The organism is Advenella kashmirensis WT001 (assembly GCF_000219915.2).
Lineage (GTDB): Bacteria > Pseudomonadota > Gammaproteobacteria > Burkholderiales > Burkholderiaceae_B > Advenella > Advenella kashmirensis.
This window is the reverse complement of the sequence record NC_017964.1, coordinates 2,017,334-2,248,019: the sequence shown is the minus strand read 5'-3', so window position 1 is coordinate 2,248,019 and position 230,686 is coordinate 2,017,334. Positions and strand designations below refer to the sequence as shown.

General features: G+C 54.4%; 179 protein-coding genes, 1 tRNA gene and 51 pseudogenes (2 of these 231 cut by a window edge). 119 read left to right on the top strand and 112 right to left on the bottom strand.

Annotated features, from left to right (window positions below; translation table 11 throughout):
* Together TKWG_RS10475 and TKWG_RS10470 are read right to left on the bottom strand one after the other, a co-directional pair.
* Nucleotides 1-75, bottom strand: partial view of an NRDE family protein gene (locus TKWG_RS10475; RefSeq protein WP_014750810.1) — the 5' end (the start) only. It extends 711 nt beyond the left edge of the window; only the first 75 of its 786 coding nucleotides appear in the window; its start codon is at nt 73-75; its stop codon lies beyond the left edge, outside the window.
* A gap of 40 nt (nt 76-115) precedes the next feature.
* Nucleotides 116-760, bottom strand: coding sequence for a PIN domain-containing protein (locus TKWG_RS10470; RefSeq protein WP_014750809.1), 645 nt, complete (start codon nt 758-760; stop codon nt 116-118).
* Between the two features lie 162 nt (nt 761-922).
* Here TKWG_RS10470 and TKWG_RS27505 point away from each other — a divergent pair.
* From TKWG_RS27505 to TKWG_RS10445, 9 genes and pseudogenes are all read left to right on the top strand, one after another.
* Nucleotides 923-1,366: pseudogene (locus TKWG_RS27505) on the top strand (Clp protease N-terminal domain-containing protein); the annotation flags it as partial.
* A gap of 99 nt (nt 1,367-1,465) precedes the next feature.
* Nucleotides 1,466-1,954: pseudogene (locus TKWG_RS27500) on the top strand (AAA family ATPase); the annotation flags it as partial.
* On the top strand, nt 1,948-2,481 hold the full coding sequence (locus TKWG_RS27075) for a hypothetical protein (protein WP_407636838.1): 534 nt from the start codon (nt 1,948-1,950) through the stop codon (nt 2,479-2,481). The pseudogene TKWG_RS27500 and the gene TKWG_RS27075, both read left to right, overlap by 7 nt.
* Nucleotides 2,482-2,597: 116 nt before the next feature.
* Nucleotides 2,598-3,163: pseudogene (locus TKWG_RS27070) on the top strand (AAA family ATPase); the annotation flags it as partial.
* Complete coding sequence (locus tag TKWG_RS27065) at nt 3,161-3,538, top strand: hypothetical protein (RefSeq protein WP_407636921.1); 378 nt, start codon at nt 3,161-3,163, stop codon at nt 3,536-3,538. The pseudogene TKWG_RS27070 and the gene TKWG_RS27065, both read left to right, overlap by 3 nt.
* Before the next feature lie 289 nt (nt 3,539-3,827).
* The gene (locus TKWG_RS10460) at nt 3,828-4,037 is read left to right on the top strand and encodes a cold-shock protein (RefSeq protein WP_014750808.1); all 210 of its coding nucleotides are present in this window, start codon (nt 3,828-3,830) and stop codon (nt 4,035-4,037) included.
* Nucleotides 4,038-4,475: 438 nt separating this feature from the next.
* A complete protein-coding gene (locus TKWG_RS10455; RefSeq protein ID WP_014750807.1) occupies nt 4,476-5,333 on the top strand; it encodes an energy transducer TonB in 858 nt (285 codons plus the stop codon).
* Nucleotides 5,334-5,348: 15 nt separating this feature from the next.
* Nucleotides 5,349-6,139, top strand: a pseudogene (locus TKWG_RS10450) (MotA/TolQ/ExbB proton channel family protein).
* A 17-nt stretch (nt 6,140-6,156) separates the two neighbouring features.
* A complete protein-coding gene (locus TKWG_RS10445; RefSeq protein ID WP_014750806.1) occupies nt 6,157-6,690 on the top strand; it encodes an ExbD/TolR family protein in 534 nt (177 codons plus the stop codon).
* A gap of 238 nt (nt 6,691-6,928) precedes the next feature.
* On the opposite strand, the gene TKWG_RS10440 is transcribed toward TKWG_RS10445, so the two are convergent.
* Entirely contained in the window at nt 6,929-7,600 is a 672-nt protein-coding gene (locus TKWG_RS10440) for an epoxyqueuosine reductase QueH (protein ID WP_014750805.1), read from the bottom strand.
* Between the two features lie 88 nt (nt 7,601-7,688).
* Nucleotides 7,689-10,495, bottom strand: a pseudogene (glnE, locus tag TKWG_RS10435) (bifunctional [glutamate--ammonia ligase]-adenylyl-L-tyrosine phosphorylase/[glutamate--ammonia-ligase] adenylyltransferase).
* Between the two features lie 92 nt (nt 10,496-10,587).
* Between glnE and TKWG_RS10430 the strand changes: the two are divergent.
* The 3 genes and pseudogenes from TKWG_RS10430 to TKWG_RS10420 all read left to right on the top strand — a co-directional run bounded on the left by TKWG_RS10430 (nt 10,588) and on the right by TKWG_RS10420 (nt 17,553).
* A complete protein-coding gene (locus tag TKWG_RS10430) occupies nt 10,588-14,301 on the top strand; it encodes a YhdP family protein (protein WP_148274520.1) in 3,714 nt (1,237 codons plus the stop codon).
* A 98-nt stretch (nt 14,302-14,399) separates the two neighbouring features.
* Nucleotides 14,400-15,703: pseudogene (locus tag TKWG_RS10425) on the top strand (L-serine ammonia-lyase).
* Between the two features lie 83 nt (nt 15,704-15,786).
* On the top strand, nt 15,787-17,553 hold the full coding sequence (locus TKWG_RS10420; RefSeq protein WP_014750802.1) for an ArnT family glycosyltransferase: 1,767 nt from the start codon (nt 15,787-15,789) through the stop codon (nt 17,551-17,553).
* On the opposite strand, the gene ureG is transcribed toward TKWG_RS10420, so the two are convergent.
* From ureG to urtA, 13 genes and pseudogenes are all read right to left on the bottom strand, one after another.
* Nucleotides 17,525-18,154, bottom strand: coding sequence for an urease accessory protein UreG (ureG, locus tag TKWG_RS10415; RefSeq protein WP_014750801.1), 630 nt, complete (start codon nt 18,152-18,154; stop codon nt 17,525-17,527). The two genes, TKWG_RS10420 and ureG, sit on opposite strands and share 29 nt — an antisense overlap.
* 103 nt (nt 18,155-18,257) lie before the next feature.
* The gene (locus TKWG_RS26510; RefSeq protein ID WP_041710100.1) at nt 18,258-18,950 is read right to left on the bottom strand and encodes an urease accessory protein UreF; all 693 of its coding nucleotides are present in this window, start codon (nt 18,948-18,950) and stop codon (nt 18,258-18,260) included.
* Between the two features lie 147 nt (nt 18,951-19,097).
* Nucleotides 19,098-19,553: pseudogene (ureE, locus tag TKWG_RS26505) on the bottom strand (urease accessory protein UreE); the annotation flags it as partial.
* 33 nt (nt 19,554-19,586) lie between these two features.
* Nucleotides 19,587-21,298: pseudogene (gene ureC, locus TKWG_RS10405) on the bottom strand (urease subunit alpha).
* Complete coding sequence (locus TKWG_RS10400) at nt 21,295-21,603, bottom strand: urease subunit beta (RefSeq protein WP_014750797.1); 309 nt, start codon at nt 21,601-21,603, stop codon at nt 21,295-21,297. The pseudogene ureC and the gene TKWG_RS10400 overlap by 4 nt, the downstream one beginning before the upstream one ends.
* A 15-nt stretch (nt 21,604-21,618) precedes the next feature.
* Nucleotides 21,619-22,236 (bottom strand): HupE/UreJ family protein, encoded by a 618-nt coding sequence (locus TKWG_RS10395; RefSeq protein WP_014750796.1) that lies wholly within the window; start codon nt 22,234-22,236, stop codon nt 21,619-21,621.
* Nucleotides 22,237-22,302: 66 nt separating this feature from the next.
* On the bottom strand, nt 22,303-22,605 hold the full coding sequence (locus tag TKWG_RS10390) for an urease subunit gamma (RefSeq protein ID WP_014750795.1): 303 nt from the start codon (nt 22,603-22,605) through the stop codon (nt 22,303-22,305).
* Between the two features lie 46 nt (nt 22,606-22,651).
* Entirely contained in the window at nt 22,652-23,500 is an 849-nt protein-coding gene (locus tag TKWG_RS10385; protein WP_014750794.1) for an urease accessory protein UreD, read from the bottom strand.
* A 20-nt stretch (nt 23,501-23,520) separates the two neighbouring features.
* Nucleotides 23,521-24,234, bottom strand: a complete 714-nt coding sequence (gene urtE, locus TKWG_RS10380) for an urea ABC transporter ATP-binding subunit UrtE (protein WP_041709339.1) — start codon at nt 24,232-24,234, stop codon at nt 23,521-23,523.
* Nucleotides 24,234-25,039: pseudogene (urtD, locus tag TKWG_RS10375) on the bottom strand (urea ABC transporter ATP-binding protein UrtD). The gene urtE and the pseudogene urtD overlap by 1 nt, the downstream one beginning before the upstream one ends.
* A 37-nt stretch (nt 25,040-25,076) precedes the next feature.
* A pseudogene (gene urtC, locus TKWG_RS10370) lies at nt 25,077-26,224 on the bottom strand (urea ABC transporter permease subunit UrtC).
* Between the two features lie 5 nt (nt 26,225-26,229).
* Entirely contained in the window at nt 26,230-27,876 is a 1,647-nt protein-coding gene (urtB, locus tag TKWG_RS10365; protein ID WP_014750788.1) for an urea ABC transporter permease subunit UrtB, read from the bottom strand.
* A 64-nt stretch (nt 27,877-27,940) separates the two neighbouring features.
* Nucleotides 27,941-29,218 (bottom strand): urea ABC transporter substrate-binding protein, encoded by a 1,278-nt coding sequence (gene urtA / locus TKWG_RS10360; protein ID WP_014750787.1) that lies wholly within the window; start codon nt 29,216-29,218, stop codon nt 27,941-27,943.
* A gap of 626 nt (nt 29,219-29,844) precedes the next feature.
* On the opposite strand from urtA, the pseudogene TKWG_RS23985 reads away from it, so the two are divergent.
* The 3 genes and pseudogenes from TKWG_RS23985 to TKWG_RS10350 all read left to right on the top strand — a co-directional run.
* Nucleotides 29,845-30,195, top strand: a pseudogene (locus tag TKWG_RS23985) (c-type cytochrome); the annotation flags it as partial.
* Nucleotides 30,168-30,431, top strand: a complete 264-nt coding sequence (locus TKWG_RS23980; RefSeq protein WP_014750785.1) for a c-type cytochrome — start codon at nt 30,168-30,170, stop codon at nt 30,429-30,431. The pseudogene TKWG_RS23985 and the gene TKWG_RS23980, both read left to right, overlap by 28 nt.
* Complete coding sequence (locus tag TKWG_RS10350) at nt 30,428-31,438, top strand: c-type cytochrome (RefSeq protein ID WP_014750784.1); 1,011 nt, start codon at nt 30,428-30,430, stop codon at nt 31,436-31,438. Before TKWG_RS23980 ends, TKWG_RS10350 begins: the two co-directional genes overlap by 4 nt.
* Before the next feature lie 204 nt (nt 31,439-31,642).
* Here TKWG_RS10350 and TKWG_RS10345 read toward each other — a convergent pair whose 3' ends face one another.
* Nucleotides 31,643-32,128, bottom strand: coding sequence for a hypothetical protein (locus TKWG_RS10345; RefSeq protein ID WP_014750783.1), 486 nt, complete (start codon nt 32,126-32,128; stop codon nt 31,643-31,645).
* Nucleotides 32,129-32,395: 267 nt separating this feature from the next.
* Between TKWG_RS10345 and tig the strand changes: the two genes are divergently transcribed.
* The 6 genes and pseudogenes from tig (at nt 32,396) to TKWG_RS27050 (ending at nt 38,416) form a co-directional block, all read left to right on the top strand.
* Entirely contained in the window at nt 32,396-33,706 is a 1,311-nt protein-coding gene (gene tig / locus TKWG_RS10340; protein WP_014750782.1) for a trigger factor, read from the top strand.
* Nucleotides 33,706-34,361 (top strand): annotated as a pseudogene (gene clpP / locus TKWG_RS10335) (ATP-dependent Clp endopeptidase proteolytic subunit ClpP). Before tig ends, clpP begins: the two are co-directional and overlap by 1 nt.
* A gap of 89 nt (nt 34,362-34,450) precedes the next feature.
* Complete coding sequence (gene clpX, locus TKWG_RS10330) at nt 34,451-35,758, top strand: ATP-dependent Clp protease ATP-binding subunit ClpX (protein WP_014750781.1); 1,308 nt, start codon at nt 34,451-34,453, stop codon at nt 35,756-35,758.
* Between the two features lie 190 nt (nt 35,759-35,948).
* The gene (locus TKWG_RS27060; protein WP_407636837.1) at nt 35,949-36,884 is read left to right on the top strand and encodes an LON peptidase substrate-binding domain-containing protein; all 936 of its coding nucleotides are present in this window, start codon (nt 35,949-35,951) and stop codon (nt 36,882-36,884) included.
* A gap of 207 nt (nt 36,885-37,091) precedes the next feature.
* Nucleotides 37,092-37,364 (top strand): annotated as a pseudogene (locus TKWG_RS27055) (AAA family ATPase); the annotation flags it as partial.
* A pseudogene (locus TKWG_RS27050) lies at nt 37,353-38,416 on the top strand (S16 family serine protease). The pseudogenes TKWG_RS27055 and TKWG_RS27050, both read left to right, overlap by 12 nt.
* A gap of 240 nt (nt 38,417-38,656) precedes the next feature.
* Here TKWG_RS27050 and TKWG_RS10320 read toward each other — a convergent pair.
* Together TKWG_RS10320 and TKWG_RS10315 are read right to left on the bottom strand one after the other, a co-directional pair.
* Nucleotides 38,657-39,445, bottom strand: coding sequence for a hypothetical protein (locus TKWG_RS10320; protein WP_014750779.1), 789 nt, complete (start codon nt 39,443-39,445; stop codon nt 38,657-38,659).
* A 109-nt stretch (nt 39,446-39,554) separates the two neighbouring features.
* The gene (locus tag TKWG_RS10315; RefSeq protein ID WP_014750778.1) at nt 39,555-40,097 is read right to left on the bottom strand and encodes an OmpA family protein; all 543 of its coding nucleotides are present in this window, start codon (nt 40,095-40,097) and stop codon (nt 39,555-39,557) included.
* 430 nt (nt 40,098-40,527) lie between these two features.
* Between TKWG_RS10315 and thrS the strand changes: the two are divergent.
* From thrS to ptsP, 6 genes and pseudogenes are all read left to right on the top strand, one after another.
* A pseudogene (thrS, locus tag TKWG_RS10310) lies at nt 40,528-42,461 on the top strand (threonine--tRNA ligase).
* Nucleotides 42,462-42,468: 7 nt separating this feature from the next.
* A complete protein-coding gene (gene infC / locus TKWG_RS10305; protein ID WP_238534410.1) occupies nt 42,469-43,035 on the top strand; it encodes a translation initiation factor IF-3 in 567 nt (188 codons plus the stop codon).
* A gap of 47 nt (nt 43,036-43,082) precedes the next feature.
* Nucleotides 43,083-44,042 (top strand): glutathione synthase, encoded by a 960-nt coding sequence (gshB, locus tag TKWG_RS10300; RefSeq protein ID WP_014750776.1) that lies wholly within the window; start codon nt 43,083-43,085, stop codon nt 44,040-44,042.
* 11 nt (nt 44,043-44,053) lie between these two features.
* The gene (locus TKWG_RS10295; RefSeq protein ID WP_014750775.1) at nt 44,054-44,437 is read left to right on the top strand and encodes a PTS sugar transporter subunit IIA; all 384 of its coding nucleotides are present in this window, start codon (nt 44,054-44,056) and stop codon (nt 44,435-44,437) included.
* Nucleotides 44,438-44,491: 54 nt separating this feature from the next.
* Nucleotides 44,492-44,761, top strand: a complete 270-nt coding sequence (locus tag TKWG_RS10290) for an HPr family phosphocarrier protein (RefSeq protein ID WP_014750774.1) — start codon at nt 44,492-44,494, stop codon at nt 44,759-44,761.
* Between the two features lie 86 nt (nt 44,762-44,847).
* Complete coding sequence (ptsP, locus tag TKWG_RS10285) at nt 44,848-46,605, top strand: phosphoenolpyruvate--protein phosphotransferase (RefSeq protein ID WP_050981584.1); 1,758 nt, start codon at nt 44,848-44,850, stop codon at nt 46,603-46,605.
* 214 nt (nt 46,606-46,819) lie between these two features.
* Here ptsP and TKWG_RS10280 read toward each other — a convergent pair.
* Both TKWG_RS10280 and glnK read right to left on the bottom strand, forming a co-directional pair.
* Nucleotides 46,820-48,044: pseudogene (locus TKWG_RS10280) on the bottom strand (ammonium transporter).
* A gap of 41 nt (nt 48,045-48,085) precedes the next feature.
* Nucleotides 48,086-48,424: a P-II family nitrogen regulator gene (gene glnK / locus TKWG_RS10275; RefSeq protein ID WP_014750771.1), complete on the bottom strand. Its 339-nt coding sequence runs from the start codon at nt 48,422-48,424 to the stop codon at nt 48,086-48,088.
* Between the two features lie 351 nt (nt 48,425-48,775).
* Between glnK and TKWG_RS10270 the strand changes: the two genes are divergently transcribed.
* The 10 genes and pseudogenes from TKWG_RS10270 to TKWG_RS10230 all read left to right on the top strand — a co-directional run bounded on the left by TKWG_RS10270 (nt 48,776) and on the right by TKWG_RS10230 (nt 57,018).
* Nucleotides 48,776-49,345, top strand: coding sequence for a putative cytochrome c5 (locus tag TKWG_RS10270; protein WP_014750770.1), 570 nt, complete (start codon nt 48,776-48,778; stop codon nt 49,343-49,345).
* Nucleotides 49,346-49,669: 324 nt separating this feature from the next.
* Nucleotides 49,670-49,954, top strand: a complete 285-nt coding sequence (locus TKWG_RS10265) for an accessory factor UbiK family protein (RefSeq protein WP_014750769.1) — start codon at nt 49,670-49,672, stop codon at nt 49,952-49,954.
* Nucleotides 49,955-50,221: 267 nt separating this feature from the next.
* The gene (locus TKWG_RS10260) at nt 50,222-51,790 is read left to right on the top strand and encodes a YifB family Mg chelatase-like AAA ATPase (RefSeq protein WP_014750768.1); all 1,569 of its coding nucleotides are present in this window, start codon (nt 50,222-50,224) and stop codon (nt 51,788-51,790) included.
* A gap of 325 nt (nt 51,791-52,115) precedes the next feature.
* A complete protein-coding gene (rpmI, locus tag TKWG_RS10255) occupies nt 52,116-52,313 on the top strand; it encodes a 50S ribosomal protein L35 (protein WP_014750767.1) in 198 nt (65 codons plus the stop codon).
* Nucleotides 52,314-52,326: 13 nt separating this feature from the next.
* On the top strand, nt 52,327-52,701 hold the full coding sequence (gene rplT, locus TKWG_RS10250) for a 50S ribosomal protein L20 (protein WP_014750766.1): 375 nt from the start codon (nt 52,327-52,329) through the stop codon (nt 52,699-52,701).
* A gap of 65 nt (nt 52,702-52,766) precedes the next feature.
* Entirely contained in the window at nt 52,767-53,789 is a 1,023-nt protein-coding gene (pheS, locus tag TKWG_RS10245) for a phenylalanine--tRNA ligase subunit alpha (protein ID WP_014750765.1), read from the top strand.
* A gap of 43 nt (nt 53,790-53,832) precedes the next feature.
* Nucleotides 53,833-55,835: pseudogene (gene pheT / locus TKWG_RS10240) on the top strand (phenylalanine--tRNA ligase subunit beta); the annotation flags it as partial.
* Between the two features lie 75 nt (nt 55,836-55,910).
* A complete protein-coding gene (locus tag TKWG_RS27045; RefSeq protein ID WP_407636920.1) occupies nt 55,911-56,237 on the top strand; it encodes a phenylalanine--tRNA ligase subunit beta-related protein in 327 nt (108 codons plus the stop codon).
* A gap of 18 nt (nt 56,238-56,255) precedes the next feature.
* The gene (locus TKWG_RS10235) at nt 56,256-56,588 is read left to right on the top strand and encodes an integration host factor subunit alpha (RefSeq protein WP_014750764.1); all 333 of its coding nucleotides are present in this window, start codon (nt 56,256-56,258) and stop codon (nt 56,586-56,588) included.
* 40 nt (nt 56,589-56,628) lie between these two features.
* Entirely contained in the window at nt 56,629-57,018 is a 390-nt protein-coding gene (locus TKWG_RS10230) for a MerR family transcriptional regulator (protein WP_014750763.1), read from the top strand.
* A 269-nt stretch (nt 57,019-57,287) separates the two neighbouring features.
* On the opposite strand, the pseudogene TKWG_RS10225 reads toward TKWG_RS10230, so the two are convergent.
* Nucleotides 57,288-58,442 (bottom strand): annotated as a pseudogene (locus TKWG_RS10225) (alpha-hydroxy acid oxidase).
* A 108-nt stretch (nt 58,443-58,550) separates the two neighbouring features.
* Complete coding sequence (locus tag TKWG_RS10220; protein ID WP_014750760.1) at nt 58,551-58,991, bottom strand: hypothetical protein; 441 nt, start codon at nt 58,989-58,991, stop codon at nt 58,551-58,553.
* Between the two features lie 420 nt (nt 58,992-59,411).
* Between TKWG_RS10220 and TKWG_RS10215 the strand changes: the two genes are divergently transcribed.
* Nucleotides 59,412-59,488 (top strand) — tRNA-Pro (locus TKWG_RS10215).
* 212 nt (nt 59,489-59,700) lie between these two features.
* Here the strand turns inward: TKWG_RS10215 and TKWG_RS10210 are convergent.
* The gene (locus TKWG_RS10210) at nt 59,701-60,465 is read right to left on the bottom strand and encodes a FadR/GntR family transcriptional regulator (protein WP_014750759.1); all 765 of its coding nucleotides are present in this window, start codon (nt 60,463-60,465) and stop codon (nt 59,701-59,703) included.
* Between the two features lie 69 nt (nt 60,466-60,534).
* Nucleotides 60,535-61,272 carry an SDR family NAD(P)-dependent oxidoreductase gene (locus TKWG_RS10205; RefSeq protein ID WP_014750758.1) on the bottom strand — a complete coding sequence of 246 codons (738 nt, stop codon included), beginning with the start codon at nt 61,270-61,272 and terminating at the stop codon, nt 60,535-60,537.
* Between the two features lie 224 nt (nt 61,273-61,496).
* Here TKWG_RS10205 and TKWG_RS10200 point away from each other — a divergent pair, with 224 nt between their 5' ends.
* The 10 genes and pseudogenes from TKWG_RS10200 (at nt 61,497) to TKWG_RS10160 (ending at nt 72,373) form a co-directional block, all read left to right on the top strand.
* A complete protein-coding gene (locus TKWG_RS10200; RefSeq protein WP_238534148.1) occupies nt 61,497-62,243 on the top strand; it encodes an SDR family NAD(P)-dependent oxidoreductase in 747 nt (248 codons plus the stop codon).
* Nucleotides 62,244-62,311: 68 nt separating this feature from the next.
* Nucleotides 62,312-64,494, top strand: a pseudogene (locus TKWG_RS10195) (alpha-ketoacid dehydrogenase subunit alpha/beta).
* A complete protein-coding gene (locus TKWG_RS10190) occupies nt 64,494-65,555 on the top strand; it encodes a dihydrolipoamide acetyltransferase family protein (RefSeq protein WP_322786615.1) in 1,062 nt (353 codons plus the stop codon). The pseudogene TKWG_RS10195 and the gene TKWG_RS10190 overlap by 1 nt, the downstream one beginning before the upstream one ends.
* A complete protein-coding gene (locus TKWG_RS26500) occupies nt 65,552-65,806 on the top strand; it encodes a 2-oxo acid dehydrogenase subunit E2 (RefSeq protein WP_322786614.1) in 255 nt (84 codons plus the stop codon). Before TKWG_RS10190 ends, TKWG_RS26500 begins: the two co-directional genes overlap by 4 nt.
* Before the next feature lie 152 nt (nt 65,807-65,958).
* Nucleotides 65,959-67,158 carry an ABC transporter substrate-binding protein gene (locus TKWG_RS10185; protein ID WP_014750754.1) on the top strand — a complete coding sequence of 400 codons (1,200 nt, stop codon included), beginning with the start codon at nt 65,959-65,961 and terminating at the stop codon, nt 67,156-67,158.
* A gap of 72 nt (nt 67,159-67,230) precedes the next feature.
* A complete protein-coding gene (locus TKWG_RS10180) occupies nt 67,231-68,097 on the top strand; it encodes a branched-chain amino acid ABC transporter permease (RefSeq protein WP_014750753.1) in 867 nt (288 codons plus the stop codon).
* 13 nt (nt 68,098-68,110) lie between these two features.
* Nucleotides 68,111-69,892 carry a branched-chain amino acid ABC transporter ATP-binding protein/permease gene (locus TKWG_RS10175; RefSeq protein ID WP_014750752.1) on the top strand — a complete coding sequence of 594 codons (1,782 nt, stop codon included), beginning with the start codon at nt 68,111-68,113 and terminating at the stop codon, nt 69,890-69,892.
* Nucleotides 69,885-70,589 (top strand): ABC transporter ATP-binding protein, encoded by a 705-nt coding sequence (locus TKWG_RS10170; RefSeq protein ID WP_014750751.1) that lies wholly within the window; start codon nt 69,885-69,887, stop codon nt 70,587-70,589. Before TKWG_RS10175 ends, TKWG_RS10170 begins: the two co-directional genes overlap by 8 nt.
* A gap of 25 nt (nt 70,590-70,614) precedes the next feature.
* Nucleotides 70,615-71,609: pseudogene (locus TKWG_RS10165) on the top strand (NAD(P)H-quinone oxidoreductase).
* Complete coding sequence (locus tag TKWG_RS10160) at nt 71,606-72,373, top strand: SDR family oxidoreductase (RefSeq protein WP_014750750.1); 768 nt, start codon at nt 71,606-71,608, stop codon at nt 72,371-72,373. The pseudogene TKWG_RS10165 and the gene TKWG_RS10160 overlap by 4 nt, the downstream one beginning before the upstream one ends.
* Nucleotides 72,374-72,469: 96 nt before the next feature.
* On the opposite strand, the gene TKWG_RS10155 is transcribed toward TKWG_RS10160, so the two are convergent.
* Complete coding sequence (locus tag TKWG_RS10155; RefSeq protein ID WP_014750749.1) at nt 72,470-73,540, bottom strand: glycerol dehydrogenase; 1,071 nt, start codon at nt 73,538-73,540, stop codon at nt 72,470-72,472.
* 9 nt (nt 73,541-73,549) lie between these two features.
* The gene (locus TKWG_RS10150) at nt 73,550-74,266 is read right to left on the bottom strand and encodes a GntR family transcriptional regulator (RefSeq protein WP_014750748.1); all 717 of its coding nucleotides are present in this window, start codon (nt 74,264-74,266) and stop codon (nt 73,550-73,552) included.
* 118 nt (nt 74,267-74,384) lie between these two features.
* Here TKWG_RS10150 and TKWG_RS10145 point away from each other — a divergent pair, with 118 nt between their 5' ends.
* The 4 genes and pseudogenes from TKWG_RS10145 to TKWG_RS10130 all read left to right on the top strand — a co-directional run bounded on the left by TKWG_RS10145 (nt 74,385) and on the right by TKWG_RS10130 (nt 78,707).
* Entirely contained in the window at nt 74,385-75,242 is an 858-nt protein-coding gene (locus tag TKWG_RS10145) for a transketolase (RefSeq protein ID WP_014750747.1), read from the top strand.
* A gap of 1 nt (nt 75,243) precedes the next feature.
* Nucleotides 75,244-76,265, top strand: a pseudogene (locus TKWG_RS10140) (transketolase family protein).
* A gap of 19 nt (nt 76,266-76,284) precedes the next feature.
* Nucleotides 76,285-77,084 (top strand): annotated as a pseudogene (locus TKWG_RS10135) (shikimate dehydrogenase family protein).
* A gap of 5 nt (nt 77,085-77,089) precedes the next feature.
* A pseudogene (locus tag TKWG_RS10130) lies at nt 77,090-78,707 on the top strand (GMC family oxidoreductase).
* Between the two features lie 148 nt (nt 78,708-78,855).
* On the opposite strand, the gene TKWG_RS10125 reads toward TKWG_RS10130, so the two are convergent.
* From TKWG_RS10125 to TKWG_RS10075, 12 genes and pseudogenes are all read right to left on the bottom strand, one after another.
* Nucleotides 78,856-79,512 carry an HAD family hydrolase gene (locus tag TKWG_RS10125; RefSeq protein ID WP_238534360.1) on the bottom strand — a complete coding sequence of 219 codons (657 nt, stop codon included), beginning with the start codon at nt 79,510-79,512 and terminating at the stop codon, nt 78,856-78,858.
* A gap of 34 nt (nt 79,513-79,546) precedes the next feature.
* On the bottom strand, nt 79,547-81,085 hold the full coding sequence (gene pehA, locus TKWG_RS10120) for a phosphoric/sulfuric ester hydrolase PehA (protein ID WP_014750745.1): 1,539 nt from the start codon (nt 81,083-81,085) through the stop codon (nt 79,547-79,549).
* A 20-nt stretch (nt 81,086-81,105) separates the two neighbouring features.
* The gene (locus TKWG_RS10115) at nt 81,106-81,996 is read right to left on the bottom strand and encodes an ABC transporter permease (protein WP_014750744.1); all 891 of its coding nucleotides are present in this window, start codon (nt 81,994-81,996) and stop codon (nt 81,106-81,108) included.
* Nucleotides 81,993-82,928 (bottom strand): ABC transporter permease, encoded by a 936-nt coding sequence (locus TKWG_RS10110; protein WP_014750743.1) that lies wholly within the window; start codon nt 82,926-82,928, stop codon nt 81,993-81,995. The genes TKWG_RS10115 and TKWG_RS10110 overlap by 4 nt, the downstream gene beginning before the upstream one ends.
* A gap of 13 nt (nt 82,929-82,941) precedes the next feature.
* Complete coding sequence (locus TKWG_RS26495; protein WP_014750742.1) at nt 82,942-83,406, bottom strand: oligopeptide/dipeptide ABC transporter ATP-binding protein; 465 nt, start codon at nt 83,404-83,406, stop codon at nt 82,942-82,944.
* A gap of 18 nt (nt 83,407-83,424) precedes the next feature.
* A pseudogene (locus TKWG_RS26490) lies at nt 83,425-83,834 on the bottom strand (ATP-binding cassette domain-containing protein); the annotation flags it as partial.
* A gap of 77 nt (nt 83,835-83,911) precedes the next feature.
* Nucleotides 83,912-84,037: an oligopeptide/dipeptide ABC transporter ATP-binding protein gene (locus tag TKWG_RS23975; RefSeq protein WP_238534408.1), complete on the bottom strand. Its 126-nt coding sequence runs from the start codon at nt 84,035-84,037 to the stop codon at nt 83,912-83,914.
* A 6-nt stretch (nt 84,038-84,043) separates the two neighbouring features.
* Nucleotides 84,044-84,789: pseudogene (locus TKWG_RS10100) on the bottom strand (ABC transporter ATP-binding protein); the annotation flags it as partial.
* Between the two features lie 191 nt (nt 84,790-84,980).
* On the bottom strand, nt 84,981-86,636 hold the full coding sequence (locus TKWG_RS10095) for an ABC transporter substrate-binding protein (RefSeq protein WP_014750739.1): 1,656 nt from the start codon (nt 86,634-86,636) through the stop codon (nt 84,981-84,983).
* 446 nt (nt 86,637-87,082) lie between these two features.
* Nucleotides 87,083-87,433: a GFA family protein gene (locus TKWG_RS10085; protein ID WP_014750738.1), complete on the bottom strand. Its 351-nt coding sequence runs from the start codon at nt 87,431-87,433 to the stop codon at nt 87,083-87,085.
* Nucleotides 87,434-87,513: 80 nt separating this feature from the next.
* A complete protein-coding gene (locus TKWG_RS10080) occupies nt 87,514-87,930 on the bottom strand; it encodes a hypothetical protein (protein ID WP_014750737.1) in 417 nt (138 codons plus the stop codon).
* A gap of 408 nt (nt 87,931-88,338) precedes the next feature.
* On the bottom strand, nt 88,339-88,923 hold the full coding sequence (locus TKWG_RS10075; protein WP_014750736.1) for a YceI family protein: 585 nt from the start codon (nt 88,921-88,923) through the stop codon (nt 88,339-88,341).
* A gap of 412 nt (nt 88,924-89,335) precedes the next feature.
* Between TKWG_RS10075 and TKWG_RS10070 the strand changes: the two genes are divergently transcribed.
* Both TKWG_RS10070 and TKWG_RS26485 read left to right on the top strand, forming a co-directional pair.
* Nucleotides 89,336-90,292 (top strand): methyltransferase, encoded by a 957-nt coding sequence (locus TKWG_RS10070; RefSeq protein WP_014750735.1) that lies wholly within the window; start codon nt 89,336-89,338, stop codon nt 90,290-90,292.
* Between the two features lie 2 nt (nt 90,293-90,294).
* Entirely contained in the window at nt 90,295-90,501 is a 207-nt protein-coding gene (locus TKWG_RS26485) for a hypothetical protein (protein WP_014750734.1), read from the top strand.
* On the opposite strand, the gene TKWG_RS10060 is transcribed toward TKWG_RS26485, so the two are convergent.
* Nucleotides 90,482-90,736, bottom strand: a complete 255-nt coding sequence (locus tag TKWG_RS10060; protein WP_014750733.1) for a hypothetical protein — start codon at nt 90,734-90,736, stop codon at nt 90,482-90,484. The genes TKWG_RS26485 and TKWG_RS10060 overlap by 20 nt on opposite strands.
* A 1,170-nt stretch (nt 90,737-91,906) precedes the next feature.
* On the opposite strand from TKWG_RS10060, the gene TKWG_RS10050 reads away from it, so the two are divergent.
* On the top strand, nt 91,907-94,492 hold the full coding sequence (locus tag TKWG_RS10050; protein ID WP_014750732.1) for a UvrD-helicase domain-containing protein: 2,586 nt from the start codon (nt 91,907-91,909) through the stop codon (nt 94,490-94,492).
* Here TKWG_RS10050 and TKWG_RS22465 read toward each other — a convergent pair.
* Complete coding sequence (locus TKWG_RS22465; protein ID WP_081489268.1) at nt 94,388-94,741, bottom strand: hypothetical protein; 354 nt, start codon at nt 94,739-94,741, stop codon at nt 94,388-94,390. The genes TKWG_RS10050 and TKWG_RS22465 overlap by 105 nt on opposite strands.
* A gap of 213 nt (nt 94,742-94,954) precedes the next feature.
* Between TKWG_RS22465 and dinB the strand changes: the two genes are divergently transcribed.
* Nucleotides 94,955-96,019, top strand: a complete 1,065-nt coding sequence (gene dinB, locus TKWG_RS10040; protein WP_014750730.1) for a DNA polymerase IV — start codon at nt 94,955-94,957, stop codon at nt 96,017-96,019.
* A 181-nt stretch (nt 96,020-96,200) separates the two neighbouring features.
* Here dinB and TKWG_RS10035 read toward each other — a convergent pair whose 3' ends face one another.
* Nucleotides 96,201-96,662: a GatB/YqeY domain-containing protein gene (locus TKWG_RS10035; protein ID WP_014750729.1), complete on the bottom strand. Its 462-nt coding sequence runs from the start codon at nt 96,660-96,662 to the stop codon at nt 96,201-96,203.
* Nucleotides 96,663-96,725: 63 nt separating this feature from the next.
* Between TKWG_RS10035 and TKWG_RS21470 the strand changes: the two genes are divergently transcribed.
* Nucleotides 96,726-97,442, top strand: a complete 717-nt coding sequence (locus TKWG_RS21470; protein WP_014750728.1) for an alpha/beta hydrolase family protein — start codon at nt 96,726-96,728, stop codon at nt 97,440-97,442.
* Between the two features lie 59 nt (nt 97,443-97,501).
* Here TKWG_RS21470 and pbpG read toward each other — a convergent pair whose 3' ends face one another.
* A complete protein-coding gene (pbpG, locus tag TKWG_RS10025) occupies nt 97,502-98,287 on the bottom strand; it encodes a D-alanyl-D-alanine endopeptidase (protein ID WP_050981715.1) in 786 nt (261 codons plus the stop codon).
* A gap of 528 nt (nt 98,288-98,815) precedes the next feature.
* On the opposite strand from pbpG, the pseudogene purL reads away from it, so the two are divergent.
* Together purL and guaB are read left to right on the top strand one after the other, a co-directional pair.
* A pseudogene (gene purL, locus TKWG_RS10020) lies at nt 98,816-102,848 on the top strand (phosphoribosylformylglycinamidine synthase).
* Nucleotides 102,849-102,950: 102 nt separating this feature from the next.
* Nucleotides 102,951-104,410: pseudogene (gene guaB, locus TKWG_RS10015) on the top strand (IMP dehydrogenase).
* A 281-nt stretch (nt 104,411-104,691) separates the two neighbouring features.
* On the opposite strand, the gene TKWG_RS23630 reads toward guaB, so the two are convergent.
* On the bottom strand, nt 104,692-104,868 hold the full coding sequence (locus TKWG_RS23630) for a hypothetical protein (RefSeq protein WP_014750725.1): 177 nt from the start codon (nt 104,866-104,868) through the stop codon (nt 104,692-104,694).
* A gap of 62 nt (nt 104,869-104,930) precedes the next feature.
* The gene (locus tag TKWG_RS10010) at nt 104,931-105,503 is read right to left on the bottom strand and encodes an alpha/beta hydrolase (protein ID WP_014750724.1); all 573 of its coding nucleotides are present in this window, start codon (nt 105,501-105,503) and stop codon (nt 104,931-104,933) included.
* Nucleotides 105,504-105,739: 236 nt separating this feature from the next.
* Between TKWG_RS10010 and guaA the strand changes: the two genes are divergently transcribed.
* On the top strand, nt 105,740-107,332 hold the full coding sequence (gene guaA, locus TKWG_RS10005) for a glutamine-hydrolyzing GMP synthase (protein ID WP_014750723.1): 1,593 nt from the start codon (nt 105,740-105,742) through the stop codon (nt 107,330-107,332).
* A gap of 378 nt (nt 107,333-107,710) precedes the next feature.
* Here guaA and TKWG_RS10000 read toward each other — a convergent pair whose 3' ends face one another.
* Nucleotides 107,711-108,439, bottom strand: a complete 729-nt coding sequence (locus tag TKWG_RS10000; RefSeq protein ID WP_322786613.1) for a LysR family transcriptional regulator — start codon at nt 108,437-108,439, stop codon at nt 107,711-107,713.
* A 31-nt stretch (nt 108,440-108,470) separates the two neighbouring features.
* Between TKWG_RS10000 and TKWG_RS09995 the strand changes: the two genes are divergently transcribed.
* Together TKWG_RS09995 and TKWG_RS09990 are read left to right on the top strand one after the other, a co-directional pair.
* Entirely contained in the window at nt 108,471-108,905 is a 435-nt protein-coding gene (locus TKWG_RS09995) for an ester cyclase (protein ID WP_238534359.1), read from the top strand.
* A gap of 88 nt (nt 108,906-108,993) precedes the next feature.
* Entirely contained in the window at nt 108,994-109,914 is a 921-nt protein-coding gene (locus tag TKWG_RS09990) for an NADP-dependent oxidoreductase (RefSeq protein WP_014750720.1), read from the top strand.
* A 109-nt stretch (nt 109,915-110,023) separates the two neighbouring features.
* Here the strand turns inward: TKWG_RS09990 and TKWG_RS24845 are convergent, their stop codons facing one another.
* From TKWG_RS24845 to TKWG_RS09980, 3 genes are all read right to left on the bottom strand, one after another.
* A complete protein-coding gene (locus tag TKWG_RS24845) occupies nt 110,024-110,359 on the bottom strand; it encodes an MFS transporter (protein ID WP_238534358.1) in 336 nt (111 codons plus the stop codon).
* 103 nt (nt 110,360-110,462) lie between these two features.
* Nucleotides 110,463-111,239 carry an MFS transporter gene (locus TKWG_RS24840; protein ID WP_238534357.1) on the bottom strand — a complete coding sequence of 259 codons (777 nt, stop codon included), beginning with the start codon at nt 111,237-111,239 and terminating at the stop codon, nt 110,463-110,465.
* Nucleotides 111,240-111,314: 75 nt separating this feature from the next.
* Nucleotides 111,315-111,794, bottom strand: a complete 480-nt coding sequence (locus TKWG_RS09980) for a MarR family winged helix-turn-helix transcriptional regulator (protein WP_238534356.1) — start codon at nt 111,792-111,794, stop codon at nt 111,315-111,317.
* Between the two features lie 470 nt (nt 111,795-112,264).
* Between TKWG_RS09980 and TKWG_RS09975 the strand changes: the two genes are divergently transcribed.
* The 8 genes and pseudogenes from TKWG_RS09975 to TKWG_RS09945 all read left to right on the top strand — a co-directional run bounded on the left by TKWG_RS09975 (nt 112,265) and on the right by TKWG_RS09945 (nt 120,498).
* Complete coding sequence (locus TKWG_RS09975; RefSeq protein WP_014750718.1) at nt 112,265-112,792, top strand: sigma-70 family RNA polymerase sigma factor; 528 nt, start codon at nt 112,265-112,267, stop codon at nt 112,790-112,792.
* On the top strand, nt 112,789-113,583 hold the full coding sequence (locus tag TKWG_RS09970; protein WP_238534355.1) for a FecR domain-containing protein: 795 nt from the start codon (nt 112,789-112,791) through the stop codon (nt 113,581-113,583). The genes TKWG_RS09975 and TKWG_RS09970 overlap by 4 nt, the downstream gene beginning before the upstream one ends.
* Complete coding sequence (locus TKWG_RS24835; RefSeq protein ID WP_014750716.1) at nt 113,570-113,770, top strand: hypothetical protein; 201 nt, start codon at nt 113,570-113,572, stop codon at nt 113,768-113,770. Before TKWG_RS09970 ends, TKWG_RS24835 begins: the two co-directional genes overlap by 14 nt.
* Nucleotides 113,771-113,884: 114 nt before the next feature.
* Nucleotides 113,885-116,413: a TonB-dependent siderophore receptor gene (locus TKWG_RS09965; protein ID WP_014750715.1), complete on the top strand. Its 2,529-nt coding sequence runs from the start codon at nt 113,885-113,887 to the stop codon at nt 116,411-116,413.
* 271 nt (nt 116,414-116,684) lie between these two features.
* Nucleotides 116,685-117,161 carry a tRNA adenosine(34) deaminase TadA gene (gene tadA / locus TKWG_RS09960; RefSeq protein WP_041710080.1) on the top strand — a complete coding sequence of 159 codons (477 nt, stop codon included), beginning with the start codon at nt 116,685-116,687 and terminating at the stop codon, nt 117,159-117,161.
* The gene (locus TKWG_RS09955; protein ID WP_014750713.1) at nt 117,158-118,171 is read left to right on the top strand and encodes an LD-carboxypeptidase; all 1,014 of its coding nucleotides are present in this window, start codon (nt 117,158-117,160) and stop codon (nt 118,169-118,171) included. Before tadA ends, TKWG_RS09955 begins: the two co-directional genes overlap by 4 nt.
* 117 nt (nt 118,172-118,288) lie before the next feature.
* Nucleotides 118,289-119,889: pseudogene (locus TKWG_RS09950) on the top strand (ABC-F family ATPase).
* Nucleotides 119,890-119,904: 15 nt separating this feature from the next.
* Entirely contained in the window at nt 119,905-120,498 is a 594-nt protein-coding gene (locus tag TKWG_RS09945; protein ID WP_014750712.1) for an IMPACT family protein, read from the top strand.
* A gap of 238 nt (nt 120,499-120,736) precedes the next feature.
* Here TKWG_RS09945 and trxA read toward each other — a convergent pair whose 3' ends face one another.
* A complete protein-coding gene (gene trxA / locus TKWG_RS09940; protein ID WP_014750711.1) occupies nt 120,737-121,120 on the bottom strand; it encodes a thioredoxin in 384 nt (127 codons plus the stop codon).
* 282 nt (nt 121,121-121,402) lie between these two features.
* Nucleotides 121,403-122,692 carry an NCS2 family permease gene (locus TKWG_RS09935; protein ID WP_014750710.1) on the bottom strand — a complete coding sequence of 430 codons (1,290 nt, stop codon included), beginning with the start codon at nt 122,690-122,692 and terminating at the stop codon, nt 121,403-121,405.
* 230 nt (nt 122,693-122,922) lie between these two features.
* Between TKWG_RS09935 and tsaD the strand changes: the two genes are divergently transcribed.
* Nucleotides 122,923-123,957, top strand: coding sequence for a tRNA (adenosine(37)-N6)-threonylcarbamoyltransferase complex transferase subunit TsaD (gene tsaD / locus TKWG_RS09930; protein ID WP_014750709.1), 1,035 nt, complete (start codon nt 122,923-122,925; stop codon nt 123,955-123,957).
* 9 nt (nt 123,958-123,966) lie between these two features.
* Here tsaD and plsY read toward each other — a convergent pair whose 3' ends face one another.
* Nucleotides 123,967-124,602 carry a glycerol-3-phosphate 1-O-acyltransferase PlsY gene (gene plsY, locus TKWG_RS09925; protein WP_014750708.1) on the bottom strand — a complete coding sequence of 212 codons (636 nt, stop codon included), beginning with the start codon at nt 124,600-124,602 and terminating at the stop codon, nt 123,967-123,969.
* 131 nt (nt 124,603-124,733) lie between these two features.
* Between plsY and surE the strand changes: the two genes are divergently transcribed.
* Both surE and TKWG_RS09915 read left to right on the top strand, forming a co-directional pair.
* A complete protein-coding gene (surE, locus tag TKWG_RS09920; protein ID WP_041709314.1) occupies nt 124,734-125,489 on the top strand; it encodes a 5'/3'-nucleotidase SurE in 756 nt (251 codons plus the stop codon).
* Nucleotides 125,482-126,324 (top strand): protein-L-isoaspartate(D-aspartate) O-methyltransferase, encoded by an 843-nt coding sequence (locus tag TKWG_RS09915; protein ID WP_014750706.1) that lies wholly within the window; start codon nt 125,482-125,484, stop codon nt 126,322-126,324. The genes surE and TKWG_RS09915 overlap by 8 nt, the downstream gene beginning before the upstream one ends.
* Nucleotides 126,325-126,563: 239 nt before the next feature.
* Here TKWG_RS09915 and TKWG_RS27040 read toward each other — a convergent pair whose 3' ends face one another.
* Nucleotides 126,564-126,812 carry a hypothetical protein gene (locus TKWG_RS27040; RefSeq protein WP_014750705.1) on the bottom strand — a complete coding sequence of 83 codons (249 nt, stop codon included), beginning with the start codon at nt 126,810-126,812 and terminating at the stop codon, nt 126,564-126,566.
* On the opposite strand from TKWG_RS27040, the gene TKWG_RS24825 reads away from it, so the two are divergent.
* The 4 genes and pseudogenes from TKWG_RS24825 to rlmD all read left to right on the top strand — a co-directional run bounded on the left by TKWG_RS24825 (nt 126,777) and on the right by rlmD (nt 130,513).
* Entirely contained in the window at nt 126,777-127,136 is a 360-nt protein-coding gene (locus tag TKWG_RS24825) for a M23 family metallopeptidase (RefSeq protein ID WP_407636919.1), read from the top strand. The genes TKWG_RS27040 and TKWG_RS24825 overlap by 36 nt on opposite strands.
* A gap of 32 nt (nt 127,137-127,168) precedes the next feature.
* A pseudogene (locus tag TKWG_RS09905) lies at nt 127,169-127,947 on the top strand (3'-5' exonuclease).
* A 183-nt stretch (nt 127,948-128,130) separates the two neighbouring features.
* Nucleotides 128,131-128,856 carry a Spy/CpxP family protein refolding chaperone gene (locus tag TKWG_RS09900; protein ID WP_014750702.1) on the top strand — a complete coding sequence of 242 codons (726 nt, stop codon included), beginning with the start codon at nt 128,131-128,133 and terminating at the stop codon, nt 128,854-128,856.
* 307 nt (nt 128,857-129,163) lie between these two features.
* Nucleotides 129,164-130,513 (top strand): 23S rRNA (uracil(1939)-C(5))-methyltransferase RlmD, encoded by a 1,350-nt coding sequence (gene rlmD, locus TKWG_RS09890; protein WP_014750700.1) that lies wholly within the window; start codon nt 129,164-129,166, stop codon nt 130,511-130,513.
* 280 nt (nt 130,514-130,793) lie between these two features.
* Here rlmD and argH read toward each other — a convergent pair.
* Nucleotides 130,794-132,205 (bottom strand): annotated as a pseudogene (gene argH / locus TKWG_RS09885) (argininosuccinate lyase).
* A 115-nt stretch (nt 132,206-132,320) separates the two neighbouring features.
* Here argH and TKWG_RS09880 point away from each other — a divergent pair.
* Nucleotides 132,321-133,977: pseudogene (locus TKWG_RS09880) on the top strand (NAD+ synthase).
* A gap of 76 nt (nt 133,978-134,053) precedes the next feature.
* Nucleotides 134,054-134,392, top strand: coding sequence for a P-II family nitrogen regulator (locus TKWG_RS09875; RefSeq protein WP_014750697.1), 339 nt, complete (start codon nt 134,054-134,056; stop codon nt 134,390-134,392).
* Between the two features lie 204 nt (nt 134,393-134,596).
* Here the strand turns inward: TKWG_RS09875 and TKWG_RS09870 are convergent, their stop codons facing one another.
* Nucleotides 134,597-135,166, bottom strand: coding sequence for a chorismate--pyruvate lyase family protein (locus TKWG_RS09870; RefSeq protein WP_014750696.1), 570 nt, complete (start codon nt 135,164-135,166; stop codon nt 134,597-134,599).
* Nucleotides 135,167-135,293: 127 nt separating this feature from the next.
* On the opposite strand from TKWG_RS09870, the gene TKWG_RS09865 reads away from it, so the two are divergent.
* Together TKWG_RS09865 and TKWG_RS21465 are read left to right on the top strand one after the other, a co-directional pair.
* A complete protein-coding gene (locus tag TKWG_RS09865; protein WP_014750695.1) occupies nt 135,294-136,019 on the top strand; it encodes a pseudouridine synthase in 726 nt (241 codons plus the stop codon).
* A gap of 86 nt (nt 136,020-136,105) precedes the next feature.
* On the top strand, nt 136,106-136,678 hold the full coding sequence (locus TKWG_RS21465; protein WP_014750694.1) for a SecDF P1 head subdomain-containing protein: 573 nt from the start codon (nt 136,106-136,108) through the stop codon (nt 136,676-136,678).
* Between the two features lie 243 nt (nt 136,679-136,921).
* Here TKWG_RS21465 and xth read toward each other — a convergent pair whose 3' ends face one another.
* Nucleotides 136,922-137,704 (bottom strand): exodeoxyribonuclease III, encoded by a 783-nt coding sequence (gene xth, locus TKWG_RS09855; RefSeq protein WP_014750693.1) that lies wholly within the window; start codon nt 137,702-137,704, stop codon nt 136,922-136,924.
* 97 nt (nt 137,705-137,801) lie between these two features.
* On the opposite strand from xth, the gene TKWG_RS09850 reads away from it, so the two are divergent.
* From TKWG_RS09850 to chrA, 12 genes and pseudogenes are all read left to right on the top strand, one after another.
* Nucleotides 137,802-138,983, top strand: a complete 1,182-nt coding sequence (locus TKWG_RS09850) for an acetyl-CoA C-acyltransferase family protein (RefSeq protein WP_014750692.1) — start codon at nt 137,802-137,804, stop codon at nt 138,981-138,983.
* Nucleotides 138,984-138,989: 6 nt separating this feature from the next.
* Nucleotides 138,990-139,772, top strand: coding sequence for a spermidine synthase (locus TKWG_RS09845; protein WP_041709309.1), 783 nt, complete (start codon nt 138,990-138,992; stop codon nt 139,770-139,772).
* Between the two features lie 128 nt (nt 139,773-139,900).
* Nucleotides 139,901-140,871, top strand: a pseudogene (locus TKWG_RS09840) (ABC transporter substrate-binding protein).
* A gap of 67 nt (nt 140,872-140,938) precedes the next feature.
* A complete protein-coding gene (locus TKWG_RS27035) occupies nt 140,939-141,160 on the top strand; it encodes a hypothetical protein (RefSeq protein ID WP_081489267.1) in 222 nt (73 codons plus the stop codon).
* Nucleotides 141,157-141,825: an ABC transporter permease gene (locus TKWG_RS09835; RefSeq protein WP_407636905.1), complete on the top strand. Its 669-nt coding sequence runs from the start codon at nt 141,157-141,159 to the stop codon at nt 141,823-141,825. The genes TKWG_RS27035 and TKWG_RS09835 overlap by 4 nt, the downstream gene beginning before the upstream one ends.
* A gap of 1 nt (nt 141,826) precedes the next feature.
* On the top strand, nt 141,827-142,621 hold the full coding sequence (locus tag TKWG_RS09830; protein ID WP_014750689.1) for an ABC transporter ATP-binding protein: 795 nt from the start codon (nt 141,827-141,829) through the stop codon (nt 142,619-142,621).
* Nucleotides 142,622-143,086: 465 nt separating this feature from the next.
* Complete coding sequence (locus TKWG_RS09825) at nt 143,087-144,259, top strand: efflux RND transporter periplasmic adaptor subunit (RefSeq protein WP_014750688.1); 1,173 nt, start codon at nt 143,087-143,089, stop codon at nt 144,257-144,259.
* A gap of 120 nt (nt 144,260-144,379) precedes the next feature.
* Nucleotides 144,380-147,631: pseudogene (locus TKWG_RS09820) on the top strand (efflux RND transporter permease subunit).
* A gap of 2 nt (nt 147,632-147,633) precedes the next feature.
* Nucleotides 147,634-149,143: pseudogene (locus tag TKWG_RS09815) on the top strand (efflux transporter outer membrane subunit).
* Between the two features lie 13 nt (nt 149,144-149,156).
* The gene (pdxJ, locus tag TKWG_RS09810) at nt 149,157-149,870 is read left to right on the top strand and encodes a pyridoxine 5'-phosphate synthase (protein ID WP_014750687.1); all 714 of its coding nucleotides are present in this window, start codon (nt 149,157-149,159) and stop codon (nt 149,868-149,870) included.
* A 105-nt stretch (nt 149,871-149,975) separates the two neighbouring features.
* Nucleotides 149,976-150,557, top strand: a complete 582-nt coding sequence (locus tag TKWG_RS09805; protein WP_014750686.1) for a nitroreductase family protein — start codon at nt 149,976-149,978, stop codon at nt 150,555-150,557.
* Nucleotides 150,558-150,752: 195 nt separating this feature from the next.
* Nucleotides 150,753-151,962, top strand: a pseudogene (gene chrA, locus TKWG_RS09800) (chromate efflux transporter).
* A gap of 244 nt (nt 151,963-152,206) precedes the next feature.
* Here the strand turns inward: chrA and TKWG_RS21460 are convergent.
* The 7 genes and pseudogenes from TKWG_RS21460 to TKWG_RS09760 all read right to left on the bottom strand — a co-directional run bounded on the left by TKWG_RS21460 (nt 152,207) and on the right by TKWG_RS09760 (nt 159,989).
* A complete protein-coding gene (locus TKWG_RS21460) occupies nt 152,207-152,728 on the bottom strand; it encodes a monovalent cation/H(+) antiporter subunit G (protein ID WP_014750684.1) in 522 nt (173 codons plus the stop codon).
* Entirely contained in the window at nt 152,725-153,006 is a 282-nt protein-coding gene (locus TKWG_RS09785; protein WP_014750683.1) for a K+/H+ antiporter subunit F, read from the bottom strand. Before TKWG_RS09785 ends, TKWG_RS21460 begins: the two co-directional genes overlap by 4 nt.
* A complete protein-coding gene (locus TKWG_RS09780) occupies nt 153,006-153,497 on the bottom strand; it encodes a Na+/H+ antiporter subunit E (RefSeq protein ID WP_014750682.1) in 492 nt (163 codons plus the stop codon). Before TKWG_RS09780 ends, TKWG_RS09785 begins: the two co-directional genes overlap by 1 nt.
* Nucleotides 153,494-155,131 (bottom strand): annotated as a pseudogene (locus tag TKWG_RS09775) (monovalent cation/H+ antiporter subunit D). Before TKWG_RS09775 ends, TKWG_RS09780 begins: the two are co-directional and overlap by 4 nt.
* Nucleotides 155,128-155,469, bottom strand: a complete 342-nt coding sequence (locus TKWG_RS09770) for a Na+/H+ antiporter subunit C (protein WP_014750681.1) — start codon at nt 155,467-155,469, stop codon at nt 155,128-155,130. Before TKWG_RS09770 ends, TKWG_RS09775 begins: the two are co-directional and overlap by 4 nt.
* Nucleotides 155,460-158,439: pseudogene (locus TKWG_RS09765) on the bottom strand (monovalent cation/H+ antiporter subunit A). The gene TKWG_RS09770 and the pseudogene TKWG_RS09765 overlap by 10 nt, the downstream one beginning before the upstream one ends.
* Before the next feature lie 314 nt (nt 158,440-158,753).
* A complete protein-coding gene (locus TKWG_RS09760; RefSeq protein ID WP_171815153.1) occupies nt 158,754-159,989 on the bottom strand; it encodes an anti-sigma factor domain-containing protein in 1,236 nt (411 codons plus the stop codon).
* A gap of 198 nt (nt 159,990-160,187) precedes the next feature.
* Here TKWG_RS09760 and TKWG_RS09755 point away from each other — a divergent pair, with 198 nt between their 5' ends.
* Nucleotides 160,188-160,967: an SDR family oxidoreductase gene (locus TKWG_RS09755; RefSeq protein WP_014750676.1), complete on the top strand. Its 780-nt coding sequence runs from the start codon at nt 160,188-160,190 to the stop codon at nt 160,965-160,967.
* A gap of 3 nt (nt 160,968-160,970) precedes the next feature.
* Here TKWG_RS09755 and TKWG_RS09750 read toward each other — a convergent pair whose 3' ends face one another.
* The 3 genes from TKWG_RS09750 to TKWG_RS09740 are packed head-to-tail and all read right to left on the bottom strand — an operon-like array spanning nt 160,971 to nt 162,780.
* On the bottom strand, nt 160,971-161,972 hold the full coding sequence (locus TKWG_RS09750) for a Bug family tripartite tricarboxylate transporter substrate binding protein (protein WP_014750675.1): 1,002 nt from the start codon (nt 161,970-161,972) through the stop codon (nt 160,971-160,973).
* 51 nt (nt 161,973-162,023) lie between these two features.
* On the bottom strand, nt 162,024-162,395 hold the full coding sequence (locus TKWG_RS21455) for a hypothetical protein (protein ID WP_014750674.1): 372 nt from the start codon (nt 162,393-162,395) through the stop codon (nt 162,024-162,026).
* Nucleotides 162,379-162,780 carry a hypothetical protein gene (locus TKWG_RS09740; protein ID WP_014750673.1) on the bottom strand — a complete coding sequence of 134 codons (402 nt, stop codon included), beginning with the start codon at nt 162,778-162,780 and terminating at the stop codon, nt 162,379-162,381. Before TKWG_RS09740 ends, TKWG_RS21455 begins: the two co-directional genes overlap by 17 nt.
* A gap of 244 nt (nt 162,781-163,024) precedes the next feature.
* On the opposite strand from TKWG_RS09740, the gene TKWG_RS09735 reads away from it, so the two are divergent.
* Nucleotides 163,025-163,717, top strand: a complete 693-nt coding sequence (locus tag TKWG_RS09735) for a M23 family metallopeptidase (protein WP_041709304.1) — start codon at nt 163,025-163,027, stop codon at nt 163,715-163,717.
* Nucleotides 163,718-163,741: 24 nt separating this feature from the next.
* Here the strand turns inward: TKWG_RS09735 and TKWG_RS09730 are convergent, their stop codons facing one another.
* The 6 genes from TKWG_RS09730 to TKWG_RS25965 form a co-directional block, all read right to left on the bottom strand.
* Complete coding sequence (locus TKWG_RS09730; RefSeq protein ID WP_148274518.1) at nt 163,742-164,650, bottom strand: LysR family transcriptional regulator; 909 nt, start codon at nt 164,648-164,650, stop codon at nt 163,742-163,744.
* A 182-nt stretch (nt 164,651-164,832) separates the two neighbouring features.
* On the bottom strand, nt 164,833-165,258 hold the full coding sequence (locus TKWG_RS09725) for an organic hydroperoxide resistance protein (protein WP_014750670.1): 426 nt from the start codon (nt 165,256-165,258) through the stop codon (nt 164,833-164,835).
* Nucleotides 165,259-165,468: 210 nt separating this feature from the next.
* Nucleotides 165,469-166,941 carry an efflux transporter outer membrane subunit gene (locus tag TKWG_RS09720; RefSeq protein ID WP_014750669.1) on the bottom strand — a complete coding sequence of 491 codons (1,473 nt, stop codon included), beginning with the start codon at nt 166,939-166,941 and terminating at the stop codon, nt 165,469-165,471.
* On the bottom strand, nt 166,853-170,116 hold the full coding sequence (locus TKWG_RS09715; protein ID WP_014750668.1) for an efflux RND transporter permease subunit: 3,264 nt from the start codon (nt 170,114-170,116) through the stop codon (nt 166,853-166,855). Before TKWG_RS09715 ends, TKWG_RS09720 begins: the two co-directional genes overlap by 89 nt.
* Nucleotides 170,117-170,126: 10 nt before the next feature.
* Nucleotides 170,127-170,642, bottom strand: a complete 516-nt coding sequence (locus tag TKWG_RS25970) for an efflux RND transporter periplasmic adaptor subunit (RefSeq protein ID WP_014750667.1) — start codon at nt 170,640-170,642, stop codon at nt 170,127-170,129.
* Entirely contained in the window at nt 170,603-171,328 is a 726-nt protein-coding gene (locus TKWG_RS25965) for an efflux RND transporter periplasmic adaptor subunit (protein ID WP_014750666.1), read from the bottom strand. Before TKWG_RS25965 ends, TKWG_RS25970 begins: the two co-directional genes overlap by 40 nt.
* Nucleotides 171,329-171,776: 448 nt before the next feature.
* Here TKWG_RS25965 and TKWG_RS09705 point away from each other — a divergent pair, with 448 nt between their 5' ends.
* From TKWG_RS09705 to TKWG_RS09680, 6 genes and pseudogenes are all read left to right on the top strand, one after another.
* Entirely contained in the window at nt 171,777-172,232 is a 456-nt protein-coding gene (locus TKWG_RS09705) for a GNAT family N-acetyltransferase (protein WP_041709300.1), read from the top strand.
* Between the two features lie 505 nt (nt 172,233-172,737).
* Nucleotides 172,738-173,524 (top strand): annotated as a pseudogene (locus TKWG_RS09700) (sterol desaturase family protein).
* On the top strand, nt 173,521-174,492 hold the full coding sequence (locus TKWG_RS09695) for a fatty acid desaturase (RefSeq protein ID WP_014750664.1): 972 nt from the start codon (nt 173,521-173,523) through the stop codon (nt 174,490-174,492). Before TKWG_RS09700 ends, TKWG_RS09695 begins: the two are co-directional and overlap by 4 nt.
* A gap of 15 nt (nt 174,493-174,507) precedes the next feature.
* Nucleotides 174,508-176,488: pseudogene (locus TKWG_RS24820) on the top strand (iron-containing redox enzyme family protein).
* Nucleotides 176,485-177,386 (top strand): annotated as a pseudogene (locus TKWG_RS09685) (DUF6999 family protein). The pseudogenes TKWG_RS24820 and TKWG_RS09685 overlap by 4 nt, the downstream one beginning before the upstream one ends.
* A gap of 91 nt (nt 177,387-177,477) precedes the next feature.
* Nucleotides 177,478-178,763: pseudogene (locus TKWG_RS09680) on the top strand (arsenic transporter).
* A 141-nt stretch (nt 178,764-178,904) separates the two neighbouring features.
* On the opposite strand, the gene TKWG_RS09675 reads toward TKWG_RS09680, so the two are convergent.
* Nucleotides 178,905-179,873, bottom strand: a complete 969-nt coding sequence (locus tag TKWG_RS09675; protein WP_014750659.1) for a Bug family tripartite tricarboxylate transporter substrate binding protein — start codon at nt 179,871-179,873, stop codon at nt 178,905-178,907.
* A 228-nt stretch (nt 179,874-180,101) separates the two neighbouring features.
* Between TKWG_RS09675 and TKWG_RS21450 the strand changes: the two genes are divergently transcribed.
* Both TKWG_RS21450 and TKWG_RS21445 read left to right on the top strand, forming a co-directional pair.
* On the top strand, nt 180,102-180,479 hold the full coding sequence (locus TKWG_RS21450; RefSeq protein ID WP_014750658.1) for a LacI family DNA-binding transcriptional regulator: 378 nt from the start codon (nt 180,102-180,104) through the stop codon (nt 180,477-180,479).
* On the top strand, nt 180,479-181,117 hold the full coding sequence (locus TKWG_RS21445) for a substrate-binding domain-containing protein (RefSeq protein WP_050981581.1): 639 nt from the start codon (nt 180,479-180,481) through the stop codon (nt 181,115-181,117). The genes TKWG_RS21450 and TKWG_RS21445 overlap by 1 nt, the downstream gene beginning before the upstream one ends.
* 223 nt (nt 181,118-181,340) lie before the next feature.
* Here the strand turns inward: TKWG_RS21445 and TKWG_RS09665 are convergent, their stop codons facing one another.
* The 3 genes from TKWG_RS09665 to TKWG_RS09655 form a co-directional block, all read right to left on the bottom strand.
* Nucleotides 181,341-182,009 (bottom strand): RraA family protein, encoded by a 669-nt coding sequence (locus tag TKWG_RS09665; protein WP_014750656.1) that lies wholly within the window; start codon nt 182,007-182,009, stop codon nt 181,341-181,343.
* A gap of 368 nt (nt 182,010-182,377) precedes the next feature.
* Nucleotides 182,378-182,980 carry a DNA-3-methyladenine glycosylase family protein gene (locus TKWG_RS09660; RefSeq protein WP_014750655.1) on the bottom strand — a complete coding sequence of 201 codons (603 nt, stop codon included), beginning with the start codon at nt 182,978-182,980 and terminating at the stop codon, nt 182,378-182,380.
* An 86-nt stretch (nt 182,981-183,066) separates the two neighbouring features.
* Entirely contained in the window at nt 183,067-183,762 is a 696-nt protein-coding gene (locus TKWG_RS09655; RefSeq protein ID WP_014750654.1) for a GntR family transcriptional regulator, read from the bottom strand.
* Between the two features lie 160 nt (nt 183,763-183,922).
* Between TKWG_RS09655 and TKWG_RS24815 the strand changes: the two genes are divergently transcribed.
* The 6 genes from TKWG_RS24815 (at nt 183,923) to TKWG_RS09635 (ending at nt 189,629) form a co-directional block, all read left to right on the top strand.
* Complete coding sequence (locus tag TKWG_RS24815; RefSeq protein ID WP_238534353.1) at nt 183,923-184,576, top strand: substrate-binding domain-containing protein; 654 nt, start codon at nt 183,923-183,925, stop codon at nt 184,574-184,576.
* A gap of 41 nt (nt 184,577-184,617) precedes the next feature.
* Complete coding sequence (locus TKWG_RS24810; protein ID WP_238534352.1) at nt 184,618-185,049, top strand: type 1 periplasmic-binding domain-containing protein; 432 nt, start codon at nt 184,618-184,620, stop codon at nt 185,047-185,049.
* 66 nt (nt 185,050-185,115) lie between these two features.
* Nucleotides 185,116-186,636, top strand: a complete 1,521-nt coding sequence (locus TKWG_RS09645; protein ID WP_014750653.1) for a sugar ABC transporter ATP-binding protein — start codon at nt 185,116-185,118, stop codon at nt 186,634-186,636.
* Nucleotide 186,637: 1 nt separating this feature from the next.
* Nucleotides 186,638-188,020 carry an ABC transporter permease gene (locus TKWG_RS09640; protein ID WP_085946365.1) on the top strand — a complete coding sequence of 461 codons (1,383 nt, stop codon included), beginning with the start codon at nt 186,638-186,640 and terminating at the stop codon, nt 188,018-188,020.
* Nucleotides 188,017-188,667: an ABC transporter permease gene (locus tag TKWG_RS23000; protein WP_171815152.1), complete on the top strand. Its 651-nt coding sequence runs from the start codon at nt 188,017-188,019 to the stop codon at nt 188,665-188,667. Before TKWG_RS09640 ends, TKWG_RS23000 begins: the two co-directional genes overlap by 4 nt.
* Before the next feature lie 86 nt (nt 188,668-188,753).
* On the top strand, nt 188,754-189,629 hold the full coding sequence (locus TKWG_RS09635) for an SMP-30/gluconolactonase/LRE family protein (protein ID WP_014750652.1): 876 nt from the start codon (nt 188,754-188,756) through the stop codon (nt 189,627-189,629).
* 157 nt (nt 189,630-189,786) lie between these two features.
* On the opposite strand, the pseudogene TKWG_RS09630 reads toward TKWG_RS09635, so the two are convergent.
* From TKWG_RS09630 to TKWG_RS09610, 6 genes and pseudogenes are all read right to left on the bottom strand, one after another.
* Nucleotides 189,787-190,984 (bottom strand): annotated as a pseudogene (locus TKWG_RS09630) (M20/M25/M40 family metallo-hydrolase); the annotation flags it as partial.
* On the bottom strand, nt 190,923-191,105 hold the full coding sequence (locus TKWG_RS23255; protein WP_148274516.1) for a hypothetical protein: 183 nt from the start codon (nt 191,103-191,105) through the stop codon (nt 190,923-190,925). The gene TKWG_RS23255 and the pseudogene TKWG_RS09630, both read right to left, overlap by 62 nt.
* A 65-nt stretch (nt 191,106-191,170) precedes the next feature.
* Nucleotides 191,171-192,336 (bottom strand): annotated as a pseudogene (locus TKWG_RS09625) (alpha-hydroxy acid oxidase).
* Between the two features lie 15 nt (nt 192,337-192,351).
* A pseudogene (locus TKWG_RS09620) lies at nt 192,352-193,325 on the bottom strand (tripartite tricarboxylate transporter substrate binding protein).
* Between the two features lie 85 nt (nt 193,326-193,410).
* Entirely contained in the window at nt 193,411-194,397 is a 987-nt protein-coding gene (locus TKWG_RS09615; RefSeq protein WP_014750650.1) for a hydroxyacid dehydrogenase, read from the bottom strand.
* A gap of 12 nt (nt 194,398-194,409) precedes the next feature.
* Nucleotides 194,410-195,090, bottom strand: coding sequence for an RraA family protein (locus TKWG_RS09610; protein WP_014750649.1), 681 nt, complete (start codon nt 195,088-195,090; stop codon nt 194,410-194,412).
* A 127-nt stretch (nt 195,091-195,217) separates the two neighbouring features.
* Between TKWG_RS09610 and TKWG_RS09605 the strand changes: the two genes are divergently transcribed.
* From TKWG_RS09605 to TKWG_RS09580, 6 genes are all read left to right on the top strand, one after another.
* Nucleotides 195,218-196,099, top strand: coding sequence for a LysR family transcriptional regulator (locus TKWG_RS09605; protein WP_014750648.1), 882 nt, complete (start codon nt 195,218-195,220; stop codon nt 196,097-196,099).
* A 1-nt stretch (nt 196,100) separates the two neighbouring features.
* Nucleotides 196,101-197,045 carry a DMT family transporter gene (locus TKWG_RS09600; protein WP_014750647.1) on the top strand — a complete coding sequence of 315 codons (945 nt, stop codon included), beginning with the start codon at nt 196,101-196,103 and terminating at the stop codon, nt 197,043-197,045.
* A gap of 103 nt (nt 197,046-197,148) precedes the next feature.
* On the top strand, nt 197,149-198,132 hold the full coding sequence (locus TKWG_RS09595) for a tripartite tricarboxylate transporter substrate binding protein BugE (protein ID WP_014750646.1): 984 nt from the start codon (nt 197,149-197,151) through the stop codon (nt 198,130-198,132).
* Nucleotides 198,133-198,380: 248 nt separating this feature from the next.
* Complete coding sequence (locus tag TKWG_RS09590; protein ID WP_014750645.1) at nt 198,381-199,274, top strand: EamA family transporter; 894 nt, start codon at nt 198,381-198,383, stop codon at nt 199,272-199,274.
* 2 nt (nt 199,275-199,276) lie between these two features.
* Nucleotides 199,277-199,759, top strand: coding sequence for a glutathione peroxidase (locus TKWG_RS09585; RefSeq protein WP_014750644.1), 483 nt, complete (start codon nt 199,277-199,279; stop codon nt 199,757-199,759).
* Entirely contained in the window at nt 199,756-200,454 is a 699-nt protein-coding gene (locus TKWG_RS09580) for a glutathione binding-like protein (RefSeq protein ID WP_014750643.1), read from the top strand. Before TKWG_RS09585 ends, TKWG_RS09580 begins: the two co-directional genes overlap by 4 nt.
* A gap of 313 nt (nt 200,455-200,767) precedes the next feature.
* Here TKWG_RS09580 and crcB read toward each other — a convergent pair.
* From crcB to mltG, 8 genes and pseudogenes are all read right to left on the bottom strand, one after another.
* Nucleotides 200,768-201,138 (bottom strand): annotated as a pseudogene (gene crcB / locus TKWG_RS09575) (fluoride efflux transporter CrcB).
* Nucleotides 201,139-201,436: 298 nt separating this feature from the next.
* Nucleotides 201,437-202,737, bottom strand: a pseudogene (locus tag TKWG_RS09570) (Glu/Leu/Phe/Val family dehydrogenase).
* A gap of 174 nt (nt 202,738-202,911) precedes the next feature.
* A complete protein-coding gene (locus TKWG_RS09565) occupies nt 202,912-203,679 on the bottom strand; it encodes a hypothetical protein (protein ID WP_148274515.1) in 768 nt (255 codons plus the stop codon).
* A 36-nt stretch (nt 203,680-203,715) separates the two neighbouring features.
* A complete protein-coding gene (locus tag TKWG_RS09560) occupies nt 203,716-204,369 on the bottom strand; it encodes an ankyrin repeat domain-containing protein (protein WP_014750639.1) in 654 nt (217 codons plus the stop codon).
* 96 nt (nt 204,370-204,465) lie between these two features.
* Nucleotides 204,466-205,233: a TatD family hydrolase gene (locus tag TKWG_RS09555; protein WP_014750638.1), complete on the bottom strand. Its 768-nt coding sequence runs from the start codon at nt 205,231-205,233 to the stop codon at nt 204,466-204,468.
* A 12-nt stretch (nt 205,234-205,245) separates the two neighbouring features.
* Entirely contained in the window at nt 205,246-206,307 is a 1,062-nt protein-coding gene (holB, locus tag TKWG_RS09550; protein ID WP_014750637.1) for a DNA polymerase III subunit delta', read from the bottom strand.
* 6 nt (nt 206,308-206,313) lie between these two features.
* On the bottom strand, nt 206,314-206,943 hold the full coding sequence (gene tmk / locus TKWG_RS09545) for a dTMP kinase (RefSeq protein ID WP_014750636.1): 630 nt from the start codon (nt 206,941-206,943) through the stop codon (nt 206,314-206,316).
* Nucleotides 206,940-207,953, bottom strand: coding sequence for an endolytic transglycosylase MltG (mltG, locus tag TKWG_RS09540; RefSeq protein ID WP_014750635.1), 1,014 nt, complete (start codon nt 207,951-207,953; stop codon nt 206,940-206,942). The genes tmk and mltG overlap by 4 nt, the downstream gene beginning before the upstream one ends.
* Nucleotides 207,954-208,171: 218 nt before the next feature.
* Between mltG and TKWG_RS09535 the strand changes: the two genes are divergently transcribed.
* Nucleotides 208,172-208,612, top strand: coding sequence for a YgfZ family protein (locus TKWG_RS09535; RefSeq protein ID WP_041709294.1), 441 nt, complete (start codon nt 208,172-208,174; stop codon nt 208,610-208,612).
* Entirely contained in the window at nt 208,609-209,145 is a 537-nt protein-coding gene (gene ygfZ, locus TKWG_RS09530) for a CAF17-like 4Fe-4S cluster assembly/insertion protein YgfZ (protein WP_050981580.1), read from the top strand. The genes TKWG_RS09535 and ygfZ overlap by 4 nt, the downstream gene beginning before the upstream one ends.
* Here the strand turns inward: ygfZ and TKWG_RS09525 are convergent.
* The 3 genes and pseudogenes from TKWG_RS09525 to TKWG_RS09515 all read right to left on the bottom strand — a co-directional run bounded on the left by TKWG_RS09525 (nt 209,119) and on the right by TKWG_RS09515 (nt 211,228).
* Nucleotides 209,119-210,272 (bottom strand): annotated as a pseudogene (locus tag TKWG_RS09525) (enoyl-CoA hydratase/isomerase family protein). The gene ygfZ and the pseudogene TKWG_RS09525 overlap by 27 nt on opposite strands.
* Nucleotides 210,273-210,414: 142 nt before the next feature.
* Nucleotides 210,415-210,801: an RnfH family protein gene (locus TKWG_RS09520; RefSeq protein ID WP_014750633.1), complete on the bottom strand. Its 387-nt coding sequence runs from the start codon at nt 210,799-210,801 to the stop codon at nt 210,415-210,417.
* Nucleotides 210,794-211,228 carry a type II toxin-antitoxin system RatA family toxin gene (locus TKWG_RS09515; RefSeq protein ID WP_041710055.1) on the bottom strand — a complete coding sequence of 145 codons (435 nt, stop codon included), beginning with the start codon at nt 211,226-211,228 and terminating at the stop codon, nt 210,794-210,796. Before TKWG_RS09515 ends, TKWG_RS09520 begins: the two co-directional genes overlap by 8 nt.
* Before the next feature lie 166 nt (nt 211,229-211,394).
* On the opposite strand from TKWG_RS09515, the gene smpB reads away from it, so the two are divergent.
* On the top strand, nt 211,395-211,856 hold the full coding sequence (smpB, locus tag TKWG_RS09510; protein ID WP_014750631.1) for an SsrA-binding protein SmpB: 462 nt from the start codon (nt 211,395-211,397) through the stop codon (nt 211,854-211,856).
* Nucleotides 211,857-212,011: 155 nt separating this feature from the next.
* Here the strand turns inward: smpB and TKWG_RS09505 are convergent.
* From TKWG_RS09505 to ppsA, 4 genes and pseudogenes are all read right to left on the bottom strand, one after another.
* Nucleotides 212,012-212,975, bottom strand: a pseudogene (locus TKWG_RS09505) (SPFH domain-containing protein).
* 15 nt (nt 212,976-212,990) lie between these two features.
* Nucleotides 212,991-213,442 (bottom strand): annotated as a pseudogene (locus tag TKWG_RS09500) (NfeD family protein).
* An 89-nt stretch (nt 213,443-213,531) separates the two neighbouring features.
* Nucleotides 213,532-213,861, bottom strand: coding sequence for an FKBP-type peptidyl-prolyl cis-trans isomerase (locus TKWG_RS09495; RefSeq protein WP_014750629.1), 330 nt, complete (start codon nt 213,859-213,861; stop codon nt 213,532-213,534).
* Nucleotides 213,862-214,054: 193 nt separating this feature from the next.
* A complete protein-coding gene (gene ppsA / locus TKWG_RS09490; protein ID WP_014750628.1) occupies nt 214,055-216,421 on the bottom strand; it encodes a phosphoenolpyruvate synthase in 2,367 nt (788 codons plus the stop codon).
* A 144-nt stretch (nt 216,422-216,565) separates the two neighbouring features.
* On the opposite strand from ppsA, the gene ppsR reads away from it, so the two are divergent.
* The gene (gene ppsR / locus TKWG_RS09485; RefSeq protein ID WP_014750627.1) at nt 216,566-217,411 is read left to right on the top strand and encodes a posphoenolpyruvate synthetase regulatory kinase/phosphorylase PpsR; all 846 of its coding nucleotides are present in this window, start codon (nt 216,566-216,568) and stop codon (nt 217,409-217,411) included.
* Here the strand turns inward: ppsR and TKWG_RS09480 are convergent.
* From TKWG_RS09480 to TKWG_RS09420, 14 genes and pseudogenes are all read right to left on the bottom strand, one after another.
* Nucleotides 217,383-218,219: a TrmH family RNA methyltransferase gene (locus TKWG_RS09480; protein ID WP_014750626.1), complete on the bottom strand. Its 837-nt coding sequence runs from the start codon at nt 218,217-218,219 to the stop codon at nt 217,383-217,385. The two genes, ppsR and TKWG_RS09480, sit on opposite strands and share 29 nt — an antisense overlap.
* Nucleotides 218,220-218,295: 76 nt before the next feature.
* Nucleotides 218,296-219,369 carry a fatty acid desaturase gene (locus TKWG_RS09475; protein ID WP_014750625.1) on the bottom strand — a complete coding sequence of 358 codons (1,074 nt, stop codon included), beginning with the start codon at nt 219,367-219,369 and terminating at the stop codon, nt 218,296-218,298.
* A 215-nt stretch (nt 219,370-219,584) separates the two neighbouring features.
* On the bottom strand, nt 219,585-220,187 hold the full coding sequence (rnhB, locus tag TKWG_RS09470; protein WP_050981713.1) for a ribonuclease HII: 603 nt from the start codon (nt 220,185-220,187) through the stop codon (nt 219,585-219,587).
* Between the two features lie 34 nt (nt 220,188-220,221).
* Nucleotides 220,222-221,391, bottom strand: a complete 1,170-nt coding sequence (gene lpxB, locus TKWG_RS09465; RefSeq protein WP_014750623.1) for a lipid-A-disaccharide synthase — start codon at nt 221,389-221,391, stop codon at nt 220,222-220,224.
* The gene (gene lpxA, locus TKWG_RS09460) at nt 221,388-222,182 is read right to left on the bottom strand and encodes an acyl-ACP--UDP-N-acetylglucosamine O-acyltransferase (protein ID WP_014750622.1); all 795 of its coding nucleotides are present in this window, start codon (nt 222,180-222,182) and stop codon (nt 221,388-221,390) included. Before lpxA ends, lpxB begins: the two co-directional genes overlap by 4 nt.
* Nucleotides 222,179-222,636 (bottom strand): annotated as a pseudogene (gene fabZ / locus TKWG_RS09455) (3-hydroxyacyl-ACP dehydratase FabZ). Before fabZ ends, lpxA begins: the two are co-directional and overlap by 4 nt.
* 95 nt (nt 222,637-222,731) lie before the next feature.
* Nucleotides 222,732-223,822, bottom strand: a pseudogene (gene lpxD, locus TKWG_RS09450) (UDP-3-O-(3-hydroxymyristoyl)glucosamine N-acyltransferase).
* Nucleotides 223,819-224,436: an OmpH family outer membrane protein gene (locus TKWG_RS09445; protein ID WP_014750620.1), complete on the bottom strand. Its 618-nt coding sequence runs from the start codon at nt 224,434-224,436 to the stop codon at nt 223,819-223,821. Before TKWG_RS09445 ends, lpxD begins: the two are co-directional and overlap by 4 nt.
* Before the next feature lie 116 nt (nt 224,437-224,552).
* Nucleotides 224,553-226,922 (bottom strand): outer membrane protein assembly factor BamA, encoded by a 2,370-nt coding sequence (gene bamA / locus TKWG_RS09440; RefSeq protein ID WP_014750619.1) that lies wholly within the window; start codon nt 226,920-226,922, stop codon nt 224,553-224,555.
* 113 nt (nt 226,923-227,035) lie between these two features.
* Nucleotides 227,036-228,115, bottom strand: a complete 1,080-nt coding sequence (gene rseP / locus TKWG_RS09435; protein WP_014750618.1) for an RIP metalloprotease RseP — start codon at nt 228,113-228,115, stop codon at nt 227,036-227,038.
* Nucleotides 228,108-228,368, bottom strand: coding sequence for a site-2 protease family protein (locus tag TKWG_RS25960; RefSeq protein ID WP_014750617.1), 261 nt, complete (start codon nt 228,366-228,368; stop codon nt 228,108-228,110). Before TKWG_RS25960 ends, rseP begins: the two co-directional genes overlap by 8 nt.
* Before the next feature lie 5 nt (nt 228,369-228,373).
* Nucleotides 228,374-229,546 (bottom strand): 1-deoxy-D-xylulose-5-phosphate reductoisomerase, encoded by a 1,173-nt coding sequence (dxr, locus tag TKWG_RS09430; RefSeq protein ID WP_014750616.1) that lies wholly within the window; start codon nt 229,544-229,546, stop codon nt 228,374-228,376.
* 40 nt (nt 229,547-229,586) lie between these two features.
* Entirely contained in the window at nt 229,587-230,474 is an 888-nt protein-coding gene (locus TKWG_RS09425; protein ID WP_014750615.1) for a phosphatidate cytidylyltransferase, read from the bottom strand.
* A gap of 10 nt (nt 230,475-230,484) precedes the next feature.
* Nucleotides 230,485-230,686: the end of an isoprenyl transferase gene (locus tag TKWG_RS09420; RefSeq protein WP_041709281.1), read on the bottom strand. Its footprint extends 566 nt past the window's final position; the window shows 202 of its 768 coding nt (coding positions 567-768); its start codon lies off the right edge, out of view; its stop codon occupies nt 230,485-230,487.

The window sequence follows — 230,686 nt, the reverse complement described above, 5'->3', positions numbered from 1 at the left end:
AAATTCGTCACGATTGGCGGCGATATAAAGTGGCCAGTCGGGATCTTTGGCAATAGATAGATAAATAATGCACATGGAAAGCGTCCTTCATGAAACAATAGTCTGGGCTGTTTGATCAGGCAGCCGCGCTGACGTCCTGGGCGATAAGGCTATTCAGGCGAAACAGGCGCTCGCGCTTCAGGACCGTCTCCAGGGGCTCGCGGGGACGACCGATCTTGACCGCGTCGTCAGGAATCAGCGCGAGCAGTTGCACCAGCAAATCGGGATTCAATTCATAGCATTTGACCAGAAACTGGTCGGGGTCCAATAACGACAGGCCCAGCAGGCGCAGTTCGCTGCGGTTGAAGTCGCGCAGGTTTCGGGTCAGAATACAGACAGATTGGCCAGGGTGCAGAGCAAGTGCAGCGCGGCCTGCGGCAATGACGTGCCAATCCTTGCGGTCGCTTTTGGATAGCCCGGTTTCGAATTCACCGACAATCCCCATATCAGCCTGGGGAAAGGCCGTTTGCATGTCCTGCCATTGGACGGCGATGTCTTTATCGGACACCGCCCAGACGCGACTGGCGTTGCGGCGCCATTCCTGGCCGATATAGTCGGCCCAGACAGGTTCGAAGATGCCCGATTGCGCCAGACGCAGCAGCAGGTTCTTAAGAATGGTGGACATCAGCACACAGGTATCCAGCACGACACGCTGGGGCAGCAGGTGACTGGCGACAAGGGGATCGCACTCGGCAGCGGTGTCGGGAAAGCCTGAATTCATTGACTGGTCAATCGGGATAGTTAAAATTTGATTGTACCGGCTGTGGTACCGTTCTTTGGGCGGCAGCTTTGTCTTGAGTCAAAAACTGTGTTGTATTACATCTTGAAATGTGGGTAGTTGCCATTATGTATTAAGCAACCTGGCCATATATGCTTGGCCGTAATGAATGACATGGGAAGAATCATGAGATTTGACAAATTAACCACAAAATTTCAACAGGCGCTTGCTGACGCCCAAAGTCTTGCCGGCCGTAACGACAATCAGTACATCGAACCGGTTCACGTTCTGTCTGCCTTGCTGGGCGACACCGACAGTGGTGCCGGCAGTCTGCTGGCGCGTGCCGGCGTCGCGGTCAATCGTGTCGGTCCGGCCCTGGACAGCGCCATCAAATCGCTGCCTCAGGTGCAGGGAGCCGAAGGAAACGTGCAGATCAGTCGGGAACTGAATGCACTGTTGACCGCAACCGACAAGGAAGCGGCCCGGCGGGGTGATGCTTTTATTGCAAGTGAATTATTTTTGCTGGCATTGGCCGAAGACAAGGGTGAGGCTGGTCGCATCCTGCGCGACTCAGGCCTGCAGAAAAAAGCGCTGGAAGCGGCTATTGAGGCTGTTCGGGGCGGTGCTGCCGTTGAAGACCAGGAAGGTGAAAGTAATCGCCAGGCGCTGAAAAAATACACGACAGACCTGACTGAACGAGCCCGTATGGGTAAGCTGGACCCCGTCATTGGTCGCGACGACGAAATCCGTCGGGCCATCCAGATTCTGCAGCGCCGCACCAAAAACAATCCGGTGCTCATTGGTGAGCCTGGTGTCGGTAAAACGGCCATCGTGGAAGGCCTGGCGCAGCGTATTATCAACGATGAAGTGCCCGAAACCCTGCGCGGCAAACGCGTGCTGTCGCTGGACCTGGCTGCGTTGCTGGCAGGGGCCAAATATCGCGGTGAGTTCGAGGAACGTCTCAAGGCTGTGCTCAAGGAGCTGGCTCAGGATGATGGCAGCAATATTGTCTTCATCGACGAAATTCATACGATGGTTGGCGCAGGCAAGGCCGAAGGGCGATGGACGCCGGCAATATGCTCAAGCCAGCGCTGTCACGCGGCGAACTGCATTGCATTGGCGCCACGACACTTGACGAATACCGTAAGTACATTGAGAAGGACGCCGCCCTGGAACGGCGCTTCCAGAAAGTGCTGATTAACGAACCAGACGTTGAAAGCACAATTGCCATATTGCGGGGTCTTCAGGAGCGCTATGAGTTGCATCACGGCGTCGATATTACCGACCCGGCCATTGTTGCGGCTGCCGAGCTGTCTAATCGCTATATCACTGACCGTTTTCTGCCGGACAAGGCGATTGACCTGATCGATGAGGCTGCAGCGCGTATCCGCATGGAAATCGATTCGAAACCGGAAGTCATGGACCGCCTGGATCGTCGGATTATCCAGTTGAAAATCGAACGCGAGGCAGTTCGTAAAGAGTCCGACGACGCCTCTGCCCGTCGCCTGAAAGCGATCGAGGACGAGCTGGAAAAGCTGCAGCGCGAGTACAACGACTACGAAGAGATCTGGAAAACCGAGAAAGCAGCGGTGCAGGGTGCGCAGTCAATCAAGGAAGAAATCGAGAAGGTCAGGGCGCAGATGCTGAATTTCAGCGCAAGGGCCAGTATGAACAACTGGCCGAGCTGCAATACAGCCGCCTGCCCGAACTGGAAGGACGACTGAAGGTTGCTGAATCGGAAGAGTCCAGCAAAGCCAAGCCACGTCTGCTGCGTACCGAAGTCGGGGCCGAAGAAATTGCGGAAGTGGTTTCGCGCGCTACCGGTATCCCGGTATCCAAAATGATGCAGGGCGAACGTGAAAAATTGCTTGGCATGGAAGATTTCCTGCATAAACGTGTGGTGGGCCAGGACGAAGCGGTGACACTGGTTTCCGATGCGATCCGACGCTCGCGCGCCGGTCTGTCCGACCCGTCACGGCCTTATGGATCCTTCCTGTTTCTGGGCCCGACGGGTGTCGGTAAAACCGAGCTCACCAAGGCTCTGGCCGGCTTCCTGTTCGATTCGGAAGACCACTTGGTGCGCATCGATATGAGCGAGTTCATGGAGAAGCATTCAGTGGCTCGCCTGATCGGGCCCCGCCGGGGTATGTTGGCTACGAAGAGGGCGGGTACCTGACCGAAGCGGTGCGCCGCAAGCCTTATAGCGTCATTCTGCTCGATGAGGTGGAAAAGGCCCATCCGGATGTGTTCAATATCCTGTTACAGGTGCTCGACGATGGTCGTTTGACCGACGGGCAGGGGCGCACGGTAGACTTTCGCAATACCGTTATTGTAATGACCTCGAACCTGGGTTCGCATCATATCCAGAGTATGGCCGGGGAGTCGTATGAGGCGATCAAAGAAGTGGTCTGGGAAGACGTAAAACAGGCATTCCGGCCTGAATTTCTGAATCGCATTGACGAAGTGGTGGTATTTCACTCACTGGACAGCGCGCAGATTTCCTCTATTGCGCGGATTCAACTGGATCGTCTGGCAGCTCGGTTAACGGGTCAGGACATGCATTTGCATATTTCAGATGCGGCACTGGCTCTGCTGGCCAAAAGTGGCTTTGATCCGGTTTTTGGGGCAAGACCGTTGAAACGTGCAATTCAGCAACATGTGGAAAACGGCATGGCCAGAAAAATTCTCGAGGGAGAATTTGGCCCTGGGGACACTGTCTTGGTCGATGTAAAAGACGGTGTATTCTTGTTCAGCCGCGAAAACAGTGATATTGCGGGCTAAAACTGCTAGCTTGTTGTGTAAAGGCCCGGGTGTTTCCCGGGCTTTTTTTTTATATAAATTAAATTTTAATGACAGTTGTATTGACGCCAGCGCTTAAATATTCATTGACACAGGTTCTTTTTACCGACATAGTGTCACACATAAGATATTCAAGTTAAAGGAAGCCGTGCTTCGGTTAAACGAAATAGGCTTCTGGTTACAGCGGTACTGTTTGCATGTGTCGTCTCCTTGAAGTCTTGTCCCAGAGATAGGATTTTATCTCAGTTTATTTATACATCAGGAAATCGACATGTCGACAGAATCAGGAATTGTAAAGTGGTTTAATAACGAGAAAGGCTTTGGTTTCATCAAGCCCGCCTCAGGTGGTAAAGATCTGTTTGTGCACCACACAGACATCATCGGTACAGGCTACAAATCACTGCAAGAAAACCAGGAAGTGACTTTCGTGGTTGCTGAAGGCCCTAAAGGTCCTCAAGCTAAAGAAGTTTCAGCCAAGTAATTTATTTGCGCTGTGCTGAAAATACCGCCTAAGGGCGGTATTTTTTCGTCTGCTCCCATGTGGTGTGGACGAATGACAACAAATTGCGCTCGAAATATTCCTCAATGGCGTCGTTTTTACATAAAGATACAAAAAAACAAAAGAATACTAAGCAACGCCTGTCTGGTATATCAACTTGAAAAAAAGAATGTCTTTTTGCAGACACAGCAAGCGAATGATTCGGTCATACTGTACAACCCTTGTTACGTATTTGGCATGAATTCGTGCACATTATTCAATAAATTATTGAAAATGAGAATAGTTATTATTACAATAACAGGCTGACCTGCAGATCAACATTGGTTCCATTCATATTATCTAATGTGTTTCCGCTAGGCCCGGTTCCCCGCGCCCAGCGCTGTCTGCTGTAATTGCCTGCACAAGGCACGTATGTTGAGCATGTTTAACGGATCAAATTCTCCCGCGGCGATTCCCCTGAGCTTTCGTCTCACCGGCCTGGCTGCAGCGCTGGTGATTATGTCTGGTGCTGCCTGGCTTGGCACACTGGATCTGACGCCGCCCATTGTCAAAGCGACCGATGCGCCGGTCTTGGTAACGATTATCGACGAACCGGTGCGCCCACCTCCCAAAGGGGAGGAGCTGGCGCCAGCGCCCGAGCCCGAGGTGCAACCGGAGCCAGAACCAGAACCAGAACCCCAGCCTGAACCGGAACCGGTACAGGAAGAAATTATTCCGCCTCCAGAGCCTGTACCGGAGCCGGTGTACGAGCTTAAGCCAGAACCCAAGCCTGTAATAGAGCCAAAACCCGAGCCAAAACCGGAACCCAAGCCTAAACCGAAGCCGAAGCCGAAGCCCAAACCTAAACCCAAGCCGAAGCCCAAACCAAAGCCTGAGCCGAAACCGCCGGTCAAGCCTGCACCCAATCTGTCCAATATCAAGATTGATCGCAATATTTCGCTTAAACCGGTGGGCGTCAGCAATGGAGCAAGCGCCAAGCCTTCAGGCGGCCAGACCAATCAGGCCCCCAAGGTCGTGTCTTCGGTCAGTTATCTGGTCAAGCCTAAACCAACTTACCCGCGCGCAGCAAAAATGCGTGGCGAAGCGGGAACCGTTATCGTCCGGGTGCATATCTCAACTGCCGGTACGGTCAAGAGCGCGACATTGCGCCAGGCACTGCCTTATGACTCGCTCAATGATGCGGCTCTGAGAGCGGTGCGGCGTGCCCGTTTCAAACCCTATTCAGAAAATGGCGTCCCCCGGGACTCCATCGCCGATATACCTATTGTTTTTCAATAAAGGAATTTATTCATCATGACTACCCCCTGGCTGTCATCCACATTGGTCGCCCTTGCCCAGGCGACAACGGAAACTGCGCCACAGAACCCCGGCATTATGGATTTTTTAATGCAGAGCGATATTGTCGGCAAATCACTTTTCGGCATTCTTGTTTTGATGGCGCTGGTTACCTGGTACCTGATTGTGGTCAAGGTACTAATGAATATCAGCGGCACCCGCAAGGGAAATCGGTTTCTGCAGCGTTTCTGGAGCTCGCAATCTCTGGAGCAGGTGGACCAGGATTTGCATAAATTCGGCGCACGCGATCCGTTTTCGCGTCTTGCCGACCAGGCCCTGCACGCGCGCGATCATCACAGCCGTTATGGCGCGAGCAATCTGGCCGAACTGGGTACCAATGCGGAGTTTGTCGCTCGCCGTATGAAAAAAGTGATTGATGAGGAAACGGCCCAGGCCGAGAACGGGCTGTCTGTTCTGGGTTCTATTGGTTCGACTGCACCATTTGTCGGGTTGTTCGGCACCGTTTGGGGTGTTTATCACGCCTGATCGGTATCGGCATGGCCGAAGCGGGCGTTACCATCAATAAAATTGCCGGCCCGGTCGGCGAGGCATTGATCATGACCGGCCTTGGCCTGGCGGTTGCTATTCCGGCAGTGCTGGCCTATAACGCCTTTGTTCGCCGCAACCGTGTCATGCTCGCCCGTCTGGATGCATTTGCCCACGATCTGTACGCATTTGTGACCACCGGCCAGCAGTTTGAAAGCCAGAACCCCAAAGTGCGCAGCTTGCGTGGCGGCGGCGGTCGTTAGTCACACAGGAGAAAGCCATGGCTTTTGGAAGTTTTGATCAGAAAAACGGGTCGGCCAGTCCCATGACCGAAATCAATATGGTGCCGCTGATTGACGTAATGCTGGTGCTGCTGGTGATCTTTATCATTACAGCACCACTAATGGCGCATTCAATCAAGATTGATCTGCCTCAGGTAAGCAGCAAGCCGGTAGAACAGGAGCCGGTCATTATCGATCTGGCGATGGATAAGTCAGGCACCATTTATTGGAATGATGAACCGGTAGAGCAGAGCGACCTGCGGGAAATGTTCGTCAATGAAGGCAAGCAAGACCCGCAACCAGAGTTGCGAATCCGGGCTGATGCCGACACGCGATACGAAGCGCTGGCGCAGGTACTTTCCATGGCAAAAGGGTCCGGATTGAAAAAACTGGGCTTTATTACCCAACCTGGCAGCGAGAGCGCTGCTGGCGGTTCGGAAAACGCTGGGGACAGCGGCACCGGCAAGCCTCAAGCAGGTGCACCGGCGACGCCGTCTGCCGGCGCTGGCGCAGCGGCAACACCAACCCAATAAAGGTCTGCTTCGGCAGGCTGTGTCTGGCAGGCGCTGTCAGATAGCGTTCCAGGGTAAAAAAAGGACTGAAGCCTGTGCGATACGGGGTTCAGTCCTTTTTTGCATGATGACAGCGCCGGTTTTGGTGGCGGCAACACGCATGGCTTGGCCAATGCCGGAAAACCAGGCGGCTGGTTTTGTTGCCTGTCCTGGGCCGCAGCTTGCAGCAAATAACCATGCCTTGCAGACAATGCTTGTTTTAAAGCGTTTCTTCCTGCTTGCCGTAGAATTTTACCCCGATCGTGATGCGATCACGCCCCTGGGCGCGACGATGCCGGTTGGTGTCGCGCAATGAATACACACAACCACAGTATTCCTGCTGATAGAATTCTTCGCGCTTGCTGATCTCGATCATGCGGGCTGAACCACCGCCTTTGCGCCAGTTGTATGTCCAGTACACCAGCTCCGGATAGCGTGCAGCGGCACGTTCGCCACAGCCATTGATTTGCTTCATGTCCTTCCAGCGCGAAATACCAAGCGAACTGGTAATGGTATCGAAACCATGTTCATGTGCGTACAGTGCGGTTCGCTCAAAACGCATATCGAAGCAGGCGGTACAGCGAATGCCCCGTTCGGGCTCATTTTCCATGCCTTTGACCCGGTCGAACCAATTGTCTACGTCGTAGTCGGCATCAATAAACTCAATGCCATGTAGTTGCGCAAAGCGTATGTTTTCTTCCTTGCGGATTTCATACTCACGAACCGGATGGATGTTTGGATTGTAAAAAAAGATGGAGTAGTTGATGCCCGATGCCAGCATGGCTTCCATGACTTCGCCCGAACACGGGGCACAGCATGAATGCAGCAGCACTTTGCCGTGTCCTTCGGGCAGGGCAAGGGTGGGGCGTTCAATATCAGTAACAGTAACCATGGCGATCAGAGAAAAGTCGTTTCTTAATCTGTTATTTTAGGATATTTCCCGGGTGGATTGACGTTTTTTTTAAAAAACCTCTTTATTTTCAAGTGTTTTCTCCGAACACATCATCCCAAAGCGTGCATACCGCAGCCCGTTCCTCCTTCAGCAGCGAAGGATCGATTCTGGCTTTTTCGTCCCCCTTGAGCCTGACGGCATGCTGCATGCGTCGCAGGATACGATAACTATCCGCTGTTTTGCGGGCATGCTCGGCATTGAGAATGCCCACCTCGCCGGCGATATTGAGCAGGGCAATATTGCCTAGATTTTCCAGCAGTTGCTTATGTTGGTGTGCGTAGGCAAGAACGCAATACTGGGTAATGAATTCAATATCCACCATTCCGCCATGGTCATGTTTCACATCGAATAACTCGGTGTTATTCGGATGCCCGGCACGAATTCTGGCACGCATTTCAATCACTTCCTGTTTGAGCTTTTCCGGGTCGCGCTGCTGCAGAAGGATGTCGCGGCGAATACGCTCGAACGTTTTGCCGATCTGCGGGTCGCCCGCTGAAAACCGCGCCCGCGTCAGCGCCTGATGCTCCCAGACCCAGGCATGTTCCCGTTGATATTTTTCAAAGGTATCCACCGATACCGCCAGCAAACCGGCATCGCCGTCGGGACGCAGGCGTAAATCTATTTCATACAGCCTGCCAGACGACGTCATGCTCGACAGCCATGTACTGAGGCGACGGCCAAGCTTGGCATACACTTCCAGCGCATAGTCACCCGGATCGTCAAACAGCAGGACCAGATCCAGGTCGGACGCATAACCCAGTTCCTTGCCGCCCAGCTTGCCATAGGAGATCACAGCGAATTTGGGCATGTGATAAAGGGTGTCGTCTGGTTGTATCTGTTTGGGACGCACCAGCGGCCAGACGCGCTTCAGGCTTTCCTGGAGCAGTGCATCGGCCAGGGCGGAGAGCTGGTCTGCCAGTTTTTCCACGGTCAACTCGCCTTCCAGGTCTTGTGCCAGCAACTGGAAGCTGACCTGGCGTTGCAGATCACGCATGACATTCATTTGCTGCTCAACGTCCGGGGTACCGTCATGCAGAACGCAGGCATCCAGTTCCTTGTCCAGCTGTTCGGCTGTCAGCGCGATGTTGACGGGCTCCATCAGGCTATTCCATTCGATCAGACTATCGAGCAGAATCGGATTGGCAGTCAGGTAGCTGGCTGCCCAGGGACTGGACGCCATAATTCGCGCCACCCGGGCCAGGGTGTCAGGAAATTCGGCAAGCAGCGCGATGTAAGAACTGCGCTGCGCAATGGTTTCGATCAAGTCGAACAGGCGCGCGCAGGCGGTGTTGGGCAATGGGGTACGCGAGGCTGCCTGGATGACGGCAGGCAGCAGTTTTTCCAGACGAGCGCGGCTGCTATTGGACAAGCTGCGGATGCGTGAACTGCCCAACAGTGCTTCGAGCCGATGCTCGACATCATTTGAGTCATGTTCGGCAAAATGTTGCTTGATGATGTCTTCCAGGTTCCTGTCGTCACGGTGCTCGGTGTCGCAGGTTTGCGGTTGCTGGCCATTGCTTTGGTCATCATTCAGGCCGGCAATGCGAAAGGCGTCCCGAAAAGTATCAGCGACAAACTGTCGATGGGCGGCCAGTCTGGTGGTGAAGTCGGCCGCCGTGAAACCCAGTACGGTGGCCAAAGCCGCCATGCGCGCCTGGTCATTAGGCAACAGATGGGTCTGTTCGTCCTCCCGGTATTGCAGAAAATGCTCGACGCGGCGCAAAAAGCGGTAGGCCTCTTCGAGCTTCTTGCCCGTTTCGGGGGCAATCAATCCTGCGCTGACTTCGGCATGCAGCGCCTTGATCAGGCAAGGTTCCTGGATAGTGGGCAAGCGACCACCCTTGATCAATTGCGATAGCTGAACCACAAACTCGATCTCGCGAATGCCGCCTTCGCCAAGTTTGATATTGTGAACCGTGTCGACACCGTTTTTGGACAGGGCGCGTCGCTGCCAATCCTGACGGATTCGCTCGCGCAGCTGGCGTAGCGAGGCCAGCGTATCGAAGTCGAAATATTTGCGATAAATGAAGGGAAGTCGCAGGCTTTCCAGCTGTTGAGCGTAGGGGGCCGGTGCGCTGCCCTCCAGCGCCTGTACCTGAATGATGCGCGCCTTGAGCCAGGCATAGCGTTCCCATTCGCGCCCTTGTGCAATCAGGTAGTTTTCCAGCGCGTCCAGGCTCCAGGCCAGGGGGCCTGCGTCGCCATCCGGACGCAGGCGCAGATCGGTGCGAAACACCTGGCCGTCGGCATCCTGATCGGACAGGATCGGCATCATGCGCCGGGTCAGGCGGCCATAGAATTCGTGATGGCTCAGTGGTCGTCGCCCGGTGGTTTCGCCTTCCTCCGGGTACAGCATGATCAGATCGATGTCCGATGAGACATTCAGTTCGTACCCGCCCAGTTTACCCATCCCCAGAATGATCATTTCCATGGGCTTGCCAGTAGCTGGATCCACGGGGCGCCATGGATCTGAACCATATCGGTCATCACGCTGCGGTATGCTTGGGCAACGGCAAAGTCAGCCAGAAAGGACATGGCATGTGTCACTTCCTCCAGCGTTGCCTCGCCGCCCGTATCCCGCACGACCAGCGTGTCGAACAGGCGGCTGCGCAGCTTGCGCAGGATGATCCGGCAGTGTTCGATTTCCCAGGCCTGGGTTGCGGGGGCGCCCAGGTTGCTGGCCAGTTCCTGCGACCACTGTAAAATGCTTGCGGATGTAATGGGCTCAGCCGAGTCTGCCAGTAATTGTTGCTGGATCTCGGGCCGCGCGTCCAAGCGGCGGCGCAGGTAGCCGGACCAGGAAAGAGCGCTTTGCAGGGATTGGATACAATTCATGAGTTGCCGATGTGATGACGGGATGCTGTATATAATAATACCCGAACCCCGACCGACCCATGAACAGACCGATGTCCAACGAGAATCACTGAGTGAATTTGCCGTACCGACTGCTAAAATACGCCGGCACCCTCCTTATAGCGCTTATAGTCCTGGCCATGGCGGCGGCATTGGCTGTCCGCTTTCTGCTAGCTCCCAATATCGACCATTTTCGCGAACAAGTTGAGCAGCGGCTGAGCGTGGCGACAGGCCAGCACGTCAGAATCGAAAAACTGGCGATTGATTGGACGGGAATTGTGCCCCGGTTACGGCTGCGCGCGCTGCAGGTTACCGATCAGTCCGATACGCCGATGTTGACTGTCGGCGAAGCGGTCGCCAGTCTGGACTGGGGACAAGCCTTGCGGTTGCAGCTGGAGCCGGCCGCTGTCGAAATTCGGCAGATTCATCTGAACATGACTCGTGATCGGCAGCAACGGATTTGGCTGCTTGGCAGGCGCCTGGACAGCGATAACGTCCATTCGGCGCCCGAGGCGGTCGATGCCGGTAACGTGACGCTGGCACCTTTGTCCGATTTGCTGCAAGCCTTGCCGGAAATGACCGTGCTCAACGGGAGCTTTAGCTGGACTGACCAGACGCGGCCCCAGGCGGGTCCGTTTACGTTCTCTGATTTCACATTGCAGTTGACAAAAAATGGAACAAAGCGAGTGCTTAGCGCCAGCGCCCGCATGCCTGCGCAGGTGGGTCATTCCATTCAGCTATTGAGCAGCCTGCAGCAGGATGATGTTGCAGATAAACAAACGCCGGCCTGGTCGGGCAACTTACGAGTGTCTGTGCTCAATCTGGACGTGCTGGCCGCCAGGCCCTGGTTCGATATACCGCAAAAAGTAAAATCGGGCATCGTCTCGCATGCAGTGGTCGACCTTCAAATTGACAGCAATGTGCCCCAGGACATGATGGTGGCCTATGGATTGGAGAAGGTGCGGGTTGAAGATCACATCCGTAATCACGAGTTTATTATCGCTGCAGATAGCCTGAACTCCCGTCTGAGCTCGTCTTTTACAAGTGTAATCAATGAATTCAACCGCTGGCGTTTGTCGATGCATGAAGCCGCTGCGGCTGATAACATCAGCTACCCGCCGGTGCAGTTTGAGTCCAGTGTCAAGGGTTTCTATTATAAGGACCCGGTTATTTTTGAGAATCCGCTGTCGATTGATGAAGCGAGTATCCGTGGTGATTTCAGTCGTAATTCTGTGCAGGAGCCGCGGGTCAATTTTACCCGGGCTACGGTACATAATCAGGATTTGCAGATGGAGGGGAGCGGGACCTGGCGTTCCGACGCCAACAGCGATAACGGTATTGTGGATTTGAGCGGATCGTTGCGGGCGGTGTCATTGCCGCATTTGTACAACTATCTGCCCAATGTGATGGATCCGGATGCACGTGAATGGCTTAAGGATGCCTTTCAGAATGGGGAACTGTCGGCCGCCGAGTTCGAGCTCAAGGGCGTGGTTGATGATTTTCCGTTTGGCCTGGCGCCTGACTCGGGCAGTTTCCTGCTACGCGGCACTTACGCAGATTTGCTGCTCAATTATCATCAGAAAGATATCCGGGGCAAACGCTGGCCGGTCGTCAACTCCGATAGTGGCACGATTCATTTTCAGAATGATCAGATCATTATTGATTCCATTCAGGCCTTCTATGCCATGCCTGAAGGCCAGCGGCTGAATCTGGATACGTTTCACGGAGTTGTATCCAGTCTTGAGAAAAACACCACAGTTGATTTACAGGCAAAGGCAAGTGGACGCGCCGAGGATTTCCTGACCTTCACCAGAATCAGCCCGTTGGGCAATCTGATCAATAATGTGCTGGATGAAGCGCAAGGCAGTGGTCAGTGGACCATTCCCATCGCGCTGCACATCCCGGTGCTGGACGCGGATAATTCACAGATTTCCGGTTCGATTCATCTGGATGATAGCCGTTTCCGACTCACACCGGATTTTCCTTGGGCTGAGCATCTTGAAGGCGCAATGCCGTTTACCGAGACACAACTGCAGGCCAATGCCGTCAAGGGTGTCATGCTGGGCGGTAAAGTCGTGCTTGACGGGCCCATCGGCACCGTGGGCAAGCCGCTATCCATTAACGGCACCCTGACCGCGGCCGGCTTGCGTCAATTGCTACCGGTGCAGGGCATGCGACGCATTAGTGGCAGCACAGATTACACCAGCCTGGTGCACTTTTCATCAGGCGGCAGGGTAAAGGTTCAGTTCAAATCGGATCTTGCGGGCCTGGCTACGCAATTTCCCGATAGCTTATCCAAGCCCAAATCGGCGCGCTGGCCGACCACGATTGTCTGGCGTGCAAACGAAGGCGCCAGGGATAACGGCAAGCGTTACCTGGATATTCGCATTGACGGCACCCGTACGCACGCGATTTTCGAGCATGATGTTAATAGCAGCAAGGGACCGTATTTCCATCGCGGCACCATCGGTGTCAACAAAGCCGCTGAACTGGGCCAGCCCGGTCTGACGATCGTGGCGCAGAACCCGACGCTGGATGCGCAGGCGTGGGATGACATAGTTGATGAGTTTGCCGACAGCGCCGCGGCGGATCGTGAACGGCAGGTATTGCCGGATGTGTCACACGTGGCCCTACAAGCACAGGCATTAATGGTCAAGAACCAAACGCTGACGGATGCCACGCTGACGGCTACCAGGGCGGACAGGCAATGGAATCTGCAACTGAATTCCGCTCAGGCGCAGGGAAGCGGGGCCTGGATACCCGGCGTGCGCGCTCGGGATCCGGGCAACCTGACCGTCAGACTCGATACCTTGAACATTATTGAACCGGCCGATGAACCTGCCGATACGCGCACGCCACTGCAAAAGGACAGGGACACCGCAAAGGCGCGCGCTGGCGCGACGCAACCTTTGCCGCGTCTGGACCTGGCGGTGAAAAATCTGACTGTCTATGGCAAGCAAATGGGACAGATGATACTCAAAGGCTACCAGTTGCCGGGTTCGGACGATTGGAAGGTGGATTACTTCAGCCTGGTCAATGAGGGCGGGTCGCTTGCGGCGCAAGGCGCCATCCATCAGCAAGGCACGGCAAAGGATCTGCAACTGCAAGGAAAAATTGTGGTTTCTGACTTGGGCCGATTTCTTGAAACCTATCAGTTGGGCGGGGTCATCAAAAATGGCAGCGGCCAGATCGACGCGGAAATTGACTGGAAAAACGTCCAGGATCTGGATTTGGCCATGCTCAATGGTTCACTGAACGGCAGCCTCAAAGAAGGGCGTCTGGAAAGCGTCCAGTCGTCCGCGGTCAAGGCTCTGGAGTTATTGTCATTGCAGTCGTTTCGGCGCTTGCCCAAATTCGGGAAAACACTGGGCAATTCGGTGCAGTCGGGGCTTACTTTTGACACTATCCGCAGCCGCATGCGCCTGGATGCCGGCCGCCTCGTTGTCGACGATTTCCGCCTGAACGGCCCGTCGTCTGCCATTGTGGCCTCCGGCGTGACTGATCTGAAATCCGAAAGCCTGGACTTTCAGGCCGTGGTCGTGCCCAAGCTGGATGTGAGCGGCGCCTCTGTATTGGCGGGAACCATCGTTAATCCGGCGGTCGGGGTAGGCGCTTTCCTGACGCAATGGCTGCTGCAGGCGCCATTGCAGCGTGCCCTGACGGTAAAATATCACGTAACCGGAAACTGGGCCAGGCCATTGCTCAACGACATGGCATTGCCCAGCGAAGCTGAATTGAAAAACCGTGAATCCGAACGGAAAATGGATGAGCTGTATCGGACCCATTGAGCGGTCCACCAACATTGTCGAGGAAAAAAATGGCCTTGAGCGTATTTGACATTTTCAAGGTGGGTATCGGGCCTTCGAGTTCCCACACGGTCGGCCCCATGATTGCTGCTCTGCGTTTTGTGAATCGTCTGGAGCAAGCCGACCTGCTTGAGAGCGCGCAACGTCTTCATATAGAGATGTTCGGCTCGCTGGCGCGACCGGCAAGGGGCATAAAAGTGATATGGCAGTTGTTATTGGGCTGCATGGTTACCAGCCAGAGACGCTGGATCCGGACATGGTACCGGCACTGATCGAGCAGGTGCGCAGCAGTGGCATGGTCAGGTTACTCAATCGCCACGAGATTGTCTTTGATGAGAGCGTCCATATCAAGTTCAATCGACGGGAAACCTTGCCCCAGCATTCGAATGGAATGCGCTTCAAGGCGTTCGATGCTGCCGATCAATTACTTATGAAGAAGGAATATTATTCCATTGGCGGCGGTTTCGTGATGAATTGCGACCGGGTCCGGGTGAATCTGACACCGGATATTGACATCCCTTATCCGTTTAATTCTGGTCAGCAGTTGCTTGATCTATGTCAGCGGCACCAGTTGACAATTGCACAGTTGATGATGGAGAACGAAAGGCATTATCGGCCGCAGCAGGAAGTCAGGCAGAAAATACTGGACTTGTGGGCAGTAATGCAGGCTTGTGTAACGCGTGGCTGTTCAGCCACCGGCAGTCTGCCGGGTTTTCTTCATGTCAAGCGTCGCGCCCGACAGCTGCATGAACAGTTGTGCAGTCGACCTCATGAGTCGCTGAAAGATCCCCTGTCCATGCTCGATTGGGTGAATCTGTATGCGCTGGCAGTCAATGAGGAGAACGCGGCCAGTGGCAAGGTGGTGACAGCGCCGACCAACGGGGCGGCAGGAGTCATTCCCGCAGTCCTGCATTATTACGTCAATTTCGTGCCCGGCGCCAATGAACAGGGCGTGATTGATTTTCTGCTGACGGCTGCGGCCATAGGGATTCTCTACAAGGAAAATGCGTCTATTTCCGGCGCCGAGGTCGGCTGCCAGGGAGAAGTGGGCGTTGCCTGCTCCATGGCGGCGGGCGCGCTCGCAGCCGTATTGGGGGGCACCGTCCCGCAAGCGGAGAATGCCGCCGAAATTGGTATGGAGCACAATCTGGGGATGACTTGTGATCCTGTTGGCGGCATGGTGCAGATTCCATGTATCGAGCGCAATGCGATGGGCGCGGTCAAGGCCATCAATGCCGCCCGCATGGCATTGCGGGGTGACGGCACACATTACGTGTCGCTGGATAAAGTGATCCGCACCATGATGCAGACCGGAGCGGATATGAAATCGAAGTATAAGGAAACATCGCGTGGCGGGCTGGCCGTTAATATCATTGAATGCTAACGTTGACTGAGATTTGCCTTCGGCGCGATAGCAGTGCAGGGCGGTAATTTAACGATTATTTGATATTCCGGTCGCTATGATGGATGCAATTTCATTCCCTGTCTGCCTTCATGCTTTCCTCTGGTGTTATCCGGCCTGGTACGACTGCCATCAACCGTATTGAACGGTTGTCTCATCTGACCGCCAAATCCTTTCTGTTGCCATTGCTTCTGCTGGCCACTGCCTTGTGGTTTGTGCTTGGCAACTGGCTGTGGCCGCTGCTGAATCCGGACGAAGGTCGGTACGTTGGCGTAGCGCTGGAAATGTTCCAGTCTGAGCAATGGAGCACGCCACTGCTCAATGGCATGCCTTATTTTCATAAGCCACCGCTGTTTTACTGGCTTACTGCGGCCAGTCTGTCGGTGTTCGGCCAGAATGAATTTGCAGTAAGACTGGTGCCGGCGCTGGCCGGATTGTCCATGGTCGGTGCTTTGTTTATCTTTGTACGCCGTTTCGTGGCGTCGGCGCGCGCATTGAAGGCAAGTATCATCCTGGCCATGACGCCACTAATGTTCGGCGCAGCGCACTATGCCAATTTGGACCTGCTGGTCGCAGCAATGATCTGCAGCACCATTCTGTGTGGGGCAACCGCCGCCCTGTTGCATCAGCAAGGGCAATCGCATCTACGGTGGGTGCTGGCGATGTATCTGTTTGCCGCCTTGGGATTTCTGGCCAAAGGATTGATCGGCTTCGTTTTGCCAGCGGGGGTGCTCTTGTGTTGGTTGCTTGTCGAACGCCGTTACAGAGCCATCAGGATATTGCTGCGCATTCGCGGCATGATGCTTTTTCTTGGCATCATTGCGCCTTGGCTGTTGCTGATGCAATGGCGTTATCCGGGGTTTCTGCACTATTATCTTGTCTATCAGCAAGTAGCACGCTTTACTCAAGGCGGGTTCAATAATGTGATGCCGGTCTGGTTTTACCTTGCCGTCTTGTTCGGTAGCATGTTGCCATGGTATCGCGGGGCAGCGCTTGCCGTTTTTACCCGTGGCTATTGGCGATATTGGCGCCAGGAAAATCATGCAAGCGTACGGACTTTGATGTGGATCTGGCTTGCCATCATTCTTGTCTTTTTCTCTATTCCGCAGTCCAAGCTGGTTGGATACATTCTCCCTGTGCTGCCGCCGCTGGCGTATTTGTTTGCCGAATTTTTCTCCAGCTCAGGCAGCGCGGCGGCGATACGCGTGAAGGCCGTTGCCAGCCAGTTCTTGCCTGCAAACCACCGGCAGCGGGCTCTGGACCAGGACGCTGCAGAGTCAGGGCATTTTATGGTTCGTATGCTGTTGTGCCTGCTTGTGGGTGTAGCTGGCATGGTATACCTGTCCACGGCCACGCTGCCAGGCAGCAGTCGTATTGCAAAGGCGATCAGGCAGTCGCCGCCGCTGCCCGGACAGTCGGACCGATATTACAGTCTTGATTTTTACCCATTCGATTTTGGCTTTTATATGGGAAACAATCCGGCTCTGACCGTGGTCAGTGACTGGGTCGATAGCCAGGTGAGCGCCAGGGACACCTGGCGCAAGGAGCTGTGGGATGCGCAACAGTTCGATGCGGCCAACAGCGCTATCGCTTTGCGTTGCCTGCCGCTTTTGAGCGGACATTATGTGTTCCCAGCGGTGATCGGCGCTGGATACTGGGCGATGCCAGACGGCTGGACGATTTTCCGGAATGGGCCAATATCAAACCGTATTTTACCGATGGCCGGCGGCAAGTCTATCTGTTGCCGCCGGGAGCCGTCATGCCATGGTGCCAGGTTGCGGGTGATACTCGGAGACAATAACCTCAGACCAGCATGCCGGCTTTTTCAATGAATTGAATGATCGCATCAATGCCGTCGCCGGTTTTCATATTGCACATTACAAACGGCCGGTTCTGGCGCATGCGCTCGGTGTCCTGTCGCATGATATCCAGCGAGGCGCCAACATATGGTGCAAGGTCGGTTTTGTTGATAATCAGCAGATCTGATTTGGTGATGCCCGGACCGCCCTTGCGCGGGATTTTTTCCCCACCCGCCACATCGATGACATAAATCGTCAGATCAGACAGCTCAGGACTGAAGGTTGCCGCCAGATTGTCGCCGCCGGATTCGATAAACACAATATCGGCTTGTGGAAAACGGTGCAGCATCTGATCGATTGCACGCAAGTTAATGGACGCATCTTCACGAATCGCAGTATGTGGGCAGCCGCCGGTTTCCACGCCCATAATGCGTTCGGCAGGTAAGGCGCCCGAAACGGTGAGCAGGCGCTGGTCTTCCTTGGTGTAGATGTCATTGGTAATGGCGACAAGATCATAGCGGGTATCCAGCTTCTTGCACAACACCTCGAGCAGCGTGGTTTTTCCCGATCCGACGGGCCCGCCAATACCAACGCGTAGCGCCGGCAATGTTTTGGTTCTGTTGAGAGCGTTCATGAATTCTTTACCTTTAATGCTTTACCTTTAACTAAGGCAATGGTGGCGGAAATGACAACTGTGGTGGTGCACTGATATGCATATAAGCAGCGGCGCTGCGGCGTCATGATCGGAACAACCTGGAAAACTGGCTTTCGTGCCGAGCCGCGACAATAGCGTAGTGCGGAGCAAACGTCTGGATGCGGGGAGGTGTGTGGTTTGCTGCGTCTTTGGCCGCGTCTACAGCAAGGTCCAATTGCGGCACAAGCGCCGATAGCAGACGCTGGCCGGCCGTTTGCCCCAGCGGTATCGTCTTGATTGCCGCCATGACCTGGTTTTCCAGCCAGGCATACAGCAAGGCCGTGACGCCGGCATCTTCGGGCAGATCCAGGGCTGCCACGGCAATCGCATGCACTGTCGGAAAGCAAGGGGTATCCATGCCGCTGAGTATGCCGCGTTCTTCGTCGCTTGCCCAAAGCAGGGCGTCTATCAGATTGATCAGGGAAATTGCCATCTGGGTAGTTTCAGCCCGGGCTTCGGCGGTCTCTCGGCTTGCGTAGTACCATTGGTTCCATTGCCGGACCGCTTTGAGATCCTGCGATCGCCAGGCGCGGGAGAGCACTAGCCATACGGCGGCATCACAGGCCGCCGTCACCGTGTGCAAGGTGTCTTCTATCCACAGGCGGGCATCGCCTTCATCTTTTACAATTCCCAATTCCACCGCCGATTCCAGTCCCTGGGAATAGCTGTATCCGCCCACAGGCAGGGCCGGAGAAGATAAGCGCATCAATTGCGCGTACTGCGCAGGTGTCATCATGGATGGGTCATTTGTGCGGATGTGCATGATCTGACCAGTGGTTGGTCGCATGGCTATGTTGATGATCATGGTCATCAATGGAGGAGGCTCATGGACATGATATGCTGCCTGGGCAAGCGAATAATCTTCTTCGAATGTTTCGTCGTGTCCATGTTTATGGCCACCGCCATAAGCGCCGGTTTCCGGATTGAATGGTTGCTCAACAAGCGACGTATGCACACCAAGACGATGAAGCATTTGCACAAGAACAGGGTCGTACTCCAATTGCAGATAATCCGCACCCACCTCCAGCATGACATGCCGATTGCCCAGATGATAGGCCGCCCGCGCCAGGTCGATGGCCGAATCGGCCATCACCCGAACCAGTTGCTCAGGTTGTGCCTGTACAGTAATGATGCCGCCGTCATCGGCCACGAGAACATCACCTGGCTGTAGGACCTGGCCACGGGCAATAAATAAATGGACTGTTTCGCCATTACCAAGATTCAATTGCTGACGGCTGCGACGCCGTTGTTCAAATGTCATTCGGGCCACCGGTGCACGCTGCAATAGCGTGGCAGACAGGCCACTGTGGCGCAGGAATTTTTGTACGGTACGCGTCATCTCAAAAGGGGTCCTGGGCAGAGTAGTAAACGATCAGAATAGAAAATAGCGCTGGGACATCGGCAATGCTTTGGCCGGCTCGCAGCTCAGCAGCTGGCCATCGGCGAAAACCTGATAAGTTTGCGGGTCGACCCGGATATCGGGCAACCAGTCATTGCGCACCATATCGCGCTTGCCGATATTGCGGCAACCGCTGACCGAGCACAGTGTTTTGGTCAGACCCAGTGCGTGCACGGCAGGGTTGTCAAAGCCTGCCTGGGACACAAAGGCCAGCGAGGTCTTCAAGGCACGACCGAAAGAGCCGAACATTTTTCTATAATGCACCGGTTGTGGTGTGGGGATAGAAGCATTCGGGTCACCCATCACTGCGTGGGCGATCATCCCGCCTTTGATAATCAGGCTGGGTTTGACTCCGAAGAATGCGGGTCGCCACAAGACAAGATCGGCCAGCTTGCCGCCTTGTACTGACCCCACCTTATGGGCGATACCATGTGCAATAGCCGGGTTGATAGTGTACTTGGCAATAAAGCGCTTGACGCGATTGTTGTCCGAGCGGCTGGGGTCGCCAGCCAGGCTGCCACGCTGCTGCTTCATCTTGTCTGCAGTCTGCCATGTGCGAAGAATCACTTCGCCAACACGCCCCATGGCCTGCGAGTCGGAACTCATGATGGAAAATGCGCCAAGGTCGTGCAGGATGTCTTCGGCTGCGATGGTTTCGCGGCGGATTCGACTCTCGGCAAATGCCAGGTCTTCAGCGATGGATGCATCCAGATGATGACAAACCATCAGCATATCCAGATGTTCGTCAATCGTATTGTGTGTAAAAGGCATTGTTGGGTTGGTGGACGCAGGCAGCACATTGGGCATGCCTGCCGCGCGAATGATATCGGGCGCATGACCGCCGCCTGCGCTCGGTATGGAAGGTGTGGATGGTGCGTCCTTTGAAGGCGGCCAGGGTCGCCTCGACAAAACCTGATTCGTTTAGCGTGTCGCTGTGTATAGCACTTGTGTATCAGTCTGATCGGCCACGCCCAAACAGGTGTCGATGGCTTGTGGCGTGGTTCCCCAGTCTTCATGCAGTTTCAGGCCAAGGGCGCGGCATGGATTTGTTCCAGTAGCGGTGCCGGATCGCTGGCATTGCCTTTGCCAAGAAGACCGATATTCATCGCAAAGGCATCCGTTGCGCCGAGCATGGCATGGATATGCCATGGCCCCGGCGTGCAGGTGGTTGCAAATGTGCCAGTCGCAGGACCGGTACCGCCGCCAATCATGGTTGTGATACCGGAGGATATGGCCTCTTCGATCTGTTGCGGACAGATAAAGTGTATATGGGTATCGATACCGCCTGCAGTAACGATAAAGCCTTCAGCGGCAATAATTTCGGTGCCAGGGCCGATGACGATAGTGACGCCAGGCTGGATGTCGGGATTGCCGGCTTTGCCGATACCCGTTATATGACCGTTTTTGATACCGATATCGGCCTTGACAATACCTGCAATGGCGTCAACGATGAGCGCATTGGTAATGACGGTGTCGGCGCAATCGGCCGTACACCGCTGGCTTTGACCCATGCCGTCGCGAATGACTTTGCCGCCGCCAAATTTGACTTCTTCTCCGAATATGGTGAAATCTTTCTCAACTTCTATAATCAGTCCGGTATCGGCAAGGCGAACGCGGTCGGGTTCGCCGTTTGCGATGGTGGGGCCGAAGATTTCGGCATAGGCCTGTCTTGATATTGTTGTCATTCCAGTGCTCCCATGACATTCCCGGTGAAGCCAAATACGCGCCGGTCGCCAGCTAACGCGACCAATTGGACCTTGCGGATTTGCCCTGGCTCGAAGCGCACGGCTGTACCGGCAACAATATTCAACCGATACCCCCGGGCTTGCTGACGATCAAACAGTAGTGCCGAATTGGTTTCGGCAAAATGATAATGTGACCCAACCTGAATCGGGCGATCTCCTGTATTGGTTACTTCCATGACAATCGTGGTTCTGCCTGTATTGATGTTGATATTGCCGCTTGCGGCAATGATTTCGCCTGGGATCATGACTGGTCCCCTTATTTAGTGACCGGCCAGCATCAATATCGCCCCATATGAAGCGATGCCCGCCCCGGCCAGCCGGGCCGGCCAGGCATGACGACGCGTCAAAATCGCGCCGGCGACCATGCCGGTGCAGTGAATGAGCAGGGTAGAGATCATGAAGCCCAGAATGAACACGATGGCAGCACCACCTTGCGGAAGCTCCATTCCATGGGCGGCACCGTGAAAGAATGCAAAGAATGCGACCAGCGCAGCTGCTACGGACAGCGGTAGCCTGGTCAATCCGACCAGCATCAGACCCAGTACCAGCAGGGAGGCCATGATGAGCGGCTCGATCAGAGGAATGTGCAGGCCCGCCATGCCTGTCAGCGCACCCACCAGCAGGACGAATGAAAATGACAAGGGGATGTAAATCGCACGCCGGACAGACGGCTGCATCAGCGCGCTCCAGACTCCCACAGAGAGCATGGCCAGCAGATGGTCGGGGCCGGCCAACGGGTGCAACAACCCTTCAGTGAGCATGGATAGGGTATCGGAATGCTCAGGATGCCCGGGATGGGCCAGCACAGGCTGAGCCAGGCTGAGCAGCGTGAGTGCTGTCAGCATTTTTCGCAGTTGGGTGGCAGGTGAATGAAACATGGGATTTTCCTTTGTATATAAAAGCCGGAGCAGGGCATGGTTGCCGCTGGCAGGCCGATTCAGTATTCAGATGATCGGGTGATGCACCGTGACCAGTTTTGTGCCGTCCTCGAAAGTGGCTTCGATCTGGATATCCGGCAGCATTTCCGGGACGCCTTCCATCACGTCGTTACGGGTCAGCACTTGTGTGCCTTCATGCATGAGTTGGGCAACACTCTTGCCATCGCGTGCGCCTTCAAGCAGTGCGGCGCTGATCAGGGCGACCGCCTCTGGGTAATTGAGCTTCAGGCCCCGGCCGCGGCGTCGCTCGGCGAGCAGTGCTGCGGTAAATATCAGCAGCTTGTCTTTCTCTCTGGGGGTCAGATCCATGGTGGTCTCCACAAGTACATATGAAATAGTCGGGTCGATTAGCGGGTCAGGTGCGCCAGAGACGCAACGGGACCGCCGTGGTGCCCAGATGCAGCGGGCGCAAATGCTGCCAGCACCTGATCATTAATTGTCTGACGGCTTCGGCGTGTGTTCCAAGTGCGCGTACCAGGATCAGGCTGGTTGTTGCATCAAGCGAAATTTGGCTGGCGCCTGCGCGCAGCCTGTCGGTCCAGGGCAAGCTTTCGGTCATCTGCGCCATCTGTTCCGCACCGATTACGGGACCGACACTCCAGATCGTCGCCATGAGCGGAAACTGAGCCAGCCCGGCGCCGCGGCGCCTGATAGGATGCTGCGCATCGACCTGGCCGGCTTCAGTCCATACCAGTTTGCCGTCGTAATGCAGGGTCGAATGAAGGGTAATCCTGCCTGCCTGCCAGTGCCCCTGCGTGACGACACTGCCCAGTTGGTAGCAATCCCAGCCGATCGCATGCGCACCGGCGGCAAGGTGGATATGAGTGTCGTTTGTGGCGTCGGCCTGTTCAAAGATCAGATTTTCCAGTGGCAGCCAGTCCAGTCTTGCTCCCGCATCCACGCGAAGCGTTACGGTCTGGCTTGCCGGTTTGCCATTGGCTTTGTACCAGCGTGTTGCTCCGGGCGTAGTCAGTACGGCATGGGCAGCCTCATGCACGGTCACGGCGATGTTCAGTTCATCACCCCCGGCAATACCGGATGGCGGATGCAATATCGTTGCATGGCAAACAGCAGGCCCTTCCGGATAAAGGGGTTTCTGCACCAGCAATGGGCCGGTATGGACATTACGCGTCAGGGCGCTGCGTCCGGTGGGCTGCTGCGAAAAAGCCAATGCCAGGTTTGCGCTCCATTGTTCGGTTTTCATGACAACTGACATGATCCAGGCTACACGCTGATGTGACGTTCGATGCCATCGGCATCGATATTGGCGCCTTTGCCACGGGCAATGATCACGCCCCGGTTCATGACCAGGTAATCGTCGGCGATAATCTTGACAAAATCCAGGTACTGTTCAACCAGCAGAACAGTCATGCCATGGTCAGAGACCAGCGACTTGAGGGTGCGTCCGATATGTTGAATGATATTGGGCTGGATGCCTTCGGTGGGCTCATCAAGAATCAACAGCTGCGGCTGTCCCATGAGTGCACGACCGATGGCCAGTTGCTGTTGCTGTCCGCCCGACAGGTCGCCGCCGTTGCGGTGTTCCATTTCCTTGAGAACCGGAAAAAGCTGGTAAATAAAGGCAGGTATTCCTTTAGGTGTTTTGCGTGAAGCGGCACCGACCAGTAGGTTTTCCTTTACGCTTAGTCTGGGAAAAATATCGCGCCCCTGTGGCACATAGCCTATACCCTGGGCAATACGGCCCGCCGTTCCCATTCGACTGATATCCTTGCCGGCATAGCAGATTTGCCCGTTACGAATTGGCACGACGCCAAGCAGGCTGCGCAGCAGTGTGGTTTTGCCCGCGCCGTTGCGACCAAGCAGGGCGGTCAGGGCATTTGCTTCTATCTCAAATGAAATATCGCGAAGAATATGGCTGCCGCCATAATACTGGTTGACGTTTTGTACGTCTGAGCTGCATGGTACGTGTTCCTTGATTAGCGGCCGAGATAGGATTCAATGACTTGCGGATCCTGCTGTATCTGTTGCATGGTCCCCTGCGCCAGTACGGTTCCGGCAGCCAGGACGGTGACGGTACCCTGATCGCCGGCCAGGTTTGAGACAAAGCCCATATCGTGCTCCACCACGACAATGGAGCAGGTACCGCGAATGCGATGGAGTATTTCAGCCAGCTCGGCCGTTTCGCGGTCGGTCATGCCGGCTACCGGTTCGTCCAGCAGCAGTAATGCAGGCTTTTGCATCAGCAGCATACCGATCTCCAGACGCTGTTTCTGCCCGTGCGACAGTTCACCGGCGGCCCGATAGGCAACACTTTCCAGCTTCATGATGCTTAGCGTGCTTTCAATGCGGTGGCGCACGTCTGCGGTGATACGCGCGTTTAATGCGGCGTGCCAGCGACGATCTCCGGCGTCGGCCAGATAGAGGTTTTCCCAAACCGGCTGGCTCTCGAATACCGACGGCTTCTGAAATTTCCTGCCGATGCCAATTGCGCAATCTGGGGTTCCTGCATGGTCAGCAAATCCAGCGTCTGACCCAGATAGACCTGACCGGTGATCGTCGCATTTCGATGGCCGGTCTTTCCGGTAATGACGTCCATCAGCGTCGTTTTGCCGGCGCCATTGGGGCCGATAATGCAACGCAGTTCGCCTTCTTTGATGTACAGGGACAAGTCATTGATCGCGCGGAAAGCATCGAATTTAACGGTCAGGTTTTCGACATACAGCACGATGCCGTGCGTCGTATCGATTTTTCCTGATTCAGCAAAATGAGCCAAATGGGTGATTGTGCACCAGCGCCGGCAGTGTCGGCATGGATATGAGTCATACCGCCTCCGAGACAGGAGCCACGTTCGCACCAGCCTTGGCCGGTGGCGGGCGACGCCGTGAGAACAGGCCGATCAGTCCTTTGGGCATGAACAGGGTCACGACAACAAATAGCCCCCCAAGGACATACAGCCAGTATTCGGGCATGAACGCAGTGAAAAACGTTTTTGCACCATTGACCGTGAATACACCCAGGATGCTGCCGACCAGCGATCCGCGGCCGCCAACGGCGACCCAGATCACCATTTCAATTGAATTGACGGGCGACATTTCACCCGGGTTGATAATGCCCACCAGCGGCACATATAAAGCACCCGCAATCCCGCAAAGCACGGCCGACAGCGTCCAGATGGCCAGTTTGTATTGCAGTGGATTGAATCCGATGAACATGACACGACTTTCACTATCGCGGATCGCTGTGATCACCTTGCCAAACCTGGATTTCATGATCCATTGGACCAGTAGAAACACCAGGACGAGTATTACAAAGCTGATCAGAAAAAGCACCGTACGGGTTTCAGTCGCGCTGATGGAATAGCCGGCGATAGACTTGAAGTCGGTGAAGCCGTTGTTGCCACCGAACCCGGTCTCATTGCGAAAGAACAGCAGCATGGCCGCGTAGGTCACTGCTTGTGTCATGATGGATAGGTATACGCCTTTAATGCGCGAGCGGAAAGCGAAATAGCCAAAGACGAACGCTACAAGCCCCGGAATCAGCGCCGCCAGCATCAATGCCCAGGTGAGGGTATCCGTTCCTGCCCAATACCAGGGCAACTCGGTCCAGTTGAGCAAAAACGTAAACGCAGGCAACCCTGCCGACGCCTGGCCCGGCGCCGGCGCCTGCACCAGATACATGCCCATGGCATAGCCCCCCAGGCAAAATACAGGCCATGCCCCAGGCTGAGGATGCCGCAGTAGCCCCATACGAGATTGATCGACATGGCTACGATGGCATAGCAAAGCATCTTGCCGACAAGCGTGAGCGTATAGTCGCTGATATGCAGCGCGCTACCGGGTGCGGCCCATTGCGTACCCAGCAGAGTCGCCAGAAACACACCGATTACCACGGCGCATAGGGTCAGCCAGCCGGTAGGTGAAAATAGCGGTGCTCGTTCAGGAATAGTCAGTTTGAAGGATGTAGTCATGAGCGTTAAGCCTCCGCCGCGCTGCGGCCTTTCTGGGCAAACAGGCCCTGGGGACGTTTTTGAATAAAGGCGACAATCAGCAGCAGGATGACAATTTTCACCAATACGGCGCCAAGCAACGGTTCGCCCAGCTTGCTCAGCACGCCCAGGCCAAAAGCGCCAAGCACGGTACCAATCAACTGACCGACGCCGCCCAGCACCACGGCCATGAATGAATCAATCAGATAGGCCTGACCCAGGTCCGGGCCAACATTGCCGATCTGCGACAGTGCCACGCCGCCAAGACCGGCAATGCCCGTGCCCAGCGCAAAAGCGTAAGCATCCACCCTGCGGGTCCGAATGCCTACGCACGCTGCCATCGTGCGGTTCTGGGTACACGCGCGGATGAAAAGCCCCAGGCGTGTGCGGGTCAGGACCAGATACAGGCCTATTACAACCGCAATAGAAAAAGCGAGAATAATGAGTCGGTTGTAGGGAACCACGAAAGCCGGAAGCCATGCCGCAAGAGGTGCAAAGGCGCCGCTCATCCAGATCGGATTGGCCACGTCCACATTTTGCGCGCCAAAGATCAGGCGTACAGTCTGCATCATCAGCAGGCTCACGCCAAAAGTGGCCAGCAGGCTTTCCAGGGGACGACCGTACAGGTGACGGATAATCAGCCATTCGATCAGGATGCCCACGATAGCAGCTGTGAGAAACGCCACGGGCAGCGCTGCAAGCAGGTAGTAATCGAACCATTCTGGCATCCAGGATTGAAAGGCGCGTTGGGTCAGGTAGGTGGCATAGGCGCCCAACATAAGAAATTCGCCATGCGCCATATTGATCACGCCGATCAGCCCGTAAATTACCGCCAGGCCCAGTGCAGCCAGCACCAGCACGCTGCCCAGGCTCAGACCGGTAAAGGCATTGTTGGCGAATGCAGAATTGCGTTGCCGCGCATCAATATGGGAAAGCGATTCAGCAGCAGCAACAGAGATCGCACTCTGGGGATTATTTTCATCGGAAATAATGTTGTTCAATACGGTGCGCGCATAGGGCAGGTTGACCGAGGCCAGCGATTGCACGGCCTGCAGGCGCTGCTCGGGGGCTGTGCTGCGATCGGCTGCTGCCGCGAAAGCGTGCAAGGTATTGAGTTTTTGTTTCAGCGCAGTATCGGTTTCTGCCTTGATTGCCTGATCCAACTGCTGCGCCGACAGGCTGTCCGGACGACTCAGCATATTATCAATGGCCATCTGGCGAGTGCCCTTGTCCGGGGCGAACAGGCTCATTGAGGCCAGCGCATTCTGGATCAGTCGGCGCAGTGCATTGTTCAGTACTGGCTGGCGCGTCTGCTCTGTTGGCGGTGCGACGCTATTACCCGTTAATGGATCGGTGTAGTGTTGATCAGACTTGATCAGGACGCGACCATCGGGCAGGCCCAGCAGCGTACTTTGCGTCAAGCTTTGCAGTATCGGACGGGCAAGCGCAGGATCGGCATTCACCAGTTTTTCTATGGCCGCTTTGCGCTGCCCATAGCTGCCGGAAACGAGCGCGGTCAGATCGGCTGGCTCCAGCGTGCTCGCATGGGCCGGCGCTACGCACAGAAGCAGAACGCCGGCAATCATTACCAGTATTCTGATCCCGTCCTTAATCTGGCAAAGGGTGAGTTTCATGCGGGTCCTTCCATTTTTTCTGTGGTTGCATGATCGGCCCGTGGGGCCTGATCATGGCGTGTATTTATTTCACTTCATCAGGCTTTTTGTCATTGCCGGCAATGAACGGGCTCCATGGCTGGGCGCGCACCGGTTTTTCTGTTTGCCAGACAATGTCGAATTGCCCATCAGGCCGAATTTCACCCACCATGACAGGTTTGTACAAATGATGGTTGCTGCCCATTTGGACTTCGAAGCCGTCCGGAGCTGACACTTTCTGGCCGATCATGGCTGCGCGTACGGCATCTACGTCTGTCTTGCCCGCTTTTTCAACGGCGGCTTTCCACATTTTCAATCCGATAACAGTCGCTTCCATGGGGTCATTGGTCAGTGGTTTATTTGCGCCCGGTAGCTTTTGCGCAGTGGCGTAGTCAGCCCATTGTTTTTTGAAAGCTGAATTGGCAGGATTGTCCACGGACATAAAGTAATTCCACGCGGCCAGATGGCCTACCAAGGGTTTGGTGTCGATGCCGCGTAGCTCCTCTTCGCCTACAGAGAACGCGACGACAGGCGTATCGATCGCCTTGATGCCGGCGTTACCCAGTTCCTTATAGAACGGCACATTGGAGTCGCCATTGATGGTGGAGATGACTGCGGCTTTCCCGCCTGCAGCAAAGCGCTTGATGTCGTTCACGATGGTCTGATAGTCGCTGTGACCGAAGGGCGTGTAGACCTCCTGTATGTCACTATCGGCCACGCCCTTGCTATGCAGGAAGCCGCGCAGAATTTTGTTGGTGGTGCGCGGATAGACGTAGTCTGTGCCGAGCAGGAAGAAGCGTTTGTAACCGCCGCCTTCTTCGCTCATCAGATATTCAACGGCGGGAATGGCCTGTTGGTTAGGCGCCGCGCCAGTATAGAAAATATTGCGCGACATCTCTTCGCCTTCATACTGAACCGGGTAGAACAGCAGGCCATTGAGTTCTTCAAAAACCGGTAGTGCCGACTTGCGCGAAACCGATGTCCAGCAACCGAAAACGGCCGCCACTTTCTCCTGGCTGAGCAATTCACGCGCTTTTTCTGCAAATAGCGGCCAGTTGGAAGCGGGGTCAACGATGACGGCTTCTACCTTGCGGCCAAGTATGCCGCCTTCTTTGTTGATGGCATCTATTTGCATCAGCGCGACATTTTTGAGCACGGTTTCGGAGATAGCCATCGTGCCCGATAGCGAATGCAGTATGCCGACCTTGATCGGCGGTTTGGATGGATTGATCTGGCCCTGGGCCCAGCTGCTATTGAGCGCGCCAGAGCCAAATGCAAGAGCAAGACTGCACACCATGGTTTTAAGAATATTGCGACGTTTCATTGATCAGCTCCGGGATGAGTAAAGGCAAATTGCATTTATGAATAAGCGATACAGCTAAAGCAATAGTCGTGCCAGCGTCCAGATCGCGTTGGTGTAGCGGGCATGTCTATCAGCAAGCGGGTGCAACCTTACCCGATCAGGTGTCGCGGCAAGCAGCTTTCCAAGGGTGCACAGAAGGAGCAGAACATGTGCATTAAACGCATACCGGCAGGATTAAAAAGGTGCAGCAGGCTTTGACCTCACGAGGAGGTGATGCGAATTGGACTGCATTTACTCGATATTGGTGCGTTCAAGACCCAGGGCGGTGTTTTGTTGCATGATGTCGGTGCGTTAATGCGCCGTCATGGCACGTTTGATTTTTTATCGCGGTACATGCCTGCTTTACCCCAATCAGCTGGTTCTATAAAATTGCCATAAGGTATATGCTAATAAATAAATGCTATATGAACTCGATCACATTATGGTCAGGAGCAGAAGATGAGCAGAAATCGGAAAAAGCATAGCAGCATACCGGTGTGGGCTGTCGTCGGTGCCTGCAGCGTGTTCTGGCTATCCACAAATACTGCGTCTGCCGATGAGGCCGCAGCCGGACAAAGTATTGCAGTCAAAGGCATTACGGGCCAGGCGCCTGTATGGCCTGTCATGGCGCAAATGGCCAGGGTATGGCAGCAGCTGGGTTTCCCTTTCTTGCCGGCCTGCCGGCTGCGTATCTTGAGGCTCAGCTTGTGGATTTCGCGCAAGGCAGGCGCAAGCAGGCTGTCATGGAGCCGATCGCCAAGGCCTTGAATGCCGAACAGAAAAAGGCCGTCGCTGCCTGGTATGCATCCCTCAAGCCTGTGATCGACCCCACCCGTGTAGTGCAATTACAGGACACGTATCCCAAAGGCAAGCCGGGTGCCTGGCTGGCCCAGCGCGGCGACTGGTCGCGTGGGTTGCCGGCCTGTGTGCAATGTCATGGCCCCGGGGCGTCGGCGTAGCGCCCACTTTCCCTGCTTTGGCGGGCCAGTCTGCCATTTATATCAAAAATCAATTGCTCGCCTGGAAAACGGGCATGCGCGCTGATGATCCGCATGGCCTGATGGCACACCTGGCGCGCAAACTGACGGATGAGGAGATCGACAGCGTTAGTCAATATTTCGGGAAAGATATAGGCATGGCAGCGGCCAGCGCGGCGACTGCGCAAACGCCGGCAAAAGCAGGGGAACAACAATGAACTGTCTTTTATTCATTCGTCCGACGCATCTTGTCTTGATCACAGCTGCAGCCAGTCTGCTCGTGCCGGTTGGTTCCGTGTCGGGCCAGCCAGCAACTGTTGAGGCAACGACATCCGGTGCTCCAAAGCAGGCCAGCGCAGCAACGTCGGCCGAAGGCTCGCGGTTTTCGCCACCTGCGGCCGATGCGATTCCTGATAACGAGTTCGGCCAGGTTGTCAGAAAAGGGCAGGACTATTTTTTAAATACCTCCCGCTTGCTACCTCAGTACACGGGCAATTCGCTCAATTGCGTCAATTGTCACATTGATGCGGGACGACGCGCCGATTCCGCGCCCATGTGGGGCGCCTATGTGCTGTACCCTGCGTATCGCAAGAAAAATGGCCATGTCAATACGCTGGCCGAAAGGTTGCAGGGCTGTTTCCGGTACAGCATGAACGGCAAGGCACCGGCAGCCGACTCCGAAGCGATCGTTGCGCTCTCCTCATATATGTACTGGCTTGCCAGCAACGCGCCAACCGGTGTCAAGCTGGCCGGGCAGGGCTACAAGCGCCTGCCTGAACCTGCGCAGAAAATGGATCTCGAACGAGGTAAAGCGGTGTATGCAGCGCAGTGTGCGGTTTGTCACGGCGCCAATGGGCAAGGACGCAAGACCGCCGGCGTGACTGTGTTTCCTGCTTTGTGGGGTGACGACTCGTTCAATTGGGGGGCGGGAATGCATCAAATGCCCAATGCCGCCGCCTTTATAAAAGCCAATATGCCACTGGGCAAAGGCAATACCCTGACCGATCAGCAAGCGTGGGATGTGGCTTATTTCATGAACTCGCATGAGCGGCCCCAGGATCCGCGATTTACCGGTAATGTGCAGGAAACGCGCGCGCAGTTCCACGCGGAGGACGACAATCTTTACGGTCGAACAATCAATGGTGTGGTGTTGGGCGCGCAATCGGTGCCATCCGGCGGACGGCTGCGGGGCCAGGGCCAGGCGTCAGATGCGGCCGATAAATAACGCAAGGTGAGCAGGGGTGGAAAGCCGGATCGGAAGAGCCAGGATGGCCAGCCAGCCGGCTGTGGTCTGCCTTTGTGCTGAATCACCATCAAACACATGAAAAAAGGTTCACGGAATAAACCGTGAACCTTTGCTGTGCCGCCGTAGCGTTGTTGCTGGGTCTGGTTTGCCGGGCGCGGGCACTCGCCAGACTGGCAGACTGGATTACCTGCGGGATTTACCGAGTTTGAAGAGCAGGTAATCGAACACAAAACCGGAAAATGCGGCAATGGTGGCGACCGCTGCCCAGGACGTATCGCTCAGCACGCTCTGGAAGGTAAAAACATAGGCGGCGGTACCAAAGATCATGCCGAACACCGCACGGATGACCAGATAGGCCCAGTTTTCATCGTCGAGCTTGCAATTGCGTTCGGCACGGGAAAACCGTATATGTTCGTGGTCCAGAAAGCAGGTTGCGACAGAGAGCATCGAGCCGATAGCGCCGAAGAACATGGCCGAAAAACTGACAGACCAAGTGATCAGCGCGGTAAAGAGCCCGAAAATAATCAGGCCGATGACAAAGCCGCCATTGCTGAACAGTGATTTACCGGGCGGTTTGCTGCCAGGCGCCTCGCCAGGGGCAGCCTGCGAAGACTCGGACGAATGGGTGCCATAACGGTCATTGTCAGGCTCATGAATAGGGTCGGACATCGTAAACTCCTTCGATATACTGAAATAACAGACCAAATGCAGATGCAGATGGCGCAGGTGCGCTTGTCTTACCAAAGCTTACTAAATTACACCAGATTGGTTTTGCATTCGGACAAACGGGTAATCGGCTAAAATAAAAATATACCAAAAAAGCTGCGTTCATGGCGCCCATAATTTTTTCAAACGCTGCCCGTGAAGCATGTTTTTTTTGATTTTTGGGTAGAATACGAGGTTATTCTTAAATTATTTCATAAGTAAGGTCCACGAATGCAGCCAACGGTTGAAACTCTAGAAGGTCTGGAACGTAAGGTTAATCTGGTTATTTCCATTGACGACGTTGAAAAAGAAGTCAAAACCCAACTTGCACGCGTTGCCCGCACCGCTAAAGTGCAGGGTTTTCGTCCCGGGAAAGCACCGGTTTCCGTTATTGAGCGCAGTCACGGACCTGGCGTTCGTTACGACGTGATCAATCAGAAAGTGGGTCAGTTGTTTGACGAAGCCATTCGTGAAGCCAAACTGCGTGTTGCCGGCGCTCCGTCAATTGAGCCTGCGGAAGAAAATTCCGCAGAAGGTCAGTTAAGTTTTGCTGCAAAATTCGAAGTTTATCCGGAAGTGTCCGTACCCGATCTGTCTGCGCTCGAAGTCACCCGCTTTAACGCAGAGGTTGGCGAGCAGGAAGTAAATAACACGATCGATATTTTGCGCAAGCAGCGCGCTACGTTCAGTGCTGACGCCGAGCGCGCCGCCGAAAAAGATGACCGCGTCACGGTTGATTTTGTCGGCACGATCGACGGGGTAGAGTTCGAAGGCGGCAAGGCAGAAGACTTCCCGTTCCAGCTGGGCCAGGGTCGTATGCTTCCTGAGTTCGAAGAGGCAGCAAGCGGCCTGAAAGCTGGCGAAAACAAGACATTTTCACTCACTTTTCCAGAAGACTATCCTGGCAAAGAAGTGGCCGGCAAGACAGCCGAATTCACGATCACTGTAAAAGAAGTGGCCGTACCGGTCCTGCCGGAAGTCGATAGCGAATTTGCCAAATCTTTGGGTCAGCCAGAAGGCGATACAGAGAAGTTGCTGTCAGAAGTGCGCAGCAACATTGAGCGCGAAGTTAAAAACCGCACCCAGGCCCGCACCAAAAACAGCGTCATGGATGCACTGGCAAAAGCCGCCAGCTTCGATGTGCCCAAGTCATTGGTTGACAATGATGTGCAAAGTCGCATTGCAGCCGCCCGTGAAGATCTCAAGCAACGTGGCATGCCCAATGCCGACACAATGGATATTCCTGCCGATGCGTTCAAGTCCGATTCCGAGCGTCGTGTTCGCCTGGGTCTGATCGTGGCCGAACTGGTCGACAGCGCCAAATTGCAGGTTACGCCGGAGCAGGTACGTACGCGTATTGAAGAGTTCGCACAGAACTACGAAAAACCTGAGCAGGTCGTCACGTATTATCTGACCGATCGTCAGCGTCGTGCAGAAATTGAATCCGTGGTACTTGAAGATAACGTTGTTGACCATATCTTATCAAAAGCCAAGGTCACTGAAGAAAAAGTGCCGTTTGAAGAATTAATGGGAACTGTATAATGAACCGTTTTACCGACTTTTACGCGTCTGTCCACGGAGATGAGTCTGTGCGCCCCTCGGCGCTGGGCTATATTCCTATGGTTATTGAACAATCCGGGCGCGGAGAGCGGTCTTACGACATATACTCGCGCTTGCTCAAGGAGAGGGTTGTCTTTCTGGTCGGGCAGGTAAACGACCAGACAGCCAATCTTATTGTGGCGCAGATGTTGTTCCTTGAATCGGAAAATCCGGACAAGGATATTTCCCTGTATATTAATTCACCGGGCGGTGCCGTCTATGCCGGGCTAGGTATTTACGACACCATGCAGTTTATCAAGCCCGATGTATCAACGATGTGTACCGGGTTCGCTGCCAGCATGGGTGCCTTCCTGCTTAGTTCAGGTGCCAAGGGCAAACGCTTCAGCCTGCCCAATTCACGTATCATGATTCATCAGCCGCTGGGCGCGCCCAAGGCCAGGCTTCCGACATTGAAATCCAGGCCAAGGAAATCCTGAGTTTGCGCGAGCGACTCAATCAGATTCTTGCAAAGAACACCGGCCAGCCTATTGAACGGATCCGTGAGCACACCGAGCGCGATAATTATATGGCGGCCGAAGATGCCCAGACTTACGGATTAATTGATAAAGTTCTGGCTACGCGGGCAGACGTTGCATAGTATTTGATATACTGTTTTCAAAGGTTTCGTGCAGGTCGACCTTTTAACGAGGGTCGACCTGTTTTTATCAGATTAATCAAATTACAGATATGGCAGATAAACCAAGTTCTACCGACGGCAAAAACCTGCATTGCTCGTTCTGCAACAAGCACCAGAACGAGGTCAAGAAGCTGATCTCGGGCCCTGGGAATATATTCATTTGTGATGAATGTATCGAGCTGTGCAACGAAATCATTCATGACAGTGCCCAGGATGAAGCTCGTGAGGCCATCAAGACAGAGTTGCCTTCGCCTGCCGAAATCAAGTCCTTTCTTGATCAGTATGTTATTGGTCAGGATCAGCCCAAGCGCAATCTGGCAGTAGCGGTGTATAACCATTACAAACGGATACGCCACAGCGACCTGAACAAGAAAGATGATATCGAACTTGCCAAAAGCAATATATTGCTGATCGGTCCTACCGGATCTGGCAAGACGCTGCTTGCGCAGACACTGGCCCGCATGCTTGATGTCCCATTCGTTATGGCAGATGCCACGACATTGACCGAAGCCGGTTATGTTGGCGAAGACGTTGAAAACATCGTGCAAAAGCTGCTGCAAAATTGTAATTACGACGTAGACAAGGCGCAGCGCGCGATCGTTTATATTGACGAAATCGACAAAATTTCACGCAAGTCCGATAACCCGTCCATTACGCGGGATGTATCGGGTGAAGGCGTGCAGCAGGCTTTGCTCAAGCTGATCGAAGGCACGGTTGCCTCAGTTCCGCCACAAGGCGGGCGCAAGCACCCGAACCAGGATTTCGTTCAGGTTGATACCACCAATATCCTGTTTATTGTTGGTGGTGCGTTTGATGGTCTGGACAAGGTTATTCGCAATCGTACGGAAAAGTCCGGAATTGGCTTTGGGGCATCAGTGCAGGGTAAATCTGCCAAGGGTGTCGGTGAAGTCTTCTCCGAAGTGGAACCCGAAGACATCATCAAGTTCGGTCTGATTCCAGAGCTGGTAGGACGCCTGCCGGTGGTCGCTACCCTGGAAGAGCTGGACGAAGCTGCCCTTATTACGATTCTGACTGAACCGAAGAACGCGCTGGTCAAGCAATACCAGAAGCTGTTCGCCATGGAAGACGTTGAGCTGGAAGTGCGTCCTGCCGCATTGTCAGCCATTGCCTACAGGGCACTGAAACGTAAAACAGGTGCGCGCGGCCTTCGTTCCATTCTTGAGGCATCGCTTATGGACACGATGTTTGATCTGCCGTCCCAGAGCAATGTGGTCAAAGTAGTGCTGGACGAATCTGCCATTGAAGGATCCGGTTCCCCGATGCTGGTTTTCGCTGAAGACAAAGAAAACACAGTTTCGGAGAGCAAAGAAAAAAAGCTTAAAGATGCTGCTGCCTGACGGGGTCAGGTTAGCCTGGGCAGGTCGCGCCAGGGTGCAAGCAAGAGGATAATTTCCTTCTGTAACCATCGCAACGCGGCCTGCATAAAAACCGCCGGTATTTAATCCAGGCGACCTTGAAATTGCCCCCAGAGGCTCCATCTACAGCATAATTACTGTAGAAGTACAACGTTTTTCAAGGAATCAGCTTATGTCAGCGAGTCAGATTTTGCCGGCAGAATCAACACAATTGCCACTGTTGCCCCTTCGCGACGTGGTCGTGTTCCCACATATGGTCATTCCGCTATTTGTCGGCAGACACCGGTCCATTCGTGCGCTGGAGCTGGCGATGGAAAATGACAAGCAAATTATGCTTGTTGCGCAAAAATCGGCCAGTAAGGACGAGCCCGGCCCCGATGATATGTACGAGATCGGATGTGTGGCGTCAATTTTACAAATGCTCAAACTGCCCGACGGTACTGTCAAAGTACTGGTCGAGGGACAGCAGCGCGCGCGCGTAGAAAATGTGATCGAAACCGAGTCGCATTTCTCAGCCCAGATCCTGCCTATAGAGCAGAGTGACACGCGCAATTCGGAAATAGAGGCACTACGTCGCACCATCATTGCTCAGTTCGACCAGTACGTCAAACTGAACAAGAAAATTCCACCTGAAATCCTCAGTTCCCTCAATGGTATTGAAGAGATCAGTCGCCTTGCCGATACCATTTCTTCTCATTTACCGCTCAAGCTCGAACAGAAGCAGAAACTGCTCGAGGAGCTGGATGCCTCCGGTCGCCTTGAAGCATTGCTGGCGCAAATCGAAACTGAAATTGATATTCTCCAGGTTGAGAAACGCATTCGCGGACGTGTCAAAAAACAGATGGAAAAAAGCCAGCGCGATTACTATCTGAACGAGCAGGTCAAGGCAATTCAGAAGGAACTTGGCGAAGGCGAAGAGGGCGCGGATATTGAAGAGCTCGAGAAAAAAATCGAAGCTGCACAATTGCCCAAGGAAGCTCGCAAGAAAGTGGACAGTGAGCTTAAAAAACTCAAGCTCATGTCGCCGATGTCGGCCGAGGCAACGGTTGTACGCAACTATATCGACACGGTTATCGGGCTGCCCTGGAAGAAAAAAAAGCCGTATTAACAATTCGTTGATCAATGCGCAAAAAGTTCTGGATAACGATCATTACGGTCTGGAAAAGGTCAAGGAACGCATTCTTGAATATCTGGCAGTGCAGCAACGCGTGGATAAGGTCAAGGCGCCTATTTTGTGTCTGGTCGGGCCTCCAGGGTTGGTAAAACCTCGTTGGGGCAATCCATTGCGCGGGCAACGAATCGCAAATTCACACGCATGGCGCTGGGCGGCGTGCGCGATGAGGCCGAGATTCGTGGCCATCGTCGCACCTATATCGGCGCGCTGCCAGGCAAGATTCTGCAGAATATGAATCGTGTGGGTGTACGCAACCCCTTGTTCCTGCTTGATGAAATTGACAAGCTGGGCATGGATTTTCGTGGCGATCCAGCCTCTGCACTGCTTGAGGTGCTGGATCCGGAGCAAAACCACACGTTCCAGGATCACTACGTTGAAGTTGACTACGATTTGTCCGATGTCATGTTCGTAGCCACCAGCAACACGCTGAATATCCCGCCGGCGTTGCTCGACAGGATGGAGGTTATTCGCCTGTCGGGTTACACCGAAGACGAAAAAGTGCATATTGCCATGGACCACCTGCTGCCCAAGCTGATGAAGAATAACGGCGTGCGTGATGGCGAGCTGGTAGTCGAAGAGTCCGCATTGCGTGATATCGTGCGTTATTACACGCGTGAAGCCGGCGTGCGGGCGCTGGAACGCGAAGTCAGCAAGATTTGCCGTAAGGTGATCAAGGAACTGCTTAGCAATGCGGTTACCGCCGCCAAGCCGGCTGCCAAGGGTAAAGCGACAGTTGCGCAGACCATTCATGTGACGGCAGACAACCTGAGCCATTATCTGGGGGTACGCAAGTATTCTTTCGGCATGGCCGAGAAAGACAATCAGATCGGCCAGGTAACCGGGCTGGCCTGGACCGAGGTTGGTGGTGATTTGCTTACCATCGAAGTGGCTGTGGTCTCCGGTAAAGGCAATATTCAGCACACCGGTCTACTGGGCGATGTGATGAAAGAGTCCATGCAGGCGGCGCGCACGGTGGTGCGCTCACGGGCGCATGCCTTGGGTTTTGCCGATAGTGTCTTTGAGAAAAAGGATATTCATATCCACGTTCCCGAAGGCGCAACACCCAAGGATGGCCCGTCAGCCGGTATTGCCATTACAACGGCATTGGTGTCGGCACTATCGGGCATTCCGGTAAGGGCAGATGTCGCCATGACGGGTGAAATCACCTGCGGGGCGAGGTGCTGGCCATTGGTGGACTGAAGGAAAAGCTGCTTGCAGCGCATCGTGGTGGCATCAAAACCGTGCTGATCCCTGAAGAGAACGTCAAGGATCTGACGGAGATTCCCGATAACGTGAAAAATCACCTGGAAATTATCCCGGTAAAATGGATTGATCGCGTACTGGAAGTGGCACTGGAAAGACCGCTCACGCCATTGTCCGAGGCGGAAATTGCCAAACTGGCAGAGGAGGCTGCGGTTTCTGCCGCCAAACCGCCAGTAGAGAATGTCAAATCAGTGAAACACTGATTACCCCGTTATCTGGCGCAGTGGGTTTATCTGCCAGATAACGACGGTATCAGAAGGCAAAAAACCCGGTGTCGTTATTACACCGGGTTTTGTTTTGTTCGTTTACCGCATGGGTGGAGCGAAATTTGCCGGATCTGCAGTTGTCCGGATCGCATCCGAATTACAGCCGACTCTTCTGCTCTGGCCAATTATCAGCTCGCCGTGGCGCCATGTAACGCCTGGCAGAACCGGGACAGGCGATCAGAAACCGAGATCTCTGCGTAACTGCTCTTTCTGATTGCGTAGCTCCTGAAGACGTCGTTGTTCGTCGTTATTGACGCCAGGTGTATTACTGGTGGCTCCAGGAGATACGGGCGCGGGAAAGTTCGATACCGGGGCGGGAAAGCTATCGGAAATATTGCCGTTGTCCATGCCCGAATTTGTGGCGTTGTACATATCCTGGCTTGTTGTATTTGGCGGCGGTACACCTTCTGCCCGTGGTGGAGCAGTGGGCACCGGCGGAATCACCGCACGCAGATCCGGGTTGCTGCGTACCGCCGGTTTGGCCGGGCTGGCTGTGCCTGGCGAACTGGCTGGGGCGTTCGGCTCAGTTGTGCTATTCCGAGCCGTATTTGTACTCGTCCCGGGCCTAAGGCTGGTGGCTGTTGTTGGTGCAGGCGCTGGTGCAGGCGTAGCCTGCTGCGGGGCGCTGACAGCGCCAGACTCATTGCCAGAAGCGCTACCAGAATTTGCGTTATTTTGTGTTGCGCTGGGACTGGCGGGATCGTTGGTCTGTTCGTAGGCCGCCTCTGCCTGCTGCTGGTCCTGCACTACAGGCGGCGCATCACTGGCTGCTGTGGGTTGCGCAGGCTGGGTCGCATCGGGCGTTGCTGCTTCAATCTGCCCGCTCACGCTGCTGGCGCCGCTGTCTTCTGCGGTGCGATTGACCGGATTGCGCGTGAACGCATCGTATACGGAGGCACCAATGAAGATGAATACGACGATCGCGACAACAGTCAGGATCAAATTGTAGATAAAGGACTTTGACATAAGTTTGGCGTTATCAGTTTCAGGCCGGGCAGGATGCCTGCCGGTCCAATTTGGTGACCGTCAGCTAGCGGCTACGGTATAAGTATATCTTGGCTGACACGGGTACGAATCAATTGAACAGGCTTTTACCCAAATTGGAAATGCCGTCGAAGAAGCGTTCTATGGTATTGACGTTCATGTCTGCCGTGCTGGCTCCCAGTATGATGATCTTCGATTGCTGGGCCGCTGTATTGACCGGTTGCATGGTTCCGGGCGTTGGCGAAGCCGAGGATCCTGTGACATAGGCCAGACGCGAGCGATCAACGCCGCGGCTCGTCAGGGCCTTCATGATGGACAGGGCGCGCACTTCTTGCAGTTCCTGGTTGTATTCAGCCGAGCCGGTATTGTCCGATACGCTGTCTACCAGGGCTTTGCGTTCCGGACGATCGCGCAGCAGCTGGCTGACGCGGTCGAAAAAGGGTGCTGATTCCGGCTGCAGCGTGGCAGAACCAGGCAAAAACAGGCTGCTGTCTTTGGAGGCAATGGCAACGCCGCGCGGATCCTGGCTTATTTGCAGCCCGCTGCGGTCATTGCCACCCATTGAAGCGCAGGCGGTAAGCAGCGTGAGAGCAAGCAATGCAAGCGCGTTGCGCAACAGGCGTAATTGAGGCATATGAGCTCCGTAATATTGTTCGCATAGTTGAAATTTTGGCTACCAGCCTAGCATGGCCCAGACCAAAAATGATGAACATTAATATACTGCAACAGGTCTTTTTAAGACAACCCGCGACAATTGGCATGTGAGTGGCACGTCAATCGAGCGCTTGCTGTGCGTTTTCGCCGACATGGACCCCTTGAATTTTGACAAATTGCAGCCATTTATTGGCTATAGGCCCTGGGCTGGTGTAAAATCACGGGGTATTTTACGAAATGGTGAGACTGTTTTGATGATGTCCCGAGCTTCACGAACCCAAGGCCTGACCACTACCGATACGTGTATCGGTCTACCAGCGCGCTCGTGATTCTTGCCAAACGTATTTTTCAAAAGAACAGCGAACGCGACTTGTGAAGTCGCGTTTTTTTATTCAATTCAAGGCAACAGCATGTTTCAAATTACTTTACCCGATGGTTCCAAGCGCGAGTTTTCCCAACCTGTTCAGGTGGGGGAAATTGCGACGACCATCGCGCCTAGCCTGGGCAAGGCGGCGCTGGCTGGTAAAGTAGCAATCAATGGAAACGAGCCGCAACTGGTGGATACGTCATTTGTCATCGACAGGGATGCCGATCTTGCTATTGTAACGGCGAAAGACCCGGATGGTCTGGACATTATTCGGCATTCCACCGCCCACCTGCTGGCCTATGCCGTCAAATCCCTGTTTCCTGATGCCCAAGTGACCATTGGCCCTGTGATTGACAATGGCTTTTATTACGACTTTGCCTACAAACGCCCGTTCACGCCCGAAGATCTTGAGAAAATCGAGAAAAAGATGGCTGAACTGGCCCGCAAGGATGAAAAAGTGGTTCGTGAGGAATGGTCGCGTGATGATGCCGTGGCCTTTTTCAAGGAGCAGGGCGAAGCCTATAAAGCGGAAATTATCGCTTCCATTCCGCAGGATCAGAAAATTTCCCTGTATCGGGAAGGTGATTTCATCGACCTTTGTCGTGGCCCGCATGTACCCTCTACCGGCAAACTCAAGGTATTCAAGCTAATGAAAGTGGCCGGTGCCTACTGGCGCGGCGATAGCAAGAATGAAATGCTGCAGCGTGTCTATGGCACGGCCTGGGCAACCAAGGAAGAGCAGGCCGCATACCTGACAATGCTCGAGGAAGCTGAAAAACGCGATCACCGCAGGCTGGGCCGCGAGCTGGATTTGTTTCATTTCCAGGATGAAGCGCCGGGCCTGATTTTCTGGCATCCCAAGGCTGGCAGATCTGGCAGCAAGTTGAGCAGTATATGCGTGACGTCTATCGCGATAACGGCTACCAGGAAGTGAAGGCGCCGCAAATTCTCGATCTGAGTCTTTGGAAAAAGACCGGCCACTGGGACAATTACAAAGAGAACATGTTCACGACCGAGTCCGAGAATCGCGTTTATGGTCTCAAACCCATGAACTGTCCCGGACATGTGCAAATTTATAACGCCGCTCTGCATTCCTACAGAGAGCTGCCGATTCGCTATGGAGAATTCGGTCAATGCCATCGTAATGAGCCGTCCGGCTCCTTGCACGGCATGATGCGGGTGCGCGGTTTTACGCAGGATGATGGACATATTTTCTGTACCGAAGACCAATTGCTGGCAGAGTGTGCCCAATTCACAACACTATTGCAGAAAGTCTACAAGGATTTTGGCTTCACCGAAGTCCTGTATAAAGTGGCTACCCGACCCGAAAAACGGATCGGCGAGGATGCCGTTTGGGACAAGGCCGAGCATGCCCTGATGGAGAGCCTGCGCAGCTCCGGATGCGAATTTGAAATCTCTCCGGGGGAGGGTGCATTTTACGGCCCCAAGGTGGAATATACACTTAAGGACGCGATCGGCCGCCACTGGCAATGTGGCACGATCCAGGTAGACTTCTCAATGCCTGTGCGGCTTGGCGCGGAGTATGTCGATGCCCACGATCAGCGCAAGACGCCGGTCATGCTGCATCGTGCGATTCTGGGCTCGCTCGAACGTTTCATTGGTATGCTCATCGAAAACCATGCTGGCGCCATGCCGCCCTGGCTGGCACCCGAACAGGTTGTGGTTTGCACCATATCCGAATCGTTCTCTGATTACGCCACCCAGGTGGTCACAGAGTTGAAAAAACACGGTTTTCGCGCTTCATCTGATTTGCGCGGGGAAAAAATCACCCGTAAAATCAGGGAAAATAGTATGCAGAAGGTTCCTTACATTCTGGTTGTCGGTGAAAAAGAACGGGACAGCGGCGCTGTCGCGGTTCGCGCCCGCGGCAATCTGGACCTGGGAACCATGTCTGTAGAAGCATTTATAGAACGCCTGCGTCAGGACGTTGCAACACGTCAGGACGTTTCAGCGTAGTTTATTAATTTCAGGAGATCTTAACATCGCAACCGAAAAAACCAATCGTATCAACGCCGAAATCCGCATTCCGGAAGTCCGACTAATCGGCGTAGACGGCGAACAACTGGGTATTGTCAAAACAGTAGAAGCCTTGCGTCTGGCTGAGCAGGAAGGCGTCGATTTAGTTGAAATCGCACCGAACGCAGAACCGCCCGTATGCCGCATTATGGATTACGGCAAGTTCAAGTATCAGGAACAAAAGCGCCAGCAGGAAGCCAAGGCCAAGCAGAAAATTATTCAGGTCAAGGAAGTCAAGTTCCGCCCGGCGACCGATGAAGGCGACTATCAGGTCAAGCTGCGCAACCTGAAGCGTTTTATTGAGGACGGTGACAAGGCCAAGGTTACGCTGCGGTTCCGTGGTCGTGAAATGGCCCATCAGGAACTGGGTATGCGTGTTCTTGAACGGGTTCGTGATGATATGGCAGAGCTGGTACAGGTTGAAGCCATGCCCAAGCTGGAAGGTCGTCAGATGGTCATGGTTCTGGCGCCAAAGCGCAAGGCTGTGCCCGCCGGCAAGGCCGACGATAAATAATACGGACTGCCAATACGCTTCCGTCGTCAATGTGGGATGTAAATCAGATGCATGTACTTTTTATCATTGATCCGCTGCCTTCGCTGAAGGCATACAAGGACAGTTCGGTCGCGATGATGCGGGCCCTGCACAAGCGTGGCCATGTCATCAGCGTTGCGCTACAGTCTGACCTGTACGTAGAACTGGGTCGGGTAAAAGTACGTGCACAGCCAATACAGCTGGACATGACGGCGGATCTGCACGCTCACCATTGGTGGGCGCAGCCAGAGAACGCGGTTGAAACCGAGGTCGGCCACTTTGATGCGGTGCTCATGCGCAAGGACCCGCCGTTCGACATGGAATACCTGTATTCCACGCATTTGCTGGAAACAGCGCAAAAGCAGGGCGCACGGGTGTTCAATTCGGGTAGCGCCATACGTAATCACCCTGAAAAGCTGGCGATTACCGAATTCTCAGAATTTACGGCGCCCACGCTTATTACAAGCACTATGTCGCGTCTTAAGGCGTTTCATGCATTGCATGGCGATATTATCGTCAAGCCGCTGGACGGGATGGGCGGTACGGGTATTTTCCGAATCATGGAAAGCGACCCGAACGTCAACGCCATTCTGGAGACTCTGACGGTGGACCAGACGCAGACGATCATGGCGCAGAAATATATTCCCGAAATCGTGCAGGGCGATAAGCGCATTCTGCTGATTGACGGAAAGCCTGTTCCCTACGCATTGGCACGTATACCGCTGGCCGGTGAAACTCGCGGCAATCTGGCAGCAGGCGGACGTGGGGTTGCCCGCAAGCTGTCTGAGCACGATCTTGCCATTGCAAACCGAATTGGCCCTATACTGCGGGAACGCGGGCTGCTGCTGGTCGGTCTTGACGTGATTGGTGACTATGTCACCGAAATCAACGTGACCAGCCCGACCTGCTTTGTGGAAATCACAGAGCAGACTGATTTTGATGTTGCTGACCATTTTGCTGCTGCGCTTGAGAAAGCTGCTGCAGTCTGAAGGTACAAAAAATGACCACCCTTGCTCTTATAGCGCATACGCCTCTGGCCTCGGCCCTGTCCGAATGTGCTCAGCATGTCTTGGGACAAATTGATAATTACGTTTTCTTCGACATCGAGCCTGATGTTGATCCGGAATCCAAGGCTGACGAACTGATCGCGCAATTGAAGGCGATGCTCGGTCCGGACCAGCAGGTATTGATCTTGTCGGATCTGGGCGGCGCGACACCGGCCAATATCGGCGCCCGTGTCGTGCGCCAGTTGCAGGATGCCGGCGTCAAAGCCATATTCTTTCCGGCACCAACGCCTGTATGTTGCTCAATGCGGTTCGATATCGGGATCAGCCGATGGACCAGTTATGTCAATCCATTTTTGAGGGGGGCAAGAAAGGCATGAAATGTGTCGATCTGGCTCCTAACGATTAACCTTTCTGATAAAGACCGCGCTCATATGCCTTCAGTTGATATAGTAATAAGTAATAAATTAGGGCTGCATGCCCGCGCTGCCGCCAAGCTTACCCAACTGGCAAGCAAATTCAAAAGCGAAATCTTTATCACCCGGGCCTCCCAGCGGGTTAATGCCAAAAGCATCATGGGTGTCATGATGCTGGCTGCAGGAAAGGGCATCACGGTCAATATTGAAGCCGAAGGCGATGACGCCGATCAGGCGCTCGTCCAGATTCAGGCGCTATTCGAAAATAAATTTGGCGAACCCGAATAACGACAGCCCATTGGCCATTTCGGCAATGAGCGAGAGTTGCACCTGAGAACAGGCACGTAAAAGTGCAAGGGACAAGACCATACACGATGACATATACCGAGCACACACCGACAAGACAAAGTACTGTGTTTACCCTGCAGGGAAAAGGTGTTGTGCGCGGTTTTGCCATAGGCCGCGCGGTTGTGATGGGCGCCGCCACGCTTGAGGTGAGTCACTATCGTATTGCATCTGAGGATGTGCCGGCTGAATGCGCCAGGCTGGATCATGCCCTGAAGATTGTCTATGAGATGCTACAGCACACGATAGACACCTTGCCTGCCGATGCACCAAAGGAACTGGTTCCGCTGCTCACGGTTCACAGCTTGCTGGTTTCTGATCCGGAGCTGGCAGCGCAAACCAAAGCGTTGATTGCATCCCGCCAATATAATGCTGAATGGGCATTGAGTACCCAGGGTCAGATCGTGGCCGAGCAATTTGCAGTCATGGATGATGACTATATCCGTGAGCGGGTTGCCGACATTCATCAGGTCATTGAACGGGTCATCCGTATCCTGGCCGGTTCGGGTGAGCTGATGCTGCCCGATATGTCCAACGAGATGGACGTCAATTCGCTGATTGTGGTGGCACATGATATTTCTCCGGGCGACATGCTTAAGCTGCGTGGCGGACGTTTTGCTGCTTTTGTGACCGATCTTGGTGGCCCGACATCGCATACCGCTATCGTGGCGCGCAGCATGAACGTGCCCGCTGTGGTGGGCCTGGGCAACGTCCGCAGCCTGGTGCACGATCGGGATATGTTGATTGTCGATGGTGAAAACGGACTGGTGTATGTCAATCCGACCCCGGAGATTCTGGCGTTCTATCAGCGTAAACAGGAAGACTTTATTCAGGAACGGGCAGAGCTGATTCTGTCTAAGGATGAGCCTGCCATTACGCTGGACGGCAAACGCATTCGTCTGGAAGCCAATATCGAATTACCTCATGAAGTGTCGCAGGCCCTGGATATGGGTGCCGACGGCATCGGGCTGTTTCGTAGCGAGTTTTTGTTTATGGGCAGACAAATTCTGCCAACCGAAGAAGAACAGTTTGAGGCCTATGCGCATGTACTGCGTGCCATGCCTGACAAGCCTGTAACAATCCGCACCCTGGATTTGGGGTCGGACAAAACTCTGGATGGTGAAGCGACGGTCGCGGTCAATCCTGCCCTGGGCCTGCGCGCAGTGCGCTATTGCCTGTCGCGTCCGGACCTTTTTGCGACGCAGTTGCGCGCGCTGTTGCGCGCGTCGGTGCATGGGCGACTCAGAATTTTAATTCCGATGCTCTCGCATATGCATGAGCTGCATGCGGTTCGCGATGCCATCGAATCGGCAAAAAGAGAGCTGGACGCAGCCGGCATGCAATATAGCGACAATATCGAATTGGGCGCCATGGTCGAAATCCCGGCCATTGCCATTGCCATCGAGCCTTTTCTTAAATCACTGGATTTTGTTTCCATTGGCACCAATGATTTGATCCAGTACACCCTGGCCATCGACCGAGTCGACAACGAAGTGTCCGACCTGTACGATCCTTTGCACCCGGCTGTGTTGCGGCTGATTTCACAAACTATCCAGGCGGGCGAGCGCGTAGGCAAGAGTGTGGCCATCTGCGGTGAAATGGCCGGTGATGCCCGCTACACAAAACTGTTGTTGGGGCTGGGTTTGAACGAGTTTTCCATGCATCCGCAGCAATTGCTGGATGTCAAGAAACTGGTCAGAACATCCCACACCAACGCCTTGCGCACCAAGATCGCAACTGCGCTCAATCGCGCCGAGTCTATTGACTTGAACAGTCTGGGCATTTGATTTGATGAGGCCAAAGAAAAAGGACACCACGGTGTCCTTTTTCTATGTTGAAACGATCGCTTTTTCATACGTTGATCATGGTAGTTACTATCGCCACGATCGTGGGCAGGACTGTACTTTTGAGGCCACCGGCAAAGCCCTTTGTCTCTACCGGATTTTCTGGCTAAGATTGCTGACGCCTCTGGCAGTTCGTGCAGTCCTGTTCATACTCAGGTTAGTTGTGATAACCCTGTTCGCCATGAGAGCTGATATCCAGACCCTGACGCTCTTCGTCTTTGTCCACACGCAAGCCGCCGGTAACCAGGCTCGCGATCTTAAGAGCAATGAAGCTTACGACGGCACTCCAGACGATTGCAATCACGATACCTTCAATCTGATTGAACAGTTGTCCCGGAATCATGCCTGCAGAATCCAGGCCAGGGCCGCCCATTGCTTTGGCGTTGAACAGTCCCGTCAGGATGCCGCCAACGATACCGCCTACACCATGAATGCCAAAAACATCGAGCGAGTCATCGGCCTTGAGCAGGCGTTTTAAGCCGTTCACGCCCCAGACGCAAAACAGGCTGGTCACGGCGCCGATAATCAGCGCACCCATTGGATCCACCAGACCTGCAGCGGGAGTTACGCCAACCAGACCGGCGACGGCACCAGAGGCGCCGCCCAGCAGGGAAGGCTGACCCTTGAATTTCCACTCGGCCAGGACCCATACGACAATGGCGACGGCCGTGGCCAGAAGTGTGTTGAATACCGCCAGCGCTGCCTGGTTGTTGGCACCCAATGACGAGCCGCCATTGAAACCGAACCAGCTACCCACAGCATTGCCGCGCCGATCATGGTCATGGGCAGATTATGTGGCTGCATGGCTTCCTTACCATAGCCGATACGCGGCCCGACGACATAGGCTGCGACCAGCGCGGCCACACCAGCATTGATATGCACTACCGTGCCCCCTGCAAAATCCAGCGCATCACCGAACAGCAGGCCTTTCTCGGCCCAGATCATATGGGCCACAGGGATGTAGGAAAAGGTGAACCATATCGCCATAAAGATAAGCACAGCAGAGAACTTGATACGTTCGGCAAAACCGCCGACGATGAGCGCGCAGGTGATCCCGGCGAAGGTTGCCTGGAAGGCAACGAACGTCAGTTCGGGAATAGTGCCTGCCAGCGCATAGGTGTCGGCAGGCAGGTCAATGACGCCAGACAGGAAAGCTTGGACAGATCGCCAAAAATTGCATTCCCACCAGAAAAGGCAAGGGAATAGCCATAGGCAAACCACAGAATCGTGACCAGGGCGAAGGTAACCAGGACCTGGCTCATCAGCGAGAGAATGTTCTTGCTGCGAACCAGACCACCGTAGAACATGGCAAGACCGGGAACAACCATAAACAGCACGAGAATGGTGGACACGCTTACCCAGACTAAATCGGCGCTTTGCATTTTCAATTTCCTTTCAATACAGGTGATAGAGAGCGACGGGCTTACAGCGCCGCATTACCGGTTTCGCCGGTGCGAATCCGGATGACTTGTTCCAGGTCGGTCACGAAAATTTTTCCGTCGCCGATTTTGCCGGTGGTGCCAGACTGGCAAATGGTTTCAATGGCCTGTTCCACCTGTTCGTCGGCGACTGCTGTCTCCAGCTTGATTTTGGGCAGGAAGTCCACAACATACTCTGCGCCACGGTATAGCTCAGTATGACCCTTCTGCCGGCCAAACCCCTTGACTTCTGTAATGGTCAGCCCTTGAATGCCGATGTCAGCCAGGCCTGCGCGGACCTCGTCCAGTTTGAATGGCTTGATAATGGCAGTGATCAGTTTCACAATGTTCTCCCAGAAATAACATTTGTCTTTAAGGACCGATTGTCCATGGCCTCATAAAAGCAATAGTTGTGCCAGTTTTTGCAACTGCGCAGCGGGTGTTGGAGCACGCAAATGATGCATAACTGCATAAGGTCGCCCATTGACGCGCGATATTGGTGCATTAAAAGAATTGGTGTTTGTTCAGCTTGCAATATGTACGTGGACCGGTGCTGATGTTCATTGTCTTAGTGCATGGTTTGTAACAGGGAGGAATGGCTACCTGGCGATTCAGAGGATATTCAGCTTATGCGGGCCGAGAAATTACAGTAAAATCGTGAAACAAATTCTATTTTCAATTGAAGAGGTGAAGCTTTGAAGAACGTATCCAAACTCAGTCTTGTAGCCATGTTGTCCGCCGCTGCCTTTATTGCTGGTTGTGATAACAGTTCTGATACAGCAGAGACCACGCAGACCCCTGCAGCAACCGACTCGGCGGTTGATCAAGCCAAGCAGGCGGCTGACAAGGCAGCTGAAGAGGCGAAAGTTGCAGCCGAGAAAGCATCTGAGGCCGCTTCGGAGTCCGCCAACAAAGCGGCTGACGCTACCCAGGACGCGGCAGATAAAGCGGGCGAAGCCGCCGGTAATGCGATGGAGTCAGCTAAGGAAGCGGCCAGCAGCGCCCTTGAATCGGCCAAACAGGCGGGTTCAAACGCGGCTGATGCAGCTAAGGAATATGCCGACACCGCGATGCAATCTGCCAAAGAAGCGGCAGAGTCAGCCAAACAGGCCGCCTCTGATGCCATGGAAGCGGTAAAAGAGAAAACCTCAGAAGCAACTCAGCCAGCTGGCGACGCGTCCACAACAACGCCAACTGAAACGGCACCCGCTGAAAGTACACCTGCTACGCCGACAGAATCGGGTACAGAGTCAAAACCACAATAAACTCGTGTTTACATCAACCCGCCGATAGGCGGGTTGATGCTTTTGGGGCGGACAATGTGCGGATCCGCCTGTGAAGTGCGTAAAAAATAGCAAGCGTATGGCCTGAGCGTAACTGTCTACGATTACCTGTAACCGGCGCTCACGCCTTTTGGGGTTACCGGTTATGGTTATGTCCTGTCAGGTGCGACGGTAAGTACTGTGTAATGTATTAAACGTGGAACGTTGCTTTAAGCTTGTGTCGCACAAAGTTTGCAATGGCAAATGTGTACAATATGAAGAACAGGACGCGGCACTGGTGCCCGTATGCATACAGGAATCACAATCATGAAATCGAATCAGTTATTTGAAGATTTTCAGAAAAATATTCAGGAATTGATCAAGAACAGTCCGGCGGCAGATATAGAAAAGAATGTGAAAGCATTCATGGCTCAGGGGTTTTCCCGGCTGGATCTGGTAACTCGCGAAGAATTTGATGTGCAGGTTGCCTTATCGGCAAAATTGCGCGAACGTCTGTTCGAGCTCGAGTCCCGGGTTCGTCTGCTGGAGGAAAAAGCAGGTATCACTACACCGTCTGCGACAAGCACCCATACAGGCCCGGTTGTCGACTAAGCTAACAATATAGACGGTAGCCCACTGGGTGTCACTTTTTATTAGGGCTGCCAGCGCGTCATCTGACTTATGCGCCAGGCAGTATGGTTCGGTGCTGATGGGGTGGGCCAGGGTGACCGGATTGGGTTAGGTTGGCTACCAGCTCCAGTAGGTTATGCGTAACACAGAGTGGAGCCGTCAGTTCTCACCATAGATCAGTCTATCCTGCAATAACAGCGGCCTTGCCTGCTTTCTGCCAGAATGCCTTGGTGCATTCAGGAGAATCAGATGAGCTTAGCAGTGTTGGCCAGCAGGGCGCTTTGCGGTATGCACGCGCCAGAAGTGTTTGTTGAAGTGCATCTCGCCCAGGGGTTGCCGTCCTTTACCATTGTCGGGTTACCGGACGCCGGCGTTCGCGAGAGCAGGGAGCGGGTGCGTTCGGCCATTTTAAGTAGTGGCTATACTTTTCCGGCTGGACGATTAACTGCAAATCTGGCGCCAGCCGACATTCCCAAAGAGTCCGGCAGGTTCGATCTGCCGATTGCGCTGGGCGTGCTGCTGGCTTCGGGACAACTGGTTTTGCCCGACAAAATGGCTCGGCAGATACTGCCCGGCATTGTCTTTGCGGGTGAATTGTCACTTACCGGTGCGCTGGTATCCGTAGCTGCGCCGCTGGTAATTGCGCTTGCCACGGCCAGGGCAGGTCAACCTGAGCGGGCCGAGAACGCGGATGGCCAGCCCACTCTTATTTTGCCTGTTGAGAATGCCCGGCTGGCTGCCGTCGTGCCTGGCCTGACGGTCATAGGCGCTCGCACACTGCGGGAAGTGGCTGAACATCTGGACGAAACGGCAATCTTGGCACCGGCCAAAACGGTACCTCAGGTACGCCCCGAGAGCTCGCAGTGTCAGGGCGGCGACGAGGCACCTGAACTTTGTTTATCCGATGTACGCGGACAGCAGGTGGCCTGCCGTGCGCTGGAGGTAGCTGCCAGCGGCAGCCATGGCTTGCTGATGTCGGGGCCACCCGGCATAGGCAAAAGTATGCTGGCGCAGCGATTGCCAGGAATCTTGCCGCCATTGGATGAAAATGCCGCCATAGAAGTGGCGGCGATCCATAGCCTGCAGCAGCGTACGCCCCGATTTTCCCGAAAAGTACCGATGCGTGCGCCGCATCATTCCAGCTCTGCGGCAGCGCTCATTGGTGGCGGGGCCAATCCACGGCCTGGCCAGATCAGCCTGGCCCATCACGGCGTTCTGTTTCTGGACGAGCTGCCCGAATTCCAGCGGCATGTCCTGGAAGCCTTGCGCGAGCCCATGGAAACCGGGGAAATCCACATTGCTCGCGCCAATCGCTCGGTAAGCTATCCTTGCCGTTTTCAGCTGGTTGCTGCCATGAACCCATGTCCCTGCGGTTACCTGGGCAGCACACACCGATCCTGCCGTTGTACGCCCGAACAAATTGAACGCTACCGCGCCCGATTGTCGGGGCCGTTCCTGGATCGCATGGATATGCTGTTGCAGTTGACACCGCCGGAGCAGGGTTGGCAGCAGTTGCCCGCGTCTGAGCCTTCCGCGGTCGTGCGACAGCGTGTGATGCGTTGTCATGAACGACAGTTGCAGCGCCAGGGCAGGTTGAATGCGCTGCTGACGCCGGATCTGATGGATCAGGTCTGCTGTACTGATCCCGAAGCGGCGCAATTGCTGGCCAGGGCTGGCAGATATTGGGGGTGGTCTGCCAGAGCTGTTCACCGGGTGCTGCGCGTGGCCCGCACGATCGCCGATATGGCAGAAGCCAGTCAGATTCGCGTAGCCGATTTGACTGAAGCCATGTCGTTTCGCCAGCAATTGACCCGTTAGCCACCGAGCGGGCAGCCTGAAAATGAGCAGGCAATGGACCGATAGATGGATAATCCGTCGCCTGGTCACCACATTTATTGCCAATTGATCGAATTCTCTCCGGTTTTGCTCACTTAATTGCTGGCAGTTGGAGAAAAATCATCGTATAATCAATAGTTTCCCGCAGGCCGTAGGCGCCACGGAGAGCTGGTTTTCCGGGTAACCCGGAAATAGAACAGTTGACCGGGCGTTCGAGCGGATCGTGACGGGAAAAACGGATACGGGTCAGCAAAGTCTTAATAAACGGTTATTAGGCACCTTTTATCCACATTTGCAGGTATCAGTTATGCCCAAAATGAAAACCAAGAAAAGTGCTTCCAAGCGCTTTATCGTACGCGGTAGCGGTTCTATCAAGCGTGGTCAGGCTTTCAAACGCCACATTCTGACAAAGAAAACCACGAAAAACAAACGTCATCTGCGCGGCACGACAGCCGTTCACGAATCCAACGTGGCTTCAGTAAAAGCCATGATGCCTTTTGCTTGATAGGAGTTAGATTATGCCTCGCGTAAAACGCGGTGTTACCGCACGTGCTCGTCACAAAAAAGTTATTGCTGCAGCCAAAGGCTATCGTGGTCGCCGCGGCAATGTGTTCCGTATTGCCAAACAGGCTGTCATGCGTGCTGGTCAGTATGCATATCGTGACCGTCGCAATAAGAAACGTACATTCCGTGCTCTTTGGATTACGCGTATCAACGCGGCAGTCCGTGAAAACGGCATGACCTACAGTGTATTTATCGCCGGACTGAAAAAGGCCGCTATTGAACTGGACCGCAAGGTTCTGGCCGATATGGCTGTCCACGACAAGGCTGGTTTTGCCGCCGTTGTCAAACAGGCCAAATCTGCCTGGGCGCCTGATCCACTGACGATTTAAATTTGTGCTGTATACAAACGGGGCTCGTTTCGGGTCCCGTTTGTTATTTCAAGAATGGTAATTTCATGACGCAATCGCTGGACGATCTGATTCTTCAGGCCAAAGACAAATTCGAACATGCAACCGATTCGGCTTCGCTTGAAAACGAAAAGGCAAAATTTCTTGGGAAAAACGGGGTTATAACCGGTTTTATGAAAGGGCTGGCACAGCTGCCGCCTGATCAGAAGAAAGCCGAAGGCGCCCGCATCAACCGTGTCAAGCAGCAAATTGAATCGTTGCTCAACGCGCGTCGCGAACAGTTCGCGCGTGATCAATTGAATCAGCGCCTTGCTGCGGAAACCATTGATGTCACCTTGCCCGGCAGAGGCCGCTCCATGGGCGGTGTTCATCCAGTCATCCAGTCATGGCAGCGTATTGAAGAAATTTTCCATAGCATCGGTTTCGATGTGGCCGACGGCCCGGAAATCGAAAATGACTGGACCAACTTTACTGCCTTGAATAATCCGGAGAATCATCCTGCGCGCTCCATGCAGGACACTTTCTACGTGGATATGAACGACGCCGGGGGCTTGCCTTTTCTGTTGCGCACCCATACCAGTCCCATGCAGGTGCGTTACGCCCGCATGCACAAGCCGCCAATCAAAGTGATTGCGCCGGGCCGTACTTATCGCGTGGACAGCGACGCTACCCATTCCCCCATGTTTCACCAGGTCGAGGGTCTGTGGATTGCAGAAGACATCTCTTTTGCCGATCTGAAAGGGGTGTATACGAATTTTCTGAAAGCTTTTTTTGAAACCGACGACCTGAGCGTGCGGTTTCGTCCTTCTTTTTTCCCGTTCACCGAGCCCTCAGCAGAAATCGACATGATGTTCACCTCCGGCCCCAACCAGGGACGTTGGCTGGAAATTTCCGGTTCAGGCCAGGTGCACCCGGAGGTCGTACGCAATTTCGGACTGGATCCCGAAAAATACATCGGATTCGCGTTCGGATCAGGCATTGAGCGCCTGACGATGTTGCGCTATGGCGTGAACGATCTGAGGCAGTTCTACGAGGGAGACCTGCGTTTCCTGCGTCAGTTCAATCGCTGACTTTCACGCTTTAACTCCCTATTTGAACCTAGAAAAAGACATCATGTTATTTCCTGAATCCTGGTTAAGATCCTTCGTTAACCCATCGATTTCCACCGACGAGCTGGCGCACATGCTGACCATGGCCGGTCTTGAGATTGAGGGGACCGCGCCCGTCGCACCGCCATTTTCGGGGATTGTCGTGGCCCACATCACAGCTGTGCGTGCCCATCCCAATGCTGACAAACTGCGCATTTGTACCGTGGATGACGGCTCGGGTGAGCCGTTGCAGATTGTCTGTGGCGCACCGAACGCCGCCCAAGGGCTGAAAGTGCCGCTGGCGCGGATCGGTGCGGTCCTTCCCGGTGATTTCAAGATCAGCAAAGCGCGCATGCGCGGTGAAGATTCGTTCGGCATGCTATGTTCTGCGCGTGAACTGGGCCTGTCCCAGGACCATGGCGGCTTGCTGGAGCTGGACGCCGACGCAAAAGTCGGACAGGATATTCGCAGCGCGCTGGACTTGAACGATACCATTTTCGAAATCAAACTCACGCCCAATCGTGCCGATTGCCTGTCCATTCTGGGCGTGGCGCGTGAAGTGCGTGCGCTGACTGGTGCAGCACTGACCGAGCCGGTTTGCAAGCCGGTGGCCGTCACGCATCAGGATACGCTGCCGGTTACTGTCCAGGCGCCGGATCTGTGCGGTCGTTTCGCGGGTCGGATTATTCACGGCGTTAATGCCCGTGCCGCCACGCCCGACTGGATGAAAAGCCGTCTGGAACGCGCTGGCCAGCGTTCAGTTTCGGCACTGGTGGATATTTCCAATTACGTCATGCTGGAACTGGGTCGACCTACCCATGTGTTTGATTTGGCCAAAATCAATGGCGGGCTTACCGTACGCTGGGCAAAAGAAGGGGAAAGCCTGACACTGCTGAATGATCAGACAGTGGAACTGGCGCCCGATGTGGGCGTGATCGCCGCTGGCGAGACCATCGAAAGCCTGGCCGGCATTATGGGCGGTGCGGCTACCGCGGTTTCCCTGGATACAACCGATATTTATCTGGAAGCCGCTTTCTGGTTTCCTGATGCCATCGCCGGGCGCGCGCGCCGCTACAAATTCAGTTCCGAAGCCAGCCACCGTTTTGAGCGCGGCGTGGATTTCCAGAACGTCGTTGAGCACATTGAGTATATTTCCAGCCTGATTCTTGAAATCTGTGGTGGCAAGGCCGGTCCGGTCAGCGATCAAAGTGTTGCGCTACCGGCACGCCCCGCAGTGGCCATGCGTCTTGCCCGTTGCCGCAAGGTGCTGGGCATTCCGGTTACCGATGTACACGTGCGCGACGTCTTTACCAAACTGAATTTTCAATTTACAGAACAAGACGGGGTATTTTCCGTTATTCCGCCTTCATTCCGCTTTGATCTGGAAATAGAAGAAGACCTGATCGAAGAGGTTGCCCGCATTTACGGATTCGAGAATATTCCCAGCAATCCGCCGAAAACATCGGCCACAATGCTGCCTACGAAGGAGACACATCGCTCCGAACACCAGTTGCGCCACCTTATGGCGGCGCTGGACTACCAGGAGGTGGTCAATTTCAGTTTTGTGCAGAAAGACTGGGAAATCAATTACATGGGCAATACCGACCCGATCGTATTGCTCAATCCCATTGCCAGTCAGCTCGAAGCCATGCGCTCGGGCCTGATCGGCGGCCTGATCGCAAACATTCAATATAACCAGAAACGGCAGCAGAGTCGGGTCCGGGTTTTTGAGCTGGGCCGCATCTTTATCCGCGACAGTGCTGTCAGCGACGGTGATCTGACCGTGGCTGGCGTGCGTCAGCCGCTGCACCTTGCCGGTGCGGCATGGGGCCCTGCAGAACCGGAGCAGTGGGGTTTGCCCGTGCGCCAGACAGATTTTTTTGACGTCAAAATGATATTGAACGCCTGTGCAGCCAGCGGGCAAATCACCTGCGTTTTGAGCCGGTGAACCATCCGGCTCTGCATCCCGGACGCAGTGCAAATGTTCTGCTCAACGGACAACTGATCGGTTTTGTTGGTGAACTGCATCCGCAGTGGGTGCAGGACAACGAACTGGTTCATCCGCCCGTGGTATTTGAGCTTGATGTTGTTGCGCTGCAGCACATGCAGTTCGCACGCTATACCGAAGTGGCACGACAGCCTGCTGTATTTCGCGATCTGGCCATTTGGGCGCCTGTCACGCTGAAATTGCAGGACTTGCTTGACACATTGGAGAATAATCAGCAAGATGGGCAATTCCTTGATATTATTAAGGATATTGCATTATTTGATGTCTGGAAGGATCCCAATTCGCAGCAGCAGGAGCGTAGTCTGGCCTTGCGGTTTACGTTGCAGGATCCGGCGGCAACCTTGGAAGACACACGTGTAGACCAGTGCATGAACGCAGCGCTTGAATTGCTGGTTCAAAAGCATGGCGTTCGTAAAAGATAGAACAGGAAGGGAAAGAGCATGTTGGAAGAAAACAATACCTTAACCAAGGCAGAGTTGGCGGAATTGCTGTTTGAGCGCGTCGGATTGAACAAACGGGAGGCCAAGGATATTGTGGATACCTTTTTCGAGGAAATCCGGGAGTCGCTCGCTAAAGGCGATTCGGTCAAGCTGTCTGGTTTTGGCAACTTTCAGGTGCGAGACAAGCCTGCAAGGCCGGGTCGCAATCCCAAGACGGGCGAGGTTATCCCAATTTCTGCCCGTCGGGTGGTTACCTTCCACGCAAGCCAGAAGCTCAAGGGGATCGTAGAGCAGGGTGATGAGTATAATCCTGATCTTACGCTCATCGATTAAAGTAGTTCCTTAAAAGACGGTTTGGGTTTACAATCTGCGCATGAATCAGACTGAAATACCTTCCATCACTGCGTTGCCTCCGATTCCGGCAAAGCGATACTTCACCATCGGTGAAGTATCCGAGCTGTGCTGCGTCAAGCCACATGTTCTGCGTTACTGGGAACAGGAGTTTACACAACTGAACCCGGTCAAACGCCGGGGCAACCGCCGTTACTATCAGCATCACGAAGTGCTGCTTATTCGCAAAATTCGTGATCTGCTCTATGAACAGGGGTTTACCATCAGTGGCGCGCGCAATCGCTTGAGCGACGGCCGGGATGCCCAGCACGATCAGGATGCCGCCGTTCGTCTGTCTGCGCAGGATCTGCAATATATCCGCTCGGAACTGAACAGCGTCATGAAGATTTTCGATCAAATGGTCGCACCCTGATTCACTGCCTGGGTGGCTAAATCTGCTGTCAAATTTCTTAGGTCTTGAGTTAAGTTTAGATCTTCCGTTAGATCTTCCGTTAGATCTTCCGATTAGGTCTTGTCGTTAGATCGATTAAACCGGGCAGTTACTATATGCACCCACGCCGATTGCATCGCTAGCCGGCCGCTATAGTAACAAAAAGCACAGGCACAAAAAAACCGTGATTGACGTTATGTGAATCACGGTTTTTGCTTTTTGGCAATATGCATGCCATAGGCGCTTGTCGGTTACCGCTGCTGGGAAAGCAGAATATCCGCAGTCACTTTATTGATATCTGTTTGTCCGCAGAACCCGAGCGTGATATCCAGTTCATTGCGGATAATCTGCAGGATTCTGGTGACGCCTTCTTCTCCGTAAGCACCCAGCCATACAGAAAGGCACGGCCGATCATGGTGCCTTTGGCGCCCAACGCAATCGCGCGAAGCACATCCTGCCCGGAACGTATACCACTGTCCAGCCAGACTTCGGGACCGTCGGTACCGACAGCCTGCATAATCGAGGGCAGCATGGAAATGGCGGACGGGGCGCCATCAAGCTGGCGGCCGCCGTGGTTTGATACAACAATGGCGTCGGCGCCGGTTTCCTTTGCCAGTCGTGCATCTTCCGGATCCAGAATGCCCTTGAGCACCAGTTTGCCACCCCAGCGGTTTTTGATCCACTCGATATCATTCCAGTTCAGGCTGGGATCAAACTGTTCGGCGGTCCAGGACGAAAGTGAAGATAAATCATCCACACCCTTGGCGTGTCCCACAATATTGCCAAAAGTGCGGCGTTGGGTTCGGGACATTTTCCATACCCATTCTGGCTTTAACGCCAGGTTAAGCAGATTCGGGATGGTTGGTTTGGGCGGGGCAGAAAGACCGTTTTTGATGTCTTTGTGGCGCTGGCCAAGCACCTGCAAATCGAGTGTAACCACCAGGCTGAGCAGTTTGCAGCCTTGGCACGGTCGATCAGCGTTCATTGAAGTCCCGATCCCGCATGATGTATTGCTGGAACCAGAAGGGGGCAGAGGTGTGGGCGGCAATGTCTTCAATGGAGCAAATGCTCATGGTGGACAGGCAAAAGGGTACGCCAAATCTTTCTGCAGCACGGGCAGCAAGAATTTCCCCATCGGGGTGCTGCATGCCAGTGGAGCCGGTAGGCGCCAGTGCGACCGGCATGGCAACATCCTGCCCCAGCATTTTGCTGCGCAAATTGCGGTTTTCAATATTGACGGCGACGCGCTGACGAAACTTGATTTTCTGAAAATCTTCCTGGTTGGCGCGATACGTGGATTCAGTCCATGCACCTGAATCGGCATAGTCGTAAAACATTTTTGGAACTTTACGCCGCGCGATACGTTGCAGATCGTCCAGGCAGGTGATTTTGGTAAGATCAGCCATTATTTTTTCATTTCCAGGAAAACAAACAATAGCGTCAATTATACGGATAAGGGTGAAGAAACCACAGTCTCTTCACCCTTAAAATTAAAAAAACGACAACTGCGGCATTTATTCAGTTGGCCAGCGCAATACCGATTTTTCGGTCTTACCTTTGGCAAGCGTAAATGCATGCTTACGGGTTTCGCCCTTGTACGTGGCGGTCAACTCATATTTGCCGTCAGGCAACTTTACATTGAGATAGGGCCCGGTGTTTGCAGCATCAAATATTTTCTTGTTGTCTTTATCAACAATTTGCACGGCAACATCGGACAGGAAGGCCTGATCCTTGACTGCAGAAAACGTCATGTGCAGGTTGTAATCCTTCTCTGCGCTTTTCATTTCATTCTGTTCGGCGTTGCCGATGCCGCCCGTAATATATTGGATTGATTCATAACTTTGCGGCTGCACCTGAGCAAATACGGTGCTGGCGCAACCAATCGTCAAGCCCAAAGCCAGAGCCGAGGTGGCCAGAAACGTTTGAATGTGGCGGATGGAAAACTGTGTGTTCATTCTGATACTCCTTATAAAGCGATCCAGACGCATTTACTCTCATATGCGCATAAAAACCTGAATAGCTAAATCAGTGTAAACATAAAAATCCCGGAAACAGCCGTTTTGATGCCGGCTGAAATATTTGCGGTTACGCGGAGGAATGCGCCAGCTGTGTACCGAGCGTCATGACATAGGGGTGGGCTTTAGCGGAACGACGAGAACCGCAACGCTGAACGCTGCGGTGTTTTCAAAGGCCGCCACATGGTGGATGTCGCAGGAATGCATCAATCGCTTACTGAATTTTTCAACAAAGCACATGTGGGTAATTGAAAAAAATCGTCACAATGCTATGATGCACGACTTAGCTTAGATCGTATGCAAAGCGTGTTTTTATTGGCATGCCAAGCATATGTTGCTTAAGTTAAGTATCAAGATTGTCGGGGCGTAGCGCAGCCTGGTAGCGCACTTGCATGGGGTGCAAGGGGTCGAAGGTTCGAATCCTTCCGTTCCGACCAATACATCTAATACATTTAAGGACTTACGAGAAATCGGCAAGTCCTTTTTTGTTGTCTACAGGCTTCACAAAAATAGGACCGCTGCATTCTCGAGGCTTACTGCACAAGCCCCTTCGGGCAATGTCGAATATTTATACGGCCCGCATTCGACCACCGTTAGATCGAGACTTTGCCAGGAAGATTGCGTTAGCCGTTGCAGCCTGCGTATCCAATTAGTCTGTCACATCATCACTTGCATACAGGCGCAGGCGCTCAGCCGCATAGCGTAAATGTGCTTCAGCGGCTGCGGCGGCGGCCGGTGCATCACCTGCTTCGATTGCCTGAAAAATGAGTTGATGTTCGGCTTGAACGGCGACCATTCGCTGTGCATAGAGCTGAGCCGTATTGCGTCGCGCGCTGCGAATAACGTGCCGCACGCTAGTTTCCAGGTAGTCATTGAGCGCGATCAGATGCGGATTATGGGTCGCCTGAACAATGGCAAGATGAAAGGCATAATCCTCGTCGTCGCCAAGTTGGTCGTTCAGGATGGCGTATTCCATGCCGATCAAGCCTTTGCGAATACGTTTGAGATCGTCTTCTGTGCGGCGCGTGGCGGCTAATCGGGCGGCAGTACCTTCAATGGACAGCATGAGTTCAAGGATATGTTCAAGCTCTTGACTATCTAACGCGCTAATCGAACCAATACGGAACGCACTGCTTTGCACTTTTTCGTTGACGAACGCGCCGCTGCCGCGTTGCGAGTTCACGAGCCCCTGTGACTTTAACCGAGCAATTGCCTCGCGTACGACGGCACGGCTTACACCATGCGTTTCCACGAGTACTTTCTCGGTAGGGAGTCGATCACCTGGCGCCAGTACGCCGCGCTCTATCTGCTCGGCAATGTGTTTTGCCAAGTCAGCCGACAGGGAAGGCTTGCCCGGCGGCGCGCTTGTCGTGTCAGTGGCGGTTGCGTTGATTGTGGCGTGTGGGTCAGTCATTTGAGGGCACATATTTCGGGTGATGGCATGGTTGAGTCGACTCTGGCGTGATGGCTTGGTTTGCTTGAGTCATGACATGTACAAACCACCATTGACCTGTATTGTTTCGCCGGTAATAAAGGCGGCGAGCGGCGAACATAAAAATGCAATAGTACCTGCTATATCGTTCACCGTACCATGCCGACCAAGCGGGGTGGCAGCCAATAGCAGATCGCCTTTTTCTCCCAGCAGGTCGCGCGTCATGGCTGTCTTGATAATACCGGGCGATACCACGTTCACGCGTACGTGGGGCGCCAGCTCCATTGCCAGGCTGCGAGCAAAAGAGAAGGTAGCCCCTTTGGTCGCAGCATAGGCGGCGTGGGAATAGCTGCCACGATGTCCTGCGAGCGATCCTAGCAGTACGATTGCGCCTTGTTCAGATAAATGCTTTTGCACCGCTCTGCACAGAAAAAAAGTACTGTTCAGATTGATGTTCATCAGCCTTAGCCAATCGGCATCGCTGGTGTCTTTGACCAATGCGCTAGGATAAATGCCCGCACAATGCACCAGAAAATCGATCTTCCCGAACGTTTGGGCGGCGCGTTCAATGGCATCGGTGCAAGCGGTGGCATCGCTGACATCCATGCGCAGGCACAGCACTCGGTCCGAATGCGCAGCCAGGCTCACGACGGCATGGTCGAGTGCCTTCTGATCAATGTCTGCGAGCACGATGGTCGCACCATGGTCGGCCACTAATTGGGCTGTAGCCAGGCCAATCCCGGTTCCACCACCGGTGATGAAGGCTACTTTTTTATCAAACGAAATCACTGCTATCTCCTGTTTGGTGCGCGTTGACGTGTTTTTCTGCAGGGGAGCACTCGCAAGTGCTCACAATATCATTGACACATGAAATGTGTTTCACATATTATATGTCAGGCAACAATTAAAAAGTTATCAGACAAATGTAAAGCACACCAAAAACTAGTGCGAATCGTCGCTGGCATTACCCAGGGAGCTTTCGGCTAGACGGAGTGATCAGGCAGGAGGCCATTTTGAGTCAAGTAGCGTCGTCAGCCCATGGGCTGACGGATCAGGTCGTAGTGATAACGGGCGGGGCGCAAGGCATTGGGTTTGCCTGTGCGCAGGCTTTTGCGCGCGAAGGCGCTCGCATTGCGTTGCTGGATATTGATGCCCGCGCGCTTGATCTCGCCTGTGCGTCATTGCGTGAGTTCGGCGCTAAAGCGCTGGCTTTGCAGGCATCGGTCTCGGATGCGCAAGCGGTTAGTGATGCTTTTGCCGCTATAGATAGGACATATGGCAGGGTTGATGTGCTGATCAATAACGCGGGTATATCTGCTAACAAACCCACCCTGGACGTCACCGAGCAAGAGTGGCATCGCGCCGTGGATATCAACCTGAATGGTGTTTTTTTCTGCGCCCAGGCGGCCGGACGTCGGATGGTGGCGCAGGGCGCAGGCAGCATCGTGAATATGTCATCCATGTACGGCGTGGTTGCTGCACCCGACCGTGCCGCGTATTGCGCGACCAAAGGTGCCGTGGTGATGCTGACCGAAACGCTGGCTTTGGAGTGGGGCAAATTGGGTATTCGGGTCAATGCACTGGCGCCCGGCTATATCGACACGGATTTACTAAGGGATTTGCACAAGCGCGGCCGCTTGCAGATTGATCAACTGGTCGAGCGTACGCCGCTACGCCGGTTAGGTACGGCCGATGAGATTGCGAGATGGCGTTGTTTCTGGCTGGCACGAAATCGGCATTTGTCACAGGACACACTTTAGTGGCGGATGGCGGCTGGAGTCGCAACGCTTATCTTTAATTTGTATTGCCGGATCTTGGAGTTTTCGTTATGACGATGTATCAACCGCTGCACTCATATGCGGCCTGGCAGGAAATCACGGTATCGACCGAGGATTGGAAAGCCGCCTCGCCTATGTTATTGGCGACCATGTTGACGCAGCTGCACTGGATACGTGCCTTTGAGGAAACGGTACTGGATCTGGCTGCCGCCGGTCTGGTACATGGACCTGCGCACTCGTCGATTGGGCAAGAAGGCGGCGCGGTGGGTTCCATTCTGGCATTGAGTGCCGGCGATCAGATCAATGGTTCGCATCGAGGTCATCACCAGTTCCTGGCCAAGGCGCTGCAGCATGTCGCGCCGGACGGGCTGGACCCACGTGCTGCGCCCACGGCTGAGTTTGAAGTGGTGTTGCAAAAGACACTGGCTGAAATTATGGGTCTGGCTCAAGGGTTCTGTCGGGGTCGCGGTGGCTCCATGCATCTGCGCTGGTTGGAGGCAGGTGCGTTGGGAACGAATGCAATTGTGGGCGGTGGTGTGCCGTTAGCGGCCGGTGCTGCATGGGCGCATCATCATGCCGGGACGGATCGGGTCGCCGTCACGTATTTTGGTGATGGTGCGATCAATATCGGATCTGTGCTCGAGACGATGAACCTGAGTGCGGCCTGGAAGACGCCATTGTGTTTCTTTGTCGAGAACAATCGCTATGCGGTGTCCACGACAGTCGAAGAGGCGACCGCAGAACCAAGACTTTCGGCCCGCGGTCAGGCGTTCAATATTCCGGCCTGGAAGGTCGATGGCATGGATCCGTTGGCCGTACACACTGCCATGACTGAAGCGCTGGCGTATATGCGATCCGGTGGTGGGCCAACAATTATCGAAGCTGATGTGTACCGCTTCTTTCATCAAAATGGTCCTTTCCCGGGTAGTGCGTTTGGCTACCGCAGTAAGGATGAGGAGGCACAATGGCGGACTCGTGATCCTCTGCTGCGTATTGCAGATGAAATGGTGAAACGGCAGTTGATTACTGCAGAAGAGATCGCTGCCTTACGCGCACGCTGTAAAGCAATCATGCGGCGTATTGCAGACGAGCTGACGGAGCCCACCGAGGGTGGCAAGCGCCAGGTACGTCAGGATCTGTGGCCACGCGCTGATTTTCGCGATGTGGGTCTGCGTAGCGATGGCACGGAGCTCGATGGTGTGCGCCTGCAAGAGGCCGGTGATTATCGCGGTCCCACCACCACTCGCAAGTTTGTTGATGCGATTGCAGATGTGTTGGCGCGACGCATGGAAACGGATGCGGGTATTGTTGTATTGGGCGAAGACGTGCATCGCCTCAAAGGCGGCACGAACGGCGCAACACGTGGACTCAAAGACTATTCCCTGATCGCGTGCTGGGTACCCCGATTTCGGAAAATGCTTTTGCTGGCCTGGGCGGTGGTTTGGCGATGGATGGCCGCTATCGACCGATTGTTGAATTCATGTATCCTGATTTTATGTGGGTGGCTGCTGATCAGATTTTTAATCAAATCGGCAAGGCACGCCACATGTTTGGTGGTGACATTGATGTTCCTCTGGTGTTACGCACCAAGATAGCGATGGGCACGGGGTACGGATCCCAGCATTCGATGGATCCAGCTGGGATCATGGCCACGGCACCGGGCTGGCGCATTATTGCCCCGGCGACGGCCTACGACTATATCGGCTTAATGAACACGGCGCTACTTTCACGTGATCCCGTCTTGGTGATTGAGCACGTTGATCTTTACGCTTCTGCGGACGAAATCCCAACAGATGATCTTGACTACTTTATTCCTTTCGGTCGCGCCAGCGTGCGTCGCCAGGGTAGCAAAGTCACCGTGCTGACTTATTCGGCCATGGTCGAAAAAACACTGCAGGCGATCGAAACACTCGGGATTGATGCCGAAGTGATTGATTTGCGAACCCTCGATCGCGCAAGTTTGGACTGGGATACCATCAGCGATAGCGTTCGTAAAACCAATAGTGTGCTGATCGTAGAGCAGGGCGCACGGGGTACGTCTTACGGTGCGATGCTGTCGGACGAAATTCAACGACGCCTGTTTGACTGGCTGGATCAGCCGGTCAAACGTGTGACGGGCGGTGAGGCATCGCCGAGTATTTCAAAGGTACTTGAACGTGCCGCATTCGCGGGTGTCGAAGAGGTCGTCGAGGGGCTGCGGGATGTGCTGGCCGATTTAGGGAGTCAGACATAATGGCTCAACTCATTAAAATGCCAGCGGTCGCTGCTGATAGCGCCACGGGGGCGATTGCACAATGGCTCAAGCAGAAGGGTGATATGGTCGCCGTGGGAGATGCGATTGCCGAGATCGAGACCGACAAAGCGGTGGTCGAGATTGCTGCGGAGCACGCCGGGGTATTAGCGCGCATCGTGGCACCGGCCGGGCCGGCCCAGCTGGCGGTGAATGCGATATTAGGTGTGCTGATTACCGAAGGAGAGGGCGAGGATGAGGTTGAGCGAGCCTTGGCTGAGGGTGAAGTGACCGCGGCTCCCGCAACTACCGTTTCCGCAACAACGGCGCCGACGAATCCAGCATCAGTTGTTGAAGAGGTGGTCACGCAGAATGCGTCTTCCGAGCCAGTACAGTCCGGACGTCTTTTGTCTAGCCCTGCAGCGCGGCGTATTGCCGCTGAGCATCAGATCGATTTGCGTCACGTCATTGGAAGCGGGCCTCGAGGTCGCATTCTCAAAGACGATGTGCAGCGTGCTGCGCGAACCGCAGTGAGCCATGCTGTCGCGTCGCTAGCCCCTGCGACACAGCAGACGGCATCGCCGGCTGGATCACAGGCATCGCAGGGGGTGCAGGGTGTGCAGGGTGTGCAGGGTGAGACCCAGCGAACAGCGCACACGTCTATGCGACGCGCCATTGCCCGACGCCTTTCTGAAAGTAAGCAAACCATTCCGCATTTCTATCTGTCGCGCGATTGTCGTATGGATGCCTTGTTGGCGTTGCGACGTGAGATTGCAGGGGATGGCGCGCAGCGCGTTTCGGTCAATGACTTTATCGTTCGTGCAGCGGCGTTGGCATTGCGGGCAGTGCCAGCGGTCAACGTGAGTTGGGACGATGATGCGCTGATTCACCATCAGACTGCCGATATTGCGGTGGCTGTAGCGACGGAAGGTGGATTGGTGACGCCTATCGTGCGCCAGGCTGATGTAAAGACCTTGCGTTACGTATCCACCGAGATTGCCGCTTTAGCCACCGACGCGCGCGAGCATCGATTGTCGCCCGCGCAATACACCGGTGTTCAATGACGGTCAGCAATCTTGGTATGTATGGTGTTGCAAATTTTGCTGCCATCATCAATCCGCCGCAGGCTTGCATTCTGGCGGTGGGGGCTGCCGAGAAACGCGCAGTCGTCGATGACGATGGCGCGATTGTTGCCGCCTCGGTGATGACGGTGACGTTGTCGGTCGATCACCGTGCGGTGGATGGCGCGGTGGCAGCGACATGGTTGGCGGCTTTTCATCAACTGATTGAGCATCCAGTGAGAATTTTGTTATGAGTGATGTTCATATAGGGAAATCCCCGATTCGCAAATGATGCATGTCAACTAGACTCACTTACCGACTATATTTCATATATCATATATTCTAAATTCCCATGCCGTATCAAGGGAAAGCCCTTTTTATCGCAGGTATATACAGGAGAGAGACAATGTTTAAAATCAAGAAATTAGCTGTTGTATTGGGTGCTTGCGGCGTACTAGCCAGCAGTATGGCATCGGCTGATGTCAAAGTGGGGGCCGTATTTCCTTTTAGCGGTGCGCTGGCGCTGCTGGGTCAGGAGAGCTATCGCGGTCTTGAGCTGGCCGTCAACGAACTGAATGCCGCAGGTGGATTGAACGGCGAGAAAATTGTGATTATGAAGGCCGACGCAGTCGACCCGACGCAAGCCGTATCGGAAACGAAGCGTCTGACTTCTGCTGATGTAAAAGCGGTGTTTGGTAGCTACGCTTCAGGTATTTCGTACGCGGCGTCACCGGTCACTGAATTGGCGGGTGTGCCGTATTTCGAACTGGGCGCGACGGCTCACAAGATCACCACCCGCGGTTACCAAAATCTATACCGTAGCAATCCAAACACTGCAGCCTATGGTGTGGCGGTTGTGGATGCGTTGAACGATATCGTCGCTCCCGGGATGGAACTGGATAAAAAAGATATCGTGATCGGTATCATCCACGAAGACGGCCCTTACGGTACCGACGTGGCCGCGACTGAAAAGCAGCGAGCGCAAGAGTTAGGCTACAAGGTTGCACAAGTGCTGCCTTATTCAAGCAAGACCGTTGATCTTTCTTCGTTGATCCTGCGTTTGAAAGGCGCTGGCGTTAACGTCGTATTGCAGACGGCATATCAGAACGATGCCATTCTGTATTTTAATCAGGCCAAGTCCGCTGGGTTCAACCCCAAGGTGGTGATTGGTGCAGGTGGCGGATACTCGTTGGCGGATACGGCCAAGGCAGTGGGCGCAGGTATGAATGGTGTGTTTGACCTGGACTTCCCACAGGCATCCATCAACCCGGCCAATGCACCCGGCTTGGATAAATTTCTGGAAGCCTATCGCAGTGCCTATAAAAGTGACCCGCAGTCGGGTCATAGTCTGACCAACTACGTGGGCGCCAAGGCTTTTTTTGATGCGATGGCCAAGGCCAAATCAACAGAGGCAGAAGACATTCGTGCCGCCGTGCTTGCTTATAAAAAATCGGGAAGCGAAACCGCTAACGGCTGGGGTTTCGATTTCGGCGAGGATGGTCAAAACAAAGCATCAAGCTTTTACGTCATGCAGTGGCAAGATGGCAAGCTCGTGACGATATCACCTAAAAACATGGCTCAAGGCGAGCCCGTTTTCAAGAAATAATAACAGCGTTGAACTGCAGTTTGGGTACTGTTATTGGGTACCCAAACTGCAATAGGTTATGGGATTGCACAGATGGATATTTTCATTCAGCTGCTTATCAACGGCTTGTTGTTGGGCGGCGCATATATCATCATCAGCTTGGGGCTAACTCTGATATTTGGAGTGGTTCGGGTAGTGAATTTCGCGCATGGCGAGTTCTTGATGATCGGCATGTATTTGGTTTATTTGATCGCCACGCAGTTGGGCGTTCACCCTTATGTGGGTTTGGTTCCAGTAGCTCTGGTGCTATTTGCGCTGGGCGCATTGACTCAAAAATGCATTATTCAGCCGCTGCTTAATGCGGATGAACATATTCAGATTTTTGCGACGGTCGGTGTCTCCACGATTTTGCTCAACCTTGCGTTGGTCGTCTTTGGTGCAAACGTCTATCGGGCTCCCGCCGAATTGGGTACGCATGCGATTTCGCTCGGTGGGTTCTCTGTCGTGTCGGGGCAGCTCATTACGTTTATTACGGCTATTGTGCTGGCCATTTTATTGCATGTCTTTATGCACCGGACGTACTTGGGTCGGGCATTGCGCGCCGTCGCGCAGCATCGCTATGCGGCGTTGCTGATGGGCGTTAACGTCAATGCAGTGTATTGCATCGCATTTGGTTTGGGCACGGCATTTGTCGGCATTGCTGCAAGCCTGCTGGCACCGCAATATCCCGTATTTCCTACCGTCGGCACGTATTTTGTGCTGACGGCATTCGTGATTGTGGTCTTGGGTGGTTTGGGTAGCTTGTATGGCGCGGTGGCGGGCTCGCTGATTATCGGTGTGGTAGATACCATGGCTGGATATTACATTGCGCCCGACTTGAAGGAAGTCGTCTACTTCGGGATCTTTTTGCTGATCCTCGTCTTGCGTCCGAATGGTTTGTTCGGCACCAGCACAGAATAATAAGGAGAGAGACGTGTTTCCGGATTTTCGTAGCCCTAAAGCTTATGTCAGCCTCATTTTGCTGGCCGTTATGTTTCTCGTACCCGTGGTTATGGGTACGTCTTTTTGGACGAACCTGTTTGTCTTGCTGTTTGTTTTCGCTGCGCTGAGTACCGCGTGGAATATTGTCGGTGGCTACGCGGGCCAATTGTCGCTCGGTCATGCCGTGTTTTACGGTATTGGCGGCTATACCGCTGTGCTGCTGGGTGCAAACTTCGGCATTCCGCCGTGGATTGGGATGTTTGCCGGAGCCTTGGTGTCGGGCTTGGTCGCGGTCGTCATCAGTTACCCAACCTTGCGATTAAAAGGCCCGTTTTTTGCGTTATCCACCATTGCCATTCTTGAAGTTGTGCGGTTACTCGTTATTCACGAGGAAGGCTGGACGGGCGGTTCAAGCGGTATCAGTTTGCCATTGAATATTGGCTGGACATGGATGGTTTTTCGCCAAAAAATCAATTACGTGATTATCGCTTTTGGCATATTCCTGGTCGTGCTGTGGGTATCCTGGTTTATTCGCAAATCCAGAATGGGCCATTACCTGATCGCGATTCGTGAGCGCGAAGATGCGGCGCGTGCCGTGGGTGTTCACACCGCCAATATGAAAATCATGGCAGCAGTCATATCGGCCATGCTGACCAGCATCATTGGTACGTTCCATATTACGTATCTTACGTTTGTTGATCCCAGCTCAGCCTTCTCGCTGGAACTGTCGATTCAAATTGCCATGTTTGCGTTGATTGGTGGCCTGGGCACGGTAGCGGGCCCTATTGCCGGGACGTTTCTCGTGCTACCCATCGCTGAGTTGGCACGTGGCTGGCTTAGTGCTATGGGTAACGGCATGCACGGTCTAGTCTATGGGGTGATGCTGGTTGTTGTTGTGCTGGTGATTCCTCGTGGCTTAGCGGGTGCTTTCGGACCGATGGTCGAAAAATTGCTCAATCGCTTGCCCTATCTGGGTACGCGTCCAGCAAAAGCGGAAGCGCAAGACGTTTCCTCTGAAAAACATGTTCTTGATCGCAGCACACCGGTGCTGAAAGCAGAGAATCTGTTTAAAAATTTCGGTGGCTTGCGGGCAACAAACGATGTGTCGTTGACGCTTTATCGCAATGAAATCCTGGGCATGATCGGGCCTAACGGAGCAGGGAAGACGACTGTATTCAATCTGCTGTCGGGCTTTCTGGCGCAGGATAAAGGCACGATTACGTTGCTTGATCGTAGCGGGACATGGGTCAAGTGCACGACGCCGAATGAGTTGGCACATAAAGGGATGGGGCGTACGTTCCAGATCGCCAAGCCATTTACGGGGCTGACGGTACTTGAAAATATCATGCTCGGTGCGTTCATTCGTACTTCTAGTCGAGACGAGGCTGAGCGAATTGCCTTGCGGGTTGCCAGGCAAACGGATCTGGAGAGCGCTCTGGGAACGGAGGCTCGTAATTTGACAGTGGGTGGTATGAAGCGGTTGGAAATCGCCCGTGCCCTTGCCACAGATCCCAAGGTATTGCTGCTTGACGAGGTAATGGCTGGTTTGAATCCGACTGACATCGAGAAAGCGATTCAGATGATCCGTCGCATTCGGGATTCGGGGGTATCGATCTTGCTGATTGAACACATGATGCAGGCCACGATGGCGCTGTCTGATCGAATTATTGTGATTAACGAGGGTGCTGTACTGGTCAGTGGCCCACCGCAGGAGGTTGTCGAAAACCCTGCTGTGATCGAAGCGTACCTGGGCAAGGATTACAACGATGCTTAAAGTAACAAACTTGACGTCTGGGTACGGCAAAACCCAAGTACTAAATCGCCTGAATTTTGAAGTCAATGCGGGAGAGATCGTCACCGTGATCGGTGCCAATGGTGCAGGTAAGACCACGACACTGAAAGCGCTTTGCGGTGCTATTCCCGTGACGGAAGGTACGGTTGAGTTCGAGGGTGTCGATCTGACGAATCATACGGCCGCGCAAATTGTCGATGCCGGTATTACGATGATTCCTGAAGGGCGTCAGCTTTTCCCGAGCTTTACCGTGAAAGACAATCTCCTGATGGGGTCTTACAAACGTGCTGCTCGTCCCATTGTGAAAGACAAGCTGGATGAAGTGCTGCAGATTTTTCCGCGCGTCAAAGAGCGTTTGTCGCAGTTTGCGGGTTCGTTGTCGGGCGGAGAGCAGCAGATGGTTGCCATCGCCCGCGGTATGATGGCGGATCCAAAATTACTGGTATTTGACGAGCCCTCGCTTGGCTTGTCCCCCTTGTTAGTACAGCAGATGTTCGACGTTATTCGCAACGTGACGTCACACGGTGTGACTGTATTACTGGTTGAGCAAAACGTGTTCCGAACGCTGCGTCTGGCCGATCGCGGTTACGTGCTGGAAAACGGCACCATTGTTCGTGCGGGCACTGGCCAGGAACTCTTAAATGACCCCCATGTCAAGCGCGCCTATTTAGGACATTGATATGACATTATCAAAGGATTATCAGATGGCAGCAACATTCAGATTTGTCGATCATGGAGAGGGCGGCGGCCCGGAAGTTTTGCATATCGCCAAGCGTGCACGTCAGGCACCGACAGGCCGGCAAGTCGAAATCGAAGTGGCCTATGCCGGCGTTAATCGCCCCGAGGTATTACAGCGGGCAGGCTTGTACGCGCCACCGCCTGAAGCCTCACCTTATCTGGGTTTAGAGGTGTCCGGCACCATTGTGCCGTGGGTCCGGACGTCACCGGTAAAAAAGTAGGTGATCTGGTTTGTGCCTTAACGGCAGGCGCTGGGTACGCTGAGTACTGTCTCGTGGATGAACGGCATTGCCTGCCTGTGCCCAAAGGCGTTGATCTGCGCTCTGCTGCATGCATCCCTGAAAACTACTTTACAGTGTGGACGAATGTTTTTGAGCGCGGTGCACTCAAAGCAGGGGAGACCATTCTGATTCACGGCGGCTCTAGCGGTATCGGTTTGACAGCGATTCAACTGGCGCAGGCATTTGGCGCGACCGTCTGGACAACCGTGGGCAACCAGGCAAAAGCGGATGCCTGCAAGCAGGCGGGCGCTACACGCACTATCCTGTATCGGGATGAGGACTTCGAGGCTGTTGTCAAAGCAGAGACGCAGGGCCGTGGTGTCGATGTTATTCTGGATATGGTCGGTGACGATTACATCAACAAAAACATTCGCAGTCTGGCGATCGATGGTCGCCTGGTGCAAATTGCATTCTTAAACGGGAGCAAAACCAGCATTGATGCCATGCCCGTCATGACCAAGCGACTGACCTTCACTGGCTCGACGCTACGCCCGCGTTCCGACGAAGACAAGGGTAAGATTGCTGCCGCCCTGATCGAGAATGTGGTGCCGCTGATGGAACAAGGTAAATGCCTGCCTGTCATTCATGCCGAGTTTCCATTGGCTGATGCCACGCAAGCGCATACCCTCATGGAAAGCAGCCAGCATATTGGCAAAATTGTACTGAAGGTGCGCGAATGACGATGGCACTGACCGGCAAAACAGCCATCGTAACCGGTGCAGTAGGGGGGATAGGTGCAGCGATTGTTCGCACCTTCCTCGCGCAAGGTGCACAGGTGAGCATGATTGATGTTGATCAGGCCCGCGGACATGCGTTTGCCAGCCAGCTTGCTGCCGAAGGGCACAAGGTAGCCTTCGTGGATGCGGATGTGTCCAGTTTCGAGGCTTGCCAACGTGCCTATGAACGGATCACCGCTGAATTGGGCGGTGCCGACATTCTGGTCAACAACGTGGGCATTTCGCCCAAGACCAATGGTCGTGCATTGCGGGTGTATGAGATGCCGCCTGCTGAGTGGGACAAGGTTGTCGACGTCAATCTCAATAGTGTGTTTTATATGACGCACCTGGCAACGCCGCATATGGTTCAGCAACGTGCAGGTCGAGTCATTAACATGTCCTCGGTTGCGGGCAAAGCCTACTGCGACATTGTTGCTGCCCACTATGCGGCGACTAAAGCCGGGCTGTTGGGATTGACGCGTCATTGGGCGGCGGAGTTGGGCGAGTTTGATATTACGGTTAATGGGCTGGCACCAGGTCGTATCAGCACGCCGTTGCTCAAATCAGTCCCTCAGGAGATCAATGATGCGGTGACGCGTGTGACCTCGCTAGGGCGCTTAGGTACCCCGGAAGAGGTGGCCGATGCCTGTCTTTTCTTCGCTTCCGATCAAGCCCGATTCGTGACGGGACAAGTGCTCGATGTCGCGGGCGGCTGGCTTATGACATAACAGCGCATCAAAGCGCAGCTATCGACCTCCAGCAGGGCATCCCCAACCTTTATGGGTGATGCCCTTGTTCTATTTGATTTGCTGAGCGTTTTGCGACTAGCCTGCGTGTCGCAGTAACGCAGCGCTAAGATCCGCTACGCTGAGTTTGTAGTCAAAATTGGCTGCGTGTTTCGCTTTGAGCGTCAGCGCCGCGGCCTCCTGAATCTGGGCGGGATCAATGTTGGTTGCACCCAGTTCGCGTAGCGTCGTAGGCAAGCCGACGCGACCATACCATTGCCTGAGTTCGGCGAGCGTATCGTCCGCGCGATTTTCCAAATCGAGTTGGACCAGCAAACCCACCGCCACTTGCAAACCATGCAGCGCAGGGCCAACGCCCGTGATGTGTGGCAGCCCGCGCGTTAAGGCGTGTGCCAGCGAGAGTCCGCCACTTTCAAAGCCCAGGCCACTCATCAGGATCAACGCTTCGACCGTGCGCTCGAAAGCCGGCGTAGGCACGCCTGTACCGGCGGCTTCGAGCGCAGCCTCACCAAATTCAAGCAGCGTCCTGGCGCATCCATCAGCAATCAATTGTGCCGTCGCCGTTGGGCGGGCATCAAACATATTTCTGCCGTCATTGCGGGCACACTGGGCGGCTTCGAATTTCTTGGAGATCGCATCACCCAAGCCGGCGCGGAAGAAATGCGCGGGGGCTGTGGCAATGAGTGCGGTGTCGACAAGAACCATGGTTGGATTGAACAGCATATGTTCGACTGCGACCAAGTGATGATGCGCGTCATACAAAACGTAGTTCTTGCTGGTGGGCGCATCGTTAGAGGCGACCGTCGGCACGGTAATCAGATGGCAATGCATGGCCCGGGCAACGGCTTTGCCCGCGTCCAGCGATTTGCCACCGCCGACGGCAATCACGAGGGTCGGGGCGACGTCGGCCGCCTGCTTGCATAAGGATGCAACGACCTCCGGCGTAAGATCGCTATTGAGCACCATGTCGTGCAGGGTCACGCCATGCGCGCTGCATAGCGCATGGAGCTTGTCACCCATCAGGCCATGTACGTAACCATCAATAATCAATGCGGCCTGGCTCCCGAACAGGGCAGCCGATTGGCCGAGCACCTCAATAGCGTCCGGGCCTTGTATATAGCGGCTCGGGCTTCCAAATACGCGCAACATGTTGTCTCCTCACTTGCGTAATCGTTTGGCCTGTACGGCCGGTTTTTGCTCTTGCTCTTTTTCTTTCTCGACCAGCCAGTCGAACATGATCTTACCGCCCCACATCAGATCGTCCTGGATGGCTCGGGTGGCTGCGGCCGAGTCGCGCGCTTCAAATGCGGCCAGCACGGCTTCGTGACGATGGTGATCGCTGGAATAATCCAATCCTGCTGTCTTGATGTGAAAAATCTTCAGGATGGGTCCGGTCACGACCCAGAACGCTTCTACGGTCGCTTGCAGTGTAGGCATGCCGCTCGCTTCAAGAATGGCGAAGTGAAATTTGCGATTCAAGTAGCTGGCGCGTTTTGGATCAGAGGCTGTGTGTGCGATGAAATCACGTTGCAAGGCGATGAGGGTATCAAGCTGCTTGCGGGTGATTTTTTTTGCCGCTTCTGATGCGGCCAGGCCTTCAAGGTGAAAACGAATCTGTTGTATTTCCCACAATTTTTCCGAACTCACGTAGGGGACATAGACCGAGGTAGCGGCCTGCATCTCCAGACCCTGTTCGCTGATTAAGCGAAAGATCGCTTCGCGAACTGGGGTGATTGAAACCCCCAATGCTTGCGCCAGCTCTCCTATGATCAGGCGGTCACCTGGCTCGTACTGTCCATCGATCAACGCACTGCGGATTTCGTTGTAGACCCGGACAGACAGATTTTCTTTTTTAATGGGTTTGAGATTAGACATGTCGTAAGTTTGCTGTGACTTGATGCGGACGCGATAAAGAATTTTATCTTGTCGTTGTCACAAAGCGCCAGATTGGCTATATTATATATCATATATTTTAAACAACAAGGACAGCGTTATGCCGCATGAGCCTCAGACTTTGACCGTGGAGGAGATCCAGGTCTTACGTGACAAAGCCCGCTTTGTACGTCTAGAAACGATCCGTTTGATCGAAATCGCAAAGATCGGTCACTACAGCTCGGTCTTTTCCTGCGCCGAGATATTTGCGGCGCTGTATTACGACGTCATGAACATCAGGCGGGGTGAGCCCGCCTGGCCTGAACGTGACCGATTCCTGATGGGAAAGGGGCATGCCGCCGTTGGCCTGTTCCCCATCTTGGCTGATCACGACTTCATTCCCGCATCACTGCTCAATGGCTATACCCGACTGGGTAGCCCGTTGGGCGATCATCCCGACATGACCAAGGTGCCTGGCGTTGATTTCAGCTCAGGCTCTATTGGCCACGCCTTATCCAATGGTGTTGGGATGGCGGTCGGAGGACGACTTAACAAGCAGGATTTCAACGTCTTCGTCATGCTGGGCGATGGTGAAATGCAAGAGGGCCAGGTGTGGGAGGCCGCGTTGTTTGCGGCTCACAACAAACTGAGCAAGTTGATTGCCATTGTTGATCGCAACGGTTTTCAGCTCGACGGTAAAGTGGATGACGTGATGGGCGTCGAGTCGTTACAGGAAAAATGGGCTGCGTTTGGCTGGGAGGTGCACGAAGTCGACGGCCATAACCTGCAAGATTTAACGACCTTGCTGCGTACCCTGAAAGCCGACAAGCAGCGCGAAAAACCCGCCTGCATCATCGCCAAGACCGTCAAAGGAAAGGGCGTCTCTTTCATGGAGACCGAGCCAGGTTGGCATTTGGGTTATCTCGCTCCAGACGACGCAACCGCCGCCATCGAAGAAATTATGAGCAGGGAGATCTAACATGACTGCATCACACCTGTCCGCAGACGCGGGCGCTCATACCGCACAAATTACGTCCTCTGATTCGTGGCAGTATCGCGCCCTGAATGCCGTCAACCCTGGTCTGAACTATTTGTCAGAAGGATTAATTGCACTGGCCGATGCCGGTCACCCTGTTGTGGCCGGGTCTGCTGATTTACAGTATTCCAACGGCCTCAATCGTTTTGCTGCCGCGTTTCCTGAGCGTTACGTGCAGTTTGGTATCTCTGAACAAAACATGGTGTCTGCCGCTGCCGGGTTGGCGACTTGCGGACATATGCCGTTTGTCGCCACCTTTGCGTCGTTCATGGGACTGCTGTGCTGCGAACAAATTCGCATGGATGTAGCCTATACGCAATTGCCGGTCAGGCTTATCGGCCACCACACTGGTATTAGCCTGGGTTTTTATGGTACGTCACACCATGCGACCGAGGATATTTCCACGATGCGTGCGATTGCCGGCTTGACGGTGGTGTCGCCCGCTGATGGCCTACAACTGGCCGCAGCGATCAAGCGTCGGCGTCATGGCCAGAGCCCATTTATTTCCGTATTGGTCGTGGCCGCGACCCGCAGGTGTATGCTGACGGTACGCCCTTTGAATTCGGTCGTGCCATTGTTCATTCGGAAGGTACTGACTTAACACTCATTGCCTGCGGTATTACCGTGCATGCGGCGCTGGCAGCCGCTACGGCATTAACGGCGGCTGGTTATTCCGTCGGCGTGATTGACATGCCGACGATCAAGCCGCTGGACCGTGACGCAGTCATTAAAGCGGCCACGCAGTCTACATTATTGATCACGGCCGAAGAGCATAATGTGCTGGGTGGGCTGGGGTCAGCCGTTGCCGAAGTCCTGGCCGATGAGGGAACGGGTACGCGCCTATTCCGTCACGGTATTAACGATGAATACAGTTTAATTGCGCCGCCAAATACGCTTTACGCGCATTACAAACTGGATGCGGCCGGTATTGAACAGGTGGCTCTCGAGCAATTGCGCAAGCGCTAATTTGTAAGGAATACAGATCATGAAAGAAATTACCGGTACCACCAAGCTGATTGGCATTTTGGCCGATCCTATTCATCACGTAAAAACGCCACAGCGCATGAATGAACATTTGTCGACTGTGGGTTATGACGGCGTGTTGGTGCCCATGCATACGAAACCCGCTCACCTGACCGCTACGGTTAACGGTCTGCGTAACCTGGAAAATCTGCTTGGCGTGATCGTGACCGTACCGCACAAGACGGCGGTGCTGGCATTGTGCGACGATGCCTCTGAGGCTACCCGGCTTATCGGTGCCGCCAATGTGGTACGTCGCGAGGCCGATGGCCGATTGGTGGCCACGATGCTCGATGGTGAGGGTTTCGTGCGTGGCCTGAAGGACGCGGGCAGAGCGATCAAAGGTAAATCGGCCTATCTGGCGGGAGCGGGCGGGCAGCGAATGCGATCGGTTTCGCGCTCGTGCAGGCCGGGGTATCGCAACTGACCATCGCCAATCGCACCACGGCACGCGCACAGGATCTGCTGGAACGAATCAAATCGCTTTATCCCGATGCCGTGGTGCGTGTTGGCACGGCCGATCCGTCGGGTCACGATCTGGTTGTTAATGCCACATCCCTGGGTTTAGCCGAGGGCGATCCACTGCCGCTTGATACGTCAAAACTGGAACCGACACAGCTGGTATGCGAAATTATCATGCAGCCTGCCGACACCGCCTTGCTCAAGGCAGCGCAAGCCAAAGGTTGTGCTATTCACTACGGTGCCCCGATGCTGGCCGGTCAGATTGCACTGATGGCTGAGTTTCTGGGCGTGGATGCTGAGTAACGGGTATGAACGAGAACAGGGCAGATTACGACTTCATCATTGCTGGTGGCGGCACTGCGGGGTGTATCCTTGCCAACCGCCTGACTGCTGATGGTAAATATCGTGTGTTGTTGCTGGAAGCGGGGAACGACGCTAACAGCATGTGGATTTCGATTCCGGCGGGCTTTAGTAAGTTGCTCACTAATCCAGTATTTAACTGGCGCTTTCAAACCGAGCCCGAGCCTAATACGCACGACCGCGTGATTTCCGTGCCAGGGGGAAAGGCCTGGGTGGTTCGACGCTGATTAACGGCATGATCTACGTGCGCGGTCAGCCCCAAGACTACGACGGCTGGGCTGCTGCGGGCGCACATGGTGGGCGTTCAAGGACGTTGAGAAGTACTTTATCAAGCTTGAAAATTACGAGAAAGGCGGTGCAGGACGCGGCACGCAGGGCCGATGCATCTTGAAGAGGTCAAAGAGCGCTTTCCGGTATCCGATGCATTTCTGGAGGCCGCGCGTGAAGACGGGCAACCTTTAAATTCAGATTACAACAGTGGTGATCAAGAAGGCGTGGGCTATTATCAGGTGCTACAACATCGTGGTCAACGGTGGAGCGCATTCAATGGTTATCTGAAACCCGCGGTGTCACGCTCTAATCTACAGGTCATCAGTGGCGCGCATGTCGAGCGGCTGATTTTCGAGGGCACGCGTTGCGTCGGGCTTGTGTATCGTCGTGCTGGGCAAACGATTGAAGTTCGGGCCGGGCGTGAAACCCTTCTTTGTTTAGGGTCGATACAGACGCCTCAGCTGCTTGAGCTGTCAGGTGTGGGCAACCCTGATTTATTAGAAATCCTATGGCATCAATGTGGTGCATTCGCTGCCGGCGGTGGGGGAAAACTACATCGATCACTTTGCCACGCGTATGAACTGGCGCGTCAAAAATACCGTGACCTTAAATGAGATGTCACGCGGTTGGCGACTGGCGCAACAGGTAGCACGCTACTATATGCTCCGCAAGGGTATCCTGACGCTCGGCACGGGCCTTGTGCACGGCTTTATCAAAACGAGTCCTCAATTGGCGCGCCCCGACGTGCAGTATTTTTTCGTGCATGCCAGTTATGCGAATGCCGCTGAACGCATTTTGGACCACGCGCCTGGCATGACGATTGGTGTAGCGCAGCTGCGGCCACAGTCTGTCGGGACGATTCATATCAAGTCACCGGATCCGATGACGCCACCGGCTATTCGGCCTAATTTCCTGAGTACAGGCGTTGATTGTGAGTCGCTTGTGCGGGGTATGCAGATCGCACGACGTATTGTTGAGCAGCCTGCGTTGCGGCCTTATGTCGACAATGAAATGAGTCCGGGAAAGACGGTCGACACGTTCGATCAATGGCTGGATTTCGCCCGGCATAACGGACAAACGATTTATCACCCCATTGGTACCTGTCGAATGGGCTCTGATCCCGATGCGGTTACCGATCTGCGTCTGCGTGTGAATGGATTGTCTGGTCTGCGTGTGATCGATGCCTCAGTGATGCCTGCGATGGTCTCAGGTAATACTCAGGGAGCGGTGATGATGATCGCGGAGAAAGGGGCAGATATGGTATTGGAGGATGCGGTTTCTGAGATGCGCGGGTAGGGTGATATGCCGCACTTGTCAGGTTAGCGTGAACGTAAGGCCGTGCCTTTCAACGGTTGGGGCGATATGCTGCATGGTTTATGCATCGCATCGCCCCCGTTGCTTTACGTGGATATCGCTCTATCTATGGCCAGGCAGCCCAAAAGCCTTAGGCAACCAATAGCTCATCCCACCGCTGAAACATAAAATCCCTCGGTGTGTCATTGAGCGACGAGCCACCATATCCTGCAGTGTGAAGTACAAAGCGTACGCCGGCATCGCGTGCGCATTCTGCATCGACCGAGGTGTCGCCAAAATACAGGCATTGCTCAGGCTTTAGGCCTAACATACGGATTGTTTCCAGTAGGGGGACGGGAGATGGCTTCGCCTGACTCCAGGAGTCGGAGCCGCTGATGTAGTCAAACAATCCATGAATACCCATTTTGTGGGTCGCGGACACCGCGCTTTCGTAGATCTTGTTGGTACAGATGCCCATAGGAAGAGCGGCTTCGCGACATGCTTCCAACACGTCCTGAGCACCTGCATAGACAGAGGTGTTCATATGATCCAAAGCCGCGTAATTTTGCACAAAGCGGGTTTTTAGAGATTCAAAATCTGCGGGTACCTGCCACCCCATGTCGGCGATAATACTTCGCATGATACCGTCACGTGTGCCATGCAGATCATCAGGAAAATAGTCGGACGGTAGCTGGTCCAGTCCGGCCTGCTCGAACGTCAGGCGCATGCCCTGAATGATGTCTGGCGCGCTATCGATGATGGTGCCGTCCAGGTCGAACACCAGTCCGCGGACGTCGTCCTGCGTCAATAGGGAATGCAGTTTTAAACCTGCCGGGAGTGTATTAAGCACGTTTCAAGAGTCCTGTAGGTGATGCCGTATAAGCGGTCAAAGTGCGCTCCATGTAACGCATGCGCCACGACAGCATTTTTTGCGCATACGTGAGCATGATACCTTGATATGCAGGATCGTTGGCCAGATTGTGAAATTGTCCCGGGTCGGCTTTCAGATCAAAAAACAGGGGCGGCGCTTTGGTGAAATGCACGTACTTGTAGTCGTGATCCTGAATCACAGTCAGAGCACTGTCGTCCAGACCTGTGCCCATATGTGCTTCTGGTGTCGAATAGAAAATATCCCGGAATTCGAATTCGTAATGCACTTCTGTACGCCAGCCGTCGGGTCTTTTGCCTTCGGGCAGGAACGGTAGCAGCGATGCGCCATCGCAACTGCGCGGCACGGGGACCCCCATCCACTCAAGAATGGTGGGCACGGTATCGATGGTTTCAGTAAATTCACGTACGATGGTGCCACGGCTGGCATCAGCTTCGGGCCGGGGATCGCGTACGATCATCGGGATGTGATAACTCTGGTCGTGGTAGCCGAGCTTGCCCAATAGATGATGGTCACCCAATTGTTCAGCATGGTCGCTGGTAAAGATGATCAGCGTGTCGTCCCATTGGCCGGTTTCTTTCAGGAAATCAAATATGCGGCCCAGTTGGGCATCCACTTCGCTCATCAGGCCGTAATACGTAGCCCGCATCTGTTTGACTTCATTAATGGACATATCTTTTGCCAGACCTTCACCATGACGAAAGAAATTTTTGCGTCCAACGTTGTTGAGGTAGAAGTCGACCAGCGGGTGTTGTGCTGCTTCTTGTTCAGGGCTGTCTGCCCGTACAGGAGCCGGGCTGTCCTCGGGGTCATACATCGAGTTCCAGGGCTCTGGTGCAATGAAGGGTGGGTGAGGGCGCCAGTAGCCGAGGTGCAGAAACCACGGTTTATGGGTGGTGCCGCGCAGGTACTCCAACGCCTTTTCAGTAAAGTAGGACGTGTCAGAGAACTCCGCCGGAACGCGGGAGGGGCTGGCAGTGGCACCAATCTCATCCGGGCTGGCATCGCGCGGTAGCCAAATATCTTCGGGCGTTTCCGGCATATCGGCCCAGCGATGCGCAGCCCAGGCAAAATAGGATTCCATTTTGAGGCCCATGGAGCCGACGATTTTCCAGCCATCCATTTCGCCACCCAGGACACGAAAACGCGGGTCCTGGTGGTCGGTGTAGCGTGGGTCTGGCGTCGTGGTGGTGTAGCCGACCAGAGCAGGTTCATAGCCTGCCTTGCGGGATTCCCAGGCGACGTTAGTGTGACGGGCATCCAGTGGAATGGTATTTTGCGTGGCACGATGATTCATCATATACATGCCCGTCAGCAGACTGGCTCGGCCTGGTCCGCAAGGTACAGCCTGGGTGTAATGATGGGCGAAGGTGACGCCCTCGGCGGCCAGGCGTGCCACGTTGGGCAACTGAACATGATGACCAAGATTGGGAAGGGTGTCGCCGCGCCATTGATCAACGACGATCAGCAGCACGTTTTTTTTCTGTTTCATAAAATACCTGTTATTCGTTATTAGGTTACTGAAGGGTCGAGACGGTCACGCAGCCAGTCACCGACCAGGCTAATGGCAAAGGTGGTCATGACGATCACAAAACTGGGACACAAGAGAATCCAGGGGGCTGACTGCAGATATTCGCGACCATAACCCACCATGTTCCCCAGGCTGGCCATGGGTGGCTGAACGCCCAGTCCCAAAAATGAAAGACCGGATTCCAGCAGCACGACGCCGGGGAAGGTGACTGTGATATTGACGATGATTGTGCTGGCGATATTGGGTAGTACGTGTTTGCCGTAGACGCGCGTGGCCGAGGCACCTAGATCATGGGCTGCTGCTGCGTATCCCTGTTCATTGGCTGCGATGGTCAGACTGCGGGAAATGCGGGCCGTGCGTTCCCATCCATAGAAGCCCATCAGACCAATGAGCAACGGCAGCGTATTGCCAAAGAAGGCGAGCACCGCCAGCGCGATAATCATAAAGGGCATCGCGGCCTGGAAGTCGATCAGCACCAGTACCAGATTTTCAACCCATCCTCTGAAATGCGCCGCCAGTACGCCTAATAACACACCTAATGTTGTCGAGATTGCGGTCGAGGCAAAGGCGATGAGAAGACTGATTTGAATGGCGGATATGACGCGGGACAAGATGTCGCGGCCGAGTTCGTCGGTACCTAAAATATGTCCCCAATTACCACTGAGCCACACAGGTGGCTGCAACCGAGCACGTAAGTCCATTTGGTTGAACTCGTAGGGCATAAGCCATTGGGCAAACGCAGCAGTGACAAGCATGATCAACAGCCAAGCCAGACTGAACAGAACGAGCGGTGGCCAGGATTTGAAGAAAGCTTGCAGATTGCTACGCGATGTTTGGAAAGAAGCGGGTGCACCGGCCGATACGGTATTCATGCTTTTGCTCCCTGGCGACCTGCACGCAGGCGCGGGTCTAAAATGACATACAAGGCGTCAACCAGAAGGTTGGCAAGAACCATGCATGTTGCCACGACAATTAATATCGCCTGCACGACCGATAAATCGCGCGTTGCAACCGCCGTTACCAATAGACGGCCTTCGCCAGGCCAGGAGAACACGGTCTCCACGACAACCGCGCCAGCGATAAGGCCACCAACCATCATGCCGATTAGCGTGACCGTGGGGATGGCGGCATTCGGCAGGGCATGCCGAAAGACGACCTGACGCCAGCTTAGCCCCTTGGCCAATGCGGTCCGTATGTAAGGCTGGCCCAGGACCTCCACCATGGCGGAGCGGGTGAATCTGGCCAAGATGGCGGCACCGCCGAGTGATAGTGTCAGTATGGGCAAAATGGCATGTTGAACCGTACCGTAACCCCCGGTGGGCAGCCAACCCATTCCGACTGACAGCATCATGACCAGCAACAAACCCAGCACAAAACTCGGACAGGTATGACCCGCGATCGAAAAACCCATTAAACATCGGTCGATACGAGAGTTGTGGTGCAGGGCTGCGTAGACGCCAGCGGGTATGCCGATAAGCAGTTGCAGCACCATGGCGGGAATAGTAATCGCCAGCGTAGCCGGTATGCGTTCGAACACGGTGCTCATCGCGGGTGCACCGTCTTTCATCGATACGCCGAAGTTACCTTGGAACAGATTGACGAAATAGCCCACATATTGCTGCCATAAAGGGGCATCCAGGCCCCAGGCCTTGCGGAAGGCTTCGAGCGCCTCGGGCGGTGCATCGGGTGACATGATGATCAGTGCCGGATCACCCGATAGTCGTAAAATAACGAAGGCAAAGCTCAAGACGAGAAACAGTGTAATGAGCAGTCTGATGATTCGTTCAGACAGATAATGAAGCATGATAGGGATGCGCTCAGGGTGAAATACGCAGGCAGGCTACTTTGTGGCCGTTGGCAAGCGTTTGCATGGGGGGAATCTGTTCACGGCAACGGGCGGTGGCCTGTGGGCAGCGCGGGTGAAAGGAACAGCCAGACGGCATATTGATCGGATTGGGTGGATCGCCTTCCAGCAAGATGCGTTGATGACCTTTACTGCGCGACAACGTTGGTATGGCCGATACGAGTGCCTGGGTATATGGATGCGCCGGGTTCGCAAACAGCGCTTGCGGTTTACCCTGTTCAACGATGCGGCCCAGGTACATCACGGCAACTTCGTCGCAAATTTGGCGTACCACTTTCAAATCGTGACTAATAAACAGCATACCAAGCTGATGCTGTACCTGCAGGTCTTGCAACAGATTGATAACCTGCGCCTGAATGGAGACATCCAGTGCTGAAATGGGTTCGTCGCAGACTAATAATTTAGGGTTCAGAATCAATGCGCGTGCTAAAACTACGCGTTGGCGCTGCCCCCTGAGAGTTCGTGCGGGTAACGGTTCCAAAGTGACTGATTCAATCCCACCTCGTTCAGCATGGCTTGGGAACGCTCGCGTCGTTCAGTGGGTGTCGTTTTTTTGAAAATCGTCAACGGCTCGATCACCTGTGCGATCGCAGGCAGGCGTTTGTCCAGAACACTTAATGGGTCCTGGTATACCATTTGCATGTGCTGGCGTAACTCACGCCAATGGGCATTTCGCTGCTTGGGTAAGGCGGCGCCTTCAAAAGCGATGTGACCTGAGGTCGCGGGGGTCAGGCCCAGACTGAGCTTGGCCGTGGTGGACTTGCCACAGCCTGATTCTCCAACTAACCCCAGCGTTTTGCCAGCATGAACAGTGAACGATACGTCACTCACTGCCTTGAGTGTCATGGCGCGACCAAACAGGCTGCGTTGCGGGCGAACGCGGTAATGGCGTGCCAGCGAACGAACCTCCAGCAATGGTGTCGTCATGATTGAAGTCTCCAGCAAGCGGTGAGATGGTCGTCCTGCCAGGCAACCAAGCGTGGTTGTTCCAGATCACAACGTTGCATGCGGTGCGAGCAACGGGGGGCAAAACTGCAGCCTGATGGCATCGCCATAGGGGACGGCACCGTACCGGGTATTGCTACCAGACGCTTGATGGGCCGTCCAGATCGGGCAGGGCACCAATCAGTCCCTGCGTATACGGATGTGCGGCGTTATTAAATAAGCGGTTCGCTTGCGCCTTTTCCACCACGCGCCCGGCATACATCACCATGACGCGGTCGCATACTTGCGCAATGACGCCCAGATCATGTGAAATCACGACTAATCCCATACCCGTGTCTCGTTGCAGTTCCTCCAACAAGTCCAGTATCTGTGCCTGTATGGTGACGTCGAGCGCGGTTGTTGGCTCATCGGCGACCAGTAGTTCGGGCTGACCCGCTAGCGCCATGGCAATCATGACGCGCTGGTTCATGCCGCCCGATAGCTCATGTGGCCAGGACCTCATGCGTTGATCGGCACTGGGAATACGAACCTTGTCCAGCAATCGGATCGCCTCGGCCCGCGCCGCATGGCCTTTTAGGCCTTGATGCAGTGTCACGGTTTCCATTAACTGACTGCCGATGGTTTTGACGGGATTGAGACTGGACGACGGATCCTGAAAGATCATGGCGATACGGTTGCCACGAATGCCTGTCATTGCCTTTTCTGGCAAATTGGCAATATTTTTTCCGCCCAGGGTAATCTCGCCCTCGATCCGCGCCCGTTTACCCAGCAGTTGCATAACCGCCATCCAGGTCACGCTCTTGCCGCAGCCCGATTCTCCAACCACACCCAAGGTCTCGCCACGCCTTACCTCCATGTCCACGCCATGCAGGACGGGTACCAGATGGGTGCCGTTGTCAAACGAGACCTTAAGATCACGGATACGCAGCAAAGGCGAAGCCTCTGTTAGTACTTCGGACTTTATTGAGTGTTGAACACGCTCGCTTGCCGTATGGCTTGCGTCTTGCCGAGGCTGGTGCGCAACGAAGTGTGTCAGGACGGCTGCGGTCACGCTGTACTCTCAGAGGTGTTGCCCTTACGAAAATCCATATAGAAGGTGGGTGACCATTTCCAGTTGATGTCTTTGCGTTTGGCGTAAAAGGCGGCTGTTTGATGTACGACCATATAGGCGGGATCTTCATATTCTGCAATTTGCAGCATGCGTGCAAAGGCGCGCTTGCGTTCTTGAGGATCCGACGAATTTTCGAGTACACCCGATAGTTGATTGAACTCTTCGTTGCTCCATTCGCCCATCTGTTGTTGCTGACCATTCGGGCCATGCTGCTGTACGAGTGAGCTGACGGGATCGTTGAAACCCGCTGAATTCGACCAGTCACGGATGCCGCGCTGGGTGGACTTGTCATAGATCTGAGACCAGTTCTCGACCATTTGAATCGCTACGTTTACGCCGACGGCACGCCACATTTCAACCATGATCTGCGCTTTTTGTACCTGACCGGTGTAGTAGTTGTTCAACACTCGATAGGGAATGGTCTCGCCCTTGTAACCCGCTTCTTTGAGCAGGGCCTTTGCCTTTTCAGGGTCATAGGCCGGCGTACTATGCTCGGTGACCAGCATCGGGCCATAGAACTCGAACTGTAAACCCTTGGGAACAACGGTTCGACCGTCCCACATCATGTCGACGATCATCTGACGATCAATGGCGTGTGCCAGAGCAAGGCGTACACGAGGGTCTTTTAAGACGGGGTGTGTTTTATCAAAGCAGGTGAGCTGGTGGTTTTGAATGGGGCCGCCAACGAATTCCAGCTTACCCGACTGCTCTACGGTTTTGATTTGATCAGTAGGGATATCAGTGGCGAAATCGTATTCATCCGCCAGCATACCGTTAAGGCGTGAAGCCAGTTCGGGGACTTCAACGAAGTGCACCTCTTCAAGTTCGGCTGCGCCACCCCAGTACTGTTCGTGACGCTCAAGAATCAGATGCTGATCTTTCTTGAATTCCTTGACTTTGTACGGTCCGGTACCGACCGGCGCGGCAGCCCACGCTTGCCAGTCGTTGGCTTGCTCGTAGTGGCGCTTGCTGATGACTTCGCAGCCAATACGCGTCAGGCGGCCTTCCAAAGTGGGGTCAGGAATCGCATTGACAAACTGCACGGTGTATTTATCAATGACTTTAACCGCTTCCAGAGAGGGCCACAGTCGTCTGCCCACTGCGGCTACTTCGGGTGGACACTGCGGACCACGCGTCTTGCTTACCTTCCCGCCGTCAAGACGAATTGTCTTGGCACCTTCACCCCGATTAGGTTGCGTGTTACCGAACATGACTTGCGGGCCGAAGCTAAACGCGACGTCTTCCGCGGTCAACTCGTCGCCGTTATGGAAAATGACACCTTGACGTAGCGTGAGTTCCAGAACACGGTCGTTAATACGTCGCCAGGATTGGGCGATACCCGGTTTCAGACTCAAATCACCCAGTACGTCCGTTGCGATGACGGGCTCTACGATTGAAGGCAGAATGCGGCGGCCGACGTTACTCTGTTCGCGTAGCGTTGCCAAGGTACCGTTGTTGGCCAGTGCGGGCACTGCAACACGGAGAATGCGCTTGCCATTGGTATTTTTAGTGGCTTGAGCCCATGCGGGTGAAATCATGGCGGTCAGCAGACCAGCCGAAAAGCCTAGCATTTCGCGGCGACTAAGTTTCATGGTATGTGTTCTCTGCTTTGCTACGTGTAGCGATTGAAAGCGGGGAGTGTAGCCAGACCAAAAGTCGTCGCAATGACATTTGGGTTACGTATTGATGACTTGAATAAGTATCCTCAGGCTGTAACGTGCGCTGCGATAATCATTAGTGTGATAAAAGCCCGGGTGTTGTGCTCAAATTTATTTGAGCACGAGTGTTCGATTTGGTCGCGAGCATTGTCACAAGATGGCTTGTTCGTGCAGGAGGGACACTTGCATGTCGCGCAAGATGAGATGGTTTGAATCCTTCGGCTCTGGCCAACAAAAAACTTACAGAAAATCGCATGTCCTTTTTGTTGGCCACTGTCTTATTGTTTGATTTTTTTGTGCCTAATAATATTGGCAGCTAATATCGTGCAGGTGTAGATTCAATTCAGGAGTGATAGAAAATTCAACACCTGCAAACGATGTTAAGCGGATGCCCCGTCAAAATGCTGGAGCTCAAGCGCATCCAGGTCTGCTTCAGGCACACAGCGCAAATTGACGGCATAGCTGCGGGTACCATCGGGCAGCAGCCCGCTGGAAAATGACTGGATACCGCAGCGCTGGCAGAATTGATGCTGAATCTTGTGTTTATTGAATTCGTAGGTCTTTAGCTGATCGTTGCCGCTATTTAACTCAAACTGGTCGGCGGGCACGAAGGTCAGGAGTGAGCCGGTACGCCTGCAGATGGAGCAGTTGCAACTAATTGCCTGGCTGGGTATTTCAGCATTGACCGTAAAAGTGACTGTGCCGCAATGGCAGCTTCCTAGATATGACATTGATCGCTCCTTGTATATTGCAACCGTTGGCTTTGGCAGACTGCATGGTTTAGTGCATTCAGCCCGCCTGGCCTGCGGGGTCAGGAGCCGATGCGACGCTGTAGTTGTTCATAAGCCCGTTCAGCGGCTCTTTGCCTGGCCGGGGTTGTGGGAGCCAGGTAATACGAAGAGAAACTGGAATGGTATCGTTTTAACACGGGGCGGGTACGCTTGTCAGCATTGTCATATGCCTGCTTGTAGTCACGCTCCCAATTGCGATTGATCACCCGATAGCAGCGCGTTCCTTTCTCGTAGGATTCATGTGTCATGACTTCGCAGCGGCTTACCGAAGCGGGTGGGTATTTATCGGCGAAGGCTGCTGCCGTTGCGGTTATGGCTTTGTCCGATTCCAGCTCTTGTGCCTTGAACTCAGCATAGGGATCACTCTGGCTAAACGAGCAGGCTGCCAACAAAATTAAGGTTGTGATAACGGCTGTTTTTTTCACTAATGAAGTCATGTTCGAATTTTCCTGAAGCAAAAAACGTTAGCTAAAGAGGGGAACCCGCCTGCGCAAAAGTATATACAACTTTAGAATTGATACAAAGAGAAATATTATGATGAAATTTGGCTGCCTTGCAGCGGACCAGCAACCCAGGCACTGGCAGTGATCCTGTGACGGATATAACAGGAGAGTCTCGAGAAAAGATGCAGCCAAAAAAAGAGAGGAAAGGAGAAAACAGAAAGAGGGGAGGCAGCGCGGTACAAATGAGAGCGTAATCAGAGAACAGTAGTTGCATAAAAATGGCCACCGATGTCATCGGCGGCCATTGCAGAACTACCCGTCAAGCGCAAGAAATGCAGCAATAACTTTGCCTGGCCCGGCTATTTGAGTTCCCCTGTTGTTCACAGGAAAATACGTCACTTGTTATTTGACGATGGCTTCGATCTGAACCAATATTTTTACCTCGTCTGGAATGCCCATGTCGATACCCCAGTTCATGCCCCATTCCGAGCGTTTGATCGTGGTTTCGAAATCACCGCCGCAGATGTTCTTTTTCAGTACGGGCTGGAAATAGCAATTGTAATTGGTGTTTTTGAGCGTCACCGGATGAGTCTGGCCCAGCAGAGTCAGGTCACCACCTACCGTGGCCAGTTTGTCATTCTTGTATTCAAACGACTTCCCGGCAAACGTTATTTCCGGATATTTTTCGGCGTTGAAAAAATCGGCAGACTTCAAATGATCATCGAAATCCTTGGTGCCTGAATTGACCGAGCCGGCTTTTATTTTGATATCGGCGCTACCCTTGTTTTGCTTGGCATCGGCGGCAATGGTGCCCTGGACATCATCAAAGCGAATGCGCAATGTGGACGTCTTGAAATGCATGACTTCCACGGTCACAAATGTGTGGGTCGGTTCTACTTCGTAGTTTGCCGTTTCAGCATGGGCCGTGCCGGCGATACCGCAAAGCAGGGCGGCAGACAGGGCGGTATTACGTAATACAGAGGTCATTCAATATACTCCTGAAAAAAATGATGGCAAAGCAACGATCTGATGCCTGGCGCGAGAATCACTTTGATAATTTATCATGAATTTATTCAGTGTTCTGTAAGTAACGGCTCGCCTACGGCATTCACCCTCCAGACCAAGAAGGCAAAACAAAATTGCAACTGCTTACCCAGCTCGATAGCCGTGTTGAGCACGCGGCCAAGACCGTGAGGTAGCGCGCGATGCAAAGGAGGGATCCGGCTTGTTTTGTGGCACAATGCCTTGTTTACCCGGTAGGACGATGCCAATTAGGCGTTCGGGCGCTGGTGGGTGCACGCGCTTTGTTCGCCGCTTGCGGCTAACACGAGAACAAACATAACAGTCGTTGGGCCGGCGCCACACAAGCAGCATATGTAATTCTAAGGGAATTGAATCAATGAATACCGAACAGACCGAGAGTAGCACTCAGGCGTTGAGCCAGATCCTGCCTGATGGCGAGCAAACGGTTGTCTGGCATTCAGAAGCCGGCTTTGCCGCCCCAACCTCTGTGGAGTATGCAGACGATACGATGCGGGCCGATCAGGCACTGAAAAAAATGCGCAATGGCATTGGCTTGCTCTGGCGCGGTGACTTCCAGAATGGCAGGCAACTGCTGCAGGCGTTGGGGCGCCGGCTGGATCGAAAGACCAAAGCGGCAGCCGATCTTGATGTCGAGCCAATTGCTGCGCGCTTTCACCGGTACCGGATGCAGCAGGCGCAGCGGGCACGTTTGCTTGGTCTGTTACTAATCCGGCTCGAATCTGACAATTCTATTGCACTGCGCAGGGCGCCTGCCTGGGAGCAGGCGCTGTTGCAGGTGTACGGCGCTGTACACCCGCCCATGCTGGTGTCGTTAAGAGAATTGCTGGGTGTGGTCGGAGCCTATGAGTGGCGTCGCAAAGGGGTGCCTATTAGCAGCTGTGATTTTCGGATTCATCCGCACTATGGCGTATTTTCACCCTCGCGCGCCGAGTATCTTGCCTTGCTCATGCAAGCGTCCTTGCCGGAAAACTGCCACAGTGCATTCGATATCGGCACAGGTACGGGTGTGCTGTCTGTCTTGCTGGCCAAACGAGGCATTGCACGGATCATTGCCACTGACTCTTCACCGCGGGCCGTGGCCTGCGCGCGGGACAATGTGAACAGGTTAGGGTTAAACGATCAGGTGGAAGTACGGCAAGTTGAATTTTTCCCTGAGGGCAGGGCCGACCTGCTTGTGTGCAATCCGCCCTGGTTACCAGGCAAGGTTACTTCATCGCTTGATGCGGCCGTCTATGACCCCGGCGAACAGATGCTCAAAGGCTTTTGCAAAAAGCGCGAGAACATCTGGCGCCGGGCGGACAGGTCTGGCTGATCATGTCTGACCTGGCTCAGTTGCTGGGCTTGCGCGCAGAACACGCGTTGGCGCAGCTGTTTAGTGATAATGATTTGCGCGTGCTTACCGTTTACGAGGCCAAGCCAAGCCACGCCCGTGCGGCTGATCGGTCAGACCCATTGCATGAGGCACGCGCGCAAGAGACGACATCGCTATGGTGTCTGGCGCCTATTGACACTGAAAATTGATGAAGTAGGTGTCTTCTGGTGTGCCAGTACCAGTGGGATTGTGTTGTGAAATATTGACAGGTTTCTGATAGCCGCAGGTTTTTTGAGCCGTCTGCATGCACATTTCCCAGTTCGGTGGCGTTTTCGCATCGGGTGAACACTTGACGCCATAATTGCCGCGATCTGTCACGTCAAGCCCGCTGGATGCACAACCGGCCAGCACGATAGGGACAAGAATCAATAGCAGTTTTTTCATTCACGAACTCCTGTTGGGGCTGTATTGTCTGGTGGCTGTATTGTATCGGATTATTAATCACGCACTTTTATTTTAATTAAATTCAGTTATAGTAATAGAAGAATATCCTGTAACGTATTGAATTGAACGCATGTATTTGCCCATTGTGGGAATTGATATGTTTGATTTGTATGCATTCCGTTACATTCAAGTGTGATTCTGTTGTTATGATGAGAGTCGTATAAGTTTTGTTTATGTCTTTTAAAGGGGTACTTCTATGAAAAAATTTCTCGTTCCCGCTATGATCGTTCTCGCAACTGCAGCATCAGTAAACGTACACGCTGCTACGCCATCTGACAATCTGTCCCGGCATGCGCTGGGCGAGGCAAAGGATACCCGTTCTGCCTTGGCAGTCTCAGGATATGTATGTTGAGCCAACGCTGCGCATGACAGAGACAACGGTACCTGTCACGCCGGGTCAGGCCCAGCAACAGAATTTACCGGTTCAGGCAGTACCAGCAGGTTCTGTTCCACCTACAGGTACCAGCACGACGACGGTGTATGGCCCTGATGGTCAACCTATTTCCCAGCCTGCGCAAGCAATGCCGCAATCTGGTCAGTCAGCTGCACCGGGCCAGCCAGTGCCAATGCAGCAGGGCACCAGTGGCGCACCTGTTCAGGATCTGTCTCGTCCACAGCCTGATAGCTTGCAGCCTGACGGCATAACGCCGTTTAACCAAGGACGTGATCGACAGGCATAGATAGCGCGCATTATTATTGCCGTTGTTGTTTATGCCATCGTTCAGATCCTCCTGCTCGTTGTACAAAAAACCGATAACGTTGCTGCGTTATCGGTTTTTTTATTCAAGCATAGATTTTGTCGGTATGCTTTGCACGCGCGCAGCCTGCAACAGGTGAGTCAACTGCGCAACTGTGCTGACCAAGGCAGGGGGTAAGGGGCGTGATCAACCATTTAAAAACAGAGAGTTGTGTCCGTCGGGTTCGCGACGGCCTATTGGGCGATCTTTTGATGGTCGTAATGGTGTGTTGGGCAACGACAGGCGATTTACACAGGGCGACCTGCGAAGCGGGCTGGTAAATACGCGAGGATAAAAACGCCCGCAAAAACCCCTGTTTTTGGTTCGGATTCATTAATCTGTGGCATTCGCTTGTTATCAACAAAGATATCGAATGCAGCCATTGGATAGCATTAACAACGACAACTCGGCGGCGTGGCTGGCACGCTATGCAGATTTGTTCGACAGTATTGAGAGCACACCATTAACGCCAGAGCAACGTCAGGCGTGTATCTCGAATGCGCCTGCGACGCTTGTGCTGGCAGGCGCCGGTACGGGCAAGACCAGCACGCTGACCGGGCGCGCTGCGTTTCTCATGGCGCATGGGCTGGCTCAGCCTGATGAAATTCTCTGCCTGGCGTTTGCCCGTGAAGCAGCGTTGGAAATTGATACGCGCCTGAAGCGCCGGCTTGCTGCGCGCTGGCCGATCCAAGGCTTTGCAGCAAGCACTTTCCACAGCCTGGGCTTGCGTATCGTACGCGAAGTCGAAGGTAAGGCACCTGTGCTCACTGAGCTGTGTAGTGATCGGCAGAAGCTGACCGCTTTTATTCATGAACAAATGCTGCACTTGGCCGCGACATCGGCGCAATATGCCGGCTTGCTGTTTGAGTATTTTGCAATGATCGAGCCTGGGCTTGCATTGTCGTGTGAGTTTTCTGAGCGCTGTGCTTATCTGGCCAAGAATTCTGCACACCTATTGCAGACCGTCCGTGGCGATATCGTACGTTTTTCGTTTGACTGCCTGGTCGCCAATACACTGTGCTTGATGGGTATTGAATATGAATATCGAAAACATTATCCATACCCCGTATTTCTGGGCAGGCGCCGGCCATATCAGAGCACTTTTTATCTGCGGGAGGCAAATGTTTATGTTGATGTGTTCGATTGCGTCAGGCCGATAGACGAGCGGTGCGTTGCCGCCACACTGTCGCGTCGGCTTGCCGGCATTCACCAGTATTACGGCACGCATCATTTTATTCTTTGGGAAGCACCGGAATATCTGCTCGACATCTGGCAACTGGTTGAGCTGTTAAACCGCAAAATAATTGAGTGTGGCACAGCAGCGTGCAAAGGCAGGGGTGCCACCGCGTGCAACAACAATCCAAATCGTCAGATTCGCAATAGACAGGGCAGGGCGGATATGCAACGCGCTTGCCTGCAACTGTTGGTCGGTTCTGTTCGCTGGTTCTCTTTGGTCGATAGCCTGGCCACTGTGTTGCCACTGTATCTTCAAAGCAAGGCGCAGTTGGGTCCGGACGCCAGGCGCGCTGAACTTAAAGGGGCGTGGGAACAGCGTCGCATGGTGAATATCACTGCGCTGGTGCAGCCGCTGGCGACAGCCTATAAAGTGCGTTTGCAGACGCAAGGAGAAATTGATTTTGACGATATGATCGCCCGGGCAACGCAGTATGTCGCTTCAGGTCGCTTCGTCGTTCCCTGGCGTGACATATTGATTGATGAGTTCCAGGATATATCGATGCCGCGGTTTGCGCTCATCGCTGCCATGCTGCGGCAGCGGCCGGATCTGCGGCTATTTTGCGTGGGCGACGACTGGCAGGCTATCTATCGTTTTGCGGGCAGTGATATCCGTTACAGCACGCAATTTTCAGAGTATGTGCATCCACAGGCACGGATCGTACCTTTGAGTTGCACCTTCCGGTTCAATCAGGCGCTGTGTAATGTGAGTAGCCGGTTCCTGATGAAAAACCCGTTCCAGAACCGTAAGCGGTTGTTTGCAGCGAGCAATGACTTGCGGCTTGTGGTAACGGTCGCCCGGCAGGAGGATGGCCTGGCGGTAATCTTATCAAAGCTCCAGCAGGCGCAGACCCGGTGGATGTACGTCACACAATGCGGTGACCACATCCCGGAGACACTTTTTCAAAGCACCTGCGCGGTGTCGTTCGCGCTCAGAGCAGGCATCAGACTGATGAAGTGGATTGTGGCTCGGACGGGCTTTACGATGCCGACCGGGTTAATGTCTGCAGTCGCGGATATCCATCCAGTTGGCTGTTCGGCCTGTGTTGCGGCACCCGCGCAAACCACCGCTGGCCACGGGCCAGCGCCTTCACCCCCAAAGGACTCGGTGCTTATTCTGGCGCGGTTTGCGCACTTGCTACCCGATAGCGACAGGTTGAGCGCATACGCCGAGCGCTATCCAGGCTTGCAGATCAGCGTGAGCACCGTGCATGCTTCCAAGGGGCTGGAAGCCGACTATGTATTGATTCTGAATATGGAGCAGGGGATATACGGCTTTCCTTCAAGCAGGCACGCTGACCTGGTGATAGAGCACTTTTTGCCGCAGCCTGAGTGCTTTGAGCACGCAGACGAACGAAGGCTATTTTATGTCGCCCTGACGCGCGCTAGAAAGCACGTGTGGCTGCTGGTACCGCAAGACATTAAAAAAAGGTCGGTATTTGTGAGGGAGTTGCTGCAAGAAAATAAAGCCACAGTCTGCAGCTTTGACAAACGCAGGCTGGCAAGAGGCGGCCGGTGGAAAGTGATCATTCGGCTTGGTCATTCATGTTCATCGAACCTAGCAGTTAAAATTGCTCGGCGATTACGATCAGGCCGCCGCTTGCATGCGCACGAAACCACATTAGCTGATCGGCAGGAACGACCGGTCGCCGGTATAGTTGATAAAGTCAAGCGCAGTTTCATAGGCATCGGCGTCGGCGCAGAAAAAAAGAACCGTATCATCTGAGTCCATATTGGCCAGAATGGATTCCATTTCATCTTCCACCGGTTCGTCTTCAAGGCCCAGGCTGGATACATGGATCTGGCCGTCCTGCTCAAAACGCGCGTTTGGCAGGATATCCGGAATCCGGTCAAAGTCTACGTCTTCTACAATCAAATAAATGTCCAGCGCCAGACCATTGACTTGCGCCAACACCTGAATGCCATTGTGGATCGCCCGAACCAGGCTTGTTTGTATACCAGGATCACCAGTCATGATTTATTCAGAAAGCAAAGAAGTTGGAGGTGGCGCATCGCTTGGCACGGCCGGAGCACCCTTATAATGACCTTGGTGCACACCGCAACCGGCCAGGGCGATGAGAAGGGCAGTCAATGCGACGAATTTTTGCATGATAGTTAAAGTACCTGGAATGAGGGCTGGCGGGAATCGCTACAATACAATTGTAATACGAACTGACCGTCTGGATCCATGACACGAAAAATTGTCCATATTGATATGGACGCATTTTATGCTTCTGTTGAGCTGCGCGAAAATCCGCAGCTCAAAGGCCTGCCCGTGGTTGTCGCCTGGGACAGCATTCGTTCGGTGATTGTTGCCGCGTCTTATGAGGCACGCAAATTTGGCTTGCGGTCGGCCATGTCGGTCAGGCGCGCGCGCGAACTGTGTCCGCATGCGATTTATATCGCGCCCAATTTTACTTTGTATCGCGAGGTGTCGCGCCAGGTGCGCGGTATCTTCCAGCAATACACGGATCGGATTGAGCCGCTGTCGCTGGACGAAGCCTATCTGGATGTCACTGTCAATCACAAGGGTATTGCATCTGCAACAGAAGTGGCCCGCCGGATCCAGGAGGACATTTTCCGTGAAACGTCGCTCACCGCATCTGCCGGCGTGGCGCCCAATAAATTTCTGGCCAAAATCGCGTCGGACTGGAATAAACCCAACGGCATCTGTGTGGTTCCACCATCCAGGGTGATGTCGTTTTTGCAGGATCTGCCGCTGGAAAAAATTCCCGGCGTCGGGCGGGTGACACTGGCCAAGTTTCATCGGCTGCAAATGAAGACTATTGCGGACTTGCGCCTGCGCAGTGAATGGGAGCTGACACATCATTTCGGCGCGTATGGCCATCGTTTGTTCGAACTGGCGCGCGGCATTGATTTGCGTGAAGTCGATACCAATCAGCAGTCGCAGCAGATCTCCACGGAAACGACCTTTGATCGGGACTTGCCCTATCTGCAACTGCAGGATCCACTGGATGCCATCGCCAGAAAACTATGGGAGCAGGTGCTGCGCAAACGCAAGTTCGGCCGTACCGTCACGCTCAAGCTTAAAAGCGCCTCATTCCGGATCGTGACTCGTTCGCAGACCTATTCCAATCCGTTGTATTCAGTGGATGAGGTGCGACATGCAGCGGCCACGCTGCTGGCCCGCCTTGAAGCCGATAAACGTCATACGCTATATCGGCTTATTGGTCTGGGCATTAGCGCTTTTGCTGAAGTGGATGAAATTGCAGCGCAGATTTCGCTGCTGTAGCTCGTATGTTGTCTGGGGCTGATCGCCAGTAACGCATGAGGCGCAAGAAAAATGCCATTTTCCGCAGGCTGTTGGCAGAGAAGAAAATGGCATAGTGACTAATGTCGGGTGCGTCAATTGATCGCGCGCTCATCGCAGTTGTTGCGCGACATGATCAGGCGCGTGGTATCAAATTGACCGTTTACGGTTTAAGACGATCTTTCAGGCGCTTGGACAGTTCTGCCATGTCTGTACGACCCGCCAGTTTTTGCTTGAGAATGGCCATGGCCTTGCCCATGACTGCCGGGCCGGTAATGCCGTCTGCTGTCACTTGAGTCAGCGCTGCGTCGACCGCTTCAGCGACTTCCTGTTCCGATGCCTCTTCCGGCAGAAATTCCCTGAGCACTTGCAGTTCTGCCTTTTCTGCTTCGGCCGTTTCCGTGCGACCCGCATTTTCGAAAGCAGTGATGGATTCCTTGCGCTGTTTAACCTGTTTTTCAATGATGGCCAGCACCTGGTCGTCATTCAGTTCAACGCGATCATCGATTTCTTTCTGTTTGATAGCGGCCTGCAGAAAGCGCAGCGTGCCCAGTCTTGCGGTCTGCTTGGCGCGCATGGCGTCTTTGACGGCATCTGATATTGCTATTTTGAGGGAAGAAGACATGAATTTATTCCGGGAATGGTAAGATTAGTTTCATATTATGGCATAACTTTTTCGGAGATATATATGACGGAAATAAAGACTTCCCAGATTCTTCTCCCGGAAGGCGACACCCATGGTCAGTTGTTTTACATACTGCATGAAGAGAACGAGCAATTAACGAATATGCCATTTTTGTTAGGCACCATTCGAGCTGAATTTCCTGATGCTGTGATCCGGATCGCGGTCGTTGCGCTGGATGAAGACACGGCATGGCTGGACGCTGCGGACGCGGAACCGGACGCGCCGGCAACTGCGCAACTTGCGCCACGCCTGGCAGCCAATATCAAATCACTGGAGCATGATATCCAGGCGGGTCAGCACATTCACGGCGTACTGAGCGAAGCCACGGCGGTGATCGGTGTGGGACCTGCGGGTTCGCTAGTGTTGGGCTTAACGCTGCTGGAGCAGCCGATTGCTGGCAGGCTGATTACATTCGGTGCAAAGTTTCCTGCCTATCCTCTGGAGCTATCTCTGGATACAACCGTCCATTTGTTGCATGCCGATCGCGATATGGCAGTGCCATCGGCGCGGGCTCGCGAGGCGCATGAACGAATGGCGCAGTTGCAGGCCGATGCGACAATTGACATTGCCATGAACTCGGCCGAGTCATTCAGTGAAGTGCTGATTGGAAAAATGTTTGAAAGGCTGAAAACCTGTGTGCCATTGCGATACTGGCGCTATGCAGCAGAGTCTGAGAGTGATAAAGAAGAGGGCAGGACGCCGCCCACTTCCCTGCATTAGAGGAGCAACCGGGACAGCAGGCAAACAAGCCCTTGCGGTCCGGTTTGGCTCTCCATGCTTTACAGCAAGGTGGGGTAATCTTGCTGAACCATATGACGCACACGCACCGCGTCTGCAAAACGGGTCAACCCGCCATCGGCGTTGAGCAGTACGACGGCAACCGGGCGACGATCCATTTCAGTCATCATCACCAGGCAGTCGCCCGCTTCCCGGATATAGCCGGTTTTGGAAATATGGATGTTCCAGTCGCTGTTGCGGATCAGGCGATTGGTATTACGATAGCGTTGTTCGCGACCGTTGCTGGTCACGATCTGGTATTTGTCGCTGGTGGTGTATTCGCGAATAAGCGGCTGCTGATGCACGGCCTGCATCAGACGCACCAGATCGCGAGGGGAGGCGACATTCTGTGGTGATAGTCCCGTTGGCTCTACAAAACGGGTCCTGGTCATGCCCAGCTGGCGTGCCTTGGCGTTCATTTCGCGTACAAAGGCGTTCATGCCGCCAGGATAGGTTCGGCCTAGCGCATGCGCTGCCCGGTTCTCCGAAGACATCAGGGCCAGATGCAGCAGCTCGCTGCGTGTCAATACCGTACCCACAGAGAGTCGCGAGGATGATTTTTTAACCCGATCAATGTCATCTGCCGTAATGACGATCTGCTCGTTCATGTTCAGATTGGCAGTAGTGATGATCAGTGCGGTCATCAATTTGCTGATTGATGCAATGGGCCGGATTACATCGGCATTTTTGGAATAAAGTATGCGGTTATCGGTCAGGTCGACTACATAGGCGACTTGGGAGCGGACAATACCGCCATTGTCCGCCTGGCCAACAACGGTACTGGCCAGCGGCAGGGCGTCATAGGTCTGGCTGCCATCATCTTCCTGCGCGAAACTGGAAACGGGTACAATAGAACCAGTGGCCAGCACCACGGCCAGGCATGCGCTCAGGGTTTTTCTAAGATATTTTTGCATAGGTTCGTCACGGACAAATTAGATCAGGGTCAGCGCAATTATAAATAAGATTTGAAAAAAAATATATTTATTAATGAGTTAGAAGCGATATCTATATTTACCGTTAAGTATGTCGCCTGAATGCCATCCTGTCTTTTGAGGTGTAAATAGACGACAAAGCAGGAAAATGAATGCAAATTACGCTATATTTTGCTAAATGCCGCTAAATTGTATCAAATATTTTCACAATAAAAACAGAAGGAAATAGACGCGGTTTTCTCCTGAAGCATCAGGGTAAATATCGCAACGGCATGGTTATTGCGCATTAGACAGGGCCAGGGACGATAAAATAACGCTTTCCTGTTCAGGCAATTTTCATTTACTCCGGTTTTTATTGTGTCAGATACTCAACATCAACACCAGATTGCATACGGCTGTGCCGCCTTGACCCCGTTTCAGAAAGAGCGCCTGCTTGCGGCGCTTGCCCAGGCCGGATTGCCTGTGCAGGACGTTAGTGCCCGTTACGAGCACCATATTTTCATACACGGTGTCCTGTCGCAGGAAGACCAGCAACGGTTAAGTCAGCTTCTCGATTACGGCACCACCCAGGCAAGTGCGCCGGCACAGGACGCGCTGGTGCTGCGGGTATTGCCCCGTCTGGGTACGCTATCGCCGTGGGCCAGCAAGGCGACCGATATTGCGCACAATTGCGGCTTGTCTGCGGTTCGGCGCATAGAGCGGGGCGTTGAATACCGGTTTGTTCCGAAAAAAGGCTTGCTTGGCGCCAAAAAGCTTACTTCAGAGCAACTGTCGCAGATCACAGCACTTGTCCACGATCGGATGACAGAGACCGTGGTAGATGCCGCCTTTGATGCCTCAATCTTAATGCAGACCTTGCCTGGCAAGCCTCTGACGCAAATCGCCGTGCAGACCCGTGGCAAAGCCGCGCTTGACGAGGCTAATGAAAGCCTGGGCCTGGCGTTATCGCCCGTAGAAATCGATTATTTGCTGACTTCGTTCAGCGAACTGGGGCGCGACCCCACCGATGTCGAATTGATGATGTTTGCGCAGGCAAACAGCGAGCATTGCCGTCATAAAATTTTTAACGCCAGCTGGGAAATTGATGGCGAGAAAAAAGAAGATACCCTGTTTGGCATGATCCGCAAGACGCATGCGGCGCAGCCCAAAGGGACGGTGGTTGCCTATTCGGATAATGCCGCGGTCATGGAAGGCGGGCAGGCCAGCCGTTTCTTTGCCGGTTTTTCTGCGGAAGATCACGCTGCAGCGGCGCCCAAGTATGGTAGCCACACACGCCTGACGCATACGCTGATGAAAGTGGAAACGCACAATCATCCGACGGCCATTGCGCCATTTCCGGGTGCGGCCACCGGCGCTGGCGGAGAAATCCGCGATGAAGGGCTACCGGACGCGGCTCCAAGCCCAAGGCGGGCCTGACTGGCTTTACCGTTTCCAACCTGAACCTGCCGGATATCGCCGAATCGCGGGAAGCCAAGCCCTATGGCCTGCCTGATCGAATTGCCAGCCCGCTTGACATCATGATCGAAGGGCCCATCGGCGGCGCTGCGTTCAATAACGAATTCGGCAGGCCGAATCTTCTGGGTTATTTTCGTACCTTCGAACAGACGGTCGATGGCGTGCGCTGGGGATATCACAAGCCGATTATGATTGCGGGCGGCCTGGGCAGCATTGACGCTGCGCTTACCCATAAAGACGTCATACCAGGGCAGGCGTTGCTGATCCAGCTGGGCGGGCCTGGTATGCGCATCGGGATGGGAGGCAGCGCCGCCTCATCCATGAGCGCCGGCGCCAATACTGCGCAACTGGATTTCGATTCGGTCCAGCGCGGCAATCCGGAGCTCGAGCGTCGCGCCCAGGAAGTGATTGATCGCTGCTGGCAATTGAAAGAAGATAATCCGATCATAGCCATTCATGATGTGGGCGCGGGTGGCTTGTCCAATGCGTTTCCCGAGTTGGTCAATGATGCCGGCCGTGGGGCGATTTTTGATTTGCAACGGGTTCATCTGGAAGAGTCAGGCCTGTCGGCTGCGGAAATCTGGAGCAATGAAGCCCAGGAACGCTACGTATTGGCTATCCTGCCCGAAGACCTGTCCCGTTTCGAAGCGATTGCCGTGCGCGAACGCTGCCCGTTTGCCGTCGTGGGCGTAACCACCACAGAGCGACATTTGAAAGTGTCCGATGGCCAGGGCCTGCCGGGCTTTGCCGAGCCGCAAGACGCGGCGCCGGCCGATGGCCCAGCACCTGTAGATGTACCAATGGACGTTATTCTTGGGAAACTCCCTCGCATGAAGCGGCAGGCTGAGCACAAGGCGCGTACGCTGGTGCCCATGGATGTGACGGGATTGGATCTGGCCGATATTTCACTGCAGGTCATGCGCCACCCGACAGTAGCCAACAAATCATTTCTGATCACCATAGGCGATCGCACCGTGGGCGGTCTGTGTTCAAGGGACCAGATGGTTGGTCCATGGCAGGTACCTGTGGCCGACTGCGCAGTCACGTTGGCCGACTATGAGTCGGTGCGCGGAGAAGCCATGGCAATGGGCGAGCGCACCCCACTGGCTATTGGCAACGCGCCGGCCTCAGGCCGCATGGCGGTCGCCGAGGCATTGACCAACCTCGCGGCAGCTGATGTCGCATCCCTGGAGGACATCAAGCTGTCAGCCAACTGGATGGCCGCTTGTGGCTTCGAAGGCCAGGATGCCGCGCTGTTTGACACGGTGAACGCCGTGTCAACACTATGTCAGGCTATTGGCCTGTCGATTCCAGTGGGCAAGGATTCATTGTCCATGCGGACACGCTGGGACGAGCAGGAGCAGCCCAAAGAAGTGGTTGCGCCGGTTTCGCTGGTGGTGACGGCTTTTGCGCCGGTGACCGATGTACGCAAAACCCTGACCCCGCAGCTGGTGACTGATCAGGGCGATACAGCGCTGATTTTGCTGGATCTGGGGCAGGGGCGACAGCGCCTGGCCGGCTCCGTATTGTCAAATGTGATTGACCAGTATGGTTCCGACGTTCCTGATCTGGACGATCCGGCGTTGCTCAGAACCTTTTTCCTGACCATCCGATCACTGGTCGAACGCGGGTTGATCCTGGCCTACCATGACCGTTCCGATGGCGGCCTGCTTGCCACGGTAGCCGAGATGGCCTTTGCCGGCCATGTAGGTGTTTCCATCAACCTGGACATGTTGACGTTTGATGAGACTTCCGCTGATTGGGGGGATTATAAAATTCGTCCCGAACAGGTAGCGGTGCAGCGGGATGAATTGACGGTAAAGGCGCTGTTCAATGAAGAGGCCGGTGCCGTCATTCAGGTACGAGCCGAACAGCGAGACCAGGTGCTGCAGGCCCTGCGCGAAGCGGGGCTATCGCCTATTTCAAATGTAATTGGAACGCCGAATACCACGGACCAGATCGAATTTTACCGGGATGGTCGCCGTATTTTCGGTCTGGATCGCGTCGAGCTCGGTAAGGCCTGGAGCCAGGTCACCTACGAAATCATGAAACGGCGTGACAACCCGGCCAGCGCCCAGGCTGAGTTCAATAACTGGGACGAGCGTGAGGATCCCGGGCTGAACGCCGTTATCGGCTTTGACCCCCAGGAGCCACTTGCTGCGCCTTTTATTTCAAGTGGCATCCGCCCCAAAATCGCCATCTTGCGCGAGCAGGGCTGCAACAGTCAGGTTGAAATGGCCTGGGCCTTCGACAAGGCCGGCTTTGATGCCTACGACGTGCATATGACCGATCTTCTGTCTGGTCGTACGACGCTCAACGACTACCAGGCTATGGTGGCGGTTGGCGGCTTCAGTTATGGCGACGTGCTTGGCGCCGGCGAAGGATGGGCACGCACTATCCGGTTTAACTCGGCGTTGTCTGCACAGTTCGCTGCCTTCTTCGCGCGGCCTGACGTCTTTGCGCTGGGCGTGTGTAATGGATGCCAGATGCTGGCTACGCTGGCTGATATGATCCCTGGCGCGCAGAACTGGCCACGGTTTACCTATAATCAGTCAGCCAAATACGAAGCGCGCCTGAGCCTGGTGCAAATTGAACAGTCGCCATCGATTTTCTTTAATGGCATGCAGGCAGCCGCCTGCCGATTGCGGTGGCGCACGGCGAGGGCTTTGCAGATTTCGGCCTGCAAGGCGATATCAATTCAGTCCAGACCGCCTTGCGTTATGTATCGAACGCCGGTTTTGTCACCGAGGCTTATCCGGCTAATCCTAACGGCAGTCCGCAGGGGATTGCCTCGGTCACAACAGCAGACGGTCGGTTCACGATTATGATGCCGCATCCGGAAAGGGTCACACGCAATGTCATGATGTCGTGGCACCCGGACAGTTGGGGCGATCAGGATACGGGCGGCGACTATACACCATGGATGCGGATGTTCATGAATGCCCGTGTGGCGATGGGATAGAAAACGGCTCGCACGACGGGAAATTTCTCGTTGTTTGGGCGAACCCGGTTGATTCCGTTCGGGCGCAAGCGTATAATTTTGCTTTGCGCCCGGAGTTATTTCATGCGTCTCATTCAAAAAGCGCTTACCTTTGACGATGTTCTTCTGGTACCTGCGTACTCAAATGTGTTGCCGCGCGACACGTCCCTCAAAACCAAACTTACCCGTAATATCACGCTGAATATTCCGCTGGTATCGGCAGCCATGGATACGGTTACCGAAGCACGGCTGGCCATCGCCATGGCCCAGGAAGGCGGAATCGGGATCATCCACAAGAACATGACTGCAGATGAGCAGGCCGCAGAAGTGGCTCGCGTCAAGCGTCATGAGTTCGGGATAGTCATTGATCCGGTGTCGGTTACCTCGGATATGAAGGTGCGCGATGCCATCGCCTTGCAGAAAAAGCATGGTATCTCGGGTCTGCCCGTGGTCGATAACGGCAAGGTGGTTGGCATCGTGACCAATCGGGACCTGCGTTTCGAAGACCGTCTTGATGTGCCGCTCACTTCTGTGATGACGCCCAAGGAGCGGCTAATCACCATGCACGAAGGTGGTACGCTGAGCGAAGCCCAGGCCTTGATGCACAAATACCGTCTGGAACGCGTCTTGATCGTCAATGACGAATTTGAATTGCGCGGGCTGGCTACCGTCAAGGATATCGTTAAAAATACTGAACATCCCTATGCATGCAAGGACGAGTTTGGTCAATTGCGTGTTGGCGCAGCAGTCGGCGTGGGCGAGGGCACCGAAGAGCGTGTACGCAAGCTTGCCGCAGCCGATGTCGACGTTATTATCGTTGATACTGCGCACGGCCATTCCCAGGGCGTGCTTGATCGCGTACGCTGGGTTAAAGAGAATTTCCCGGAAATTGATGTAATCGGCGGCAATATTGCCACGGCCGAAGCCGCCAAGCGCTGGTGGAAGCCGGAGCCGATGGCGTCAAGGTGGGTATTGGTCCGGGCTCAATCTGCACTACGCGGATTGTCGCGGGTGTAGGCGTCCCCCAGATCACGGCCATTTCCGATGTGGCCAAGGCGCTGGAAGGCACTGGCGTACCGCTGATCGCCGACGGTGGCATCCGCTATTCCGGCGATGTGTCCAAGGCCCTGGTTGCGGGCGCCTTTGCCTGCATGATGGGCGGCATGTTCGCTGGCACTGAAGAAGCGCCCGGCGAAGTCGTCCTGTTCCAGGGCCGCTCCTATAAGTCTTACCGGGGCATGGGCAGTCTTGGCGCCATGGAAAAAGGTTCTGCCGATCGTTATTTCCAGGATCCTGCGAACAACGCTGATAAGCTGGTGCCGGAAGGTATTGAAGGCCGTGTGCCATACAAAGGCAGTGTGCTGGCTATCATTTACCAGTTGGTCGGCGGCATCCGGGCCTCCATGGGCTATTGCGGTTGCGCCACAATTGATGACATGCGCACCGTGCCGCAATTTGTAGAGATTACCTCTGCTGGTGTGCGCGAATCGCATGTACACGATGTGCAAATCACCAAAGAGGCGCCGAACTACCGCGCCGATTAAGCGTCGTCTGTGCAGTGGCGCCACGCATGCCGTGGCACACTGCGTGATTGGCACAGAAACCCGAAACAGAACCCGGCGTGTTTATTGCAGCGCCGGGTTTTTTGTTGTCCCTATTTGCAGACAGATTAGATTGCGGCGCGCAGCATGACGACGACCGCACAGGTGAGAAGGTCGAGGTTGCCTGAGTTGACCGGTGGGCGGTGGGCAACATCGACAGATCGGTAATTAATAATTTTTTCGCGATTTGCTGCGTATTATTCGAACATTATCGCAGAGCGATTTCACAGCGCTGACATTTCCAGCAGTTTATCTGCCACCCTATTCGGAGCCAGCAACGGGGCTGAGTGTGAGCTGTTCAGTTCTGCCCAGATCCAGTCGGGCTGGCCTTTGACCCAGTCATGCGTGGCAGCAACCGGCCTATAGGGTGGGGCGGTGCAGGCCAGATAGATTTTTTTCACGCCGGTGCCTATTGGCGCGTTCAGCGAGAGTGCGCTGGCATAGGTGTTGATCGGGTGTGGCGTCAGTTTTTCTCGCGCGAATGCGTATTGCTCAGTGTCAGCGGGAATGCCCAGGTGAATTGGATCCGGCGCAGGAATGCCATAGCATGATGGGCCTGAGCGGAGGCAGTCAGCGCATTAACCACCTTATCAGGCAAAGTGGCAAACGTGGACTGGCCTGAAGGTAGCACAAAGGCATCCAGGTATATCAGGCGATCCAGGCGATCTGCAATGCGATCCGCAACGCCGCTGATGACCAGTCCGGCAAAACTGTGACCAACGAGTATAACGTTTGCAAGCGTACGATCGCCGGGCTGGCTGCCTGCTGAATGGGCGAGCGCCTGCGCCGATTGCGGGTGCAATATTGCAGTTTCAATATCCTCTATAAACGTATCTAGCGAAATGGCTGCCGATAGCTCGTTCGCGCGCTCTCCCAGGCCGGTCAGCGTGGGGGTGTATACGATATGTCCCTGATCCCGCAGCTGTTGTGCAACCGTGTTCCAGACCCAGGCCCCGTGCCAGGCGCCATGGACCAGCACAAAGGTTTTTGTGGCAGGGGCAGAATCGGTAAAGGGTTGGTTCGGGGCGTTTTTCATGGATACAGGGCCTTTTGTGTATATGAGCGAAACAGGGTAAAACAGAAGCGATGTCCTGGTGTGCTGTACGGCGCCGTTGCGTCAAACAATCATGCTTGCTTGCGCGTCGGTCGTGTTCAAAACAGGCCAGACTGTCACATCTTAAGCGCAGCCAGGTTTTGGCACGGTTTTGAGCGCTGCAACCATTATAATGTCGTCTTCCAATTTCTTTTCTTTTGTCCTCAGGCGGATATAGCATGCATCAGCGGATTCTGATTCTCGATTACGGTTCACAGGTTACCCAACTTATTGCGCGACGCGTGCGCGAAGCAGGGGTGTTTTGTGAAATTCATCCAGGCGATGTTGATGCGGCTTTTCTTGCTGAACAGCAGGGTCTGGGGCTCAAGGGCGTGATTCTGTCCGGCAGCCATTCGTCAGCCTATGATGAAGCGTCGCTCAAAGTGCCGCAGCAGGTGTTCGAGCTGGGTGTGCCGGTGCTGGGCATCTGTTACGGCATGCAGGCCATGGCCTCGCAGCTGGGTGGCAAGGTCAGCTGGTCCGATCATCGTGAGTTTGGTTATGCTGAAGTGCGCGCACACGGCCATACCGCACTGCTCAAAGACATTGCCGATTTTGTGACGCCCGAGGGTCATGGCATGCTCAAAGTCTGGATGAGCCATGGCGACAAGGTCACCGAACTGCCCGACGGTTTTGTGCTGATGGCTTCCACGCCTTCATGCCCGATAGCCGGCATGGCTGACGAAACCCGTCATTTCTATGGCGTGCAGTTTCATCCGGAAGTGACCCACACCAGCCAGGGGCGGGCGCTGTTGAACCGTTTCGTTAATGACATTTGTGGTTGCAGCAATGACTGGAACATGCCCGACTATGTTGAAGAAGCAGTCGCGCGCATCCGTGAGCAGGTCGGCACCGATGACGTAATTTTGGGCTTGTCCGGCGGTGTGGATTCCTCGGTGGCCGCAGCATTGATCCACAAGGCCATTGGCGATCAGCTCACTTGCGTCTTTGTAGATCATGGGTTGCTTCGCCTGAATGAAGCAGAGCAGGTCATGACGATTTTTGGCGAACACCTGGGCGTCAATGTGATCCATGTAGACGCAACAGATGCCTTCATGAGCAAGCTGGCCGGCGAAACCGATCCGGAAAAAAAACGCAAAATTATTGGCCGGGAATTTGTGGAAGTGTTTCAGGACGAAGCGAGCAAACGCAAAAGCGCGCGCTGGCTGGCCCAGGGCACCATCTATCCCGATGTGATTGAATCGGCCGGCGCCAAAACCGGCAAGGCCGTTGCCATCAAGTCGCATCATAACGTAGGTGGTCTGCCCGAAACGCTTAATCTGCAACTGTTGGAGCCACTGCGCGAACTGTTCAAGGACGAGGTGCGTGAACTGGGTCTGGCGCTGGGTCTGCCGCACCATATGGTGTACCGCCATCCATTCCCCGGCCCCGGCCTGGGCGTACGCATTCTGGGCGAAGTCAAGAAAGAATATGCCGATCTGCTGCGCAAGGCTGATGCGATCTTTATTGAAGAATTGCGCAATACGACCGATGAAGAATCAGGCAAATCCTGGTACGACCTGACCTCGCAGGCCTTTGCCGTGTTCCTGCCTGTCAAATCGGTGGGCGTCATGGGCGATGGCCGTACTTATGATTACGTGGTGGCGCTTCGTGCGGTGCAGACATCCGATTTCATGACCGCCGACTGGGCACAACTGCCATATTCGCTACTGGCTCGCGTTTCATCTCGTATTATCAACGAAGTGCGCGGTATCAATCGGGTAGTTTATGACGTTTCAAGCAAACCGCCTGCGACAATTGAGTGGGAGTGAATTCAGGTCACTTGGGGTCTATCGCCTTCTATCGAAAACGTTCCATAACAATTTGATTTAAGAGAAGCCCCACTGCCACTATCACCGAGCCCTTCAACGAATTAGCAATAGAAGTAACGGTAAGACTCAGGAGGGGTCCCGTGTTGTTGAGTATCGGTGCTGGTTGCATATCTTTCCGTGATGGAAGACAAACCGGTTATAGCGATGCTGCAAATTCTGCGATAAATCCCCTGAACCAACGCTGAGCTGGGTGAGCGTGACTGCGTCGATGCCAAATCAGGTCAAATGCCACGTCGGGCAATGCGACTGGCGGCGGAAAGATCGCGAGTCGGTGCCCCAGCTGCGAATGAAGCACGACTCGTTTCAGGACTGTAGCCGTCATGCGAGTTTGAGCCACAATGGTGGGCACCGCAAACATCTGCGGCAAGGTGAGCGTGAGCTTACGCTTCTTGCCTGTTGGGCAAGCGCCTGATCTACGATACCGTGCAGTTCACCTTCGGGAGATACGAGGATATGCGTCAAACTCAGGTAGTTCTTCATGTCCATCTCGTGCAGGCGCTCCGGATGGTTACTGGCGACAATCGTCACAAATTCGTCTCGGAGCACAGGCTGCGTCATTATTCGGCCATCGGCGTGTAAGGGCGGTACACCGATAGCCGCGTCAATGGTGCCCGCGTCCAGTAAATCGACTGCGTGGTCTCTGTCACTGAAAGCGTGTACATTCAATGAAATGCCTGGTGCCTTTTCCCCCAGCGCCTGCAGCAGTGAAGGCAATAACACGAAGACCGGATAGTCAGACAATCCTAGTTTGAAAGTCAACGAAGCTTTCTCAGGCACGAACGGGGGCTTATTTACGAGCGTGGCTTCTATCTGTCGCAGCGCCTGTGAGATTGGTTCGGACAAGTCCCGTGCGCGCGCTGTAGGCAGCAGTCCATCTGCGCTGCGCAAGAATAGCGGATCGCCGAAGCGCTTGCGTAATCTGGATAACGCTGCGCTCATCGCTGGTTGGCTTACGCCTACCAGGATCGCAGCGCGTGTCACGTTCCGCTCGTTCATCAGCGCGTCGAAAGCCACCAGCAGATTTAGATCGATGCCATGAAAATCCATAATATGAATAATTATATATATCGAATATTTGTTGGACGAATTATACCGTTGCGCGCAGAATTTCACCACAGCCAACAACCGAAAGCGAAAAGCAATGCGTCCTTTTACTGAAATTTCCGAACGGCTTCGCACTGAACGCCTGGCCGTAGAAACGTTCTATCGGGCATTCGCCGACAAAAATCCCGATCTTGTCGATGATGTCCTTGATCCATCATGGGAAGATATTCCGCTGGCTCCCGGCCAAGGCGCTGGACCTGACGGCATTAAACCCATCATTCGAAACGTCGTCCATGCGTTCCCGGATATCCAGATTATCGTCCACGATATGATCCAGGAGCCCGGCCGAATCGGCGTTCGAGCCGAGATCAACGGCACTCATCGCGGCGAAATACTTGGTATCGCGCCCACTGGAAAAAAGGTGAGCTTCCGTCTCCACGAATTCCACGCGCTTGATGGCGCGCGCTGATTGCAACTTGGCACCTGGAGGACTGGTTCGGGCTTTTCCTGCAGCTTGGTCAGTTTCCGCCACAATCCTGAATACTTGGAGACATCCGATGAAAGCAGCATCCCTTAGTCGCTTTGGTGCACCCGACGGCTTGAGTATCGACGAACGCTCGATTCGCGTTCTTGGTCCTGCCGAAGTGGCGGTGACCGTCATAGCGGCCGGTGTTAACCCGCTGGACGTGAAGATGATGGCCGGCTACATGCAGCAGATTTTTCCAATTGAATTTCCCTATGTGCCGGGCACGGATTTTAGTGGCGTCGTCGAGTCCGTCGGTGCGCAGGTGAACAACCTCAAGCCCGGTGACCGGGTTGTCGGTCGCACGGCGCCCATCGCGGGCGGCGCCTTCGCACAAACCGTGGTAATAGCGGCGGATGAGCTGTGTATTATACCAACGGGCATGAGTGCCGAACAGGCTGCAGCCTTGCCGACTGCCTTTGGCACAGCTCATCAGGCACTGTTCGAAGTGGGTCGATTGCAGCACGGACAGCGTGTGTTGATCCACGCCGCAGCCGGAGGCGTAGGCTGCATGGCAGTCCAGTTAGCTCATCAAGCCGGTTCGTATGTCGTGGCGACAGCGTCACGCAAGAACATTGATCTGGTCAGGGGGCTGGGCGCGGACGAGGTCATCGACTATCGTACAGCGGATTTCGCGGAAGTGCGTGACATTGATCTTGTACTCGACACCATCGGCGGCGACACGCTGGCGAAGTCTTGGTCGGTCTTGCGCGACGGTGGCCGCATTGCGACGTTGGTGGAGTTTGGAATCCAGCCAGCCAACGGATACTCGGGCGAGTTCGTGTTCTTTTCAAATGCGATGCCTTTGCTGTCGGAAGCCACACGCCTGTTCCAGGCAGCGCGTTTACAGGTGATCATCGACTCTACCTTTCCGTTAGACGAAGCGGAATTGGCATTGGAGAAGGTGGCCACCGGTCATGCTTGCGGGAAGGTACTTATCCAAATGAGCGATTGACCTGCGAGGTTTTGCGCCGGCATGTGACAATCCTGGGGACCGAGCACACTACCGCCGGTCCCGCAGGGCAATGAATCGCAATAGGGGCAGCGGATGCTACCTCTTTCTCTTAATGTGCCGGCTGGACCATTGCCGGTCGGATACGCGGATGGCGCTGAAAGAGTACCGCCACCGGCACGCCAATAGCGATAACCATCGTGCAGAATGAATAGATGGCCGCTTCAATACCCCAATGGTCGGCAATCCAGCCTATGCCCATCATGGGGATCATGCTGCCGACGTAACCGGCAACCAGGTAAGTAGCCAAGAGTCCTGAGCGATTGGCGGGTCCGGCCAGGCGGGTGATCATGCCCATGCCGGCAAGCATGGTCATGCCATGCCCGATTGCCGTGAGCGACACACCCAGCGCAAACAAAATGGCTGAGCTGGCGTGCAAGTTCAGCATGAGAATCGCGTTGCTCAGGGCCAATGCGATTGTGCCCGTAGCCCCGCACCAGTGAATAGCATGCGTCCGGCAATCACCTGAACCGCAGCCGAAGAAAACAGGATTAATGCAATAGAGGTGCCGCTGACGACCGGACCGTCCCATGGCACAAGTTTGCCCAGAAATAGCGGCGCCATGGACGCATACAGGCCAAAAACGCCAAATGCCAGAAAAGGCAGACAGCAGGTGAGTACAAACGCCTGGATGCGCTTGCGTCGGGCCAGGTCAGTTTTGGCAAAATATCGTGCAGGGTCAGACGGGCAGCAGCCTTGGGTTTAATGGTATCGGGCAGGTTCAGGCAGCATAATACCGTTAAACCCAGACTGCCCAGGATCAGGGTCGGAACATAGGCAAGCTTCAATGGCGCAGGGGCCCATTGTCCGATAATGCCGCCCACCAGAGGCCCCAGGCCAAAGCCGAACGCCATCAGGAAACCGGTCATCATGGCCACGCGCTGTACGCTGCCGTGGCGGGACAGTTTTGATAACCCCAGGGTCGCACTGGTCGTTACCATGCTTGAGGCCACTCCCACGATAAACCGCCCGATGTTCAGGCTGGTCATGTTCCATGCGATCAGGCTGATGGCTGTCCCGAGCAAGACCAGCGCCAGGCCCGACTGCATCATCGGGCGAAAGCCGACACGGTCTGGCAGACGCCCCAGAAACAGCAAGCCGCACAACGCACCGCCCATGTACATGACGTAGATCAGCGAGATATCGCTGGTTTGCAGTTGCCAGGCCTCTTTATAGAGCGCATACAGGGGACTGATAAGCGCAGTGCCCATCACGCCAACAATCATGGCAAAACTCACCCAGGCAAAGGGCGATACTTTCAATTTCATTTTTCAACCGTATGTTTTCTGGCGCAGGTTTGGCCGGTGCTGGTGCAGAAGGAAGACAAGTGCTGTGTCATGTGTTTATTTGTCCCGGGACTCGAGTCGTCCGGAGATTTTTTCCAGGGCCTGGCGGGTAACTTGTATTTCATTTGCAGAAAGATCAGCCAGTATGGCTTGTTCGATTTCCATGCTTTTCTCCAAAATCAGCGCGGCTACCTTGCGACCAGCAGGCGTCAGGGCAATGCACTTGGTGCGCCGGTCGGCCGGGTCGTTGTCCCATTGCACCAGTTGCGCCTTTTGTAGCTGGGCCAGCACGCGCACCAGCGATGACGATTCCAGATACAAAGCCTGCGCCAGCTCTTTCTGCAGCAGGGCTTTGTTGTGCACATACAGTACCAGCAGCGGCATGCGCGTGGCATCCGAAAGGCCCAGGTCTTTGAAAGCCAAATCGATCTGGCGACGCCACTGTCTGTATACGCTGCCCAGCAGAAAACCAAAGCGGCTACGCGCCTGATAAGGTTGATGCAAAGTAGAAGGGGATGCCGGAGATTTAGTTTGCATGCAAAGTATTTTACTACGGGTTTACCCTTGAAACAAGAGAAATGAGCAGATAACCTTCCCCCGGGGCAACGCAGGATCAATATAAGCGACAGTGGAGTCCCATGAAATATCGCAATACCAGTATCGGCATTTTTCATCACGCAATCGGTCTTGCCGGCGTCGGGGTTTGTTCGCCAACAAGCATAGCCGGCTCGTTATAGGGTGACCTGATCATTGCGGAAATGCCCGGCGTATGGGCGCGGGTTAACCATCACGGATCGAAAATACGAGGTGCGCAGGCCGACCTTAGGTTCGGTCGATGCTTGCGTTGACCTCCATACAGCGCATGATCTGCTGTAAACACCAGGTTTTTTCTGTGTCGATGACTGGTATTTGGGCCGTAATAATTGTCAATTGTTATATATAATGAGAACGAATGTCATTATCGTTGTTTTTTATGTTGGTGCGGCACTTTACTGAAAGAGGAACGCATGGCCGGTAGCCAGTCAGTTTTGCAGCGGGAAATCCATATCCTTTACCAGGATCATCATGGATGGCTGTACCAATGGCTGCACAGAAAACTGGGTAACCGCTTTGATGCAGCCGACCTTGCCCAAGACACATTTATGCGGGTATTGGCTGGGTATCGGCAAGATACAATTCCGGTGCTCGATGAGCCCCGTGCCTACCTGACGACCGTCGCCAAGCGCCTGCTGATCAATTTTTATGAACGGCAGTCGCTGGAGCGTGCCTACGAGGCATCGTTATCGTTGCTGCCACAGCAGCATGTGCCTGGCCTGGAAGAGCGTGCGATTCTTCTGGAAACATTGCAGGAGCTTGATGGGCTGCTGGATGCATTACCCGCTCGCGTGCGCACGGCGTTTCTGCTATGTCAACTCGAGGGTATGAGCTACGAGCAAATTGCGGCACATCTACAGGTGAGTGTACGTACAGTTACGCGCTACATGGCGCAAGGTTTCAAACAATGCCTCACCTTGATGCTGACGCAAGCGGCGTGAATACCATCAGAGATACCACCAGCGCCGCCGGGCCGCAGCAAACCCAATTGGTGGACGAGGCGGTAAAATGGCTGGTGTTGATGCATTCCGGGCGTTTTAATGAGGCTGATGCACAGCGTTGCGCGCACTGGCGCAGACAAAGCCCGGAACATCAACGCATCTGGGAAAGCGTAGAAAAACTGAACCGCCAATTTGATTCGGTGCCAGTACCACTGGCCATGCCGGTATTGAACCGGCCTCGCGTTTCCGAAAACCGCCGAATGATGATCAAAACCGTTGCGCTGGCCGTTACAGTGCCTTCGGCTATGTGGCTCGGTTACCGCGCGGTTCCCTGGGATTCGCTCAATGCCCAGTACCGCACCGGCACCGGTGAGCGCCGCGACGTGGCTCTGGCGGATGGCAGTCAGCTCAGTCTGAATACATCAAGCGCTGTGGACGTGGCCTTTGATGCAAGGGAGCGGCTGGTGCTGCAGCGCGCGGGCGAAATCCATATCCAGACGGCACACGATCCCCAGGCAGGCGCGCGTCCTTTTGTCGTCAGGACGCAGCAGGGCAGTCTGCAGGCGTTGGGCACTAGGTTTATCGTGCGGTGTACGCCTGATCGCACGCGTTTGACGGTGCTGGAAGGCGCTGTTCAGGTGCAGCCGCTGCATGCGTCCCAGACGCATATCGTACCGGCCGGACAGGCACTGGATTTCAGCGCCGACACCTTCGGCGCCAAGGTGCCCGCGTTCGCCGCGCGGGCAATGGGTCCAGGGCGTGCTGTATGCCGAGCAAATGAGGCTTGTTGATTTTGTGGCCGAACTCGGACGGTATCGCCCGGGTATCTTGCGTTGTGATTCATCTGTGGCCGACATTCCAGTATCGGGCGCCTTTCAACTCAATAATACGGATCGCATTCTTGAGGCGCTTGCCCAGACACTGCCGGTGCAAATCCAGTTTCGCACCCGCTACTGGGTCACTGTTGCGGCACGATAGTAGCGGCTTTCTGCGGGAACGAAAAAAAATTCAATTATTTTGTCCTGTTTTTGCGTCTCGGCTGTCATGTCTATAAGAACTTTAATTTACTGACTTGTGACAGGAACTTTTTTCATGGCTAATCTGACATCAGATTCCTATTTGTTTGATTCTTCGTTCGGTGCTCAGCGCCATATAAGCGCTGCAGTGCTTGGCACCTTGTCTGCGCTGGGCCTGGGCGCCACGCTGGCGGTTGCGCCAGCCTGGGCCGCCGAACCCAGTTCGGCGCAAACGCGTCATACCTATAATATTGCGCCCGGCGAATTGGGACCCGCACTGCTCAGTTATGCAGGGCAGGCCGGTGTTAATTTGAGTATCGACATGAATGCCACCCGCGGCTTGAAAACGCAGGGGCTCACTGGTCAGCACTCGGTGCAGAGCGGCTTTGATCGACTACTGGCCGGCACCGGCCTTCGCATAAGAAAGGTAGGAGATGGTAACTATACGCTGGACACCGCAACGGCACCGGTGGCTGCGGCGCCGTCCGTGTCTGCTGCGCAGCAAACAGCAGCACCGGTTACCCAACTGTCTGCCATTACCGTGACTGGACGTACACAAAGTGACTTGATGTCGCCCACCCGGCAGATTGCGGTTATTGACCGCGAGCAACTGGATATATTGCGTGCCGGATCCGACAGTGTGGCCACCGTTTTAAGTAAAGTGCTGCCAGGCATGGCCGACTCCAGTCATACGATTACCGACTACGGCCAAACCCTGCGCGGTCGCAATATGCTGATTCTGGTCGATGGCATTCCCCTGAATACCAATCGTGATTCTTCGCGCAACCTTGCCAATATCAACCCTGCTGATATTGAGCAAATTGAAGTGTTGCGTGGCAGTAGCGCGATCTACGGCAGTGGTGCGGCCGGTGGCATTGTGTCGATACGCACCAGAGGGTACGATGGCGAGCCTCGCGCCGAGACGACCGTTACGGCAACGACGCCATTGTCCCGGCTGGGCGCGGCAGGCCTGGGCGGCGGGATACAGCATTATTTTTCCGGCGGCAATGACAAAATTGATTATTCGCTAAGCCTGGGCGCCAGCCATACCGGTGGATCGTACGACGCACGCGGTACACGCCTGGCGCCGGAACCAAGCCAGGGTGATCTGTTTGATTCGAACATCTACAATATGTCTGGCAAAGTCGGTCTGCAAATTGATGAGAAGCAGCGTATACAGTTATCCCTGAGCCACTATGACGCTAAACAGGATACCGACTATGCATCCGACCCGAGCGTGGCGCGGCAGCCGCCTGGCACCACCGCCGCGCGCAGTATCCGCGGACTGGAGCTGGACGAGCAAAATCGGATCCGCAATACGCTGGCCAGTCTGGAGTATCAGAACCGCGATATTGCGGGAAGCACGCTGGCCGCGCAAATTTACTATCGCGACTTCTTCACACGCTTTGCCCCGTTTGATGCGCGCGGCGTATCAGTCAGGGGTGCCAATGTGGATCAGGTCACGCAAAAATCAAGCGTATTTGGCGGTCGATTGACGATCAAGACGCCCTTGACTTCCGATAAAAATACCCAGTTGACCTGGGGTCTGGATTTCAATGAAGAGCGCAGTGAAATGCCACTGGACGTATTTGATCCGTATGAATATGACAGAAGCGGCGGTTTGCATTTTCGCAAAATCGACTCATTAACCTACATGCCACCGATAACGACACGCAGTATTGGCGCGTTTGCCCAGCTGGAGCATCGTTTTAACGAACACTGGGCGGTGCAGGGCGGGGCCCGGTATGATCGCGCCAGTGTGCGTTTTGATGACTTTACGCCGCTGTCGCAATCGCGTGTGGCCAATCCGGGACGGGTTTCCGGCGGAACGGTTCACTATGGCGCCTGGAGTTACAACGCGGGTGTGGTTTATACACCGATCAAGGGCCAGGAATTTTATGCGTCCTTCAGCCAGGGTTTTGAGCTTCCCGATGTCGGCGTCCAGGTGCGTAATGCGACCCCAGCCTTCAATTTTGGCGCGTCAAACCTGGAACCCGTGAAAACAGATACCTTTGAACTGGGCTGGCGCGGGACATTTTCCAACGTCGCGGCCAATCTGACCGTATTTCATTCGAAATCGGATCTGGGTGCGCTGCAAAGCTTCAATAATGGGCTGACGCTGCTGCGCACCAAAGAACGCATTTATGGGATAGAAGGCGGGCTGGATTATTACAGTAATGATAATCAATGGGCGCTGGGTGGTACGTTTACGTGGATGAAGGGCGAAGAAAAACCGGAAGGTAAGGACAGTTACCAGAATATGACCGGATATCGCATACCGCCATTGAAACTAACCGGCTATGTGGAATACACACCTTCCGAGAAATGGAGTCACCGCATACAGGCGACGTATTTTGCATCGAAGGACTATCGACTGGATGAAAAAACCAGTTTCGGCCGCTGGGAAACCTCGGGTTACACGACGGTGGATCTGATCAGCCGATGGACAATTGATGATAAAAACAAAGTAACCTTTGGCGTCCAGAACGTGCTGAATCGCCATTACTACCCCTTGTATAGCCAACTGATGCGCAATAGCAACAACACCAGTCGCTTGCCGGCGGCCGGTGCTGTATTCAATGTCAGCTATACCCATCGCTGGTAGCCGGCGGGCATTCGTGCTACAGCCAACGGCCCGGCGCCTGGGCTGCAGACGCGAAAACCGTCGCTACCGTGATGCCGCCGGGTAGACCGGCGCAACGCTGGCACGCTGAAAGCTCATATCAGGTTTATCCTTCGTGTCAGCGTCACCACTCTGTTGTGTAGGCCCTCCATAAAGGACTTATCGCAAAGACTGTCGGGTTTTGCTTTATGTTTGCAGCCATAGCCGGATAAAATGCATGCATGTCGATCATCGCCGCAACCGTCGCGAAAAAATGCAAATCACACCGTTGAATCACGCACAGTTCATGGCGCTGGCGCTGGAGCAGGCCCACATGGCCTACGCACTGGGCGAGGTGCCGGTTGGTGCCGTTGCCGTCGATTCATCAGGGAATGTACTGGGAAAAGGGTACAATAGAACGATTACAGACCGCGATCCCACTGCGCATGCCGAAATCATTGCCTTGCGTCAGTGTGGCCGGGATCTGAACAATTACCGGCTTCCCGGCATTACCCTGTACGTTACGCTGGAACCATGCATTATGTGTATGGGCGCCATCACGCATGCCAGAGTAAGTAGGGTGGTATACGGTGCAGCAGACCCGAAAACCGGCGCCTGTGGCAGCGTTATCGCGGTACAGGACGACAAACAGATCAATCATCACACCGTCATTGTGTCGGGGGTGTTGAAAACAGAGTGCGGCCAGTTGCTTCGCCGCTTTTTTCAGGAACGCAGGAAATCGCCACCATGAACAATGCTTCTTCCCTTGGCAAAAAGGAAAGTATTAAAGAACAGTTGAATGACGCCCAGATTCTGTTCGACGAGGCCGATGATGTTGCGTATCAGCCGGCGCGCTACACGAATAAGCTGCAAGTCTATACCATGTCGCCGTCAGGCTATGTACAGGATCCCGACATCCTGAAGCGTGCCGTCAAGAACCTGAAAAGATCCAAAGTCAAAGTTACAGTAGACAAGGCAGCGCTGTCGCAGGATATGCGCTTTGGCGGCGACGACGAGAATCGGCTTGCTGCGATTGCCCGTGCTGCGAAACATTCCAGCGAGATTGTCATGCCCACACGCGGTGGCTACGGGCTAAGCCGCATACTGCATCGGATTGACTGGAAACTGCTGGAACGCAATCCAAAGCGGTATGTCGGGTTCAGTGACTTTACGGCCTTCAATTTGGCCTTGCTGGCAAAAACCGGCATGAGCAGCTATACCGGCCCCAATATGCTGGATTTTGGCAAGGAAACGGTAGATGAACTGACCTATGACATCTTTCTTGAGGTCATGCATGGTGAGCTGGAAATTCTCAGTTTCGAGTCCGAAGGCTCGGATGCGGTCGATACCCGCGGCACTTTATGGGGCGGCAATCTGGCTATGGTTGCTTCGCTGGTGGGTACGCCTTATCTTCCCAAAATCAAGAATGGCATTCTGTTCCTGGAGGATGTCGGCGAATACCCCTTCCGGGTGGAACGCATGCTAACCCAACTGTTGCACGCCGGCATATTGGCTCGGCAAAAGGCAATTGTGCTTGGGCATTTCACTGAGTATAAGCTCAGCGCCCAGGACAAAGGCTTTGATATGCCCGAGGTTGTGCGATGGCTGCGCGCCAATACCGGTTTGCCGGTTGTAGGCGGGCTGCCTTATGGCCATGGCGATGTACGTGTTACGCTGCCCATTGGCAAAAAGGTCGGCCTGGCTACCGAGGCCGATATGGCCTACTTGGTAATTGACGATCACCATCACGATCATCATTAACATTGATGATCTCCGGCACCGCCTTCGGCGGTGCGCGCAAGATACGAACAACGCGTTCTGCTGTTACGAACGCGTTTGGCTTTTTTTATAACCCCATTCAAGGCATCAAATACAGTCGTGATTTCTACCGCTAACTTAACCATTCAGTTTGGTCCCAAGCCTCTTTTCGAAAACGTCAGCGTCAAATTTGGCGGAGGCAATCGCTACGGCCTGATCGGTGCGAACGGATCGGGCAAGTCCACTTTCATGAAAATCATTGGTGGTGATCTGGAAGCCTCATCGGGCAATGTCTCGCTGGATCCCGGCGTGCGCTGGGCAAATTGCGCCAGGATCAGTTTGCCTTCGAAGACATGCGGGTGCTGGACGTAGTGATGATGGGCCATGAGGAAATGTGGCAGGCCATGCACGAGCGCGATGCCATTTATGCCAATCTGGAAGCGACCGATGACGATTATATGCGTGCGGCCGAGCTGGAGGCCAAGTTTGCCGAATATGATGGATATACGGCCGAAGCCCGTGCCGGTGAACTGCTGCTCGGCCTGGATATTCCGGTAGAGCAGCACAGCCAGCCGATGCGCGAGATTGCGCCAGGCTGGAAGTTGCGTGTGTTGCTGGCGCAGGCGCTGTTTTCCAATCCTGATGTCTTGCTGCTGGATGAGCCCACCAATAACCTGGACATCAATACCATTCGCTGGCTCGAAGGCGTGCTTAACGGCTATCAGAGCACCATGATTATTATCAGCCACGACCGGCATTTCCTGAATCAGGTGTGCACTCATATGGCGGATCTGGATTATGGTGAGATTCGCCTGTATCCCGGAAACTATGATGAGTATATGCTGGCCTCGACACAGGCGCGTCAACGGCTGGTGTCGGACAACGCCAAGGCCAAGGAACGGGTTGTCGAGCTGCAGGATTTTGTGCGCCGATTTTCGGCCAACAAGTCCAAATCCCGTCAGGCAACCTCGCGTCTGAAACAGATTGATCGCATCAAAGCTGAAACGGTTGAGGTCAAGCCCTCGTCACGCCAGAACCCGTATATTCGCTTTGAACAGACCAAACCTTTGCACCGCCTGGCAGTCACCCTGGACAAAGTCAGCAAGGCATATGACAAGCCGGTGATTAGCAATTTCTCCGCGATGATAGAGGCCGGACAGAAAATTGCCATTATTGGTGCCAACGGCGTAGGTAAAACGACACTGCTACGCCTCTTCGCTCAGGATTTGGAGCCGGACAGCGGTTCGGTCAAATGGTCTGAAAATGCCGATATCGGCTATATGCCCCAGGACGTATCCGAGGACTTCAAAAAACATGTCAATGTCTTTGACTGGATGGGCGAGCACCGTAAACCGGGCGACGAAGACCAGGCGATCCGTTCAGTACTGGGGCGGCTGCTGTTTTCTGCCGACGACATCGTTAAAGATGTTCCGGTGTTATCTGGCGGAGAAAAGAATCGCATGACATTTGGACGGCTGATGCTGGGACGCCATAATGTCCTGCTGATGGATGAACCGACCAACCACCTGGATATGGAATCGATCGAGTCACTGCAGTTTGCACTGGAAAAATATGCCGGCACACTGGTTTTTGTATCACATGACCGGGAATTTGTTTCCGGTCTGGCCACGCGAATCATCGAGATCATGCCTGATGGAACATTGAACGACTATCAGGGTGGATACGATGATTACCTCAATTCGCGTGGTATCGAGCAGTAGGAGATCCACAAGTCGATGGCCGAATTATTGTCGACACTGACGGCCGCGTGCAGTTTTGAAGAAGAAATAAAAAAGAGCCGCTTCATTGCGCACGCTGCTCCCGCTGCCAACGCAGCGGCGGCGCTGGCTTTTTTTTCCGAGGTTGGCGATCCGACAGCAACGCACAATTGCTGGGCTTACAAAACGGCTGAAGGTTATCGCTTTAATGATGATGGCGAGCCTGGCGGCACGGCCGGCAGGCCGATTCTGCAAGCCATCGAGGGCAAGGGGCTAACCGATGTCGCTGTATTGGTCATCCGTTACTTCGGGGGCACCAAGCTGGGCACGGGCGGACTGGTCAGGGCGTATGGTGGTTGCGCGGCCAAGTGCCTGGATGCAGCGCCAAAGAAGGTTATCGTACCGTCTGCGACCGTCTATTGCACATGTAATTATTCTGATGTAGAGAGAGTCAGGGTCCGCCTGACGCAGGCGGGCGCTGTTATTTCAAATGAAAATTTCGGAGCCCAGGGTGTTACCTGGACGCTGGTAATTCCGATGAGCGACCTGGGCCTGGTGCAGGAAATCTATACCGATCAGACAAAAGGAAAGGGACAGTGGACTGTCCCTTGATTCGGTGATGGTTCTGGTATGCCGATGTATGTGCTGACTGGTGTCCGCTGGCCTGGTACAGGCCGGCGTTGCTGCGCTATCGGTCGGGTCAGCGCCTGCTGACTGGCCAGGCACCCTTGCAGCAGGCTCGGGACACAGCATTCTTGCCGAACCAGACCGGCAACGTTGGCCGTCGCCTTCAATCCCGATGGGAGGTTTGATTCGGCTCTCAGATATACAATCGGCCAGCCACCTGATGTTACGCGTTTTCTTCAGCAGCCTTGGCTTCGGCCGTAGCAATTTCCTGATGAACTTTTTCCATATCAACGGCCTGGACTTTCTCAAGTAATTCGTCCAGTTGACCGGGGCTCAGGGCGCCGGCCTGTGAAAACAGCATCACACGTTCACGAAATACCATTAATGTCGGGATGGAACGGATGCCCAGGGCACCGGCCAGCTCCTGTTGATCTTCGGTATTCACTTTGGCAAATTCAATATCCGGATGGGCCTGCGCCGCTTTCTCGAATGTTGGGGCAAACTGGCGGCAGGGACCACACCAAGGCGCCCAGAAGTCAATAATCAATGTATTGTCTTCTTTGATGGCTTGCTGGAAGGTGTCTTTGGTCAGTTCGGTAATGGGCATAATTCTTTCTCCAGTTTGAGTTGCAGTCCGATGTACTTCAATGAATATAGGGGCGGCAACCATGAATTACTAGTTGAATATTTTTATTGCTTTCATTATGAATGCCTATCAAGTACAAGTGTAATTCAATTGTTAACGATATAAACCTGAACGTAAAATAAAACCGCAAGCGATTGGCTTGCGGCTTTGAGGGATGAGTGCGTTTTTTGCATCCGCGTGCAATGTCACAACGAAACTTGCGGCGCCCGTGCTGTCAGGCGCCCACTGGCAATGGCGATGTGACTATTCCAGTGCGAAGCGCAATACAAACAGCAAGGCAATGATCAGTGTCGCAATGTGAATGTCCCGGAAACGACCAGTGAAAGCCTTGATAACGACATAACTGATAAAACCGAACGCAATCCCTTCCGCAATGGAGTACGTAAACGGCATGATAATTGCCGTGAGGGCGGCTGGAATGGCATTGGTAATATCGTTCCACTCCACTTCAACCAGTTCGCGCACCATCAGGCCGGCCACGTAGAGCAGGGCAGGGGCAGTGGCGTAAGCAGGCACGACGCTGGCCAGCGGCGCAAAAAACAGACACAGCAAAAACAGCACGCCCACGATCAGCGCAGTCATGCCGGTGCGCCCGCCTGCCTGCACGCCTGCTGCGCTTTCGACAAACGCAGTGGTGCTGCTGGTGCCCAATGCAGAGCCGGCCAGGATGGCGGTGCTGTCGGCGAACAGGGCGCGTCCAAGGCGGTTGGGTTTGCCCTCAGGCAGCAGGTTGGCGCGGCGCGCAACCCCAATCAGTGTTCCGGTCGCATCAAAGATCTCGACCAGGACGAATACCAGAATAATATGCAGGAAACCCTGGTTCAACACACCTGCAATATCCAGTTGCATAAAAGTGGGGGCAATGCTGGGCGGTGTTGAAACGATGCTGGTGATGGGTGCGCTATAGCCGAGCAGCGCGGACAAAACCGTGACTGCCAGAATACCGATCAGAATGGCCCCTTTGACGCGCAGACTGTCCAGGCACACGATAATAAAAAAGCCCAGGATAGCCAGCAGCACGGTGGGCGATTTGAGATCACCTTGCGCAACCAACGTCGCGTCGTTCCCGACGACAATCCCGGCCGATTTGAGCGCAATCAGCGCCAGAAAAAGACCGATACCGGCGACGATGGCCGAGCGTAACGACTTGGGTATCCCTTCGATCAGCCATTTGCGTATACCGGTAGCTGACAGAATCAGAAAGATGACGCCTGAAACAAAAACGGCGCCCAGCGCCTGTTGCCATGAATAGCCCATTGCGCCCACTACGCCGAACGCAAAGAAGGCGTTCAAGCCCATGCCCGGGGCCATGCCGATGGGCCAATTGGCCAGGAAGGCCATGATAAGGCAGCCCAGTGCTGCGGCCAGGCAGGTTGCAACGAAAACAGCGCCTTTGTCCATGCCCGTGGTGCCCAGAATCTCGGGGTTCACGAATATGATGTAAGACATCGTCAGAAAGGTCGTCAGACCGGCAAGAACTTCCGTGCGGGCATTCGTGCCATGTTCCCTGAGCTTGAACAGTGATTCCAGCATGAACATAACTCCTAATAAACAGATACATGTGTACAATTGCAACTGTAGCGTATTCTTTACAGTTAATGACGAGCGTGTATCGTGCCATATCGGCAAATAATCCGATATCGTCTTTAATCTGCAACATTCTTTCCTGCGACTAACGTAATGTAATCACACCGACGGCGGTTCAGCCTCGCGTCAGCACCGGCGCGAGCAGGCACGAATCAGCGCCGTCGAACAGGCAATTTATGATCATTCTCGGCATTGAAAGCTCCTGTGACGAGACCGGCGTCGCGCTGGTCAGTACCGAATCGGGTCTGCTGGCGCACGCGCTGCACAGCCAGATCGCCATGCATCAGGCTTATGGCGGCGTGGTACCCGAACTGGCCTCGCGCGATCACATCCGGCGTGTCTTGCCGCTCACTCGCGAAGTGCTGCGCCATGCAGAGCTGACCCTCAAAGACATCGATGCCGTGGCCTACACTGCCGGACCCGGCCTGGCCGGTGCGCTGCTGGTGGGCGCCTCGGTTGCCCGATCGCTGGCATGGAGTCTGAATATACCTACCATCCCGATCCATCATCTGGAGGGGCATTTGCTCTCACCGATGCTGGCGCAGACCGTCCCCGATTTTCCGTATGTGGCGCTGCTGGTATCCGGCGGACATACCCAACTGATGCATGTAAAGGCCATTGGTCAATACGAGTTGCTAGGAGAAACCCTGGATGATGCGGCAGGCGAAGCCTTTGATAAATCTGCCAAGCTGATGGGCTTGCCGTATCCGGGTGGACCGGCGCTGGCCGCGCTTGCCGACAAAGGCAATCCGAAGGCCTACGATCTGCCCCGACCGATGATGCATAGCGGCGACCTGGATTTCAGTTTTTCCGGCCTCAAGACTGCAGTCCTGACTACGCTTCGCAAGCTCGAACAACAGGGGCCGCTCAATGACCAGCAGCGGCAGGATCTGGCCGCTTCGGTACAGGCCGCGATTGTGGAAGTACTCGGATTTAAGGCAATCAAGGCCGTCAAGGCCAGCGGCAGCAACCGCCTGGTGGTGGCCGGAGGCGTGGGCGCAAACCGACAATTGCGCGACTATCTGACGCGCCAGATGCAAAAGCAAAAAGGCGAGGTGTTTTTCCCGCCGCTGGCGCTATGCACCGATAATGGCGCGATGATTGCCCATGCTGCAGCAGAACGGGTCAAGGCCGGTCTGGTCGATAAAATGCGTCGTCCGGACAGTGCCGCCGTTCACCCCCGCTGGGATTTGGCCGATATCAGTGTCTGAGCGGGCTGATCAGTTTTTCTTCTTCTGGCCGATTCGCGATTCAGTGCCCGCCAGCAAATTGGAAATATTTTTCTTGTGCTTGACGATCAGCACCAGCGCCAGAAAGCAAATGGCCAGAAACCAGGGCATGGAAAACGGCCATGCCGCCATGCCGCCAACGAAATAATAAAACGGCGCAAATACCGCGGCGACCAGCGCGGCCAGGGATGAGTAGCGAAAGAAAACGGCAATAATAAGCCAGGTCGCAATGGTAGCCACCGCCAGCCACGGTTGCAGGGCGAACAGCACGCCCACTGCCGTAGCGACGCCTTTGCCGCCCTTGAAATTGAGAAAAAACGAATAGATGTGGCCAAGAAAGACGGCGACAGCTACCAAGGCAATGGTGGTGTCCGTAAAGCCGGCCACGGGGGCAAGATAAATTGCCAGCGCTACCGCCAGCCAGCCCTTGAAGGCGTCTCCCAGCAGGGTGAAGAGGGCAGCCTTGCGATTGCCTGTGCGCAGAATATTGGTGGCGCCGGGATTGCCGGAACCGAAGCTGCGGGGATCCTCCAGGCCGAACAGGCGGCTGGCCACCATGGCAAAGGAAACTGAACCTATCAGGTAGGCGGCAAGCAGGGCTAGAATGGTCCAGAGCAGGTTGTTCATCGTCGTCGTCGTCATTATCGGAAGACCCGATTATATACGTTCCCTTTCGTATTGCCGAACAGGATATCGCGTCCCGCGTATCGGTTGATCCATGTACAATACAGGGGGAATAATGTCTGGTTGCGATCTGAATGAAACGAATATTGGTGTCGAACGACGATGGTTACAATGCCGAGGGTGTGCAGGCGCTGGCCGCTGCGCTACGCGATATTGCCCAGGTGACGGTTGTTGCGCCCGAGGTCAATCACAGCGGAGCCTCCAATTCGCTGACGTTGAACAGGCCACTGTCGGTGCGACGCACTCCATCGGGCGATTATTACCTGAATGGCACCCCATCAGACTGTGTGCACGTGGCACTAACGGGCCTGCTTGATTATCGGCCGGACCTGGTTGTTTCGGGCATCAATAACGGCGCCAATCTGGGTGAAGACACCTTGTATTCGGGCACCGTGGCGGCTGCGACAGAAGGTTTTTTATTCGGTATCCCGTCCATCGCTTTTTCCCTGACGGAAAAGAACTGGCCGGAACTGGAAGCGGCTACGAAAATTGCCGTGCAAATCGTGCAGCATCAATTGGCCAATCCGTTTCCTGCTCCTGTTCTGCTCAGTGTCAATATTCCACCATTACCGGAACATCATTGGAGCTCACTGCGCGTCACGCGACTGGGCCGACGCCATCCGTCGCAGCCGGTTATCAAAAGCACCAATCCGGCAGGTGAGCCTATTTACTGGATCGGTATGGTGGGCGAGGTTGCCGACTTTGCCGAAGACACAGATTTTGGGGCAACCAGTCAGGGGCTGATCTCCATGACGCCGCTGCAACTGGATCTGACACACTACAAGCAATTGAACCAGGCACGCAGCTGGGTGGAGTTGAGCAATGCGTAAACCTCCCTTCGGCACCGGTCCGCATTTCGGAAATGTAAATGATGTTAACGAAAGCCGGACACGCCTTTCTTTTCCATCCAACAAAATTAAAATTACGCCAACCAATAGCAATACCCGTATTATTGTTGCTGCAAATGCAGCACGTCCGGCATCGTCCGTGCCTGCCGCCGAGGGGCGAACCAGCCAGAATATCGGCTTGAATTCCGAAAGGCTGCGCGCGCTCATGGTTCAGCGGCTGCGGCAAAAAGGGATTACAGACGAGCGGGTGCTGGAAGCCATGCGCTCCGTGCCCAGACATGTATTTATTGACCAGGGGCTGGCCAGCAGGGCATACGATGACGCGGCGCTGCCCATCGGTTTTTCCCAAACCATCTCGCAGCCATGGGTCATTTCACGTATGCTTTCAGCTGTCGCGGAAAACCGCAAGCCGCAGAAAATGCTGGAAATCGGTACCGGTTGTGGCTACCAGGCTGCCGTGATGGCGGCAATGTGCCACGAAGTGTATACAATTGAACGAATTAAGCCGCTGTATGAAATGGCCAGAGGTACGCTGCGCGAGCTCAAACTGGTGTCCCGCATACGTCTGGTTCATGGTGATGGCATGTTGGGTATGCCATCGGTTGCCCCGTTTGATGCCATTGTCATCGCCGCGGCCGGACTGCAGATTCCGACCGCATTGCTGCACCAGCTGGACATAGGTGCCCGCCTGATTGCGCCCGAAGGTTCGGACCAGCAGAAACTGGTGCTGATCGAAAGAACCGGCGTAAACAGCTGGGATCGTAAGGAACTTGAACCTGTACGCTTTGTTCCATTGCGTGCAGGCATACAATTGTGACAGGAGAAAATACCCGTTTTGCGTACGTGTTACGCATCCATTGAACAGGTAGGTAAAACATATGCAGATTCACTCAATGAAAAGAAAATTCCCCGTTTTAATTGGATCCCTGGTATTGGCGGCGACGCTGGCCGGCTGCGGAACCTCTTCACGTGCACCGGTCTCCGAACTTGGTTCCGGCCGTTCAGCCGGCGGCCTGCGGGCCCGGGTGAATATATCGTGCAGCGCGGCGATACGCTTTATAAAATCTCCCGCGCCAATAACGTCAGCGTTTCCCAACTGATGTCTATGAACAAACTTTCTTCTCCTGCACTTGAAGTAGGCCAGCGGCTGCGTGTATCAACAAGCGCATCCTCCAGTTCGGCCGGTACCGACTCTGTCGTCGCAGGCAGCGCAACCCCAACCGCCGCAGGTAGCGCCTCAGCGACGCCGGCCAGCGACGCCACCGCCGTATCCTGGGGCTGGCCCGTAGCTACCAGCAAGATCATTACCCAGTTCTCCGCGAGCACACGTGTATTGATATCGAAGGCAAGCTGGGGGATCCGGTTTCCGCCGCAGCATCCGGCTCAGTCTCTTACGTAGGTAATGGCTTGCGCGGACTGGGCAACCTGATTCTTATCTCCCACAGCAATGGCTTTATCTCGGCCTATGCCCACAACAGCAAACTGCTGGTCAAGAATGGACAGAAAGTATCCAAGGGTCAGAAAATAGCTGAAGTTGGTCAATCGGATACCTCTTCGCCACGCCTGCACTTTGAGATTCGCCGTCGTGGGCAGCCGGTCAATCCATTGTCTTACCTGCCACGCCGCTAAGTGGCAAAACCTGTCTGAACCTATCGCGCGCCATGACTCCAACGCTTGTTTTCGATCTTGAAACCATCCCAGACGCCAGGGGCCTGCGCGCGTTGAATGACTGGGATGACTCGCTCTCGGATGCCGAAGTGGTCGAGCGGGCCAGGCGCTTCGCGTTGAACAGACTGGCAATGATTTCTTTCCCTTGCATTTGCAGAAAATCGCCGTCATCGGTTGTGTATTTCGTGACGATAACGGCTTTCGAGTACGCACGCTGGGTGAGCCGGACGATGACGAGGCCGTGCTCATCGCCGGCTTTTTCAAGACCATCGAACGCTATACGCCCAGGCTGGTGAGCTGGAACGGGTCGGGCTTTGACTTGCCGGTGCTGCATTACCGCTGCCTGATACACGGGCTGTCTGCGCCACGGTACTGGGACATGGGTGAAGATGATCGCGAATTCAAATATAACAACTACATCAGCCGTTATCACACTCGTCATATTGACCTGATGGATCTGCTTGCCAAGTTCAATGGCCGCGCCAATGCGCCGCTGGACCAACTGGCCAAGCTTTGTGGCTTTCCCGGAAAGCTGGGTATGGACGGCAGCCAGGTCTGGGATGCCTGGCGCGACGGCAAAGCCGATGAAGTACGTGCTTATTGCGAGACTGATGTAGTCAATACATGGCTGGTCTACTGCCGTTTTCGCCTGATGAAGGGCGAGCTGGACAAGACCGCTTATGAAGAAGAAGTTGCCCTGGTGCACAGCAGCCTGGCTGCCCTGAACAAACCACAATGGCAGGAATACCTGGCTGCCTGGGACTATCGCTAGCGCGTTATGGCTTCCTGCCTGTATGACGGCACGACGGGGCGTGAAAGCGCCAGGCCGTCGCCAGGAAATGCATTGAAAGATCTGCGCCGCTATTGAAACACACTTGTAATTGCTTGTGACTCAGAATACAAACGTCACTGACTGGCTTATGACGTCACCGACAGACTAAACAAGGAGTATAAAATGGCTGTTCAATTTTCAGGTTCTTTCCTCGTAAAATCCCTTCTGGCCAGTGCGCTGTCTGCAGCAGTTGCCACCACTGCATTTGCACAGGCGGTAAAGGCCGACACCGAATCCAACCCTATCAGCCCTTCCGTGCAAAGTGAAAAGGCCACGATGGAATACCATCGTATTGGTGAGGCCAAGCCGCATCACGGCGTCAGACAGCACCATAAAGGCGATGGCCACAAACATGGCTATCATCGCAAGGGCAAGATGCGTCATGGGGCAATTGTGATCCCGGGTCTGGGCGCAGGCAGTCAGAAACTGGTTGATGACCTGAAACTGACCGACGAACAGAAAACCACGCTCAAATCGATCAAAGACGAACATAAAGCCGCGCGCGAACCTAATCGCGAGGCATTTCGCAAATACCAGGAAGAGCGTCGCAAGCAACTGGATTCCGGCAATGTAGATCCGAAAGCGCTACTCGAAGCACAGAAAGAGATGCATGAGGGCTTTGAGAAAAAAATGGCAGATGATCAAGCTAAATGGCTTGGCCTGTGGGATACATTCAGTGCCGAACAGAAAGCAACTGTCGTAAAATACTTTAAGGAACGTTCTGCCAAATGGGAAGAGCATCGCAAGAAATATCAACAGGAACGCGCAAAGATGACCGACGCGCAAAAACCTGAGGCGGATGCCGCCGCCAGTGATAGCAAACCGGCACCAGCAGCACCAAAACAGTAAGCGTTGTACCTGCCCGACCTGTCTTTCCGGGAAGTGAGGCAGAGCAGGGTAGCGAAACGTCACTGTTGTGGGCCCGTCAGCATGCGCTGGCGGGCTTTTTTGTGGCCAGCCGGCAAGATGCGCAGCGGGCGCGGCGGATGGCGTTGTCTGTGGGCAGAACTTGCTTGTGGCTGTTGTGTGTCCCAGAGTTCATATAAAGCGCTCCAGGCAGTGGTTTTGCCGACAATTGTTTTGCAATGTTGCCTTTTCCCGCCAACTTGGCTGGCAGGCTCATTAAAATAACGCCTTCAGAATATAGAGGTCAGCCATGCAGGAAACATTTACCATCGAATCCCTTGATCTGGAAGCGCGCGGCATCGCCCGGCGCGAGGGCAAGGCCATTTTCGTTGAAGGCGCTCTGCCTGCAGAAAAGGTAAAGGCTGACATTGTTCGCCGCAAACCTTCATACGAAATTGCCCGTATGACATCGATCATCAAGGAATCGAGCCAGCGGGTCACTCCGCGCTGTCCGAGTTTCGGCACTTGTGGCGGCTGCATCATGCAGCATCTGGATATCACCGCACAGGTGGCGATCAAGCAGCGGGCGCTGGAAGACGGTTTCAGGCATATTGCCAAAATGACGATACCCAGGGTCTTGCCGCCATTGCAGGGGCCTGCCTGGGGCTATCGTTATCGCGCACGACTGTCTGTACGCAAGGTGATCAAGAAAGGCAAAGTGCTGGTCGGATTTCACGAACGCAAAAGCCGGTATGTGACAGACATGACTGAATGCCATGTGTTGCCGCCTTACGTGTCAGACATGCTGGTCCCGTTGCGCGAACTCATTGGCAGCCTAAGCATTGACGAAAAGATCCCGCAGATCGAAGTAGCCGTCGGCGAAGCCACGACCGCGCTGCTGCTGCGTCACCTGGAGCCGTTGGCCTTGGCCGATATCGAAAAGCTGGACGCCTTCTCGACACGTCACAATGTCGTGTGGTGGCTGCAATCGAAGGGACCCGACACCGTCAGGCCGTTGCATGAGGAACAGGCCGATTCGCTGTATTACCTCTTGCCGCAGTTCGGGCTGAAAATGCCCTACAAGCCAACGGATTTTACCCAGGTCAATTACTTCATCAACCGCTCCCTGATTGCCAAGGCGCTCAATCTGCTGGATGTTCAGGCTGATGAGCGGGTAGCAGACCTGTTCTGTGGCCTGGGCAACTTTACCTTGCCCCTGGCTACCGTAGCACGCGAGGTGGTTGGCATCGAAGGCAGTAGCATACTTACAGACCGTGCCCTGCTGGCGGCCAGCCAGCACAATTTGCAGGAGAAAACCCGCTTTGCTACTTTGAATTTGTTTGAGGTCGATGTGGCCTGGCTGCGCAACCTGGGCCACTTTGATCGCATGCTGATCGATCCGCCCAGAGAGGGCGCACAGGCCGTAGCGCTTGCACTGGCGCAACTTGAACCGCAGGAGCGTCCGACCAGAATCGTTTACGTGTCCTGTAATCCGGCAACCCTGGCACGGGATGCAGGCATTCTGGTGCACGAAGGCGGCTACACATTAAGTGCAGCAGGTGTGGTCAATATGTTTCCCCATACCGGACATGTCGAATCCATTGCTGTATTCGAAAGCGGCTCGAACGACGTTGCAATGGCCGGTGCTGCGACTGCGTAATTAAATAGCAGCGTCTGGTCGTGCGCAAGGTCGCGCCGGACAATCCACAGCCGGCAGGCCTGCTCAAACAGGCCTGGCCGATGTCCAGCCTATGGAGCAGGTCAGGGGGGAAGGACGCTGAGGCAAGTGAGCGAGATGCAGCTCAATGAATGCCTTATCACCGTAAGAAGAGTGTTGCTACAAATTTGATCCGCCTGCCGGCAGGCGCGAGTCAATCAAAAAGACGGCGCCAGGTCAAAAACAGGAGCGCCGTCTTTTTTTGATTAGAATCTAATGCAGATCAGGCCAATTCGGCCAGCACGCGCTCGGCTTCTGCCTTGACCCGTGCTGGTGCGGTGCCGCCGATATGGGCACGTGACGAGACCGAGCCTTCCAGGGTAAGTACGCTAAAGACATCGCTGTCAATCGAAGGATTAAACTTGCGCATTTCTTCCAGCGTCAGATCGGCCAGATCACACTGTTGCTCTTCGCAATGGCGCACGGCCAGCGCAACGGTTTCATGTGCGTCGCGAAAGGGCAATCCTTTCTTGACCAGATAGTCGGCCAGGTCGGTGGCGGTGGAAAACCCCATCAGGGCAGCATCGCGCATAGCCTGTTTCCGCACCCGGATGCCCCCGATCATGTCGGCAAATATCGTCAAGGTGTCGCGCAAGGTATCGGCCGAATCGAACAGCCCTTCTTTGTCTTCCTGGTTGTCCTTGTTATAGGCCAGGGGCTGACCTTTCATCAGCGTGAGCAAGCCAATCAGATTGCCGTTGACCCTGCCGGTTTTGCCTCGGGCCAGTTCCGGTACGTCGGGGTTTTTCTTTTGCGGCATGATGGAACTGCCGGTGCAGAAACGGTCCGCCAGATCAATAAAGCCGATGCGCGGGCTCATCCACAGGATTAGTTCTTCCGACAGCCTGGAAATATGGGTCATAACCAGCGAAACAGCGGCGCAGAATTCGATGGCGAAATCGCGATCGGATACGGCATCCAGCGAGTTGCGGCAAACGCTGTCAAAGCCCAGCAGCGTGGCAACCTGTTCACGATCAATGGGATAGGAGGTGCCAGCCAGCGCGGCCGCGCCTAATGGCAGGCGGTTGCAACGCTTGCGACAATCAGCAAGGCGCTCTGCATCCCTGGCAAACATTTCGGCATAGGCCAGCAGGTGATGACCGAAAGTCACTGGCTGGGCCACCTGCAGATGCGTAAAGCCCGGCATGATCGTGTCATGATGTTCCAGCGCCACCTGTGCCAGGCGCGACGCAATGAGGTGATCAGCTCCAGCGATATGTCAATTTCCGAACGCAGCCACAAGCGGATGTCCGTGGCGACCTGGTCATTGCGCGAGCGGCCGGTGTGCAGGCGTTTGCCGGCGTCGCCGATGAGCTCAACCAGACGTTTCTCTATATTAAGATGCACGTCTTCCAGGTCCAGCAACCAGGTAAACGTACCCGCGTCGATTTCCTGAAGAATCTGTTGCATGCCCTTGTCAATGGCGGCCAGATCGTCAGTGGAAATGACGCCTGTTGCGGCCAGCATGGTCGCGTGGGCCAGCGACCCCTGAATGTCAAAACGGGCCAGTCGCTTGTCAAAATCGACCGAGGCGGTGTAGCGCTTGACCAGTTCGGAGACGGGTTCAGAGAAACGGGCCGACCAGGCCTGGGCTTTTTTGTCGAATTGATTGGTTGGGTTGGGGCTGTCTGTCATAGTATGTGCTGATCTGTCCAATGTCGGTATTTTGCGTTAATCAGCGGTATTTTAGACGCTCATTTCAGATGCTTGTGTGATAATCGGTGGTTTGCAAAAGAAACAGAGCGGGATAATGGAACCATCGGTCAGTGTCGCATTTGCACAAATCAATCAGAAGGTCGGAGATCTGGCCGGCAATGCCGCACGCATTGTCCAGGCCGCTGCATTGGCTCACGAGCAGGGGCATGACGTCCTGCTCTTGCCCGAACTGGCGCTTACCGGCTATGCGCCTGAAGACTTGCTTCTGCGCTGTCAGTTTCTTGCAGACCAGCAGGCAGCGCTGCAGTCCCTGCAGGAAACACTGGCAGGGTTCCAGGATTTACATGTGGTATTGGGGCACGTTGTCAGCACAGACAAGGGCACCTTCAATGCAGCCAGTGTTTTTCTCAATGGCGATAACCTGGGTACCTACCTGAAGCAGGAATTGCCCAATTATTCCGTATTTGATGAAAAACGCTATTTTACGGCGGGACGCAAGCCGCTGGTGTTCACCGTCAGGAATCATACCTTCGGCGTGACCATCTGCGAAGACGTGTGGTTTGCCAGCGCCGCCACGGCAGCACGACAGGCAGGGGCCGACACGCTGCTCATCCTGAATGCCTCGCCCTATATGGTCCGCAAGCACGAAACCCGGCTTGCCGTGGTGCGCAGGAATGTCTGCGATGCCGGCATGGGCGCTATCTACTGCAATCTGGTGGGCGGGCAGGACGAATTGGTTTTCGATGGGCACTCTTTCGTGATTGACCGACAAGGCAACATCGTGACTGAACTCAACAGTTTCTGTGAAGCTGTGGGGCGCATTCAAGTCTCGTCAGGACAGCTTCAGGCTCTGCCGTCCTTACCTTTCGGAGCGGATCAGTCGGTGCCCCTGCAAATCCAGGAAAATGAGGCTGCCGAAGCCGAAATCTGGCGTGCGCTGGTCATGGGCACGCGCGACTACCTGGGCAAGAATTTCTTTGGAAAAGCCGTGATCGGCCTGTCCGGCGGCATTGACTCGGCCGTGGTACTGGCAATTGCGGTGGATGCTATCGGTGCAGAAAACCTGCATGCGGTCATGATGCCATCGCGCTTTACCGCCGATATTTCGGTCAATGACGCACAGGATATGGCGCAACGCCTGGCCGTGCGCTACGACGAGATCGCCATTTCGCCCATGTTCAATAGTTACCTGGAGGCGCTCGCGCCCATTTTCGGTGATTTGCCCCAGGATACGACGGAGGAGAATTTGCAGGCGCGCATTCGTGGTGCCTTGCTAATGGCCTTGTCCAACAAGTTCAATGCCATCGTGCTGACCACAGGCAACAAGTCGGAACTGGCTACGGGCTATTGCACACTGTACGGCGACATGGTGGGCGGCTATGCCCCTTTGAAGGATATTCCCAAAACGCTGGTATACCGTCTGGCGAGCTGGCGCAATACGCAGTCGGCGATCATTCCCGAGCGTATCATCACGCGGCCGCCTCAGCTGAGTTGCGCGAAGACCAGACTGACCAGGACAGCCTGCCTGAATATGAGGTGCTGGACGCATCCTGGAGCATCTGATGGAACACAATGATTCGGTGGAGGCCATCGTGAATACCGGCCTGGCGCGTGAAGACGTTGAAAAAGTGGCGCGATTGCTGCGAATCAATGAATACAAGCGGCGCCAGGGCTCTCCGGGGCCCAAAATCACCACTCGGGCTTTTGGCCGCGATTGGCGCTTCCCGATCACCAACGGTTATCGATTCTAGGCTGCATTATTAAAAAATATGCTATTCTTTTCCAGTAAAAAAGCTGGGCCAGGCCCCGCAAAGTAAAGGAAACCACGTGAAATTAATAACAGCCATCATTAAACCCTTCAAGTTGGACGAAGTTCGTGAATCTTTGGCAGATATCGGCGTCAGCGGTCTGACCGTCGCAGAGGTAAAAGGGTTTGGCCGTCAGAAGGGGCACACAGAACTGTACCGTGGTGCCGAATATGTGGTGGACTTTCTTCCCAAAGTCAGAGTTGAAGTGGTCATTTCAGACAGCCTGGTTGACTCGGCCATCGAAGCCATTATCAAGGCTGCGCGCACCGGCAAAATCGGCGACGGGAAAATCTTCGTGACGCCGGTCGAGCGCGCCATTCGTATCCGTACAGGCGAGCAGGACGACAACGCACTGTAGTACTGCGACAAGCCGATTGCCTGGCCCCCGACAGTACAAAAGCTGCGTTTTTACTCGTAATATTTGTGGGCGCGGCGGCTACCGCCGCAGGTGGTTTACAGATGCTAATGCATCCTGCTACATCCCATGCATTACGCTGTACGTTGCAAAATCCGGAATCATCCGTTTCAAAAGAGGCCCGGATGCAACTGCTCGCGGATCAGCTCAAGCCCTTGGATACTTGAGCAATTGCGACCAAAAAGCCGGCAGGAAGCATTCGGTCACCTGCAGCGGCTGGCCATTTTTCCAGAACACGGAGCGGCGGGTAGGCAACCTGGACTGTGAAGGCGAGGGTAGTTGACCAGCACGTACCACGGCTTTAAATATTGGCATTGGCGATTTTGCTATGCAGGACTCGAACACTGATCGTACAATAGCCGGATCATGATACAGAATATCGGCCAGTGGCCGTGTGCGTAGCCGACGCACTGCCTGCCATACCGATTGAGCAGCATCCAGCGGCGTGATGCTGCGAGCGATTACCGCAGGCGTGCCGTCAATAGACATGCAGATCTCCCGAACCCAGACGACCGTATAGGCTGCTTTTCTGATGGTCCGCGCTTCATCTGTGCTGACCACTTCGGCAAACTCACCGACAACCTGGATCCGCACCTCGCCTTGTTTTCGTAAGCCCTGCGTAAGCGGGCCAGGGCGGGACAGCCAGTATTTCTGTACAGGATCGAGTTTAGGCGGCGGCCGGCTTAGCCAGCCGGGGGAATACGGTTCATGCTTCATGGGTCGCGGGATGTGAGAGCCTGCAGATAAATCGTGGTCATGTAATAACCACACTCAAACAGAAACGTCCGGTGCGTCCGGACAAAGAAACACACTATAGCAAATTTGCGTAAGCAAACGGAATCAAATGGAAAAGACAAGAATATCTAAACTGCTTGCCGAGCGAGGACTATGTTCCCGACGTGAGGCCGACGCTTACATTGAACGCGGCTGGGTGCGCGTAGACGGAAAGGTCGCCACCCTTGGCGAGAAGGCGTTTCCCAATCAGGCCATCACGCTGGACAAGTCCGCGCAGGCACGGCAGACCGCCAGGGTGACTATCATCATGAACAAACCGGTGGGCTACGTTTCGGGCCAGGCAGAAGAAGGCTACCGGCCGGCAGTAACGCTGATCACGCCCGATCGGCAGTATGACCGAGACAAGCACACCTTCAATCCCTCGCATTTAAGAGGACTGGCACCGGCCGGCAGACTGGATATCGATTCACAAGGCTTGCTGGTTCTCACTCAGGATGGACGTATTGCCCGGCAGCTGATCGGAGAAGACTCCGAAGTGGAAAAAGAATATCTGGTCCGTGTGGAAGGCAAAATCAGTGGCAACGGGTTGCAATTGCTTAATCACGGACTGTCCCTTGATGGTGATGTACTGCGTCCGGCACAGGTAAGCTGGCAAAACGACGACCAGCTCAAATTTATTTTGCAGGAAGGCAAGAAACGGCAAATTCGTCGCATGTGCCAAATGGTTGGCCTGAATGTGATCGGTCTGAAGCGGGTCCGCATGGGCAATGTGACGCTGGCGGATCTGCCCCCGGGCAAATGGCGCTATCTTAAAAGCCATGAACGCTTTTTGTAATTGAGTGGGAAAAGTGGCCATGCGAATTTTCGACAATATCTTATAATGGCCCCATAAGTCTTTCACCAGAATCAAGGAAACCGATCATGCACATCAAAAGAGGGGCATTTTTTGTCGCAATCGCTGCTACGCTGACGCTGGCAGGCTGTGACACTATGGATCACTTGCTCAAAAATCGCTCAGGCGGCACACGAGTCAGTGATGTGCCAACGACGCCACCGCCATCTTCCGGTCGCTCTACTGCACCAACGGCTTCAACGCCGCCGGCACCCTCAAGCGCGGTTGCTTCATCGTCGCTCATCATGTACATCGCATCGCGCACGCCAATGCAAGGCTACACGGCCGTGCGCCAGAATGGCGTGCTTGTGCACGTTGATCCGACCCAGACGCTAACCCGCAACGATTTGCAGAACGCCGTGGCTACCCGCAATAGCGCCGGCAAGGCTTTTGTGAAACTTGAATTTTCCCCGTCCGGCAGCCAGCGACTGGCCAGTCTGACCAGCAACAATATCGGCAAGAGCTTTGCGGTAACGCAGAAAAACCGCCTGGTGTCGATCATCAATATTGGTAAGCCCATTACTTCGGGCGTGCTGTATGTACCGATGTCCAGCGAACAGGCAGCCACCAGCTTTGAAGATCAGATTCTGGATGGCGAGTAGTAAAGCTGGTGTCGCTCAAAGCGAATGACACTGCGAGCATCCATTGCCAGCAGGACACGACAGGCAATGTCGTGTCACAATTCCGGCAACGTATCTTGTAGCAGCAGTCCAAAGCGCCGCATGGACGCTGTGTGGTACGTAGTCGGTTAGCACGATGCCACTGAATGGTAAATAGTAAAGGCCGGAGAACATCCGGCCTTTTTTCATTTTGCGATCACCAAGCGATCGCAGTCCGAGGGCCCGTCAGGCAAATGATAAGGAGAGGGTGGCGACGACGGGCGCATGATCCGAAGGCTGTTCATTGCCACGGGGTGCCTTGTCGATCACGCAGGCTGTGCAAAGTTTCGCCAGCGATGGCGTGAGCAGAATATGGTCAATGCGCAGCCCGGCGTTGCGACGAAAACCCATCATCCGGTAATCCCACCAACTGAACAGTTTTTCTTCCTGGTCAAACAGGCGAAATGAATCGGCAAGTCCAAGGCCGCTGAGCGCCTGCATGGCGGCGCGCTCCTTGGGCGAGATCAGAATGTCGCCGGTATATTTAGGGTGAACATCGCGATCTTCGGGCGCAATGTTGTAGTCTCCACAAATGGCCAGATTCGGAAATAATTTCATTTGTGCTTCAACGAACTGATTGAGCGCAGCGTACCATTCGAGTTTGTAATTATATTTGTCGCTGTCCAGCGCACTACCATTTGGACAATAGGCGCAAATAACCCGCATCGGACCTTCACTGGTCTGACAGGTGGCAGTAACCAGGCGCTGCTGGGTATCGGGGTAGAGCGGGTTATTGATGATCACGTCTTCCAATGAAGAACGCGACAAAATGGCCACGCCGTTATAGGTTTTCTGACCGGTCCAGACAGCGTCGTAACCCAATTCCTGGAAGGCATCCTTGGGAAATTTTTCATTGACCTGCTTGAGCTCCTGAATACACAAGATATCGATACTGTGCTGATCCAGCCAGGCCAGCACCTGAGGCAGACGTACAGTGAGCGAATTGACATTCCAAGTAGCGATTTTCATAGCGGTCCTGATTTTCCGTTGAACACAAACAGCGGGCTTTCATTGTATGCCGGATGCGTTATGATTCGCTTCTCTTCACACAAAAAAAGGAATTATCATGCCTGACGTTTTCGTGGTATCCGGTGTACGTACGGCCATTGGCGGCTTTGGCGGCAGTCTGAAAAATGTAAGCCCTGGCGAGCTGGGGGCAACGGTCATCCGGGCGGCCATGGAACGCGCTGCGGTGACGGGTGAAGATGTTGGCCACGTCGCGCTGGGACATGTCATCAATACCGAGCCTCGTGACATGTATCTGTCGCGCTACGCGGCGGTCACGGCCGGTGTCGCACAGGGCACGCCGGCTTTCAATGTCAACCGCCTATGCGGTTCCGGTCTGCAAGCCATCGTTTCTGCTGCCCAGACATTGTTGCTCGGAGATGCCCAAATCGCAATCGCCGGCGGTGTCGAGAACATGAGCCGCGCGCCTTATATTGCGCCGGCGCACCGTTTTGGCGCCAGAATGGGGGACAGCGTGATGCAGGACATGATGACCGGCGCGCTGTCCGATCCGTTTGAAAAAATGCATATGGGTGTCACGGCCGAAAATGTGGCCAAAGAATATGGTGTGTCCCGTCAGCAACAGGACGAACTGGCCGTCGCGTCCCATCAACGCGCGGCCAACGCCATTGACCAGGGCTATTTCAAAGACCAGATCGTGCCGGTGGTGATGAAGTCGCGCAAGGGCGATGTCGTATTTGATACCGACGAACACGTGCGACGCGACATCACTCTTGAGGGGCTGACTGCCCTCAAACCGGTGTTTGTCAAGGAAGCCGGTACGGTCACTGCCGGTAATGCGTCGGGTATTAATGACGGGGCCGCCGCGCTGGTACTTATGAATGGTGAAATGCTCAAAGCACGCGGTGCGAAACCGCTGGCCCGTCTGGTAGCCTACGGCCACGCCGGCGTGGATCCTCGTCTAATGGGTATTGGTCCTGTTCCTGCAACACGCAACGCCCTGGCTAAGGCCGGGCTGAAAATTGAAGATATGGACGTCATCGAGGCCAACGAAGCGTTTGCAGCCCAGGCTTGCGCAGTCACGCAGCAATTGGGCATGGATCCGGCCAAAGTCAATCCCAACGGCAGCGGCATCGGTTTGGGCCACCCGGTCGGCGCAACAGGGGCCATCATTACCGTAAAAGCGCTGCACGAGCTGCAGCGTGTTGGCGGGCGCTATGCGCTGGTGACGATGTGCATCGGCGGCGGGCAGGGGATTGCCGCTATCTTCGAACGGGTCTGATGACGCATGCAGCACCAAAAAAGGGAACCACACCCCGACTATGACGAGCCGATGATCTCCGAATCGCAGGGTGTGCGCTACCTGCATTTCAATAGCGAATGGATTCAGGGCGCCATGCGGGTGAACCGTCCCGAAAAGCTGGAGTTCGAGTATACGCAGCAGATGATGGCCTGGCTGTTGTTTCTGGCGCCACCGGTGGATCGGGGCGTCGGTATTCTGGGCCTTGGGGCCGGGTCGCTAACGCGTTTTTGCCAGCATCATTTCGATAGCGATGTCGTGACTGTCGAATGGAATCCCCAGGTCACCGCCATATGCGAGTCGGCTTTTGAGTTGCGGCAAACGGCCTCATGCCGTGTGGTGCATGAAGATGCGCAGGATTGGGTCCTGGATCCAGTCAATGAAAACAGCTATGGCGCGCTCATGGTGGATTTGTACGATTACACCGCACAGGGACCGGTATGTTCATCTGATCAGTTTTACCGGGGCTGTCGGCGAGTGTGCGCCGACCTGGGGGTGGTCACAATCAACCTGTTCGGCCACCACGGCAGTTTTCGCAAGAATATGCGCAATATCCTGCGGGCCTTTGATGATCGCGTAATCCTGTTTCCCGAAACAATTGATGGAAATCGTATCGTCATTGCATTTACCGGCCCGCCATTGCAGGTAACACGTGAGCAGCTGCAGCAGCGGGCCAGGCGGGTACAGAGCCTGTACCGCTTGCCGGCAACGGGCTGGCTGCGCACGCTGCTGCAGGAAAACGGCAAGACGGGCGAGTTGATCAGTTTCTAAGCGGCGCCAATCGTGGCTATGCGCCTGCTTTGCATTGCCGGGAGCGCCTATTCTCGTTAATACCACTGGTACAAAGCGGTTTGCTGTGACAGAATCGCGAGTTCAGAACATGTCATTCAGGAGTTGTTATGATCAAGGGCACGTTTACCTTCTGTCTTTCCGCTGCGCTGGTTTCAACCGCACTGCTTGCGGGCGCAGCCCAGGCGGCAGACAAGTTTGTTGCCGTCACATCCATTGTTGAACACCCGGCCTGGATGCCGTGCGTGATGGAGTCAAGGAAGGCCTGGCCAAAGAAGGCTTTGAAGAAGGCAAGAATCTGAAATGGAAATATCAAAGTGCCCAGGGCAATACCGGGACGGCTGCCCAGATTGCACGCCAGTTCATCGGCGAAAGGCCTGATGCCATCGTAGCCATAGCCACGCCTTCGGCGCAGGCGGTAGTGGCTGCAACCAAGACCATTCCGGTCGTGTATTCCGCCGTAACTGATCCGGTTGCCGCCCAGTTGGTCAAGTCCATGGACGCCTCGGGTGCCAACGTGACTGGTGTGTCCGATGTTCTGGTTCTGGAAAAGCAGATTGAATTGATCAAGCTGGTATTGCCTGAGGCCAAACGCGTGGGCATTGTCTACAATCCGGGCGAAGCCAATTCCAGCGTGGTGGTCAAGCGCCTGAAGGAACTGCTGCCCAAGTCTGGCATGACGCTTGTTGAAGCGTCGGCACCGCGCTCGGTCGATGTTGGTTCGGCGGCGCGCAGTCTGGCAGGCAAGGTTGACGTGATCTATACCAATACCGATAACAATGTAGTATCTGCCTACGAAGCCCTGGTCAAGGTCGGCAATGAATCCAAAATCCCGCTGGTCGCTTCGGATACAGATAGCGTCAAACGCGGCGCCATAGCTGCCCTGGGTATCAACTACAAGAATCTGGGAATTCAGACTGGTACAATCGTAGCGCGGATCCTGAAAGGCGAAAAGCCAGGCAGCATCGCGTCTGAAACCAGCAACACGCTGGAGCTGTTCGTTAACCCGGGCGCGGCCCAAAAGCAAGGGGTTACATTGAGCGAAGACTTTGTCAAAAGCGCCAAAGTGATTGTGAAATAACCTGTTGTCACCTTTTTACCGGCCTGGGCTCATCTCAGGCTTTTTTATTTGATCATAAGTTCTTAACATGTCTCTTTTTTCTTCCCTTGGTGCGCTGGAGCTGGGTTTTATCTACAGCCTGGTCGCGCTGGGCGTGTTCATTTCCTTTCGCGTCTTGCGCTTTCCCGATCTGACGGTCGATGGTACGTTTGCCACCGGCGGTGCCGTGTCTGCGCTACTGGTCAGCAGCGGTTATGATCCTTCGTCGCCAGCGCGGCAGCGATGGTCGCTTGTGCCTTTGCCGGAATGATCACCGGCTGGCTCAACGTCAAGCTGGGCATCATGGACTTGCTGGCCAGTATTTTGATGATGACGGCCCTGTACTCCATCAACCTGCGCATTATGGGCGGCCCAAATATTCCGCTGATCACCAGCGACACGGTTTTTTCACTCACGCAACCGTCGTCACTCGACGATTTTGTCTGGCGTCCGGTGTTGCTCTTCATTGTTGTTGTTATCGTCAAAATTCTGCTTGACGCCTATTTTTCAACCGATCGGTCTGGCCATGCGCTCGACCGGCTCAAATTTACGAATGGCACGGTCCCAGGCATCTCTACAGACCGCATGGTCCTTATCGGCATGGCATTGTCCAATGCGCTGGTGGGGCTTGGCGGTGCACTGTTTGCCCAGTCACAGGGTGGTTCTGATATTTCCATGGGAATTGGTACCATTGTGATCGGCCTGGCGGCGGTCATCGTGGGCGAAAGCATTTTGCCTGCCCGGCGGTTTCTATTTATCACGCTGGCAGTCATTGTGGGGGCTATTCTTTACCGTTTTTTCATTGCACTGGCGCTCAACAGCGATTTTATCGGCCTCAAGGCACAGGATCTGAACTTGATTACTGCACTGCTGGTGGCCATTGCGCTGATTTTGCCCAAGCTTCGCCGTAACCTGCGAATCAAAGGACGCGCCTGATATGTTGAACGCACAAAATCTGCATATTACCTTCAATGCCGGTACCCCCATTGAAACCCGGGCCTTGCGTGGCTTGTCTCTGAACATTCCGCAAGGGCAATTCGTGACGGTGATCGGCTCCAATGGCGCCGGCAAGTCAACTTTCCTGAATGCGGTGTCGGGCGAGCTGATGGTAGATTCGGGTACCATTCATATTAACAACGAGAATGTTACCCGCAAAAGCGTGTGGCAGCGGGCAGTCAATGTGGCGCGGGTGTTTCAGGACCCGATGGCTGGCACCTGTGAAGATCTGACGATCGAAGAGAATATGTCGCTGGCCTATTGTCGTGGCGGCCAACGCGACCTTCGTCCGGCGTTACGCAGTGATCTGCGACAATTATTCCGGGAGCGACTGACCATCCTGGGGCTGGGACTGGAATCACGGCTGACCGACCGTATCGGCCTGCTGTCGGGCGGCCAGCGCCAGGCAGTGAGTCTGCTGATGGCGGCACTGCAGCCCAGCAAAATATTGCTGCTGGACGAACATACTGCCGCACTCGATCCACGGACCGCGCAATTTGTTCTGGATCTTACAGAAAAGATCGTGACTGAACAGAAACTGACTACTATGATGGTGACGCACAGTATGAAGCAGGCGCTGGAGATCGGCGAACGAACCATCATGCTGCACCAGGGGCAGGTTGTTCTGGATGTGGCCGGCGAGCAGCGCCGGGATATGACGGTCAGCGACCTGCTGCAAATGTTCGAGAAAGTCAGGGGAGAGCAGATCACCGACGATGCCCTGTTGCTCGATTGACACTGTGCGGGCTTAAAAAGTAGATTTTGGCCATGTCTGGCGGGCGGATGGCGACAAAACCGGCACAGGCATGTTATTTTTATCGCATCTTTGCCAGCCACTGGTCGCCAGGCAGATTTTGTTGGGCGCCGAGCCGGTAGTGATGCAGCCAGCTTGCACCTGACATGGGCACTGCTGATCAGGTGTCCTGAAGTGAGCCGCTGCACAGGCAGCGGAACCTCCAAGGCCGTGCTTTTTCATTATGCGGCGGATATGCGCAAAGCGCGGGTTAGTCCTTCTTTAATCCATTTCTCAGAGGAGTGTGTTCACAACATTCCCGAGAATTTGATAAAAACCCTAGAACTTAAGGGTTTATACTAAATAGTATTTGCTTAGGCAATTATTTTCTGGTTATAATCTTTTCTTCAACACCGTTCAATCAGCTATCCGTCAGGATCAGCCCTCGCTCTCAAGGTTTCCAGCCCAATGACAAACAGACTCTTTTTACACAAGCGCTATGTTGCAACAGTTTTGCTGTCGTGCCTGGTTGCGCTAAGCGGTTGCGGTAAGGAAGATCAGCAAGCAGGCGCGCAAAGCGGCCCGCCGCCGACGCCGGTCAGCACCGTCAAGTTAACTGAAACACCCACCACCATCTTTACGACGCTTCCTGGACGAGTCAGCGCTGTGCGCGATGCGCAGGTGCGCGCACGGGTGAATGGCATCGTGCAGAAAATTGAATTCGAGCAGGGCCGTGAAGTAAAGAAAGGGCAGGTGCTCTTCCGGATTGATCCCGCTCCCTATCAGGCGCAATATGCACAGGCCGAGGCGGCCCTGAATCAGGCCAAAGCGACTGCAGGCAGTGCCCGGCAATTGGCCAATCGCTATGCCACCCTGGTCAAGTCCAATGCTGTGAGTCGTCAGGAGTATGACGATGCGCGCGCGCAGGCAAACCAGGCAGATGCCACCATTGCATCGGCCAAAGCTGCGCTGGATGCTGCGCGCATCAATTTGTCTTATACCGATGTGGAATCACCTATTGACGGCATTGTCGGCCGGGCCCTGGTCACCGAAGGGGCACTGGTCAGCGGGACCGAAGCCACTCAATTGGCGCATGTGCAGCAAATGGACCCGGTTTACGTAGACTTCACCCAGTCGACCGCTGAACTATACCGTTTGCGCAAGGCCATGGCAGATGGGCAATTGACCAAAGTTGACGAAAACACGGCGGTGGTCCAGCTTGAACTGGAAGACGGTACACAGTACCCGGAAAATGGCCAGCTGCTTTTTACCGGCGTCAGCGTTGAACCCTCAACCGGCCAGGTCACTCTGCGGGCTACCTTCCCTAACTCTGACCGGTTGCTGTTGCCTGGTATGTACGTGACCGTCAAGCTGGAGCAGGGCAAGGACGAAAAAGCCGTGCTGGTTCCAACCCAGGCCATTCAGCGATCCAGTGATGGTCTGAGCAATCTGATGCTGGTTCGAGATGGCAAGGTAGCGTCGGTTACGATTCAAACGGGTGGAGAAGTCAAAAACGATACGATCATTACGCAAGGTGTGAAGGCGGGTGACGAAGTTATTGTCGAAGGCTTCCAAAAAATTCGCCCAGGCGCACCGGTCAAAAACACAGCCATGGAAGAAAAAGGAAGCTGCGGGCAATAGCGGTCAGCAGCCCCAGCCTGGTGCCGGGCAACAACCCACAAAAGAGGGCGATAGCGCCCCGGCACAGGAAAGCAAGCCTGAACAGCAGGGCGACAAGCCGGCACAGTGAGTATATAAAACATGTCAAATTTTTTCATTAACCGGCCAATTTTTGCCTGGGTTATTGCGATTATCATATTTTTCGCGGGTGTCGTATCTATCCCGAATATGGCCATCTCGCAGTATCCTGAAGTTGCACCGCCGACCATCACCGTAAACGCCACATACCCTGGCGCCGGAGCGGAGGAAGTTGCACGCTCTGTAACCAGTCTGATCGAGAATGAACTCAATGGCGCCGAAGGCATGCTGTACTACGCCTCTACAAGTGACTCATATGGTGCTGCCAAGATCGATGTGACATTTGAACCGGGTACTGACCCCGATCTTGCACAAGTCGATGTGCAGAATCGTATTGCCGCGGTCAATTCCAAGCTGCCACAGGCGGTGACGCAACAGGGTATTACATACTCGAAAAGTACGTCAGGATTCCTGCTGATCGGTACGCTGAGCTCGACCGATGGCTCATTGGATGACGCCGGACTTGGTGATTACATCACCAGGAATATTCAGAACTCGATTGCCCGAATTAAGGGTGTGGGTCAATTCCAGCTATTTGCTTCACCTCGTGCCATGCGTATCTGGGTAGATTCGGCAAAAATGACCTCTTTCGGTCTGACGACCAGTGATATCAAGACTGCCCTGCAAACACAGAATGCCCAAATTACCGGCGGTACTCTGGGATCGCCACCGACGCCAGATGACCAGACCACCAGTGCAACGGTGGTCGTCAATGGTCAGCTTAGCACGGTCAAGGAGTTCGGCGATATTGTTCTGCGCGCCACTACAGGCGGCTCAACTGTCAGTGCTCAGCGACGTGGCACGTATCGAAGTGGGAGCCGACTCCTATCAGTTTGGCGCCCGTCTGAACGGCCAGACCTCAGCCGCGTTTGCTGTTTCACTGGCGCCCAACGCCAATGCGCTTGAAACATCAAAGCTGGTTCAGGCCGAGATGGAAAATCTGGCCCAGTATTTCCCGGACAATATTGAATACAAAATTCCGTACAACACTGCACCATACGTAGATGCCTCCATTACCCAGGTGGTTCATACTCTGGTTGAAGCGATGCTGCTGGTGTTTGTCGTTATGTTCCTGTTCCTGCAGAACATCCGCTATACACTGATACCGGCAATTGTGGTTCCGGTGGCGCTGATGGGTACGCTGGCGACGCTGTCGGCCATGGGGTACTCTATCAATACGCTCACCATGTTTGCAATGGTGCTGGCCATCGGTATTCTGGTCGATGACGCGATCGTGGTGGTTGAAAATGTGGAAAGGATCATGGCCGAAGAGGGTCTGGCCCCCAAAGAAGCCACGATCAAGGCGATGCCACAGATTTTCGGCGCGATCGTCGGTATTACGCTTGTGTTGATGGTCGTATTTGCACCGTTATTCTTCATGAGTGGATCTGCGGGCGTGATTTACCGTCAGTTCGCGGCGGCGATGATTATTTCCATTGCCTTTTCTGCCTTTCTGGCACTGACGTTTACGCCAGCCATGTGTGCTACGCTGCTTAAACCCGTACCAAAAGGGCATCACGAGAAGAAGGGATTTTTTGGCTGGTTCAATCGTACTTTTTCCAAAATCACCAACAACTACACCGGATTCGTGGGCGGCTTGCTCAAACGGGGTGGGCGCATGATGTTGATCTACCTGGGGCTGGTCATATTGCTGGGCTTTCTCTATCTGCGTCTGCCCAGCTCGTTCCTGCCTACAGAGGACCAGGGCTATGCAGTGACCAATATCGAATTGCCGGCGGGTGTTTCGGCCAAGCGTACCGAAGAGGTCATCAAGCAGGTTGAGGAATACTATAAGAAACAGCCTGAGGTGGAAAACATCATCACCGTGCAAGGTTTCAGTTTCAACGGCTCCGGTCTGAATTCGGCCATTGCCTTTACGCCGTTCAAGAAATTCGATGAACGCAAAGGAGATGAGCACAGCGCCATGTCAGTCGCCGGGCGTGCCACGGGGCAACTGCTTTTCGGTATTCCCGATGCCATGGTGCTATCGATTGTGCCGCCGTCCATCCCATCGCTGGGTACGGCCACCGGTTTTGACTTGCGTCTGCAGGATCGAGGCGGCATGGGTCAGACCCAGTTGCGTGAAGCGGCCAACCAACTGATACAGCTTTCTGGCCAGAGCAAGATTCTGTCCCAGGTGCGTATTTCCGGCCTTGGCCCGGGCCCGCAGTTGAAAGTGACCGTCGATCGCATCAAAGCCTATTCACTTGGCGTGAACATGGCCGAGGTCGGTAGTGTGCTCTCCGGTACTATCGGCAATAGCTATCTGGGGCAATTCCCCAACCAGGGCTGGATGCAGAACGTCTGGATTCAGGCTGAAGCCGATCAACGGATGTCGCCCGAGGATATTCTCAAATTGCGGGTGCACAACACCGATGGCGATCTGGTCCCGCTATCGTCCTTTGTTACCCTGGATTGGGTACAGGGTCAAAGCCAGGTGCAGCGTTACAATAGTTATGATTCCATCACCATTCAGGGCCAGGCCAATGCCGGCTACGCCAATGGTGAAGCGATGGACGAAATTGTAAAACTGATTGGTCAGTTGCCTTCCGGTATCGGTTACGAATGGACTGGGTTGTCCTATCAGGAAGTCCAGGCGGGCAGTCAGGCATCCATTATGCTGGCATTGGCCTTCGCGGTGGTGTTCCTGGTGCTGGCTGCGCTGTATGAAAGCTGGTGGATTCCATTATCCGCCGTATTGGTTGTGCCTTTGGGTATGCTGGGCACGGTGGGTTTGGTTACCCTGGTGGGCATGTCAAATGACATTTACTTCCAGGTGGGGATGATTACGGTAATCGGATTGTCCGCCAAGAACGCCATTCTTATTGTGGAATTTGCCAAGGATGCATTTGCGTCAGGTAAGGGCTGGTTGAATCGACGCTGGAAGCGGCTCGACTGCGGTTCCGCCCAATTCTGATGACCTCGTTCGCATTCATCATGGGCGTCATACCGCTGATGCTGGCCAATGCCGAAGGTGCGGCAAGCCAGCAGGCTGTGGGTTACGGGGTATTCGGCGGTATGGTAGCGGCGACACCGTTTGCCGTGCTGTTCGTCCCAACGTTCTTCGTTGTGGTGATGACGTTCTTCAAAGTGAAACCACGGCTGTTGGGTCGTCAGGCTGATGAACACCAGAAAGCCACCGAAGCCGAAAAAGAATCTCAGCATATCTATACCGATGTGGCTGAGGCAGATGATATGACCGCCAATGGCGACAGAAAACGCCAGGACGGATCACCTCCAAAAGGAAATGAGTAATCATGCAAGGGTCACAACGTACATTGCCCCGTTTTTCCGCTGTTTTCATGGCCGTCCTGCTGGCTGGCTGCTCATTGTCGCCCGACTATACGCGGCCGGATGCACCGATCCCATCTACCTATCCGGGGCAAGACAATGCCAACCAGGCATCGGTAGCCGATTTGGGCTGGGAGCAGTTTTTCCGTGAACCCCGCCTGAAGGCGCTGATTGGCCTGGCGCTGGAAAATAACCGTGACATGCGTATTGCAGTCAAACGGGTTGATGAGGCACGTGCCCAATACGGTATTACGCGCAGTGATCAATTCCCGCAAATTGGCGCTACGGCGCAGGAAACTGCCCAGCGCATGCCGCCCAATATGCGTATGGCCGGCCCGGACAGTCCATCGGTCTCGCGCAGCTTTACCGCAGGCATAGGCATTACCGACTTTGAGCTGGATTTTTTCGGCAAACAACGCAATTTGTCCGAAGCGGCGTTCCAGTCCTATCTGGCGACCGTTGAAGGGCGCAAAACGGCACAGATCAATCTGATCGGTCAGCTTGCCACGGCATACTACAATTTGCGTGCCGCACAACAGCAAAGGGATCTGGTTGCCAAGACGCTTAAATCACGTCAGTCGACTTATGACCTGGTCCAGGCGCGCTTTCGCGGCGGTGTCGCGTCGGCGCTGGATGTCAATCAGGCCAAGACCCTCCTCGATTCAGCCCGGGCCAGCTCGGCTGAGCTGGATCGCAGTGAGCAATTGGCCAGAAATGCATTGCAGCTGATTATCGGCGCTCCGATTCCGGCCAATCTGCCAGCGGCAAGCCCGTTCGCCGGCGACGTATTAATGACGAAAATCCCTGCGGGGCTGCCTTCTGATCTGCTGGTAAGACGCCCGGATATTATTGCCGCAGAACACGAGTTACTGGCTGCCAATGCCAACATCGGCGCAGCCAGAGCCGCGCTTTTTCCCAAGCATTTCACTGACCGGATTGATTGGATCGGCCAGCCTGGGCCTGAGTACACTTTTTTCGGGTGGACAGGGGTCCTGGTCGTTCAACCCGGTTATTACGATGCCGATCTTTACAGCAGGGCGGTTGCGTAACAATCTTGAGTTGAGTGAAGTACGCAAGGATATTGCAGTGGCTCAGTACGAAAAATCGATTCAGACGGCATTCAAGGAAGTGGCTGACTCGCTGGCAGGGGAAGCGACCTACGGCGCCCAGTTGCAAGCGCTCAGAGATCAACAAAAATCTGCATACGAATCGCTCAATCTGTCTGATTTGCGTTACAGAAACGGCATAGACAGCTTCCTGCAGGTTCAAACTGCCCAGATCAATCTGTTTACCGTACAGCAAAGTTTCGTTCAGGTGGGGCTCGAATCCTTGCTGAACAAAGTGGAGCTGTACAAGGCCCTGGGTGGCGGTTGGAACCGCGGTACCGTTATGCGTCCGAATCCCGATGCGCCTATTGCCAATACAGTACCGGTGTCTGGAAACGCCACACAAATCGCTCCAGCCGCACAGCAATAACGCAGGATGTATCATGATTGATCTGGGAGTAAATATTGATCATGTGGCCACGTTGCGTCAGCAGCGTGGTTGTGGCTATCCTGATCCGGTCCGTGCAGCGTTGCTGGCCGAGCAGGCCGGCGCCGATGTCATTACGCTGCATTTGCGCGAAGATCGCCGGCATATTCAGGATAGCGACGTACATGCCTTGCGGCCCTTGTTGAAAACACGCATGAATCTGGAATGCGCTGTGACCGACGAGATGCTGGATATCGCCTGTCAGGTGCGGCCTCATGACGTCTGCCTGGTACCGGAAAAGCGCCAGGAACTGACCACCGAGGGCGGATTGGATGTCCAGGCCCACTTTGACTCGGTAAGCCACGCGATCAGCAAGTTGCACGCCATAGACGCGCGGGTGTCGCTCTTTATCGATCCCGAACCCACACAGATTCGCGCCGCGGTGCAGGCAGGCGCTGGCGTCATTGAACTGCATACGGGCGCCTATGCCCAGGCCAGCGGCGAGGCCCAGCAGCTCGAACTCGAACGCATCCGGCTGGCGATTGCCGAAGGACTGCGCCAGGGGTTGAAAGTGAATGCCGGCCACGGCCTGCATTTCCAGAACGTCCAGGCCATCGTGGCGCTTGGCGGTATTTCCGAACTGAATATCGGTCATGCCATCGTCGCTCAGGCGATATTTGACGGCTGGGAAAAAGCAGTGCGTGATATGAAGGCGTTGCTGCGCCATTGAGACCGGTGAATCGGACCCGGTGATCTTCCGTTGTCATCAGGGTCATCGGCCCATTTCGCGAGCTGCTGCGCTATCATATTTGTATTGCAACTCAGGTAATTGTTCATGACTCAACCCATTGATTTTCTGTTGTCCCGCAGTTCCATGAAACTGGTCACGGCGCCCGCGCCCAATGATGATGACCTGGCCCGAATTCTGCAGGCCGCCATGGCAGCCCCTGATCACGGCAACCTTCAACCCTGGCGGTTCAAGATTATTCGCGGCGCGGCCATCAGCAAATTTGCCGATTTTTCCATCGGGCTGCGCCAGCAGAGCGATACGCCGTTCACGCCCGAAAAAGAAGCGGCTACCCGAGCCTGGCTGAGTGAAGTACCCATGATTATTGCTGTGGCTTGCCATATCGATTATGGCAATACCGCCATCAGCGAGACCGAGCGGGTCCTGGCCACCGGCGCGGCTGTCACCAATATCCTGAACGCTGCTTATATGCTGGGTTACGGTGCATTCTGGAGTACCGGGATCGCCACCTACATTGATGAATTTCAGGCAGGACTGGGTTTTGATTCGCTTGACTATCGGTTCCTGGGCTTTATCGCCATCGGCACGCCCAGAATGCCCATCCCTCCCAAAAAACGTTCCGACCACACCAAATTCATCGAAGAGTGGACTGAGCCCCTGGACGTCTGAATCACCGATGAGGGACACGGCCAGCCCTCATGTCCGCCGCGCCGCCAGCGTCATCGGCGTTCTAGCTGCCGAACGCTGCGTGTTGAAGTCAGCGGCAGCCTCACCGGCAGCGTTGGCACGTTCCTAAAAGAGGACTTTGTCATCATATTTGAATTATGATGGCCGTTTTCGATATCAAATCAAGAACACGCCACCGTGAACGCTCCTCAAACCCGAACCGATCAAGCAGCTTCCTGGTCCGTTTTCCTTATCTTTTTACGCCTGGGCCTGACCTCTTTTGGTGGTCCGATCGCCCATTTGGGTTATTTTCACGAAGAGTTTGTGACTCGACGGCGCTGGCTGTCCGAACGCAGCTATGCCGATCTGGTGGCGCTATGCCAATTTCTGCCCGGGCCGGCCAGCAGCCAGGTGGGCATTGCACTGGGCCTGTCCAGAGCTGGTTATGCGGGTGCCGTGGCGGCATGGGCCGGTTTTACACTACCTTCGGCTATTGTTCTGATCCTGTTTGCCTTGGGCATATCCAGTTATGCCGATGTCGTGCCTGCCGGAGTATTGCAGGGTCTGAAGGTGGCAGCAGTCGCTGTTGTGGCGCAAGCCGTATGGGGTATGGCGCGTGCACTGTGCACAGACACCATGCGCATTACAATAATGGCCATCGCAGCCATTGCCGCGTTGCTGGCACCACCACTATGGGGGCAAGTGGGTATTATTTTGGCAGGCGGACTAATCGGACTCTGTCTGTTCAAACCGGCCCAGGACACCACGCCCGATACCTTACCGGTCACCGTAAGCCGACGCTCGGGCATACTTTGTCTTGCACTGTTCTTTGTTTTGCTGGCGGGGCTGCCGGTTGTGGCCCAACTCGTACAAACCCATATGATTGGCGTGTAGATGCTTTTTTCCGTGCCGGCTCCCTGGTATTTGGTGGCGGTCACGTTGTCCTGCCGCTGTTGCAGCGCAGGTGGTCCCGTCTGGTTGGGTGAGCAATGACGCTTTCCTGGCCGGCTATGGCGCTGCGCAGGCAGTGCCCGGCCCATTGTTTACCTTTGCGGCTTTTCTTGGCGCCGCCATGGACACCAGCATACCTGCCTGGCTCACGGGACTAATCTGCCTGCTTGCAATTTTTACACCATCTTTTCTCCTGGTCATCGGCGTCCTGCCGTTCTGGGAGCGATTGCGTCATCATCAGCGTACCCGTGCTGCATTGAGCGGCGTCAATGTCGCCGTCGTGGGCCTGCTGCTGGCGGCGCTATATCAGCCGGTATGGACCAGCGCCATTGATCGCCCGCATGACTTCGGGCTGGCGCTGATTGCATTTGTGGCATTGATGTTTTGGAAATGCCCACCGTGGCTGGTTGTTATTTGCAGCGGTGCTGCAGGCTGGCTGCTCAGTATTACAGCGTAAGGCGCAAGCAAAGTGAGACCGCAAAAGGTGCAGCGGATGCGCGAGCCGAGCAGTGCCGCCTTCTACTGCTGCGGCTTTGCGCTGCCCAGCTTGCTGTTCGACGTAATACCGGTCGATGAAGCAAGGCGCTGCAATACACACAGAACACGCGCAGCGCATTCACAAAGCAATATCAGACATCCGGCAGATAATGCCCGCCTGATGCATAAAAGCTGCCGGAGCACTGCCTTGCATCCGATCTGAATCAGGCTTTTGGTAAATCGGCGGGTGGGCCGGGCCGTCGCGTCGTTTGCTTATCAAGTTCGTTTTTCTGGTCCTGGTCCTGGTCCTGCTCCGGTTCCATTTCCAGTTCCGCTTCTATGGAGGCCACGTCGCTGGCCGCCGTACGGTCGTTTTCCGCTACACTGGGTTCAGCAGTTGGCCTGGCCGAAGCCGTGGCACTTTCATCGAGCGTGCTCGCCCGTTCTTCACGTAAAACAAAAGAACGCACCAGCAAAATGGTACTGACCGGCGACGTGATGAAAATAAAGATACCAATCAATATTTCATGCAGGAAGGTGCGATCCTGAAGATTGAAAGTCAGCAGCAGGGAAGCCAGCAGCAGGGACCAGAGGGCAGTGGAGTAAATGATGGCCTGTATATGAGTGCGGGGCAGGAAGCTGCTGACCCGGACCATGCCGATACTGGCTGTCAGCACCAGCAGACCGCTGATTACAATCAACACTGAAGCGGGAATCACAATCCAGGGAGACAGGGTATCCATCATGGCTCGATCACCTCGCCGCGCAGCAGAAAGCGCGCCATGGCCGCCGTGCTCAGAAAACCGAAAAGGCTGACCAGCAAGGCGATATCAAAATACCACGATGTGCGATATAGCATGCCCAGCGTTAATGCGATCATCATGCCGATCAGATAAAGGGCGTCAATACCCAGCACCCGATCCTGAGGCGTTGGCCCGACAAACAGGGGATGGCTCAGAATCACGCCTGCCAGCGCAAAACAAAATAAGGTGAAATAGCAGGACCAGATCAGAAGGGTTTCCATTATTCAAAAATCTCCTTCAATGGTTTCTCATAGCGTTCAATAATAAAAGCCGCCCAGTCGCTTTCCTGGGGCAAGTCCAGAATATGCAATTGCACGTAATCTCCCGACTCCGGAAAGCCGGCCCAAAGCGTGCCCGGCGCATAGTTGATGATCGCGGCCAGAATTGCGAGCCCGTGCGGATCACGCAGTGTCAGAGGGATCGAGACGAATCCCGGTGTGTACTTGATTTTCGGATAACCAAGAACGATTTTGATGGCTGCCACGTTGGAATGAAACGTGTCTGCCAGGACAACACAGGTCAGCTTCAGTATGACCCAAATCCGTTTGGGTCTGGCCAGAAATGGCCGCAACCTGCGCGACATCAGGACAATAATCAGAGAGGCAACAAAGGCAAAAACCAGGGTCGCGGTGCTTAACGGTGTATGAGCCAGCAGCATCCAGATGACGGCGAGAAACAGGGTCATGGGTACCCACGAAAACCACGATTTCATTGCGCACCTCCATGTGACGATATGACGGCTGGTCGGCTGTTGAGCACCGCCTTCATATAAGTGCCCGGGTTATCCAGTTGCTTGGCCGTCAGTGAGAGCTGGTCCATCACTGGACCGGCAAACACAGTCAGTGCAATACACAGCATCAGCAGCAGGGTGATGGGGAAGGCTTCGCGGCGGCTGAGCACCGGCGGCTTTAATTTCTCACTGCTCCAGAACATTCTAATGCCGGCGCGTCCCAGGGCAATCACCGTGGCCATGCCGGAAATCAGCATGGCAGCCACCAGCAGCCACACGCTGGTTGTGGTGGCAGCATTGGTCTGCGACAGATCCAGCGCTTTGGACAGCAGCGCGAACTTGGCAATAAAGCCCGAGAACGGGGGCATACCGGCAATAACCAGCGCACAGATGAAAAATGCCAACCCCAGAAACGCCAGGGCGAACGGTATTGGTTTGCCTACAACGGTTCCGGAATAATCCGAGCTATCCTGGTCCTCGGCGCTGAAGGCTTCCAGACTGACCGCCAGCACATTCCCCCCGAAAGATTCGGTACGTTTGATAAGTTCAATTAGGTAAAAGAACGTACTGGTTACCAACACAGAACTGAGCATATAGTACAGGGACGGCCGTCAGAATGACGCTTGGCATGCCCAGTGCCGAAAGCAGGGTGCCGGAAGACATAATGATGCAATAGCCCACCAGTCGACCGCTGTTTTTTCCGACAAAATACCCAGGGTGCCGAACAACAGGGTTGCCAGTCCGATGACGTACATCCAGTCGCCGCTGAACGCCGCCGGCGCACCTGTTGGCAGCAGCAGCGAACCAATGCGCAGTAATGCATAGATGCCTACCTTGCTCATGATCGCGAACAGTGCCGCTACCGGTGCCACGGCGGCCGAATAGGCGCTGGTCAGCCAGAAGTTCAATGGCCAGGCGCCTGCCTTGATCAGAAAGGCGATACCCAGGATGGCACACGCGGCCTCGAACAACCGTCGATCGTCGCCACTTAGCGTAGCGGCGCGCAACCCCAGATCTGCCATATTCAGCGTGCCGGTAATGCCATACAGCACTGAAATGGCGATCAGCAACAGGAATGAAGCAATCAGGTTGACGGTAACGTAGTGCAGGCCGGCAGCAACCCGGGCCATGCCCGAGCCATGCAGCGCCAGGCCATAAGAGGCAGCCAGGAAAATTTCAAAAAAGACAAACAGATTGAACAGATCGCCGGTAAGAAAGGCGCCGTTCAATCCCATCAGAATGAACTGAAACAAGGGGTGGAAAAAGACCCCGGCACGATCCCAAAGGGCTGTTGAATACAGCAGAGAGCACAGCCCCAGCACCGCGGTCAAAATCAACATGATGGCGCTAAGCTGGTCGGCCACCAGCACGATGGCAAAAGGCGCCTGCCAATTACCCAGTAGGTAAACCATGATATGGTTTTCGTAGTCGTTGGGAATACGCCCGGTTGTAATGCCGAACAAAGCCACCGCGATGCAAAACTGAGCTAGCACGGAAACAACGCCCAGAACAACGGCTGCGTTCCGATGCTGATCGCGCAGCACCAGCATAAACGCGCCCATGATCATCGGGATAGCAACCGGCAGGATGGGAAGGTGATTCATCCACTGACTCATTGCGACTCCGTCCCATCTACGTGGTCCGTATTGGACAAGCCGCGCAAAGCGAGGATCACCACCAGAAACAGGGCCGTGGTGGCAAAGCTGATCACAATGGCGGTCAGTACCAGGGCCTGTGGCAGAGGATCGGCATAATTAGCCAGGGTTGTGGCCACACCTTTTTTCAGAATCGGCGGCGCGCCGGTGGTCAGTTTACCTGTGGCGAAAATGAACAAATTGACTGCATAGGAGACCAGCGTCAGACCGATAATAACCTGGTAAGTACGCGGACGCAGCAACAGCCAGATACCCGAGCCGGCCATAATGCCGATGGCGATTGATAAAATCAGTTCCATGTTGGTGCTCCCTGGGTATTCGACGGCGGCGCTGGTTTGGGCGACACATTGCTATCGCTGCCCGGATCAGATGCGATGGTCTCGCTACTGGTATTTTCTTCGGCCGTCTCGGCCGACACTTTTTTGTAAAACCGCAAGGATTGGTGACTCAACGCGACCAACATGAATAGGGTAGAGCCAACAACGACTGCGAATACACCCAGGTCAAACAGGATGACACTGGACAAATGCACATGTCCAAGCGGGCCAAGGTCAACATCTGCGGCCAGTGCCGATAAAAACGGTAGCTTGAACAGCCATGCGGACATACCGGCAGCGCCGGCCATCAATAAGCCGCCTGCAATCCAGTACTGGGGAAAGATCCGCGAGCGATCTTCGACCCAGCGAATGCCGCCCATCATATATTGCAGAATAACAGCGGCAGCAAAAATCAGACCGGCAACAAAACCGCCGCCGGGCAAATTATGTCCGCGCAACAGGAAAAATAAGGCAATCAGCGTGGCAATCGGCATAATAAAGCGCGAAAGTACGGTCGGCACCAACATTGTGCCAGTTGGCAGTTCTGCATCCTCGTCGACAACAGCCGTATCGCCGCTCTGTCGAAAACGCCGGTCTTCCAGCGCCTTCAAGCTTTCTCGCGGCGGACGAAAACGTCGCAACAGGGCGTATACGGTCAGGGCGACAATACTGAGCACCGTAATTTCACCGTAGGTATCAAAGCCGCGGAAGTCTACCAGCAAAACATTGACGACATTGGTGCCGCCACCCTCGGGTAGCGCTTTTTCCAGATAAAACGACGAGACGCCTCAGGCTGGGCGCGATAACTGCAAGTAGGTGAGCACGGACATGCCCAGGCCGGCGATCACGGCGATGGTCATATCGCGCAAACGTCGCACTAGGGCCCGACCGCGGTCCGAAGGCGGTTCCGTTGACATTCTGCGTGGCAGCCAGCGTAATCCGAGCAACAGCAGGATGGTGGTCACCATTTCGACAACCAATTGGGTAAGCGCAAGGTCCGGTGCTGACAGCCACAGATAAGTGAGGCTGCTGCACAGGCCGGCGCCGCCGAGCAGAACCAGAGATCGGAAACGGTTGTATTTCGCCTGATAGGCCGCGCCAACAGCGCAGCATGAACCGATAATCCACAACAGCGTAAAGGGCAGATCAATATTGCGCATGACCAGTTGCGGCCAGGCTTCAAACAGCAATAACGGCAGAATGGTGACCACGACAGTAATAACGACAATCCACAATACCTGGGGCTGCAGCCGTTTGGTGGAAAACAGATTTATTGCCTGATAGGCCACCGTATCCAGCAGATTCATCAGGAAATCAAAGAAAATACGTCCGTCGATGCGATACAGCAGCGGGGTCTGGCCAGGCTTGCGTCGCTGCAGGGGTCGCAGGACCAGGGCAAGCAGGACGCCGCCGCCCATGGCGATCAGGCTCATCGTGAGCGGCAAATTGAAACCATGCCATATAGCAAGACTGTATTGCGGCAATGTTGGCCCGAGAATCGAATGCGCAGCGGAAGACAGCACCGGGCCGATAATGGTTTGCGGCATGATGCCAATCAACAGGCAGGTCAGCACCAGAATGCCGCTGGGTACAAGCATCCACAACGGTGGCTCGTGCGGCTCGCTGGGCAGATCGGTCGCCTGGGCCAAAAAAGACCTGCATGATCAGCCGCAGGGAATAGGCCACACTGAAGGCGCTGGCCAGCACGGCGAAGACCGGCAACCAACGAGAGACTTCAAGATAATCCGGCAAGTTCAGCGTTTCGGCAAAAAACATTTCTTTTGAAATAAAACCGTTGAGCAACGGCACACCCGCCATGGCAGCCGCAGCCACAACGGCCAGTGTTGCGGTGATCGGCATGGCCTTGCGCAGCCCGGACAGCAGCACCAGGTCCCGGGTGCCGGTTTCATGATCGACAATGCCGGTGGCCATAAAGAGCGATGCCTTGAAGGTGGCATGATTGATCATGTGAAACAGGGCGGCGATCAGCGCCAGTTTGCTGTTCAGGCCTAACAGCAGGGTAATCAGGCCAAGATGACTGATCGTAGAATACGCCAGGACCGCTTTCATGTCCCTCTGGAAGGTCGCAACATAGGCCCCCAGAAACAGCGAACACAGTCCGGCCATGCCGATAATCCAGAACCAGGCCGAGGTGCCCGCCAGCACCGGCCAGAAGCGCGCCAGAATGAACACGCCGGCCTTGACCATGGTTGCCGAATGCAGGTAAGCGGAGACCGGCGTAGGCGCGGCCATTGCATTTGGCAGCCAGAAATGGAAGGGAAACTGCGCACTTTTGGTCAGGGCACCAAGCGCGAACAGAATCAGAATGGTCACATACCATGGGTGATTGCGCAAGGTGTCGCCCGAATTGAGCACAGCATCCAGATCATAGCTGCCCACAATATGCCCGATCATCAACATGGCCGCCAGCAGACAGAACCCGCCGGCCGCAGTAATGGTCAGTGCCATCCTGGCCCCGCGCTTGGCGTCCTGGCGATGATTCCAGTAGGCGATCAGCATGAATGAGGACAGACTGGTCAGTTCCCAGAAGATAACCAGCTGGATAATATTGCCGGACAGCACCACGCCCAGCATTGAACCCATGAATGCCAGAAAGAAAGAATAGAACCGGGTAACCGGATCTTTGGGCGACATATAGTAGCGCGCATACAGCACCACCAGCGCACCCATAACGGTAATCAGCAACGAAAAAAGCCATGCATAGCCGTCCATGCGAAATACAAGATTCAGCTTGTAGGAGGGCACCCATTCGAGGGTCTGGACAACGGTGTTGCCCTGCAGCATGTCGGGCAAAAAAGACAAGGTAATCAGCGCGCCGACGATCGCGATAATACCTGCCATCCAAGCTTCCGGAGATCTGGCGTGTACGGGCAGCAGGCCGACAAGTATACTACCCAGAAATGGAAGAATTAGAAGCAGGATTAATGACATTTAGTGCTATTTATGAAGAATTATGGCGAATTATTACAATCATACTTTATCTTCTTGCGTCGACGCTTATATTTTTCATCAGCTCCTGAATTTCAGCTGAAAAACGCGATACCGGCCTACGGTTTGCCAGCAGGGTATCGATCCCTATTTGCGCAAAGGCCACACGTTTAACGGGTTACCAACGCCTGTTGCAAAGACGTGTATAAGACCGGACCTCACTGGGGACAACCCGTTATGCCTCAGGTCCTTAAAAGAGCCCGGATACTTCAGAGTTGCGTTATTTTCGAACCAAGCCCGGTTGTGGCGAACCCGCGCTACAGATCTGCGACGGTTCCCTTGTACAGGATGGTGCCCGAAGGCCGGTCATTGCGCGAACCACCATCGGGTTCCAGGCTGATCAACAGCTGATCACCCGCCGCAATGGACCCTACTAGTTCTGCGGTCAGGACAAAGGCTTTGCTGTCACGGATCAGGGCAAGGGCGCTGTCGGATCCGCTGGATCGTTTCCATACCTGGAGCACCAGTCCGTCCGACACGGTCTGGCGCACGACCGGAGAAAAGTGGGCATCGCCGGCGGCATTGAATCGAACGACCCAGCCCGTTTGGGCATTGCTCATGGACGAGTCCAGCACGGCCACTTTTTTAGGCAAATCCGAAGCAGGGGTGCCTACATACCAGAAAGTAAATGCAGCAATGGCCAATAGCAGCGCCAATGTGCGCCACAGGGGAAGCATGAACCAGAGCTTGCGCAAGGTGGTTTTTAAACCCGAAGCATAGGGCTGTTCGGTGCCGTCATCGTCGTCTGTCTCTGTTCCCTGTGCAGCGTTGATCTGCGCCTTGGCAAAGGCGGCGTTCTTTATTTTCTCCCACACCCGGCTGCTGGCCACTTGTGCCGGCAACTGGCTGAGCAGATGAGTGAACTGGGCTTCCCATAGCAAGGCGATGCGCGAGACACCGGCATCGTCATTCATTAATTTGTAGACCAATTTTTCTTCGTTTTCGGACAACCCGCCCAGTACATATTCGCCCATTTTTTCAGTCGCATGATGCGGTGGAGAAAATTCAGGCAGATGCTTGGCCAGGTGCTGCAGCCCAAGAAACAGATTTTCCTTGAATCGGCCCAGCGGCATGCCCACTTTGGTCGCGGTTTGCGCCTGCGACATGCCGCTGAAATACATATTGATCAGCGCCTTTTGCGGCTCTTCGGGCAACTCTTCCAGATGTAGATAAAAAGCCGGTGTGACCGGCAGGTCTTCACGCACGTCTGCATGCAGATTGCTGGAGACTTCATTGAGCACCGATTCATCCTGACCCTTGCTGGCCGCCTGAATGGCGTCGTAGTGTTCCTTGAAAATCTGGCTGATTCGATAGCGCAGGATAGAGAAAATCCACCCGCGTGCCGGCCCCATGTCCTCGTCGTAGGCCTCGGCATTGTTCCAGATAAGCACAAATGCAGATACGACGGCCTGCTCGGCCAGATTGTAATTACCCAATACGCGCAGGGACAAGGCAACCATGAGCGGTGCTTCATGCTTGAACAGAGTCTGCAAGGCACTTTTCTGTCCTTTTGCACACGCTTTTAAGATTTTCTCGTAATTAAAAGGGGTGTTTCTGGCAAACATTTACTTTTTCCAGGCAATTGGGTGAAAATAGGTTCAAGTTTAACCGTAAACCGGCTCATTGCATACGCTTGACATTGTTCGGGCCGTGTTACAAAAGCCAGCTACAGCAGATATTCAAGGAAAGCAATGCAACAACAGGGTTCCTACACAGACGGCTTCGGGCTGCATGATAAAGTGGTCTTGATCAGCGGCTCAACACGCGGACTTGGCCTGGAAATGGCTTCGGCCATGGCGCGCAGTGGCGCGCTGGTATATATCAACGGTCGCAGCGCCGAATCTGTAGAACAGGCCCGCGCTGCACTGCGGCAAACAGGTATACAAGTGCAAGGCCTGGTTGGAGATATGTCCGTTGTGGCTGACATTGACCGCTGCATGGCTTACCTGGAGGAGCAGCACGGCCGTTGCGACGTGCTGGTCAACAATATGGGAATCCGGATCCGCCAACCTCTGGCTGCTTTCAATTTTGCGCAAATGCAGCAAATGCTGCAAGTCAATCTGCTGGGGGCCATGTATTTGTCACAGAAAGCGGCAGCGCTGATGAAAAAGCAGCAGTGGGGCAGGCTGATCACTATCACGTCGGTGGCAGGGCACATCGCCCGCCCCGGCGATGGCGTCTATCCCGTTGCCAAACAAGGCCTGACCGGTATGATGCGGGCGCTGGCAGTGGAGTTTGCCGCCAGCGGCATTACCAGCAACGCGATTGCGCCAGGCACCTTTGCCACAGAGACCAATCTGGAAATGGTCAATTCCGCAGCCGGACAAACGCTGGCAACGCGCAATCCGACAGGACGCTGGGGCAGGCCAGAAGAAATTGCCGGACTGGCGGTGTTCCTGGCTTCTGACCTTTCAGCCTATATCAATGGACAAGTCATCGCTGTAGATGGCGGCCTGTCCGTTCAGTTCTGACGATCAATTGATTTTCAGATTCAGTTTTTCAATCAACGGTTTCCAGCGCGCTTTCTCTTGATTCATATAATCGCGAAACGCTTCCGGCGTGCTCGGTATGGGATCCATATAAATCGCCTTAAGCTGTTTGCCTACTTCTGGATCACGCAGCGCAGTCAATAGCGCGTCGGTAAGCATATTGCGGATGGCAATCGGCACTTTTGACGAAATAACAAAACCGGACCAGGCAGCGCCTTCAATGCCGGGCGCACCTGCCTCTGACACCGTAGGAATATCCGGCAGGGAACTGTTGCGCTGCGCACTGGTCTGCGCCAATGCAACCAGCCGGCCTTCTTTGACCAGAGGCAGCACGGCAATGGGCGCCAGCGCAGTGAACTGGGTATCGCCTGCAATCAGTGAATTGAGTGCGGCGGGCGAAGAAGGATAGGGCACAGCGGTCGCCTTGCCGTTCACTGCCTGCAGCATCAATTCGATGGACAGATGTGAGCCAGTACCGTTGCCCGATGTTGCAAAATTAAGCTTGTCCGGCTCGGCCTGGATCTTGCTAATCAGCTCTTTCAATGTCTTAATGCCCGATTGCTTTGTCACGACAATCACATTCGGTTGCGTCACTGCCATGGTCAACGGCGCAAGATCCTTTTCCGGCTCGTAAGGCAAATTATTGTAGATAAATTGGTTGTTCACCAGCGGGCCGGTAATGGAAATACCGAAGGTATAGCCATCAGGTTTGGCTTTGGCCACCAGGTTGGTACCAATATTGCCGCCCGCGCCGGCTTTGTTTTCTATCACGATCGTCCGGCCCAGTTTTTTCTCGGCGCTGCCGGCAATAATGCGCGCAATCTGATCGGGTGTGGAACCGGGGCCAAAAGGCACAATCAGCTTGAGCGAATGTTCGGGCCATTTGCTTTCATCAGCATGAGCCTGGGATGCGGCCACTACCAGCGAACCGGCAGTCAGGCCCGCAATGGCCAGAGCGATCATTGTTTTTCTTTTGTTCTTTTGCATTTTTCAAGCACATCCTTTGGAACAATTGTCAATAAGCTAAGGGCAGCAGAATCAGCGATCCGCGCCAGTCATAATCTGCAGAAACACTTCGTAGGGCTGCATTTGCACCGGGCCGGTCTCGGCAGACACCGGTGTCTGCTGAATACGAACATATTCGGCATAAGGCAATGTGGCCTTGAGCTTTTCGAAGCGTGCTTCACACTCCGGAAACATATCTGTCTCTGCCGGATCGTCCGTGTAATTGGTTGCGTACTCGGCGGTCATGCAGGCAATAATAGCCCGTTCCTTGTCGAACTGCGAATACTCGCCAGCAGTCTCGTGAGGGCGACTCAGGCTGGTCCACAGGTACGCCAATGCAATCAGCAAGAACAGCACGGCAATCAGATATTTTATTAAACGCATGCGATCACGGGTATCTTTCATATGCCGAGATCCTCTTTTTCAGGCCGAAAAGCGTGGTTGCCAGTTTCTCGTACGTGGTTTTGGCTGCAGGTGGCAAGCTATCAAAGACATCGTGCAGCGAATATTTCATGCGGTAAGCGCGCTGAAAGCTGTCATATACTTCGGTCTGCTGGTTACGCAGCTGTTTCGCAGAGACGTTCTGCATCAATGTTGCGTAGGCCGCATGACATTCCTGCTGAATGGTTGCCACCGCCTGTTTGTCAACGTATTTGCCGCTAAGCAACAGGGAGGCACGCGTCACCATGCAATCGGACATCAGCGCCAGTCGCAGACGTTCATCGTCCGGCCGGTCCGAGCAGGCGCTCAGGCCGACAAGAAAAGAAAGGATGACAGTAAGTCTGAACATTGGGCGGTATTTGCTGCGTATTTTTTCGGATAACATGGTTCAAAAGAGGCCGTCGAAGGCAACGGCGCTCCCGGCAAAGATATATCCCTGTATCGCTGTGCAATTGGAAAATGGGTAGAAACAAAAACTATACACGGATTTGCGCTGCGATTGAGCTGAAATAAGTAAAATGCACTTTCATGTACATACAAACCCATTTCCTTTCATGCGCGCCGTCCTGAGTCGGGCCGGCAGGCACACGCTGATGCTGCTTGGCTGTCTTGCCGCCGCTATGCACGCGCTGCCTGCGCTTGCCCAATCCGATGAGGACCTGGACACGGTGCCCGATGTGCCAACGGTCGACTCCGATGTCAAAACCATACGTGGCCTGGCCGATGACCTGGACCCGCCAAAGGGCTGCAGCGCCAGGGGCTGCGGACCATCCCTGAAACTGGACCTGAAAATCATGGGCTTTTTGTCCTCGCCACTGGACAAGAGTTATGTCTCGTCCCGTTTTGGCTTGCGCATGCATCCCATCTACAATCAGTTGCGCTTTCACGCCGGCGTGGATCTGGTTGCGCCGGTAGGTAGCCAGGTCAAAACGACACTGGGCGGCAGGATATCGTTCGCGGGCGCCAAGGGCGGCTACGGTAATACCGTGATCGTGGAACATGGTTCAGGTTATGAAACACTATACGCGCATTTGCAGAAATTTGCCCCGCGCCTGGCGGTGGGACGGGTTGTTGACAAAGGCGAAGTCATTGGCCATTTGGGCGATACGGGTAAGGTGACCGGCGCGCATCTGCATTATGAGATCCGCTATAACAATTATGCAGTCAATCCGCTAACCGGACAGGGCGCTGCTGGCATCGGTCGTATCCAGAAAACCTCTGTTATCAAAGGCGGTCAGAGTCAGCGAATGCGTTCGGGCCGTATCAGAACGATTATCCGTCACTGACCCGCAGCGCAGCGAACAAAGCGTTTACCGGCGGTTCCAGGGCTGGGCTGCCAGCGTCTCCTGCATAAAATCGATGAAACTTTGAATCCGCAAGGCCAGCGAAGAATTTCGGTAAAACACGGCATGAATCGGCTGAACGTGCTTTTCTGTCAACATGGGCAAAATCCGCAGCAGGCGTCCATCGCGGATATCGTCATACGTCATGAATTCAGACAGGCAGGCAATGCCCTGTCCGGTCAGCGCCAATTGACGCAACGTTTCGCCACTGGAGGCCGCTACACCCGGGGTAATCATCAGTCTGTCGGAAGCATCGGCGCGCCTAATGGGCCACAGATTCAGGCTTTCCGGTTGAGTAAAGCCCAGCAATGTATGCTCGTCCAGCGCTGCGACCGTCTGCGGCGTACCGCAGCGGGATAAGTAATCGGGACTGGCCAGCAGGTTGAGCGCGCTGCCGCCCAGCGGGCGGGCGTGCAGGGTCGAATCTTGCAGTGCACCAATCCGAATGGCAACATCCGTGCTTTGCTCAAGTAAATCAATATTCAGGTCATGGGTATTGAGCTGCAACTGGATATGCGGATAGCGCTGCCGAAATGCGCCAATGTAGGGCACGATCATATGCCGCATGAATGGCGAGGCCGCATTGATTCGCAACCGTCCGGCCGGCGATTGTCGCCTGGTGGCAAGTGTTTCCTGCATGGCCTGCATCCGCGCAACAATGATTCGGGCATGCTCCAGCAGAAAGCGACCTTCTTCGGTCAGATGCATGCGGCGGGTGGTGCGGTTAAGCAACGTTGTCTGCAGGCTCTGTTCAAGTCGGGACAAAGTCCGGCTGACCGCAGATGGTGTCAGATTCAGTTGCTCGGCTGCCGCACTGATCGAACCACTGTCGATGACAGTGACAAACGTCAGCAGATCGTCGGAATTGGTCGTCAAGCCGCCAGCCTTTTGCATATATTAAATTGTCCCAGTCAGAAGCCAGGCCATCGTGGCTGGTCATCGGTTCGTTGCGGTCAGGCGCGGCAATCGCCGCCATGCGCAATAACTTTTTTTACTCAAGCAAAACTGCCGCGGCATCACATGGATGACGCGGCAGGGTAGAGGAGCGCACTGTCGTATTACACCACCGTCAGTGTCACATCTACATTGCCTCTAGTTGCGTTTGAATAGGGGCATACCACATGAGCCTTATTGACCAGGTCTTCAGCAACACTGCGCTCTACGCCTGGTACCGAAATTTTCAGCTCGACTTCGATGCCAAATCCCTGAGCAATGGGCCCGATTCCCACACTGCCGTCAATTCGGGTATCGTCCGGCAATTTGACTTTTTCGCGAGAAGCAACCAGTTTGAGGGCGCCCAGAAAGCAGGCTGAGTATCCCGCCGCAAAAAGCTGTTCAGGATTGGTGCCGGTGCCGCCGGCGCCACCCAGCTCTGTCGGTGTGGTCAGTTTCACGTCCAGCACATTGTCTGAAGAAACTGCACGTCCGTCGCGTCCACCGGTCGCCGTTGCGTGTGCAACATAAAGTACTTTTTCAACCGCCATGTCTGACTCCTGTTTAGGTAACTGCGTGAAAGGAACTAGCCTTATGGTTATAACACTCCCGATCAGACGATTGGGGCGATGACCTGTGCCTGTACCGGAAAATGCGCTGTACAGCGCTCTGTATTTAAGCAGCAAAAAAACCTTCAGGTTCCCCCTTGGGCTATCTGCCTGACACGCTAGGCGGTGCAGGCTGCCATTGCGCAGATGCGATCAGCGCGGCGCCATTGGAGTAGGTGGAGTGACGGCAATGGGTTGCCAGCCGCCGCCCAGCGTTTTGAATAGAGCCAGACGGTTCAGCTGTTCAAGCAACTGTAGGGTAATCAGCTCCTGCTGCGCCGCATAGTATGCACGTTGGGCATCCAGCACTTCAAGAAAACCCGAGCCGCCTCCGCGTGTAAACAGCGCACTGGACAACTGGAAACTGCGATAGGTAGAGGCGACAAGCGATTGCTGCGATTGCAGACGCGCCGCGATGGTGGCACGCACGGCCAAGGCGTCGGCCACCTCACGGAAAGCCGTTTGAATGGCTTTTTCGTAGGTAGCAAGCAGAATATCTTTTTGCGCTTTTGTCAGATCCAGATTGGCCCGATTGGCGCCTCCATCGAAGATGGGCAAACGCAGTGAAGGGGCCACGCTCCAGGCTAACGTGCCGCCAGTAAAAAGCCCGGAAAGACTACTACTGGCCGTCCCCGCTGATCCCAACAGTGAAATACTGGGAAAAAAGGCTGCTCTGGCCGCACCGATATCCGCATGAGCCGCGATTAAATCATGTTCGGCGGCCAATACATCCGGCCGCTGTTGCAACACACTGGAAGGCAGGCCCGCCGGCGGCATGACCAGCCGCGTTGCTGCGCGTCCCTGCAGCGCGAAATCGGCAGGCGGTAAAAGAGAATCGGCAACCGGCGCGCCCGTCAACAGCGTGAGGGCGTTTTTATCTTGCGCCAATTGAGTTTCATATTCAGCAACCTTGAGCCGGGCTGCATCGACCGTGGTTTGCGATTGCGCTAACGTAAGCCCGGACTCGGCGCCCAATGCATGACTGCGACGGATCAAATCATGCGACTTCCGCTGATTGGCCAACGTACTGCGTGCCAGCGCAAGCTGCTGGCCCGTTGCTTCGAGTTGCAGCCAGGCCGCTGCAATTTCGCTAACCAGGCTGATCTGGGCACTGCGTCGGGCTTCCTGCGCCGCCAGGTAACGTTGCAGCGCCGCGGCCTTGAGGTTGCGAACCTTCCCGAAAAAATCAATCTCGTAGCTGGTCAGACCCAGGTCAACACTATACCGCGATGACAAGGTCGTTGCACCGGAATTGGCGACACTGGCCGGCGTGCGGCTACGGCTGGCCTGGGCATCGACGCCGATCGCCGGCAATCCGTCCGCACTGGCAATGCCATATTGTGCACGGGCCCGTTCAATATTGATGGTTGCGATCCGCAAATCACGGTTATGTCGCAAGCCTAGCTGCACCACATCACGCAAGCGCGCATCTGTAAAAAACGTCAACCAGTCCAGATCGTTTGCTGTCAATGGCGGCGGGCTGGTGTTCGCGGCCGGGGACCAGGCGCCGGCAACCGGGGCTGCTGGTTGATGGTAGTCAGGCGCAAGATTTACGCAGGCTACCAAACCCAGCAACGGAATACCAAGTGCAATGGATCTGCGTAGCGATTTGATCAATGTGCTCATGATGTCGTGCCAGAAGGCTGTCCGATGAAGGGGCGCCAGGATGGTCGTCATGTGAATGTCGTTTGCGCCTGAAGCTGCGTACAAGCACAAAGAACAGCGGCACAAAAAAGAGACTGAGCGCAGTGCCTACGATCATCCCACCCAGGACGGCAGTGCCGATAGCGTGACGGCCTCCTGCGCCAGCGCCGGTACCGATGGCCAAGGGCAACACGCCGAAGCCAAAGGCCAGCGAAGTCATCAGAATGGGACGCAGACGCTGGCGCACCGCGATCAGCGTTGCCTCAAGCACCGCGTGTCCGCGTTCCTGCAACTGTTTGGCAAATTCGACAATCAAGATCGCATTCTTTGAGGTTAACCCGACGGTGGTCAGCAACCCGACCTGGAAGAATACATCATTATGCAATTCGCGCAATGCCGTAAACAGGAGCGCACCGACAATTCCCAACGGCACCACCAGGATGATGGCGAACGGCACGGACCAGCTTTCATACAAGGCGGCCAGGCACAAAAAGACAAACAAAATGGAAACCGCGTAGAGCAGGGGAGCCTGCGCGCCCGAAATACGCTCCTGCAGCGATGCGCCGGTCCATTCAAAGCCAATGCCTGCCGGCATTTGCTGCAATACCTCCTCGACCGCCAGCATGGCGGCACCTGAACTCACGCCGGGTGCTGCGTCCCCCTGGAACTCAAGACTTGGGCTACCATTGTAGCGACTCAGTTCGGGCGAACCAAAGGTCCAGCTCTTGCTGGAGAATTCCGGGAATGGCACCATCTGGCCCAGCGTGTTGCGCACATGCCATTGGTCGATATCGCTTGGCAACATACGAAACGGTGTGTCGCCCTGGACATACACGCGCTTGACCCGGCCTCGATCCAGAAAGTCATTCACATAGGTTCCGCCCATGGCAGTCGACAAGGTGCTGTCGATTGCATCGGTCGCCAGGCTGAGCGCACCAGCGCGGGCATCGTCTATTTTCACGGCAAACTGCGCGGTATCTTCCGGCGCATCAATGCGCACGTTCATCAATTCGCCACGCTCGCCAAGCAAGCGCAATGCGTCGCGGCTCGCCTGTACCAGCGCTTCATGACCCAGACCGTTGACGTCCTGCAGGAAAAAGTTGAACCCCGAACTTGAGCCCAGCCCGCGCACAATAGGGGGCAGGGTAGCGATAATCCGTGCATCGCGGATATGAGCCAGGTCGCGGGTGGCCTTTCTGGCGATAGCCGCAGACGATTGTTCCGGCAAGGGCCGTAAACTCCAGTCTTTGAGCATCACATAGGCCCGTGCCGAGCTTTGGTCGCCGCTTCTGCCGGTAATGCTGGTGATGCTGCGCACGTCCGGTTGTTTCAGAAAATACTGCTCGATCTGACGCATGATCGGTTGCAGGCGAGCATCTGTGGCGCCGGCGGGCAAAGTGATCTGCAGCCGCACGGCACCCTGGTCTTCGGGTGGCAGAAAGGAAGTGGGCAAACGCAAAAACAGCAATGCCATGACGATCGCAATAATCAGATAGGCAATGAGCCCTCGTCGGGGCCGCCTGGCAACCCCGGCCACGGTGGTCTGATACCGGTCCGCCGTTCGGTCAAAACGGCGATTGAAGCCAACGAAGAAGCGATCCAGATAGCCCAGCAGGCCCTTGCGGGCGTGCGACGGATCAATATGCTCGCCTTTTTTTACCGGTTTAAGCAGACTGGCGCACAGGGCAGGGGTCAGCGTCAGAGCCACGATAACCGAGAGCACCATGGCAGAGACTATCGTAATGGAAAACTGTCGGTAGATAACGCCCGTGGAACCGCCAAAGAACGCCATGGGAATGAACACCGCCGACAAGACAAGTGTGATACCTACCAGCGCCGGCGTAATTTCCCGCATGGACTTGCGCGTCGCTTCCCGTGGCGAGAGTCCTTGTTCATGCATGACGCGTTCAACGTTTTCCACCACCACAATGGCATCATCGACCAGCAGGCCGATGGCCAGCACCATCCCAAAGAGGGTGAGGGTATTGATCGAAAAGCCGGCTATCGACAGAACGCCGAATACGCCAAGCAATACCACCGGGACCGCGATCGCAGGAATCAGCGTGGCGCGGATATTCTGCAAAAACAGATAGATCACCAGCACCACCAGCACCATTGCTTCGAGCAGCACCTTGACCACCTCATCTATGGACGCACTGATAAAGGGAGTGGAGTCAACGCCGATAAAGGTCTTCAGATTGTTGGGAAAAAACGGTTCGAGTTCGGCCAGTTTATCTCGTACCCGCTGGGCCACTTCCACTGCGTTGGCGCCATCTGCAGTAATAATGCCCATGCCGGCGCCGGGCAGGCCGCCCATTGCCGAGCGGATCGTCAAGTTCTCTGCGCCCAATTCAACCCGTGCCACGTCGCTAATCCGCACAACGGCACCATCAGGCGCAACACGCAGGACCACATTGCGAAAATCCTCTTCGGTCTGCAACATGCTGCGCGCGGTGATCGTGGCATTCAACTGCTGACCGCTGACTGCAGGCAACGACCCGAGCTGGCCTGCGGACACCTGCACATTCTGCTTTTCAATAGCTGCGGTTACATCGGCCGGCATCATGTTATAGCTGAGCAGTTTGCGCGGATCCAGCCAGATCCGCATGGCGTATCCTGTGCCTAGTGTCTGCACTTCACCGACACCATCGATCCGACTGATCACGTCTACCAGGTTACTGGTGATGTAATCTCCTACGTCCACCGGAGAGGCACTGCCATCATCCGAGTAGAGCGAAACAATCATCAGAAACTCTTCACCGCCTTTGGTGACCGTCACGCCGCGGCTTTGCACCTGCTGGGGCAGGCGCGACATGGCCTGCTGCAGGCGGTTCTGCACCTGCATCTGCGCGACATCAATATTCGTACCAGCGTCAAAAGTGAGCGTAATCCGCGCCCGTCCGGCAGCATTGCTTGTGCTGCGCATATACAGCAGATTATCCAGGCCCTTCAATTGCTGCTCAATGACCTGGGTCACCGAATCTTCCACTGTCTTGGCCGATGCACTGGTGTATGTTGCAGTGATGGCGACCCGGGGCGGCGCAATGTCGGGATATTGCTCAAGTGGCAAGGTCTGGATCGAAGCCAGCCCGGCTAGCATAATAACAATGGAAAGCACCCATGCAAAAATCGGACGGCTGATAAAAAACTGTGCCATAACCCGATTCCTAACCCCGTTTGCTTGTGGTTTCTACCGGCCGCACAGCAGTGCCTGGCCGGACATGCAGGGAACCGGTCACCACCACCCGATCGCCGGCGGCAAGCCCTTCAAGGACCTGCCAGCTATCGCCGATCGCGCGTCCGACCACGACGGCACGTTCCTGCACTTTATCATCCGTGCCGACCACTAACGCTACCGTGCTGGCATCAGGCCTGCGGGTAACGGCTTGTTGCGGGACCAGTACGGATTGGTCACCCGTGTTGTTTTCCAATACGGCGCGCACGTACATGCCCGGCATCAATACCCGATCCGGATTGGGTACGTTCGCTCGCAGGGTGATCGAACCGGTACCAGGATTGACCGTGACGCCGCTGAATGTCAGGCGACCAGAATGCGGGTACAGGCGCCCGTTTTCCAGCCGCAACCGAATGACCGCGTCATTTTCTGCTGTCGCTTGTAGTCGGCCTGCGGCAATATCGTCCTTCAACTGCAACAATTGCACAGATGACTGCGATACATGCACATAGAGCGGATCCAGTTTCTGCACAATTGTGAGCGCGTATCCTGATTGGCAGTGACCAGTGCGCCGGGCGTAACATTGGACAATTCAATCCAGCCGTCGATCGGCGAGACAATACGGGTGTAGTCAAGGTTTATCCTGGCACGCTGTTCCTGGGCTTTGGCAACGGCAAGATCAGCCGCCGCCTGTTGCGCCTCGGCCTGCGAAGTCTCGTTTATCTGCGCGCTGATCGCATCAATGCGCACCAGCTCCCGATTGCGCCTGGCCACGGTTCGGGCGTTGGCGTAGTTAGATTCGGCCTTTTTCACATTAGCTCTGGCCACGGCGTATTCGGCCTCATAAACGGCGGGATCCAATTGATAAAGCACCTGTCCCGCCTTAACTTGCGAGCCTTCGGTGAACAACTGCTTCTGGATAATTCCGTTAACCTGAGGACGAATTTGAGCGATGACTGGTGCAACGGTACGTCCGGGCAGTTCAGTGGTAAAGGTAATGCGTTGTGATTTGAGTGTTACCACACCGACTTCGGGTGGGCCCTCGGCCCGGGGCGCGGGCGTGTTCGTACCATCGTCTGGTGAACAGCCAGCCAGCGTCACGACGAGCAAAAGCAGTATCAGCAAGGTCAATACCGGAGTCAGAACAAAGCGGCGCTGCGGATCCAATGTTGAAATACTGACTGGTTTAATCATGGCATCTAGTAAAAAACGGAGCAGGGGATGGGAGGATTCACAGTCCCCGTGCCGCTGTGTCTGCTTACCGGGCCTTTGCTGAACAACAGCACGCCTTTACGGCGGCGCAGGCCTGCAGCGACAGACAGAACAGGCGAAAACGAAAAAATAGTAGCATGATTACACAGTATTTCAGTTGAAACTTTTGTATCATCGGATCAAATTGCGCTTTATTCGGTAGAAAACAGAATTTAAGGCGTTTTCTTGCGATTTGCACCTACGTTCATAATGCGCATCGCTGTCTTTCAAGCCATCGGGGTATGCACGGGACGGAGAACGCAAATATAAGTAGTACGATTGAGCCATCAACTTATGGCCCTAAAGGACATTCCTTGCTCATTAGACCAAATCGGCAATTGTTTCGATTGATCCGTCATTCTCGGCAAAGAAGTTGAACATAGTGAATAACATGAATGCGCATATTAATTTACGGAATGCAAGTAAGACAGATCTGCCCGGCCTGGGTATTCTCAAACTCAATTCGACGATGGCATGGGGGAAATACAAAGACGAACTGCGAGAACTACCAGAAGCACGATGCGTGCCTGAAGTTCATTTGAATCATGTCATCATTGCAGAACTGGCGGGAAGGCTCGTCGGATTCACAACCATAATACCTGGGAAACACACCACGGTAGCCGAGCTGGAAGATCTGTTTGTATTGCCTTCGCAGTGGCGACGAGGAATCGGTAAGCATCTACTAAGAGCGGCTGAAGTGCGCGCCTTGGGACTTGGTGCCACCAGTGTGCATGTTGTTGCTAATGAGTACGCGCAGCTGTTTTACGAGTCAGCAGGATACGTTTTGGTTGGCACGGCGCACACAGATTTTGGCTTGGCTCCAGAATTGCGCAAAAATTTTGATTAAGCTTTCCAGAGGGCCAAGGCAGGGTGTTATCCCTTGATTCATCTGGAGTATGGTATATCCATCGATCATTCAGTTATTGATACACGGCTGGATTAACCAAATATATAACTTTACATAATATATATTATGCGAATATTAGATCAACAAAAAATGAACTCTGCCCGTCATTATCGTAGCCATCAGAAAACCCATATACCAATCTTCTTAATGCGTAGCCTGGCACTTTGCTTCAAACTACGTATGCCAGCGTACAGCTAACGTCACCTTGCTTAAAGATTCAAAACAATCGACATCACCCAATCAAGATCGCATTAGTCACCCAGTTATCATTGCCTGGTGTTCCGATATCGTATATGCCGATGGCAACCTGCAGCATTGCACCAAAACGCCTCAATACCGGCTATCATTATCGCAACATAAAAAACAACGCGTTCTTATGCTTTCAAATACATACGCGATCTCAACAAACTACCTTAACAAGCCACAGAATTAGCGTCGCATTATTATGGGTCAAATCTTTCTATCGCTATCCGCATGGCAAGTTATCCTTTGGGGGCTGCTATTTTTCGGCGGCATTTACCTGGTTTTCGGTAGCATCACTTGGATATTGACCCGGTATCTATTGCCAGCGCTGGGTATTGGCCGCATTCTGGACCCGCGCCCGGTCACTGCCGCCCAATTGCGCCATGAGCTTGCCTGGTCTGGCTCGTCTGTACTTATTTTCGGCATTGGCATGATTTTCCCCTGGGGCTTGCTCCAACTGGCTGGGCTTCTTTAGATCCAAGTCCTTCCGGATGGCAGATATTCCTTGAGATTCTTATTCTTGCTATCTGGAACGACATCCATTTCTGGTTCAACCACAGGCTATTACATACCCGCGGCTGCGCCGGTTTCATTTACCACATCACCGTTCGGTGGTTACCACGCCGTTTGCCACCTACAGTTTTCATCCTATTGAAGCGCTCATGTTGGGCAACGTCATTCTATTGCCCATGCTTTTACACGACTTCAGTTTCTGGGCGCTATTTTCTGTTCCGCTGTTCAGCCTGTTTTTCAATTGCGTTGGCCATGCCAATTATGATTTTTTTCCTGGCGTGTCTTACGCTCATTGGTTTGCTGCGAGCCGCAGGCATCACTTGCATCACGCTTGCTATAGCGGCAATTACGGTTTTCAGTTCACGTTCATGGACCGCCTGTTCGGAACACGCCTTCAAGCCGATGCCGCAAGCGCTATTATTGACCGACTGACAAAGCGCAAGCAGCCGGATTCGATGGATGCAGGCACAACATGAGGCTGCAGCTGAATCAATCAAGCTCTCAAAATGAGCCCATTAATCAACGGCAATCCGGTCTGCCTCGATTGAAATATGCCAGAGATTGGCAAAGCTTGCTGTATCTGCTGGTCTTGCCGGCACTCGTGATTTGGCAATGGATCTATGGCTTGTCTGTAGTGCTGTATCCGATCCTGCTGTTTCTGACGCTGGGCGTTGGCGTTATCCATCATAACCATACCCATTTGCGCATGTGGCATGGCAAACGAGCCAATCGCTGTACAGATTTGCTCATCACGCTCCTGCAAGGGCATCCGAGTTGCGTTTTCTTCCCAACACATGTGGCCAATCATCACCGGCATAAGCATAGTGAACGGGATATCGCTCGCACCTATCGGTTTGCTGCAGGCGATACCAATACCCTGCCCGGCTATCTGCTGCATCCATTTCAGGCAATCGGCGTGCTGTATCCGGCTATCTATCGTTGGCTTGGAAGACTGCGTCGTCATCAACCGGGCGTGTGGCGCTATTGCTTGTTTCAGTACGCACTCTGGTTTCTGCTCTGGACACTGCTGCTGGCGATCAACCCGGGCAAGACCATGCTGCTTGTCATTGTTCCGCAGTTGCATGGGCTGCACTGGTTACTGGCTACCAACTATTTGCAGCACGCCCATGCCGATGGCGCGGCACACAGTCGCAACACGCAATTGCCACTTGCCTATGCCCGTAATTTCGAAGGATGGGTCAACCCGCTTCTGTTTAATATCGGACTGCATACCGCGCATCACGAACATTCCCGCGCCCACTGGTCGCTGCTGACGCACTTGCATAAGAATCAGTATCGCAGCCAAATTCATCCTGCATTGCTTGAACGCGGGCTAATCAATTATATGATGCGCACCTTTGTCAAGGGTACTTTCAGTCCACGCTTTCGCAGCCAAACGCTGATGTGCACTCGCACCGACCACCTGCCCCCGCCCACTTCCTGACGGCCTGATTATGCTATCCAATTTGACCAAGTTTTTTTGCAGCAAGCCAGCTACTTTCTCCCTGGAAACCCGGTAGGGAACGAGCGCATGGACGACTACATCGCACCGCTTAACCGCATCTCTGGCCGGATCAAGCAACGCATTCTTGCTGAAAACGGCATCAAGCAGCGCTATTACGCGATCGATTCAGCAGGCAATACAACGCACACCAATGCCATGCTGGCATCTGCGGCGGTGACCGATTGCCTGCAGCGCGGCCAACTGACACTGTCGGATATTTCGCTGCTAGCCAGCGGCTCGTCTGGCGGCGACACGCTCATGCCGGGTTTTGCCAACATGATCCAGGGCCAGCTGTCGGCCCCGCCCATGGAAACCGTATCAATCCACGGTATCTGTGCGGCCGGGGTAGCGGCCATTCAGGCGGTCGCCCAGGGTATACAGGCCGGCGCTCACACGCATGGTATCGCCGTGGCCAGCGAAATGCCCTCGCGCCTGTTCAAGCGTTCCCGGTTCGCCTCTCGTGGCTATGATGCCGATTTTGATGCGCATTTCCTGCGCTGGATGTTGTCCGACGGCGCGGGTGCCGTGCTACTGTCGGGCCAGGAACAATCGGGTACATCAATTTTGCCGGACTGCGCATCAGGCTCAAATGGATACACCAGCGTTCGTTCTCCGGGGATTATCCGGTCTGCATGCAATTGGGCTTGTCGGCCGATCGCCAGCGTGGCCACCTTGACTATCCGTCCTGGGCCGATGCCGAAGCGGATGGCGCCCTTGCTTTACGACAGGACATTCGGCTGCTGCCACACCTGTTCGATATCGGTATTCACGAATACGTTAAGCTGGTGCGTGACAAATGGATTGATCCGGAACGCATCCGCCATTTCCTGTGCCATTATTCGTCTGAAAAATTCATTCCGGTGGTCGAAGATCTGCTGGACCAGGCGGGCTTGTCGATTGCCCGTGAGCGCTGGTTCAGTAATCTGGCGTGGCGCGGCAATACGGGCGCTGCCTCTATACTAATCATGCTGGCTGAATTTCTGCAAACCAAAATGCTGGCGGCCGGCGATCAGATCCTGTGCTATGTCCCCGAATCCGGCCGGTTCATGACCGCGTATATGCTGTTTGAAGTAGAAACTGCAAGCGATTCGCCAAAGCAGGACACGCTGTTGCGCTCACAGCCAGCCAATGCGTATGTGTCTGATGGGCCAGTTGCAGCCACCCAGAGCGCAGGGCTACCCAGGCCCGATCGCAGGAGCTTTCCAACACGCTGGACGCCGAAGCGATCGGACCGCCTCACGACCCGGCACAGGCACCCCAAGGCCTGGCCCCGTTGCTGACGGAATTAGCCACCATTTGGCACGATTACCGCTCCCGCGTCTGGCGCACGCCCCTTGTCAGCGCATTACGGGAACGCCGCTTTGATACGCAGGACTATATCAACTGGACGGCCCACTGGATTCCGCAAGTGCGCGAAGGTACCAAATGGATGCGCAAGGCTACTGGGTCGCTGTCGGGACAATACGCGCCGCTGGCAGACCTGATTAACCTGCATGCGGGCGAAGAGCAAAATGATTTTCAGATTCTTTTCACAGACTACCGCAAGGCGGGCGGACCGGTAGCGGATATTGATGCGCTACGCCGTAACCCCGGCGGCGAAGCGCTGAATGCCTATTTGCATGGTCTGGCCGATACGGCAAACCCCATCGGACTACTGGGCGCCATCTACATTATTGAAGGAACGGGGCAGCGAATTGTCCCTGCCCTGCTGCCCTTGCTTCGGGCGAGCCTGCCGCTACCGGCCGACGCATTTCGGTTTCTGGAATATCATGGCCATAATGACCAGCATCATCTGCAACGCTGGCTGGTTGCCGTGTCACTTGCGCTCGATTGCGACAATCGTGGTCGTGCGGAGCGCCAGATCGTCGATACTGCCAGACGCACTGCTGCACTTTATCTCATGCAATTTCATCACGCAAAAGAGTACGAATCGTGACAAGTGACCAACCTGAATTTCTGAAAAAAGAACATAATCCTGAGGACCCGAGCCCATGGCTGGCATCCTACCTGGATCAAAGCACCCCGCTTCCCGATGCGGTCAAGCAGGCCTGGCTGGAAGATTCCAGTTCAAGTTCGCGCCAATATCTGTTGCCGTTTTTACGGCCGCTGGCCCGCTTATGCATTATCCTGATCCAGATCGTTAAAACGTTTTTGCCAAGCGCTGGGCCCAGTCTGCCCTGCTGCATCGCATTCTGGTATGGGGGCTCAAGCGTTTCGTATCCCCGCAAGCCAATTGGCTGATCCTGCGGCATTTTCATCTTGGATCCCAGATCCTGGCATTCATTGCAGCCAACTCGCCGGCCCCGGTGTCGACCAGCCCATTGGAACCCGAGACCATAGATGATCTGAGAGATCACGTCTTCGTCAAACATGATATTAATCTCTACAACTTCGTCATCCGTTTGAACCAGGCCTTGCTTGTTGCGGGCAAGCGTCTGGGGCCGGTAGACGACCCGGATTTTTCAATGTTGCACGAACCGACCGTCCGCCTGCAGGACATGCCCGGAACACGCAGCAATGTACTGGATCTGCAAAGCGCCATTGAGCTGTTTACCCCGCTGTATCAACTGCTGCTGACCGATAATGATTTCTGGCGGGCTGCCAACTCACTACAGCTTGATGAAACAATTGGAATCTACGCGGCCCAGATCCTGCAGGCGCCAGAGCATCTGATGCTGGTTAACAATCATCACCCGCTGGTGCCCTTGTCCACCTTGCGTGCCGGACACCGGCTGGTGCTGCACGGCCTGTCATCGGAAATGCTGCATTGTCTTTTACTTCAGAAAAAAAGCGAGTACGAAGCAAAAAAATACTGCGCCGGCACCCGTCACTGAATAAACCAGGCAGTACGTCGTAGTTTATGATTACCCATTTTTGCGATCCGCATATTATTGCCGGATCTGTATTTGTTTCTGAGCCGCCTTTATGCTGATTGCCCTCGCTATTTTCATTCTTACCATGATTCTGGTTATCTGGCAGCCGCGCGGCCTGGGTGTGGGCTGGAGCGCGATGCTTGGCGCAGCACTGGCATTGCTGACCGGCACCATACACTTTTCCGATATTCCGGTGGTGTGGGCGATTATCTGGAACGCCACCGCCACGTTCATTGCAATTATCATTATCAGCCTGCTGCTGGACGAAGCGGGCTTTTTCGAATGGGCTGCGTTGCACGTAGCTCGTTGGGGGAAAGAACGGGGACGTGTACTGTTCTGTCTGGTGATTCTGCTGGGCGCTGCGGTATCTGCCTTGTTTGCCAACGATGGCGCTGCACTCATCCTCACACCAATTGTCATGGCCATGCTGACGGCACTGGGCTTTGGCCCGGCAGCCACACTTGCATTTGTAATGGCAGCCGGCTTCATCGCAGACACTGCAAGCTTGCCGCTGATCGTCTCGAACCTGGTCAATATTGTATCGGCGGATTTTTTCAATATCAGCTTTGCCCGGTATGCACAGATCATGGTACCGGTAAACCTTGTATCGGTTGTTGCGACTCTATTGGTGCTGGCCAGCTACTTTCGCGCGAACATTCCCGTCACTTACAACGAAGCTGCGCTCAAAGCACCGTCGTCAGCCATTGTTGACCGGCGAACATTTTATACGGGCTGGCTGGTGCTGATCATGCTGTTTCTAGGATTTTTTCTGCTCGAAGATAGCGGTATTCCAGTCAGTGTGATTGCTTCGGCAGGTGCGCTCATCCTGTGGATTGTTGCCGGCCAGGGCCACATCATACGCACCCGCAAGGTGTTGCGTGAAGCACCGTGGTCCATTGTATTTTTCTCCCTGGGCATGTACCTGGTTGTTTATGGGCTGCGCAACGCCGGATTGACAGGGTATATTACGCAGATTCTCGACCTGCTGGCAAACAACGGCATCTGGGCCGCAACCCTGGGAACAGGCGTGCTTACTGCCCTGCTTTCCTCTGTCATGAATAATCTGCCCACAGTGTTGATCGGCGCCTGTCCATTGAAAGCAGTCAGGCCACCGGCCTGGTCCGTGAGGCGATGATCTATGCCAATGTCATCGGCAGCGACCTGGGTCCGAAAATCACACCGGTAGGCAGCCTGGCTACCCTGCTGTGGCTGCATGTGCTTGCGCGAAAAGGTGTCAGAATTACCTGGGGTTATTATTTCCGAGTGGGTATCGTACTGACACTGCCGGTATTGCTGGTTACGCTTGCTGCGCTGGCATTACGATTGCAATTGGGCTGATGCCGGCCGGACCCGTCCCCGCTGTCTTAGTGCCAGGCTATACTATCCGCGCCGGTCTCCCCTTCCCCGGCTACTGAACCGGGCCGAACCCCTTTGCCCCGTCCTCTTTAATCCGGCATTGCAGTTTGGCTGGGTCCTATTTCATTTGGCATTACCGATAGCACGTAGCAGCTTGGCCATCACATCCTGATCCTGACGGACAAATTCGGTGGTTTGTGCCGGCGTCAGCGATAATATTTCGCCGTCGACGCTGCGCAAAAAAGCCTGATAGTCAGATTTTCGATTGATTGTCAGCAACGCCTTGTTCAACTTATCAATGACAGGTGCTGGTGTGCCATGCGGCGCGGCAAGGCTGTACCAGGTGGCCACTTGCGCATCAGGTACTCCGGCCTCTTGCATGGTCGGCACATCGGGAAGCAAGGGCGAGCGTTTGTCGGCCCCATACGCCAGCGCTTTCAGGCGTGCGTTCTTGACATACTGGAGCGATGCCGACAGATTCAAAAACGCCAGCTGCACCTGACCTCCCATCAGATCGGTCAGCGCCGGCGCTGCCCCGCTATAGGGTACATGGACCAGTTCGACGCCGGTTTTTCGCATAAACTGTTCGCCGCTCAAATGCGTTGCACCGCCCGCACCGGCTGAGCCAAAATTCAATTGTTTGGGATGGTCACGTGCATACGCGATCAGTTCTTTGAGGTTCTCCACTTTAAGGGCCGGATTCACAACCAGCATATTCGATTGCCGCGTCACAATTCCGATAAAGCTGAAATCGGCAATGCCATCGTAGGCGACCTTGTGCAGCAAAGGTGTTACAACATGTCCTGCAGATGTGCCCATAAGCAAGGTGTAGCCGTCCGGTTTGGCATTGGATACAAACGCCGTGCCTACGGCCGCTGCTGCGCCGGGCCTGTTTTCCACAACAACCGGCTGGCCCAGCTCGGCGCGCAGTTCGGAGGCAAGTTTGCGGGCAAGTACATCGGCCGGCCCGCCTGCTGCATATGGATTAATCAGAACCACCGGCCTTTCCGGATAGGTTTGTGCGTGCGCATTCAATACGCTCATGATGGCGGTAAGCAGAATGCCGCAAAGTATGCGTGGTAGCTGAATCATTTTTATGTCTCCTTTTGTAAAGCAAGAATAATCCAACCGAACCTAAAATGCAATAGTATGGCTTTATGACCTTTATGATTCAAATTGAATCTGAATTCAATCTACATGCACTTCGATTTCGAGACAATCGTTGCCAGGCTTCTGGTGATTAGGGCGCGGCGCAAACCACATCCCTATCCCGTCTCTGTACGGTAGGCTATAATTTTTCATTCTGATATCGAGCAGACCATGAAGCCTATTACGCTAAAATCCGTCGCAGAGCAGGCCAAGGTTTCCATTGCCACGGTTTCAAAAGTAGTCAATGGCATAAACAAAGGCATATCTGCCGAAACGGTTGCGCGCGTCCAGCGCATTATCCGGGAGCTGAACTACCGGCCGAACCGCAGTGGCCGTCAGTTGCGCACGCAGCGCAATTATATTGTCGGCATGGCCATCGTCGACAATTCGCCAACTTTTCTGACTGACCCCTATACGACACACCTGGTTGCCGGTCTGTCGAACTTTCTTGGCAACCATAACTATGGCCTGTTGTTGCACGGGATTGAGCCAGCGAGCTTCGAAAAATCATTCCTGTTGAAGGAGTCGGTAGTGGATGCCATTTGCTGATGCTCTCGGGCCGTATCGCACAACGTCGGCGTTATCTTGATCAGGTACTTGCCAGCGGACATCCCGTGGTAGTGTTTCAGGAGAAACCCGGAAAAACGCTGACAGACTGCTGTTTTATCAATCAGGACGATCAGGGTGGTGCAGAAACCTTGGCGCTGAAGATCGTGGCGCGCAATCCCAAGCGGGTTTTCATACTGACTCCGCAATTGCAATGGCACGCAATCGAAGCACGGGTAAAAGGACTACGCAAGGTACTGGATAAACACAAATGCAATTACCAGATTATTTCAAGTGACGAGAACCGGCAGCAGTCTATCCAGCAGGCGCTGGATGCCGCCATGGCAACGCACGGCCGGCCCGATGTTGTTATTGGGACCAACGACCGGCTGGCCTATGTTGCCTACCGACATCTGACAGACAACGGCCATCGAGTCCCCGAAGATATCGGTATTACCGGCTTCAATGCATTTGACACCACTGCTGCCCTGCTACCGGTGCTGGAATCGGTCCAATCGCCGGCCTATACGTTAGGCCAGACCGGTGGTGCGGCCCTGCTGGCGCGACTGGAAAATGGCCGCTTTGAATTCGATACATTGGTTCTGCCCGTAGTACCGGTGACTGGCACAACATTGCGTTAACGCAGCCAAGTTGTCATGCCTGCCCTGCTAAACAAACCGCTCACAAGCCAAGAAGCGCTTCTGACTTTTCCCTCTTCTGCCAGGCTCTGGCTGCATGCCTGCAGCGGGCGATGAATGCATACCGTCTACACCTGAATGCCAGCAGATATCTGAGCGGATCCAAAGCCATCAGGAAAACACCGGCCGGTAACCAGTCGCAGCTATTAATATTGAGCCCAGGCCATTACAGTACGCCGTATTTCTTATAGACGTCCTGCAATAACAGGCCCCGGGCCAGCTCCTGACGCGTGTGGTTCTCACTTTCCACCTTCTGCAGTGACTGTTCAATCACTTGTGCGGCTATCTCGATCGGAATCACAATCACCCCATCGGCGTCACCAAAGACCAGGTCATTGGGCCGCACCATTACCCCGGCGCATTGAATCGGCAAATCGTAATTCATCATTTTGCCTCTGCCCTGCGAATCCAATGGCCCGATCCCACCATGAAAGACTGGAAAATTCAACTTCCGGATATATCGAATATCTCTTACCAGGCCATCGGTTACGCAACCCACCGCGCCACGGTATTGAGATGCGGTACTAAGCAGCTCTCCCCAGGGTGCAATACGGGTTGTCGGGCCATCGCAGCCCAATACGACCACATCGTCAGGCTTCAAATCATCAATCAGTGCAATCTCATGCTCATATGGGTTCTCGCCCGGAGCCACAGAAAAAGTGTTCATGAAATAGCCCGTTCGCGCACGGCCAAACATGGTCCACTCTTCGGACAAAGGGCGCACAAACGGCAACATTGCCTGGTTCCGATAGCCCATACTGTCCAGTACATCGGACAGTACAGCGGTATACAACCTGCCTTTCAGATTCTCAAAATCAAACTGCTGCTCTATCATTAATGGCCTCGTAGTGTGTTGATGCCCGCTGCCAGCTCCACGTTACGCTCGCGTCACCACTTACGGTTCGCAAAAATATCTGATGAAGATGCTGCGTTTATGCAGTTGATGACCGTGCATTCGTTTAGTAATTACTGGGACTGACTGGTAAACGGACCAAAACAACGAAACTCCTCGGAGAGTCATCGCATCATGGTAAATATTAGTTAAACGTTTAACTAATATTAATGTGTTTAATGAATGCACGTCAATATAGGGATTTTCCCGAGGATAAAGGTTTGGTTTATTTTTGAATCGTACTAGCATTATCGCAAAACGTTTTCAGGCGTTTTGATGCCGCAAAAGCGCCGGCCCAGGTAATCAAGTGACTATTTGGCCAGCGCCCATAAATAAAGCGACGCGGTGCTGCCGTATGGCGAATAACGCCGTCGGTAGCGCTCGAAGCGCTCGCGCGGCAGTTCCTTATGATTGTACAAGCGCATTATGCCTCGCTGAATGGCAAGATCTCCCCAGCTCAATACATCCGGGCGACCCAGCGAAAATATCATCAGCATTTCGGCGGTCCAGATTCCGATTCCCTTTAAACCCGTAAGGGTCTGGATTACTTGCGCATCGTCCATTGCCGGGATCGCAGACAGATCCAACTTCCCCGCCTGGACCGCCTCGGCCACGCCAAGCATGTATTGCACTTTTCTCATGCTCGTGCCGCAGCGTTGCAGGTTATCTGCACCGGCTGCCAGCAAGGCCTCTGCACTCATGTGTCCGCCGCATACCTGAAGGATTCGTGCGTTGACAGTGCGCGCAGCAGCAGCTGAAATCTGCTGGTCGATAATGCATTGAATCAATGCGGTAAATAGATCGGGCATCGTACTGCGTTCAATCAAGCCGATACGTTCAATAGCCTGAGCCAGGCGTTTGTCGCGTTTGCTCAGCCATTCTACTTCGGTTTCCCCGTATTGGAATATCGGCATGGTGTGCTCCGGTTGGTCTCGGGGCAATTGTAATGGCCTGGCCACGCCATATCAATCAGCAATCCAATAGTGCGCAAGCATGCCGGCTATCCCGGCGAGAGTACATCTTTTTGTATGATCAATTCACTGGCGCTCATTAAGTCTGCCACTAAGGCAGCACGGGCCGATTCAGGTTGCTTCATCTTGATCCCATCCACCATATTTTTATGATGAATATGCGCTTGCCGATTAACCAACCTCTCAGAATTGACCGCCAGATCGTAATTAAGAACCGGACCGATCTGCAACCAGAGCGCTTCAATCATGTCGAACAAGATAGGCATGCCTGCCGCACCATATACGCAAAAATGCAAATTTTTGTTCAATCTGACAGCTGCTTTTCCGTTTGGCTCGCGGGCTTTTCTGGCCACCTCGAATTGCATTTGAATATCCTGCATCCTGGTCAACTGTTTCTGGCTGCGGTTGACGGCCGCCCGCGCCGTCGCCAGCCCCTCCAATTCAATACGGATCGTCCGTAGTTCGAGAAATCGACTGACCGTCATCAGCGGTACACGAATGGCTCGGTTCGGGAGAATCTCAAGCGCTCTCTCTGCGACCAGCCTGCCTACGGCTTCGCGCACTGGCATGGCACTTGTTCCAAGCGTGTCCGCCAGGCCACGCAAACTGAACATATCCCCGGGGGAAAGCTGACCTGAAATCAGCAAAGAACTGAGCTCACTATGCACCCGATCCGAGAGCTTGCTGCGATCTACTTTTTTTAGTTTATTGCTCATTTCCATCATCGAAATACTTCCCTCGCAAATATTGACAGTATTGCAAATCTCATGCTAACTTCCAAACATAGTGTGATCACAGATCATACAATAGCCTGATATTCATGGGCAAACCAAAGAAAAAATAATATTCGTTCAATTTGAAGTTGGATCTTACCGGAGACATAAGATGCAAACCAAATCTGTACTACTGGCATCACTGCTGGCGTTGACCATGGCCCCTCTGAGTGCGGTGACGCACGCTCAGGCGGCAAAAAAACACAAAATCTATCTGAGCATGAGTTTCATCGGAAATGACTGGCAGGCGGAGGCGGCCAATATGGTCAAAGCCATGGCCAAAACACCGGAACTGGCAGATAAGGTTGACCTTCAGGTGCAAGTATCCGGGGAAAATGCGCAAAAACAAATTCAGCAGATCAACGCCATGGTTCAGGCGGGCGCCGAAGCCATCGTCGTATTTCCGATCTCTCCTACCGCACTGAACCGTGTGATCAAAAATGCATGCGATAAAGGCGTAAAAATCTTTGCCTACGATGGCGAGGTCACTGAACCATGTGCGCATAACGTAGCCATCGACCAGCACGAGGCCGGGCGGGTCACTGCAGAATGGCTGGCCAAGAAAATGAATTACAAAGGCAACGTTGTTATGCTCACGGGCGTGCCTGGCACATCGGTGGATAAATATCGAACCGAAGCGGCCAAGGAAGTATTTGCCAAACACCCCGAGATGAAAATCGTGCAGAGACCCCTGGCATGTGGAACCAGGCCGTTGCCCGAACTGAATTGTCAAAAATTGTGGCCGTCAGAAACTGGGACCAGATAGATGGGCTGTGGCTTCAGGTGGGCTGCTACACGGCAAATTCCATGCAGTTGGAAGCTGGCAAAGACGCCAAAGACCTGCTGCCATGTGCCGGTGAAGGCTCCAACGGCGGTCGCGTGCAGATGCTCCCGCCCGACACAAAACTGGATGGTGCTACCGGTAGTTATCGTCCTCTTGGTGCGCCTAGAATTTCCTATGCCTCTCCGCCCTATTCAGGCGCATTGGCGCTAAAGCTGGCGGTGCAGTCCATCGAGGGCAAGACGTTCCCGCAGAAAATCACACTGCCCCTGCCGCAAGTAACCAACGAAACGATCAAACTATGTAAGGACGGCAGCTGGAAAGACCTGAAGGATGGCTGCAACGTTTTTTCTCCGAAACTGGTTAGCAAGCCAGGCTGGTTTGCCTCGATCTATTCCGAGCAAACTGAAGGGCTGGGTATTAACGCAGCACTCAAGTCAGAGCCAGACACACAATAAGTAATGCCTGGATGAGGCGCATGCCATGCGTGCGTCCAATCCGTCTACATACTGGAATTGCTCACTATGAATGAGTCCGCCATTGCATTACGTCTGTCGGATGTTTCAAAGAACTACGGGCCGATAAAAGCGCTGAACGCTGTTTCCCTAACAATCACGCGCGGCCGTGTCCACGCGTTGCTGGGAGAAAATGGCGCCGGCAAATCAACCACCGTCAAACTGCTGTCGGGCCTGATTGCACCGACTATGGGTACGATTGAAATATTTGGTCAACAGGCGCGGCTTGTCTCGCCACGCAGCGCACAAGAAGCGGGGATACAGACTGCCTTTCAGGAAATGACGCTGCTGCCTGATCTGTCTGTCTTCGATAATATGATGCTGCCCTACTCGGCAACCAATCGAACCGGTATGCTCAAGCGCGGCGCTTTGCGCCAGCGGTTGGAACGGCATTTTGCCGAACTGGATTTTCCGATTTCTTTGGACCTGCCTGTCAACCGCTACAATCTTGCCCTGCAACAGAAACTGGAAATCGCCCGCGCGCTATTTCGCCAGCCACAGATCCTGCTGCTGGATGAGCCTACATCCACCCTCACGGCGTCGGACGTCAACTGGCTGGGCGACATTATCGGCAAACTTAAAGCCGAGGGTGTGACAATTATATTTATTTCTCATCGCATGAAAGAAGTACGCGAATTCTGTGATGATCTCTCGATTCTGCGCAATGGCCATCATGTTGCTACGCGCCCGGCCGATGCATTCTCGGACACCGAAGTTGTTGAGTCCATTGTCGGTCGCTCAATTTCCCAGGTATACCCAAAGAAACAACTGCCCCCAACGGATGAGTCTGTGCTGACATTGAAAAACGTCCACACATCGCGGTTGAACGATATCACTATTGATCTTAAAAAAGGCGAAATTCTTGGCGTTGCTGCGTTGCAGGGCATGGGGCAGCTTGACCTGTTTCAATTGTGTTTTGGCATTGAACAGCCCGATTCGGGAACACTGCTGCTTGATGGCCAGCCGCTCACATTACTGTCACCAGTAGATGCCATCAGACCCAATATCGGTATCGGTTTTGTGCCAGAAGACAGGAAAACGGAAGGGCTGCTGCTGAATCAAAGCGGCCTGAAGAATACTTCGCTGCCGGTACTGGACCACTTCAGCGTCTACGGCACCCTTAACGAAAAAAATGAAGCACAGTCGGCCGCTAAAGTGTTTAACAGGATCGAGCTTGATCGTCGAGCTCTCTGGATGGATGCCGCCTCTTTTTCCGGTGGAAATCAGCAGAAAATTGTCATCGCCAAATGGCTGCTGGCGCGCAGCCGCATACTCCTGCTGTTTGATCCCACCCGTGGCATTGATGTCGGCACAAAACATGAGTTGTACGAATTGATTGCCGACTTCGCGGCAATGGGCGGCTCGGTACTGTTCTATTCGACAGAGATTTCGGAAGTAGTCAACCTCAGCCATCGCGTACATGTGATGTACAAAGGTGAAATCAGGGAAACCTTAGCGGGAGGCGATATAGGCGAGACCCGCATCATGGACGTTGCCATGGGGAACCTGCGGCAGGCGGGAGCACAGTGAGATGAATCAGCAATACACCCTGCTGCACAAATATGGAAATCTGATCACGGCCTTTGTGGTGCTTGTGATCTTGCTCGCCATCATTATCGCCACCAGCGCCGGCTTCAGTTATTTTGACGTGTCATTGCTTGCCAGCGGAGGTACGACACTGGCATTGGCGGCCCTTGGCGGCACACTGGTAATATTAAGCGGTGGTTTTGATCTTTCCGTAGGCGCGATTATTTCACTTGTGAATGTCATGCTTGCCGCTGGTTATATTGACGATAGTACCCCGGCAGCCTTTGCCGCGTCGTTTATGCTGGCAATACTGGTCGGTGCAGGCTGCGGGTTTGTCAATGGCGTACTGGTTGCCTATGCCAGGATTCAGCCCATTGTTGTCACGCTGTCCACCATGTTCATCATCCAGGGAATCACGTTACTGATCATGAACTCACCCGGTGGGACCGTCCCGACTTCGCTTGGTACCTATCTGATGGGCGATGTGTTACCCGAGCTGTTTCCGGCCTCGGTGTTTCTCGTCATTCTGTGCCTCCTTGTATGGGCGTGGATAAAAAGAACACCGTTCGGCCTGCATCTGTATGCCATCGGCGGTAATCCCGAGGCAGCCCGTGCTGTCGGTATCCCGCTGGGACGCAGCTATTTACTGACTTACACGCTGGCTGGAGCGTTTTACGGCCTGGCAGGTTTTTTCCTTAGCGCACAGACCGGCGCCGGTGATCCGCTAGTCGGGAATTCACTACTGCTGTCCGTGTTTGCCGCTATTGTTATTGGCGGCACCCGTCTGGGCGGCGGCAAAGGCGGGCCAGTGGGGTCGGTCCTTGGCGCATTTGTGCTCATGCTGATTGTCAATATTCTGCTGTTGTTTAATATCTCTGCTTACTACTCCACCATCGCCCAGGGTGTCGTATTGATCGTTGCCGTCATGATCGGAGGCCTTGGCAAGGATTCTGAACTCAGAAAGTTTCTCCGACTGCTCGGACACCGATGGCGGGCAATGCGTCACGGACGACTTGCATCGCAGCTTGATCCACAGTCCAAATACATAGATGTAAGTGGAAATAGCCCGGACTTGCCGGACAGTCGCATCAGTTTTTTCAAAAAGCATCAAAAGGACCTTCGTATATCACTGCCCGCGCTCGCCGGACTGATGATCCTGCTCATTGCCACGCAGTTTTTGCTGGGCCGCAATGTATATGAATGGTCTTACTGGAACTCAATGCTGGTCTTATCAACGTTCCTGATTATCCTGGCATTGGGTCAGGGTGTGGTGGTTTTCACCGGGGGACTGGATCTGTCCATTCCCTGGACCATTGCGCTGTCAGGCATTCTGTTTACCGGATTAACGCAGGTTCCAACGAGGCGTTGCTTTATGCATTGCCGGTGATTTTACTTATTGGCGTACTGATAGGGGTAAGTAACGGTGTGATGGTTGCCGTTCTCGGTATTTCGCCCATCGTTGCCACACTGGCGAGCAATGGTATCCTTCAAGGCATCGCCCTGCTCTACTCAGGGGGTACACCCAGCGCATTCCCTTCGCCGTCGATAAGCTGGCTCATGACAGCACGGGTTGCTGGTATCACACCTGTAATCGTGCTGCTGATTATATTCGTGATCGGCTCGGTATTCCTGCTAAGTAAAACGCGCTTTGGTCGCCATATCTACGCAACCGGCAGTAATCAAAACGCGGCCTATCTGTCGGGCGTGTCCACGCGCCGCGTGTTGATTCTGGTTTATGTCTTGTCGTCGGTGTGTGCTGCTATTACCGGTATCCTGCTGACCGGTTTTTCCGGGCAGGCCAGCCTGGGAATGGGTGACGATTATCTGCTTCCCTCCATTGCAGTCATTGTGGTCGGCGGCGGTTTGATTACTGGTGGACGCGGGCACTATTTGGGCATTCTTGCCGGCGTACTGCTTCTGACGACCCTGCAAATTCTGCTCGCAGGTAGTGGTTTACCCTATGCGGTGCGCCCTATTCTATTTGGCATCGTGTTATTGGGCGCGGTTGCAATGCTGCGCGAACGGGCCAGATAGCGCACGGTGCAATGCCAAACATTCAAGATCGACATGAACAGAAAACCAAGAGAAGAAGCCAACTTCATTTATCCAAGGAGAGAGGTATGAAAATCGAAGTGCTGGTAGACGTCAAGACCACGCTGGGCGAAGGTCCGCTGTGGGATGTTCAGGAACAGCGCCTGTACTGGATTGACAGTGCAGACGGCCGGGTGTTTCGTGCAACGGCTCAGGGAGACGAAGTCCGCGCTTGGCAAGTGCCGCAAAAAATAGGATCTATGGCATTACGCAAAAATGGTGGCGCAATTGTTTCACTGGCGCGGGGGATTCATACGCTGGATTTTGAGACCGGCGAGGTTCAATTGATTACGGACCCCGAACCGGAACGACTCAATAACCGCCTGAATGATGGCAAGGTCGATGCACAGGGCCGGTTTCTTTTCGGCAGCATGGACACACTGGAAGAAGGCCCCAATGGCGCGCTGTATCGGCTTGATGCTGATATGAGCGTCCACAAACTGGAAGACAATATCATTGTGTCCAATGGCCCGTGCTGGAGTCCGGACGGCAATACTTTCTACTTCTCTGATACCTGGTGTGGCGACATTTGGGCTTACGACTATGACCAGCGCACCGGCGATATATCGAATAAGCGCGTGTTTACTACGTTGCAGGGAGAACACTTCAAGTCGTCCGACGGATCGACGGTGGATGAGGAAGGTTGCTTGTGGAACGCCCAAGTCTATGAAGGAAATCTTGTTCGCTATCGTCCGGACGGCACCATTGATCGGACCATTCCCATGCCGGTAAAGAATGTGACAAGCGTTATGTTTGGTGGGCCCAATCTGGATATTTTATATGTGACCTGCATGTCGAGACCGCCGCTTGCCCGCTTCCCCACAGACAATGTGCTGGGTGGTAGTGTGTTCGCCATTTCCGGCTTGGGGGTACGAGGCTTGCCTGAACATCGATTTGCAGGCTAAGAAGGTAGCGTCTGGTTCTCGTGGATTCGTATGCAAAAAGTGCATGCCGGCATGATTCAGGTACGAGAGGCAGCCAAGCCAGGGTATCGACATTATCCGGGATACCACGGGCTTGAACTGCCGCCACATTCTCTTCAGTTCACGCCATATGCGGCCGTTATTTTGCAGCGCTTTTCAACAATGGTTCGCTAACCCCTTGAATGCCGACCAGCGACAATACGGTGGTAAAGCTGATTTGCGAACCTTCCAGGCGTCAGTTGGATCAAACCATTCCTTCAGGGAGTGAGAACCACCTGATTTTCCACCGCTACCCAGAATAACCGCAGGAATATTCAGGCTCATTGGCACGTTTGCATCTGTGCTGCCTGCTCTGGTCTGGCCCTTGCCGCCAGCCAGTGCAATTGACTCCAGCGCCGCCCTGACGATCACACTGTCATTGGGCGTCTTCCCTGCAGGCCGATCACCAATCAATTTTGCGTCGAAAGTGATTTTGGCCTCGGATTTCCAGCGTTCATTCTCCTGCCTTACACCCTTTTCAATGGCCGCCATAATGTTCTTTTCAGCTTCCAGAAGCGACGGTGTTTCGTTAGAGCGGATGTCAACTGCCATTTTGGCATCGCCGGCGATCGTATTGACTGACGTTCCGCCGCCCACGGTGCCCACTGTGAACGTTGTCTTGGGATCGGTGGGAACCTGAACGTCGCCAATGTGAGCAATGGCGCGCCCCATGGCATGAATGGCGCTGGGTACTTTGCCAAAGGCGCCAAAGCTATGTCCGCCAGGACCTTTGAACGACACCTCATAGCGATGGCTGCCGGTGCCTGAGTGAGTACTTTATCGCCCTCGCCGGGTTCGAGCCCGACCATGCCGTCAATATTCTTGTTTTCCTTGAACAGCGCTTTCATGCCGCGCAGATTGCCCAGCCCTTCTTCGCCTACGTTTGCCACAAACATGATATCGCCGACGGTATTTACTTTGTGTTCGTTGAGCGCCTTGATCCACGAAATGAGGACGGCAATGCCGCGCGTGTCATCGCCGATACCCGGCGCCAGTAATTTGCCGTCCTGCTCTTTGACTTTAACGTCTGTACCCTCGGGGAAGACCGTATCAAGATGGGCCGATACGAGCAGCATCGGGCCCTTGCCGCTTCCCTTGCGAATGCCTACCACATTGCCCGCGGAATCGAGCGCTGCATCTGAAAGACCAACCGCCTTGAAACGCTTCAATACATATTCAGCGCGTGTCTTTTCCTTGAAAGGCGGCGCTTCAACTTCGGTAATGCTGCGAAGGTCTTCAATGGTCCGGTCGTGATCTTTTTCCAGGGCGCCATGAGCGCTTGACTTCTTTGGACTCGCTAAGCGAGGTCAAGGTGGCTTTGACATCCTGGGGCTGGGCAACGGCTGCGCTCATGGCAAGCGCAGCACTAACACCGATACACAGCCGGCTGATGCGGGATAATTTCAATTGTGATAACACGATTTGTCTCCTCCAAAAATTGCACTCTATTCCCGCATCTGGATCATGTCAAGTGCAACGATGGATCAGCTTCTGATGCCCGATAGCCTGCGCAAATGGTCAACAGACAAGTCCTGCACGCAAGTCACGCCCAGCAGCCCCAGGTCTCGTGTTATTTCGCTGGTTATTAATTCAATGGCTCTGTTAGTGCCATTTTGACCGCCCACTGCAGTCGCGTAGGCAAAAGGACGCCCTACAAAAACACAACGCGCACCCAGCGCCAGCGCTTTGAGGACATCTGTGCCACGCCGTACCCCGCTGTCGAGCATGACCGGAATATGGCCGGCGATATCGGCAATTTCAGGCAATACGCGCAAAGGGGAAATACTGCCGTCCAGCTGGCGCCGCCATGATTGGAAACAATGATGCCGTCAACACCGATCTCAATCGCTGTGGCGGCATCCGGTTTGCTCAGGACCCCCTTGATGACCAATTGTCCTTTCCATTGCTTCCTGATGGTACGCAAATGATCCCAGCTGATATGCCCCCTATCCGAGTAATCACGCAATACATTTTTCGACAAAATGGGTGCGCCGCGGCTTGCATAGTTATTTTCAAAGTGCGGCATGCCGTGCTTGATGCAGGTTTTCAGAAATGTATTGCAGACCCAGCGCGGATGCGTCAGGCCGTCGAGAAACAGGCGCAAAGAGGGCCGCAGCGGCGTAGAGAACCCCGCGCGGATGTTGTTTTCCCGGTTTGCCGCAACAGGCGTATCGACCGTAATGACAAGCGTGCTGAACCCGGCCTGGGCGACCCGGTCAACAAGCTTGGCAATCTCCTGCGCATCACCTGGCAGGTAGGCCTGAAACCAGGTTTGTGGCGCAATGGACACCACCTCTTCCAAACGAATCAGAGAGGACCCGCTCATGATCATGGGAATGCCTGCAAGCGCAGCGGCCTGAGCAAGCACCAGATCGCCCCGATAGGAAGACAACGCACTCAGACCCATGGGCGCGATGCCCACCGGCGATCGGTATTGCCGCCCGAATAGAGAGACGGTGGTGTCGATTGCCGATACATCCACCAGCGACCTGGGAATGAATGCATATTCTTGAAAGGCGCGACGATTGTCATCAACAGATGCGTTGGTCTCGACACCCCCCCGTATATATTCAAAAATGGGTCTGGGCAGGTGTCGCTGCGCCATCGCTTCAAAGTCATCCAGACAAAGTGCCCGGTCTGTTCGTGCCATTACCACCCTCGCTGATTATTGTGCTTTCTCGGACCACGGACTTGCCTTCCACAAAGCCTTGAAATCCTTTTCGGCCTGATCAAGTTCTTCGTGGTAAGTCTTGTTGTCCATATAGCGTAGCGGCACAAACATGGTTTTCGCTTTCGCAATGAACTCCGGGTCGGCTGATGCTTTCTGCACCGCTACCCTGAGTTTTGTCGCTATGTCTTCCGGCAATCCCTTGGGCGCAGCAATACCTCTTAAAGACGCATGATGACATCATACCCTTGCTCTTTGAAGGTGGGAACCTCAGGCGCAAGCGTACTGCGTTGCTCACTCATGGATCCCAGCAAACGAATATCTGTGCCACCCTTTTGATAGGCCAGTACTTCGCCTACATTCATGGCAGCCAGCATGATCTGTCCGCTCTGTATTGCATTACGTACTTCGCCGGCTCCCTTGAACGGTACGTGATTGAGGGTTGTGCCGGTGAGCTTCTCGAATTTCATCATAGCCAGATGGTCGTCCGACCCGACGCCCGTGGTGCCTACCGTAACCTTGCCCGGATTTTCCTTGGCATATTTCTCAAGATCCTTGAGTGTTTTGATATCGCCTTTACCACTAACGGCAAAGCCATCCGGATCATCGATCAGGTTACCGATCAGATCAAAATCACGCCAGTGATAATTGGCTTTACGCTCGATCGGGATCGTCAGCATATTTGGCGTGTTAACAAAGCCAATGGTGTAGCCATCTGGTTTGGCGCGCTTGATTTCCGAAAAGCCGATCGCGCCACCGGCACCGGGACGATTGAGCACAACGATGTTGGCGCCTTCACCCAGGTACTTCTGTATATAGGGTGCGATAGCTCGCGCCACCAAATCAGTGCCACCCCCCGGCGCATACGACACCACCATACTGATGGCATGTTCGGGGTATTGGGCATGAGCCTGGGCGGTGCCAAAGATCAGCGCTGTCGCGGCAAGGACGCGTGTCAGTGTATATTTCATGGGTTGTCTCCGTTATTAGAATGCAAAAACATAAATGAGCCGCCCGCTGCTTTATTGGCCAAGGGGCAGCCCGTTGGTAATACAGCTAGGAAGTGACCACGTGCGGTGGTGTTTTACCGTCAACCATCAGCAATAATTGCCGGGCAGCCATGCGAGCGACATTGTGCCTGCCTTCATGAGATACCCCTGCAGTGTGAAACGTTGCCACCACGCGAGGATGGCCAAGTAGCGGATTGTCTGCCACAGGCGGTTCCTGACGCCAGACGTCCAGGCCGGCGCCAGCCAGATGGCCATTGTGCAAAGCGGCATGCAGATCCGCTTCGTTATGAATGCCGCCACGTGCAGTTGAAATAAAAATAGCCCCTGGCTTCATGGCGCTGAACGCCCTGGCATTGAACATATCGCGTGTGTCATTATTCAGCGGACAATGCAGCGACACAATATCAGACTGCGCCAGCAACGCCTCAAAGGACACTGGCTGGGCCTGCCGCAAGCCAATATCTTGCGGCGTCAGATGCGGATCGTACGCCAGTACATTCATGCCCAAACCAGTTGCCATCTGGGCAAAGCGGCTTCCGATGTGACCAATGCCGACCAGGCCCAGCGTTTTACCTGCAACCTCATGTCCCATCAATGCTTCGCGGCTGCTAGCCTGTTGCGCAACCAAGGCACGATCAGACTCTACGATCCGGCGCGACACCGCCAGCAACAAGCCTAGCGCCATTTCCGCTACCGAGTTGGCGTTTCCCCCCGCCTGATTGACCACCGTAATATTGCGCGCGTTGCATGCGGCAATGTCGATGGTGTCGTAACCTGCGCCGGAAGACGAAACCCCTTTGAGCCTTGGACAACGCGCCAGCAATGCTTCTGTGACAAACAACCCTGCAGGCAACTCGTCCTTGGCCGCCGAGACATGATAGTAATGGGCGTGTTGCAATGTCTCGTGCCACTCCTGTTGCGACGCAGCTACGTCTATCACACGCAGATCAATTTTGTCGTTTGCTGTGAGCAATGCGTCAAAAATCGGATCAATCCACAGGTTGGTGCGTACTACACAAACTTTTTCGCTCATAATATTTCCTGTTCAGCCGGCATCATTGGATACAAAACCGAGCTTTGCCAGCTCAACGTCAATCCAGCTGGTATCCAGGCGATCGTTGTCGATATCACGAATGATATCGGCCTCCAATGCGTTTTTGTCGCTTGCCCATTTGAGAATATCTTCAGCTTCTGCGTAAGGCACGCATAGCAGTCCGTCCGCATCGCCCACAATAAGATCACCCGGTTCAATAACCATGCCGTCAAGACTGATGGCTGTATTGATTTGCCCGGGACCATTTTTATAGGGTCCGCGATGTGTCACACCCGCAGCGTACACAGGAAAGTCGCCCTGGCTGATGGTATCCAGGTCCCGAATGGCGCCGTTGATCACTATGCCGGCAATGCCCTTGCGGCTTGCGGTACGAACCATCAACTCACCGATAATGGCATTTGTCGTATCACCCCCCGCATCCACGACGATCACATCGCCAGGTGCGGCCATGGCGATGGCCTTGTGCACGAACAGGTTGTCGCCCGGTCGGGATTTGACGGTAAAGGCTGGCCCCGCCAGCACACCGCCCGCATGCATAGGCCGCAGCGATGGGCCACCGGCCGTAAGGCGCTGCATCACGTCGCTGATATTGGCAACTGGAATGGCGGCAAAGGACTTGACCAGCGCTGCGCTGACGGCTCGGGCTCGCTGAAGTATTTTGATTTCAACCATTATTTGTCTCCTTGATAAGTTGAGACGATTTTATGGCGTAGAATCAGAAAAATACTGAATATTTTTGAATTGAAAAGGCAAAAATATTTCGAATTTTAATGCGTCAGTTGAAACCACTGGGTACGCCATGGACACGAACTATCTGGAAACCTTTATTAAAACCCTGGATTGCGCCTCTATCTCGGACGCCGCGCGCTATCTGGGCATCACCCCCGGCGCGGTGTCGGCACGCATCCGTGCACTTGAGCAGGAACTTGGCCAGCCTCTGATCCGACGTTCAGGCCATACTGTCAGGCCCACCGAGCACGGCCTGCTGATCTGTGACAAGGCGCGGCAGATGATTCAGGACTCCCGCGATATGACTGCCATGGTCAAAAGCGGCAACGTACTGGGCGAACTAAGACTCGGTTCTTTTTTTTCGGGCCTCACTACCCATCTGCCACGGCTCCTGGAAAAAACCTATGAGCAGCATCCTGACGTAAGTATTTTTGTTTCGTATGCTCCATCGGTAGAACTGTGCCACCAAGTGCATTCGGGCACGCTGGATATTGCACTCGCTATTGAGCCGCAATTTGCGATCTACAAAAACTGTTCCTGGCTGAAGATTCAGGATGAGCCGTTAACACTGATTGTGCCGCCGAAATACGCAACGACAAAGTCAATGGAAAATGCCCATGACATATTGCGGGCCAGTCCGTTTATCCGTTATGCCCGCAGCTCTTATAGTGGCCAGCTGGTTGATCGCTACCTTAAGGATCACCGCATTGTGCCAAATCAGCGCCTGGAAATAGACAGTTTGCTTACCATTGCCGCGCTGGTCGCCCGCGGTGTTGGCGTCGCGTTGGTGCCCGATTCATTTTCGCTGGAAAGCCTGGGAAAGAGTATTCAGAAAGTCGCCCTGCCAGGCCGCACCCAGATCCGCAAGATCGGCATGATATGGTCAAATCAGAGCCCGCGCGTTACTATCAGCAAATCCATTGCCATGTACGCCCGGAACTTGTTCAATTAATATGACCCCCGCACCTTCTCCCAGCCCTACCCTATGGTGGTCCTGGGGCGCACCCATTGTCTTTATTCTGCTGTGGTCATCGGGCTTCAGTTTCGGGAAAATCGGACTGCAGTATGCCGAGCCCTTGACGCTACTATCCCTGCGTTATGCCTGCGTGGTGCTCGCCCTGCTACCCATCCAGAAATTGATGGGCTTATCCTGGCCGGCGACACGTCGGGAATGGACCAATATTTGCATTGTCGGCCTGCTGATCCAGTTCATGTATTTCAGTTTCAGCTACGTTGGCATGAAACAGGGCGTCAGCGCCGGAACCGTAGCCTTGATCGTCTCGCTGCAACCCATTCTGGTTGGCATTAGCGCCCCGCAACTGACCGGCGAACGCCAAAGCCGTCTGCAGTGGCTCGGACTGGGCCTTGGTCTGACTGGCGCCGTGATCGTCATTGCTTCAGGATCTTCCTTGCAAGCGGGCTCCTGGTTCGGCCTGGTACTGGTCATCATCTCCCTGTTCGCCATGACCGCCGGCGTATTATATGAGCGCGTCAGCAGCACCAGCGGCGCAGGGACGCATCCGGTCACCGCCAATATCATTCAGTGTGCTATTGGGCTGGTATTCTGCCTGCCTCTGGCCCTGCTCATGGAAACCAATCATGTCGAGCTGACCTGGCAGTTCGGCGGCGCCCTGGCCTATCTGGTGCTATGCAATTCGATTATCACCATTTCTCTGTTGCTCGCCATGGTCAGGCGCCAACAGGCGGCCAAAGTCTCCGCCCTGTTCTTTCTGGTGCCGGCCTGCGCCTCTGTCGTTGCCATGTTCATGCTGGGCGAAACCATGGCACCCGCTGGCTGGATAGGTATGGCAGTTGCCATCACCGGTGTATTGCTGGCCAGCACCAGGCGTCGCTGCGTGCCAGAACGGCACAGACCAAGCCCGATCAGTGACAAATAAGGCGGCAGGCTCAGCAAGCGCTAATGGTATTCACTCATATATTTCATATCGGATTTCTAATAACCTGCTGCTCTGTTCATTTTTATACATCTCAGGAGTGAGTATGCAACTCTGGTCCCGTATTGCCCTGTCTGCCGCCATAAGCGGCCTTGTGGCCTCGTCCGCGTATGCCGCCGACGACTATCCAACCCAACCGATCCGGGTCATTGTACCTTTTGCTCCAGGTGGCTCCACCGATATTGTGGCACGTATCGTTGTTCAGGAAATGTCAAAAATCATCGGCAAATCCATGGTCATTGAAAACAAGGCCGGTGCAGGCGGAGCCATTGGCGCAGCTGAGACTGCCCGGGCAAAACCCGATGGCTACACGCTGAGTATTGCCACGGTGTCTACCATGGCGGTCAATCCTGCCTGTCGTCCCGATGACCTGACATATGACCCGGTCAAGGATTTCGCACCCGTATCCAATTTCGTCAATACGCCCAATGTTGTGGAGGTTCACCCCTCCTTTCCCGCCAGCAATTTCAAGGAATTTGTCGCCGAGCTGAAAAAGAACCCCAAGGAATATTCCTATGCCTCGCCCGGCGTGTGCAGCATCGCGCATTTGATGGGGGAAGCGTTCAAACAGCAACTGGGTGTGGAAATCAGCCATGTGCCCTATAAGGGTGCCGGTCCGGCGCTAACCGATGTGGTGGGCGGACAAGTTAAGGTTATGTTCGATAACCTGCCTTCGTCCATGCCCAACATCCTGGGCGGCAAGCTCAAGCCCATCGTGCTGGCCTGGCCGGAACGTATCAAGGAGTTGCCGGATCTGCCCACCTATGCCCAAGAGGGTTACCCCGATCTGAACAATGGCGTGTTCTATGGATTGCTGGCACCGGCTGGTACACCCAAAGCGATTATCGATAAACTGAACAAGACGGCAACCGAAGCACTTGCCGCACCCAATGTGGTTGCCGCCTTACAGAAACAGGGCGCCATCCCCGATCCCGGCTCACCGGAGCATTTTGCCGAAGCAATCAAAAAACAATACGACATTGCCAAAGCCATTGTGAAAAAAGGCAATTTGCAAATGAAACGCAATTGATCGACACAACCACGGGCCGATTGACTGCATGATATCCACCCTGTTGCATCTTTGCCTGCGCAGCAACATGTTGCACCTGCTTAGCGACTGAAGTTGACCAGCAGGAGCCGGTACAACAGGCATTCGGGCATTTTTCTCAAGCCGTGCATCGATCCGATGGCACGGCTTTGTACTTGCATAAACCGCCCCGGTATAAACCCTTAAGGCAAGGCTGATTTCAGGTAGAATGACGCAAAGGATGAGAGGGTATGGCAGCGAGCAATTCAATACGAACATATACACAGACCATGGGGATTGTCGCATTGGTCGGCTCCATGGCGTCACTGTGCATCGGCACGTCGTTTGCCAAATCCTTGTTTGATGCTGTGGGCGCTCAGGGCACCACCGCCTACCGCCTGGGGTTTTCCGCGCTGCTGCTGTGGTGTGTATGGCGACCCTGGCGTTTTCCCCTGTCGCGCAAAAATGCACTGGCCATTGCCAGTTACGGCCTGTGTCTGGGACTGATCAATTTTCTGTTTTACATGGCCATCCGAACGGTACCACTGGGTCTGTGCATTGCCATTGAATTCCTGGGGCCGTTATCGCTGGCTATTTTTTCCTCGCGCCGTAAAATTGATTTCCTGTGGATCGGTTTTGTAGCGTTGGGACTCTACTTGCTGATTCCTCCATCGCAGCAGGACGTATCCGCCATTGATCCGGTGGGTGTGATGTTTGCCATTGGTGCCGGAGTTTTCTGGGCCTTGTATATTATTTTCGGCCAGCGCACGCGTAATATTCACCCTGGCCAGGCGACCTCGCTGGGCATCACGGTAGCGGCTATGTTTGTCTTGCCGTTTGGCATTGCCCATAGTGGCGCCACGCTGCTTACGCCTGCCTTCATGATTTCAGGCCTGCTGGTTGCCATTTTATCCAGCGCCGTGCCCTATTCACTTGAAATGATTTCATTGCGGTCGCTCCCGCGCAAGACAATGAGTATTTTGCTTAGCCTGGAGCCGGCCATGGGTGCGCTGGCCGGACTGGTTATACTGCATGAACAGCTTACGCTGGCCCAGTGGCTGGCGATCGCCTTCATCGTTGCCGCATCTATCGGCTGCGCCTATACCTCACCTGCACCACCGGTGACCGATACAGAGAGGGAATAGCAATGAGCGATTTTTATTCAATGAACGTCACGTTGCAAGACGGCAGCCAATTGCCTCTGTCGTCCTTGCGCGACAAAGTCGTGCTGGTGGTCAATGTCGCTTCCAGATGCGGCTTTACGCCGCAATATACCGGCCTGCAGCGTCTACATGAACAGTACCGCGACCAAGGCCTGGTGGTACTGGCTTTTCCCTGCAATCAGTTCGGCAGCCAGGAACCCGGCACCGACCAGGAAATCCAGGATTTCTGTGAGCTTAATTTTGGCGTGACATTTGCGCTTGCCCGCAAGACCGAGGTCAACGGGCCACACACGCATCCGGTCTTTGCATGGCTTAAGAAAGAAAAACCGGGACTGCTGGGTATACAATCGATCAAATGGAATTTCACAAAATTTCTTGTTGGTCGCGACGGTCAAGTACGACATCGTTACGCACCAACGGTAAAACCGCAGGACATTGAACAGGATATCAAGGAAGCATTGAAATGATTGATCTCTATTACTGGACTACGCCTAACGGACACAAAATCACCCTGTTTCTTGAAGAAGCAGCACTGGAATACACCATTCATCCCATCAACATCGGCAAAGGCGATCAATTTGCACCCGAATTTCTGAAGATTGCGCCGAACAATCGCATCCCCGCCATCGTGGACAACAATCCCAATGACCATGGCGATGCAATTTCGGTCTTTGAATCTGGCGCCATATTGCAATATCTGGCCGAAAAAACCGGCAAATTCATGCCTGCTGACTTGCGCGCAAGGACTCAGACGCTGGAGTGGCTGAACTGGCAGATGGGCGGGCTCGGCCCCATGGCAGGCCAGAATCATCACTTTGGCCAGTACGCGCCGGAAAAAATCGACTATGCCATTGCCCGCTACGTCAAGGAAACCGGCAGGCTATATGGCGTGCTGGATCGTCGCCTTCAGGATCGCGAGTTCATCGTAGGTGACTATTCTATTGCCGACATGGCCTGCTATCCCTGGGTGGTGCCACATGAGCGTCAGATGCAGAACCTGGACGACTTTCCCAATCTGAAGCGCTGGTTTGAAGCGATTGCCGCGCGCCCGGCAACCCAGCGTGCTTATGCCGTGGTCGATCGAATCAACCCCGGGCAGCCACCCAATGACGATGAAGCAAAGAAGATTTTGTTCGGCATCAACAACAACGAGGATAAATAAGGCTCGCCTTCTCCCGCGCAGATTGAGCCGCAAGGATTGATTGGCGCGGGCTGACAAGAACGATATTGGCCGCGATGCCGTCTCTGGCGTGTCGCATGGATCAGCTTTACCGTCTATAGCCTGCCCTCTATCCTGTACCCATTTTACACATGCAATTGCATACGCGATCCGCTAAACAATTACACTCGTCATTACCTGAGTCCCTGCCTGCACTTACCTTATACTTTCTTGCAGCACGTTAACCATTTGCCATCATTCGTCGTTCTGTGACAGAGCCCTCCATCAAGAACCAAGCAAACATGTCTGATACGTATTACTCATACAAACGGCGGATTGCCGTAACGGTGTAAAGACCCAGGGCCGTCATCAAGAGCGAGCCAAGTACGTGCACACCAATTTCCAGCAGGGCCCACTGGATTTTTCCCTGATGCAGCAGCATTGTCACTTCAGCCGAAAACGTAGAGAACGTTGTGAGGCGCCCAGAAAACCGGTCACAATAAGCAATCGCCATTCCGCAGGAAATGAGGGAAAGGCAGCGAACACGCCTAATGCAAGGCCGATCAGGTAGCCACCACTCAGGTTGGCGACCAGCGTACCCATTGCAATAGGATGAAAGACGTTATTCAACGCAAGACCAAGAGCCCATCGCAATACTGCCCCGCAAGATGCGCCGGCACTTATCATGAGCAAAGATTGCAGCATGGCGTGACTCCGTGGAGGTTGAATAAGGTGCAGGCATAAAAATACCCGCGGATTCCAGCGCCAGAATGCATGCATCAGGCAGAAGGTTGCGCAGGTATCAGATCTGCCCGAGGGGCAGCGGTTCGGCCAAAGCCGGAAGGATAGCCATTCTCCGCATGGCTCAAATAGTAGCATGTTGCGTGCGCACCAGACAAGATCATGCGTCTGGTGCGCCGTTACCAACTATGCCCGCAGGATAAATCGCGAGGCTATTGCCAAACCACGGGCAGATGGCCGTTGATCAGGGATACAGGCCACGCACTTCGCGGGACTCCAGAATCCGCGAGCACGCGACAATGAACGCGGCAGTGCGTAAGGTGACCGAATTGTGCTTTGCCACCTCTGAAACCGCACGATAGGCCTCACGCATCAGGCGCTCCAGCCTGTGATTGATTTCGTCTTCGGTCCAGAAAAAGCTGGAGAAATCCTGCACCCATTCAAAATAACTGACCGTCACACCGCCCGCATTGGCCAGCACGTCTGGCACCACGTATACGCCTTTTTCATTCAGGATATCGTCGGCGTCGGGCGTAGTTGGACCATTGGCGCCTTCAACCACGATTTTTGCGTTCACCAGATTGGCGACCCGGACATCAATCTGGTTTTCCAGCGCGGCAGGAATAAGAAAGTCTGTCTGCACCGACCAGAAGTCGTCAACAGCGACTTCTTCTGCGCCTGCGAAGCCTTTGACGCCGGCATGTTTTTCCACATGTGCCAGCAGTTCATGCACCTGAATTCCGTTGGTGTTTTTGATCGCACCGGTGTGATCAGCCACTGCAACGACCTTGGCACCCGCTTCGAAAAACAGCCGTGCCGCCGTGCCGCCCACATTACCGAAACCCTGGACCGCCACACGGCGCCTTCGATGGACAAATTGATGTCCCGGGCAGCTTCGCATCCAACCACAAATACGCCACGGCCGGTCGCTTCAACGCGTCCCAGGCTGCCGCCCAGTGAAATGGGTTTGCCGGTAACGACGCCGGTGGCTGTTGCGCCGACATTCATCGAATAGGTGTCCATCATCCAGGCCATGGTTTGCGGATTGGTATTGACGTCTGGTGCCGGAATATCCTTGGCGGGGCCGATAATGACACCGATTTCACTGGTATAGCGGCGTGTCACTTTTTCCAGTTCGGCTTTGGAATAATTGCGGGGGTCAATGCGTACGCCGCCCTTGGCGCCGCCAAAGGGCAAATTGACCGCCGCATTTTTGATTGACATCCAGGCAGCCAGCGCCATCACTTCAGAAAGGCAGACGTCCTGGTGAAAACGCACCCCACCCTTACCCGGGCCGCGCGAGGTATTGTGCTGTACCCGGTAACCTTCAAAATGGGCGATCGTTCCATTGTCCAGTTCCACGGGAATGTCGACAATTAATGAGCGCTTGGGACGTTTGAGTGTTTCAACCCAGCGTTGCAGTGACCCCAGATACGGCGTGACCCGATCCACTTGTTGCAGGTAAATGCCCCATGCCCCCAGATCTTCCGAATTCAGGTAGGAAGGTAAGGCATGCTGGCGGTTGCTGGATGTATCCTGGCTCAAAATCGTCTCCTTGACATGATGAGATAAAGCACAAGTGTAACGCCAACTTAATCTGTCCCCATTTTTGCTTGCGAAAATTTAAATAGGGACAGATTGAATGTATGTTTCAAACAATAGCAGACTGCCTCTTTCGGCCTCACCGATGATGCCTTTAGTTCTCGCGGCAAGACCGAATTACTGGATGGAATTGATCACAGCGCGTGTTTTCTTGCTACCGCGGGTGACAACCGATTCCATGGTCAACCCTTTTTCGGGGCAATACCAATCGGTCACCTGTGCGGTGCCGGATCTGCTTGCGTTGCCGTTCCCGGTCGGCGCACCACTAAGATTACCACTGGATGTGGTTGCCGTATAGGTGACAGGCATACATTGCAAGGTTCCGACAGATGTGGCGTGACTTTGCAGCTTCCCGACTTTTCTGGGACCGGTTGAAATGGTCGCGTTGCTAACATTGATCTGATTCAGCGGGATGCCATTTTGCAGGGTGACGGTCAGGTTGACATTGGAATGGCCGGAAATCGGGGAAAGCGTCTCGCCCGGCTTGACTGTGTTTGCAGGCTTGAGGAAGTAGCCGGTCAGTGCGCTTTCAACCGATGTTTTCATCAGCGTATTCATCAGCCCAGAGGCATCAAAGGAACCGCTAAGTGTCGATCTGCCCTGCTCCACCGTCAGCGTAAAGGGCCCGGTACCCTGCACTCTTTGTCCGGCGATGGGCGCGTCTGCATCGACTGTCAGTTGGGCCGTACATTGATTCGCACTGACCCGGTTTACCTGATTGACCAGTACTGAAAATCTGGCGGTCGCCCCGTCGACCGAGCCGGACAGACGCGTATTGGGCACCAGCCATGGGCTGTCGCAATAGCTCTGTTCTGCGTGAGCTGTGCCGCCGGCCAGCGCGCACGCCAGGCCCACCACCGCATAAAGGGATTGTTTTCTGGCCAAACGAGATTTCAAGTACCTGGTCATGGTCGTATATCCTTATTTTGTACCCAATGCGCTGAGCACGTCGGCATTACCGAGTTTGCGGGCCATATCAAGTGCGCTCACGTTTTTCTGGTTTATTGCCCGCGGATCGGCACCCGCCGCCACCAGTGCACGCACCGTATCAGCATTTTTCGAGGTTACCGCCATCAGCAGTGGAGAACTGCCATCAGGCGCTGGCGCGTTCGGGTAAGCACCCTTGCCCAGCAGGAATTTGACTACATCCGTATGCCCTTTGGAAGCCGCGTAATGTAACGGAGTCCAGCCCAGCCGGTTCACTTTTGCGCCCCGCGCAACGAGTTTCTGGGCACGCGGCAAATCGCCGATAATCGCCAGATACATCAGAGGCGTTTCTCCCGTGCGATTGACTGCATTCACGTCCGTCTTGGGATTGGCGGCCAGCGCATCAAACACCTCCATCGATTGGTCCCGGATTGCCTGAATCAGTGCGGGCTCACCGTTTTCGTTGACCGCATTGGGATCGGTACCCTGGGACAGCGCCTGCGTTACTTCACTGGTGCGATTGTTCTTAATGTCATTCCATAAACCACTGCTGCTGCCGGCATTGGCCGCGCATGCGCTGACAGCAATAGCCAGTGTGGCTGTAAGCATGGCTTTTCTCAGGATGAATCCCTTATTCATGTAATACATTATATATATCTCCTAACCATATGAATTAATTTAAATAAATTAAATATTGGAGAATTTGCGCTGTACATTACAAACTTAAACCAATATAGCAAATAATCACTGTATCTTTTTGAATAAATTGAAAAAATTATTCGTTGTCGCCTCTGCAACTTCATGCACCGAAATTTGGCGCAATTCTGCGATTTTTTCAGCCACGTGAATGACTTTGGACGGATCATTGCGCTTGCCACGAAACGGCACCGGCGCCAGATAAGGAGAATCGGTTTCGATCAGAAGGCGCTCCAGTGGCATGAGCCGCGCCACTTCCTGCAACTGAACGGCATTCTTGAAGGTCACAATACCCGAGAGCGAAATGTAAAAATTCTGTTCCATGGCCCGCTGCGCAACTTCCCAGCTTTCAGTAAAACAGTGCATGACGCCGCCACATCCGGCGGCATTCTCTTCGCGCATTAACCGCAAGGTATCTTCTGCGGAAGAACGGGTATGGATGATCAGCGGCAGCCCGGTTTCATTGGCTGCACGAATATGGACACGAAAGCGATTGCGCTGCCAGTCCAGCGGTTCTGACAGGCGGTAATAGTCCAGCCCGGTTTCACCAATTGCCACGATTTTCCTGTGCTGGGCATGGCGGCTCAGGGTCTCGACATCGGGCTCCGGTGTATCCTCGTAATCAGGGTGCACCCCTACTGAGCCCCAGAGGTTGTCGTGAGCGTCAATCAGGCTGACAATTCGTGGCCAATCAGGCAGGTTCACGCTCACACACAGCGCATGACTAACCTGATTGCGTTTCATATTATCGAGAATTGCCGGCAGTTCTTCCTGCAGTTGCGGGAAATCAAGATGGCAATGAGAGTCTACAAACATAGTGAGTTCCAATTATCCGTTTTTCGACAGGCACGTGACACATACACGTTGCAGCACAGACTGAATGAACAGCCTGGCATTCAGCGGGTGGTCTGCAATACGCTGCTGTCGGGCGAGCCACACTGATGTCTGGCTGATCCTGGTTGGGGTCAATTCCGCCGCCATGACCTTGATAAAGGGGGCAAGACGCGGGAAATAGCGTAACGGCAGGCCATTGCTTTGCAACATCAGATCTGTAAATAGGCGTTGCAGAGAACCCAGCCATTCTTCGGCCTGCAGCTTTTCCAGTTTGGGTAGGTAATCTGCCATATCCGGCATGGTTCGGTCCGCCAGCGCCTGTGCAAACGACCCAAGCCAGTAGCTGACCGGTTCCGTACTGGAACGACTCTGTGCCAATGCGCCCACCGGTGCCCCGCCACTGGCATGCAGCCAGGTTTCGGCTTCTGCATCGGACAACCCTTGCGCTTGCAGCCATGCCAGCCCCTCGTCCCGCGTGGGCATAGGCAGGCACAGCCGGCGACAGCGTGACAAGAGCGTTGGCAGTACTTTATCCGGCGCATGCGAGACCAGCAGGAAAACTGTCCCCGGCGCCGGCTCTTCGACAGACTTGAGCAGGTAATTGGCAGAGGCGGTATTGAGTGCCTCTGCGGGAAAGAGGATAATAACGCGCATCCCGCTGCGATGCGTAGTGACGCTTAGCAGCGAATCCAGTTGTCGGACCTGATCAATGCGGATTTCGCCCGAGGCTTTTTTTGTCCCGGCCCCTTCGGATGCATCCGACGCCATCGCCACCTCCTGCAAGCCATAGTGCTGCGCCAGCCTATCGGGCACCACCAGACGCAGATCGGGATGGGCGTCGTTGGCAATCCAGGCGCAGGACTCACACGTACCACAAGCCAGTCCGCCATTTGGCCGCTCGCATAGCAGGCTGGTTGCCGCTGCACGTGCGAACGTCAGCTTGCCAATGCCAGGCGGGCCGTAAATCAGCCAGGCATGCGCAAACCGTTCGCGGTCACTCAACCAGTTGCCCGCACTTGCGGTTTGCCAGGGGAAAAAGGATGTGATTGCGCTCATTTATGATTACCCTTGCACGGCATGCTGCACCAGTCTGGTCGTCAACATGTCCTGCAATTGCTGCGTAATATCGGCTTTGGGGCGACTGGAATCAACAATATAGAACCGTGCAGGATCGGCCTTGACTCGCGCATGATACGCCGCCCGGACGCGTTCGAAAAAGCCGTTATCTTCGCGTTCGAACCGATCCTGTTCGCGACTGTTTTCCAGTCGTGCGCGCGCGACTTCCAGTGGGACATCAAACAGGATGGTCAGATCGGGCTGCAATTGCTGCTGAACCCAGTCTTCAAGGATTTGAATCCGTTCGGCCGGAAAATGACGCCCACCGCCCTGGTATGCATAAGTCGCATCGGTAAAGCGATCGCTGATTACAATTTTACCTGAGGCCAGGGCCGGATTAATCACAGACAAAATATGTTCCTGCCTGGCGGCAAACATCAGCAGCGTTTCCGTTTCCATGTGCATAGATTCTTTGAGCAGCATGGCGCGCAGCGCCTCGCTGATGGGCGTGCCACCCGGCTCCCGGGTCATGACGACCTCGTGTCCCAGTGACTCGCACAGCTCGCGCAAATGACCGATATGCGAACTTTTACCGGCACCGTCCACGCCTTCGAGTGTGAGAAAAAAACCCTTCATTGTATGCCCTTCTTCAGGATATAAGTATTGACGTTACGGTTGTGTCCGCGCAGGTCTTCTGAAAACTCGCTGGTGCCATCGCCCCGCGACACAAAATACAGATACTTATGGCGCTCAGGATGGACCGCCGCCTGCAACGACAGCAAGCCGGGGCTGGCAATGGGCGTAGGTGGCAGCCCGCCGCGCGTATACGTATTCCAGGGCGTATCGGTCGTCAAATCGTTTCTGGTAATGACACCCCGATAGGCTTCTTTCATTCCATAAATAACAGTCGGGTCCGTTTGCAGCAGCATCCTTTTTTCCAGGCGATTGATAAACACGCCCGCAACCCGCCGGCGATCCTGTTCGTGCCCGGTTTCCTTTTCGATAATGGAAGCCAGGATCAACGCCTCATAGGGCGTTTTCAGCGGCAGGTTGCTGTCGCGTGCGTCCCATACTGCAGCAAGGCGTTTCTGACCTTCGGTATAGGCACGTCTGAGAATATCCATATCGGTGTCGCCTGGCACAAAGACATAGGTATCCGGAAAAAACAGGCCTTCGGGACTGTCATAGGGTGCGCCCAGCTTTTCCAGCAGCTGGGCATCATTTAAATTGTCCAGCGTGTGCGTAATATTCGGATTGTTCTTCAGTGTCGTGCGAATCTGGCGATAGGACCAGCCCTCGATAATCTGGAACTGGCTTTTGCTGGTCTGCCCCGAAGCCATGCGCGTCAGCAGATCCACCGGGGTATCGCCTCGTTTGGCCTCATAGGCGCCCGCCTTAAGCTGCCGGTCCTGCCCGGTATAACGCGCATACATGACAAACAAATAAGGCTCGATCCGGATGCCTGCGGCAACCATGTTCTGAGCGACAGAGGCAATCGTACTGCCGCGCGGCACGCTGTAGTCGATGACATCGGCGCTCATGGGCGCAGGTGTTTTCGTCCAGTGCCATACCTTTCCGGCAAGACCCGCTGCCAGCAACAAGGCACAAATAAAGAACGAAAGAATAATATATTTGAACAGTTTCATGAGTGAAATAATGATCCGCCGGGCCCGACATCTACAGAGGGCCTATTGTATCAGGCACTGACAGCTGCCGGCGCAGCCTGGCGTCCGGGAATCCCTGATCCCTTCATTGTTTAGCAGCAAAAACCCTATTCAATACGTTACGATATCAGACATGAGAATCTGAACGGAATCCGATGGCATGTTGCCTGGGTTCTGCAGTAAAGAAAAGGAATGATTTTATGTCCACAGCCCCTACCGGATTCACACCGGATACCCCGCTACATATCACGTCGCTGCCCGACTACCGCATCCTGACGATCCGCGGCGCCGATGCCCAGACATTTCTGCAGGGACAGTTTACCCAGGACGTCATGGCCGCCACTGCCGAGTCAGCACGGCTGTCCGCTTATTGCACCGCCAAGGGTCGCATGCTGGCCAGTTTTATTTTCTGGCAGCAAGCGCAGTCGCAGGCCTCGCAGGAAAGTGTCTATCAAGTGATGGTGCGTAGTGATATTGCCGACAGCTTTGCCAAGCGCTTGCGGATGTTCGTGTTACGCGCCAAAGTTACGGTAGAAGAGACAGAGATCACCCCTTATGCGTACTGGGCTGGCGACAATACGATTGCGGGCACGACACTGGCACGCCCGGAGCATGGCAGATTATCGCAACCGAATCAATGATTCAACTCGGGCTTCCCGGCACAGCCGGCATACAGCGCGGCATTCTGATCGGCAACGCTGCCATCGACACCAGCCAGGCACAGGTCGGGCTGCCCGGACAGTGGGCAGTTCTGGATATTCTGGCCGGCCTGCCCTGGGTCGAAAAAGCCAACCAGGAAATGTTTATTCCCCAGGATCTGAATCTGGACGCCATTGGTGCGGTCAGCTTTACAAAAGGCTGCTATCCTGGTCAGGAAATTGTCGCCCGCAGCCATTACCGGGGCAAACTGAAGCGGCGGATGCTCAATGGCATGTGTAATAATCCGCCAGCCACAACAGTCGCGCCGGGCACCGACATTACAGACACCACGAACACGCGGGAACCGAGTGGACAGATCGTCAACGCAGCAACACTGGCAGACAACCTTTATATGCTGTTTGAGGTGCGGCTTGCAGCAGCGGAGCATGATCGTCTGGTGCTCGGAGACGAAAATGGCCCGCCGATTACGCTGCTGACTATTCCATACTCACTGGACAAGCCTGCCCTGGCCTAAACCGGCCAGTGGATTGTCCGACGCGTTCTGCCACGGAGAAGTCAGCAAGGCGTCGATGTCGGCCGGTGTGACCTGTTCGATTGTCGCCGGCTGCCATTGCGGGTTTTTATCCTTGTCGATAAGCAGCGCACGGATACCTTCCTGCAGTTGCCCGTGGGCACAGCAATTGAGCGCCGCCTTATATTCCAATTGAAATACCTGGGCCAATGACAAGTGCAATGCCTTTCCTGCAAAGTCAGTCCCAGCGCTACCGATAGTGGCGCACCCTTGAGCATGGTCTGCGCAGACCGCGCCAGCCAGGGATCTGCATGATCAGCCAGCGCAGCAAACGCGCGATACAGGCTGACAATATCCCGATTGGCGCAGAGCGTGGTAAGCAAGGCATAGTGCGTTTGCAGCGGACCCGGGTCCAGCGTCGGCGCCGCGCTGTGCTGTGCCAGCACGTCATGAATGCGCTGATCAAGCTGACGCCTGTCGGTCATTTGCGTGCCGTCTATGCGTTCCAGATCGGCAATAATGGCTGACCAGTCTGCATGACGAACGCAATAATCGGCCATGCCGGTAAATAGCGAATCGGCGGCATTCAAAATGGCGCCGGTTGCCGCAAGAAAGCGTCCGATACGGCCTGCCAGATGGTTCAGATCCCAACTGCCGCCCACATCGGGAAACAGACCAATGGTGACTTCGGGCATAGCCAGGCGGGATGATTCACTGACCACGCGATGTGACGTACCGGCCATCAGGCCGATGCCACCGCCCATGACCACACCATGGCCCCAGCAGATAATGGGTTTGCTATAGGTATGGATCTGATAGTCCAGCCGGTATTCCACATCAAAGAACTGGGCAGCATAAAAATTGTCGGCTGCCGGTTTACCGGCGTTCTGTTGCATGCTTGCATGCAGCTGGTGCAGATCTCCGCCGGCGCAGAACGCTTTGTCCCCTGCCCCTTCAAATATAACGAACGCAATAGCAGGGTCCTGTTCCCAGAGCGTCAATTGGTCGGTCAGCAACTGGCACATTTCAAGTGACAGGCTATTGAGCTTGGCTGGCTGGTTCAGCGTAGCAATACCGTAGCGACCCTGGCTGGTCAAAGGCTTTTCCTGAAATAAAACGGGGGCGGTCATAATGTCTCCTGTTATACCCGGTACCGGATTGACATCATCCGGCTGATGTTTCCATTCGCATGAATCTCTGGCAGGGCCCGGCGCTAGTGCCGGTCTTATCCCGAATGGCACTCATTATATATGCAGACTATGCACGTACCACTCAGTCAGGTTCTTTCTTGGGATCTGCTGGCGAGCTTCCTATGTACTCCTGCCATGCCACTTTGCTTTTTTTCAAATGCTTGCGCTTGAGGATACCGGCTTTGCGATGAGCCGCGCGACGCCGTCGCGACTCCATGGGATCAAAAGTCAGTTCGCGATACAGCTCCACCCGATCGCCTGCGCGAAGTATATGGTTGCGTGGCTTACGCAAGCCGAATACGCCTGTGTCCGCGATATCTGCCTGGCTAATATTGCACGCCTGCAAGACCCCGGAGGCCGTGATGGCATGCTCAATGGTGCTGCCACAAGGCAGCGTGACAGCAGAGATCCACACCTGACTCGCTGAATGTGCGTAGCAAATCGTAATGGTCATCTGTCCATCAGACATAAATCTGCTCGGCCCGCTTGGTAAAGGAGTCGATAAAGCTGTTGGCAATGCGATTGAATACCGGCCCCACCAGCATTTCCAGCGAACGGCTGTTGAATGTGTAATCAAGAGCAAACTGGACCTTACAGGCATCCGGCGCCAGGGTAATGAACTCCCAGGTGCCGTTGAGCGCCGAGAACGGCCCGTCAACCAGGTGCAGGTGGATTTTATCGGGGAAGTGATGGGTATTGCGCGTCGTGAACGTTTGCTTGAGTCCGGCAAAACTGATGGTGATGGAAGCCGTCATACCGGCATCGTCCGTCTCCAGGACCTGCGCCCCGCCACACCAGGGCATGAATTCTGGATACTTCTCTACATCTGCGACCAGCGCAAACATATCGGCAGCGGAGTATGGGAGCAATACGGAGCGATGAACAGTAGTGGACATGAAATTATGGACGACGTTGGATAAGTGACAAGGCAAAATACGCCTGCAGTGTAATCAACAAGCAGCACAAGCGGGTTGATTCAATTACAATTGCGTGAAATCATTGCATTTTGCGCGATTAAACAGATCCCTATTTTAACGGTCAAATCCATTTATAAAATCAAACATGAGTATTACCGACAATCGCAAGGCAACCCACGACTATTTCATTGAAGAGCGCTTCGAGGCTGGCATTGTCCTGGAAGGCTGGGAAGTCAAGTCCATCCGGGCCGGCCGCGTGCAACTGGGTGAGAGTTATGTCATTGTGCGCGACGGCGAATTGCAGTTGCTGAATATGCACGTCAGCCCGCTGGCGACCGCCTCAACGCATATTCATCCCAACGCCACCCGCACCCGCAAGTTGTTGCTGCATAAGAACGAGATTGACAAACTTATTGGCAAGGTGGAAATCCGTGGTTATACACTGGTGCCATTGAATCTGCACTTTCGCAACGGCAAAATCAAGCTGGAGTTTGGACTGGGCAAAGGCAAAAAGCTGCACGACAAGCGCGACAGCGCTCGCGACAAAGACTGGCAGCGTGAGAAGGAGCGTATTATGAAACACGATACGCGCAAACGCGATTCGTAAATCCGCCCCATTCAATAGTACGGCCCCTTTAACGTTCAACATAACGAAGGGAACAACCGGCACAGCCGCACCGGGCACAGGACGCCTATCCTGTTCGCCAGGGCAATCCACAGTCAGAGGCAGGAAGCGAGCGCCCTCCTCGGCTCGCTGTGGCGCTAGCGGGTCGGCCCAGGGGGAGTCAGACCGGCACCGCCCTGATTAGCATGCCCTGTAGCCTTGACCACCGTCATGGCAGAAGCAATCAAACCGCCCATATCAGCCAGATTGGCCGGCAGAATGAGCGTGTTTCCTTCCTTGGCCACATTCGCAAACGCATCAACATAGTTTTCTGCAACACGCAGGTTTACCGCTGCCATGCCGCCGGGCTGTTCAATGGCGTGCGCCACCTGTTCGATCGCCTGCGCAGTGGCTTCTGCGATGGCAATCACCGCTGCCGCTTCACCCTGGGCCTGGTTGATCTGAGCCTGCTTCTCACCTTCAGAACGAGCAATCGCCGCTTCCCGTTCACCGGTCGCAATATTGATTTGTTCCTGCCTGCGTCCCTCAGAGGCGGCTATCAGGCGCGTTTTTCACGCTCTGCGGTAATCTGGGCCTGCATGGCACGCAAAATCTCATTGGGCGGTGTCAGGTCCTTGATCTCATAACGCAGCACCTTGACCCCCCAGTTGGTAGCCGCTTCATCCAGTGAAGCCACGATGGTGCTGTTGATGGCATCCCGCTCTTCAAAGGTTTTGTCCAGCTCCATTCGCCCGATGACCGAGCGCAGGGTAGTTTGCGCCAGTTGCGTGATGGCCGAGATGTAATTTGACGAGCCATAAGAGGCAAGCATGGGATCGGTCACTTGGAAGTAAATTACGCCATCGACCTGCAACTGGGTATTGTCCCTGGTAATGCAAATCTGGCTGGGCACATCCAGCGGTATTTCCTTGAGCGAGTGCTTGTAGGCAACCCGGTCAACAAAGGGAATAATAAAACGGGCGCCGGCGATAAGGTGCGGTCATACCGGCCCAGCCGCTCAATAATCCACGCATTCTGTTGCGGTACGATGGCAATGGACTTGACCAGGAATACCAGCACCAATACAACCAGTATGGCGAGAAAGATAATCGACGTATCCATAATTTGACTCCTGAACTACGCGCTGCTTGATGTAAGAGGTTCCGATGCAGGTGCCACGACAAACACGATGCCGTCAACATCAACAATACGATAGCTGCCGGTAACCGGCGTGCCACTGACGGCGGGGTCCAGCCGTACCTGCCACTTCGCACCACGGTATTGAACCACAGCGGTTTTCATGGGAGACCAGTCCGCGACGTGCACAATCTGGCCAATGTCCAGATTGACATCGGTATTTCGACTGGCACCATGGCGCGCGCCCCGTTTAACAAAGCCACTAGATTTGAGAATAAAGAAACCGACGATACCCAGCACACTGAAGGCCAGCAATTGCCAGGCAAGCTCGCCGCCCAGCCAGGCCACCACTCCGGCGCCGCAGCGGCGACCGCGACCAGCAACAGGAAAAAAGTACCTGTGAGCAGCTCAAGAATAAGCGCGATGGCCGCAACAACAAACCAGATCCACATGATCGCTTTCCTGCAACAGATGCGTGCCACAATAGCCCGCATACAGAAGCACGGCCGCCATCAGGCGACTGCCGCACTTCCGACCACTATCAATTGATACCGAGCAATTCCACTTCAAAGACCAGCGTCGCATTCGGTGGAATGACGCCGCCTGCGCCACGCGCACCATAACCGAGTTCAGCCGGGATAGTCAGTTTGCGAGTGCCGCCCACTTTCATGCCCTGTACGCCCTGGTCCCAGCCTTTGATTACATGGCCAGCGCCCAGCGGAAATGAAAAGGGCTGCCCACGGTCCTTGCTGGAATCGAATTTCTGGCCATTGTCCTTGAGCCAGCCGGTGTAATGTACCGACACCTGTTGGCCGCTTTTTGCTTCTTCGCCATTGCCTTGGGTGACATCTTCAATAATAAGTTCGCTCACGTGTATCTTCCTGAATACGGGGTAAAACTCAAGTGTACCGTAAGTCGCTGGTGCATTCGACAAAAAGGCCCGAAAACAGTGGGGATTGGCATCCATAACAAAACGGGCACCTTGTCCTGATTTGCAATCAGAAAAAGGTGCCCGCAAAGGCCCGGGCCGCTGCCCTCAGACAGCGGGTTGATGCTGGTCAGGTTTATTTGGCCAGTTTCTGCCAGGTATCGACAACCGTATCCGGATTCAGAGACATCGTCAGAATGCCCTGATCTTTGAGCCATACAGCCAGATCCGGGTGGTCGCTGGGGCCCTGGCCGCAAATACCAACGTATTTATTGGCCTTCAGACACGCCTGGATCGCCCGTTGCAGCATAAATTGCACTGCCGGATCGCGCTCGTCAAAATCGGCTGCCAGCAGTTCCATGCCCGAATCGCGATCCAGCCCCAGCGTAAGCTGGGTCATGTCGTTGGAACCAATAGAGAAACCATCGAAATATTCCAGGAACTGCTCAGCCAAAATAGCGTTGGATGGCACTTCGCACATCATGATGACACGCAGGCCGTTTTCGCCGCGCTTCAGGCCGTTATCTGCCAGCAGGCCGACAACTTTTTCCGCCTGATTCAGTGTGCGCACGAACGGAACCATGATTTCAACGTTGGTCAGCCCCATATCATCGCGAACAAAGCGCAGCGCTTCGCATTCCATGCGGAAGCACTCGGCAAAATCCTCGGAAATGTAGCGCGAAGCACCGCGAAAGCCCAGCATCGGGTTCTCTTCCTCGGGCTCATAGCGGGAGCCGCCCACCAACTTGCGATACTCATTGGACTTGAAGTCGGACAGACGCACAATAACCGGCTTGGGATAAAACGCAGCCGCGATCGTTGCAATACCTTCTGCCAGTTTTTCAACAAAGAAGGCGCGCGGGCTGGCATAGCCACGAGCGGCCGATTCCACCGCTTTCTTCAGTTCTGCATCAATGTTTGGATAGTCCAGCACCGCCTTCGGATGCACATTGATATTGTTGTTGATGATAAATTCCAGACGGGCCAGACCCACACCCCCGTTGGGAATTTGGGAGAAGTCAAAAGCCAGTTGCGGATTACCCACGTTCATCATGATCTTGACCGGGATCTCGGGCATATCTCCGCGACGCACTTCTTCAACTTCGGTTTCAAGAAAACCGTCATAAATGCGACCCTCGTCGCCTTCAGCGCAGGAGACTGTGACTTCGGCGCCTTCCTTGAGGTCTTCTGTTGCCGTTGCGCATCCGACAACGGCGGGGATGCCCAATTCACGGGCAATAATTGCCGCATGGCAGGTACGGCCGCCACGGTTGGTGACAATAGCCGCTGCGCGCTTCATGACTGGCTCCCAGTTCGGGTCTGTCATATCGGTAACCAGCACATCGCCGGCCTGCACCTGATCCATATCGTTAATGTCGGAAACGACACGAACCTTGCCTGAACCGATTTTCTGGCCGATAGCGCGACCGGTAATCAGGACCTTGCCGGTCGCTTTCAGTTTATAGCGCAACTGGACATCGTTGCCGGTTTGCTGCGACTTCACGGTTTCTGGGCGAGCCTGCAGAATATAGAGTTTGCCATCGATGCCATCGCGGCCCCATTCGATATCCATGGGGCGCTGGTAGTGCTTTTCGATGATGACCGCGTAACGGGCCAGCTCGATCACTTCATCGTCGGTCAGTGAATAACGGTTGCGTTCGGAAACCGGTACCTCGACGGTGCTGACCGCATTCTCGCCGGGCTTGCGCTCGCCGTTAAATTCCATTTTGATCAGTTTTGAACCGATACGACGCCCGACGATGGGGTATTTTCCGGACGCCAGTGTGGTTTTGAAAACATAGAATTCGTCCGGGTTGACGGCGCCCTGCACCACGGTTTCACCGAGGCCGTAGGAAGATGTGATAAACACGACATCGTTAAAACCAGACTCGGTGTCAAGCGTAAACATTACACCGGCACTGCCCTTGTCGGAACGCACCATGCGCTGGATACCAGCCGACAATGCTACGTCTGCGTGAGCATAGCCTTTGTGGACACGGTAGGAAATAGCGCGGTCGTTATACAGTGATGCGAATACGTGACGGATTTTATCCAGTACATCGTCAATACCGGCAACGTTCAGGAACGTTTCCTGCTGACCGGCAAAAGAGGCATCGGGCAAATCCTCTGCGGTGGCAGATGAACGCACGGCAAATGAACCCTTGCCATCGGCATCGAGCTCGGCGTAGGATTGGCGGATCTGTTTTTCGAATTCGTCAGAGAATGGGGCCTCGGTAATCCATCCGCGGATTTCTGCACCGGCCTGGGCCAGTTCGCGGACATCTTCAGGGTTAAGCGAGGTCAGACGATCAGCAATACGCTTGTCCAGCCCGGACGTTTTGAGAAAATCGCGGAAGGCGTCGGCCGTGGTGGCAAAACCGCCAGGCACGCGCACCCCGGCATTGGCCAACTGGCTGATCATTTCGCCGAGCGAGGCATTTTTCCCGCCGACAGAGTCAACATCCGACATGCGGAGTTTCTCGAATGGAACAACATACGACATTTAAGTCACCCTTAGATTAAAATGAAAGCTTATTTGATTAAAAAATGCACGCTTTTCTAATCAAATAAGCCTGAAACTATCGGCCAGGTACAAAGTACCATGATTGTACCGTCTTTTTCTACACTCACAGGATCAAATTGGAACATGTCAGAATCACAAAAAAAACGGACGGTTTTCATCGTATCAGACGGCACGGGCATTACGGCAGAGACCTTCAGTCACTCCGTTTTATCGCAATTTAGCGCTGATTTCGATTTCACGCTGTTACGCGAGCCTTTTATCACCTCCGAGGAAAAAGCCGCCAAGGTTGCCGAAAAAATCAATGCTGCTGCCCTGGCTGAAAATACGCCACCGCTACTGTTCAGCACATTGGTCAAACCCGAAATTCTGGCTGTGGTGCAGCAATCGAATTGCATCTTTCTGGATATCTTTGGCGCCTGCGTCAGTCAGCTTGAAACCGCGCTGGAAACCAAATCGCGCCCGACCATTGGTTTGTCGCACTTGAGCGCCAGCTCCAAACAATATCGCAACCGTATCGAGGCCATTAACTTTACGCTGGCGCATGACGACGGTCAGTTTATACACGGCTTGAAGGAAGCAGACGTCATTTTGGTGGGTGTGTCACGTTGTGGCAAGACCCCCACCAGCCTCTACCTTGCCATGCAATACGCCATCAAGGCAGCCAATTTCCCCTTGATTCCGGAGGATTTTGAACGCGGCGCGCTGCCCAAAACGCTGCAACCGTATCGCAACAAGCTGTTCGGGCTGTCGATTCAGCCCGATCGCCTTTCCGAGGTCCGGCACGAGCGCCGTCCAGACAGCCAATATGCGTCGATCAAACAGTGTTTGTATGAGGTCGCCGAAGCCGAACGCCTGATGAGGCGCGAAGGCATCGAATGGCTATCGACAACGACCAAATCCATTGAGGAAATTTCAACCACGGTTATCCAGATCCTGGGGCTCAAATCCAACTCATCGGCAACCTATTGATGTCTGACAATGGGCACCCGCCGGCAAGGGATTGATCAGGCCTGCATATGCTGCGTCGTTGCTCGAATAACAGGATGGCTGCCGCAACCGCGGCGTTGAGCGATTCCACGGCGTTACTCTGCGGGATAAAAATGCACTGATCGGCATCGGCCAGAATATCCGGATGGACGCCCTGCCCTTCATTGCCAACGACCCACAGGCAATCCGCTGGCAAAACGCCGCTATACAGGCTGCGCGCGCCGGGCCCAAGCGAAGACGCCAGAACCGGCATATCCAGCCGGGCCCTGATGTCGGGAAAGTGCTGGTGCTCGTGAATCTCCAGCGCAAAATGGGCGCCCTGCGCACTGCGCAGCACCTTGGGAGACCAGGCACCCACACATCCGACCGAAAGCAATACGTCCCGGACACCGGCGGCAGCGGCCGTTCGCAAAATGGTGCCAAGATTGCCCGGGTCCTGCAGACGATCGAGCCACAGGGCAGTAGTCGCAAGCCGTGTAATAGCGGCCGGGATGGGACGCGTCGCGACAAACATGATACCTTGCGGTGTCTGCACCGTGGCAATGGCGTTAAATAATGCATCGGCCAGCAAGTACTGGCGCGCAGCTTCGTTTGCCGCAAGCAGGCGCGCGATATCGGGATGATCGACCGCAGAGCCCTGAACCAGCACTGACTCAGGCGGGCCGTAGCGCTTGAGCCACTCCTCGCACAGGTGCACGCCTTCGAGCAGGATGCGGGTCTTGTCCCGTCCTGCCGCTACTTTCATGCCCTGCCGGACCACTAAATTGTCTTTTGACTGAATCTGTTTCATAAAAAAATATCCCTGCCTTAGCAGGGATATTAACGTATTTCTGGTGCAGACCGGACATGCCTGCCTGCGCTTGCATTTAAACGACGTCGGGCGATTTGTTGCCGTCAAAATCGGTCCAGTATCTTTCCTGGTAGTTATACAGTTTGCACGCCTTGATGGTGCGAAAGTACCATGACCAGCTGAACATCTGAATGACGATCCGGCTGGGCAACATGTCTTCCAGCGTTTTCTGCGCTTTTTTAAGCTTGTACAACGGGATACTCATGTCAACGTGGTGCGCGGTGTGCTCCATGATATGGTGCATGAGCGCACCGAACTTGAACCGGAACATCATGTGGACAGTCGTTGAAACAAAAGGCTGTGCTTTGGCCCAGACTGCACGGTTGTCATGCCAGACCACCCGGGTATGCGTGTGCTGAATGTATACCACGAAGCCGATCATGTAAAACCAGAACAGCAACGGAATCAACCAGGCAAAGGCCACCAGCATGAGGACGGATTGTCCGGTTGCATGTGCTGCGTAGATCACGCCGCCAAGCCAGGCCAGTCCGAAAATGCTTACCAGCAAGCCGTCCCAGAAGAACACCTTGCGCTGAGTACCCATATATCCCTTGCTGGGGAACATCATGCGGTTCCACCAGATCTCAATGATGTAGTAGATGCCGGCGCCAAGCGGACCGCGATAAACGCGTTCCATGAAACGCCCCATGGGTGACAGGGCGTCATATTCTTCTTTTGTCTTCGGGCACCAGACAAAATCCATGCCCTTCAGATTGGTAAAACCGTGGTGCACCACATTGTGCCCTACATCCCAAAGACTGTAGGGAGATACTGCGGGCAGAAAGGCGATACGGCCTATCCACTTATTGAGCTTGCGATGAGGCGTCAGACTTTGATGGCAGGCATCATGTCCGATAATGAACAAACGGCCAATCACGAAACCGGCCACCAATGCGCAAATCAGCTTGAGCCACCATGCAGACAGAAAGATGGTGCCGGCCAGCAGGGCCAAAAGCAAAGTGTAATCAACAAACAGCAGCAGAAACGCGCGAAACGTATTCTGCTGGGAGATGGGAATCAGCCAGCTGCGTATGATTTTCCGGTGCGGCAACTCTGCATCGGGCGCAATAGGGGTAAATTTCGTTTCCATTATGTGATTTTCATGTCGGGTGTCCCCGCAAATAGGCAGTGCATATTGTACTTGTAATAGGCTTCAGCCACGTGTCAATTTAATGCAATGTTATATTTAGTACACGTTTCAGGATAAAAAACCGATTTTCGGTGCATTCTGAAGCCAATTTACAGACATTTAAAGGCTCAATCAAACAAATTACACGCATGTATGTTGAGAGAATAACTCCAATTTTACGCCAAAACGCCCTCGTTTGTCTGTAACGATATAAGGGTTCGAACTGGCGCAAATGTACTACGATGCACCGGACAGGGTCCGTGCACTTTCAGTCGAGCCAGATGCAGCGCGGTGCCATAGCCTTTATGCTGATCAAATGCATATTGAGGATACTGAACATGCAATTGCAGCAGTTGCGCATCCCTGGCTGTTTTTGCCAATATGGATGCAGCGGAAATGCATGCATGCAAGGCATCACCTTTGATCACGGCGTGGCATGGCACACCCAGCCCCTTTGGTACCTGGTTCCCGTCAATCAATACCAATTCTGCGCGCTGTTGGTCATAAGAAGCCCCCAGCCCTTCGAATGCACGTCTCATGGCCAGCATGGTGGCGCCCAGAATATTCAACTGGTCTATTTCCGCAACGCTGGCGCTGGCGATGGACCAAGCCAGCGCTTTGTCACGAATGCGCAGTGCCAGGCTTTCACGCTTGGCTGCGGTCAGTGTTTTTGAGTCAGCCAGCCCATTGATACGACGGCCAGGATCCAGAATAACTGCGGCAGCGAAGACATCCCCGGCCAACGGCCCCCTGCCCGCTTCGTCGATACCCGCAGTCATGCGCGGCAAAGGCAGATTGCCAAACAAAGAGAGGTCAGCCGTTCGCTGTCGCAAGAATCGCCTCCGCAGCCAGTGTTGCCGTGTCGCGATTGAGCTCGCGATGCAACTGGCGAAATTTCGCTTCGGTTTGTTCAATATATGTTGTGTCAGTCAGTGCCCGTACGCATGCGTTAGCCAGATTAACGGGAGTGGCCGCTTCCTGCAGCAACTCGGGCACCGCGAATTCACGCAGCAGCACATTGGGCAGGCCAACCCACGGCAGCGTAGGCCCCGCCTGACCGGCTTTCCACTCCATCAGCCGTCGCATCAGCGGTGTAAGCACATAGGAAATAACCATGGGTCGCTGAAATAGCGCAGTTTCCAGTGTCGCCGTGCCACTGGCAACCAGCGCCGCGTCGCACGCCTCCATAATGTCCCAGGCGATGGGCTGATCAGCCACACGACTGCGAAAACACTGCAGGTTTTTCACTGGATGGCGTTCGGCAATCGCATTGAACTGGGCCTGACGGGCCTCATTGACCAGTGGCACAATAAACCGCAGCGACGGGTCGTCTTTTTGCAGCAGACTCGCCGCCTGCAAAAAGCGCGGAGCCAGCTCGGCTATTTCCGAGGCGCGGCTGCCGGGCAAAATGGCCAGTACGGCACCGTCCGGGTCCATGCCCAGCCGTAGTCGCGCTCGTATTTTATCGGGTTGCGCCGGAATCTGCGCAGCCAGCGGATGGCCGACATAGGTTACCGGTACGCCTTCCTTGCGATAGATTTCTTCCTCAAAGGGAAACAGCACCAGCATGTGGGACACGGCGGCGCGGATCTTGTGAATTCTTTCGTAGCGCCATGCCCAAATGGATGGTCCGACAAAATGAACAGTTGGAATGCCGCGCTGGCGAAGATGGTGCTCAAGACGAAGATTAAAATCGGGCGCGTCTACACCAACAAAGACGTCCGGCCTCAGCTTCAGTACCGAGGAACGAAAACGCAAATGCGTATGGATAAGCCGGGGGAGGTTTTTGAGCGCATCTACATATCCGAATACGGACAGATCGTCCATCGGATACAGCAACTGCATGCCCTGCTGCTGCATCTCAGGACCACCGATTCCCGAGACCTGCAGCCCCGGATCGCGCGCGCGAATACCTTGTATGATCCTGGAGGCGAGCAGATCACCGGAAGGTTCGCCCGCCACCATCGACAAGACCAGACTCATCCCCGGCTAACGCCACGCGAGGCTGTTTCGAAGAAGCTCACGAACGGATCGAGCACGCTGGCGGTATCAGGATGATCCTGCTGATAGCGCACGATTTCCTCGGCAGCGTCAGCCGTACTCAGCTTGCGCATATAAATGATCTTATAGGCGTCTTTGATGGCATGAATCTGTTCTGGCGTGAATCCGCGACGCTTTAGCCCTTCGGAATTGATACCCGCGGGTCGATAGGGTTGGCCAGCGCCCAGAATATAAGGAGGAATGTCCTGGCGAATTGCACTCATGCCGCCGGTCATGGAGTGGGCACCAATATGAATGTATTGATGTGCAGCGGAGCTGCCGCCAACAATGGCCCAGTCGTCAATATGAATGTGGCCGGCCAGTTGCACGGAATTGGCCAGAATGGTGTGGCTGCCGATCTGGCAATCATGAGCGATATGTACGTACGCCATGATCCAGTTGTCATCCCCCAGGCGAGTGGTACCCACATCCTGTGCCGTCCCGGTATTGATGGTCACAAACTCGCGGATAGTGTTGCAATCGCCAATTTCCAGCGACGTTTGTTCACCTGAATATTTCTTGTCCTGCGGGTTGCCGCCGATCGAACAAAAACGGTAGAACACATTGTTTTTGCCAATTGTTGTCAGACCATCTATGACGCAATGTTCGCCAACAACGGTGCCCTCACCGATAGTGACGTTGCTGTGGATAATGGAATAGGCGCCCACCTTCACCGAAGGATGCAGTTTTGCGCCATCATGAATAATGGCGGTGGAATCAATAAGTTTGGTCATTGCTCGTCCAGATCACGAATCGCGCACATAATCGCAGCTTCAGCTACAACTGCCCCGTCCACGGTGGCACGCGCGCTGTATTTACAGATGACTTTGCTGACGCGGTCAGCAGTAACCTCCAGCTGAAGCTGGTCCCCCGGAACCACCGGCTTGCGAAAACGCGCACCGTCTACACCCACCAGGTAATAGGCTTGCGCGAAATATCCTGTTTGCAGGAGCCATCTTCTTCTGCAAAAGAAAATATCGCCGCAGCCTGAGCCAGCGCTTCAATAATCAGCACTCCGGGCATGACGGGCCGACCGGGAAAATGCCCGTTGAAAAACGGCTCGTTAATGGTGACATTCTTGATGGCAATAATGCTTTTTCCAGGTACCATTTCCAGGACTCTGTCTACAAGCAGCATAGGATAGCGATGTGGAAGCCGCGCCATAATGCTTTGAATATCTACTTGCATGAATAATCCTGTAATTAAAATCTATGGTTATAGGGATGGGGGTATTTTAGACAATTTCACCGAAAAATAGCGAGCCTTCGGCAACGATCGGGATATTAGGGCTTTTCGAGATCGCGGATGCGGCGGCGCAATTGAGCCAGCTGCAACAGGACCGCGGCATTTTTCTGCCATACGGTATGTTCGGCCATCGGAAAGACGCCTGTATAGCGCCCCGGCTTGCTGATATCGGACATGACACTCGTCGCGCCGGAAATGTGCACATCGTCGCCCAGTGTAATGTGTCCCGACAGCATGGCCGCACCAGCAATAGTGCAGCGTTTGCCGATGGTCGTAGAACCTGCGATTCCCACGCAGCCGGCCATCGCCGTATGGTCGCCAATCTGCACGTTGTGCCCGAGCATGATCAGATTATCCAGCTTCACGTCATTGCCGATGACGGTATCGTCCAGCGCACCGCGGTCGATCGTCGTATTGGCGCCAACCTCAACATCGTTGCCAAGAACGACGCCGCCAAACTGGATTATTTTGGACCAGCCACCTGGCTCGCGCGTAGCGTCCGGGGCAAAACCGAAGCCGTCAGCACCCAATACCGCGCCACTGTGGATAATGCAGCGCTCGCCCAGGCGAACATCGGCATAAAACGTCACGCGGGCATGTAGCAGGCTCTCGGCACCGATATGACAATCACGGCCAATAACGCACGCGGGGCCAATGGTGACGCCGTCGCCGATCTGCACGTTTTCTTCGATGACGACATGCGGACCGATGGCAACGTTATTGCCGATGCGGGCGCTTTCGTGGATAACGGCCGTTGGATGGATGTTGCGCGACAGCCCTGCCAGGCGCTGTTTTTCAAACCATTGACTCAGGCGGGAATACAGCAGGTATGGATCTTCGCAGCAGACCACCAGAAATGGTGTTTGCGATGGGAGGTGCTCAAGTGCCCGAGCTGGCAGCATAACCGCTGCGGCCTTGGTGGTGGCCAGTTGTTCGAAGAACTTGGGATTGGAAAGAAAACTGATGGATTGCACAGTGGCATGCGTCAGGGATGCGATGCCAGTGATGACCGGCATCGCCCTGCCCTGTGGATTTTTTATTTCCCACTCCAGACCTGTGTATCGGCTGCGCTAAGCAGGCGGTCCAGCGTTACCGCGTGAACAGTCTCAGGATCCTGCGCCATGTTTATTTACCGTTGTCGAGAGCTTTGATAACAGTATCGGTGATATCAATACGTGGACTGACAGTTACCGCATCCTGCACGATCAGATCGTAATTCTGTTTTTCAGCAATGTTTTTGATCGCTGCGTTTGCTTTCTCGACAATACCGGAAAAGGCTTCGTTACGGCGACGATTAAAGTCTTCCTGGAACTCGCGACGCTTGCGCTGCAGGTCGGTATCAAGATCGGACAGTTCGCGCTGGGCCTTGGTCCGATCAGCATCGGACATGACGGGCGCGTTCTTGTCGAAACTTTCGTATTTGGTGCGCAGCGTACCGGCCAGCTTCTGAAGTTCAGCATCGCGTTTTTTGAATTCGCCTTCGATTTTAGTCTGGGCGTCTTTCGCGGGTGCTGAATCGCGCAGGATCTTTTCCGTATTGACGAAACCAATTTTGATATTGGAAACCGGAGCACTTTCAGTCGCGGCTGATGCTGAAGACGCATTTGCCGGTTTTTTGTCTGCAGCTTTGCCGGCAGTTTGTGCAAATGCAACAGAAGATGCAGAAACGCCGAGCACAGTAGCCACAAGCAACTGGTTAATTGTGCGTTTGTTGAACTTCGTATGTGCCAAGCTAAAACTCATATACATTAACCTTCAGAGAAAAAATTGATTATAGCGTTAAAAAGCAGGCAATGACGTCTGCCGCCCGCTTGGGGCGACTGCAGACGTGTTACAGCAGACTACTTACGGCAATAGAATCAAAATGACGTACCAATCTGGAATTGGAATTTCTGCTTGTTATCACCAGGCTTGGGACTGATCGGATGGGCGTAAGAAATTTCCAACGGCCCCAACGGTGACTGCCAAGACAGACCCACACCGGCCGAATAACGCCAGCCGCAAGGATCTTCGACAATCCCGCCTTCATCAGCATTACCAGTGGTGCAGCTTGCCTTGCCTGTTGTTCCCACCTTACCAGCATCGGCAAAGACAAACCAGCGCAATGTGCGGTCATTATGCGTGCCGGGGAATGGAAGATACAATTGTACATTACCAACAACCCGGGTTGAGCCACCCAGATAATCCCCGGATACCGGATCGCGCGCACCCAGGGAAGCGCCTTCATAACCGCGCACCGAGCCGATACCACCGGCATAGATGTTCTTGATGACAGGGAATGGCTTGTCCTTGGACAGTGAACGACCATAGTCGGCACTCAGATTGAACGCCAGCGTGTAGTCCTTGCCCAGGGGCAGGTAATACTGCTGTTGAGCGCTTAACATATAATATTTCAGGTCACCCACGCCCAGTGTACCTTGTACGGAGCTCAGATAGCCGCGCGTTGGTGCCAGCGCATTGTCACGGGTATCCTTTCTCCAGCCCAGATTGAGCATCAGCACATTGGTAGACTCGCCATAATCATCTACAAAGTCACGATACGCCTTGGGAATCAGATAGCCGGAGTTTTCGCCCGGCAAAGTAATTTTGCTGTTCTCGAATGTAGCGCCCATGATAATCCGGTCATTTTCGGAAATAGGTACGCCAAAGTTCATGCCCAGGCCGATCGTACGGGTGCGGTAAGAATCTTCGTCCTGCTCAACGTTATAGTTTAGCGGTGTTTCGGTACGGTAATACAGCGAGGTCGTACGACTGATACCACTGGTTGTCCAGTAAGGGTCTGTGTGGGTCAGGCTGATATTACGTTGACGTTTGCTGGTATTGACCTGCAAACCAAGATCGGTGCCGGAACCAAAAACGTTTTCCTGGCTGATGCCTGCGGTAAACGACAGCTTGTCGGTAGTACCGTAGCCCACACCAAGATTGATCAGGCCTGTTGGTTTTTCCTTGACGTCTACATTCACGTCAACCTGGTCGTCTGTGCCGGCAACCGGCATCTGGGTTACGTCAACGCTGTTGAAATAACCCAGGCGATTGACCCGATCCTTGGATTGGGAAAGTCGGTTTTCGTCATACCATCCCGCTTCCTGCTGACGCATTTCACGACGGATAACTTCATCACGCGTACGTACGTTGCCGCCAATATTGATACGGTTTACATATACGCGGCGACCAGGATCCACAAAAAAGGTCAGGTCAGCTTCCTGGGTTTCCTTATCGGTCACCGGATTGGCATTAACGTTGGCAAACGCATAACCCAGACCACCCAGATAGCTCTTGATGGCATCGGTGGTTTTCTGTGCCCGTTCTTCACTGTACGTTTCACCGGGCTTGGGTTCGATCAGCGCCTGCAGTTCGTTGTTCAGCCCCATCAGATTCCCCGCCAGCTGTACTTTGCGCAGCTTGTACGGTTTGCCTTCGTTGACGGTCAGGTTGATTGAAATATCTTCACGATCAGGGGTGATATTGACCTGTGGCGAATCCATTGAAAAATCCAGATAGCCGCGATCAAGGTAATATTTGCGGATAGACTCAGTATCCTTATCCAGTTTTTCACGCGAATATTTGTCCGAACCTGTATACCAGGTCATATAACCCGGTGTGGTCATATCCATCTGGTCACGCAGTGTTCCTTCGGAAAACGCTTCATTACCTACAAAATGGATGTCCCGGATACGGGAAATGCTGCTTTCCTGCACATTAAAGCTGATGCCAACCCGATTATTGGGCAAAGGGGTGATGGCTGAATTGACTTCGGTACCGTAATGGCCCTTTGAAACATATTGCGAGCGGATCTCGTTTTTGGCGCGCTCAAGCAAGGCTTCATCATAAGCCCGACCTGCACCGAAGCCAACACCGGACAGTGTTTCAGTAATGGTTTTGCTATCGAATGCCTTCATTCCGTCGAACGTGACCGATGAAATAACCGGGCGCTCTACCACATTCACATATACGATACGGTTACGCGTGGAAATATTGACATCATTGAACAGGCCTGTGGCATAAAGCCGTTTGACCGAATCTGTGGCCTGCTCTTCTGTAAACTGTTTACCAACACGGGCTGGAACGTAATTGAACAGGGTAGCCGGATCGGTACTGCGCAATCCTTTTACCTGAATATCCTGCACCACGAATGGCGCAAATGCAAAAGATGCTTGCGGAAGAATGAGCATCGCGATCAGAGCCGGGATCGCTTTCTTTTTCATTGAACTAAGCTGTCTCAAAGACATTCGGACTTTCCTTGTGGATTCGGATATGCATAAGCGCTAAATTGTATGCCAGAACACAGCGTCTTGTCAGCAATTTTCCTTGTATGTTAATACGTTAGCGGCGTTACCTGGCGTTACCCGGTAATTCTCATGACATCATTGAGAAATGCCACCACCATCAGGGCGAGCAACAGCATATAACCAAATGCCAGGCCCTTCTCCTGCACAAATGCCGGCAAAGGACGACCCCGCACAATTTCGAAAAAAGCAAACAGCATTTGCCCGCCATCCAGGCCGGGAATCGGAATAAGATTGAGCACACCGATACTAATGGTGATCAGCGCAATAAACTCAATGAATCGCTCGAACCCCAGGCTGGCTGATTTGCCCGCGTAGTCGGCAATGGTGACAGGCCCGCTGATATTTTTCCAGGACACCTGCCCGATCACCATTTTGCCCAGCATTTTCACTGAAAACCAGGCGGTATCAAGCGTTCTCGTGGTGGCCAGGGCCACACTTTCAAACAACCCGTAGCGCACGAATGTCATTGGATAGCCCGACTGCAACGCCACGCCGATTTTACCCTGCGAAACGCCATCGGGGCCTTTTGTCGGGCGTGGCGTTACATTGAGCGCCAGGCGCTGGCCATCGCGCAACACAACCAGCGGCACACGCTGGCCCGCATTTTTCTCGATTTCCTCGATAAATGCACGCGCATTCAGATCGGTACGAGCGCCCGCCTGTACAATGACATCCCCCTGCTTCATTCCGGCAGCCTCTCCGGCGCCGCCGGCGATAACCTGCGCAGCACTGGGCGGCGGCGCGTCAATATCGAGCCCGTTCAGCGTGGACAGATTGACCCCTTCGAGATCCTTCGGGGCCGGCAGCAAGGCGATCGTCACGTCGCGATCGCTATTGCTTTGGTCCCGCAATTGCAATGTGACCGACTGACCCAGAATCATGGGTTCCAGCAATTGTTGCTGCAACTGGGTCCAGGAATCGATGTTGCTGCCATTGATTCCGATCACCCGATCACCCTTCTTGACGCCCGCAACCTGGGCCGGGGTTCCGGCAGCCGGCGCGCCCAGGATCGCCTGAGGCACGTTGCTGCCCGCCATATACATAACCGAATAAATGAGAATGCCCAGCAACAGGCTGAAGGCCGGACCCGCAGCAAAAATCAGCATGCGCTGCCAGGGAGATTTTTCACTCATGGCGCCCTGCCAGCCGTGCCATGGCACCGGTATCGGGTTCAGCCAGGGGCTTTACGTAGCCGCCCAGCGGCAACGCCGAAATGACCCATTCCGTACCTCGGGCATCGCGCCGGCTAAGCAACACTTTGCCAAAGCCAAGTGAAAACCGTTCGACATGAACACCACAAAAGCGTGCTGCCAGGTAGTGCCCCAGCTCATGAAAAACCACCACGATACTGATCGTGACAATGAAAAAAACAATACTGGAAAGCATAATAGTCAAACCGAAGCAGGTAAAAACGCACTGGCGCGTTCGCGTATCAGGAGGTCAAGCTGGAAAACATCATCAATGTGGCCGATCGAGCTGCTCTGGCCGCTTTGCCAGTCCAGCGCCCGCTCAATCACAGCTGCAATTTGGGTGAAACGCAAGCCGCCCCGCAGAAAATGGGCGACGGCGATTTCGTTTGCGGCATTCAGGGCAATGCACTCGGCCTGCCCTGCGTGCAACGCGTCAAAGGCCAGCTTCAGACAGGGAAATCGTGCAAAATCGGGGAGCGAGAAATTCAGCTGCTGCAGCTTGCGCAGATCAAAGGCAGGCGTATTGCTTTCAATGCGCTCAGGGTATCCCATGACATAGGAAATCGGAATACGCATATCCGTGTTGCCCAACTGCGCCAGCAGCGAACCGTCAATAAACTCGACCATGGAGTGCACCGTGCTCTCTGGATGAATGACCACATCAATCTTGTCGGGCGCCAGGCCGAACAGAAAGTGCGCCTCGATCACCTCCAGGCCTTTATTGAGCATCGTTGCCGAATCCACGGAAATCTTCTGTCCCATACTCCAGTTCGGATGACGGCAAGCCTGTTCTGGCGTTACATGGTCCAGTTCGCTAATGGCTGTATCACGAAATGGGCCGCCCGAAGCAGTAAGAATCAACCGTTGTATTTGCTGCTTTTCCCTGCCATTTTGCAGGCATTGAAAAATGGCATTGTGTTCGCTATCGACCGGCAATAATTGCGCGTTATGGGTTTGCACTGTGTGCATAAATAGTGAACCTGCAGCAACCAGCGCTTCTTTGTTGGCCAGCAAAATACGCTTGCCCGCCTGCGCCGCTTCGAACGCCGAAGCCAGGCCAGCGATTCCCACAATGGCCGCTACTACACAATCTGTTTCGGGATCCCTGGCAGTTTCACACAAGCCGCGTTCACCCATCCTGATTTCAGGCAGCAGCCGCTGGGCAGGCCAGTGCTCACGAAACGCATCTACAGCGTCGACGTCAGGAACAATGACCACTTTGGCCGAAAACTCTAACGCAAGCTGAGCCAGTTTCTGCATGCGTCGCTGGGCACTGAGCGCATACACGCTGAATCGGTCTGGATGCCGGCGCACAATATCAAGGGTACTGTCGCCAATCGAGCCGGTTGCTCCGAAAATCGTAATATTCTGCATGGACTTTCTTTTCCGGAAAAGTGTTTGGGCGCAAGCGCCGTTAATGAAAATGCCGGATCAACATCCATAGCGCAAGGACCAGCGGGGTGACCGAGAGAATCGAATCGAACCGATCCCAAACTCCGCCATGTCCCGGCAAAAGATTGCTTGAATCCTTGATGCCTGCACGGCGCTTGATCAGCGACTCGTACAAATCGCCGATCATGGAATACGTTGCCAGTACAGCCCCAACCAACAGCACAAGAGGCACGGGAAAATACTGGTGCACATAGCTGGCAAAGCTGCTATCGATATACATGGTGACGAGCATCCACACGACCGCTGCAATCAAACCGCAGATCGCACCCGAGCGGGTTTTTCCCGGACTGATGGCCGGCGCCAGCCTGGCGCCGCCAAAATGCTTGCCGCCAAAATAAGCAAAGGTATCTGCACACCAGATCACGCCCAGGAACGAAAAAATGAACCAGACGCCGTGCTGTTGATGCAGCATCGCCAGAGCGAGCGCGCTCCCGCCAATAACAACAATACCAGCCAGACTGCTGAGCGTACTAACGGACGCACGCTGCGTATCGGCGCGATGCAAAATCAGCGGCACCGCCACTGTCCAGAATAGCACCCCCAAGGTGGCGACAGCAACGGCAATCGGCGTGATCCAACCGGCCCACGGCATGTCAGCGGATACGGCGCCGGTGCCAGTCACTACCGTGTCATCAAAGCCCGCGACCGCAGTCCATCCTGCTGCAAGCAGATAAACAACGGCGATAATCCTTGCCGCATTGGCCGAGGCGGTCAGGCGTAGCCATTCCCATAACGCAATGGCACTGGCGATGGCGACAAATATACGAAAGCATACCGGCGCAAAAAAAACACTGACCAGCAGCAGAACGATCAGCAGAACGACTGCGGTAATGATGCGCTGCAATAACATGCGCTCTCCTTCAGGCGGACGGGGAATTATCCGAAATTTGCGCGCTGGTTCGGCCAAATCGGCGTTCACGCCCACGATACCACTCGATGGCCCGATCCATGTCTTTGGCGCCGAAATCGGGCCAGTAACAGTCGGTAAAATATAATTCGGTATAGGCAAGCTGCCAGACAAGAAAATTTGAAATGCGACTCTCGCCGCCAGTGCGAATGAAC

Coding starts and splice junctions, on each gene's coding strand:
- TKWG_RS10470 (WP_014750809.1), bottom strand. CDS start 760: ATGAATTCAGGCTTTCCCGACACCGCTGCCGAGTGCGATCCCCTTGTC.
- TKWG_RS10460 (WP_014750808.1), top strand. CDS start 3,828: ATGTCGACAGAATCAGGAATTGTAAAGTGGTTTAATAACGAGAAAGGC.
- TKWG_RS10455 (WP_014750807.1), top strand. CDS start 4,476: ATGTTTAACGGATCAAATTCTCCCGCGGCGATTCCCCTGAGCTTTCGT.
- TKWG_RS10445 (WP_014750806.1), top strand. CDS start 6,157: ATGGCTTTTGGAAGTTTTGATCAGAAAAACGGGTCGGCCAGTCCCATG.
- TKWG_RS10440 (WP_014750805.1), bottom strand. CDS start 7,600: ATGGTTACTGTTACTGATATTGAACGCCCCACCCTTGCCCTGCCCGAA.
- TKWG_RS10420 (WP_014750802.1), top strand. CDS start 15,787: ATGCAATTTCATTCCCTGTCTGCCTTCATGCTTTCCTCTGGTGTTATC.
- ureG (WP_014750801.1), bottom strand. CDS start 18,154: ATGAACGCTCTCAACAGAACCAAAACATTGCCGGCGCTACGCGTTGGT.
- TKWG_RS26510 (WP_041710100.1), bottom strand. CDS start 18,950: ATGATGACACCTGCGCAGTACGCGCAATTGATGCGCTTATCTTCTCCG.
- TKWG_RS10400 (WP_014750797.1), bottom strand. CDS start 21,603: ATGATCCCAGGCGAAATCATTGCCGCAAGCGGCAATATCAACATCAAT.
- TKWG_RS10395 (WP_014750796.1), bottom strand. CDS start 22,236: ATGTTTCATTCACCTGCCACCCAACTGCGAAAAATGCTGACAGCACTC.
- TKWG_RS10390 (WP_014750795.1), bottom strand. CDS start 22,605: ATGGATCTGACCCCCAGAGAGAAAGACAAGCTGCTGATATTTACCGCA.
- TKWG_RS10385 (WP_014750794.1), bottom strand. CDS start 23,500: ATGAAAACCGAACAATGGAGCGCAAACCTGGCATTGGCTTTTTCGCAG.
- urtB (WP_014750788.1), bottom strand. CDS start 27,876: ATGAAACTCACCCTTTGCCAGATTAAGGACGGGATCAGAATACTGGTA.
- urtA (WP_014750787.1), bottom strand. CDS start 29,218: ATGAAACGTCGCAATATTCTTAAAACCATGGTGTGCAGTCTTGCTCTT.
- TKWG_RS23980 (WP_014750785.1), top strand. CDS start 30,168: ATGTCATGGCCCCGGGGCGTCGGCGTAGCGCCCACTTTCCCTGCTTTG.
- TKWG_RS10350 (WP_014750784.1), top strand. CDS start 30,428: ATGAACTGTCTTTTATTCATTCGTCCGACGCATCTTGTCTTGATCACA.
- TKWG_RS10345 (WP_014750783.1), bottom strand. CDS start 32,128: ATGTCCGACCCTATTCATGAGCCTGACAATGACCGTTATGGCACCCAT.
- tig (WP_014750782.1), top strand. CDS start 32,396: ATGCAGCCAACGGTTGAAACTCTAGAAGGTCTGGAACGTAAGGTTAAT.
- clpX (WP_014750781.1), top strand. CDS start 34,451: ATGGCAGATAAACCAAGTTCTACCGACGGCAAAAACCTGCATTGCTCG.
- TKWG_RS27060 (WP_407636837.1), top strand. CDS start 35,949: ATGTCAGCGAGTCAGATTTTGCCGGCAGAATCAACACAATTGCCACTG.
- TKWG_RS10320 (WP_014750779.1), bottom strand. CDS start 39,445: ATGTCAAAGTCCTTTATCTACAATTTGATCCTGACTGTTGTCGCGATC.
- TKWG_RS10315 (WP_014750778.1), bottom strand. CDS start 40,097: ATGCCTCAATTACGCCTGTTGCGCAACGCGCTTGCATTGCTTGCTCTC.
- gshB (WP_014750776.1), top strand. CDS start 43,083: ATGCATGTACTTTTTATCATTGATCCGCTGCCTTCGCTGAAGGCATAC.
- TKWG_RS10295 (WP_014750775.1), top strand. CDS start 44,054: ATGACCACCCTTGCTCTTATAGCGCATACGCCTCTGGCCTCGGCCCTG.
- TKWG_RS10290 (WP_014750774.1), top strand. CDS start 44,492: ATGCCTTCAGTTGATATAGTAATAAGTAATAAATTAGGGCTGCATGCC.
- ptsP (WP_050981584.1), top strand. CDS start 44,848: ATGACATATACCGAGCACACACCGACAAGACAAAGTACTGTGTTTACC.
- TKWG_RS10265 (WP_014750769.1), top strand. CDS start 49,670: ATGAAATCGAATCAGTTATTTGAAGATTTTCAGAAAAATATTCAGGAA.
- TKWG_RS10260 (WP_014750768.1), top strand. CDS start 50,222: ATGAGCTTAGCAGTGTTGGCCAGCAGGGCGCTTTGCGGTATGCACGCG.
- rpmI (WP_014750767.1), top strand. CDS start 52,116: ATGCCCAAAATGAAAACCAAGAAAAGTGCTTCCAAGCGCTTTATCGTA.
- rplT (WP_014750766.1), top strand. CDS start 52,327: ATGCCTCGCGTAAAACGCGGTGTTACCGCACGTGCTCGTCACAAAAAA.
- pheS (WP_014750765.1), top strand. CDS start 52,767: ATGACGCAATCGCTGGACGATCTGATTCTTCAGGCCAAAGACAAATTC.
- TKWG_RS27045 (WP_407636920.1), top strand. CDS start 55,911: ATGCAGTTCGCACGCTATACCGAAGTGGCACGACAGCCTGCTGTATTT.
- TKWG_RS10235 (WP_014750764.1), top strand. CDS start 56,256: ATGTTGGAAGAAAACAATACCTTAACCAAGGCAGAGTTGGCGGAATTG.
- TKWG_RS10230 (WP_014750763.1), top strand. CDS start 56,629: ATGAATCAGACTGAAATACCTTCCATCACTGCGTTGCCTCCGATTCCG.
- TKWG_RS10220 (WP_014750760.1), bottom strand. CDS start 58,991: ATGAACACACAGTTTTCCATCCGCCACATTCAAACGTTTCTGGCCACC.
- TKWG_RS10210 (WP_014750759.1), bottom strand. CDS start 60,465: ATGACTGACCCACACGCCACAATCAACGCAACCGCCACTGACACGACA.
- TKWG_RS10190 (WP_322786615.1), top strand. CDS start 64,494: ATGGCTCAACTCATTAAAATGCCAGCGGTCGCTGCTGATAGCGCCACG.
- TKWG_RS26500 (WP_322786614.1), top strand. CDS start 65,552: ATGACGGTCAGCAATCTTGGTATGTATGGTGTTGCAAATTTTGCTGCC.
- TKWG_RS10185 (WP_014750754.1), top strand. CDS start 65,959: ATGTTTAAAATCAAGAAATTAGCTGTTGTATTGGGTGCTTGCGGCGTA.
- TKWG_RS10180 (WP_014750753.1), top strand. CDS start 67,231: ATGGATATTTTCATTCAGCTGCTTATCAACGGCTTGTTGTTGGGCGGC.
- TKWG_RS10170 (WP_014750751.1), top strand. CDS start 69,885: ATGCTTAAAGTAACAAACTTGACGTCTGGGTACGGCAAAACCCAAGTA.
- TKWG_RS10160 (WP_014750750.1), top strand. CDS start 71,606: ATGACGATGGCACTGACCGGCAAAACAGCCATCGTAACCGGTGCAGTA.
- TKWG_RS10155 (WP_014750749.1), bottom strand. CDS start 73,540: ATGTTGCGCGTATTTGGAAGCCCGAGCCGCTATATACAAGGCCCGGAC.
- TKWG_RS10150 (WP_014750748.1), bottom strand. CDS start 74,266: ATGTCTAATCTCAAACCCATTAAAAAAGAAAATCTGTCTGTCCGGGTC.
- TKWG_RS10145 (WP_014750747.1), top strand. CDS start 74,385: ATGCCGCATGAGCCTCAGACTTTGACCGTGGAGGAGATCCAGGTCTTA.
- pehA (WP_014750745.1), bottom strand. CDS start 81,085: ATGAAACAGAAAAAAAACGTGCTGCTGATCGTCGTTGATCAATGGCGC.
- TKWG_RS10115 (WP_014750744.1), bottom strand. CDS start 81,996: ATGAATACCGTATCGGCCGGTGCACCCGCTTCTTTCCAAACATCGCGT.
- TKWG_RS10110 (WP_014750743.1), bottom strand. CDS start 82,928: ATGCTTCATTATCTGTCTGAACGAATCATCAGACTGCTCATTACACTG.
- TKWG_RS23975 (WP_238534408.1), bottom strand. CDS start 84,037: ATGCCATCAGGCTGCAGTTTTGCCCCCCGTTGCTCGCACCGCATGCAA.
- TKWG_RS10095 (WP_014750739.1), bottom strand. CDS start 86,636: ATGAAACTTAGTCGCCGCGAAATGCTAGGCTTTTCGGCTGGTCTGCTG.
- TKWG_RS10085 (WP_014750738.1), bottom strand. CDS start 87,433: ATGTCATATCTAGGAAGCTGCCATTGCGGCACAGTCACTTTTACGGTC.
- TKWG_RS10080 (WP_014750737.1), bottom strand. CDS start 87,930: ATGACTTCATTAGTGAAAAAAACAGCCGTTATCACAACCTTAATTTTG.
- TKWG_RS10075 (WP_014750736.1), bottom strand. CDS start 88,923: ATGACCTCTGTATTACGTAATACCGCCCTGTCTGCCGCCCTGCTTTGC.
- TKWG_RS10070 (WP_014750735.1), top strand. CDS start 89,336: ATGAATACCGAACAGACCGAGAGTAGCACTCAGGCGTTGAGCCAGATC.
- TKWG_RS26485 (WP_014750734.1), top strand. CDS start 90,295: ATGTCTGACCTGGCTCAGTTGCTGGGCTTGCGCGCAGAACACGCGTTG.
- TKWG_RS10060 (WP_014750733.1), bottom strand. CDS start 90,736: ATGAAAAAACTGCTATTGATTCTTGTCCCTATCGTGCTGGCCGGTTGT.
- TKWG_RS10050 (WP_014750732.1), top strand. CDS start 91,907: ATGCAGCCATTGGATAGCATTAACAACGACAACTCGGCGGCGTGGCTG.
- TKWG_RS22465 (WP_081489268.1), bottom strand. CDS start 94,741: ATGACTGGTGATCCTGGTATACAAACAAGCCTGGTTCGGGCGATCCAC.
- dinB (WP_014750730.1), top strand. CDS start 94,955: ATGACACGAAAAATTGTCCATATTGATATGGACGCATTTTATGCTTCT.
- TKWG_RS10035 (WP_014750729.1), bottom strand. CDS start 96,662: ATGTCTTCTTCCCTCAAAATAGCAATATCAGATGCCGTCAAAGACGCC.
- TKWG_RS21470 (WP_014750728.1), top strand. CDS start 96,726: ATGACGGAAATAAAGACTTCCCAGATTCTTCTCCCGGAAGGCGACACC.
- TKWG_RS10010 (WP_014750724.1), bottom strand. CDS start 105,503: ATGAAAAACGCCCCGAACCAACCCTTTACCGATTCTGCCCCTGCCACA.
- guaA (WP_014750723.1), top strand. CDS start 105,740: ATGCATCAGCGGATTCTGATTCTCGATTACGGTTCACAGGTTACCCAA.
- TKWG_RS10000 (WP_322786613.1), bottom strand. CDS start 108,439: ATGGATTTTCATGGCATCGATCTAAATCTGCTGGTGGCTTTCGACGCG.
- TKWG_RS09990 (WP_014750720.1), top strand. CDS start 108,994: ATGAAAGCAGCATCCCTTAGTCGCTTTGGTGCACCCGACGGCTTGAGT.
- TKWG_RS24845 (WP_238534358.1), bottom strand. CDS start 110,359: ATGCTGAACTTGCACGCCAGCTCAGCCATTTTGTTTGCGCTGGGTGTG.
- TKWG_RS24840 (WP_238534357.1), bottom strand. CDS start 111,239: ATGAAATTGAAAGTATCGCCCTTTGCCTGGGTGAGTTTTGCCATGATT.
- TKWG_RS09980 (WP_238534356.1), bottom strand. CDS start 111,794: ATGCAAACTAAATCTCCGGCATCCCCTTCTACTTTGCATCAACCTTAT.
- TKWG_RS09975 (WP_014750718.1), top strand. CDS start 112,265: ATGGCCGGTAGCCAGTCAGTTTTGCAGCGGGAAATCCATATCCTTTAC.
- TKWG_RS24835 (WP_014750716.1), top strand. CDS start 113,570: ATGAGGCTTGTTGATTTTGTGGCCGAACTCGGACGGTATCGCCCGGGT.
- TKWG_RS09965 (WP_014750715.1), top strand. CDS start 113,885: ATGGCTAATCTGACATCAGATTCCTATTTGTTTGATTCTTCGTTCGGT.
- tadA (WP_041710080.1), top strand. CDS start 116,685: ATGCAAATCACACCGTTGAATCACGCACAGTTCATGGCGCTGGCGCTG.
- TKWG_RS09955 (WP_014750713.1), top strand. CDS start 117,158: ATGAACAATGCTTCTTCCCTTGGCAAAAAGGAAAGTATTAAAGAACAG.
- TKWG_RS09945 (WP_014750712.1), top strand. CDS start 119,905: ATGGCCGAATTATTGTCGACACTGACGGCCGCGTGCAGTTTTGAAGAA.
- trxA (WP_014750711.1), bottom strand. CDS start 121,120: ATGCCCATTACCGAACTGACCAAAGACACCTTCCAGCAAGCCATCAAA.
- TKWG_RS09935 (WP_014750710.1), bottom strand. CDS start 122,692: ATGCTGGAATCACTGTTCAAGCTCAGGGAACATGGCACGAATGCCCGC.
- tsaD (WP_014750709.1), top strand. CDS start 122,923: ATGATCATTCTCGGCATTGAAAGCTCCTGTGACGAGACCGGCGTCGCG.
- plsY (WP_014750708.1), bottom strand. CDS start 124,602: ATGAACAACCTGCTCTGGACCATTCTAGCCCTGCTTGCCGCCTACCTG.
- surE (WP_041709314.1), top strand. CDS start 124,734: ATGAAACGAATATTGGTGTCGAACGACGATGGTTACAATGCCGAGGGT.
- TKWG_RS09915 (WP_014750706.1), top strand. CDS start 125,482: ATGCGTAAACCTCCCTTCGGCACCGGTCCGCATTTCGGAAATGTAAAT.
- TKWG_RS27040 (WP_014750705.1), bottom strand. CDS start 126,812: ATGATCTTGCTGGTAGCTACGGGCCAGCCCCAGGATACGGCGGTGGCG.
- TKWG_RS09900 (WP_014750702.1), top strand. CDS start 128,131: ATGGCTGTTCAATTTTCAGGTTCTTTCCTCGTAAAATCCCTTCTGGCC.
- rlmD (WP_014750700.1), top strand. CDS start 129,164: ATGCAGGAAACATTTACCATCGAATCCCTTGATCTGGAAGCGCGCGGC.
- TKWG_RS09870 (WP_014750696.1), bottom strand. CDS start 135,166: ATGAAGCATGAACCGTATTCCCCCGGCTGGCTAAGCCGGCCGCCGCCT.
- TKWG_RS09865 (WP_014750695.1), top strand. CDS start 135,294: ATGGAAAAGACAAGAATATCTAAACTGCTTGCCGAGCGAGGACTATGT.
- TKWG_RS21465 (WP_014750694.1), top strand. CDS start 136,106: ATGCACATCAAAAGAGGGGCATTTTTTGTCGCAATCGCTGCTACGCTG.
- xth (WP_014750693.1), bottom strand. CDS start 137,704: ATGAAAATCGCTACTTGGAATGTCAATTCGCTCACTGTACGTCTGCCT.
- TKWG_RS09850 (WP_014750692.1), top strand. CDS start 137,802: ATGCCTGACGTTTTCGTGGTATCCGGTGTACGTACGGCCATTGGCGGC.
- TKWG_RS09845 (WP_041709309.1), top strand. CDS start 138,990: ATGCAGCACCAAAAAAGGGAACCACACCCCGACTATGACGAGCCGATG.
- TKWG_RS27035 (WP_081489267.1), top strand. CDS start 140,939: ATGTCTCTTTTTTCTTCCCTTGGTGCGCTGGAGCTGGGTTTTATCTAC.
- TKWG_RS09835 (WP_407636905.1), top strand. CDS start 141,157: ATGATCACCGGCTGGCTCAACGTCAAGCTGGGCATCATGGACTTGCTG.
- TKWG_RS09830 (WP_014750689.1), top strand. CDS start 141,827: ATGTTGAACGCACAAAATCTGCATATTACCTTCAATGCCGGTACCCCC.
- TKWG_RS09825 (WP_014750688.1), top strand. CDS start 143,087: ATGACAAACAGACTCTTTTTACACAAGCGCTATGTTGCAACAGTTTTG.
- pdxJ (WP_014750687.1), top strand. CDS start 149,157: ATGATTGATCTGGGAGTAAATATTGATCATGTGGCCACGTTGCGTCAG.
- TKWG_RS09805 (WP_014750686.1), top strand. CDS start 149,976: ATGACTCAACCCATTGATTTTCTGTTGTCCCGCAGTTCCATGAAACTG.
- TKWG_RS21460 (WP_014750684.1), bottom strand. CDS start 152,728: ATGATGGATACCCTGTCTCCCTGGATTGTGATTCCCGCTTCAGTGTTG.
- TKWG_RS09785 (WP_014750683.1), bottom strand. CDS start 153,006: ATGGAAACCCTTCTGATCTGGTCCTGCTATTTCACCTTATTTTGTTTT.
- TKWG_RS09780 (WP_014750682.1), bottom strand. CDS start 153,497: ATGAAATCGTGGTTTTCGTGGGTACCCATGACCCTGTTTCTCGCCGTC.
- TKWG_RS09770 (WP_014750681.1), bottom strand. CDS start 155,469: ATGGAACTGATTTTATCAATCGCCATCGGCATTATGGCCGGCTCGGGT.
- TKWG_RS09755 (WP_014750676.1), top strand. CDS start 160,188: ATGCAACAACAGGGTTCCTACACAGACGGCTTCGGGCTGCATGATAAA.
- TKWG_RS09750 (WP_014750675.1), bottom strand. CDS start 161,972: ATGCAAAAGAACAAAAGAAAAACAATGATCGCTCTGGCCATTGCGGGC.
- TKWG_RS21455 (WP_014750674.1), bottom strand. CDS start 162,395: ATGAAAGATACCCGTGATCGCATGCGTTTAATAAAATATCTGATTGCC.
- TKWG_RS09740 (WP_014750673.1), bottom strand. CDS start 162,780: ATGTTCAGACTTACTGTCATCCTTTCTTTTCTTGTCGGCCTGAGCGCC.
- TKWG_RS09735 (WP_041709304.1), top strand. CDS start 163,025: ATGCTGCTTGGCTGTCTTGCCGCCGCTATGCACGCGCTGCCTGCGCTT.
- TKWG_RS09725 (WP_014750670.1), bottom strand. CDS start 165,258: ATGGCGGTTGAAAAAGTACTTTATGTTGCACACGCAACGGCGACCGGT.
- TKWG_RS09720 (WP_014750669.1), bottom strand. CDS start 166,941: ATGAGCACATTGATCAAATCGCTACGCAGATCCATTGCACTTGGTATT.
- TKWG_RS09715 (WP_014750668.1), bottom strand. CDS start 170,116: ATGGCACAGTTTTTTATCAGCCGTCCGATTTTTGCATGGGTGCTTTCC.
- TKWG_RS25965 (WP_014750666.1), bottom strand. CDS start 171,328: ATGATTAAACCAGTCAGTATTTCAACATTGGATCCGCAGCGCCGCTTT.
- TKWG_RS09705 (WP_041709300.1), top strand. CDS start 171,777: ATGAATGCGCATATTAATTTACGGAATGCAAGTAAGACAGATCTGCCC.
- TKWG_RS09695 (WP_014750664.1), top strand. CDS start 173,521: ATGAGGCTGCAGCTGAATCAATCAAGCTCTCAAAATGAGCCCATTAAT.
- TKWG_RS09675 (WP_014750659.1), bottom strand. CDS start 179,873: ATGATTCAGCTACCACGCATACTTTGCGGCATTCTGCTTACCGCCATC.
- TKWG_RS21450 (WP_014750658.1), top strand. CDS start 180,102: ATGAAGCCTATTACGCTAAAATCCGTCGCAGAGCAGGCCAAGGTTTCC.
- TKWG_RS21445 (WP_050981581.1), top strand. CDS start 180,479: ATGCTCTCGGGCCGTATCGCACAACGTCGGCGTTATCTTGATCAGGTA.
- TKWG_RS09665 (WP_014750656.1), bottom strand. CDS start 182,009: ATGATAGAGCAGCAGTTTGATTTTGAGAATCTGAAAGGCAGGTTGTAT.
- TKWG_RS09660 (WP_014750655.1), bottom strand. CDS start 182,980: ATGCCGATATTCCAATACGGGGAAACCGAAGTAGAATGGCTGAGCAAA.
- TKWG_RS09655 (WP_014750654.1), bottom strand. CDS start 183,762: ATGATGGAAATGAGCAATAAACTAAAAAAAGTAGATCGCAGCAAGCTC.
- TKWG_RS24815 (WP_238534353.1), top strand. CDS start 183,923: ATGCAAACCAAATCTGTACTACTGGCATCACTGCTGGCGTTGACCATG.
- TKWG_RS24810 (WP_238534352.1), top strand. CDS start 184,618: ATGCAGTTGGAAGCTGGCAAAGACGCCAAAGACCTGCTGCCATGTGCC.
- TKWG_RS09645 (WP_014750653.1), top strand. CDS start 185,116: ATGAATGAGTCCGCCATTGCATTACGTCTGTCGGATGTTTCAAAGAAC.
- TKWG_RS09640 (WP_085946365.1), top strand. CDS start 186,638: ATGAATCAGCAATACACCCTGCTGCACAAATATGGAAATCTGATCACG.
- TKWG_RS09635 (WP_014750652.1), top strand. CDS start 188,754: ATGAAAATCGAAGTGCTGGTAGACGTCAAGACCACGCTGGGCGAAGGT.
- TKWG_RS09615 (WP_014750650.1), bottom strand. CDS start 194,397: ATGAGCGAAAAAGTTTGTGTAGTACGCACCAACCTGTGGATTGATCCG.
- TKWG_RS09610 (WP_014750649.1), bottom strand. CDS start 195,090: ATGGTTGAAATCAAAATACTTCAGCGAGCCCGAGCCGTCAGCGCAGCG.
- TKWG_RS09605 (WP_014750648.1), top strand. CDS start 195,218: ATGGACACGAACTATCTGGAAACCTTTATTAAAACCCTGGATTGCGCC.
- TKWG_RS09600 (WP_014750647.1), top strand. CDS start 196,101: ATGACCCCCGCACCTTCTCCCAGCCCTACCCTATGGTGGTCCTGGGGC.
- TKWG_RS09595 (WP_014750646.1), top strand. CDS start 197,149: ATGCAACTCTGGTCCCGTATTGCCCTGTCTGCCGCCATAAGCGGCCTT.
- TKWG_RS09590 (WP_014750645.1), top strand. CDS start 198,381: ATGGCAGCGAGCAATTCAATACGAACATATACACAGACCATGGGGATT.
- TKWG_RS09585 (WP_014750644.1), top strand. CDS start 199,277: ATGAGCGATTTTTATTCAATGAACGTCACGTTGCAAGACGGCAGCCAA.
- TKWG_RS09580 (WP_014750643.1), top strand. CDS start 199,756: ATGATTGATCTCTATTACTGGACTACGCCTAACGGACACAAAATCACC.
- TKWG_RS09560 (WP_014750639.1), bottom strand. CDS start 204,369: ATGTATTACATGAATAAGGGATTCATCCTGAGAAAAGCCATGCTTACA.
- TKWG_RS09555 (WP_014750638.1), bottom strand. CDS start 205,233: ATGTTTGTAGACTCTCATTGCCATCTTGATTTCCCGCAACTGCAGGAA.
- holB (WP_014750637.1), bottom strand. CDS start 206,307: ATGAGCGCAATCACATCCTTTTTCCCCTGGCAAACCGCAAGTGCGGGC.
- tmk (WP_014750636.1), bottom strand. CDS start 206,943: ATGAAGGGTTTTTTTCTCACACTCGAAGGCGTGGACGGTGCCGGTAAA.
- mltG (WP_014750635.1), bottom strand. CDS start 207,953: ATGAAACTGTTCAAATATATTATTCTTTCGTTCTTTATTTGTGCCTTG.
- TKWG_RS09535 (WP_041709294.1), top strand. CDS start 208,172: ATGTCCACAGCCCCTACCGGATTCACACCGGATACCCCGCTACATATC.
- ygfZ (WP_050981580.1), top strand. CDS start 208,609: ATGATTCAACTCGGGCTTCCCGGCACAGCCGGCATACAGCGCGGCATT.
- TKWG_RS09520 (WP_014750633.1), bottom strand. CDS start 210,801: ATGTCTGATGGACAGATGACCATTACGATTTGCTACGCACATTCAGCG.
- TKWG_RS09515 (WP_041710055.1), bottom strand. CDS start 211,228: ATGTCCACTACTGTTCATCGCTCCGTATTGCTCCCATACTCCGCTGCC.
- smpB (WP_014750631.1), top strand. CDS start 211,395: ATGAGTATTACCGACAATCGCAAGGCAACCCACGACTATTTCATTGAA.
- ppsA (WP_014750628.1), bottom strand. CDS start 216,421: ATGTCGTATGTTGTTCCATTCGAGAAACTCCGCATGTCGGATGTTGAC.
- ppsR (WP_014750627.1), top strand. CDS start 216,566: ATGTCAGAATCACAAAAAAAACGGACGGTTTTCATCGTATCAGACGGC.
- TKWG_RS09480 (WP_014750626.1), bottom strand. CDS start 218,219: ATGAAACAGATTCAGTCAAAAGACAATTTAGTGGTCCGGCAGGGCATG.
- TKWG_RS09475 (WP_014750625.1), bottom strand. CDS start 219,369: ATGGAAACGAAATTTACCCCTATTGCGCCCGATGCAGAGTTGCCGCAC.
- rnhB (WP_050981713.1), bottom strand. CDS start 220,187: ATGACTGCGGGTATCGACGAAGCGGGCAGGGGGCCGTTGGCCGGGGAT.
- lpxB (WP_014750623.1), bottom strand. CDS start 221,391: ATGAGTCTGGTCTTGTCGATGGTGGCGGGCGAACCTTCCGGTGATCTG.
- lpxA (WP_014750622.1), bottom strand. CDS start 222,182: ATGACCAAACTTATTGATTCCACCGCCATTATTCATGATGGCGCAAAA.
- TKWG_RS09445 (WP_014750620.1), bottom strand. CDS start 224,436: ATGAGTTTTAGCTTGGCACATACGAAGTTCAACAAACGCACAATTAAC.
- bamA (WP_014750619.1), bottom strand. CDS start 226,922: ATGTCTTTGAGACAGCTTAGTTCAATGAAAAAGAAAGCGATCCCGGCT.
- rseP (WP_014750618.1), bottom strand. CDS start 228,115: ATGAGTGAAAAATCTCCCTGGCAGCGCATGCTGATTTTTGCTGCGGGT.
- TKWG_RS25960 (WP_014750617.1), bottom strand. CDS start 228,368: ATGCTTTCCAGTATTGTTTTTTTCATTGTCACGATCAGTATCGTGGTG.
- dxr (WP_014750616.1), bottom strand. CDS start 229,546: ATGCAGAATATTACGATTTTCGGAGCAACCGGCTCGATTGGCGACAGT.
- TKWG_RS09425 (WP_014750615.1), bottom strand. CDS start 230,474: ATGTTATTGCAGCGCATCATTACCGCAGTCGTTCTGCTGATCGTTCTG.